Source organism: Hymenobacter seoulensis (assembly GCF_054780535.1).
This window is the reverse complement of record NZ_BAAGWD010000001.1, coordinates 230,003-460,688: the sequence shown is the minus strand read 5'-3', so window position 1 is coordinate 460,688 and position 230,686 is coordinate 230,003. Positions and strand designations below refer to the sequence as shown.

Below are 230,686 nucleotides of genomic sequence, written 5' to 3'. Positions count from 1 at the left end.
TGAGCATGAACCTGCTCGTCTCTATTCAACGCATTTTGCAACATCACTTTTCGGACATAGTATAAACTAAAGTCATGAAATCTAGTGTACTTGGTTTGACTAAAAATTTGATTCTGTATTATCTAAAACGACAGAGCCCCGCTCTCACCGAAAAACCGGTAGGAGCGAGGCTCGTTGTATTAAGAGTAGTAAGTCTAAAACTGCGGTGTAGGCACCGGAGTAGGAGGTACAGGGTGACCGGCCTGACCAGCGGGTTGCGCCGACATAGGGGTGAGGTTAATAGCCTCCACAGCGCGGATTTCCGGTACGGCTTTTTTTACCGATTCCTCCACGCCCGCTTTCAGTGTCATCGGCGACATGGGGCAGGTGCCACAAGCGCCTAGCAACTCTAGTTGCAGCACCATATCGGCGGTGATGTCGAGCACGCGCACGTTGCCTCCGTCGGCAGCTAGGTAGGGCCGAATGGTGTCCAGGGCCTGCTCAATGCGGGGGAGAAGCGGATGATTTTCTACGGCAGCCGAATGGGTCATGAATCACGGTTTTTGCTGTTTGCTTCAGGGCATTGGCCCTTGGCAGGCAGCGGAGTACTTCTTCAAAGGTAACGCTTTTGGAGCGTTTGGAAACAACACCAAGCCTAGTAACAAAAGTTGCGCTAGGGTAGTGTTGAGCTTACACCAACCCTCCCCCTAGCTCTACTTATGACTGCATCTGCACCGGTTTGGTGCGCGGCGCCACGGCATTCCGGATGGATACTTGGCGGGCCAGTTCTTCGGCCAGATGCTCGAAAACGGCCGCCGCAGGCGTACCATCCTGCAAAATAGCGGGCGTGCCTTGGTCGCCATTTTCGCGGATGCTTTGTACTAGCGGAATGTGACCTAGCAGTGGCACCTGGTGCTTATCAGCCAGCTGCTGTCCGCCGCCTTCCCCAAAGATGAAGTACTTGTTATTGGGTAGCTCCGCGGGCGTAAACCAGGCCATGTTCTCCACAATGCCTAGTACGGGTACATTGATTTGGGGCAGGCGGAACATTTGCAGGCCTTTCTCGGCATCGGCCAGCGCCACTTTCTGGGGCGTGGTTACGATGAGGGAGCCGGTTACGGGCACCGTCTGCACCATAGTCAGGTGGATGTCGGAGGTTCCGGGAGGCATGTCGAGGAGTAGGTAATCCAGCTCGCCCCAGTCTACCTCCGTGATGAACTGCTTTAGAGCCGAGGAAGCCATAGGGCCCCGCCACACAATGGCGCTTTCGGCCGGAGCCAGGAAGCCAATGCTCATCAGTTTCACGCCATGCGCCACCACGGGCTGAATCAGGTTGCGGCCATCCTGACCCTGGTACACGTGCGGGCGAGCATCTTCCACACCAAACATTAAGGGCATGCTAGGGCCCGAAATGTCGGCATCTACCAGGCCTACTTTCGCGCCGGTTTTGGCCAGCGCAATGGCCAGGTTAGCTGTTACAGTGCTTTTACCCACACCACCTTTGCCTGAGGCAATGGCAATAATGTTCTTCACGCCGGGCAGCAAGTCGCGGTTTTCGCGCATGCTGGTCACGCGCGAGGTCATGACGATAACCACTTCCGCATCCTTATCCACCATCGTATGGATGGCTCGCTCGCAGGCATCGTGAATGAGCTGCTTGAGGGGGCAGGCCGGGGTAGTGAGGACCACCGTAAAGGACACGCGGTTGCCGTCAATTGCTACGTCCTCAATCATATTCAGCGTCACGAGGTCTTTGCCCAAGTCGGGCTCTTCCACGTAGCTCAGCGCCTTCAGAACGTCTTCTTTAGTTATGGTTGCCATGATAGTCAGTCGGGAAATTGCGGATGCAAAGCGCAAAGATAACCCGGAAAAGCGGGCGGAAGTTGTGCGGCTACCTATCAGGCCGGCGCTGCAAGAAGGATTTTTATTCGGGCTATACAACCAGTCTGTGGGTATTCCCCTCTATCTGGCAGCTCGCCCTGTAATTCGGCGGAAAGCCAGTATTCTTGCCCGTTGTATTTCTACACTTCATTTTCCTTATGCTTGTTACTTCCCGTTTCCGTCGCTGCTTCACTCGCGGAGCCGCCTTAATAATGGCAGTTGCCATCAACTCTGCTGCCGCTCAAGCTCCCACCGATACCACTTTCCAGCGCCTGTTGCGCCAAAACCAGTTCAGCCTCACCCAAACGGGCGCTCAGTTCAGCGGGCAAGGGTGGGAAAAGTTGCAGCAGGATATTCGCAAAAGCGCCTTGGTATTGGTAGGCGAAGACCACGGCATGGCCCAGATTCCGGCCTTCACACAAGCAGTGGCGCAAGTGTTGAAACCCAAACTATATGTAGCCGAAATCGACAAATATCAGGCCCGCAACCTGAGCCAATTTGCCACTAAACCAGGGCTGCCCACTGCTTTCGAGCATAAGTACCCCATGGCGTTATCCTTCTATAGCTGGGCCGAGGAATTTGAACTGGCCCGGGCACTGCGAGCCCAAAACACGGCTTTCGTAGGCATTGAGCAAGTTGGGGCCGCCACCGCCGGTCTGACGCTGGATGTCATGGCCGATCAGGTGAAAAACAAAGCGGCGAAGAGCTACCTGCGCCGCCTGGCAGCCATTTCGCAGGCCCGCGACCGGGCTGATATGGTGATGGGTAAGTATGACCACAGCACCGTGAATGTCTTGCAGCCAGTCACCATCGACAGCTTGCGCACAATAGCGCGGCAGGAAAGCCCGGCGGTGCAGGATATGCTGGAAAACTTTCTGGCCAGCGTAGCCATTTACCAGACCAATGCGGCTGGCAAGCCCGGCGCCCACCAGGCCCGGCTGAACCTGATGAAACGTAATCTTCTGACGGAACTACAGCCCTATCAGAAAGCGGGGGAGCCATTGCCCACGATGCTCTTTAAGTTTGGGGCGGCACATATGGGTCGGGGCCGCAGTATCTCGGGAAACTTCTACGACGTAGGGAATCTGGCCGTGAACCTAGCCGACATGCACGACCAGAAAACCCTCCACATTTTTGTCATTGGCAAAATGGGCGAGCAAGTTGGTGGGTCCAATCCCGACGATTTTACGAAGAATGTCGCAACGTATTCGTACGACAACGAGAACATGGTCAAGCCCTTTACTACCAGTACCGCATCTGCTGGCCCGTGGCAGGTATTTGACGTGCGCCCCTTGCGCCGGGCCTTACTCCAGGACAAACTCAAGGTGAGCAGCCAAGAGCTACAGGCTACTATTCTGGGCTATGATTACGTAGTCATCATCCCCAAAACCACTGCCAGCCGGAATTACTAACGCAGGTGCCAAACTAATTCCCAGCACAAACTCAGCGAAAGGGTAAGGATGCTTACATGTTCGGCATATCGGGTTGCCTGCTGGGAGGTTGTCGGCCATGTAATAAAGGGGAGAAAGTTCGCGCCCATTCCTGCCTACCTTTGCCGGTAGTATGGCGCGCATCCCGAAAGAAACCGTAGATCAGATCATTCACCACGCCGATATCGTGGAGGTAGTAGGCGACTTTGTGTCGTTGAAGCGCAAGGGCCAGAATATGTGGGCCTGCTGCCCATTCCACCACGAAAAGTCGCCGAGCTTCTCGGTGGCGCCGGCCAAAGGACTGTACAAGTGCTTTGGCTGCGGCAAGGCCGGTGGGGTTGTGCAGTTCATCATGGATGTGGAGGGCACTAGCTACGTAGAGGCCCTGAAGTACTTGGCCAAAAAGTACGGCATCGATGTTCAGGAAGAGGAAAAAACGCCCGAGCAGCAGCTGGCCCAGAATGAAAAAGACTCCCAGTTTATTGTATCGGACTGGGCCAAAGACCACTACCATCACCTGCTGCTCAACACCGAGGAGGGCCAGGGCATCGGGCTGAGCTACCTGCGCCAGCGCGGCCTCAACCAAACCACCATCAAAACCTTCGAGCTCGGCTACTCGCTGGACCAATGGGATGACCTGTTGAAAGCGGCCGAGAAAAAGGGCTTTGAGCGGAAGTATCTGGAGAAAACAGGCCTAGTCATTACCCGCGAAGACGAGCAGGGCAAAGACACCGGCCGCCGCTACGACCGGTTCCGGGGCCGCGTGATGTTCCCGATTCATAACGTGTCGGGCCGCGTGATTGGCTTTGGGGCACGCACGCTCAAACCCAACGACAAAACGGCGAAGTACCTGAACTCGCCGGAGTCGGAGATTTACCATAAGTCGGATGTGCTGTATGGCCTGTACCAGGGCCGGCAGGCCATCCGAACGGAGGAGCTGTGCTACCTGGTAGAAGGCTACCTCGATGTACTGAGCTTGCACCAGGGTGGCATTAAAAACGTGGTGGCCACCTCGGGTACCTCGCTTACGGATGGGCAGATTCGGCTGGTGAAGCGCTATACCGACAACGTAACGGTGCTCTACGACGGCGACGCGGCCGGCATTCGGGCCTCGTTACGCGGGATTGATATGTTGCTGGAAGGTGGCCTGAACGTGCGCGTGGTGCTGTTTCCTGATGGCGACGACCCCGACAGCTACATCCGCAAAGTAGGCGACCAGCGCTTCAAAGACCACCTGGAGCAGGCCAGCCAGGATTTCATTCAGTTTAAAACTGACCTAGTAGCTCGCGAGGCCGCTCAGGATCCGGTAAAGAAAGCCGAAGCCATCCGCGACGTGCTGCAAAGCATTGGCAAAGTACCCGACCCAATTAAGCGGCAGGTGTTTTTGCAGCAAACGTCGCAGGCCTTCGGTATTGATGAGCAGGTGCTTATCACGGAGTATAACAAGCTGGTGCGCAACGCCAGCGGCAAGGCGGCGGGTGGCACAACCAGTGGCGGAAGCAGCGGAAGTACTAGCCCCGCTAGCACCTCAAACCCCGCTCAATCGCGCCCCGCCCCGCGGCCCATGAGCCCCGAGGAGGAAGCCGAAGCTCTGATGTACGGTGCCTCACCCGACGACCTGATGGGCGGGGGCGGTGACCTGCTGACTACGACTAAGGATGAGCTGGAGCCCGTACCCGATGTGCTGGAGCAGTGCGAGCGGGAGGTGGTGCGCCTGTTGCTGCTATACTCGCCCCAACCCCTGGCTCCCGAAGTTAGCGTGGCGCAGTACCTGCTGGAACAGCTCGAAGACACCAACTTCAAAACCGGCGTGTATGCCGATTTGCTGCACCTGTGCCGCGAGGAGCTGAACCAGGGCCGCTGGCCCGAGGTGCGCACCCTCATTCAGCACGGCCGCAGTGATATCCGGAGCCTGGTGGCAGAGCTGGCCACGGAGAAATACGAGTTGAGCCCTAACTGGACGACGCACCAGATTTACGTGCCCCGAGAGCTGGACTTGCTGCAAACCGCCTGCGACAACGCCATTCTGCGCCTCAACAAGATTAACGTGGAGCGCGCCCTTACTGAGCACATGGAGGCCCTGCGCCGCCCCATGGACGAGGCCACGCTAGATGAACACCTGACCACCATCCGGCTGCTCAAGCAAATGGACAATCAGCTAGCTGGCATGCTAGGTACCGTTATTCCCCGAACCGGCATGTAAGGCGCGGCGGCTGCCCGCAAAACGGTATCTTACTGGCGGGCCAGCCGCCCCGTACTAGGCCCCCGAAGCCGGTAAACCCAGCCGCGGAGGTGGGTTTAAGGCTGCATTATCGTCGCGTTATCTGAATATGCCTCACCAGTACCCCAATCAATCGTCACTGCGGCATTACCTGCACCACATGTGGTACCGTTTCAACCTGACGCGGTTTGTGGGTGCCGTGACCCTATCGGTACTGAGCGTGATGGTGGGCACAGTCGGCTTCATGTGGATTGAAAAATTCACGCTGGTGGAAGCCTTCTATATGACCATGATAACCGTTTCGACGGTGGGCTTCGGGGAGGTGCACCCGTTGTCATCAAGCGGGCAGCTGTTCGTGTCCGTGTATATCTTCCTCAACCTTATCATGTTCGCTTACCTGTTGTCGGTGCTAACCACCTACATCTTCGACGGGGGCCTACGGAAAATGTTTACTATGCTCCGCAACGACCAGGAAATTCACGCCCTTAGCAACCACATTATCGTGTGCGGCTTTGGTCGAAACGGACGCAAGGCCTACCACGATCTGCGCGCCAGCGGAGCCGATGTGGTGGTGGTAGAGCAAAACGAGGAACTTCTGAAAGAGGCCGTTGAAGCCACCGGGGAAAGGATTCCAGTGGTGTTCGGCGATGCCACACTAGATGAAACGCTACGCGCTGCCGGCGTAGAGCGTGCCAGTGCCCTGATTACGGCTTTGCCAAAGGATGCCGATAACGTGTTTGTGACCCTCACTGCCCGGGAACTGTGCCCCAAGATTACCATAATTGCCCGCGCCAGCCTGAAAAGTTCTGAGCCTAAGCTGTTGCGGGCCGGGGCCAACTCCGTAGTAATGCCCGATGAAATTGGGGGCTCGCACATGGCCAACCTTATCACCCGCCCCGAGGTCATCCGATTTCTGGATATGATTTCGGGCCTAGGACCCAATAAACTGCGGCTAGAGGAACTCAGCTCCAGAGAACTGCGCCCGGAATGGCGGAAACGAAGCCTGCGGGAGCTGGATATCCGCACTCGGACTGGCGCTACCGTTATTGGCATGAAGCACGCTACTGGCAACTTCACTGTAAACCCCACCGAAGATACGGTGCCTGCTCCGGGTGATATACTCCTGTTTCTGGGTACCGATGCTCAGATTACAAGTCTGCTGGCACAGTTTCAGCTGCCGGGGTAATACTGAAAGCCGCTCTTGGCATTGCCTCCAGGCTACTTTCGTAGCTTTACGCGCTTCTATCTGCTGAAATCCCCATTATACTAGCTTCTCGTGCATATCCTGCAGCTTTGCCCGCGTGTTCCGTACCCGCCTCATGATGGCGGCGCCATTGCCATGTACGACGTGACGGCGGGCCTAAGCCGGGCCGGACACCAGGTTACGGTGCTGGCCCTGAACACGCCCAAACACCGCCAGCCCGCCGATGTGCTCGACCACTTGGGAGCAAATGTGCGCCTAGTAACGGTAGATGTAGATACCAGCCTGTCGCCGGTGAAAGCGCTGCAAAACCTAGTGCTTGGGAATCTGCCCTATAATGTGGAGCGCTTTGTAAGCCCGACAGTGGAAGCCAAGCTAACGGAGCTGCTGCGCACCGAAACGTTTGATGTGGTGCAGATGGAGGGTAGTCTGGTGGCCTGGTACGTGCGCGTATGCAAGCAGTTGGCGCCCGGTTTGCCGGTAGTGCTGCGCGCACACAACGTAGAGTACACCATCTGGCAAATGCTGGCCGAGCGCGAGAAAACCGTGCTCAAGCGTATGTATCTGCATCATCTGGCCCGCCGCCTCAAGCGTTTCGAGAAAAACTACCTACCGCTGTTTGATGCCGTTGCTGCCATAACCGAGCCCGACCAGCGCCGCCTGCGGCTGCTGGGCTGCCAGGAGCCCGTGGTGTTTGTGCCCGCAGGCGTTGATTTGAGGCGGTTTCAGCCTGACCGCACCATAAAAGCCAAGCCGCGCACCCTGTTCATGATTGGCTCTCTAAACTGGCAGCCAAATCTGGAAGGCCTCGACTGGTTCCTCGCTGAAATCTGGCCGAAAGTGCATGCCCTCTACCCGGAATTAGAGCTGCATATTGCGGGTAAAGACACGCCAGCGCATATCCTGAACCTCAAGCTACCCGGCGTAACGGTGCACGGATTTGTGGAGTCGGCGGCGCGGTTTATGCAGGAATATGAGCTGATGCTGGTGCCCCTGCTAAGTGGGGGCGGCATGCGCATCAAAATCATTGAGGGCATGGCCCTAGGCAAGTGTGTCATCAGTACGGGCCTGGGCTCCGAGGGCATTCATGTGCGCGACAACTTCAATATTGTGCTCTGTGACGAGGCCTCGGAATGGGTAGAGCGCCTGGGACGCTACTACCGCGGCGAGCTGGGGCACCAGCTCATCGGGGAGGAAGCAGCGCGCACCATCACGCGCCTGTACGATAATCGCCGGGTAGTGGAAACCTTCCTCGATCTGTACACCATTCTGACGCCACCGCGCCGTGCCGCCACTAGCTGATGCGCTGCTGGCCGGCGTGCTGTGGGGTAGCCTGCTGCTGGTAGCGCACTCCTATGTGTTGTTTCCGCTGCTGCTGGCCCGTCTGGCCCGCAGCCGGCGCCAGAACCCGCACGTGTACGCACCCGATAGCCCTGAGCTGCCCGCCGTAGATATTTTGCTGGCCGTGTACAATGAAGAGCTAGTGCTGGAGCAGAAAATACGCTCCACTTTCGCGACCTCTTATCCGCTGGAAAAGCTCACTTTTTACATCGGTTCCGATAACTCTACCGACCGCACCAATGCCCTGATTGCAGACCTGGCGGCCGAGTTTCCGGGAATCAGGCTACGGGCGTTTTCTGAGCGTACGGGCAAGCCGGGTATCATCGAGGCGCTGTCCGGGGAGTCATCGGCGCCGGTACTGGTCCTGACCGATGCCAACGTTTTCTTCCAGCCCGATACGCTGTATCATTTGGTGAAGCATTTTCGCAATCCTGCTATAGGGCAGGTGGGCGGCAATATCCTCAACCTCGACCACCGCGCAGACGGTATTTCTGGCCAGGAAAAAGCGTATCTGGAGCGCGAAAACCTGATCAAGTACCAGGAAGGGGTAGTGTGGGGCGCCATGATTGGGGCCTTCGGCGGTTGCTTTGCCATTCGTCGGGCGTGCTACCAGCCGGCGCCGGCCTCCTTTATCGTCGATGACTTTTTTGTGTCGATGGCTGTGCTGCAGGATGGCTACCAAGCCATTAACGAGCTGGAAGCGGTGTGCCAAGAAGATGTGTCGGACAAGCTACCCGAGGAGTTTCGGCGCAAAGCCCGCATTTCAGCCGGCAATTTTCAGAATCTGGTGGCGTTTCGGAGGTTGCTGTGGCCGCCTTGGCGTGGGCTCAGCTTTGCCTATTGGTCGCACAAGGTGTTGCGCTGGCTCACGCCGTTGTTGCTGGTGCTCATGCTGCTCAGTAACCTAGTGCTAGTGGTGCGCGGCGCGGGTTGGCTGTATCAGGTGCTGCTGCTGGGCCAGGTAGGCGTGCCACTGCTGTTGCTGCTCGATGGTACCCTGCACCGCCTAGGGGTACACTCGCGCCTGCTGCGTTTTATAACTCACTTCTACAGCATGAATGCGGCTCTGCTACTAGGGTTCTGGCGCTTCCTAACTGGCGTAAAAACTACCGTGTGGGAACCTACCCAACGGTTTCAGCACAAACGGTAGCTAGTACTACATGCAAAAAGGGGAGCTCACCTGAGCTCCCCTTTTTCGTTTACATCTCAGCCAGCTTCTCTAGGTTTATTTGCTTGGCTACTGATTCTACCAGCGCTAAGTCGCTCTGTTTGTCGGCGGAGACTTTCACCAGAAAGCGACCCCCAACGGCCAGCAGTATTTCCGCCTCCCGATCCTTCTTGCGGTAGGTTTCCATGCCGGAGGCGCCTTTAATGCCGAGGGAAGAGGATTTGGTAATCTGGTCGTCGTCCTCGCTTTCCAGGCCCAAGCCTAACATGGCCGAGGCGCCCTGGTACATCTGATTGGCCCCGTTGTAGTCAATAAGCTCGGTTTTTACCGTTACGCTGTCTTTCGTGAAGTCGCGGCCCGCGGTGGAGAAGGCAATACCGCTCATTTTCATCGACTGGCCGGTGGGGTTGGCCGCGGTAAAGCCGCTCACTTCCGTTGGCAGGTACGCCTGCAAGTCTTTGTACGGCAACGAGAGGGTGTCGCCGCGCTTTTCGCGTTCTTCCCGCTGGGTTTTGGCCTCATCCATGGATGTTTCTAATCTTTCGCCGGCATCTTTTAGCTTCGAGATGGCCGTGTACGATTCTTTCGCTTGTTGAGCCTGTTCGCAGGCCGTAGTTAGGAGCGAGGTGCCCAGCAGCAGAGTTGCCAGTTTTTTCATAGCAGTTAGGTAAGAAAATATATGAGGACGGAAATATATAGGGAAAACATGATTAACTCATCGGTACAGCATTTATAGCCGGTTGAGCCAGGAGTCCTTTTGGCAGTAAAAGACTCTTCCAACTCCGGGTTTCTCATTATTCCTGCTTATGTTGAGCCAAAGGCCCTAGTAGAGCCCCTTTATCTTTCCTCTATGAAACCACTGCGCATTGCTATTCTGGGGTGCGGCAATATGGGCATGGCCTTCGCCAAGTCCTTTCTGCACTACAACCTAGTGGCCCGCCCCGATTTGCTGTTGCTGGGCCGCCACCTCGACCATTGCCAGCGCCTGGCGGCCGCGCATCCGGGTTTGCCAACCGCCGAGCTCACTCCGGCCGTGGGCACGTATGATGTAGTGATGGTGGCAGTAAAACCGCAGGATTTTAGTAAGATAGCCGAAGGCTTACGCCAGGTAGTGCAGCCTGAACAGGTAGTGGTATCCATCATGGCCGGCATCCCGATTGCTAGGCTCCAGCGCGAGCTACACCACCAGCAGGTGCTGCGCGCCATGCCCAACACCCCGGCGCTGCTGGGTATGGGCATTACCGGGTTTTCGGCTGCGCCGGAGGTAGAGCGCAGCCGCCTGCACCAGGTAGAAAACTTGCTGAATGCCACCGGGCGCTCTATTTTCTTGGAAGATGAAAGCTTGCTAGACGCCGTAACGGCCGTGAGCGGCAGCGGCCCGGCGTACTTCTACTACATCGTGCAGGCCATGATGCGGGCGGGGCAGGAGCTGGGTTTCTCAGAGTCAGTGGCTAGCTTGCTGGTGAAGCAAACCATGCTCGGTGCCTATCATCTGCTGAACACCTCTGATAAATCGCCGGATGAGCTGATTGCCGCTGTGGCCTCAAAGGGCGGCACCACGGAAGCGGCCCTGCGTGAATTTACTGCCGGCGGCCTGGCCGAAACGCTAACGGCGGGTATAAAAGCGGCCCAGCACCGGGCCACAGAGTTGGCGCGGGAATAGGGGGTAGCGGCAAAAAGGGGGTGAGCAGAACAGTGAATTTACGTTCTAGGGCTTTGCACCCGTTCACATTCGTAACTTCGCGGCACTGTTGCTGGTTGTAGCGGCAGCTTCGTGCGAGTTCCCGCCGGAACAAAATCCGCGAAAACCCTTTAATCCGTTTAAATCCGCGATTCATGCTGGATTCCATAGAAGACGCCATTGCCGATATCCGCGCCGGCAAGGTAGTGGTGGTAGTGGACGACGAAGACCGTGAAAACGAAGGCGACTTCATCTGCGCCGCCCGTTGTGCCACCCCCGAAGTCATCAACTTCATGGCCACGCACGGCCGGGGCCTGGTGTGTGCTCCGCTCATTGAGCAGCGCTGCGAAGAGCTGGGCCTGGAGCTGATGGTAGGCCGCAACACGGCCCTGCACGCTACTCCGTTTACCGTGAGCATTGACTTGCTGAAGAACGGCGTGACCACCGGCATTTCGGCCTCCGACCGCAGCAAGACCATTCTGGCCCTCATCGACCCCGATACCAAGCCTGAAGAACTAGGCAAGCCTGGCCATATTTTCCCGCTCAAAGCCCGCAAGGAAGGTGTATTGCGCCGTGCTGGCCACACCGAAGCGGCCATTGACCTAGCCCGCCTGGCGGGGTTTGAGCCCGCTGGAGTGCTAGTAGAAATTCTGCGCGAAGACGGTGAAATGGCTCGGTTGCCCGAGCTGCGCGAGGTAGCCACGAAGTGGGGCCTCAAGCTGATTTCGGTACAGGATCTGATCAAGTATCGCCTCGAAAAGGAAAGCCTGATCGTTCGTGAAATAACCGTGAAGCTGCCCACCGATTACGGCGACTTCGACCTGATTGCCTACACCCAGCGCAGCACCAATGCGCAGCACTTGGCTTTGGTGAAAGGCGATATTTCGGGCCCTGAGCCGGTGTTGGTACGCGTGCATAGCTCCTGCGTAACCGGCGACATCTTCGGTTCCTGCCGCTGCGATTGTGGCCCCCAGCTACACCGCGCCATGCAGCACATCGAGCGAGAAGGCCGTGGCGTGGTGGTGTACATGAACCAGGAGGGCCGCGGCATTGGCCTGCTCAACAAGCTGCGGGCCTACAAGCTGCAGGAGCAGGGCCGTGACACCGTGGAAGCCAACATCGAGCTGGGCTTCGGCATGGATGAGCGCGACTACGGCGTGGGTGCCCAGATCATCCGCGACCTGGGCATTTCCAAGATGCGTTTGCTCTCCAACAACCCCCGCAAGCGCACCGGCCTGATGGGCTATGGCCTTGAGATTGTAGAGTCAGTAGCTATTGAGGTGGAGCCCAACGCCCATAACGAGCGGTACCTGACCACCAAGCGCGACAAACTCGGCCACACCATTTTGCACAAAGACCGCTCTCCGCACCCGGATGTGGATGCCACCCTAACCGGGCTGTAACGAAAAATCCTTTGCCGAGCTACTCTTAGCCCCGACTTGCTTTATGCCAAGTCGGGGCTTTGTTATTCGGTGCAATTGTGCCTTATTACCTTTCTAAAGACAATTACTTACAGGATTGAGATATGAAAAGGGTATTGCTAGGCGTATTGCTAGGTAGTTCTTGCGTGCCAAGCATGGCACAAACGCTGAGCCGAAGCTTTGCTGGATCAGTCGTAATTCTGCACTCAGGCGATACCTTGCGCGGACCGCTTACGTTTTTCCCTGAGCGTGAAACCGCTATTGTTACCTTACCTGATTTATCTCGGCGCACATTTACCCCAGCCAACATCCGTGCCTTTGTTGTAAAGGGTGAAATAGGTAACTCCCTCACTGCTAATCCTGTTCCGGATAAATATTTTTTGAAAGGCGAGTTAAGCGGGCTGGCAGCGGTGTATAGCAATCCGGCAAGCCCCTTCTTACAGCAGTATCTCGAGAAAGGTACAAACCGCTTATTCTTAACGTATCGATGGCCAGCCAAGCAAATCAGAAGTCGTAAAGCCACGTTAGGTTTCTTCGAAGTGTTAACTACTGGTACTATAATGCTGCTGCAAAGAGAGCGAGAAGCGGTAAACATCAAAAGAGAAACCCAATATGGGTATCAGAGCGGATTGCTAAATTATTATGGAAGCAAGCTAACCCGAAAAGACCCTGTTCTTGTTAAAACTCACACCGTAGAAACCAGCCGATCTTTGGAGGCACAGTTCTACCTGTCAATACCCAACCTCAAGTTGGTTTATTTAGAGAATCCACGCAGAGATATTTTAACTCACTTTCCAAACCGGGCCCAGCAACTGGATGCCTACGCTCAACAACAAAGTTTGTCTTGGACGGTGCCTTCCCAGTTGGCTCAAATAATTACCCATCTTGATACGCTAGAGGCAGCGCTCTAATCTGCTGCTTTGCCTGATGTGCGCTGTTGGGAACAAGCTAGTGGTTTATGCCGTTGCAAAAGTGTATATCAACGGTATGAACTCCCGCTACCTCTCCCAGACCCACCAACGGATACGCTTATGGCGGCGTTGGCTACTTGTGTTGCTGTTACTCTCGTCGTCGTTTGCTGCCCTGGCACAGCGCGGCGGGCAGGGCTTCACGCAGCAGTTCAACCAGGCCACGGTGCTGCTCAGCACCGGCGACACCATTGCCGGTCCGCTGGCTTTGCACACCTCCGAGGATATCCTGACCATGACCATGGCCGACAACACGGTACGTACCTTGCCGGCCGTGAACGTGCAAAGCTTTGCAGTGCAGGGCGAGCGGTACAACCGCAGCCGGGAGCGGTTCTACTACGATGACTTTTACTCCATGCGGCAGGGCTACTACTATGGCAACCCGTTCTTTAACATGATGCCGCCGCCGCGCCGCCGTGAACTGCCCGATACGGCATTGGTGCGCGTGTTCCGGACCTACCGCTGGAACCGCGACAACGACTACAGTGACTTCCGGGCCCCCGGCTTTTTCGAGCAGCTCAGTGGTGGCCCCATTATCCTGTTGCGGCGTGAAGGGCTGATTGAGCGCCCCGTAACCTACAACGGCCCCTATGGCTACGGCGGATACGGCTATGGCGGCATGCCGGGCCGCACCGTAGGGTACTACACGGATATAAAAGACAACTTTTTCCTGGGTTTGCCCAATGGCAACGTGCTAGCACTGCGCAACCCCAAGAAAGACCTGCTGGCGTACTTTCGCACCCATTCGCGCCAGATTGAGCAGTACGCCAAGCAAAACAAACTCAGCTTTACGGAAGCCCGCGAGCTGGCGTACCTAGTGAATTATGCCAATTCACTAGGTCAGAACAAGCCGTAAACCGCTTAGGTGCTAACCAGAAAAAGGCCCTTCTTACTTGTAAGAAGGGCCTTTTTGCTATCAATGGGCCTAGTAATTGAGTAGTGCCTACAGCACGCGCAGCACCGGGTAGCGCAGGTGCGATGCTTCGTAGTGGTCTGACTGGCGGTACACCCAGTCGAGTTGGGCGGCGGCGCTGGCGGCAAAGGCAGGTTCGGCTTTCTTTTTGGCTTCCAGCTGCGCCCGCAGCTCGGGTTTTTGGCGCAGCAGCTCGGCAGCTACATCTTCAAATACATAGTCAGAGAAGTATTCCTTCTGCTGCAGAATGCTGTCAAAAAAGCCCCAAGCAAAAAACGAATCGGTGGCTTGGGGTTCAAGGGTTTCGATGAGGTAGCGAGCCGCCGGTTGGCTTAAGCTAACCACGTAGTCGCCGCGCAGGAAGGGGCGGGCCTGGCGCACGGTGCGCACTTGCACCTGCGTGTGCAGGTAGTGCCCTTCGTACGGGCGCGGGCCGGTTTTGTAATCCTGAATGTAGTACACCTCGCCCGTAATGGTGGTATCGCTAGGTAGCTGGCGTAGCTGAACCCCCGACAGGCGCAGGCGCTCTACTACCTCGCCCCACGCTTGCGGAATAACGTAGGCCTGCGGCCGTTGCACCGTAGTAGTCGGCCGGAACGTGTTGTAGTACGGTATGGATTTGGTGAAGGGCGCTTTGCGGTCGTAGTAGAGGCGGGGCAGGCCGCTTACTTCACTAGGCTTGGTTTTGCCTGCAAACCCTCGGAACTTAAACTGCTCCGCCGCGGTCGTGTCGAGCTTCCAGCCCAAGGCAAACTGCTGCTGGGTTTGGGTTTGCTGGGCAGCGGTGGCGCGGGCTTGTGCAATAGCGGCCCCATCTTGGTGCACTGTCCTGATCAGCAAATCCAGGAAGTCATACGTCACCTTCACGCGGGGCGTGTAGGCTTTCAGCATGTGGGTTTCCGTCACAAACCCGATGGTGTTGAACAGGGTGGTGTAGCCAGTAGAGTAGCGCGGCGTTTCCAGAAAACCTACTAGGCCCCGGGCATCTGGTGTGCGGCCTTCAAAGTCGACGTAGGGCGTGAGGTACCACTTTTTCTTGTCCATGCCGCCGTACAGAGCCGGCAACAGCTTTTGCTGCATGTACTGGCTCAGGGCCGGGTGCAGCTTGTCTTTCTGCGTGGCAATGAGCGTCATGGTGTACTGGTAGTCAGCGCCGTTGGAAGTGTGTGTGTCCACGTAGATATCGGGCTGCCAGCGCTGAAACAGCTGCGCAAACGCCCGGGCATTGCGCGAGTCCTGCTTGATGTAGTCGCGGTTCAGGTCGAGGTTGCGGGCGTTGCCGCGGAAGCCGTAGCTCTCGGGGCCGTTCTGGTTGGTGCGCGTGGTGGAGTTGCGGTTGAGCGAGCCATCCACGTTATATATCGGGATGATGACCAGCACTACATCTTCCAACTGGCGGCGCAGCTCCTTTTTCTGTACGTAGTCGCGGGCCAGGGCCATGCTGGCATCAATGCCCTCAGGCTCGCCGGGGTGAATGCCGTTCTGGATAAACACAATGCGCCTACCCTTGCTCCGGACCGAAGCCGGCTCGAAATCACCATCCAAGGATACCACCACCTCGTGCAAGGGCCGGCCGCTGTCGGTGCTGCCTACTTCGCGAAGCTGGATTTCCGGATAAGCCGCATCCAGCTGCTGGTAGTAGCTAATGCACTCGGCGTGGGTAGTGGTGGTGTTTCCGTTGCCTTTTTCAAACGGCGTACGCCAGTCGGGAGCCGCCAGGGCAGGTACCGCCAGCAGAAGGGAGGAGAGAAGAAATGAGAACATGCAGGAAAGGAATAATGACCCGCCAAGGACGCGGCGCGCGGGCAGAAGGTGGCTTGAAAAAAGCACATCCTGAGCATGTGCGCCGCAAAAAAGCGCCGACTGCTCAGGATGAAATAGCAAAGCCGGCGGTAACCGGGAGCGGTTAGTACAGGCGGCGCGGGGCCGGAAACAGCATTTGGTCGAGGCTGTAGCGGCCGGGGCCGGCAAAGGCTAGGCCCAGGAACAGGAAAGCGGCTTCCAACGCGTGCGAGTACGCATTGAAATTGTCGCCGCTGTGCAGGTGCATGATGGTGGCCATGATCATGGTGGCCAGCAGCAACCCGCAGGCAAACCGGAAAAACAGCCCTACGGCAATTAACTGCCCGCCCACGGCCTCCGCCGCCGCCGCCAAAAAGCCCCAAAAAGCCGGCGCGAAGTTGATGCCTACTATTTTCATGGCCCCGCCTACTTGGGTCCAGGCTTCCGGCCCACCAATGAGCTTGGGGTAGCCATGAATGGTAAACATAATGCCGATTCCCACGCGGAGAAGCAGTAGCCCTAAATCGTGGGTTCGGTAACGGTTTTCAAACAGGGCCATAGGCGGGAGCGGGCCGGGGCATGTAGGTTCAACAATATGGATGTATCTGAATACATCCGGCGTTGCCAAAGTACAATATTTGTGGCGCAATGCAACATCCCCTCACCTGCAGCTACCGGTAAAGTAATACCCCCGTGATACGAGCCGCGGGCGGAATGTCGGCGGAGCTCATCTCCTCAGGGTGCTTGGCCGGCAACGACTTGGGGTCGACTACCCAGGCCATTTGCACCTCGCCGGACACTGCGGCAAAGCCCGCCGGCGTGTTGCGTACCTTCGTCAGGCCCAGATTCTGGCGGGCGGCCCCGAACGGCGAGCCCACACCAATGCCTTCCGCCGTGCGGTATTGTGGGTCATAGATGCGGATACGGCGCAGGATAAAACCGTTTGCAGAGTCGCCGATAAGATGCAGGATAGTGGGCGGCGCGTCGGGCTTCTGGGCGTCGCGCATTTCGTAGGCGGGCAGGGTCTGGCCTTTGTCCTGATAGGTAATGGCGCGTAATAGCTGCGCCGGTACTACAGCTTTGATTTTGGCTTCGCGCATGCCTAGGCGCAACCGGCCAGCGCGCCCTGGGCTCAGCAGGTGCAAGGAGTCGGGGGTAGGCGCTCCGGTAGGGCTATCGGGAAGGCTGGCGCTTTGCGTTATAGGGGAGGCGGTGGGTGCTGTTTTGCCGGCCTGCGGCACGAAAGGAGGCGTTTCGGTGCCCGCGCCTGCCCCAGTGGTTTTGGTGTCGCAGCCAGTGAGCGAGCCCACCACGGTGCTAGCCATCAGGAACGTGTAAAAGGGTAGAAAACGCTGTAGCATGGCCCCTATACGAAGCACAACAGGGAGTAGTTGAAAACCCGGCCGGGGGCAGCGGCGTTACCTACCTGAGCTGCGCCCGTGCTCGCCCCAATGTGGTGCTTACTTTTGCGGCGTTGTTTACTTCACTCAACTTTACTGCCTGTGTCTGCTGAAGCTTCCAAACCGCTTATTCTTATTTCCAACGACGACGGCATTACCGCTCCCGGCATTGCTACCCTGGTGCGCGTCATGCGCCGTATTGGCGAAGTAGTGGTGGTAGCACCTAACTCGCCGCAGTCGGGAATGGGGCACGCCATCACCATTGGTACTTCCCTGCGCCTCGACTCAAGTACACTCTTTGAAGGCATTGAAGCCTATGAATGCAGCGGCACCCCCGCCGACTGCGTGAAACTGGCCAAGCACCACGTGCTGAAGGACCGCCGCCCCGATCTGGTGGTTTCTGGCATCAATCATGGTTCCAATTCCTCCGTGAACGTGCTGTATTCCGGTACCATGTCGGCGGCTATTGAGGCGGCTATTGAAGGCCTTCCTGCCATCGGCTTTTCCCTCTGCGACTACGGCCACGGCGCCGATTTTTCGCACGTAGAAGAGTGGGTGGAGCACCTTTGCCGGCAAGCATTGGCGCACGGAATTCCGGAAGGCGTGGCGCTCAACATTAACATTCCCAAGAAGTCGGCGCAGCCCATAGCGGGTGCCCGCCTGTGCCGCCAGGCCCGGGCCAAGTGGCAGGAAGAGTTTGACTTGCGCCATGACCCCTACAACCGGCCTTATTACTGGCTGATTGGCAACTTTGTGAACCAGGACCAGGGTCAGGATACCGATGAGTATGCGTTGTCGCAGAACTATATTTCCATTGTGCCCTGCCAGTATGATCTGACGGCGCTGTATGGCCTGCGCGAAATGAACGCCTCCTGGGACCTGAGCCCTACCAAGGCCGGCCACGCCCCAGATGCGCCACACCTGGGCAGCGCCCAACCAGGCCCCGGCGAGTCAGCAGAGGGACTAGGCTAACCAGAGCGCTAAACCGCCCCAAGGCCCGACTACACACACTGCGTAGTCGGGCTTTTTGGTGTGAAGTCCTGCCACATCTGGCCCCGTAAAAATGGTAAGGGTGCCAGTCGAAACCTACCTGACCACCAGCTACTTAAGCAAGAGGCTGGCTTGAAATTAGAAAATAATGGTTCTTGCAGCTTCATCCGTCGTTTCTGCAGTGGCTTCCGGTTCTCCATTTCTCAGCATCATCATTCCTACCTACCAGGAAGCGGCGGGCATCACCGGCTTGCTCCAACAACTGCGCAGGGAGGCAGACGATACGGTGGAACTGCTTGTGGCGGATGCTACTAGCCCCGACGGAACCGCCAACCTGGCTCGGGCTGCCGGCGCTAGGGTGGTAGAGTGTCCCAACCGGGGAAGGGCAGTTCAGCTCAACCAGGGGGCTAGGGCCGCACGGGGGCAGGTGTTATATTTTCTGCACGCCGATACGGTGCCGCCGGCTGGTTTTCTGGCTCATATTACAACGGCGCTGGAAACAGGGGCCGGCAGTGGCTGCTTTCGATTGCGCTTTGATCATGAACATTGGTTTTTGCGCCTGAATGCCTGGTTTACGCGCTTTGATGTAGATGTCATTCGGTTCGGCGACCAAAGCCTGTTCGTGAAGCGCGAGGTATTTGAACAAGCCGGCGGCTACCGCGAGGATCTGGTCGTGATGGAAGACCAAGAGATAGTGCGTCGCCTGCGCCGGGCCGGCGAGTTCCGGGTAGTGCCGCATGCCGTAACTACCTCGGCCCGCAAGTACCTGGAAAACGGCGTGTTTCGGCTGCAGGCAGTGTTTACACTTATCGCCCTGCTGCATTGGTTGGGCGTATCTCAACCCAAGCTGGTGAGCATCTACAGGCGCCTGATCCGTCAGGACAAAATCTGACAGCAGGAAAGCTGCGCGCTCACAGCGTGTGCCACTAAGCCAGCAGCCTTATTTCAGGAAGGCGCTGAGTTCCGATACGGTGGCAATGCCGAGCTGCTTGGCCTGCTGGCGGCGCATAAGCAAGGCATAGGTGTTGTTGAAGCCCAGCGGGGCCAGCCACTCTAGGTGGTAGCGGCGCCGGTACTCCTGCCGCACATACCGCAGCACCGCCTCCGGGGTAGGCCCCAGGGAATCGAGGGTGGCGGGGGAGGGCTGCAACACCACCAGCAGGCCGGTGCCGGTGTATTCCGGATACATGTCGATGGAGCCCGTACGCAATGCCTCCGCGCAAATTACGGTGCCGCCCAATCCGGTTTTAGCTTCTACGCCTAGCGCAGTATACCCCCGAATCAAGGCCGTGTACAGTTCAATAAGTATGTACTGCTCACCAAATATCTTGGAGCCGAGCCGAATAGTGGCGCCGGTAGCGGGCTGGGGCTCGTGCCACAACCCGCGCTGCCGCAGAAAATCCTGGGCCACGGCGCGGGGCGTTTCGTGGCGAAAGTCAACCCGGTAGTTTAGCTCCGTCATCACCGAGTCAGAAAGTTGCCCGGCGAGCCGGCTAAGTGCCGCTCCCAGCTCCGGGTGCTGACTCAGTACCTGCTCCCGAATAACAGGCGCCGCCTGGTAGGGCGGAAAAGCGTGGCGGTCGTCGCGCAGTACTTGCAGATCGTAGGCCTTGATCCGGCCATCGGTGGAGTAGCCGTCAATCAAATCTACATCGCCGTGGCGGGCCGCTTCGTACACCAGCGCGGGGGCCAGCACCACGGAGGCGGGCTGCAACCCATAGATGCGTCGCAGGCCCGGCAGCCCATCGGAGCGCCCCACAAACTCGGGACTGAAACCGGCCAGCAGCTTACTAGAGGCGCGGGGCAGCAGGTAGAGGCCCGTGAGCAGGGGTAGGGCCACAGCTAGGGCCCGGCCGGCCCGCATCAGCTTGCGGCCCGAAAGCCGTTGGATGGCGGCCAGGCCTGCATCAAACCCCAACGCCAGCAGCGCGGCCGGAATGGCGCCGGCCAGAATCATGGCGGAATTATTAAGGGCAATGCCGCCGAAAATAAATTCGCCTAGCCCCCCGGCGGCAATATACGCGGCCAGCGTGGCCACCCCCACATTGATAACCGCCGCCGTCCGAATTCCGGCCAGCAGCACGGGCAGCGCCAACGGCAGCTCTACCCGCCGCAACAGTTGCCCATCCGTCAGGCCCAGGCCCCGGGCTGCATCCACCACCGCCGCATCTACGCCTCTAATTCCGGTGAGGGTATTGCGGATAATAGGAAGCAAAGAGTAGAGAAACAACGCCAGAATAGCGGGTCCCGGTCCGATGCCCAGGGCCGGAATCAGGAAGCCCAGCAGCGCAATGCTTGGAATAGTTTGCAGAATACCTGCTCCGCCCAGCACCCACGGCGCCAGCCGCGGCTGCCGCGAAAGCAGCAGCCCCAGCGGCACGCCCACCAGCACCCCCAGCACCAAGGAGGCGGCCGTCAGACCGATGTGCTGGAGCGTTTGCTGCCCTAGTTTATCGGCTTGGGCGTACCAGAAAGCAAGAAGCTCCGACCACATTGTCATGCTACAGAAAGGCGTTGGACGGCTCGTCCGAAGGCAGCCATCAGGGAAGAATAAGTAAGCTCAATCGAGAGGATTTGGCCGTCAGAGGAGGCTAGTCGGATTCCCAGTTGCGGCTCCGGCGGTGTAGCATTTTCAGGAGGTGCTGCCGGAGCTAATGAGGAGGTTACTGAGTTAAGCAGCTCTAGTAGTGTATGAACTGATACAGTAGGTTCTACTAGTCTGTAATCTGATTTGTAGTTGTTTATGTAATAAATATCAGATGCGTTTACTAGGTCTGTCAATACGTCAGAGAGCCGGATGGTGTGCAACTGCAGGGTAAGTCGCTCGGCTTCAAAGAAGCGCTGCACGAAGTCATTGGCGGGCCGGAACAGTAGTTCCCTAGGGGTGCCCAACTGCTGAACCTGTCCCGCATCGAGCAGCAGAATCTGGTCGGCCAGCTCGAAGGCTTCCTGTACATCGTGGGTAACCAGCACCACGGTTTTTTGCTGCAGCTCCGGCAGCTCCCGGAACTCCCTTCGGATGCCCGTGCGGGTGATAGGATCAAGGGCCCCAAAAGGCTCATCGAGCAGCACAATGGGCGGGTCGGCGGCCAAGGCCCGGGCCAGCCCCACGCGTTGCTGCTGCCCGCCGGAAAGCTGATGCGGATACTGACCCGCGAAGCGCGCCGGCGGCAATTGCAGGCGGGTCAGTAGCTCCTCAGTGCGGGCTTCAATCTGAGCCGCATCCTGGCCTAACAGCCGCGGTACTACCCCTATGTTTTCGGCTACGGTGTAGTGCGGCAACAAACCCACTTGCTGGATGACGTAGCCCATGCCGCGCCGTAGCTCCTCTGGGCGCAGGCTGCGTACGTCGTGGCCGTTCACGTGCACTGTACCGCTATCGGGCTCCACCAAGCGGTTTAGCATGCGCAGCAGGGTAGTCTTGCCGCAGCCGCTGGGGCCCAGTAACACCAGCGTTTCGCCGGCCTGGAGCTCAAACGATACCTCGTGTACCACCTGATGGGAGCCGTATTGCTTGCTGAGGCGGTGGGCCAGAATTCGGGGAGGCGCATGGGTCATGGGGCAAGGTAACGCCGAAGCGCTAACTTCTGCCGGCCTACGGCTAGCTTGCCATGCAGCCTCAACCCCGACCCCGTGTAACTTGCCATTCCAACCACCCCTTTGCCTGATGAAACGAATCCTGCTCTTTCTGACCGTGGCCTTCTCGGGCCTGACCTATTCTGCCGCCGCTCAGGTGTACACCACCTCTGACCCACTGGCGCATACCTACAGCATTGTGGCCCGCGACCCACAAACTGGCGACCTGGCCGTGGCCGTGCAAAGCCATTGGTTTTCAGTAGGAACCAGTGTAAGCTGGGCCGAAGCCGGGGTAGGCGCCGTGGCTACTCAGTCTTTTACCAACAAATCCTTTGGCCCTAGAGGACTGGCATTACTCAAGAGCGGCAAGTCGGCGCAGCAAGCTCTCGATGAGCTGATCAGCACCGACGAGGGGCGCGACGTGCGGCAGGTGGCCATTATCGATAACCAGGGCCGCGTGGCTACGCACACCGGCAGCAAGTGCATTGATATGGCCGGGCATCAGCAGGGCAACCAGTTTTCGGTGCAGGCCAACATGATGCTTAAAAACACGGTGCCGGCTGCCATGGCCAAAGCCTATGAGCAAAACGCGAAGCTACCTTTCGCCGAGCGAGTAGTGTCGGCGCTGGATGCTGCGCAGGCACAGGGCGGTGATATCCGGGGGCGGCAGTCGGCGGCGCTGCTTATTGTGCGGGCCAAACCCGGCGCCGGCATCTGGGAAGACCGCCTCATTGACCTGCGGGTAGATGATGCCGCCGAGCCACTGAAAGAGCTGGCCCGCTTGCTGCGCCTGCACCGCGCCTACGAGCACATGAATGCCGGCGACCTGGCCGTAGAGAAAAACGACGTGCCCGGCGCCATCCGCGAGTATGAGGCGGCCGAAAAACTGTTTCCCCAGAACCTCGAAATGAAGTACTGGCACGCCATCAGCCTGGCCAACAAGCAGCAGGTGCCCCAGGCCATTAAGTTACTAGGTCCGGTTTTCCGGCAAGACCCCAACTGGCGCACGCTCACGGAGCGGCTTCCCAAAGTGGGCCTGCTCACCGTGTCAGCGGCTGAAATGAAGCAAATTCTGGCGGCCAAATAAGCCCCATTCGTCCGTTATCTTTCGTTTTTTCCTAGCTGCGCTGGTTGTATGAACTCTGATTTTTTGGTTTGTCGTCTGAAGGTTTTGCGTCAGGTGCGGTGGTTGCTGCCGGCGCTGCTGTTGTTGGTAGGAGGTGCGTGTGCCGCCTGGCAGCAGAAGGCTAAACCCAAGGCCTATACCACCGTCTATATTGTGCGTCACGGCGAAAAAGACCTCACGCCCGGCCTGGCTGATCCGCTCCTGACAGCGGCCGGCCAGCAGCGCGCCGTGGCCCTGCAGCAAGTGCTGCGCAAACGCCCGGTTAGCGCCGTCTTCTCTACCGAAACCTCCCGCACCCGCGGTACCGTTGAGCCTCTGGCCACCGCCCGCAAGCTCACTATTTTACCCTACAATGCGCGCCAGCTGCCAGAACTGGCGGCCCGCATCCGGCAGGAGTATCCTGGCCAAACGGTGGTGGTGGTAGGCCATTCCAACACCATTCTGGAAACAGCCGAAGCCCTGGGTGCTACTAGGCCCGTGCCCACGGTAAAGGACAATGAGTATGATTACCTGCTGGAAGTAAAAATTCCGCGCGACGCAACCAAACCTCCTACCGCCACGGCCCGCCGGTTCGGGGCGGCCTCGCGCTAGGCATACGGTGGGGGCAAACCTGCCGGTTACACGCTAGCAACCGATTAGCAGTGCCGATGACGGTTTGGCATCCGCGCCACCCTAGTAAGGGTAGCCTGTTTTGTCTGCAACCCCACGGCGCTTTTTGGTTCTATTCACCACGTTTATTAGCACTCCTCTTTCCCCTTTCTTTTATGCGTATTGCTCATTTCCGCCGGGCATTCTGGCTGGCGGCCACTTTGCTGCCCGTGGTTCCGCTGGCGGCCTCGGCCCAAACCGCTGCCTCCTCCAAAATCGACTCCGTAGTTATTCGCAAAATCTATGACGAGGCCCTGGCCCGCGGCGAGAGCTACGAGAATTTGCGCCACCTCACGGGCCGCATTGGCGCCCGCCTGAGCGGCTCGCCCCAAGCGGAGCAGGCTGTGCAGTGGGGTAAATCGGTGATGGAAAAAATGGGCCTCGATAGGGTATACCTGCAGGAAGTGATGGTGCCGCACTGGGAGCGAGGTGCCAAGGAAAAAGCACAGGCCAGAGGCTCAAAAGGCAAAGGCGTGACCCTGAACGTGTGCGCGCTGGGCGGCTCCATTGGTACTAATGGCAAGCTGAAAGCCCAGGTAGTGGAAGTACAGAGCATGCAGGAGCTGGCCGCGCTGCCCGCCGAAAAAGTGAAAGGCAAGCTCGTATTCTTCAACCGCCCCATGAACCCGCTGTACATAGAAACCGGCCGGGCCTACGGCGAAGCCGGCGACCAACGCCGCAGCGGTGCCGTGGAGGCTGCCAAGCGAGGCGCAGTAGGTGCCCTCGTGCGGAGCCTTACCCTGGCCCACGACGACTTTCCGCACACCGGCATGATGAGCTACAGCGACCAGGTAAGCAAAGTACCCGCCGCCGCCCTCAGCACCAACAGCGCCGATGAGCTAAGCCAGCTGCTCAAAGCCGATAACAACCTAACGGTGGAGCTTGAAATGAGCTGCCAGACGTTGCCGGAAGTAAAAAGCTACAATGTGGTGGGCGAAATTAAGGGCTCGAAATACCCTGATGAGATTATAGCCATTGGCGGCCACCTCGATTCCTGGGACTTGGGCCAAGGCGCCCACGACGACGGCACGGGCTGCACCCAAAGCATGGAAGTGCTCCGCTTGCTGAAAGCCTCGGGCCTGCGGCCGGAGCGCACCATTCGGGCCGTGCTGTTTATGAACGAAGAAAACGGCGTGCGCGGCGGCAACAAATACGCCGAGCTGGCCAAAGCCGCCGGCGAAAAGCACTTGGCCGCCATTGAGTCGGATGGGGGAGGCTTCACGCCCCGCGGCTTTAACATTGAGGCCGACCCCGCCACCGTGCGCAAAGTGCAGCAGTGGCAGCCGCTGCTCCAGCCTTACGGCAGCACCGAATTCGGTCCCGGCCACGCGGGCACCGATATCGGCCCATTAAAGGGGCAAGCCAAAGCCCTCATCGGCTTTGAGTGTGACTCGCAGCGCTACTTCGATATCCACCACACTGCCGCCGATACCTTTGACAAAGTAAACCGCCGCGAGCTTGAACTAGGCGGCGCGAGCATGGCCGCCCTGGTGTATCTGCTCAGCAAGTACGGTCTCTAAGCCTCCTTAACGCCCGCAGTGCCTGCTTGCAACTAACGCGCGAATCGGGCAGTATACAGAAAGAGCTCCGTTTTACTGAACGTCGTGGTGAAAGCCAACTGACTCAGTAAAACGGAGCTCTTTCTGTATACTATCACCAAATGGGCCCCCGATGCCCCGGCAGTATGGAGCTGTATCTGATAGCGTTGCTAGCCCCCGAACCCATCAAAAGCGAGGTTTGGGCACTGAAGCAGGAGGTGCAGCGGCGTACCGGCAGCCGCAATGCCACGCGGTTGCCGCCGCATATTACCCTAGTGCCACCGTTGCGCCAACCGCCCGAGTTTGAGGCGCAGTCCGCAGCCGCCTTACGCACCTTTGCTGCCACGCAGGCCGCCTGCCCGCTTCATCTGCATGATTTCGCTTGGTTTCAGAACCGTACCCTGTACGTGCGGGTGATAGAGCAGGAGCCACTGCAGCAGCTGCACGCGGCGCTTTACCGGTGGTGCGCGGTGCATCTGCCCACAGTGCCTAAAGAAACGCGCCCATTTGTGCCCCACATGACCCTAGCCACCCGTGACCTGCCGCCCAACATGGTTCCGGAGCTGCGTCAAGATTTTGCAAGCCGCACGTACCGAGCCAGCGCGGAGCTGCGTGAACTGGTGCTGTACCGGCACGATGGCCGGGTGTGGCAGGAGCGGGAACTTGTGCGTTTAGGCGAGCCAACGCCACCTGCCTAGGTGCTCCTGTTGCTTTACCCCATGCAGAGTACTAGGAGCCTTTCTACCGGAAACCGCGCACGAAAAAGCCTGGCGCTCCTTGCGGGGTGCCAGGCTTTTTTAATACAACTGAACGCGGAATTACTCAGCGCTTACGTTTTTCTTTGGGCGGCCTGGGCGCTTGCCGGTGGCGCTCACGGCGCGGGGCTTACGCTCTTTCTTTTCAATCCGATAGCCGGGCTCCAGCATCGCATTCAGCTCCGTAATCATCTCAGTAACTTTTACTACTTGCTTCCGAATTTGAGTTAGAACTGCATCATTCTCCTCGGCATTCGCCAGAATTTGTTGCAGCTTATTTAGGTCAGCAGTTGCCATGATTTAGTATTTTAATTTATTAGTAAATGAAATTCGGGTCAAAGATGCAGGAATATTTCAGTAGACCAAGCACTAATGCTTGTTGATAGAAAATTATTTGTTTTCTATCTAGTTTCATAAACTACTGAGGTAACCAATACTGATTTTATTTCCAACAAGTACGTGTTTTTTATTTCTGGTACGAGGTAATGTCGTATTTGTTGAAGAATAAATGAAAATAAGTGCAACAAAAAGAATTGAGGTAAACACCTGCTAGTAATATGCAGTGATAATACCTGTTAATAACGGCTTTAGTTCAGGGATTTATCAAGCGGTTTACTAATTGCCTATCAGTGCCTTATAGTGTTATATAAAACAGGAGCGACCTTCAAAAAATCAGAAAGCCGCTCCTGTTGTTACCTATAATAATCAGATTAGTTCTGTTCCAGAATTTGGAAAAGTTCATCCAATTTTGGGGTCAGAATAATTTCAGTGCGGCGGTTTAGCGCTTTATTGGTTTGGGAATCGTTTTGTGCAACCGGAACATATTCAGCCCGGCCGGAAGGCGTTACCTGGGAAGCTGGCAACCCACCCTGCGTCAGAATACGCGTGATTTCAGTGGCTCGCAATACGCTCAGGTCCCAGTTGTCGCGCATGCCGGCGGTGCCTTTCGCAATGGGTACATTATCGGTATGGCCCTCTACCAGCACATTTACATCTTGGTTGCCTTTTAGGGCGGTAGCTAATTTGCTAAGCGCTTCCTGGCCCTTGGGATCTACTTTCGTCGAGCCAGATTTAAATAGCAATTGCTCGGAAAGCGATACATACACTTTTCCGTTTTTTACATTTACCTGCAGGTCCTGAGCATTAAATCCTAGAAGTGCATCGCCCACTTTTTTACGCAACGCTTTTACTGCGGCATCTTTCTGGTCGAGGATGCGCTGCATATCGGCAATGCGCTGTTCTTTGCCGCGCAAATCAGCCGATAGTTGCGAGTTCTCCTGCTGCGCTCCGCTCAGGCTGGCATTTAATTGACTTACCTGCTGGTTTTTGGTAAGCAAACTAGTGCGCAGTGTTTCTTCGTTGCGCGCCTTTTCCTCTTGCAAAGCATTTTTTTCGGCCTGCAGTTGGTCCCGGGAGCGGGAAGTATCCGTCAGTTGAGTTTGCAAGGCTGTGTACTTTTTCTGCGATACGCACCCCGTGGTACTTAGCAAAAAACTTACACCGCACACCGAAGCAAGTACGGGCGAAAATTGAAAATATTTCATGTGAAAAATAGTAAGCAAAAGGTAAAGTACCCGTACAACGAAGCACATCCGTTGCGAGTTACGGTACTAGCTGGCAAACCCGCATAGGCAGAAACAAGCAGCCAGGTAATCGGCAGTTTCTTGTACCTTCGATACGCAAGATTTTTCTTTTTATAGCTCGGTTGGGTTTGCGTTTGATTTTTACATTACTGGTCGTGGCACTAGGCTGCGGCGGGCTCGGAAGCGGTGACGCGGTGGCAGGTACTAGCCCCGCAGAGCCGTCAAGCCGATACTGGGTTACCTTCCGGGATAAAGCGGGCCAGCAGTTGCAGCCGGCAACCTACTTCAGCGCCCCAGCTCAGGCCCGGCGCCGGCGTCAGCACCTGCCCGCCTCTGATAGCACCGACCTTCCGGTGCGCCCCGACTACGTCGCCCGCGTGCAGGCCCTGTCGGATACCATTACCTTGGTTAGCCGTTGGTTTAACGCCGTTTCCTGCCGGGCCACACCTGCTCAGGCAGCTGCCTTGCGGCAGGTACCGGGCATCCGGAGCGTGACGGCTTGGCCGCAAGCAGATTTGGTGGTGGCGGCGCGGCCCCGCTCTTCATCTGATAAAATTAGGCCGCTGACTGCGTCCGACCGTTCGTTGGCCCGGCGGCAAACGGCCAGCTTAGGCGCTAGCTCGTTTCAACAGGCTGGCCTGGATGGGCGCGGGCTGCGCATTGCCATTTTCGATGTGGGTTTTACCGGCACCGACCGCCACGCTGCTTTTGCGCACTTGCGGCGGCGCAATGCCATTGTCGCTACCTATGATTTTCTGCACAACCGGCCCGATGTGTACCGCGGGGGAAGTCACGGCACCGAAGTTCTGTCCTGCATAGCTGGTCGCCTGCCTGATAGTACCCATTTGGGCCTGGCCACCGGAGCCGAGTTTCTGCTGGCACGTACTGAGCAGATGTACCGGGAAAAGTACGCCGAGGAAGAAGCCTGGCTAGCCGCTGCCGAGTGGGCCGACCGCAACGGCGCCGACATCATCAACTCCTCCTTGGGCTACACCGCCCGGCGCTATTTTCCGGAGCAGATGAATGGGCACACCAGCTTGGTGGCGCGGGCCGCTGAGTTGGCCGTGCGCAAAGGTATGTTGGTGGTAAACGCGGCCGGCAACGATGGGGAAGACCCGCAGTGGCGCATTGTGGGCACGCCCGCCGATGGCGACTCTGTGCTGGCCGTAGGCGGGGTAGCCCCGGATACCTATCTGCACCTCGATTTCAGTAGCTACGGGCCTGCTTCCGGCAAGCGGCTAAAGCCCAACGTAGCCGCGTTTGGAGTTGTTATTGCGGCCACACCAGGCGGCGGCTACGAGCGCACCGAAGGAACCTCATTTGCCAGTCCGTTAGTGGCGGGTTTTGCGGCATGTGTCTGGCAGCAGCAGCGCGAGCTTACGGCCATGCAGCTATTCGAGAAGCTACAGAAGTCGGCGCGGCTTTATCCGTATTATGACTACGCCCACGGCTACGGTATACCGCGCGCTTCCTTTTTTACTACGCCGCCGGCTGCCGCGCCGGTTTCCTTTGATATGGTGAAGCAGGATACAATGCTGGCTGTTATCATTCGGCCAGAGGCGGCGCACATACCGGCCCGCACGCTGCCTTTAGTTGCTGATTCAACTCAGGCTACCAAAGCCCTCAAAGCGGTGGCTGCCGTAGGGCAGGAGCCGACCCGGCCCGTCATCGCCCTGCAACCCGAGGCTGAAACCAGCACTTCCCCCACACAGTATCTGTACTGGCAGTTACTTGACAAAAACGGAGTGTTGCGTCAGTATGAGGTGCTGGAGGTGCAGCAGCGTGCGGTGTTGCAGGTCCCGTTGCGCCGCTTGCTTCCGGGCTACGCCGTTCGGGTGCATTACCGCGGGTACACGCATACTTATTTAGCCCCATGAGGCAGTCTTTTATACCCTCGGCGCTGCTGCTAGCCCTGGTAGCGGCTGCAACCCCCTCGGCCCAAGCCCAGCGGGTGGTGCTCCGCGAAGTTCCGGCTACCGATTCCGCCCAAGTGAAGTACGGGCCTAACCGCGCCTTTTTCCGGCATGTGTATGTGGGCTATACCCCCGTGGTGGGTAGGGCCAGCGGCCCCGGCGCCGATTTGCACTACTTGCAGTCGGCGGAGTTTGTGCTTGGCGTGCGCCACAAGTACCGGCTAACCCGGGGGCTGGCCGCGGGCTTTGATCTGCGCCTGGCCCGGCTAGGGTATCATTTGCAGCAAACCGATACGAAACTGCTGCCAACATCCGCGCAGCATCATTCTGAGTCGTTGAACCTTACGCAGCTGCACCTGGAGCCGTACGTGCGCTTTGGCTACGGCCGGCGCGGCAACGTAATCGGGCACTACCTCGACCTGAGCGCGTGGGGCGGCTATGCTCTGGGCGCGTCGCATCACTATGAAGACCGGCCTGGCACCGGCGGGGGTAAGCGCACCATCGTAACGGAGAAAAGCCTCGACTACGTGCGCCGCTGGCCGTATGGGCTGGGTGCGCGCCTTGGTGCCGGCCGCTACGCCGCCACTGCCCGCTACCGGCTTTCTGATACTTTTACCTCTGGTGCCAATCCAACTTTCCCGGAGCTGCCTCGGTGGCTGGTGGGGTTTGAGCTAGGCCTGTTCTAACGCCAAAGCATTCTCCATTAACACTACGTAGTATTTTGCCTTTACCGTAGCAGCCGCAGGCAGGGCGCGGAGGCTTGGTATTCAGGTTTAATTTCCTTTATTACTGCACAACCTGCAGCGCGTTTTTGCGGTACACGACATCACTACCGCATTTTGGTAGGAAATCACCGGAATAGGATGCCTTATTCCGGGGCGTCGGTAGGTTTTGTATTTTGCCGAACTCAATTGAAGATGGCTGACTCCTCTTACATGAAAAAGTTTTTACTCCCCGCCTTCGGGGCTTGTTTCCTACTTCAGCTTTCGGGCTGTATTACCACCGAGCGCGAGGTAGGAACCTCCAAAAATTCGGACCGCGTATTTACGCCTACCCCTGAAGCCAACCGTGGCCGCGTGACCTCGCGCACAGTACTGCGGACGGTGAATGCCACTCGTAACTTCTCCAATACCAAGTCAAAAGACAACTTTGTGTTGCAGCTGCGCGGTACCAAAATAGCAACTTCGCAGGCCTATTTCATGATCATCAGTAGCGCTGGCGACACGCTGCGCAAAGAGATTATTCCGGCTACCGCACTTATTAATGAGCGCGATCTGCAGGACCCACAGACGGCTGCGGTGCGGGATAAGGAAATTGCCATTCTGCAGGGGATGAACAGCTTCTTCCGCGAAGACCGGTTTGTGCAGCCCGCCGTGCCCCGCTCGGCTACCCAGCCTGAGAATGTCGATGCGGAGTCTTGGAACTCAGTGCGCGAAGACAACCGCGCCGTAGGCTTCGACTACACTTCCACCGATGGGCGGGAGCGGCGGTTAGCTTATTCCAAGAAGCTAGGCCGGGCCGTAGTAATTGCGGAATAAGCCTTCCGTTTCAAGCCATCTTATAAAGAAAGAGCCGACTACTATGTAGCAGTCGGCTCTTTTTCTATTTCCAAAGAGTGCAAAAGAGGGGAGTGCGCTTTGAGGCGGTATGGGTAGGGTAAGTACAGTTGCGTGTAGCCAGCTATGGTGGACAGAAGAAAAGGAGCAGGGTCTCCGAGCCTGCTCCTTTTCCTGTACTCCAACTCACCGGGGCAAACCTACGAGGTGGTACATGAGCAAAGTATGAAGAACAGCATGCTTGCTGCAGTCCCTTTTGTTTACTAGGCACGCTCGGCTCAGGAAGCCACTACCGGCAGCCAACCAGTGCGGCCATTGGGCTGGCGTACCAGCCGGAAACCACCAAACTCACCCAACACGGCTACGTTGGTTTGCGCGGGTAGGGCTGCAATGGTTAGGGAATTAGCAAAGGGGCGGGCTCGCAAATCGGCAGGTGCCAGGAGGTTTTCGCTGCGCAAAGGGGTAGCAGTAAGCACCGCTTTGGCGGGCACGAAGCCTGTGCCACCGGCCGGCAGCTGTACCCGCAGCCACTCGGCAGTGGCGCCCAGCACTAGCAGCGGGGTTGGGCGGGTGGTGGTAGCGGCCGCTACGCCAGCCGCGGCTGGGGTGCGGCGCAGCGTCAGGCGCGATTCTTTAGCCCGTACCCACTGGCCCAGGCGCGTAGGCAATACCTTAGGGGCAGGCAACAACGCATCAGGGCGGCGCACAAATGGGAAGGGGTCCACGGCGCCGTTGCGGTACACGCCAAAATGCAGATGCGGCGCGGTGGTGCGGGCGTTCCCGGTATTGCCTACCAGGCCCAGCGTATCGCCGGGCTTCACGCGCTGACCGGGTTGCACTAGTTGCTTATCGAGGTGGGCATAGTACAGATGCTGACCGTGGTCGGTATCGGCCAGCCATACCACGCGGCCACCTAGCGGAGTTTCATTTACCCGCGTGATGTAGCCGTTGGCTGCTGCAATGGCGGGCGTTCCTCGCTGGGCAAAAATATCAATGCCTTCGTGCCGGCGGGCACCACCGTCGCGGGCCATTCCCCAGAAGGAGCCTACCGCCACGTCGTTTTTGCCTTTCACCGGAAAGCCCAGACTAGGCTCCCTCCGGATGCGAAGGGTGTAGCGGCCACCGCGCAAGAGCTCGGGCTGCACCCGTAGTATATGCTGGCGGTCAGCTTCGGCAACATAGCGGAAGGAGAGCGCCGCGGTATCGGCGGCAGCCAGGTGGCGAGGGGCTGCGCGGTCGGGACTTAGCTCGTAGGCATCAATAAAAACCTTGGGCGCTTGCGTACCCGGAGCCAGCACCAGACTGATATGAATGGTTTCGCCGGTTCGGACGGGGTAGCGCAGGCCCGTGGCTACGGCTCGGTCAGCGGGAAAAAAGCCGCTTTCCTGAAATGGAAGCTTTACCACCAACGAGTCGCGCAGGGCCTGGTCGGCGGCCCGGAGCCAGTCGCGGCCCAGCGCGGTTTCGGCTAGGCCGGCTTGTTTCAGCTTGCGGGCGTAGGCCTCATGTGGGGTGGATTTCTGAAAAACGGCCTGTAGCGTCTGGCTTTGACTACAAGCAGTAAGAAATAGGACGAAAAAAACGGCCGGCAGAGCGCGGAAGCGGAGCAGCATGGATGGGGGCTAGGGTATCAGGAAGTCGTAATAGGATAAACCCCAGTTAGAGGCTAGTAGTTCGATGTAAGTACAGGTACTAAACTGCAGCGCTGGCCTAGGCATCGGGTATAGCCAAAGTGGCGCGGTGATTCCAGCACGCCTTCTAGCTAACCGAATTGCCCTAGGCCAACGCATGGCCTCAACCTGCCTTCGGTTACCTTTACACGCTCCTACCCAACTTTACTACCCCCAATGCTGCACCTAACCGAATGCCCGCGTGATGCCATGCAAGGCTGGCCTACGTTTATTCCTACCGAGCAGAAAGTTGCCTACCTCACCCAATTGCTGCACGTCGGCTTCGATACGCTTGATTTTGGCTCCTTCGTTTCGCCCAAAGCTATTCCACAGCTGGCCGACACAGCCGAGGTGCTGGCAGGACTGGATGTATCTCAAACGAAAACCAAGCTGCTGGCTATTGTAGCCAATCTGCGCGGAGCTGAAACCGCCGCCCAGTATGCTCAGATTCAGTATATCGGCTTCCCGCTTTCGGTTTCCGAAACTTTTCAGCAGCGCAACACCAACAAAGGCATTGCCCAGGCTCTCGATGACGTGGCCCGCATGCAAGAGTTGTGTGCCCGCAGCGGGCAGCAGCAGGTGGTGTACCTGAGTATGGGCTTCGGCAACCCCTACGGCGACGCCTGGAGTCCGGCTGTGCTCGGCGAGTTCACCCAGAAGCTTGCTGACCTAGGCGTAGGTATTGTGGCTTTGTCCGACACCATTGGGGTTTCCACGCCGGCTACCATTGGCCCGGCCTTTCGGGAGCTGACGGCTGCTTTTTCCACTATTCGCTTCGGGGCTCACCTGCACACTACCCCGGCTACCTGGCGCGAGAAGGTGCAGGCGGCCTACGAGGCCGGCTGCCGACACTTTGATGGCGCTTTGGGCGGCTACGGCGGCTGTCCCATGGCGACCGATGAGCTGACCGGCAACATGCCCACTGAGCGCCTCCTGGAATTTGCCGCGGAGCAGGGGGTAGGGCCAGATCTGAATCAAGAGGCACTTGCTGAGGCCATGAGGCTAAACCAGCGCATTTTTATGGGCCATTAGGCTTACTTTGTAATGACGCGCTCGGGAAAGTATTTGTGAAGTGCTAGGCTTCACTACACGGCGCGCCCCGACTTTTACTTCTGCTTACTATGCCAGCCCCTCAAGTCGACTTGTTTATTCCTTGCTTTGTAGACCAACTCTTTCCGCACACAGCCATGAACATGGTGAAAGTGCTGGAGTCGGTGGGCTGCGAGGTGCATTACAATGCCAACCAAACCTGCTGCGGCCAGCCAGCCTACAATGCCGGTTATAAAGAGCAGAGCTGTGAGGTAGCCCGCAAATTTCTCGATGATTTCCCGACCGCGCAGGAGCGCTACATTGTAAGCCCTTCTGCTTCCTGCGTTGGCATGGTACGCAACACCTACGCCGATTTATTTGAAGGTACCCCCGATTCGGGTCGTTACCACGGCGTGCAGCGCCGCGCCTTTGAGCTTACCGAGTTTCTGGTGGATGTGCTAGGTATTACGTCCATCCCAAAGGCCAGCCTCACTGGCAAATACACCTACCACGATTCCTGTTCGGCCTTGCGCGAGTGCGGCATCCGGGAGGCTCCGCGCCAACTGCTTGATGCTATCAGCGGCTTAGAGCGCCTTGAAATGGCCGAAACCGAAACCTGCTGCGGCTTTGGTGGTACCTTCGCCGTGAAGTTCGAAGCCATTTCCGTGGCCATGGCCGAGCAAAAAGTGGAGCATGCCCTGGCCACCGGTGCCGACTACCTCATCAGCACCGATACGAGCTGCCTCATGCACCTAGACGCTTACATCCGCCGTGAGAAAAAGCCCATCAAAACCCTGCACGTAGCCGATGTGCTAGCTAGTGGGTGGTAACGTGTTACCAAGCTATAGTATGTGGATGCAAGCAGTATGCTGGCTTGGGTTTACCCTAGCCCTACTTTCCTGTCAAACCGAATCAAATCAAGACACTCAGGTTAATAAGAGGGCTGACGCGCTACCCAACCCCAAACAGGAAATATTTACCCGGAACAAACAGTTTATCTATCAGGTGAGCCATTTTGAAGGCCCTCGTGAAGTTGTAGATGACACGGTGATGCTGACTTCTACCGGCACCGTTTGGAAAATGGACTCCACGCAGAAGGAGATAGGGTGGAGCAGTGAAACCAAAGGTACCACAAGTAGCACCGGTGTAGAGGAAAGCGCAAGCGGCGTCTGGATACATCCGCCACGCTTTAATCAATATGCTATTTTGGAACTGAGTCCCTTCCCGGAAATACGGCAGCCGTTTAAAGTAGGGCAGGAGTGGGACTGGGAGCTGAGCGTGGGCTCGCACTGGTCGAACCCCGCCTGGGCAGTATGGGAAGGTGAAATGGTGGTGAAAACTCATTACACAGCCGTTGGCGAGCAAATAAGCACTACCCCTCTTGGACAGCTGAAGTGTGAGAAGGTAACGGCCATTTCCCGTTGCCGGGCGGGTACGGCTAGTCTGACTTTGCTGTTCCATCCGCAGTACGGTTTCGTTGAGCTTGATTACGTGAATATTGATGCCCGACGGATGAGGTTCCAGTTGCTGTCAGTGGGTATCCAAAATGAGTTTAATGGAGGCGCTTACTTTGGCCGACAATAAACCTGAATTAAATACAAAAGCACCGGCCGGCCCCATGTGGGGCCGGCCGGTGCTTTTAGATAATGCTTACTTAAGTTACAGCAGCTTTCCGATGCGCTCTTTTAAGCTCTCGGAGCCTTCTACCAGTGGTAAGCGCACGGCATCGGTGCACAGGCCTTGGGCGGCTAGGGCAGCTTTTACGCCAACGGGGTTGCTTTCCTCATACATCAGCGGGTTAAGGTCCGAGAACCCAAAAAGCAGTTCGCTGGCCGCTTTGAAGTCGCCGTTGAGGGCGTGGCGGGTCATGTCGGAGAAGCGGCGCGGGAAGGCATTGGCCAGCACCGAGATGATGCCTACGCTGCCGAAGCTGATAAGTGAAGTCGTCATCATATCATCTCCTGAAATCAGCAGGAAATCATCGGGTTTGGCGGCAGCAATGGCAATGCACTGCTCCAGGTTGCCGCTGGCTTCCTTGATACCAATGATGTTGGGGTGCGTGGCCAGCTCCAGCGTGGTAGCGGCCGTGAGGTTGGAGGCCGTGCGGCCGGGCACGTTGTACAAAATTACCGGCACCGGCGAGGCATCCGCAATCAGGCGGTAGTGGGCAATGATGCCGCGCTGGCTGGGCTTGTTGTAGTAAGGGCTGGCCGAAAGCAGCGCATCAACGCCGTTGAGGTCGGTTTGCTGAATGGTGCGCACTACGGCCGCCGTGTCGTTGCCCCCAATGCCGTATACCAGCGGCACGCGGCCGGCTGTATGCTCCTTGGCAACGCGCAGAATTTCTGCTTTCTCTTCGGTGGTGAGGGTAGGCGACTCGGCAGTAGTGCCGTTGATGACGAGGTATTCTACCCCACCTTCCAGGGTAAAGTCGATGAGGCGGCGCAGGGCCGGGTAGTCTACGGCGCGGTCGGGGGTAGGAGTAAAAGGAGTAACGAGAGCTACGCCAGTGCCACGGAGTTTGTCCATGCGGGAAATTAGCGGTTGATTTGTAGGAGGGAAGACCCGCAGCGAAGGTACAATGCCCGCGGCGAAGGTCAGCCCGTTTCTTTCAAAAGTACGGCATACCCTAGCCGGCCGCGTTATCTCCGTTCATGAAGCTTACCCATTACCCGTTGCTAGCGGCTGCCACCCTAGTAACTCTCGGCGCGCTGCCTGCTTGCAACGACGCCAAAAACGCTACCGCCGCCGAAACGGCCGCCAGCTCCACTGCCATTGCCGCTGACTCGGCCTCCACGGCTACTATCACCACGGCGGGCACGGCTACGGCTGCTAACACGGGCAACACCGGTAGCCCCGCCACCATTCCGGCCGATAAGCGCGCGGATGCCGCCGCCATTCTGGCCCGGCCGCAGGTGCCCATCCTGTGCTACCACCAGATTCGGGACTGGCGCGCCAAGGACTCGAAAGGCGCCAAAGATTACATTGTGCCCGTTGAGAAATTCAAGGAGCAGATCAAAATGCTGGCTGACTCTGGGTACCACACCATCCTGCCCGATCAGCTATATGCTTACCTGACTACCGGCGCGCCCCTGCCCAGTAAGCCCGTTATGCTGACCTTCGACGACACCGACCTCGACCAGTTCACCGTAGCCCGCCCCACCCTGGATAAGTATGGCTTCAAGGCCGTGTACTTTATCATGACGGTGAGCCTAGGCCGCCCGAACTACATGAGCAAGGCGCAGGTAAAGCAGCTTTCGGATGAAGGCAACGTTATCGGCTCGCATACCTGGGACCACCACAACGTGAAAAAGTACCAGGGCAATGATTGGGTAACGCAGATTGAGAAGCCCACTAAGCAGCTGGAAGAAATTACGGGTAAGAAAATCAATTACTTCGCTTACCCCTTCGGCCTCTGGAATCCCGAGGCAATTCCGGAGCTGAAGAAGCGCGGCATGGACGCTGCCTTCGTGCTGGCCGAAAAGCGCGACCAGCAGGATCCGCTCTTCACTATCCGGCGCATTATTGCCAGCGGCTACTGGACTCCCCGCACCTTGCACAACAACATGGTGCAGAGCTTCTAGCCTCGTTTTCTTCTTAAACCAAGCGGCCCCACCCGATATAGTATCGGGTGGGGCCGCTTGGTTTATACTGGACGTTGCGCACAAAAAAGCTGCTAGGCTAATGGACAGGGGTAACCGAAACTACTTCGTTGTTGGTGGAAGGCAGGCCGAAAATCAGGGCCTTAATCTCGGGGTAAGTGTGGGTCAGATACTGCGCTTGTATTTGGAGAGCCTGCTTCGGTTTAGAAGGGGCCATCAGGATAATAGGCTTGCTATTGAACTCAGCCCGCTCGGCCAGCTGCATGCGCAGTGTTTTGTATTTCTGGATGGCCTGATCAGCAGGGCCTGCTCCGGAGCTCAAATAGTCGGCGGCAATCCACTCGGTGTAGGCTGCGCCGGGGAAATAGGCGGCTACGGAATCGGGGCGGGGAGGCGTCCAGACCCATACGGCGCTGGTATCGCCGGAGGCCCGAAAGTTGCTTACCAGCTGTTGCCAGGCAGTGCGGTAAGCCGTGGGGGTAGTAGCCTGAAGAATCGGCCGAAGTAGTATGGGCCGGTTGCGCTCCCGAAGTTTAGCTACGCTCTGCTGCCAGACTGCCCGCGCATCTTTGCCGTTTTGTACCTCCCAGCTCAGCATCGGTAAGCTGCCCTGCGCATCAAGTTTCTCTAGCGTTGCCAGATCTACTTGCGGCGGACTACTTGGTGCGAGCCGAACTTCTACTACTTCAGGAGCGGTGCTGGCCGTTGACTGGGCTGGTGGGGCTAGGGAGGCAGGCCACATAGTAGAAGCCGGCGAGGCAGCCATACCCACACGCACCTTGCCAACTCCCGTCCGAACCCAGATAAGGGCATCGGAGGGGGAGGTTTGACGTAGCCAGAAGCCTAGTCCGAGGCTAATGAGGGAGTGGGTAGTGAACAGAAAAAAGGCAATGAAAACGGCTGCCGTCCGGAGGCGGGGTAGTAATTGGTTTGCCCGCTCCGTAACCAGTTGCTCGGCCTTCAGCAAAAGCCAGCGCCAACGGCGGCGGGAGGTAGCTAAATCAACGAGGCGTTGCAGCAGATCATGCTGCGCCATAAGCACCGAGGCCAGCAGAATACCCGCATTCGACATGGCAATGGCCATCATCAGCAGGGCGTATGGCGTTTGGGTAACGTAGTGCGCGTAGCGCGCAGCCGCCACGGATAAGCCCGCCAGCAACAGATTGGGCAAGCTCAGCTGCCACTCATTGCCAGTGCGGCCTTCCTTAGGCGTTGGAATGTAGGGCACGCACACCCGCAGCAGGGTGTACACCAGGCCCAGGCAATAAATCCACCACGTACCAATGCGCAGGAACCCGCCGGCCAGGTGTAGGCCGGCTTCCTGGGGCTCGCGCAGCCAGCGCTGGGCATTGTAGCGGATCAGCAACGAAATCATCAGCACCGGCGTGAGGTGCAGCGCAAACTGGGGCAATGATAAGTGCCAGGGAAACTCTATCAGCACCAACGAGGCAATGGGCACCCCAATATCAATCAGGGTAACCACTCCGGAAAAGAAGTACAGCGGCAGTGTGAGGTAGTGAAGCTTCTGGCGCCAGGTAAAGCGCGTAAACAGGCGCGGGTACACATGCAGCAGTAGCTCAAAGCTGCCGCGGGCCCATTTTAGCTGTTGGGCAAAGTAGGCAGCCAGGGAGGAAGGTACTAGGCCCCGGCTTACAATCACCGGCACGTACACTGATTTCCAGCCTTGGGCATGCAGGCGCATGGCCGTATGCATATCTTCCGTTAGGCCGGCGGCGTGGCCCCCAATGCTGTCGAGGGCAGTGCGGCGGAAGGTACAGTTTGCCCCAATGGCCTGGGCGGTGTTGTAGCTGTTCATGCCCATCATCAGAGGGCCGTAGAAATGGTAGGTCTGCTCAGCCGCACCCAACGCAACCAGGCTTTCGTGCTGATTACCGTAGGCCTGCACTACCTGAGCGTACCCCACTTCCGGATCAGCGAAGTACGGCACTACCTTGTCCAGGAAATCGGGGGTAGGAACATGGTCGGGGTCGAGGACTACGCACAGCTCACCAGTGGCTTGTCGCAGAGCATTATTGATGTTGCCGGCTTTGGCATCTACCTTCACCTGGCGCGTAACGTGCACCACGCCCAGCGTAGCACACACCTCACGCAGATACGGGTCGTTGCCTTCGTCGCAGAGGTAGCTGGTGTGCGGGTACGTGATGGCCTGCATGGCCGTGAGCGTGCGCACAATCATTTCGCGCGGCTCGCCGGGGCAGGCAGTCGTGAGTATATCAACGGTGTATACATGATCCGGCTGGGCCGGCGCCACGGGCTCACTTACCTGCACGTAGTGGTACCACTCGTGCAGCATACGCAGCAGCTTGAAGCCCAACGAAACCGTCAGGAGCCAGAACAGGGGCGGATACCCGATGTGGTCGGAATCGGCAAACCACCACACAAAATGAATAGTCAGCAGTAATCCAATAACTACCAATACCCGCATCTGCGGTACCCGTCCAGCCAGGGCGTGCCCAACGGGTTTTGTAAGCAGTGCGTCGGCTTTCTGTCGCTTGGCTGGTGCTTTTGCGTCTGCGGCAATAGGTAGTTCAGGCGGCATCATAGCGTGTGTGGACTATGAAAAAGGGAGGGGCGTGGGCAAAAACAGAGGCGTAATCAAAGGCAACTAAGTAGAACTTAGATTACGATGGTAATGCACGTTAAGGCAATCATATCATACCAATGGTACAACAAATTTATAGAAAATATTAACTTTTTTATTTTTATTATGCAATTCGATTCGAGGCCTTACTTACCCTTATCAATGCTTCTTCGCTACTCTTCTATCCTCTTCTGGCTTCTTAGTGGTGGCTTGCTTTCGTCCTGCCGAGAAACTGCCACCAACAGCTCTGCCAAGGCAGCGGCAACACCGCCGCCGGGCGTGGTGCCGGTTAAGATTGTGCAAACCAGTAAGGGCTACCAATTGCTACGGGGCGGCAAGCCCTACATAATAAAAGGCGCCGCTGGGCTGCAACAGATTGAGCGCATAAAGGAGCTAGGGGGCAACTCTTTGCGCCTGTACACCACTAATTACGCCGATGCCATTCTAGATAAAGCCCAGCAGCAGGGCCTGACGGTTATGTTGGGGGTGTGGATGAAGCCCGAGTATGAGGACTTCGATTACTTTGACCGAAAAGCCGTTCAGCAGCAGCAGCAGGAAATTCGGGAGCAGGTGCTGCGCTACCGCAACCATCCGGCCCTGCTGATGTGGAACGTAGGCAATGAGCTAGACAACCACACCAGCAACCCTCGGGCGTTTCAGGCGCTGAATGAGGTGGCGCGCATGATTCATGAGCTGGATCCCTACCATCCCGTCACAACTACCCTGACCAGCAACTTCAACATGGTGTCGGCGGTAGTAAACTTCTGCCCCGATCTGGATGTGCTGACCGTGAATATATTTGGGGGGCTGGATAAGTTAAAGGAGAAACTGCGCAAGGATAACTGGACGGGCCCTTATATAGTAGGTGAGTTTGGGGCGCGGGGCTGGTGGGAAGCGCCCAAAACCGCCTGGAAAGCGCCCCTCGACCAAAGCAGCCAGGTTAAAGCCGAGTACATGCGCACCCGCTTCGAGAAAAGCGTGAGGGGGGAGCCCGACTACTGCCTGGGGGCCTACGTTCTGTACTGGGGGCAGCGCTTCGAGCAGACGGATATGTGGTTCAGCCTGTTTAACACCAACGGCGAGAAAACGGCTATGGTGGACATGGTGCACTATTTATGGACCGGCAAATCTATGCCCAACCAAGCGCCCCGCCTGACAATGCTGCGGTTGGCTGGCCTAGCGCCCCGGCTTAGCACCTCTGTGCGGCCCGGCGCCAGCTACCTGGCCACCGTGCGGGCCCACGATCCGGAGGGCGACCCGCTGCGGCTGGAGTGGCAGGTGGTACCCGATGTAGACGAAAACTTCGTGCTGCCCCAGAACCGCACCGGCACTGAACCTCTGAAAGGCGCCATATTATCGGCCAAGGGCGAGCAGGCCCTCATTAAGGCACCCGCGAAAAAAGGTCCTTACCGCTTGCTGGTGACGGCCTATGATGGCCAGGGCAGTATTGCCACGCACAGTTACCCGTTCTATGTGGGCACGTTCACGAAGGAAGATTTAGAAATGCTGAAGGAAGGCAGCTTCAAGAAAAAAGCCGCCCTAGTACATACTAGCGCGGCTTTGTAAGCAAACGGTTGGGCCAGGCTTATTCGGTTTTTAGCCCGCCTTCTTTCAAAGCCTGAAAAGCACCGGCATTCACAACTTTCTGGAAGCCTTTCTCTTGCATGAGCACGGCGGCTTTACCGCTGCGGTTACCCGAGGCGCAATACAACACATAGGTTTGCTTGGGGTCAAGCAGGGCCACTTGCTGCGCAAAATCAGGCGCCCGGAAGTCGAGGTTGCGGGCGCCGGCTACGTGGCCGCTGGCAAACTCTTCGGGTGTGCGTACATCCAGCAGTACGGTGCCAGGCTGAGCTAGCTGCTGTTGCACTGCCGCCGGGGCCGTTACCGGAACTGCTTGCGCCGCCGGAGGGAGCAGCGCCCTGGACTGGTGTGCCGGCACCGGTTTGGCAGTACTAGGGGTAGTTTGGGCTGAAACCGTCAGCGAAGCAGTCAGCAGGCTTCCGAGAAAAAACAGACGTAGTAGCATAGCAGGGAGAAGTAGGTGACAGTCAATCGGTTTCAGGCGGAACAAGCGCCGCCCGAAAGTAGTTGCCCTGTTTGCTTAGAACAAGGAGCCTTGTTGGCCGGGCTTGGGCACTCTAGTGGGGGTAGCGGCCGAGGGGTTTGTGGCCACTGTGGGGCTAGTAGCAAGGGCCGGCTCCTGGGTGGCTGCTTCAGCCGAAGCATCAAAAGGCGTGGGGAGCATGGCCATCAGTTCATTTTCGCTGATGATGGGCACTTTCAGCTCCGTGGCTTTTTCGCGTTTGGCGGGCCCCATTTTGTCGCCGGCCACCAGGTAGCTGAGCTTCTTGCTGATGCTGCCGGTAATTTTGCCGCCGTTCTGCTGAATCAGGTATTGGAGCTCGTCGCGGCTGTGCTGCTCAAACACGCCCGAAAGCACAAACGTGAGGCCGGCCAGCCGGTCGCTTTGGGGCTGCGGGGCTTCGCCGGTGAGGGCGAGTTGCACGCCAGCCGCTCGCAGACCTTCAATCAACTGCTGATTCTGTGGCTCCTGAAACCACGCCGCCACCGACTCGGCAATGACGCCACCTACTTCGGGCACGGCTGCCAGCTCCGTGGCAGTAGCTGCCCCAATGGCCTCAATGGTACGGTAGTGCGCCGCCAGCTTCTCCGCCACCGTTTCGCCCACGTAGCGGATGCCCAGGCCAAACAGCACCCGATCAAAGGGAACCTGCCGGCTTTGCTCTAGACCCGCTACTAGGCGCTGCACCGATTTTTCGCCCATCCTATCCAGCTGGGCTAGCTCCGCGGCTTTGGCTGGCAAGCTGTACAGGCTGGCCGCGTCGGTTACGAGGCTCAGGTCGAAAAAGCGCCCCACTGTTTCGGCCCCTAAGCCGTCAATGTTCATGGCCTTGCGCGACACGAAGTGCTCTAGCTTGGCTTTGCGTTGCGGCGGGCAGCCCCGGTCGTTGGGACAGCGGAAGTGCGCCTCGCCCTCAGGCCGAATAAGTGGGGTGCCGCAGGCTGGGCAAGCTGTGGGGTACACAATGGGCCGGCTGTCGGCGGGGCGGCTGGCTACATCAACACCGGTAATCTTCGGAATGATTTCGCCGCCTTTTTCCACGAACACCAAGTCGCCGAGGCGTAGGTCGAGGGCCGCAATTTGGTTGGCGTTGTGCACGGAGGCGCGCTTTACCACGGTCCCGGCCAGCGGAACCGGGTCGAGGAGGGCGACGGGCGTCACGGCGCCGGTGCGGCCCACTTGGTACTGAATGGCGTTGAGACGGGTGCGGGCGGCCTCAGCGGGGTACTTATAGGCAATGGCCCAACGCGGACTTTTGGCCGTGAAGCCCAGCAGCTCCTGCTGCCGAAAATCATCTACCTTAATTACAATACCATCGGTAGCGACTGGGAGCGTAAAGCGCTTTTTGTCCCATTCGTGCACGAAATCCAGCACCTCTTCAATGGTGTTGCACAGCCGCCACGTGTCTGAAACGGGTAGGCCCCACGTGCTAAGTGCGGCCAGTGAGGCGCTGTGGGTCGGGAACATGCTGCGGCCCGGCATCAGGAAAGAGTAGGCGTAGAAGCGCAGCCGGCGCGCCGAAACCAAAGCCGAATCTTGGAGCTTGAGGGCGCCGCTAGCCGCGTTACGGGGGTTGGCCAGCAGGGCTTCGCCGTTGGCTTCGCGCTCTTGGTTTAGCTCCGCAAATACCGGCAGGGGCATAAATATCTCGCCGCGTACTTCAAATTCAGCGGGCTGCTGGGGGCCAGCTGGGCGCAGGTGCAGGGGCAGGTTCCGGATGGTGCGCACGTTGCTGGTTACCACGTCGCCGCGGGTGCCGTCGCCGCGCGTCACGCCTTGCGTCAGCTGGCCATCCTGGTAGGTTAGGCTCATGGCCACGCCATCAAACTTCAGCTCGCACACATAGGAAACGCCGGAGCCTTCGAGGCCGCGCCGCACGCGTTCATCAAACTCGCGCAGGTCAGCCTCGGAGTAGGTATTGCCCAGGCTCAGCATGGGGTAGCGGTGCTCTGCCGTGGGGAACTGCTTGGTGATGGTGCCGCCCACGCGCTGGGTGGGAGAGTTGGGGTGCGCAAATTCAGGATACTGCTTTTCCAGGGCACTGAGCTGGGCCAGCATATGGTCGAACTCCTGGTCCGACACCTCCGAAATATCGCGCTGGTAGTATTGGTAGTTCAGATGATGAAGCCGCTCGGTGAGGGCCGTAATCTGCTGCTGAATATCGGACATGAGAGAAACGCTAGGGCCCGCTGGGCCGGAAGGCACCGACGGGCAATGGTTCTGCAAGCTACGAATTGAAGCGGGGCCGAAGTTGCGCTTTGCCGCATTTTACTAGGTCCTATTCTGCTCCAAACCTCACCGTAAGCGGAAGGGATGCGCAAAAAAAAGCCCAGCCGCTCGGGCCAGGCTTTTACTAGGTATTATAAGAGGCTGAACCGACCTGAACCTTAGTTGTCGGCTACCAGCACGCCATCGGCCTCAAAATTAAGCTGCTGCTCGGGCTGGGTAATGGCGGCTATTTCCTGCTTGGTTTTGCCGGCATCCTGGGCGTAGTGGCGCAAGTCCTCTACGGGCACGGTTTCGCGGTGCGCCCATCCGTTAATGACTATCGTTTTGCCGGTTATATCCTTCGGAACGAAAAACGCATATTCCTTAAACCGCACGCGCATCTCCTTGCCTTCCGGAGTTTTCATGGTCAGCCAGCAGCCCTTAGCTTGGCACACGGCGTCGGCTTTCCCAATCAGCTTCACCTGCGCCGAGTCTTGCGTGCCGAGCACCGTATTGAGTGCCGAAAGCGGCTGGGCACCCTCGGCCGTGATGGCGGTACCGTAGGTTTTGCCGGTCAGCTGGACCGGGGCAGCGGTTTCAGAAGCGGTGGTGGCGGCAGTCGTGGTTTCAGTGGACGGCTGGCAGGCCGTGAACGAGAGCAGCAGGCTGGCTAGCGCAAGGGTTGGAAAGGATGACATAACAGGAAAGGCAAAAGGCAACGAAGGATTTACCTGCTCAACTTACGATTTTTTGCTTTTCTCTTTGGTGGGCATGGTTGGGCTGGCGGCCCCAGCGGCATTAATAGCCGTCAGCAGACGCACCTGCGCCAGTTTGCCCTTCTTGTCATAGATTTCCGTTTTCACTAGGCCCACCGCCGGCGAGTAGTAATCTACCACCTTCACCACGCTGCGCATCACCATATCGGCGCGGGCGGCCGTGGAGCTTTCGCGCTCAGCTTCTACTTTGTAGCACTGGAAGGTGCCGGCCGGGGTCGTAATGGTTTCGGTGCCCGTTACGCGGCGCTTGCGCACCATGGCGTGCACTTTGGCAATATCAACCGCCGTGCTGCTAACCTGTACGGAAACTCCTCCGCTGGGCAGCTCGCTCCCCACGGTCGGTTGGTTGGGCCAGGCCAGCGGCACTGGCTCAAAAACAAAGCGCCGGTCGCGGAAGGAGCGGAGGCTTTCCGGGTTCAGCTCCGAGAGGCCATCGGTAAAGCTAGTGTCCTGGCGGCACCGAAACGTGAGGTCCTGCAGGTGCAGCAGCTTTTGTTTAGTATCGTAGGTGCCGCTTTTCAGCAGCACGGTGGTAGTGGTAACGGTTTGCTTCTTGTTCTGCTCGGAGCCCAGACTGACCACGTGGTTGCGCAGGGTGCCTGCCGCTTTGCCATCGGCGTTCTGGAGTTGGTAAACCAGCTCCATTTTATCATAGAGGCCAAACGGGTGACCGCAGTCAATAACGGGGGCGGGAGTTTGGGCCAGGAGAGCCGGAGCGCTCAAGGCCAGCAGCAGGGTAGCCGGAATGGTAGGTGAAAACCGCATGCGGAAGGAAGTAAAAAACAGATCAGCCGTTGGTGGCTGCATACGCAAACTGTTGTGTTTAGATACTAGCCTGGCAGCTGAAACGAGCCCATATGGGCTGCTACGGTGTTCTTGCCAGCAGCTTGCTGTAACTTGCCCCGGGGTTGGCCGTTTGCAGCAGGGTAGTGGCCGGGCTTGGTAGCTAAGCATGAGCTAGCAACTACCGGGCCCATTCCCTGCTTTCGGGCCAGCCGCTACATAAGGTTATTATTCACTACTAGCATACTCTCCTGATGCCAGAACAACCTACTTCCTGGGCCGATACGGCCGCTTCCTTGCTATCCAAACTTTCCGGCGGCGTAGAGCTAGCCCTCAATTTCGAGCAGATGGAGCTGCAAGTGCCCAACCCGCAGCATCCGAACACGCCCACCACGTGGCGCCTGAATGGCTCACTGCGCATTCGTACCCGGGGCGAAAACCCGCCGTCAGGTACTTTGCCTCCCGCAACGCCTGGCAACCTTGGCTAAGGGCCTGGATATAGAGGCCCGGCTGGTTATTACGTTTGATGGCGACGACATTCAGGTAGCGGGGGCCGGAGGGTATCTCATCATCAACATGCCCAGCCAGCGCGTGCTCGATAAGCTAACCAGCGGCCCGCCCAAAGACCCCAATGCTCCGCCCAAACCGAAAAACCCCAACGCCCTCGATCCGCTGCAACAGCTCAACGACCTGGCCAACCAACTGGGCCTAGTCCTCGACTTGCGCGTAGCGGGCAAAACCCACGTCACCTTTGGAGCAGGCCGCACCCCCAAAATCACTATGAATGCGGTGCTGGGCAAAATAGGCTCCTTCTTCAGGGGCATTTGACCGCTATACAGAAAGCAGCCTGAAAAAAGGTGTTGAGCTCCTGCCGGATACGCACGTTTTGGCCCGAAAAACGCACGTATCTGGCAGGAGTTTTTGCGTACATTGCTGGAAGGCCCTAGTGCTTTGCCAACCTTGCGGGGCGGAACTTATGGGCTTCGGATTGGTTTGCTTTATCGCACGCAGCCTTTGCTAGCCCACCCATGAATTCCGACCCAGAACGCACGAATAAAATCGGGGCCAATCGGCCTGCTTCTCCCTTCCAGCGCATGGAGCGCATGCCGCTTTTGCTGATGATGCTGTACCTGGGCATGGCCGGGGTTACGGTGCTATTCATTATGCTGCTGGTGGCTTATGCCTACACCCGCTACCACAGCAATGCCGCGCCAGGTATTTACCCGCTGCCGCGCTTTTTTTCGCTGAGCACCATTGTACTCCTGATCAGCAGCTATACCATCAACCAGGCCAGCCGCCTCTATGCCCAAGACGATTTGCGCAGCCTGGGCCGTTGCCTCGGCGCCACGTTGCTGCTCAGTAGTGTATTTGCGGGCCTGCAGCTACTAGGGTGGCGGGAGCTGATGAACCAAGGCGTGTTTCTTGATGGTGTAGCCAGCGGCACGTTTATCTACCTTATTTCGGCGTTGCACGTGGCCCACTTGCTGGGCGGCATGCTGTTTTTGCTGGCACTGCTGCTCCGTACCCAACACGCCGCCCGCGACGCCGTCCGGACACTGGTGTTTATTCGCAACCCCTACCGCCGCCTGCAATTGCGCATGGTTACCATCTACTGGCACTTCATTGATGTGCTGTGGGTAGTACTGTTTGCGGCGTTTCTGTTCTTGTATTAAGCTCCTTCACTCGTAAAAAAAGCCCAGCTTAGGCCGGGCTTTTTTGTTTTATGGGGCTAGTAAATCAGGCTCCGGCTACTAGGTATGTAACCGATTATTCAGCAGCAGGAAATTTACTAGGTGCTGTTTAGTTGGCAATCGTGATGGTGCCTTTGTAGCGTTTTTTATCGGTGAAGGTGATGAGGTAATAGTACACGCCGGCTGGCATGCCGCTGCCGTCCCAGCGGAAGCTGCGGTTGGCGGTGCGGTAGATGCGGTTGCCCCAGCGGCTGTAAATTTCCAGATCGGCAAAGCGGGAATTGCAGAAGTCGGGCGGCAGGTTGTTCTGCACGTTGTCCAGCTCAAAGAAGTCGTTTTTGTTGTCGCGCTGATAGGGCGTGATAATGTTGGGCGGCAGGAAAGCCAGGGTATCGGGGCTGCTGATTTCAAACCGAACTACCCGCGTTTGGGGCTCCGGGCGGCAGGTGCTTTCCTGCAGGGTAAACGTAACCTCCAGGCCTTCGGGCCGAAACGCGTCGCAGGTGGCTTCCCACCGAAACAGACCTAGTGCTTGCCCCGTCCCGTTGCGCGGCGTAAACGTCATGCCCGCCGCCGAGAGCTCAAACCCAGTACCCGCCGCTGCCATGGAAAGTGCGTCGTTATCCAGGTCCAGGCCCGTAAGGGTAGACTCAAATACGCCACCGAGGGGCAGCTTTATGACAATAGGAGAGGTAGTACCAGCCGGCTGCTCAGGGAAGGTGCTAGTAAGCGCCGGCGGCCGGTTGTCGTAGTCAATCTGGATGGGCACTACCAAGGAAGTGGTTTGCGCGTCATCGCAAGGAGAAGCTGATGCTGTGAATACGAACTCATACAGGGGCTTATCAACGGCCCGGCAATCTACGCGCCAGGTAAAGCGGCCATTTAGCTGGGTATTGGTTTGCAGCTGGGTTAGCTCAGCCCCCAAGGCCGCCGGTGTAAAGCCGCGGCCCGTCATCACCATTTTTATGGGGTCCTTATCAGGGTCGGTGGCTATTACATCAAACGTAATTAGGTCGCCGGGGCGGGCCCGCAGGGGCTGCACGGCGGTAGTGCGCAGCAGCGGCAGCGCGTTAGGGTCAGGCAGGGAGGTAAAAGCCACCCGAATGGTGTCGCGCTTGGGCAGGCTGCAGCCGTTGTCAGCCACTATCACATCCAGCAGATAGACCTTGCCTCGGGTGTCTAGGCACGCCGGAAAGCACAGGTTGGAGGTTAGCGTGTCAGGAGCATTAGGGGCCTTTACGGTGCCTTGCAGCACACTTAGCGTAGGAATGGGGGTAGTGAAGTTAACCGGCCGCAACGAAAGCGTGAGTGCTGAGGAGAGGTCAACATCGGTAAACTTAAGCGTGAAGCAGCGGCTCTTATCGGGTGTCAGGCGCAGCGTATCAATGCCCACGCGGTACGGCTGGCTGCGGTTGGGTACCTGCATCAGGATTTTGGGCCGCGCGTTGGTGGGGCAGCTGATAACCTTAAGCTGAAAGTCACGGCGGGTTTCGCCTAGCCTCACGCCCTTACGGTACTCGGTGCAGCGCACGCCAAATACAAACAGGCCCAGCTGCGTCGGGAGTACCTCCAGGCGGCCCGTCTGCCGGTCAATGGAGAGGGTAGGGTTGCCCGGAATCTGACGGCTAGTAGACAGGCCGGCATTCCATTGCACCGGTTCATAGGGGGCGGGCTGGGCTACCAGGGGTTTGGGCAGGAAGGTGGTGGAGTGGCCGTTCAGGGGCGTTACCAAGTCATATATCAGCGAGTCGCCATCGGCATCCTCACCACCAAAGTTGTAGTAGAACAGCTCCCCGCGGCAGGCGTAATCACTCAGAGGAGGAAAGATTTGGGGTGTGGAGTTGCGGAATTCTTTCCCATTGCGCGTTACGGCCGGAAACTCCAGATAGAACGCCTGCCCCGCGTTGCCTGGCCCCACAATGTTGCTGATGCCATTGTTGCGGCAGCAACGCTCTACGGCCACGTAATAGCCGGCTGCAGAGGCATAATTCTGGCTGGTAAGTGTAATTACCCGGGTGTACACCAGGCGCCGCGTAACCAGAGAAGGAGTAGTACAGGCTGGGTTGGTATAGCTAACGAGCGTGTTGTTGGTGAGAGGCAGATTTACGTCCATCATCCGGCCGTTGCTGGCCTTATCAAATATGCTGGCCGTTAGCTCTGAGTCCAGGGCGCCGGGCTGGCCATTCACGGCATCGAAATACAGGTTGAGCGTGAGCTGGTAGCTGTTGCCACTCAGGTATTGCAAATCAAGCTCTCCGCCCACAATGTGCGTGGCCCGGGCCGCAGGGGCCAGCAGCCATAGCACAAGCACCAGTAGGCTGCAACGAAGAGAATAAGGCAGAGTAGCAGTAGGCATGCACCAAGGTGGAATAGGACGTTACGAATAGCTAAATATACAAAGCACGACTACGGATCGGGTAGCTGCCGGCTATTTTATGTTGAGCATGTGCGTACCTTTCATGGCCTACTATAGCAGGCTGATCTATCCCATCCTTTCCCTCTTTTCAAGCTATGCGCTTTATTGTTTACTCATTTCTGTTGGCGCTGCTGCTAGCGGGGCTTTCCACTGCCGCGCAGGTGCCTGGGCCTGCGGTTTCGGTGTCCGATTTAAACGCTTCTATGGCCGAAGCCCGGGCCCACATCAAACACGCCAAAGCGGCCCGCACGGCGTACGCCAGCCTCTCGCACCGCCAGAAAATGGCCCGCTACGATGTGAGCTTTTATAAGCTCGACCTGAACCTGTCGAACACTTCCCGAGGCATTAGCGGTATGGCCCGCATGAAGGCCCGCACCCTGGCGCAGGGCATAGACTCGTTTGCCTTCGAGCTGCACTCGGCCTTTACCATTGACTCAGTGGTAGTGAATGGGAAGCGTAGCCCGGGCTGGCGCCGCAAAGGCCTCGGCGACATCACGGCGGGTCTTAAGCAGAGTGTAGGCCCCAATACGTGGTTTGATGCGTTGGTGTACTACCGGGGCATAGCGCCCGGAAGCACGGTTACGGCCAACGGCGCCGCCTTCAACTCGATGCCCGACCCTACCTACGGGGTGCGCACTACCTGGAGCCTCTCTGAGCCCTACAACGCCTATGAGTGGTGGCCATGCAAGCAGGTGCTCACCGACAAAGCCGATTCCTCGGAAGTGTGGGTATCTACTTCGGCCACCAACAAAGTGGGCTCGAATGGAGTGCTGGAGCGCGTTACTACCCTCCCGGACGGCCGCAAGCGCCACGAGTGGAAGTCGCGCTACCCTATTGATTACTACCTTATTTCGGTGGCCATAGCGCCGTATGTGGAGTACGTGAATTATGCCCAGCCGGCAGGTGGGCCCCGTATCCCCATCGTGAACTACGTGTACAGCCAAGCGGCCCTGAATTTCTTTAAAGCCGAAATAGACCGCACGCCCCCACTTATTGAGTACTTCTCAGAGCTAGTAGGCCTGTACCCGTTTGCCAAGGAAAAGTATGGCCACAGCATGGCGCCAATTGGCGGCGGCATGGAGCACCAGACGATGACAACCCAAACGAGCTTCAGCCTGACGCTCACGGCGCACGAGCTGTTTCACCAATGGTTTGGCGACAACGTAACCTGCGGGGCCTGGGAGGATATCTGGTTGAATGAAGGTTTTGCTTCCTACGCCGAGTATCTGGCCCTGGATAAGCTTACGGCCCACGAAACCGCCCAAGGGTGGATGAAGACCGCGCATTACTACGCCATGAACCGGTACGAAAATTCCCAGTGGAAGCCCATGACCGGGGGCAGCGTATGGGTGCCGGATACCACCAATCCCGACCGTATTTTTGACTATTACCTCACATATAAAAAGGCGGCCTCCGTGGTGCACATGCTGCGGTATGAGCTGAACGATGATGCCAAGTTCTTCCGCGCCCTGCGTACTTACCAGGATACCTACCGCGGCAAAACGGCCCGCACCCGCGACATGCAGCGGATTCTGGAGGCCGAAGCCGGGCGCTCGTTGCAGTACTTTTTTGATCAGTGGATTCGGGGACAGGGCTACCCCATTTTTGCCACCCGCTGGAATCAGGTCGGCTCCACGCTGTACATCAGCACCACCGAAACGGCCTCTATGCCCACGATTACGCCCTTCTTCGAGACGGATATTGATTACCAGCTGCAGTTTATTGACGGCAGCACCCGCACCGTTCGGATGCGGCAGGGAAAGCCGGTTACCTCGTTCTCGCTTCCTGAAGCGCGCATCATTGCCCGGGTTACCCGCGACCCGGAAGAGTGGCTGTTGAGCGGAGCGGCTAGCTCCATCATGCACGATGTGGCCTTGGTTACTAGCTCCCAAGCCGGTGCCAAGTTGCCAGTGCTTACCGTGTACCCCAATCCTTGCCGCGAGCAACTCCGGGTAGTTGACTTCAGCGGAACACGCGCCGAGGCCGAGGTGACGGATGCTACCGGTAGGGTAGTGCTGCGGCAAACCGTGCTGGCTTCGTCTCCGGTGCTTTTCACCGGCGCCTTGGCTCCGGGCCTGTACCACTTGCGGCTCACAGAAAGTACCGGCAGAGTTGCAATGGCTCGTTTCGTGCGGGCTGAAGAGTAAACACTAGCCCTAGTATACAACGAAACCCCCTCTCCAAAGCGGAAAGGGGGTTTTGTTGTATACTAGGGCTAGTAAAAGCGGCTAGCCGCGTGCGTATTTTCCAATCAGCTGCTCTACTTCTGGGGGCGCTCCGGGCAAATGAAATACCGCTTCCATGAGCTCATCGAAAGTATGAGCCGGCGTGAAAATGGAATCATCAAACGGGTTACTGAACACGCGGATAAAGCCCGGCTGGTCATTTATTTTGACCAAATCAATGGTGATGTTGCCGTACGCCTGGTTGCAGCGTCCGGTGCTGGTGCAGTCCTTGGGCTGGGGCTTAAGGAAGTGCTTTAGCGTAGTTTCTGAGTATTCGTCGTGCTGTACGGTTCGCTGGTCGGAGGCTCCTAGGTGGTAGCCCAGGGCCAGCACCCGGTCGCGGATGAAATCAAATAAATGGCGGAAGTTACCTGGCCCAATGCTGGGGTCGTAGAGAAATACGGCCCCTTGCCGGCGCGGATCGCGCAGGAGCTGCACCCGGAAACGGGCGCCTGGCAGCCCAGCTTTCTGATAGTGATACGCCTTAAAGTAAGGACCCATCCAGTTCAGATACACCTGCTGCGCCAGCCACTGCTGGCGCACCTGCTCCTCGGCGGCGCTGCGCTGCAACGGATGCCAGTCGGACGAAGGGGAGGGGCGGCCGGTAAAAATATGTTTGAACCGATTAAGCAAAATAGTCTGAATGTTTCAGGGGTAACACAGGCCCCGGCAAATGGTTTGAACGGCCGCGCCGCCCCAGCCCAGTAACAAGGGGGCTAGCAGCGCATTTGCCGCTAACCAAAATGCAGGCCAGCTTTGTTCACTAGCCCCAAGGTAGCACCCAAGCAAAGCTTCATAAACGCATAGGCACCTGCGCACGGAGCAGCCCACCACGCATAAAAAAACGACGCCCTTTATACAAAGGCGTCGTTTCTAGTAAAGAGAAAGCTAGTACGGCTATTTCACGCGCGTCCAGATCTGCGACTTGCCAATCAGGGAGAAGCCGATGTAGCCTTTCACTTCCATAGAGTTGGCATTTTCCATCTTCATGTAGCAAGAATACGTTTTGCCGGTCTCAGGGTCGTAGATTTTGCCATCGTCCCACTTGTTGTCCTCGTCGTATTCGAAGCCTTGCATAAACACCAAGCCTAGGCGCGGGCGTGTGCGCAACTTGGGGTCGGGGTTCATGGAGTCGGTTTTGGGTTTGCCGGTTTTGGGGTCGTTGGGCACGGTCAGCGTCACGATTTTGCCGCAAAGCTTATTGCCACACTTGTAGATTTCAAACGTAGCCTTCTTCTCAGCATTCGTCCAAACGCCCAGGGGCGAAAGCGACTGCGCGGAAGTTACCCCAACCAGGCCTAGGAGCATGCCAAGACAGAGGAACAAAAGTTTTTTCATGGTGTGTGATGTAAAAGTGGGTTTTCTGGGAAAAAGATAGGGGAAACTGCGGAAGAAATACAATTCTGCCTTTATTTGAACTGCCCGATATATGGCAACTATGGGGCCAACCTCTACATTTATTGTCGAGCTGGAAAAATTTTCAATTTAAAGCGCTTGAAATTCAGGTAGATGAGAAATATGTGCGCCTGGGGCTATAAATAATAGGTTTTTTATTTTGAACCATTCCCAGGGCTTTTAACTTTACCTACCGTAGCGAGTGCTACAGCCCCCGCCAAGCAGCCCTAAGGTGCTGGGAAGCAAAGCCCGGGTTATGTCGGATCTAAAGAAAGGAGGTACAAAATGTCTAGTAGTCCCAAACAAATCCTGCCAAGCCTGTCGAATGTAGTCCGCTTCACCGCCGGACGCGCTTAACAACAGCTTTCGCGCGGAACTCGCTTTTAACATAGCTTTTCCCGCATTCTGGCAAGGTCTTACGTGTTAAGTAGATGATGGGGCTGTACCCCAGACTCATCGCTTGGTAAGATTTGAAGGATTAGATGCCCGGTTCGCCCAGCAGCCCGTAGTGGTTTGCATAGGCGTACCGGGCATCGTTCTTTTAAGGCCCTTCATAAAACAAGTAAGAAGCCGGTTTGAACCGGTAGCAGGCCTAGTACAGAAGAAAGCCTCTTTTACAGCACGCGCCGTACCTGCATAAACCGCCGCTCATAATCAGTGCCTTCTACCTGACTGATTTTTACGCCCGACTCGCGGCGCGCTGACGAGGAGTGCACAAAGCGCATGGGCTCACCGGGTTTGCTGATGATGATACCGGCGTGACCGGGGGTAGTAGCGGTTTGAGCTGTGCCCGTAAACACCACAATATCGCCGGGACGCGCCTGGGTGCGCTCCACGGGGCGGCCTACATCAATGAGCATAGCCGTGGAATGCGGCACTGGAATTTTATAGCGGGCAAACACATAGTTCACGAAGCCCGAGCAGTCGAAGCCGGTTTCGGGAGTGCTGCCGGCGTAGCAGTAATTGGTGCCTAGCTGGCGCAAGGCAAACGTCACGACACTATCGGCACGGGGCGTGGGCTTGTTGCTGATAACATACGCTATGGCTCGTGGCGTAGTAGGCTTGGAGGCCGGCTTTACCCTAGGCGAAGAAGTAGTGGCGGGCTTGTGTGCCTGGTCGGAAGCAGGAGTGTAGGTTGCGGGCAGTGCCGGCGCCGAGTTAAGCGAGTCGGCAAGCGCCGGGGCTGAGGCCGGATCAGGGCCGCGCCGGGACCAGAGGGCGCTACCTACCACTGCGGCCACAAGCAGCACAAATACAAGCCAGACGTAACGCATACTACAAACTGAAAATAGAGGGGAACAGGAGTAGTTCTGTAACGGGGTGCCCGGGGCCCGGGTTCCAAACGGTTGAGTTTGCGGCGGCAGTACTAGCTCCTTATTTCCGCCGAAGCTTGCAGCCTGATCCGGATTTCGCCGTTCTTTGGCCCGGGCTTCGGCTCGTATTTCACTTCATCACGTTTGTTCTAATGCTCCTGACTCGTTCCTGCCGGCTGGCTGCAGTGGCCCTGGGCCTTGTGCTAGGCTCTGCTGGCTCCGCTGCGGCTGCCCCTGCGCTGCGCTACACCCTTTCCATGCCTGCGCCCCAAACCCACTACTTTGAGGTGGAAATGAAGCTCGATGGCTTCAACAAGGCCTTTACCGATGTGAAAATGCCGGTGTGGGCGCCCGGCTCGTACTTGGTGCGCGAGTTTGCCAAAAACGTGGAAGGCTTCTCGGCCAACGCGGGTAATGAAAACCTGCGCGTAGAGAAGGTTACTAAGAATACCTGGCGCGTGTACCATCCGAAGGCCAAGGATTTTACGGTGCGCTACAAAGTGTATGCGTTTGAGCTAAGCGTGCGTACCAGCTTTATTGATGCGGCTCACGGCTACGTAAACGGCACCAGCGTTTTCATGTACCCGGCTGAGGGCAAGCAGCTGCCTAGCACCTTAGAAGTAAAGCCTGCGCAGGGCTGGAGCCAGGTGAGCACCAGCCTGAAGCCCGCCGGCGGCACCTTCACGTTCCGCTCTGCTAACTACGATGAGCTGGCCGACTCGCCCATCGAAATCGGCAACCAAAAGCTGTACACATTCACGGCCAACGGCACGCCTCACACCATTGCCATGTTTGGCGACGTGAAGGTAGATGAGGCCCGCCTGACCCGCGACATGCAGCGCGTGTGCGAAGAGGCCCACAAAGTGGTAGGCCAGAACCCGCTGGACCGCTACTTGTTCATTGTGCACAACATTGACCGCGGCACGGGCGGCCTGGAGCACTTTTTTTCTACTACTCTCTCAGTATCTCGCAACGCGTATTCCTCGGAGGCGGGCTGGAAAGGCTTCCTGGGGCTGGTGGCGCACGAATACTTCCACCTCTGGAATGTGAAGCGCATCCGGCCGGTGGCGCTCGGGCCGTTTAACTACGATGAAGAAAACTACACCCGCATGCTGTGGGTAAGCGAAGGTGGCACAGAGTACTTCTCGAACCTGATTGTGCAGCGCGCCGGCTTCCTGACTCCCGACCAGTATTTGGGCGACCTGAGCAACGGCATCAACCGCGTAGAGAACACGCCCGGCAACAAGCAGCAGTCGGCCGCTGAGTCGAGCTTTGATGCCTGGATCAAGTACTACCGTCCCAATGAAAACTCCTCGAACACGGGCATCAGTTACTACGATAAAGGCGAAGTAATTGGAGCCGTGTTGGATTTGATGATCATCAACGAAACCAAGGGCCAGAAAAACCTCGACGACGTGATGCGCCTGCTCTACGACCAGTATTACAAGAAACTGGGCCGCGGTTTCACGGATGCCGAGTACCAAGATGCCGTAGCGAAAGTAGCCGGTCGTCGCTTCGATGACTTCTTCCGCCGCCACGTGTACGGGGTAGAAACGCTTCCGTATGGGCAGGCGCTGGGCTACGCTGGTCTGAAGCTGAGCGTAACGCCGGCCGCCGCCACCGAGTTCAGCCTGGGTGCCAGCATTAGCTCGGCGGGTGGCAAGCTAACCGTAGCAAGCGTAGTGCGTGAAGGCAGCGCTTGGCAAGGTGGCCTGAGCGTAGGCGACGAGATTCTGAGCGTAGATGGCATCCGCGTGACCGACGATGTAAACAAGCTGCTGGCTGGCCGCGCCGTGGGCTCGGAAGTAAAGCTGCTGGTAAACCGCGACGGGCAAATCAAGGAGCTGACGTTCCCGTTGCTGGCTAGTTCGCTGAGCCGCTACCGCATTGAGCGCGAGGCCAACCCCACCGCCGCGCAGCAAGCCGTGCTGGCTAAGTGGCTGCCCGTCCGGTAAACACTTGTGAACTCCCTAAAAAAAGCCCCGCCTGAATTCAGGTGGGGCTTTTTTATGTCTTTCGATGCAGGAGGAAAACTGCTTGCCACAGGATCAGGTTTGCTGAGCCCGGGAAGCAGTTCTAAAGCCAAATCACTAGGTGGGTTAAGCGGCCAAAGCGTGGTTAAGCTTCGGATTAAAATGGCCGAGGGGTTTACCTACTAACGGCACCTAGTAAACGGGGCATCAGAGCGGTACGGCGCCCACGGCGGTAGCCAGGTTTACGCGGCCCCACCCTAGGGTGCTGCTGCGGCCAAACCGGTTGCTGCTGGCGGCCACCAATCGGCTCATAATTTGGGCCCGAGTTTCGAAAGGATACTTAGCCCAGAGCACCGCCGTCATGCCAGCCATACTGGCCGTGGCTACCGATGAGCCGCCAATGGTGCTGGGCGCGTCGCCGCTCATGGCCAGCGTGAGGGGCCGCCGGTTGGTATCGGTGCGTTGCATTACCACCGTAAACTCTACGTCGGCGCCCACGTGGCAGTCGTCGCAACGGGAGGTGAGGTTGTCTTTTACGCCTGTAATGGCCACGGCTTCGGCCAGCGAGGCTGGGTACACCACGCCTGTCCAGCCGGAGGTCCAGTCGAAGGAAGTGCCCGCCGCGCAGAAGATAAGCTTGCCTTTGCCATAGGCATAGCGAATGGCATCCGTCATCTGCGACGACGAGGTCAGGCGGCCCATGCTCATGCTGATGATGCGAACATCGGAGCGGTTGCCGGCCAGCAGGTAGGCATTGGTGACGCCCTGCACTTCGCGGCTGGCATCTAGGAATACATCCTCAGCGGCCCGTACGGTAATCAGGTTGGCGTTGTAGGCAATGCCCACGCTGGCCCCATCAGTGCCGCGCGGAGCCGCGCAGGCCCCAGCCATGCCCGTGCCGTGGCCGCAGCCATCATTCGGCGTTTCGGTGGCGCCGTACGGAATCCCGAAGATGGTACTGCGGGGCAGCGTGACAAGTCGCTCAATGGTACGCCCGGAGCTCAAGCCCTGGTTGAAAGCGGAACCTAAGTTTTCCTGCGCATCAGAAGCGCCCGTGTCAATAATCAGCACTTTCATGCCCTGCCCGGTGCTCTGGCTCCAGGCCGACCGAATGCCGTGGTACTGATCTTGTTGGTTCCAGGAAGACAGACTCCCATTGCTGAGTACCGCGTAATCGGAGCCGGCAACCAGGCCGGAAGCGGCCGTGTTGCTGCCGCAGCCGCTGCTGCTGAGTACGGCGGCGGTTTTGTTGGCTGTCTGGTTTTGGTGGATGGGCTCGTAGCCGATGGGCTCCGCATAGCGCACCAGCTCCGACTGGCGCAGCGCCTGAATGGTGCTCAGTTGCCGGACCGTTACGGTAAGCACCGGCAGGCTGTTTTCCTCGAACACGCTCAATTGCTCCGCGGTCAGCTCGGGATGCGTTTTGCGCTCTTCAGCCAGAATAAGGGCTAGTACCTGGCCCCGGGCTTGCTGCCAGCTCGGCTCCTGGTGGGCATCATCGGGGAGCGGGGTAGTAGCCGCCACACCGGCGGGCCGGTACCCTACGGATAGCACCTGATCAGACTGCTGCAAGGCGCTCCAGACGGTGTAAGCTGAGGCCTCGTTCCAATTGAAAGTGCCCTTCTGGCGCAGAGTATTTAAAATCTGCTCATCGAGCTGCTGCGTGGTAAGGGCCACGTGTAACTCAGCGGCGGGGGAAGGAGCTGGGTCGGCGGTTTCCTGCTGGCAGGAGCCTAGGGCCAACACCAGCAGCGCGGCCGGATATAGGTAGTGCAGATGCATAAAATGGTGGGGTTTGGTTGTGGATAGATTGGAGTATTGAATTAAGCATAATATGGGATAAGTGCAAGTAGTGGCTTGGTATTGAAGCACTTAAACTTAGTTGCTGAGTCTGAAACGCAACCAAAAAGCCCTCCTGCGTAGCAAGAGGGCTTTTGTAGCTAGTGAAGCTAACCAATGAAGAACACTCGTCAGAACTAACGGATGCGCTTCAGGGCCACGTCGCGGACGGGAGTGATTACTAGGGGCACCTTTTCCACTTTCACCGAGCTAGTGTCAAGGCCGAAGTATTTGTCTTCGGAGGCAATGAATTGCTTGATGTAGAAGTACGCCTGCATCACTAGCTTCTCAACCACCGGAAACTCGTTTTCTACCGACAGGAATTTCTCCAGCACCACAAAGCGGAAGTCGCCGGTAACGTGCTGGCGGCTCAGGGATTCGTAGCGCGAGGTAATATCCACTTCCTGATTGCGCACCAGGTCTTCCACCACTTTGCGGAAATACAGGTTGATGCGCTGCTCCACCCGGAAGCCCAACCGGAACGTGATGCGGTAGGCATCGTCGTTGGCTAGTTCCGTAACCTTGTACTCCATAGTATACGGCTCATCAGTGGTATCTACGTGCACAAACCAATAGATATCAGCTCGTTTGGGGCGCTTCTGGAAAATGGAGTAGATGATTTTCGACTCAATTTCCGTCTGGCGCTCGGCCGAGGTCATGAACACGAGGTGCGTGGAGTATTTCGGCACCGACTCGTCGGCGCTAAGCTCCTTGAGCGCATCCATGTACGGGTCAATCTTCACGAATTCCGTCAGGCGGCGCTTAATGTAATAGGCCCGCAGCCAGACGTACATCACCGAAACCAGAATGAAGCTAATGGCCACCGAAACCCAGCCGCCGTGCGGAAACTTGATGAGGTTGGCTATCAGGAAGGAACCCTCAATCAGGCCGTAAATCAGTACAAACAGCGCAATTAAAGGCAGCGGCACGCGCTTGGCCCGCAACCACATGGAAAGCAGCAAGGTGGTCATCATCATCGTGATGGTGATGGCCAGACCGTAGGCGGCTTCCATGTTCTCTGATTTCTGGAAGTACAGCACAATGCCAATGCAGCCCAGCAGCAACAGCCGGTTCATGCTCGGTACATACAGCTGGCCCTTCACATCGGTAGGGTAGTTGAGCTTTACTTTGGGCCACATGTTCAGGCGGATGGCCTCAGAAACCAGCGTAAACGAACCGGTAATAAGCGCTTGCGAGGCAATAATGGCCGCCATGGTAGCCACCCCAATGCCAATCAGCAAAAACCAGCTGGGCATCAGCTCAAAGAACGGGTTGCGGCCCGCCAGCGGCTGGCCTTCGTTGGCTACTAGCCAGCCGCCCTGCCCAAAGTAGTTGAGCAGTAAGCAGGTTTTTACAAAAATCCAGCTGATGCGGATGTTGCCTTTGCCGCAGTGGCCCAGGTCGGAGTATAAGGCCTCAGCCCCGGTGGTACACAGGAACACCGCCCCTAGCAGCCAAAAGCCGCCGGGCGTGTTCACCAGCAGGTTGTAGGCATAGTAGGGGTTGATGGCCTTCAGGATTTCGGGATGCTGAATAATGCCCTTCACGCCTAGCACGGCCAGCATGCTGAACCACAAAAACATAATCGGGCCGAAGGCTTTGCCTACAATCTGGGTGCCGAAGCTCTGCAGCAGAAACAAGCCCACAATGATGGCAATGACGATGGGCACCGTCTGGATGCCCGGGTTTACGCGCTCCAGCCCCTCAATGGCTGAGGAAACCGAAATGGGTGGCGTAATCACGCCATCGGCTAGCAACGCTGCACCCCCAATAATGGCCACAGCCGAAAGCCAGCCGCCGCGCCGCCGCACCAGGGCAAACAGCGAGAAAATGCCGCCTTCGCCGTTGTTATCGGCATTTAGTGTGAGCAGCACGTACTTGATGGTGGTCTGCAGGGTAAGCGTCCAGAGCACGCAGCTGATACCACCGTACACCAAATCTGCCGTGATAACGCCGGGTACAATGGCCTTCATTACGTAGAGGGGCGAAGTGCCGATGTCGCCGTAAATGATGCCTAGGGCAATGAGCAAGCCCGCCGTAGAAATGGCGGTATGCTGGTGTTTGGCGTCCATGTGAACAGGAATAGAATGAGGATAGCCGTTTTTGGCAAGCGGCGCCAAAGGTAGGTGTTGCGCGCGAACTGCCCACGCAGCTGCGCTTTCGGCAACTACCTCGGCAATGTTAGAAGTGAACGTGAGGGTTAGGGCGCGCTAGGCAGGCCAGAAGGAGTGGGCCCGGGAAAGGAAGTTGCGTGGAGCCAGTAGGCAGCGTCAGCGGCGGCCTCGTTGTGGCGTTGTTGAATGCGACGGTTCGCTTCCTGCGCCAATTGCTGCCATGTGCGGGCACCGCCGGAAAAGGCAAAGTGGCGCGGCTCGCGGCCGGGCCGGTGCAGGCGCCAGCGGTTGGTGCCGCGCGCTCCCCAGGCCAGCAGCGCAATACCCACGCCCATGCCCAACGCCGCCGGCAGGCTGCGCAGCCAATACTGCAGAAAACCCAGCAAAAACCCGCACAACACAAAAGCACCCAGCAGTACCCCCAGCAGCCAGCGCACCGGGCGCACATCCACGCCTTCCAGCTCCCGCCAGCCAAACAGCTCGCCGTTCAGCTCCAGGGCATCATTAGTAAGCGCCACGCGGCCGTCTTCGCTGCGGATAGTAAGAAAGTGCTCGGGCGGGGGCGGCGGAAGCGGCTGAAATCCGGTATCGGTTTCAGAGGGGTTGGGCTCCGGGAAAGGGGTAGCGGCCGGGGCCGGCGGGGTAGGCTCCGGGGTTTCGGGCGCCGAGCCAGGTAGTAAGGGAGTTTGGTCGTCTGTCATAGCCGAAAAAGCCCCGCTGCTCGTGGTAGTTCGCACCCACAGAGGCGGAACGACAGGCACGGGGCGCAGCGGGGCTTGCATTCGGAAGGATTGCCTAGTTGTTTACTTTCAGCAGCTCTACATCAAAGATGAGGGCGGAATCGGGGCCGATGTCGCGGCCGGCACCACGCTTGCCGTAGGCCAGATCTGAAGGGATGTACAGGCGCCACTTTGAGCCTTCGGGCATCAGCTGCAGGGCTTCTGTCCAGCCAGCAATTACCTGGTTTACGCCAAAGGTAGCAGGCTGGCCCCGCTGATACGAGCTGTCGAATACGGTGCCGTTGGTGAGCGTGCCGTGGTAGTGGGTGGTTACCGAAGCGCTGGGGCCGGGCTTGGGGCCGTTGCCTTCTTTTAGCACTTCGTACTGCAGGCCGCTGGGCAGGGTAGTGATGCCGGGCTTGGCGGAGTTTTCTTTCAGGAAGGCTTCGCCTTCGGCTTTGTTGTTGCTCATGGTACCAGAGTCTTGCGTGGAGGAGGATTCTTCGTGGGCTTCCATCTGCTGCTGCAGTTGCTGCATGGCGCTTTGCATTTGCTCGGGCGTCAGGCGGCTGGGCTCGCCGCCCAGGGCTTCCTTCATGCTCTGGGCAAATACGTCAATGTCCAGGTCGAGGCCTTGCTGGGCGAAGTTGCGGGCCATGTCGCGCCCAATGATGTAGCTGATTTGCTCTTTCAAGCCGGTCAGGTTCATAAACTGCTGAGTTGAGCTGGACAGTGAGTTCCGAACAACGTATTCGGGAGCCAACAGGCCAGCGCGTGAGAGAATGGAAGCGGCCCACCGCGGGCCGCCGTAGCTGTGAAGTACCGAAAACAGGCGGGAATGGATGTGGTTTTTTTTGCCTCCACCGCTTAACCCCCTGAAAATGACCTTCGGTTTGTTCCTGCCTAAACGCAACAAACCCCGCTGAGGGCGGGGTTTGGTAGAATTGAGGCCACTTTTTGCCTAGCAGAAGTGAAGCTCTTCTTCATCCTGAAGATCAAAAAAAAGGTTCAGGTTGCGTACCTGGGCCGCCAGGAAGCCCAATGAACCGATACCTCCCAGAACCAGCAGCGAAGAAATGGCAGCAGTGCTCTTTTTCATATGATTTGTTGTATGTAGATGCAGGTCAGCTTCTTGACTGCAAAGATACTACGCAAAGCTTGTAAAATTGTTATGCAAGCATCATTTATTTGCCAGCTGCCTCGCTTCTCGGTGGGGCATTCAGTGCGGCGGCACTTGCCCACTTTCTGCGTTTTTGTAGCCTAAGTTGCTGTTCTCTGCAAAGTGCCCCAACCCCAGTGCACCCCGAAGTTGGGTTGGCCGCAAAGTAAGGGCTAGGGCAGGAGAGCGTACCGAAATGCCTGGCGCTACCACTTGGCCACATGTACTCAGGAAGCTACAGCCGTTGTCAGACGGTGCCGCTGCTCCAGTTCCAGCAGCCACTGCTTACGCCAGAGCCCGCCCGCGTAACCCGTCAGGTGCCCATCGGCCCCAATGACGCGGTGGCAGGGAATGATGATGGCCACGCGGTTCATGCCGTTGGCTGTAGCCACTGCCCGCACGGCACCAGGCCGGCCCAGCGCCACCGCCTGCTGCCCATAGGAGCGGGTAGTGCCATACGGAATGCGGCCCAGTTCCTGCCACACGGCCTGCTGAAACTCGGTGCCAGGCGTAACCAGGGGCACGGTAAACTCGTGGCGGGTGCCGGCAAAGTACTCGGCCAGCTGCGCACGGAGTAAGGCAAAATGGGGGTTGTCGCTTTGCACGAGGGTAGCGTTGAGCCGCTTGGTCAGGTCTTTTAGTTCGGTTTCCAGCATGCGCCGGTCCGTGAACTCTAGCAGGCAAATTCCCTGTTCTGTGCCGCAGGCCAGCATGGTACCCAAGGGCGTTTCCAGGCGCGTGAGGTTCAGGACCTGCTGCTGCCTGCTCCGGGTGGGAGCTACGCCAAATACAGCTTTAAACGACTCCTGAAACCCGCTCAACGACTCAAAGCCACTATCGAAGGCCGCCGCCGTAACCGTGTCGCCGTTCTGAATTTTCTTGAAGGCCAGGTTGATGCGGTTCAGGCGCTGGTAGGCTTGGAAGGTGATGCCGTGCTGGCGCAAAAACCACCGCCGCACGGTGGCGGGCTCCAGCCCCTGCTGGCGCAGGCTATAATCAGTGATTTTGACGCTGGGCTGCGCACTGAGCTGCTGCAGCAGGTGGTGAATAAACAGTGGGGTAGTGTCGCGGGCGGTGAGGGGTGTGCACACTTTGCAGGGGCGGTAGCCATGCAGCAGCGCTTCTTTGGTAGTGGCAAAGAACTCCACGTTTTCGGGTTTGGGCTTGCGGGCCGTGCAGGTCGGGCGGCAGAAAATGCCCGTGGTTTTTACGGCCGCAATAAAGCGCCCTTCATACGAGGCATCTTTGGCTACCAGCGCCTGGTAGCACTCGGCAGCGGTGGTTTCTAGAGTCGGAAGCATACAGCAGGGCAGGAAGTAGATGGATGGCACTTAGGTGATGATTGCAAAACTCGCCCACCTGCCGCCGGCCCGCAACCGAAAAATAGACAAGCATTTTTCTAGTTGCTGTAGCTTCGGTTGTCCCTGTCTTCTGCCCACTTTAAACCACTCCGATGCCCAGTAAATTGGCGGGTACATACCAAACCTAGCTGGTGTCCAGTTCAGCTACCTACCGTAGGCGCTTTCCAGTTGACCCCAAAAGCATCTGCCGCTGAAATACCCATTCACGGTAGTTCAGTTCTGTATGTCAGTGTGTTATCACTAGACGTTGCCGCGCTACAACCGCATTGTTCATGATGAGGCAGTAGAGGTAAAAGCCGCCGGGCAAATCGGCTACGTCCATGGAAAGCTCCTGCTTGGGTAACGCCGCGCGCACGTCCATTCGGCGTACTAGGGTGCCGCGCACATCAAACACCTGAATCGATTTCGGCGAAGAGCCCAAGTCTTCTTTTAGCTGCACCGTTACCTGCTCGTGGGCCGGATTGGGGTAGCAGCGAAATGCTTCCGCGGCCAAATCAGCAGCGCGCACGGGGGTAACAGTGGCTACCGTGATTCGGCCGTACATGCCCACGCCTGGCCCCCCATGGAAGGTGCAGTGATAGGGGAATGAGCCAGCAGCAGAAAACGTGATGGATTTGGTTGGCGTGGCCGTGTTGATGGTGAACGTGGGCCAGGCAGCATTATCGGAGGCCGTTGGGTGAGTGGCACTTCCGCCCTCGTATTGCCACGTAACTACGTCACCGGGCTGAATAGTTACTTGAATGGGGTCGTAAAAATTGTCCCCAACCTTGATAATTACGGTGGCGGCTTGTGCCGAAACGCCCATAAAGAGCAGCGCCAGCCCAATCAGAATGTGCGTAAAAGTTTTCATCTTCTTGCGGTAGTAAAGTGAAACAGTACCTCGACATCGATTCCCGCTCATGCAGGTGAGTGTAACGCAGCAGGAGAGTCTGCCGCACCGAATACATAGTTCCGCTTGCAGGGGCTAGTCCTTAGCCGTATGAAAGGCCTAGCGACATGCGGATGCTCTGGTGTACTACTCGGAGCAAGCAGCTGATTGGTTGCCTAGTGAAAATGAATACTATGTTCTCGTCCGGAAAAGGAGGTGGCCAACTGTTATATATCAATGAAATGTGGCCAACCAGTTGACAGAACGCGTGCAAGGTGCTGGGTAGAGCGTTACCAGGCATCTGCCGACTAGCCCCGCCAAAAACCTAAAGTGTTCATTAAGGCCGAGACCAGACATAGCGAAAACGGCGGCCTGTAGTACAGACCGCCGCGGACTAGGCTAGTAAAAAAATCAAACTGCTACTCAACCTGCGCTACTTCCACGCGTCGGTTGCGGGCATCGGGCGAGGGGTGGAGCGGGCGCGAATCGCCGTAGCCGATGGTACTGAGGCGTTCGGCTGCAATACCGGCTTTTACGAGGTAGGCTTTTACGGCTTCCGCGCGTTGCTCCGAGAGCAGTTGGTTTTTCTCGGGCTCACCAATCTTATCGGTATGGCCGGCGATGCGCAGTTTCAGCGTAGGGCGCGCTTTCAGCTCCGCAGCCAGCTGGTCAAGAGCCGGAATGCCTTCGGGCAGCAACTCAGGGGTGCCAAGCTTAAACAAGACGGTGGGCAGTACGACCGGTGTAGGAGCCAGAATGGGCGCTGGTGCTTGCTGCCGTGCTGTATCGGGCCGGGAAGGTGCGGGGGCCGGACTGGCCGGTTTGGGTTTGGGAGGGGAGGCGCCAGTAACCTTTATGGTAATGGGCACCGCTGAGCTCTGACTGGTGGGGTAGAAGCTTTGCGTCAGATAGAAGGTAGTGGTTTTGCTGAGCTTGGTCCGGAACGTGTTGCCTGTGTTCACGGGCTGTTTCAACTCCGCGTCAGCAAACCACAGCACGTTGCGGCCCGATACCCGAATGGTGCTTTCGGTGCCCGCAGGTACCGTAGCCGCCGATTTCAGCTTGATGCGGTAAAACGTAAAGGTGCCTTTGTCGCAGTCGCCGATGGGTTGGTACGTAGCGCGGCCGGTCAGCTTCTCCAGGGCTGGATCATAGGTGAACGTGATGAAACCTTCGCACCAATAAGAGCCGGGAGTGCGCCCGGTTTCGCTGAGCTTCTGCTGATGCTCGAGCCGCAGACTGGTAGCCGATTGGGTGCCCTTCACCTGAAACGTGACCGTAACGGCCGGCTGTCCGCCCACTTCCTGATACAGCACCCCAAACAAGCCCGCGCCGCCACTTTTCTGCAACCGGAGCACGGCCGGCCAGGTCTCGCCTGGCTCCCCGGTGTCGGTTTCTACACCTTGCCAGATGCCTGCCAGAGATTGTGCCCGCACTGGCCCCGCCATTAGCAAGGCCACCATACTAATCCATAGGATGCGTTTCATTTGGCTACGTAAGGATAGGGTACTAGTTAAAATCCAGGTCGACATAGCAAAACAGGCCGGTAATTTAATGGACGCTTTCATCGGTTTCAAGCCAAAACGAAGCTGAAGGACAGTTGTTGCAGTGCAAAAAAGGCTAGGTCCGTAACCGTCGCAAACCGGCTGTAGCTACTATCGTACCCTCCAAAACAAGCCGGTGGATAAGCGGCAAATTGTTGCTAGAGCTAGGGTGTAGACTGTAAAGCTCTCCTGAAGTAAAAAGAACGTCCTGCTGAAAAGCACGTCATGTTGCGCTAGCTAAAGCGTCTTGCTTGCGAATAGCGGCCTAGCAACGATCATGCTGAGCGGAGTCGAAGCATCTTGCTCGAATTGTTGAAATGATACCTCACCATCAGCACGCGAGATGCTTCAGTTAGCGCAGCATGACGTGCTTTTCAGCACGAGCTTTTGCGTTTGCTGTCCGCACAGCCCAGGAAAGTGAAAGGGCTTTATCCCAAGTCCGCCATATCCTCGGTGCTCAGCCGGATATTGGCGGCCTGCAGGTTTTCCCGCAGGTGCGCCAACGAAGAAGTGCCCGGAATGGGCAATATCCAGGGGGAGCGGTGCAGCAACCAGGCAATGTTAAGTTGAGCTTCTGTAGCGTGGTGCTTCCGGGCTATTTCCGCCAGCTTATTGCCCGCCTTGGGCAGGCCGTGAATGAGGGAGAAAAAGGGAATAAGCGGTATGCCGCGCTGCTCGCAGAGGTCCAGCACTTCCTCGCCGCCGGGGTTGGCCCCGTGCGGCAGCTGCACTGTGGTGCGTTGGGCGTAGCTGTACATGTTTTCTACGGTAGCAATTTCGCCTAGTTGCAGTCCGGCCTCCAACTCCTGGCGGGTTATATTGCTCAGGCCTACGTGCTGAATCAGGCCCTGCTGCTGCATCTCGAACATGGCGCCCAATTGCTCGTTCAGCGGCACCGGGCCGTGGCCCATCAGGCGCAGGTGTACCAGCTGAATTTGTTCTAGCTTCAGGGTGCGCAGGTTATTTTCAATGCTGGCCCGCAGGTTTTCGGGCCGGTTATAGGGCACCCAGCTTTTATCGGGGCGGCGGGTGGCACCCACCTTGGTGCAAATCACCAGGTCCTGGGAGTACGGGTACAGGGCTTCTACAAGCAGTCGGTTCGTGACGTCCTCGCCGTAGTAGTCAGCGGTATCCAGGAAGTTCACGCCCAACTCAACCGCCGTTCGCAGAATTTGTAGCGCTTCGGAGCGGTTGGCCGGTTCGCCCCAAATATCCGGGCCCGTCAGGCGCATGGTGCCATAACCCAACCGATTGACGGTTAAAGGCTGGGCAGAGTTGGGAGCAATAGTGAGGGTAGTAACCATAAGGGAAGAAATAAGGATAGGGAGCGTGCCAGAAGCTGCTAGGTACTACTATTAACCAAACCGCCGCCAAGTCTACTTCAGCCAGCGCTAATAAAAAAGGAGCAATACCGTATGCACACGTCCACAATGCTCCTGAAAACACACGGGCTACTTCTTTCGGAAATGGCTGTAGGCTAGAAGTACGCCCCCGATGAAAAGGAGAACTAATACTGAAAGCGGCAGCGCACCAGCTCCTAACCATGCATATATAGGAAATACAACTCCGGCACAAACAGCTACAATTAACCCCAAGGCTGCTAGTACTGATGAGCTAGGCGAGGAGACACGTTGAGTAGCTGCTGTATTAGTAGTCTGGGGCCGAATAGGGCGTAGCGCTAGTTGTCGCAGTGGAGCTGCCAAACGAGCATAGGCCTTTACTTTGGGCAGAACTGGTTGGCGTAGCCGATGGCTAGCAGCAGGACGGGTGGCCGTCTTGGCCCTCTCAGGAGCAGCTGTTGGGCTAGTAGTAGCGGAGAGCCCTGAAATTGAAGTAAGAGCAACAGGAGCGGCAACGGTAGCTACGGGTTGGTGGACGGCCGAAGTAGCAGGCAACACAGCGTATGGTGCACGGCTACAAGCCGCTAGGCTGCCTAGCAGGACAAACCCAATAACAAAGTAAAAACGCATGCGAACAAGTAGTGGTAGGGTCAATAGAAAAGCTTTTTAGAGAAGCCTAGCAGGTAAGCCCAAACTCAAGTCAATGTCAAGACAGAGTGGGGTACCCCAGTGCTAGCTACGGGAGAGTGCAAAGGCCATCGAATGAATAGGGTATACATACCACGGCCCGCTCCTAGGTAAGAAGCGGGCCGTGGCCGCAAGGGCAGGAGGCGTATGTGCTAGTCTTCGTCGGGTGCCGCTTCCGACTGCTGCATACCGCCGCCGCCCAGCATAATGGCCAACGACTTCATCCCGATTTGCAGCTCGTCTTTGGCGTAGTCGAGGATGGGGGTTGTGGCTTTGATCTGTAGGTCCTGTGAGGTCACGGGTTTGAGCTGCACGCTGGCAAACTCATATAGCATCCGCTGCTTGCGCTCCTTATCGAAATACACAATCAGCTTTGTAATACCATGCTTTTCCTTGACATACACGGGATGGGCAAAATTCAGCATCTGCGGAATCTGGGCCGAGGTCCAGACGTCCAGGGCAACTGGCTTTTGGCCCGTAGCTCCCGGCTTATTTGTTGCCGAAGCGGCGGCTCCAGGTTTCAGGGTGTAGGTAGTTTTCAGGCTGGGGTACCCGGCTACTAGGCTGGTTTCAGTGGTGGTTTTCAGGGTGTAGTCTTCTTCCGTTACCACAATGGTTTGCCAGCTTTTTTTCAGAGTAGCAGCATTGTAGCTATACGCCACCTGCTCCGGGCTGGCCTGAGCTGTCAGAAGCAGTATCCCGCTGTTTTTGGCCCCGTCGAAGTAGTTTTCCAAATGGTACGACAGGCCATCGGTACTGACGCGTGCTTCCTGGCCCCGCAGGTAAATCGTGCCTTTGCGGGGTAACATCATGGCGCCCATTGCCATGGCCGGGTCAAGCTTTGCGGCCTCGGCCTGAAACTGCTGCTGCTCAGCCGGCGTCATGCGCATAGCTAGTTGCTGCATTTGCGCCTGCACATTGCCCTTAGCTGGGTCAATCTGACTGAGTAGCTTATCAAAGGGGTTGCCCGGCAATGATACCCTAGTGGTAATGATGCCTTGGGTAAAAGTGGCAGGCGGCGCGCCCACAGGGGCCGGAAAGGAGGCAGCCGCCAGTAGCAAGGCAGCCGCTGGCATCACAAGGAAGACAAGACGATGTCTGATTTGCATAGTGTGGTAATAAGTGTAGAAAGAATAGGAGGAAACTCGTGGCAAGCTATATAGATAATTTGTAATAGAGGTGGTAAGCACAAATTGATAGATGTGATTCCCCCTTAGGCTTAGCGCAGTGCCTTCTTGTGAGTAGCTTGCCGCTTCAGCACCATACTTTTTTATATGAAATACATTTTTAACCCTTTTTCTCCTTGTTGCAAGTGTTCAGGCCCAGGCCCAGATGGGCTTTATTTATGGGGCCCGGGCTGCTAGTGCCGCCGTTACCTTAGCCTCCAGGCACAAGAAAAAGCCTGCTAAAGCTGCTGCCCTTGACAAGAAAGCGCCCACCGAGGCTACCGCAACTCCCGCGCTAGGTCGCGGAGTAACTGCCTTGTCTTACCGTGGCCAGACAATTCCTTGCAAGCGCACGGACGCAACCACATTTAAAGGTGCTGGTGGGGCCGAGATACAGGCCTTAGAAACCTTGCTGGAGGAGCGCCGCACGGCATTGTTGGCAGATTCAACCACCTCATTTCTCACGGTGGAGCAGACTGCAGCTATTATAGCAGCTGAGCATACTGCCGTAGCTGCGCGGCGAGAGTGGAATTATGCCCCTTACCGCAAGGAACTAGCCCTTTATCAGCAGGAGGAAGCCCGCCGGCAGAAAGCCACCACCGCTCCGGTAAAGTAGACAGCTCTTTTTATCTGACAACGCCCGCTTCTCTGTTCGCAGAAAGCGGGCGTTGTTTTATGCCATAAGCCTACAAACTATGGGTGGGCACTTCACTGCTCACGTCGGGCGCGGTTCTGGATGCGCTTTTCCCACCGTTTGCGCTTGGGCGCGATGCTGCCGCGCAGGTACTTTTCCATCACCATTACGGCGCAGGGTGCAGCGGCAGTGGCCCCAAAGCCTGCATTTTCGATGTACACTGCTACGGCTATTTTAGGGTTATTGGCTGGGGCAAAGCCCACGAAGGCAGCGTGGTCATCACCCTCGTCGTTTTCGACGGTGCCGGTTTTGCCCGCCACTGTAATACCCACATCGGCGAGGCTGGAGGCATCAGCGGTGCCGCCCTTCTGCATTACAGCTACCATACCGGGTACCAGGGCCGCGAAATGAATGCTATCAATAAGGGTGTACCGTTTTTCGCGAAAACGCAGCAGCGGTCCACTGTCCCCAACACTGCGCACTAGGTGGGGGGTATAGTACCAACCTCGGTTGGCAATGATGGCCACCATATTAGCCATTTGCAGGCCCGTCAGGTTGATTTCGCCCTGGCCGATGCTGAGCGAGTAAATAGAGCGGTACGTCCAGCGAGTGGTGCGGCGGGCCTTGTCGTAATACGCCGGGGTAGGCAAGAAGCCGGGCGCCTCGCGCGGCACATCTACGCCTAGCACTGAGTCCAGCCCAAACGAGCGGGCGTAGCGCCGCCACTGGGCTAGGTTGGCGTGGCTGGCGGCTACCGTATCTACCACCGCCACGCTGTCGGGCATGCGGTTTATGAAACTTTGCATCACCTGGTAGAAGTACGGGTTGCAACTGTATTTGAGGCCTGCCGTCAGGTTTTTGCCCGGACGGTGGTCATGCACACAACTCACCAAGGACTGGTCGCAGCGAAAGGCGGTTTCGGGCGTAATGGCACCTAGTTGCAAGGCCACGGCGGCATTCACCAGCTTAAACACGGAGCCCGGCGGATTGGCCAGCATGGCCGGGCGGTTCAGCAGCGGCATATCCTCGTGTTCCAGCAGCTTAGCCCGCACACCAGCCTGGTCGGGCGCCGTAATGGTAGCCGGATCGTACACCGGTGCCGATACGTAGGCCAGGATTTCGCCGGTGCGCGGATCCAGGGCCACGAGGTAGCCCTTGCGGCCTCCCAGCAGCTTTTCGGCGTAAGCCTGTAGCTTGACATCCAGAGTCAGATGCAGGTCCTGGCCTTGCTGAAAGGTAGTATCCTTGGCCCACGTGCCGTGCTGTATGCCTTTGGCATCTACCAGCGGGTGCAGAAAGCCGTGCCGACCGTTGAGCAGACCGTTGTAGTAGGTTTCCACTCCGCCGTTGCGCAGCCTATAGAAGCGGCCGCGTCGGTAGCGTTTGGCCTGGCGGTAGAAGGCCTGTGCCTCGCTGTTTCTATAGCCCAACACCGGCGCCCCCGCGGCGGCATTATACACGCGCTGGCGGCGCTCTGTTACTATAAGCATAGGCCAATCGGCGCTGTCGCGGCGCACGCGCTTGGCTTCGGCCGCAGTTACACGGAGCTGAACGGGGTATCCGGCCGGTGCTTCCTCATAGGGTAACGCATCTGCAATACGCTGCCGGACCGTTGTGGAATCCCAGCCCAGCAACAGGCCTAGGGCCAGAGTATCGAGCGGTGGGCGGCGTGGCAGCGTTAGCAGAAATACAGAGCGGGTATCTACCAACACGGAGTCGTAGCGGTCGAGGATGCGGCCCCGGATAAGAGAATCATCCACAACAACGCGTTGCCGCGAATATACCTCACCCGTTTTAGGGTCTTTGGTGGGTACGTCAGGTTGTTGGGTAGGAGAGGAGCAGGCGGCTAAGCCTACGAGCAGGGCTAGTGAACATTTTCCCCACAAATTGAAAGCCAAGCGCATGGGGTAAAGCTAAACAATTGCCAGAAGTTGGCGGCGCTCATAACAGTGCACGAATGCAAGGCAGCTACGTTTATACCCTTGCAACAGGAACTGACACAAGCTGCTGCGAGGCGCCTGTTTGGTTTCGCCTTTGGTAAAATGCCATGCCCCAGCCAGGCAATTGAGTTTCTTTTAGCTTCCTAATACCCGTGCCGGGCCTGGCTCAGAATGCGCGCTTCCCACCGTTTGCGCTTGGGCGCGATGCTGCCGCGTAGATGTTTCTCTATTACCAAGGCAGCACAAGGTGCAGCGGCGTCAGCTCCAAATCCGCCATTCTCGATATATACCGCCACGGCAATTTGAGGATTATCGGCCGGCGCAAAGCCCACAAAGGCGGCATGGTCATCACCTTCATCGTTTTCGACGGTGCCGGTTTTGCCCGCCACCGTAATGCCCACGTCTTCCAGACTAGAAGCATCAGCGGTTCCGCCTTTCTGCATCACAGCTACCATGCCGGGTACCAGGGCTGCGAAATGAGTGCTATCAACAAGGGTATACCGTTTTTCGGTAAAGCGAGGCAGTGGCCCGCCGTCCCCGACGCTGCGCACTAGGTGAGGCGTGTAGTACCAACCTCGGTTAGCAATGATGGCCACCATATTGGCCATTTGCAGGCCCGTGAGGTTGATTTCACCCTGTCCGATGCTGAGCGAATAGATGGAGCGGTACCTCCAGCGGGTGGTGCCTCGGGCTTTATCATAGTATTCAGGAGTGGGGAGGAAGCCCGGAGCCTCGCGCGGCACATCTACGCCTAGCACTGAGTCCAGCCCAAACGAGCGAACATAGCGCCGCCAGAGGGCCAGGTTGGCATGGCGGGCGGCTACGGTATCCTGCACCAGGCTATCGGGCACGTGGTTGATGAGTCTCCCCATTACCTGATAAAAGTAGGGGTTGCAGCTGTACTTCAGCCCGGCGGTTAGGTTACTAGGTGCGGGGTGGCGATGCACACAGCTGACAAGCTTCTGGTCGCAGCGGAAACCGGTAGTGGGGCTGATAGAGCCTAGTTGCAAGGCCACGGCGGCATTTACTAGCTTAAACACCGAGCCGGGTGGGTTGGCGCGCATGGCCGGACGGTTAATCAACGGCATGCCTTCCTGTTGCAGAAGCTTGGCGCGCACCCCGGCTAAATCGGGCGCCGTGATGGTGGCGGGCTTGTATAGGGGCGCCGATACGTAGGCCAGAATTTCGCCGGTGCGCGGGTCCAGGGCTATCAGGTAGCCTTTGCGTCGGCCTAGTAGTTGTTCGGCATAGGCCTGTAGCTTCACGTCAAGGGTTAGGTATATATCCTGACCTTGTTGAAAAGCCGTGTCAGGGGCCCAATTGCCCTGCTTTTGGCCCTGTTCATCTACTAAAGGGTGTAGTACCCCTCGGTGCCCATTGAGTATGCCATTATAGTACCCCTCAATACCTCCATTGCGCAGCTGGTAGAAACGACCCCGACGGTAGCGCTTTGCCTGGGAATAGAAAGCCTCGGCCTCGGCACTTGAGTAGCCCAGCACGTGGGCGCCCACGCTGGTGGTATAGGCACGCTGGCGGCTTTCCGTGAGGGTGAGCGTAGGCCATTCGCGGCTCTTGCGGCGTACACGCGTCGCTTCAGCGGCTGTAAGCCGTAGCTGTACCGGATAGCCAGCCGGTGCTTCCTCATACGGCAGGGCATCGGCAATGCGCTTGCGCATGGTAGTGAGGCCCCAACCCAGCAACTGGCCTAGCGCGAGGGTATCGAGCGGCGGACGGCGTGGCAGTTTGAGGAGGTACTGTGGGCGAGTAGCTACTAATACTGAGTCGCGGCGGTCGAGGATACGGCCGCGCTGGGGCACCTCAGGTAGTACTATGCGTCGCTTGGTATAGAGGGCTGTCGAATCGGGAGCCTGAGCCGGTATTTCAGTTTGCTCTTGAGGTGATGAAAAGGTGACCAGCACCAAAAGCATTGTTAGTAGACTCATTCTCCAAAGTGCAAACAGGTAAAGCCACACGTATTCGGGGGCCTTTACGCAATTGCCTACTTGCTAGATGTGTCACCCAGAAAGTCATTCCACACATTATGACCTCAACAAAAAGACAAAAAGGGTGCTACCCCAGCGAGGTAGCACCCTTTTGCGCTAGCATAAGTTAGCCAATTACATATTCCGGCGGTACTGGCCGCCTACCTCGAACAAGGCATTGGTTACTTGGCCTAGGGAGCAGAACTTCACGGTTTCCATAAGCTCCTCGAAGAGGTTGCCGTTGGCAATGGCTACTTGCTGCAGCTGCTTCAGGCGCTGCTCGGCGGTGCCTTGGTTGCGGGCGTGCAAATTCTGGAGCATCGTGATTTGGAACTGCTTTTCCTCCTCTGTGGCCCGGATAACCTCGGCTGGAATGACCGTGGGCGAGCCTTTTGAGGAAAGGAAGGTGTTTACACCAATGATGGGATACTCGCCCGTGTGCTTGAGCATCTCGTAGTGCATGCTTTCCTCCTGAATCTTGCCGCGCTGGTACATGGTTTCCATGGCTCCGAGCACGCCGCCGCGCTCCGTGATGCGGTCAAACTCCAGCAGTACGGCTTCCTCTACTAGGTCCGTCAGCTCTTCGATGATGAAGGAGCCTTGCAGCGGATTCTCGTTCTTGGCCAGGCCTAGCTCGCGGTTGATGATAAGCTGGATGGCCATGGCCCGGCGCACCGATTCCTCAGTGGGCGTGGTAATGGCTTCATCGTAAGCGTTGGTATGCAGGGAGTTGCAGTTGTCGTAGATGGCGTAGAGGGCTTGCAGTGTGGTGCGGATATCGTTGAAGTCGATTTCCTGGGCGTGCAGGCTCCGGCCGCTGGTCTGGATGTGGTATTTCAACATCTGCGAGCGGGCGTTGGCGCCGTATTTCAGCTTCATGGCCTTGGCCCATATGCGGCGCGCCACGCGGCCAATTACGGCGTACTCCGGGTCGATGCCGTTGGAGAAGAAGAACGATAGGTTAGGAGCGAAGTCGTTCACATCCATGCCTCGGCTCACGTAGTACTCCACAAAGGTGAAGCCATTGCTGAGCGTGAGGGCCAGCTGGGTAATGGGGTTAGCGCCGGCTTCAGCAATGTGGTAGCCGGAAATAGACACCGAGTAGAAGTTGCGAACCTTCTCCTTGATGAAGTATTCCTGCACGTCGCCCATGAGGCGCAGGGCAAACTCCGTAGAGAAGATGCAAGTGTTCTGGGCCTGATCTTCCTTCAGAATATCGGCCTGCACGGTGCCGCGCACCTGGCTGAGCGTACGCACCTTGATGGTTTGATACACATCGAGGGGTAGTACCTGGTCGCCGGTCACGCCGAGCAGCATCAGGCCCAGGCCATCGTTGCCGGCGGGCAGCTCGCCCTGGTAGCTGGGGCGCGTTACGCCTTTGTCCTTATAGATAGCCTCGATTTTCTGGTTTACTTCTTCCTCCAGGCCATTCTCCTTGATGTAGAGCTCGCACTGCTGATCGATGGCCGCGTTCATGAAAAAGGCAGCCAGTGTAGCGGCCGGACCGTTAATGGTCATCGACACCGACGTGGTGGGGTTGGCCAGGTTGAAGCCGGAGTACAGCTTCTTGGCATCATCGAGGCAGGCAATGCTCACGCCGGCGTTACCAATTTTGCCGTAGATGTCGGGCCGGTGGTCGGGGTCTTCGCCGTAGAGCGTTACGGAGTCGAAGGCCGTGCTCAGGCGTTTGGCCGGTAGGCCTGCCGATACGTAGTGGAAGCGGCGGTTCGTGCGCTCGGGTCCGCCTTCGCCCGCGAACATACGAGTAGGGTCTTCGCCTTCGCGCTTGAACGGGAATACGCCCGCAGTGTAAGGGAACTCACCGGGCACGTTTTCCTGCAACTGCCAACGCAATAAGTCGCCCCACGCAGTGTAGCGGGGGAGGCTTACTTTGGGAATCTGCTGGTTAGAGAGGCTAGTGGTGTGCGTCTGGATGCGGATTTCCTTGTCGCGCACCTTAAAGATGAACTCGGGGGCTTTGTAGGCGGCTACCTTTTGCGGCCAGGTTTCCAGGAGTTTCCAGTTTTGGCCGTCCAGCCGGAGCTTGATCTCCTCGAAGGTGCTCTCCAGGCCGGCCACGAGCCCTCCTGATTCGGATCCGTGGCTGCCGTTCCCGGTGCCATGTCCTCCAGCGGCGTTGTTCCCGAGACTATGGACGGCTCCGATGGCTTGCTGGATGCCGTAGAGTTGCTGCGCTGTGTCAGACTGTTTTTGGACCCACTGATCATATTGGCGGTTGGTTTCGGCTATTTCAGAAAGGTAACGCGTGCGGTGGGGCGGAATGATATAAATCTTCTCCGAGTCCTCGGTGGTCGTTTCCAGGTGCGAGGCAAACGGTACTCCGGTTTTCGCTTCTACGGTAGCTAGTACGGCACGGTAGAGGCGGTTCATGCCCGGGTCGTTGAACTGCGAGGCGATGGTGCCGAATACGGGCATCTCGTCCAATGGCTTTTCCCAAAGCTGGTGATTCCGCTGGTACTGCTTGCGCACGTCGCGCAGGGCATCAAGAGCGCCGCGCTTATCAAACTTGTTGAGGGCAATGACGTCGGCGAAATCGAGCATGTCGATTTTCTCCAGCTGGGTGGCGGCGCCGTACTCGGGCGTCATCACATACAGGCTGGCATCGGAGTGCTCGATGATTTCGGTGTCAGACTGGCCAATGCCCGAGGTTTCGAGGATGATCAGGTCGAAGTCGGCGGCGCGTACCACATCCACGGCATCCTGCACGTAGCGGCTCAGGGCGAGGTTGCTCTGGCGCGTGGCAAGGCTGCGCATGTACACGCGCGGCGAGTTGATGGAGTTCATCCGGATACGGTCGCCGAGCAGGGCGCCGCCGGTTTTGCGCTTGCTGGGGTCAACGGATATGATGGCAATGGTCTTCTCCGGGAAGTCGAGCAGGAAGCGGCGCACTAGCTCATCTACCAGGCTCGACTTACCCGCACCACCCGTACCCGTGATACCCAGAATAGGCGCTTTCCGCGGCTCCGAAGAAGCGGCATTGATGCGCTGGTCAGAGCCAAACTCCGATTTCTGAAAGTCGGCAATCAGCTGGCCTTTCACGCGCTCAAACTCCTGGGGGAAGTTCTCAGCGGCAGAAATCAGGCGGCCAATGCTGCGGGCATCTTTCTCCTTCACGTGGCCGGCCTCACCGTTCAGGTTCTGGCCCGTGGGGAAGTCCGACTTTTGGAGCAGATCGTTGATCATGCCCTGCAGGCCCATGGCGCGGCCGTGGTCGGGGGAGTAGATGCGGGTAATGCCGTAGGCCTCTAGGTCTTCAATTTCGGTGGGCAGAATTACGCCGCCGCCGCCACCAAAGATTTTCACGTGCCCCGCGCCGCGCTCCTTCAGCAGGTCGTGCATGTACTTGAAGTACTCGTTGTGGCCGCCTTGGTAGGAGGTAATAGCAATGGCCTGCGCATCTTCTTGAATGGCGCAGTCCACGATTTCCTGCACCGAGCGGTTGTGGCCCAGGTGAATAACCTCAGCGCCGCTGCTCTGGATGATGCGGCGCATAATGTTGATGGCGGCATCGTGCCCATCAAACAGGGCAGCCGCCGTCACGATGCGGATATGGTTCTGCGGCTTATAAGGAGCTACGGGAGCTGGGTGCATAGCGCGGAGGGTTGGGGGTGGAATTTGGGGTAGCGAAGGTACGAAAAAAGCCCCGGCGCAGTAGTCCGGGGCTTTTAGCTGATGACCTGTCGTAGAAAAGGCAAAGGTTGCCTATATATTCGGCCAACCTTAGATCTGCTATTAGTTATGAATCTACGAACGGGATTATTTGGTTTCGCACTTCTAGGCGCCGCTATATGGTTATACGCAAGCCAGATGCCGGTTTATAAAAACGGTAAAACCATACAGGAGGTGTTCTCGCACTATCACCAGCTTGGTTCATATCAGGAAATGAAGGCCGCTTTTTATAAGAATGAGAATGCGCTACGCACCAATCGAAATGAGCTATTAGATGTCGGATCGGGCATTGCTGTAGCTAGCCTCACTCTACTAGCATTTGTTATTGGTAAACGTTTACGAACCGTTACGCAACTGCGGCAGCTGGGCGCCCCAAGCAAGCGGCAATTCTTTATATGGCTCAACGCTGGATGGGTTGTTCTTTTTGCGGACCTGCTTTGGTACTACCACTACCGAGCTGTCCGGGGAGACTTTCCACCCTTTGCCGATTCCATTGCCATTCCGGTCATGTATGGCACGGTAGGCTTGCTTGCATGCTGGCCGGTGCTCAACCTCGTATTGCTGCTGGTTTTACGACCGGCTAAGCTGAGTGGGCAGTTGTTTGAAGTACCATCCGTTTACACTGGGCGAGCTATTTTGACCGAAGTCCTTTGTGGTATTGGGTTGGTATTGGTGGGTTGGTACGCCATAATAGTTGTCCTTGACGGCAACCATCTGACCATCCCCGTAGTTTTGCTGTTTCTGTATCTAGTGCTGGTAGTGCGGGCAGGTTATATGTGGGCCTTAAACCAGAAGTATAATAGTCATAGCAGCTTTAGCGAGATAACTGAAGCGAGTTGAATAGTAGCCTAGCGCCAAGGCTATTCAGTCATCACCGTAAAATACAGGCTGGGCTGCATGGCGTGGATGGTCCAGGCGGCTTCGCTGTTTTCGCGCTCTACTACCACTTGCTTGGGTTGGCGCGTGACGGGGATGGAGAAGTACTTGTCTTCGGGGTTAGTTTTTTCGCTTTGCAGCCACTGAATGGTAGCAATTACCGGCTGCGCCTCTAGCTGCAGCTCATAGGGGCGTAAGTCGAGGGTAAGCCAGCCGCGCTGCTTGTTGGTGCACAGGAGCTGGATATCCTGCGAAACCAGCAGGCGGCCCGGGCGGCCTTGCTCTACGGCATAGAGGTTCAGGCGGAAGCGGAGCTGTTCGTAGGTATTTGCCGACAGAAACACGTGGAACTCCTCCAAGTACGTGCGCTTAGTGGGTTTGAGCAGGGTGCCGAACTCCCAGCCCCATTCGTCATCTACGGTTTCTTTGCCGCTGGAACCGCCCATCCAAAAAATGTCGCCTTTGGCCTTATTACGGCCTAGTAACCCTGGGTGCACGCGGCGGTGCTGCACGGTTACTTCGCGCAACGCTTGCTCTAGTGGGGCCAGGCGGAACTCGCGCTTGCCGGAAGCTAATGCAGCTGGCGGCACTACCTCCCGCGTAAAGCCAACGCTGGACACAATCAGGGTATCGGTGAGGCCCGGAAGCCGGAGCAGGTAGCGGCCCTGCTCATCGGCAACGGTGCCGATGCTGCGGCCGGGGACACCTAGGGTGGCAAAGGGTACCGGCTCGCCGGTGCTGAAGTTCAGGACGCGGCCCTCGATGATGAGCGTTTGGGCGCGCAGGCTGCTGCTTACTAGGCAGAAGACAAGCAGGAAAAGGAGGAGGGTAAGACGCATTCAGGAAGGAAAGCACAGCGCGACGCCAGCGGGGTAGGTTGCTACTAGCTAAACTAGCGCGGTACTAGGCATGGAATAGAACGGAAGCTACAAACACAAGAAAAACACCCGGGCTGCTTGCCAGCGGCCCAGGTGTCAGGGTATTTTACGTCAGAAGTAATTACTTGGCCGCCTTTTTCTCCAGCGCTTGCAGCAGCTCATCAGCGGCTTTTTCGATATCGGAGTAGCCCTGCTGAGCGGCACGTTCTTTGGCCGCAATTAGGCCGTCGCGGTGCACGGTTTTGAAGTCGCCGTAGGGAAAATGGTAGCGGCCTTTGGTGTCTTCGCCTTTGCTTTTATCGAGGCCCAGGTGCCACTGGCCATACTCGGCTATTTCATGTTTTTCCAGAAACTTATTTTCTTGGCTGGTATCGGGGTTGTGCTGGCCCCAGTGGCCTTGGTCGTTTTTGAGCTTGCCATCCTGGATTAGTTGTTTGGCAAACTTCACGGCTTCGGGATTCAGTTGCAGGCTCATGAGGGGAGGGTTTGGGTAGATGGAGGGGCTAGTGCAAATCAGTCACCCAGGAGTTTACGCTCCTGCTCGCGTTCCGTTAAGGTTCAGCTTTTTTACTAGGTCTCTCCCAAGCGTACACCGTGGCCACACCTTTCTAGTCTGTGTAGGCCTGCACGCGCAGCTGCATGCTGGGGTTTACAGGAAATGATTGCCACGTTGCCTCGCTTTTGTCGCGGGTGTAGGTGCGGTGCAAGGGCGCTGGAAATGCAGCGGGTATACTCAAGTACTTGCCTGGCCCCATGGGTTCATCATTGTCGAGCCATTGGAGGGCAAGGGCAATCTTCTGATGTTTCTTCAGGTGCAAATTAAAAGGACGCAGGTCTACTTTCACCCAACCCGTCACTTGGTCGCCTACCACAAACTGCATGTCTTGGTTGGAGAGCAGGGTAGTAGGACGTCCATCTTTTACATCGTACAGCATCAGCCGAAAGCGTACGAAGCGGAAGGTATTATGTGCCACATACAGGGCAAACTCATCAACAAAGCAGTTATCCGACGGGGTTAAAAAGGTACCAATTTCCCGGCCTCGTTTATTACGGGATACACTATCCTTCACTGCTCCCGTGCTGAGGTAGGCCATACCTCCGGTAGCCTCGCGGCCTAGTACTTTGGGATGCAGCTTACCGTGCCGGATGGCTACTTCGGTAAGTTGGGTTGCCAGCGGTGTGAGCTGGATGTCGGGGAACTGGCTCAGTTGCCCCGCCAGCAGCTTCCGGGGCTGGTACCCAACACAGCTTACCACCAGTGTATCGGTGGGAGCCGCGGCGGCTAGCACTTCAGCTGAAAAATGACCTAGGGCATCGGCCACGGTACCAATGGACTTGTGCTGAATACCAACGGAGGCATAGGGCACGGGGCCCTTAGTAGTGGCATCGAGCACGGTAATAGGAGCTTGCTGGGGCGTGGCGGAAAGCAGCGGCAGCAACAGGACGGGCACTAACCCCCAGGATAGAAAACGCATAAGTGAAGTAGGGAAGAGGAATTCGGCTAACTGCCCACAAGAGCACACGCCCTTTCCCTACGGTTGCACTACCTCTGTTTTAGACGCAAACTGCCCCCGCCTCACAACCAAGTTGGCGTGGAGCGGGGGCAGGTTTAAGCAGTAGGGTTGCCTAGGCAGTTTCCTTTTGGCGGGCCTTCGGCTTTACGTCCGGAATCATGTTGTGCGGGTTGATGACAAACTTCTTGGCCACACCGCTGTCAAACTCCTCATAGCCGCGCGGAGCATCGTCCATGCTGATGACCTCCACGTTCACGGCTTTGGCAATCTGCACTTTGTCGTATAGAATAGCTTGCATCAGTTGGCGGTTGTAGCTGAGCACAGGCGTCTGGCCCGTATAGAAGGAGTGGCTTTTGGCCCAGCCCAAGCCAAACCGAATAGAAAGGCTGCCTTTTTGGGCGGCTGTGTCTTTAGAGCCGGGGTCTTCGGTCACGTATAGGCCCGGAATACCAATGGAGCCGCCGGCCCGGGCTATTTCCATGAGCGAGTTGAGTACGGCGGCCGGCACTTCTTCCTTAGAAGTTTTGCCTTCACCGTGCGCTTCAAAGCCTACGCAGTCAACGGCACAATCTACCTCCGGCACACCCAAAATCTGCGCTATCTGTTCGGCTAGGGTGGCGTTTTCGGTTAAGTCCACAGTTTCGCAGCCAAAGGAGCGGGCATGCGCCAAACGCGCTTTGTTTAGGTCGCCAACAATCACCACCGCCGCGCCCAGCAATTGCGCCGATGCCGCCGCCGCCAGGCCTACCGGACCTGCCCCGGCAATATACACCGTAGCGCCCGGGCCCACGCCGGCCTTTACGGCGCCGTGGAAACCCGTCGGGAAAATGTCGCTGAGCATCGTCAGGTCCCGTATTTTTTCCATTGCCTGGTCCTTGTCGGGAAAGCGCAGTAGGTTGAAATCGGCGTAGGGCACCATCACGTATTCGGCCTGGCCGCCTACCCAGCCGCCCATGTCCACGTAACCGTAGGCTCCGCCAGCGCGGCCCTCGTTTACCGTTAGGCAAATGCCAGTTTGTTGCTCCTTGCAGTTGCGGCAGCGTCCGCAGGCCACATTAAATGGCACCGACACTAGGTCGCCTTTCTTCAAAAACTCTACATCAGTGCCGGCCTCCACTACCTCGCCGGTAATTTCATGGCCCAGCACCAGCCCTGCGGGTGCGGTAGTGCGGCCGCGCACCATGTGCTGGTCAGAGCCGCAGATGTTCGTGGATACTACCTTTAGAATAACGCCATGGGTGATTTTTCGGCCCTTCGGGTTTTTTAGTTCAGGAAAGTCAATGTTCTGGACTTCTACCTTGCCCGGCCCCAGATATACTACGCCTCGGTTGCTTGCCATAGAATTACAAGTTGAGATGATGGAACACAGCTGAGTGCTGCCGCTTATTCTCCCTGCAGGGCTCGTACGCCGGCTTCCGCTACGGCATGGTCGTCTTCCACGGTGCTGCCCGACACGCCAATGGCGCCGAATATGTTGCCTTCGTGGTTCTTGAGGGGGATGCCGCCAGGGAAAGTGATAAGGCCGCCGTTGGAATGCTCAATGTTATACAAGGAGCCGCCAGGCTGCGAAAGGCCCCCGATGGCCCCCGTGGGCATATCAAAGAAACGGGCCGTCTTGGCCTTTTTAATCGAAATGTCGAGGGAGCCCAGCCACGCATCGTCCATGCGGATGAAGGCCACGAGGTTCGCACCGGAGTCGACCACGGCAATATTCATTTTGACTCCCATTTCGAGGGCTTTCTCGTGGGCTGCCTGCACGGCCTGCTGGGCTTGTTTAAGAGTAATTCCCATGGTGTTTTGGAATGGAGATGAAGTGAAAACGGTTGCACTCTACAACGGCGCTATACTGCTTTCGTCTAACCCCAACCAAGTAGTTGCGACAATACATACCCTCTTTGCGACGATTGTATAGTTGAGCCGCCTGCTTTGCCACTTTGGTTAGCCAGTGGGGCTAGTAAACTCGTCTGTAACACACGGCCTTGGGGTGGTAGCGGGGTAGTGCTTTTGCGGTTCAGGCTGCCCGCAAGGCTAGAACTGAAGCATGCGGCCGTAGCAGGCCCAAGGTGCCAGTTAGCTTTTCCATGCCATTCTTCGTACCTTCGCCTTCGGAAAAAACCGCCTCTAGTGAAGAACATCCGCAATTTCTGCATCATCGCCCACATTGACCACGGTAAAAGCACGCTGGCCGACCGCCTGTTGGAATTTACCAGCACCGTCTCGAAGCGCGATATGCAAGCTCAGCTTCTCGACAACATGGACCTGGAGCGGGAGCGGGGCATTACCATCAAGAGCCACGCCATTCAGATGCAGTATCCCTATAAAGGGGAGATGTACACGCTGAACCTGATTGACACGCCCGGCCACGTTGACTTCAGCTACGAAGTATCCCGCTCCATTGCGGCCTGCGAAGGCGCTTTGCTGATCGTGGACTCCTCGCAGGGTATTGAGGCTCAAACTATTTCGAACCTATACCTGGCCATCGGCTCCGACCTGACCATTATCCCGGTTCTCAATAAAATCGACCTGCCGCACGCGATGCCGGAGGAAGTGTCGGATGAAATTGTGGACCTGATTGGCTGCGACCGGGATGAGATTATTCCGGCGTCGGGTAAGTCGGGTATTGGTATTGAAGCCATCCTGAACGCCATCTGTGAGCGGATTCCGGCCCCGGCCGGCGACCCGGATGCACCCCTGCAGGCTCTGATTTTTGACTCGGTATTCAATTCGTACCGTGGCATCGAAGTACTGTTTCGCATCAAGAACGGCACCATGCGCAAGGGCGACAAGCTCCGGTTCATGGCTACCGGCAAGGAATACGGCGCCGATGAAATTGGTATCCTGGGCCTGAACCAGGAGCCACGCCTCGAAATTGGCGCCGGCAACGTAGGCTACCTCATTTCGGGCATCAAAGAAGCCCGCGAAGTAAAAGTAGGTGATACCATCACGCACGTGGCCCGGCCGACTGCTGAAGCTATTCAAGGCTTTGCTGATGTGAAGCCCATGGTATTTGCCGGTATCTATCCCGTTGATACGACGGAGTACGAGGAGCTGCGTTCCTGCATGGAAAAGCTCCAGCTCAACGATGCCTCGCTGGTGTGGGAGCCGGAAACGTCGGTGGCCCTGGGCTTCGGCTTCCGGTGCGGTTTCCTAGGCATGCTGCACATGGAAATCGTGCAGGAGCGTCTGGAGCGTGAGTTCAATATGACGGTGATTACCACCGTGCCCTCGGTGCAGTTCCACGCCACTGGCACTAAGGATCAGCTCCTGACCATCAACGCTCCGTCGGAAATGCCGGAGCCAAACATGATCAAGCGCATTGAGGAGCCTTACATCAAGGCTCAGATCATCACAGCAGCCGACTACGTAGGGCCCATCATCACGCTCTGTATGGAGAAGCGCGGCATCATCAAGGGCCAAAGCTACCTGACTTCTGAGCGGGTGGAGCTTTCATTTGAGTTGCCGCTGTCGGAAATCGTATTTGACTTCTTCGACAAGCTGAAGACCATTTCACGCGGCTATGCCTCGCTTGATTATGAGCTGATTGGCTTCCGCGAGTCGGATATGGTGAAGCTGGACATTATGCTGAACGGGGAGAAGGTCGATGCCTTGTCGGCCATTGTGCACCGCTCCAAGAGCTACGAATGGGGCCGCCGCCTCTGCGAAAAGCTCCGGGAGTTGCTACCTCGTCAGCAGTTCGAAATTGCCATTCAGGCCAGCATCGGGCAAAAAATTATTTCGCGGGAAACCGTGAAGGCCCTGCGCAAAAACGTAATCGCCAAGTGCTACGGCGGTGACATCAGCCGGAAGCGCAAGCTGCTCGAAAAGCAGAAAGAAGGCAAAAAGCGGATGCGCCAAGTAGGCTCCGTTGAAATACCCCAAGAGGCCTTCTTGGCCGTCCTTAAAATCGATTAAATAGTGGAACGCGCCCCATTGGGGCGCGTTTTTTTTGTATCTGTTTCCAAATTTTTCACTTCATACACTTCTTGACACGGCGTGGTATGATTAATACATCCAACACATGTCTAACAACCTCACCAAGAACTGTACGAGCCAGGAACAACTGGAAAAGATAATCAAAGGACAGGAGCGTAAATTCCGGTGGAGAGACGACTGGCCCGTAATGGAAAAAGCGCTTCAAACCTCGGGTGCTGCTGCCATTGCCGCCCACCAAGAAAAAAGTCAGCAGGATAAAGCCTAACCATAGAAACCCAATATGACCACAGCCCCCGACGCCACTACCTACCGCCTCATCGACGGCAAGCAAACCGCCGAGGCCATTAAAGAGGAAATTGCTGCCGAGGTTGCCCAGCTAAAGGCGAACGGCGAGAAGGTGCCCCATCTGGCTGCCATACTGGTGGGCCATGATGGGGGCTCTGAAACCTACGTGCGCAACAAAGTACTGGCCTGCGAGCGGGTCGGCTTTGAGAGCACGCTCCTACGCTACGAAGACGACATCACCGAAGCCGAACTACTGGCCAAGGTGGAGGAGTTGAACCAGGATGCCCGCATCGACGGCTTCATTGTGCAGCTGCCTTTACCTCGCCACATTTCCTCTGAGAAGGTGATTGAGGCAATTCGGCCGGAAAAGGATGTGGATGGATTTCACCCGATGAACATCGGGCGGATGGTGGCAGGCCTACCGGCTCTGCTGCCGGCTACCCCCTCTGGCATAGTGGAGTTGCTGCGCCGTTACGAGCTAGTGACGGACGGCAAGCATTGCGTGGTCATTGGGCGTTCTAATATTGTAGGTACGCCAGTTAGTATATTGCTAGCTAAGAACTTAGAGCCTGGTAACTGCACGGTTACTTTATGTCACTCGCGCACTCAGAACCTACCAGAAATCACCCGCACGGCTGATATTCTGGTGGCGGCCCTAGGTCGTCCGGAGTTCGTAACCGCCGACATGGTGAAGCCGGGCGCAGTGGTAATTGACGTAGGAACGACCCGCGTAGAAGACGCCTCTAAAAAGTCGGGGTGGGCGCTGAAGGGCGATGTGAAGTTTGATGAGGTAGCTCCTCTGACCTCCTACATTACCCCGGTACCCGGTGGGGTTGGCCCCATGACCATTGCCATGCTGTTGCTCAACACGTTGCGTGCGGCCAAAGGCGAGGTTTACCCGAAGTAACAACCTAGTGTGGCTGGTAGCTGCTTCATGCCGCTGCGGGCTTCAACCAGCACTTCGTCCTTTTAAATCCAATTAATACCGCCTCAGGCTTTTAGAATTAGGGGCGGTGTACTACTTTTAATGTCGGACCGTTGGTTTGGGGCCAGATGCACATGCGTCTGACCTGTTCCGGCGGCCCGGCTTATTTTTTACCGACTACCCTGTTTTGCTGCACGAACTTCCCGTTACGTCGGCTGCCCCGGCACAAGGGGGAGCACCTTCACTGCCCGTCATGGAGCAGTTTTATACTATTCAGGGCGAAGGCTACAACACAGGCCGGGCTGCTTACTTTATCCGCTTAGGCGGCTGCGACGTAGGCTGCGTGTGGTGCGATGTGAAGGAGTCCTGGCCCCTGGATGCCCATCCGCGTCATGCCATTACTGAGTTGGTAGCAGCCGTAACGGTTCACCCGGGCCGCAACGTAGTAATTACGGGTGGTGAGCCGCTGATGCATGAATTGGGGCCGCTTACTTCTGCGTTGCAGAATGCCGGTTGCCGCACCTGGATTGAAACTAGTGGCGCCTACCCGCTCAGTGGCCAGTGGGACTGGATTTGCGTATCGCCCAAGAAATTCAAGGCCCCGCTGCCGTCGGTGCTGGCGGCGGCACATGAGTTGAAAATCATTGTGTTTAATAAGAGCGATTTCGCTTGGGCAGAGCAACACGCTGCCCAAGTGGGACCCGATTGCCGGCTTTATTTGCAGCCCGAGTGGAGCAAATCAACCGACATGATGCCCCTTATTGTAGATTACGTAAAAGCTCATCCGCAGTGGCAAGTCTCCCTGCAAACTCATAAGTTCCTCGACATCCCGTAGCGTTTTACCGCTTATGCGCCGTTTGCTTTCTGTCTCGTTTGTGGTGTTGCTATCAGTTGGTGGGATGATGCCCACTAGGTCAGTAGCGCAAACCAAGCTCGCCACTACCAATACCAAGGCCCGCAACTTGTGGGAGAAGGCCCAGGGGCAGGCCAAAGACCGGGACTTCGCCAAAGCCATTGAAACGCTCAATCAGCTCAATGAGAAATTTCCCTCATTGGGCGAGCCGTATCTGTTGAAAGGCTCCCTATACAAGTCCATGGGCGAAAACAGGTCGGCTTTTGAGGCCTACCGGGATGGTATTTCCAAGATTCCGCTGAGCCCTACCAGGGCCACTGATTATTACACGCTGGGCGAGTTGGCCATGACGTTTGGGGAATACCCCATTGCGGCGGATAGCTACAAAAAATACCTGAAGACAGCTGCGAAAGGGCAGCGTAATATTCCCCGCGCCCAACGGCAGCTGCTGAACTGCGAGTTTGCGCAGAAGTCTATGGCGGCTCCTAATGGCATTCAGCCGGAGCGCATGGCTGAGCCCCTCAACACGTTTCGCTTTCAGTACTTTCCGGCCCTGACAGCCGATAGCCGGTTCCTTCTCTTCACCGGACGGCCAACGCTGGAAAGCGGCGAGGACTTGTTTGTGAGCCGCCAAAACCCCGATGGTACCATGGGCGCCCCGGCTTCCATTTCGCCAGCTATTAACACGAGCTTTAATGAAGGTGCCGGTACCATTTCCGGCGACGGCAAAACCCTGGTATTTGCTTCCTGCGACCGACCCAACTCAGTAGGCAACTGCGACCTGTATATTTCCCGGCGGACGGGCAATGCCTGGAGCAAACCTCAAAACTTAGGTCGTAACGTTAACTCGCCGGAGTGGGATTCGCAGCCCACACTTTCTGCTGACGGCCGGACGCTGTACTTTACCAGCATGCGCCGCGGCGGAAAGGGTCAGGAAGATATTTACGTTACTACCCTCGGCGCCGACGGTAACTGGACGCCGGCCCGAAACCTGGGTGAGCCTGTGAACACGCCGGGCAAGGATATGGCTCCTTTTATCCATGCCAGCGGCACTACCCTCTATTATGTCACGGATGGGCTGGTAGGCATGGGCGGGCTTGATATTTACCGCTGTGAGCAGCTTGGGGGAACCAAATGGAGTGTGCCGCAAAATCTGGGCTACCCTCTCAACACCTTCGAGAACGAAGCCTCGCTTTTCATTAGCTCCGATAACCGCAGAGGCTTTTGTTCCCGCTCCCGTGCTACGGAACCTGGCGTGAAGCAGGAGCGTGACCGTCCGGTAGAGCTGTTTGGCTTTGCCGTACCCAAGGAGATGCGCGCCCGCGAAACCAGCACCTACACGCAGGGTCGGGTATTCGACGCTTTCACGAAAAAGCCCATTCAGGCCGATGTGCAGTTGTATGATCTGAACACAGATGAACTGGTGCAATATGTGTCGTCTGACAGTGAAAACGGGGAATACACCGTGGTGTTGAACGAAGGCCGGCAATACGCCATGTACGCCGCCGCCGACAAATACTTGATGAAAAGCCTGAGCTTTGACTTCAGCGATAAGCGGAATTTCGATCCGCTGACGCTGGATATTTACCTAGAGCCGGTGCGTTCAGGCCGCAGCATTGTGCTCAACAACCTGTTCTTCGATACCAATAAGTTTGAGCTCAAATCTAAGTCGCGCACAGAGCTGAACCGGTTGGTGGGCTTTATGAAGCAATACCCGGAAATACAGGTGGAAATATCGGGCCACACCGATGACGTAGGCTCAGATGAAGACAACTTCCTTTTGTCTCAAAGCCGAGCAAAATCAGTATACACGTATCTCATTAGCCAAGGTGTGAAAGCTGAGCGGTTACGCTTTAAAGGCTACGGCGAGACCAAGCCCTTGATGACAAACGATACAGAAGAGCATCGGCAGCAAAACCGCCGCATAGAGCTTCGGATTCTGTAAAATCCCTGAGAGTTGTACTATTTGAAACCCAACTGCGTAAGCGGTTGGGTTTTTTTCATTTGTAGTATCCCTTTTTGATTATACTATTACAAGGCTGATTATGAGATGAATAGTACTTTTTGGTGTAAGTTGTAGAGTAGAATAGTTATAAAACTTCTTTTTTTTATTTAATATCAAGCTGTATATTTGGACATGCCCTAATCTGGTTGTAGCCACTCTGAAGCTGCATTGCCTCAAGTAAGCTTACTCTAGTATTAGGCATTTGATTTTGTTAATTCTTTCTTCCTAACCCTCTTACAAACGCTTACCATGAAAAAGACTACTCTTTTTGCATGTTTACTGTTCGGGTTGCAGAGTGCTGCTATGGCTGGCACCGAGCCTGATGGTTCCGGCAGCATTACCTCCCGCGCCACTGCTCTGACCCGCTCCATCTCTGAAAAGGCCCGCCTCGACGAAGGGCAGTACTTGCGGGTGAAGCAACTGAACATCCGGATGCTGACGGAATTGGAAGATCTGAAGACGCGTTTCGCTGCCGACCAGTCGGTGCTGGACCAGCGCCTAGCGGATGCCCAGTCGCGTTACGAAACCGACCTGACTGCTTTGCTTCGTCCGGCTCAGCTTTCCATCTTCCAGCAGAGCCGCACCAGTATGACGGCACTAAGTGCCACGCCTAAGTAAACCGCTTAAGCAGCCCGCCCACAAAGCGGGCTGCTGCATTAATAAGTTAGGGTAGCTCTATTGTTCCCAAGTGATAAACTAGAAATATTACATATCATATTGATAATATGATAGATATATAGTATATTCAATTATTAATTACTGAATGCCTTCCTTTTTCCTGTCCACCAACCTGACACCTTTATGAAGAACGTATTCGCTTGCCTGACCTTCCTTTTATTGGTTTCCTTGGGAAACATGGCGCAAGCCACCACCGCTGATGAGGGCACTAAGCTAGCAGCGCGTGCTACTGAGCTGACTAAACGCATGGCTGAGCGCACCAAGCTTAGCGAAGGCCAATACGTAAAAGTACGCCAGCTCAACTACCGCCTGCTGAGCGAAATAGCTGATGCCAAAAAGCAGTTTTCCGGCGACAGCGAAAACCTCGACAAAGCAATGGCCGACGTGCAGATGCGCTATGAGTGGGACCTGGCCGCCATTCTGTGGCCCAAGCAGCTTGCAGCCTACGAAGACGTAAAGCTGAACTTCACGGCTACCAACGTGCGCTAAGTGAACAGTTGCTCTCGGCACTGCCGGAAGCAAAAAATACCCAACAAAAAAGCCCGCTACAGCAGCGGGCTTTTTTGTTGGGTAGGAGTGTAGGTTGCTACTACGAACGCTGCTCAATGCCTACGTAGTCACGCTCGGTCTCGCCAGTATAGATCTGACGCGGACGACCGATAGGCTCTTTGTTTTCGCGCATCTCTTTCCACTGGGCAATCCAGCCGGGTAGGCGGCCTAGGGCAAACATAACCGTAAACATCTCGGTAGGAATGCCCAGGGCTTTATAGATGATGCCCGAGTAGAAGTCTACATTCGGATACAGCTTGCGCTGGATGAAGTACTCATCGGTGAGGGCAGCCTGTTCCAACTCCTTCGCAATTTTCAGCAAGGGGCTATCCTGCAGGCCTAGTGCCGTCAGTACCTCGTCGGCAGCTTTCTTGATGATCGTAGCGCGCGGGTCGAAGTTCTTGTACACGCGGTGCCCAAAGCCCATGAGGCGGAACGAGTCGTCCTTGTCTTTGGCTTTCGCAATGAACTTGCTGGTGTCGCCACCATCACGCTCAATAGCCTCCAGCATTTCCACCACTTCCTGGTTGGCACCGCCGTGCAGGGGGCCCCACAAAGCGTTGATACCAGCCGATACCGAGCCATACAGCGAGGCATTGGCCGAGCCTACTAGGCGTACCGTGGAGGTGGAGCAGTTCTGCTCGTGGTCGGCATGCAGAATGAGGAGCTTGTTGAGGGCGCTAACCACTACTGGGTTCAGCTCATACTTCTCCGTAGGGAAGCTGAACATCATGTGCAGGAAGTTGGAGCAGTAGTCCATGTCGTTCCGCGGGTAGTTCAGCGGATGACCCATCTGATTTTTGTAGGTCCAGGCGGCTATAGTGGGCAGCTTGGCCATCAGGCGGATTACGTTCAGGTCGATTTCCTCCTTGCTCAGGTCTGGGGCTACGCTTTCGGGGTAGAAGGCGGTCAGGGCACAGATCAGCGACGAGAGAATCGCCATGGGATGCGCAGCGGAGGGGAAGCCGTCGAAAATCTTCCGAACGTCTTCGTGTACTAGCGTGTGCTTGGTAATCTGGTTGCTGAAGTCCTGCAGCTCGGCCTGGGTGGGCAGCTTGCCATAAATCAGCAGGTAGGCAACTTCAATAAAGCTCGATTTCTCGGCCAGTTGCTCAATCGGGTAGCCCCGGTAGCGCAGTATGCCTTCCTCACCATCGAGGAAAGTGATGGCGCTTTTGGTAGCACCGGTGTTTTTGTAGCCGGAATCAAGGGTAACGTACCCCGTCTGGTCGCGCAGCTTTCCAATATCGAAAGCCTTTTCGTGCTCAGTACCTTCGATAACAGGGAGAGAGAAGGATTTCCCGTCGAGGATCAGTTCAGCAGATTCTGCCATAAGCGTGGGTTGAAGGGTGGGTTGCGAGGCGAAACTAAAGAATTACCGGCAAGCAGTAAAACCCAGTGAGAGTTTGGCACCTATACTACAACTCGGCCCAGGTTGTTGTTTGAGTTGGGGTAAAACGCAAAGAAAGGCTCCAGCTATGATAAGTGTGGCATGCCGAGCAATTTTTTACCCGTAATCCGCATAATATTTCAACCCCTGCAGCCAGATTGGGTAGCCATGCCCAAAACCGCACCTAGTAACTGAGTTGAACATGTATGGAACGGTAAGCCGGCCTAGTTAGTGTCGAGCTCAGAAGGCGCTATGCTACTTGCCGATGCAGAACTGGGTGAAGATGCTAGTGAGCAGGTCGTCGTTGCTTATCTCGCCCGTTATTTCGCCCAGTGCTGCCAGCGCATGGCGCAGGTCGGCAGCCAGCAGCTCGGTGCCAGCGCCGGCAGCCAGCCCGTGCACTACGGCATCCAGATGCAAGGTTGCCTGCTCCAGGCTGCGGGCGTGGCGCACGTTGGTGACTATCGTGCTGGCACCAGTGTAATCGAGGCCTTCGCCCCGGACCCGGCCTAGTAGCAGCTCGCGCAACTCATCTAGCCCGTCGCCTCGGGAAGCGGCAATCAGTACTGTATCGGGGCGCCCGCGGAAGGCTTCCTGCTCGGGGTCAGTGGCTACATCTAGCTTATTGCCGACGGCTAGTACCGAGGTACCCATGGGTGCCTTCAACGCTTTAATTTCTGCTTCAAGTTGCATAGGGGTAGTGCTCGTAATATCAAACAGATATACCACGATAGAAGCCTGCTGAACCCGCTTCATGGTTCGCTCTACACCCATGGCTTCTACCACATCAGAGGTGTCGCGTAGGCCAGCCGTATCTACAAACCGGAACCGGATGCCATCTACGTTTACCTCGTCTTCAATCAGGTCGCGGGTGGTGCCGGCAATGTCTGAAACGATGGCGCGCTCCTCGTTCAGCAGAGCATTGAGCAAAGTGCTTTTGCCGGCGTTGGGTCGGCCGGCTATGACGGTAGTTACGCCATGCTTGATGACATTGCCCAGCTCAAAGGAGCGAAGCAGTCGGCGGACTAGCGTTTGAACTTCCTGTAGCAGGGTTACTAGCCCCGTGCGGTCGGCAAACTCCACGTCTTCTTCGCCAAAGTCGAGCTCTAGTTCCAGCAAGGCGGCAAACTGTACCAAGCGCCCGCGCAGGTCTTTCAGCTCCTGCGAAAAACCGCCGCGCATCTGGCGCATGGCTACCTGGTGCGATAAGGCGGAGTCGGAGGCAATCAGGTCGGCCACGGCTTCGGCCTGAGCCAAGTCGAAGGCACCATTGAGAAAGGCCCGCTTCGTAAACTCGCCGGCTTCTGCTAGGCGGGCACCTCGGCGGGTAAAGAGGGCTAGTAGCTCCCGCACAATGTAGTCGGAGCCGTGAGCGCTGATTTCCACTACGTCCTCGCGGGTGTAGGAGTGCGGCGTGCGGAACAGCGAAACCACCACCTCATCAATGATTCGCTCACCATCCCGGATAGTACCAAAATGAAGCGTGTGGCTGGCCTGGTCGCGGAGGCGTTTACCGGCAAAGGCTTCATCGGTGAGCCGGATAGCATCGGGGCCGGAAAGACGAACCAGCGCAATGGCACCCGAGCCGGGTGGTGTGGACAGGGCCACAATGGTATCTGAAAGCGAAAGAGGAAGGGCAGCGGCCACGGCGAACGAAATGGTTTCGTTTGCAAAGGTAGGCGTTCAGCCGCGGTATGTATTGCTAGAAACCAGCAAAGGCGCGCCAGGAGGCAAGGCTAAATTTCAGGCAGTTCGAGCAGGCCAAGTACCTAGTAAACTACCTATCCCGTCACGAATAAATTACGACTTACTTCCGATGAAATAAGGTATTTGTTGGCCTGGTTTATTCTGATTTCAAGTGAATTATCGAATACTATCTTATCCAGTACTTCAATATGCGTGCCTAGGTTCAGCCCTACCTTGTCCAGGTACTGCAGAAAGGGAACTGACGTGTTTTTGACGGCTACTACTACGCCCTGGTCACCGGGGCGAAGGTCGGCGAGGAGGCGGTGCTGGGGGCGATGCAGGATGCCTTCGGCCGTGGGGATAGGGTCGCCGTGGGGATCAAACTGTGGGCAGCCCAAGAACTCATCGAGGCGTTGCACGAGCAAGTCAGAATCAATGTGCTCCATCTGCTCGGCTACGTCATGCACTTCATCCCAAGTAAAGCCCAACTGCTGCACCAGGAATACTTCCCAGAGGCGATGCTTGCGGATGGTGAGCAGGGCCAGGCGCTTGCCTTCGGCCGTGAGCGTAACGCCCCGGTAGCGGGTGTAATGTAGCAGGCCTTTTTCGCCGAGGCGGCGCAACATATCCGTTACGGAAGCGGCCCGCGTTTGCAGGGCTTCCGCCACGCTGTTGGTGCTAACCTCGGTGCCGGGTTGGGCCTCCGCTAGCTTATAAATGGCTTTCAGGTAGTTTTCCTCGGTGTAGCTGGGCACGCGGGTAGGGCTTCGGGGCAGAGGTGTTGAAGGAGCGAAGATGCACGATTTTGCAAAAAGCGCGGCCGGTACATATTACCGGCCGCGCTTCTTACAGGTTGGAGCGTAGGAGCACCCTAGTAAAGGGGCGCCGCTGCTACCACTTAATCAGGGCCGAAGCCCAGGTAAAGCCGGAGCCGAACGCGGCCAGGCACACCAGGTCGCCGCGCTTGATGCGGCCTTCCTGTACGGCTTCGCTTAAGGCAATCGGAACCGAAGCGGCCGTGGTGTTGCCGTAGCGCTGAATGTTGCTGAAGATCTTGTCGTCGGAGAGGCCCATCTTCTGCTGCACGTACTGCGTGATGCGTAGGTTAGCTTGGTGCGGAATCAGCATATCCAGGTCCTGGGGCTGGTAGCCGTTCTTATCGAGCGCCTCTTTGATAACCTGCGGGAACCGCACCACAGCGTGCTTGAACACGTTCTGGCCGTTCATGTACGGGTACATTTCCAGTTCATTGGCCACCACATAGTCCACGCGGTTGTTGCGGTTAGAGCCGGGCTCTTTCACAATGAGTTCCTCGGCGTGCTCGCCCTGGGAGTGTAGGTGCGTGCTCAGGATGCCGTGGTCCGGGCGTGTGCTGGGCCGCAGAACTACGGCGCCGGCACCATCGCCAAAAATCACCGAAACGCCGCGGCCGCGGGTGCTGATGTCGAGGCCGGATGAGTGGATTTCGGAGCCCACTACCAGCACGGTATCATACATGCCCGTCTTGATGAACTGATCGGCCATGGACAGGGCGTACACGAAGCCCGAGCACTGGTTGCGCACATCAAACGCCGGAATCGGGTCTTTGATGCCTAGTTCGCGCTGCAACAGTACGCCGGAGCCGGGAAAGAAGTAGTCGGGCGACAACGTAGCAAACACAATCATTTGCACATCGTCGGGCGTGAGGCCGGCCATTTCTAGGGCCTTGCGCGAGGCGTTGGCGCCCATATTGGCCGTGGTGTCTTTGCCTTCCTCAAACCAGCGACGCTCCCGGATGCCGGTGCGTTCCTGAATCCACTCGTCGGTGGTTTCCATGAGGGTAGTGAGGTCGGCGTTGGTGACCACGCGGGCAGGCACATAGTGGCCTACACCCGCAATTTCAGACATTCGGAGAGTAGAGTTCATCAATGGGGGAATTTGCGGAGCAAGTAGGTCAGAGAATCTGAGCCCAAGGTAGAAAAAAACAGACCCAGCCCCGTAAACGGCCTGCAAAGGTCGGCAGTTACTTAATAGAATCTAGTAGCTGGTGCAATTTTTCGGCTTCAGTAGCCCAAAGCGCTTCCGGCGGAGTGCCTCGCGGGTAATACGGGCGCTCCGCCAGCATGGCTGCCAGCGTGCCAGCGGGCGGGTACTCGGGCTGCTGAAAGTCAAGGACAATGCCGGCCTGGTGGAGTTGCACGAGCGGTTGCCACAAGGGGTTTGGCGGTAGCACCAGGGGTAGGCCGTTGGCTAGGTACTCAAACAGCTTGGTTGGAATACAGCGGGCGGTGCTCGGGTGCGGCTGATACGGCAGCAACCCCAAATGGCTACGGTGCATTTCCGCCACTACCCGTGCATGCGGCACCAACTGTTGGCCCCCCATCAGGGTTACAAGGCTTGGCATATCGGCTACGGCAGCCTCCAGGCGCGGGAGCAACCCCGGCTGCTGGCAGGCTCCAATGATGGTCAGGTGTACCAAGGGCCAGGCTTCTTGCAGGTGCCGGGCAAATCGAATAGCTTCCCACACGCCGTTCAGCTCCGAGATAGTGCCGGAATACAACAGCCGAAGGGGCTCTGAGGTACTAGGGAGCTGCCGCGGCCAAACCGGTGTCGCCTCCTCCGGAGTAGTTGGCTGGTATTTGTTCTCAAGTATCAACGTGCGGTGGGGCTCAGCAAAGGGCAATTCCTCGGCGTAGCTGCGCTCGGCCAGTATAATGGCGATAGCGCGCCGGGCCGCCAGGGTTTCTAGTCCGCGCACCAGCCTTGCCAGCACGTTGCGTGCCCAGCCCGGGTACACCTGCTGCGTCTGGATGTTAAGGGCATAATTCTCCCGCACATCATACACAAAGCGCCGGCTAGGTCCCAGTACACTCCAAAGCGCCGTAAGGGGTAGCAGCTCGGGCGCATGTACAAACACTAGGTTAGGCCTTAGCTTACGCAGCAATTGCCAGTACGTCCATTGTGCCTTCACGCGGGCAAAGCTTAGGCGGGAGCCAGCCAGCAGGGCATGCGTCCGCAAATTGTCTGGCAAGCCTGACGGCGTAGGAGCAAGGCGGCCCGCCACGTGTACCTGGGTGCCCGCCCGGCTGGCCAGCGTGCGCCCAAACTTGCCCAGCATGCGGGTGTCATCGAGCGGTTTGAGCACGGAGGCCAGTAAAATGGTCAGGGAAGGCGGCATATTGCCTGCGAAGATGGTAAGTTTGCTTGTTAGTTGTCGGCGGAGAAGCCCTGAATGATGCCTTACGTATCCGGTTCACGGACTTCCGGTGCGGGCAACCAACCTTACATCACCTGACACCCAGATTGAAATGTCTGAACTCCAAACCCTGATTGAGGCTGCCTGGAACGACCGGAGCCTATTGCAGCAAGTCGCCACTACGGAGGCTATCCAGCACGTAATTGAAGAACTAGATAAAGGCCGTCTGCGTGTGGCTCAGCCCGGCGCAGAGGGTGCCGAATGGCAGGTGAATGACTGGGTAAAGAAAGCTGTTATCCTGTATTTCCCCATCCGCCAGATGGAAACTATTGAGGTAGGCCCCTTTGAGTTCCGCGACAAAATGCGCCTCAAAACCAACTACGAGCAGCAGGGCGTGCGCGTAGTTCCGCCCGCCGTAGCGCGCTATGGCGCATATCTGGCTCCTGGCGTTATCATGATGCCCAGCTACGTGAACATTGGCGCCTGGGTAGGCGAGGGAACCATGGTAGATACCTGGGCTACCGTAGGCTCGTGCGCGCAAATTGGGGCCGGTGTGCACCTGAGCGGCGGCGTGGGCATTGGTGGCGTGCTGGAGCCCGTACAGGCAGCACCCGTAATTGTGGAAGATGGCGCCTTTGTAGGTTCCCGCAGCATTTTGGTAGAAGGCTGCTTTGTGGGCAAGGAAGCCGTTATCGGGGCAGGCGTGACCATCACGGGCAGCACGCGCATTATCGACGTAACGGGCCCAGAGCCGAAGGAGTACCGGGGCTACGTACCGGCGCGCTCCGTCGTGATTCCGGGCAGTCTGCCCAAGCAGTTTCCGGCCGGTGAGTACCACGTGCCCTGCGCCCTGATTATCGGTCAGCGCAAGCCCAGCACCGACCTGAAAACGTCGCTCAATGACGCGCTGCGCGAGCACAACGTGGCTGTGTAATAAAACGGTGGCATAACGCGCTGAAAAGCCTGTAGTTACTGCTGGCTCTGGAAGAACCCTGCGCCCTTTACGCCAGGGTTCTTTTTTTCCACGACCAGATGCAGGATATTGCACTGCGGTGCGTAATTCACTCACCCAAGTTCCCCCGATTCTTTTCTTGATGAGTACCTTCAGAACAGTAGTGTCCGCGGCCCAGGCCCGCGACGAAGTGCGCGACTTTGTAGCCCAGGAATTAGGCATTGAACCCGAGGTGGTGCAAACGCGCGTTGCCTTTAATCGCGAGCTGCCTTGGGTAGATGGCCAAAAGCGCCCCTGCTTTCTGGTGGAGTGGGCCGAGCCCAACGGCCGCGACGGGGTAGCCATTGCCGGCCCGTATACCCATAATTTCTTTGAGTTTACCCGGGAGCAGGCCTACCAGCTAGGCGCCCAGAATGCCTGGCGCCAGCAGCTGTTGAACCTATATGCCGGTTGCGAGCTGGTTGTACATGCCAGCCTTACGCAGTCCTTCACGGATGTTCCGGACCCTACGCGCCTGGCCATCATCAAGCAAACGCTGGAGGAGCGCTCCAACTGGCGCGTAGGCGTAAACGTTTCGTTGCGTGATTTCCTGCGCCTGGGCACCGATGAGTACTATGTATTTAACGGCAGCTGGGTCTGGAACCCTAACTTCCGCTACTCACACCTGAAAGGCTTCGTTCCATACGGCGAGAAAACCCTGATGGAGCTGCCCAAAGGTGAATTTATCCCGGTGAAGTCGCACTCCCCGTTTGAGGCAATTCCGCCGGTAGGCGAAGACGGCGCTTATCCGGGCGAGCTGGTCAGCTTCATCATTGTGAAGAACAACCAGATTCTGGAAACCCGCGGCCTCGACCTGTACGCCCGTACCCTGATGAACCAGGTGGCCATGTTCTATGCCCTCGGCCGCGACCATGGTCCGTTCCAGATTGATTTGGTAGAGCAGCAATAAGCGTTCAGCAATAAAATAAAAAAGCCCGCCTCAACATTGTTGGGGCGGGCTTTTGCGAGCTCAGGGGCCTAGTGAACTTTGGCCTCAGCTTTCAGCTTGTCGGCAAAAACCTGCCGCACCTTATCTACTTTGGGCTTCACCACAAATTGGCAGTAAGGCTGCTGGCTGTTCAGTTTGTAATAGTTCTGGTGATAGTTTTCGGCGGCATAGAACGTGCCTAGGGGCGAGATTTCCGTCACGATGGGGTTCGGAAAAGCCTGCGCTTCATTAAGCTTCTTCTTGTACTCCTCCGAAAGGCGCTTCTGCTCGTCGTTGTGGTAGTAGATGGCCGAGCGGTATTGCGTGCCGGTATCAGCGCCCTGGCGGTTAAGAGTAGTGGGGTCGTGGGTTTTCCAGAACACCTCCAGCAATTCCTCAAAGCTGATTTTGCTAGGGTCGTACGTTATCTGAGCCACCTCAGCGTGGCCCGTCAGGCCGCTGCATACTTCCTTATAGGTAGGGTTGGCGATGCGTCCGCCGGTATAGCCGGATACAACTTTCTCGACGCCGTTCAGGTCCTGAAAAACAGCCTCGACGCACCAGAAGCAGCCGGCTCCAAATGTTGCCTGTTCCATTCGTTGGGTTTTCGTAGTAGATGGTGTGGTAATAGCACGTTGTGCGGTTGCGGCATTCAGCAGGCCTAGCAACAACAGAGCGGTAAATACTGCTCGTATCATACGTCTAAAAGGAATTTCAGGCCTGAAAAGTTTAGCAAATACGGCCGAGCTGCTATTAAAACAACCGACCTTCCCGCCCGAGGGCAGAAAGGTCGGGTAAGTGTTTGCTAGGGTGATGTTTACGTGAACCCCCCCTGCGGAAAGGCTACTTCCGGAAACGCTCAGCCAGCACCAGCTCTTTGGTGCCGTGGGTCCAGGAGTAGAAGCCTTCGCCTGATTTTACCCCTAGGCGGCCGGCTGTTACCATGTTTACCAGTAGGGGGCAAGGCGCATATTTCGGGTTGCCCAAGCCGTCGTGCAGTACCCGCAGAATGGCCAGGCACACATCCAGCCCAATAAAGTCGGCCAGCTGCAGCGGGCCCATTGGGTGCGCCATGCCCAGCTTCATCACAGTATCAATTTCCTCTACGCCCGCTACCCCTTCAAACAGGCTGTAAATGGCCTCATTGATCATGGGCATCAGAATGCGGTTGGCCACGAAACCGGGGTAGTCGTTTACCTCCGTAGGCGTTTTGCCAAGCTCCCGCGACAACTCCATCACGCGCTGGGTCACCTCATCAGAAGTAGCATAGCCCCGGATAACCTCTACCAGTTTCATTACGGGCACCGGATTCATAAAGTGCATGCCTATCACCTGCGCTGGGCGCTTCGTAACGGCCGCAATCTTCGTGATGGAGATAGAGGAGGTGTTGGAAGCCAGAATGGCTTGTGCGGGCGCGTGCTGATCCAGCTCCCGGAAGATGTTCAGCTTCAGGTCGACGTTCTCTGTAGCGGCTTCCACCACCAAGTCGGCGTTCTGTACACCCTCGGCAATGCTGGTATAGGTAGTCAGCCGACCTAGCGTGGCAGTTTTATCATCCTCCGTGAGCGAACCTTTTGCTACCTGGCGGTCTAGGTTTTTGCCAATGGTGGCTAAGCCTTTGTCAAGGGCAGGTTGATTAATATCGATGAGAGCAACGGAGAAACCGTGCTGGGCAAATACGTGAGCAATGCCATTGCCCATCGTGCCCGAGCCAATAACGGCGACGTTCAGCATGAAAAAAACAGAGAAGTGGGTGGGAAGAAATAGGAGCAGGCCAGGCTGCCGTGCAAAGCTAAGCTGAAACAACGGGCCACCCAATGGAAGATTTTAAGGATTAGAGTATTGCTATACAAGATTTTTTTTAGAAAGTAAAAATGGATTTGCAGTGCGCTAGGGCATTTTTTAGGCTAAAGCTTCTTGCAGAATTAAAAAAATGTGAACAGGCTATAAACCTTTTGGGGGAAGCCCCGCGTACAAAACCGCAGATTGGCTGCTCAACTACTCTTCACCCACTAGCTGCAGCAGCCACAAAAAACTCTCCCTAACCATTCACCAACTCTCTCCTCCTTACTTCTTACAACCATGGGAAATCTGCTGTATATCATCGCTGTCATTCTGATCATCATTTGGGCACTGGGCTTCTTTGGTGTTTTGGGCACCGGCCTCGCTAACAATGGTCTGATTCACATCTTGCTGGTTATTGCTATCATCGCCATTCTGCTGCGTGTTATTCGCGGCGGTCGGGTAGTCTAGCTAGCCCCGCATTCCACACGGATAGTGGAATAATTGAGTCCAAAAAACACAAAAAAACCGGCTCCGAAAGGGCCGGTTTTTTTGTGTTTTGTCCGTAAGGTTATTTCAAATCAAACAGGAAGCTAAACCGAATTACTGGTTGCCCATAAATGTCTTTAAAGCCGTCGTTGAAGTTATAGAGCACTACAATGTCAGCGGCGGCCCGATCCCCGATTGGTTGCCGGTAGCCAACTCCAGCCAGCGGGGTGCGCACCGTAATTTTGCCGGGAAACAAGGTGCCTGTGCTCGGGTCCTGATACAGCACTTCGGCCTTGGTTACTTCGTACTCGCCGTGCAGGAAGAACTGGTTAAACACGATAAACTGCGCAAAAGCTTTCAGCCCAATGCTATTGGTGTTTACGCTACCGGAGCCGCGCAACGAGTAGTTGTTGTAGGCGTACGAAATGCCCGGACCAATGGCAAACCGCTTGCTTACCCGATAGCCGATGGCCGGCGCAATACTGGCGCTGAACTGGCTGTACCCATACAAGCTACTGAAGCCTAAACCAAAATTGCTGTATAGGAAGTACCGCCGCAACGGAGGTTCCGGGGCCGCCACGCCGGGGCGCTGGGGTAGCTCCAGGCCCGATGGGCGGTTTGGGTCGTAAGGCTCCCTAGAGGCCGGCGTTTGCTCGGGGGTAGTTGGTGCCGGCTGATAGACTGGCGGCGGAGCCGGAGCCGTTGGGGCTGGTGCAGAGCCCGGAGGCGCCGTGTTCAGCTGCGGTTTTACGGTGCGCGTGGTGTCCGTTACCTGGCCCAAAACGGTAGGGGCCAACCCAAGGCTGGCCCCACTTAAAAGCGTTAAGAACAGAAGTCGTTTCATATCTCCGCTTGAACGTGATTATGAGACCAACTGATACATGCGTTGGCGCTGAGCCTTAATGTTTTCGTCAGCCAGATACTCTTCGTAGCTCATGCGGCGGTCAATAATACCGTCGGGCGTAAGCTCGATAATGCGGTTGGCTACGGTTTCCACTACCTGTAAGTCGTGGGAGGCAAACAGCAGCGTGCCATTGAATTCCTGCAGGGAGTTGTTCAGGGCCGTGATGCTTTCCAAATCCAGGTGGTTAGTGGGGTCATTCAGCACGAGCACGTTGCCGCCTTCCATCATCATCTTCGAGAGCATGCAGCGCACTTTCTCACCTCCGCTCAGTACGTTCGACTTCTTCTGCGACTCTTCGCCTGAGAACAGCATACGGCCCAGGAAACCCCGAATAAACGACTCGTCTTTTTCGGTGCTATACTGCCGGAGCCAATCCACTAGGTTCAGGTCCGTGTCGAAGAACTCGGTGTTTTCCTTCGGGAAGTAGCTGGGCGTGATGGTCGTGCCCCACTTGAAATCCCCGGTATCTGCCTTGGTCTCGTTGAACAGAATATCAAATAGGAGGGAGGCAGCCCGGTCGTCGCGGCTGATGATGGCTACCTTATCCTTCTTATCGAGGGCAAAGGAAACGTTGCGGAATACCGTGTGCCCATCTACTGATTTGCTCAGGTTCTCGACGGTCAGGAGCTGGTTGCCTGCCTCGCGCTCTGGCTTGAAGGCGATGTAGGGGTACTTGCGCGAGCTTGGCTTGATTTCTTCTAGCGTGAGCTTTTGGAGCAGCTTCTGGCGCGACGTAGCCTGCTTGGATTTGGAGGCGTTGGCCGAGAAGCGACGAACAAATTCTTCCAGTTCTTTGCGCTTATCCTCGGTCTTTTTGTTCACCTCCTGGCGCTGGCGCAAAGCCAGCTGCGACGACTCGTACCAGAAGGAGTAGTTGCCTGGGTACATCGTGATTTTCGAGAAGTCCAAGTCAGCCATGTAGTTACACACCGCATCCAGGAAGTGACGGTCGTGGCTTACCACAATAACCGTATTCTGGAATGAGTCGAGAAAGTTCTCAAGCCACAGTACCGTTTCGGCGTCGAGGCCGTTGGTTGGTTCGTCCAGCAGCAGTACATCGGGGTTACCGAATAGTGCCTGAGCGAGCAGCACACGTACTTTGTCGGAGGTACCCAGGTCGCCCATCAGGGTGTTGTGCTTGTCCTCGGCAATGCCCAGGCCAGAGAGCAGTTCAGCAGCTTCGTACTCGGCGTTCCAGCCTTCCAGATCAGCAAACTCACCCTCCAGCGCCGCGGCCCGCTCGCCATCTTCATCCGAGAAATCGGCTTTAGCGTAAAGCGCGTCTTTTTCCTCCATTACCTTCCACAGGCGCGTATGGCCCATAATTACGGTCTGAAGTACCGGGAAGGCATCAGCCGCAAATTGGTCCTGCTTCAGCACCGAAAGGCGGGCGCCTTTGGGCATATCCACCGAGCCGGTATTGGGCTCAATCTCACCCGAAAGAATCTTCAAGAAGGTGGACTTACCTGCCCCGTTGGCCCCAATGAGGCCATACACGTTGCCGGGCATGAATTTGATGGTAACGTCTTCAAACAAAATGCGCTTGCCGTAGCGCAGGCTTACGTTGGAGGTGCTGATCATATCAAAAAAGTGCGGAGAAACTCAGAAATGGCCCTAACAGAAGGCTGTGGCGCACAAAAATAGGCAAAATGCCTCGGCCTGCCGGAATATCCGGAGCCGGATGTGCCCGTTGTTAAAAAAAAGCTTCGCAAAACCACAACAACCTGCCCGACAATACGGTATAAAAAACACAGGTTACGGTTGGGCATAAGGCAGTAGCGCACCTGAAACAGATGCCACTCCCTACGTAGTTCCCGGCTAACGATGGCCTTTTGGTTTTCTCCCTCACATTTAAGCAGAGTCTCTATTTATGGCTGCATCACGGATTACGCCTGAAACAAATGGTATTCGATATGGTCTGTTCACGGCCGTAGGAATGATAGTGTACTTCATAGTAGCTTCTCTTTTCGGGTTAGCTGAGCGCATTGAGTTCAGCTTCCTGAATGCAGTTATCCTGGCCGTGGGTGTCTGCATGGCCATCGTAAATTATAAGCGCTACCGCAACGACCGTATGCCGTATTTACATGGGTTTGGTACGGGTATTATCACGGCTATTGTGGCATCTGTTGTATTTGCCTTCTTCTTTATTTTATATGCTGGCGTCATAAACCGACACATTATGGATGGCATCCGGGCCGCTGACCTGTTTGGGTTTGATCTGTCCGTTACTATTGCCTTTTTGGCCATCATCCTGCAAGGCGCTATGTCCGGCGTTATCATTTCGCTGATAGCTATGCAGTACTACAAGAGTCCCGACCACAAACCCATGACGGGAGTGGAATAACAATAGCATCCTTCCTTCTGAAAAAGCCGGCCTTTCCAGCCGGCTTTTTTTGTAGCCTATCTACTGGAATAGTTATAAGAAATATACATAACTATTTCTATATAAAATTTAACAAATAAAATTAAACCCTATTGCATCTATGATTCTTGCCATATATATTTGTACAAATAGTAGTGGAGTTTAAAGGAATTATTTGCCTTCCATAAAGGTTTAATCCCTACTAGCTCCTAACACTTAGGACAAGTACGCCTTTGGTTCTTTTTGTATGAAAACGTTGATTTTTACCCTCTTACTGTTGGCCGGTTTCAGCTCTTCTGCGCTTGCCCAAATGAAGGATCGGTACTCAGAACGTCCTGGTTACGGAGACCCTACCCATGCGCGGGTAGAGGAAGTGACTCGGATGATGAACAAGCAGCTACGGCTGAACGAGGCGCAATACATTCAGCTGCGGGCCGTCAATAAAATTAAAATTGCCCGCGCTGATGAAATTCAGTGGGAATTTTATGACAACCCAAGCCTGCGTAGCGCTAAACTGGCCGAACTGGAAGCACAATATGAGCAGGAGTGCAGCCGCATCCTGACCCCTTCGCAGCTAAGTTTGCTGCGAGACGAGCAAAAGCGCGAGGTAGTACCCGTGCCCACTGATGGCAATGAGGGAGGGCTAGGGTAGTACCCAAGACCCAACCTAGTAAAAAGGCCGACCCAGCTACTGGGTCGGCCTTTTTTATTGTCAAGCAGGTACATCTGCCAGCAAAATGTGGCCTAAGCCCGAAGCGCCGACAAGTAATTACTGTATTAAACACTAGATAAATTCTATTTATCTATCACAGGCAAAATTACCTCCGTGACTGTACCCGTTGCGCCACTGCGCAGGGTTACCCGGTAGCGGGCTGAACGCGGATGCCCTGCTACGCACTGCATACCGGACGCCACATAGTAGATATACACCTTATCGCTCTGCTCACCCAGTTCTTCCTCATCCGGGTGGCCCATTAGTTTCGTAATATCATTGATACGGGCTCCGTACAGCTCCTGGCGGTGTTTTTCCAGAACGGGTAACAAGGTTAGGCGCCGGTTCTGGCAGCCATACGGATCAGAGCGCCATACCTCAGAGTCAAAGCCGGGTAGGGAAGTAAGCGAGTGGCCGCAGCCTCCCAAAGCCAAGGCCAGGCTAGCACAAAGCGAGAATTTCAGGAGGGAGAGAGGAACGGTTTGCAAGGATGAAAAGTTAAGTACCCCAAGAGTAGTTGAAGCAAAAGTACTATTTTTGACTGGCCTTGGCAGAGTTATTGCCACCAGTACTACCCTAAATCGCCCCGACTTGTTTAGCTGATGACGAACGTAACGACTCTCGCAGCCGCGTTGCTTTTTAGCGTGTTTACAGGATTTCTTCCTGCTGAGGCTGCCGCCGGCTCCCCTCCTGCCCCTGTGTTGCTAAGCCTTACGGAACGCGCTCTGTACACAGCCGCTTTCGAGCAGCACGTGGCCCTGACCTATGCGCAGGCTGGTCTCACAGCCTCGGGTTTGCCGCTGCAGGTGTACCGTAAGGCGTTGCTGGGCTTCTACAGCCTGCAGCAGCGTGGCAGAGTGAGCAGCCAAACCCAGACGCTTACTATCGTCGATTTCAGCCGATCCAGCACCCAGAAGCGGCTTTGGGTACTGAATGTAGCTAGTGGCCGCCTGCTGCACCACACATTAGTAGCCCACGGCAAAAACACTGGAAACGAATTTGCTACCTCGTTTTCCAACCGGGAGGGGTCGGAGATGAGCAGCTTGGGATTTTACGTGACCGGGGCTACCTACCAGGGGAAGCATGGCCTTTCACTGAAACTGCACGGGGTAGATGCCGGCTATAACACCAATGCCCTAAGCCGGGCCGTGGTGGTACACGGCGCCGACTACGTAAGCCAGAACTTTATTCAGCAGCATGGCCGGCTGGGTCGCAGCCAGGGTTGCCCTGCACTACCCCTCGCGCAAAGCTCAACCATCATCCGGGCTATAAAAGGCGGAACCGTGCTGTTTGCCAATGGGCCAGCTACTGTTGCCTATCAATCAGACTTACTCAGCCGCGACCCAGCTTTGCTGGCCTTTGCCCAAAGTAAAGGGCTAGTACGGAGCAGCTAAGCCAGTAGCACTACCAAAAAAGCCACGCCCACCCCGAGCAGCTCGGTTGGTGGGCGTGACTTTTACTAGGGAGCTGAAGGGCGTTAAGCCCGGTCGCTGGTGGTTTTTACCAGGTTGATGCCAGCAAAGAAGAAGATCAGGCCAACGAAGAAGGGCACTAGTGAATTCATCTTGCTGAGGCCAAGTCCGCCAATCTGCAGGAAGCCCAGAGCACCAGCTATGATGCCAATGATACCCAGAATGGTTAGGATGCTTCCGAATGTGCGTTTCTGATTCATGACAATGGAAAATTACGGTTGAGGAGAGAGTCCGGGTCTGGGGCTCGGTTGGGATTGGGCTTGATACGTGCACCAAGGGAATTTGGGTTCCGCGGAGGCAGGCAACCCTGGTTGAGTCTTCGCGTTACAAGCGCTAGAGCCACTGAGGCCACATTTTGCCCTTTTCATCTCCCTTTCCCTACCCCAGTCATGCGAGGAAACCTCCGATACATCATTGCCTTGGTGATGGCGGCCTTTGCCTTCATTCCATACTACTGCAACACCCAGAAAAACGAAGTAACCGGCGAAGTTCAGCACGTTGATATGTCGGCTGACCAAGAAATAGCGCTGGGCTTGCAGGCCGCCCCCGAAATGGCCCAGCAATACGGCGGCATCCATCCGGATAAGCAGGCCGGAGCAGCCGTGGAGCGCATTGGCCAGCAGATTGTGCGCAGCACCAAAGTAAGCCAGTCACCTTATAAATTTCAGTTTCACTTGCTGGCCGATGAAAACACCATCAACGCCTTTGCTCTGCCCGGCGGCCAGGTATTTATTACGGCTGGCTTGCTGAAAAACCTGAAAACCGAAGGCCAAGTGGCCGGCGTACTTGCCCACGAAATCGGCCACGTAGTAGGCCGCCACTCAGCTGAGCAAATTGCCAAGTCGCGCCTGACGCAGGGCCTGACGGGCGCTGCTGCAATTGGCCTTTATGACCCGGATCGGCCGGCTACGATGGCTAGCGCTGCCGCCGCCGCCATGGTAGGCAAGCTCCTCACGCTGCGCTATGGCCGCGAAGATGAGCTGGAAGCCGACCGCCTGGCAGTAGACTTCACGCCTGCAGCCGGCTACGACCCTCGCTCCATGATTCAGGTTATGGAGATTCTGGACCGGGAAAATACCGGCAGCAAACCTCCGGAATTCCTGAGCACGCACCCTAACCCTGGCAACCGGATTGAGGAGTTGCAGCGCGACATTGCCGAAGACTTTCCGCAAGGGCTGCCCGCCAACCTCAAGCCCTAGGTGGCCTGTTCTGATACATCTTCGTATAGCCGACTTTAAGTCGGCTATATTTTTTTGTCTGGGTTGCCGTTGCAGCACGCCGGCAACCTAGTACTTCGCACATTCAACAGCAACCTGCCCATGACGTCTGTACTGCTCCGGCAGCTTTTGTTTGTACTGAACCCCATTTCCGGTGACATCGACAAGAGCGAGCTGGAAACTTCCATTACCCGCTACTGCCAGGAGAGGGGCCGGACGGCTGCCTTCTTCCATACCGATGGCACCGACGACCTGGCTAAGCTGCGCGCCCACCTCACCGATACTCCCTACGACGCGGTATTTGCGGCCGGTGGCGACGGAACCGTGAGCTTGGTAGCGGAGGCCTTGGTCGGCAGCGAAGTGCCCCTAGGAATTCTGCCGCTGGGCTCGGGCAATGGCCTCTCCAAGGACCTGGGCATTCCGCAGGATGTTCCGGAAGCGCTACGCCTAACCTGGGAACACACCCTGCGGACCGTGGACACCCTGCAGATTGGAGGAAAATTCTCGGCGCACTTAGCTGATCTGGGTTTCAATGCGCTGATAGTGGAGCGCTTTAACGAAGGCGACATCCGCGGGCCGGGAGCGTACATCCGAATTGCCACCCAGGAGTATGCCAACTATAAGCCAGCCAGCTACCGCATTGAAACCGACCAAGAAGCGTGGGAAGGACCAGCGTTTATGCTCACTATAGCCAATGCCAGCACTTTCGGCAGCAACGTCATCATCAACCCCGACAGCCAGCTGGACGATGGTCAGTTTGAAATCTGCTTAATTGAGCCTTTCCCCAATGCCGCAGCCCCGGGGTTGCTTTACCGGCTCTACACCAGCGGCTTTGATGCTTCTGACTACACCCGACGCCTAAGCTGCCGCAGGGCCCGCATCAGCGTGCAAGGGCAAGAACTGGTACTAGTGCAGATTGACGGTGAACCGCACTATCTACCTTCTCCAGTAGAAGTATCCATCATGCCGGCCAGCTTACGCTTACTAGCCCCCAAAAGTGTCCAAACCTCCTAAACAGGTTTTACGCTTTGGGCTATTTGCTCGAGCGGCAATGGCACAAGTGGCGGCGATACCACTGGGGCAGGCGTCAGGCGAAGTCGAAAAACCTCACTCGTTTGGTCGGGCTCCAGGGTGCGCAGCCAAGTTTCATGGGGGACATAAAAGTCGAGGCTAAAGAAGCCCTTATGCTCGTGCACGAAAGTGGCTTGGCCGCCTTTCTGCACAAAAGCCGTTTTACTGCCCGAGCCGCTCACTAGGTAATGCCCGCCGTGCTGCTGAAAATACTGCAGGTTGTGGTCGTGGCCGGCGGCGTAAATAACGTTGGGAAACTGATGCAGCACCCGCAGTAGCCGCCGGCGCATTTTGCGGTAGCGCGGATGCGCCATATCCTCGGCCGCGCCCACTAGCTTGCGGTACAGCGGCAGCAACGAGCCAATGAGCGGCAGCGGCACGTATGCTTGCTTGTACACCGTAGTCAAGGGAAACACATGCTGCTTGGCCGTGAATTTGCCACCGTGCAAGGCATTAGAATACAACGGGTGGTGCCCGGCCACAATAACCTGCTGGTGCTGGTTTGCCGCTAGAATCTGCTGGAGCTGGCGGAATGGCTCCTTGGTATCGGAGGCGGGCCGTGGGCCCTGCTGTACCCACCATTGCGTATTGAGCACCACCAGCACTAGGCCTTCGGTGAGCTGCAACACAACGGGGCCGGGTTGGCCGTCGGGGGGAAGGTAGTGCGTAGCTGGCAGGTGCTGGTGCACATACGCTTCCTGGCGGCGCAGGTATTCCCAGCCATCGGGGCGTCCTTTATTCCAGTCGTGGTTGCCGCTAAGCATTACTACCCGGCCCCGGAAAGGCCGCAGGCTATCCAGCAGCGCCGACAGCCGTGCTTCGGCTGCGGCCCGGCCTAGGTGGTCAGGGGCAGGCAACCCAGTGGGGTACACGTTGTCGCCGAGAATGACGATGGTGCCATCGGGTCCGGTTTCCTGCTGCCAGTCTTCCAGTAAGCGCAAGATGGGGTCCGTGCCGTCAGTGGCCACCGAGCCGGGGTCGCCGAGGAGCGCCACCCGGTGTGTCGGACGGCCGGATGGTGGTAGGTGCCTTTCCCAATCGTTGTGCGCTGGGGCCACGTACGGCAGCCGCCGGTATTGCCGCTCGAGGTAGTACCTACGCAGCAGCCAGGCCGTCATCAACCCAACAAGGATCCAGAACGCATAGTACAGAGTAGTTAAATCGGGCACAGCAATACGGAAAGTGTAGGCAGGTATACGTGGAAATGGCTTCCGTTGCCGAAAACAGCGAGAGCGTGCAACGGCAAATGCTTGCCTACCGTGGTAGGGTGCTTAAAAGGCGGGCGGCGTAAGGTTTTTGAAATGGCCGTTCAGGCGCACTCGTTCTTTCAGCTTCTCAGTTTCCTGCAACACCGGCAACACGTGCAGCAGGTGGTCCAGAATCAGCTGCTGCCGTTCCTGCTCCGTGGCAGCTTCCAGTAACTGAAACTCCTGCTCCGTGCTCATGCCCACGTGATGGGCAATGTCATACACCCGAAAATCGGGCGCTAGCTCTAGCAGCAACCGTCGCAGCCCCAGCAACTCGTATAGCTCCTGAACCAGCGCGTGAATACGCGTGCGTAGTGCTGGGTCGGGGGTGTTGTCATCAGCCACGCTTTCCACTTCGGCGCCCGCATACAGCTTGCCCGGGGCCTCCCGGTAAAACTCTTCAATGCGGAACAACCCCACGGCTCGCGTCTTGATGTCCATTTCCCCGTTGGGATAATTATTGACCACACTTATCAGCCGCATTTCGGTGCCCAACGTGCTTACGCCGTTATTGATGTAGGGCGGAATACCGAAGGAAATATTTTCCTGCAGACAGTCGTGAACGAGTTGGCGGTAGCGCGGCTCAAAGATGTGCAGATTCAGCTTTTCGCCAGGAAAAACCACGAGATTGAGCGGAAACAGGGCCAGCATTCGAGTCATACCTACTTAACCACGTTTACCGGAAAATGTATTCTTATTGCAACGCAAAATCGGGCCTGTGCCTTAAAATGCGCTACTTTCGCCCGGAAGCTGTGGGCTTTCGCATCTGATTCAAGCTTTGTTTTTTGGTTTCGTGAAGGATTACAGGCAAACAGCCCGGCAAGTAGGCCGGGTGGCCCTGCAAGTGGTGGCCGCATTATTCCTGACGTCAGTAGCCTGGGTGCTAGTGTACCGTTGGGTAAGTCCACCTGCTACCTGGCTAATGCTGGACCGGCGCGCACATGCGCCTGTGGGCAAAGGCTATCATGGCATTCGGGAAGAAGACCGCCAGATTAACTACAGCTTTAAAACGCTAGAAGAGGTATCGCCGCACTTGCCCCTGGCCCTGGTGGCTGCCGAAGACCAGCGCTTCCTGACGCACCACGGATTTGATGGCGATGCGCTGCTACAAGCGGCCAAATCTAACATGAGTGGGGGCAAGCAACTGCGTGGTGGCAGCACTATTACGCAGCAGGTAGCCAAAAACGTGTTTCTGTGGCACGGCCGCAGCTACGTGCGCAAAGCCGCCGAAGCTTACTTTACGCTGCTCATTGAGCTGCTCTGGGATAAGCGCCGCATTATGGAAATGTACTTGAACGTGGCCGAAATGGGCGATTGTATTTTCGGGGCCGAGGCAGCGTCTCAGCAGTACTTTCATAAGTCAGCCCGCAAGCTGACGCCTCCGGAGGCGGCTCTTCTGGCAGGCGTACTTCCAAATCCATTGAGGTTTCGGGCGGCAAACCCGGGTCCGCAGGCCCGGGCCAAGCAGCAGCGCGTGTTGCGCAACATGCGGCGGCTGGGCGGTACAGCCTATGTGAAAGCACTGATGGACCACTAACGCCAACGGCATTCCACTGATGTTCTATCTTCCTACCATGAAACGTTCTGTTCTGCTGCTCGCGGCTCCACTGTTGCTGCCTGCTTGCGCACCTACTAGCTCGGTTAGTACCACCAACGGTGCCACAGCTCGGCGCGATATTGCCCAAGTGCTCCAAATCCAGACCGCTGCCTGGAACCGGGGCGATGTAGCTGGCTTCATGCAAGGCTACTGGCAAAACGATTCCTTGGTATTTATTGGGAAAAGCGGCCTTACCTATGGCTGGCAGCGCACCCTTGATAATTACCGGAAAAGTTACCCGAGCCCCGAGGCTATGGGCCAGCTCGATTTCTCGGGCCTCCGCATTCAGCCGCTCAGCCCCGATGCCGCGCAGGTGGTAGGGCGCTGGCACCTAGCCCGCCCCGCGCAAGGCGACTTGCAAGGACATTTTCTGTTGGTGTTCCGCCGCATCAATGGACAGTGGGTGGTAGTAGCCGACCATTCGAGCTAAACCCAACTGCTACAACCACACCGTGCGGCGCCGGCGGCGGGTTTGGCTGCTCTCAAGGCCTAGTACCGACTAGGTATTAAAAGCCCGTAAACCTGCCGCCAGCGCCGCATGGTGTAATCAGGGGTTACTTCATAACGGGCTCGCCGCTGCCTTCGCCATCCAGCTCAGAGTCATCGGCGGCAGCTTCGTCTTTTTGCTTTTCTTGCTCCACTGCCTGCAAGGCTTCCTGGAAAATGAGGCCCGTACCTATGGCATGCTCGGCGGCCTGTACCGTGTCCTGTACCAATACCATTTCCACCTTGTGCTCGCGCAGTTCCTCCGAAACCTTTTCTACCAGCGCCGCGCGGTCAGGAAGGTTCACGTCGCGGATGTAGATGGCGAGCACGCGGCCAGGGTGTTTGCGCACCACCTCACGGTATATATTGGCGTCTTCTTGGCCTGAGTCGCCAATGAGCACGAACGGGAGCGTAGGGTAAGTCAGCAGCAGGTTATCGATTTCCTTCAGCTTATGGCCGTGGTGCTCCGATATGTCGGTACTTTGCTTGCGCTTGAGGGCCATATCGCGCAGCAGCAGCGGGCCGGGCGGAATATCATTCAGCTGCAGAAAGTCCTCGAGCAGATCATATAGGTTCCAGGGTGAGCTACTGACGTAAAAGAAAGGGTTGTTGCGCTTGCCATTGCGGCCTAACTGCAGTTGGCGGTAAAACTCGGCCACGCCCTTAAAGGGCAAACGGGAGCGGGCATTGCGCAGCAATACCGTGCGCGCCATGCGCAGCAAGTCAGTAGCCGAGGTCTGGATGACCGTGTCGTCGAGGTCAGAGATAATGCCATATTCTGCATCGGCGGGCGGAATGAGCACCATTGACCGGGTGTTCAGGCCATTAGTGGGGGTAGGGAAAGGCTCGGGAGCTTTGCGCAGAAGCACTTCCACGGGGTACCACAGATAATCAACCGGCTCGGGCAGGGCCTTGGGTTCCAGGTTCAGCGTGAAGTAGCCTTCCTCATCGGTTACAACCGTGTGGTCGGTGCCATCGGCTGGAAGCACACTCAGCTGCGCGCCACTGATTTCGTTGCTATCAAAGCGGCGGTACATATTCAGCAGATTGTTCCAGCGGGAGTCGGCCGGATCTGGCTCACTGATGCCCTTGTCCGTGAGCAGGCGCCCTTTCACGTACAGGCGGCTCGGGGTGCCGTAGCTGCGGTACGAAATAATCTGGATAGGATGGAGCATGCCCAGCCGAGCGCGGGTTTTGGTGAACGCCTCATCGGCGCGTTCGGCCCAGCCGCTTAGGGTATCGAGTAAGGAAGCCATGAAGGAAATGGGGAGAAAAGCAGATTGGCAGAATATACGCCTACGCACACCACTAGGGCTAGTGTTGCGTTTCGCCATCCGGAGAAGCGGTGGTAGGCACAAAAAAAGCTCCCGACCAACGTCAGGAGCTTTCACTAAAAACAAGTGCTAGCAGAATTACAAAGCGCTTTTCAGCTCATTGAAATCAGTAGAGGAAGCCGAGCGGTTGCGGCACTTCAGCTCATCGGCTTTGGTTTGGATGTTCTGGATGCGTGAACCAGGGTCGGGGTGCGTGCTCAGGAATTCCGGCGTGCCGCTCTGGCCTTCGGCTTGGGCTTTAATGAAGAAGCCTGCTGCGCCATCACAGGCGTAGAGGTTGGTGCCGTTGAGGTACTCTACTGAATACGCATCGGCCTCCGTTTCGTAGTCGCGGCTGAATTTCAGCTGGCCCAGGCTAGAGGCTACATCTACCAGCGTGTTCTGGTTTTCGCCCAGCAGCAAGCTCAGGAGCACACTAATACCATACTGGTTCTGGAGCTGGCGAGACGTGTGGCGGCGGTCGGCATGGGCAATTTCGTGGCCTAGCACACCGGCCAGCTGGGTTTCATTATCGAGGTACTTAATCAGGCCCGAATACACGTAAATGTGGCCGCCGGGGGTGGCAAACGCGTTTTGGGTCTGGTCGTCTTTGATAATTTTTACATCCCACGGAAACTCATTGCGGTATTGCAGCTTGCCGTTGTTAAGCACGCGGGTAACAATGCGGCCCAGGGCGGCATAGGCACGCGGATTGCTGCCGGGCTCTACTAGTTGGCCTTTGGCGCGGAACGTGGAGTCGGTTTGGTCGGCTACTTTTTCGCCGAGGGCCTTATCATCTTCAACGGAGAAAAGCAGCACCCCGTCGCCATCTTTCGAGCAGGAAGAAGCCGTGCCCAAGGAAACTACAAGGCCGAACAACAGCCAGGGTTTGAGAAACAAACGACGCATAAAACGCGGAAATAAAGTGGTAAGGAAGGAAGAGCAATGCCAGCCTGCTAGAAAAAACGGTGCCAGAACCAGCAGCCTCCTAACGAAAGCCTTCCGGTTCGTGTTGCTGCCCAGCCTGGGGTTTGGAGGTGAAGCAGGGGTAGGTATCAGAGCGTCAATCGGAAAAAAGCCAGCGCCTGTATGCCGCCGCACATAATATTGGCTGATGGCTGCCCGAGCAACTGCGGCGGTTTTGCGCCAAACCAGATCCTAGGGTATTGCGGGAACTGAACTGCGCTAAGGGTAGCGGTAGCGCAAGGCTAAGGCGGGCTGGTGGTTGAGGCGGCATCGGTCAGTGGTGGCGGGTTACTATCTAATTGTTGGGTTTTGCGTAGAGAGTAGCCCGCGTGTCACTTCCGACGGGCGGGCTTTTTTGCTTTTCACCTGATGTCGACTTCCGAAACCGCCGCCCGCCCAAAAACCCGCAAAAAGAAGCTGGAGCCCCTGGAAGAGGCGCATCTGCTCTACAAAGACCCTGCCCGCCAGGCCGAACTGGCCGGCTTGCGCTACCTCTCCGATACCAAGCCCGGCATAACCCGCGAGGCAACCGCTACCGGCGATTTTCACTACCTCACGCCGAAGGGCGAACCGGTGGATGAAAAAACGCTGGCCCGCATTCAGGGCTTCGTGATTCCGCCGGCCTGGACGGAAGTTTGGATTTCCCCGTCGCCAAACTCGCACCTGCAGGTTACGGGCCGCGACGCTAAGGGCCGCAAGCAGTACCTCTACCACGCCACCTGGGACGAAGCGCGCGCGCTTACCAAATTCAGTCGACTGCTGGCGTTCGGGGAGCAGTTGGCCACTCTGCGGCAGCAGATGTACACCGACCTGGCTCGCCCCAAGCTAGACAAGCGTAAGGTTATTGCTCTGGTGCTGGTGCTCATGGACCAGTCGTTTATGCGGGTTGGTAACAAGGAGTACGCCCGCAAAAACAAAACCTATGGGCTTACCACCCTCCGCGACAAGCACGTGCAAGTAAGCGGTGCTGAGGTACGGTTTAGCTTTGTGGGCAAAAAGGGGGTAGCGCATGACCTGACCATTCAGGACCGCAAACTGGCCCGCCTGGTGCAGAAGTGCAAAGAAATTCCGGGGCAACACCTGTTCCAGTACTATGCCCCCAATGGCCACCGCGAAGAGCTGGAATCTGGCGACGTGAACGAGTACCTGCAGGAGGTTACGGGCATGAAGCTTTCGGCCAAGGATTTCAGAACTTGGGGCGGGACCGTGAAAATGGTGGAAGCTCTGGAGCGGGTGCTGGATGAGGACACCGAGTTCCCCAAGCCCAAAAGCCTGAAACGGGCGCTGAAAGATGTAGCCGAAAACCTGGGCAATACGCCTTCGGTCTGCTCGAAATACTACGTCCATCCGCAGGTGGTGGAGCTGTTTAATTCCGATCAGCTAATCAACTACCTGCGGCGCCACGATGCCGACCCAAACGAAAACGACCTGCTCACACCCACTGAGCACATGGTGCTGGAGATGTTGCAGGAACTAGAAGCCAAGAAGTAGCTCGTTGGCTAGAAGCAAAAAGTAAAAAGCGAGGGTGCTGCCTTTTTCCTACTAACTAGTTAGGGAAAAGGCAGCACCCTCGCTTCTGTTTAGCGGCCGGATCCGTCGCGGTCGAAGGCGTGGGACTTTACGCTGTGGTCGGTGCGGTTTTTAGTTTCGGGGCCAGGTTCTAGCACGTTGTTGCGGCGCGAGTCAAAGAAGCGGGTTCGTTTGCTGAGCCCGGCTACACGAGAAGAGTCGCGCACCACATCCTCACCAGGACCGCCATAGATATCAATAAATGGTGAGCGACTCACGTTTCCGGATACGGAAAACGTATCCTTGCCCCGGAGGCCATGTAGCACCACCGTGCGGGTATCCTTGGGGTGGAACGTGCGCTGATAAAGCAGGCGTCGCGGTTTGTTTTCTGATGGTGAATAGACGGAGACAACGGTAGCCGTGTCGTTGAGGCGCTGCACTTCAAATTCTTCGTCCTGGTCAGTGCCGGCTACTACCACCTGGTGGGAGCGGAGGGCATAAAATTTGGCGGCGGCTTTGGGCAGTGCTGCCCGTCTGGCTTTCAGGCTGGCAATCATGCGTGAGCCTTCCAGCCGAAACACTTCCGGCGGCAGCCCTTTTCGCACTGCTTGTTCAATTACGGCATCAGTAAGGCGCGTTTGCAGCTCCTGAGCGGTGCGCAAATACAATGTGCGAGGCACTGCAGCCAAGGCCCGCTCATCGATAAACGCGGCGTTGCGCGTGTAACCCTCTATGCTTTCAAACTCGGGGCCAAAGGTGCGGAACTTGCTTACTAGCTTGCTCACCAGCCACGACAGCGCCCCATCGCCGAACCGGAAAAATACCTGGTCGCGGTCTTGCGGAACGGGTTTCCAGAGCACCCGGCCATCGGGTTGCGGGTAGGAGGCCCAGCTCCACTGGCCTTCGTGCCGGTCCCAGTCGCCCAGCCAGATATCAAGTAAGCGGGCACGCAAAAAGGCCTCCCCATCGAGTTGGTGCGTGGGCCTAGTGTACAGCTGCTCCAACACGTCATCCGATTCTTCTAGGTCTTGGGCGCCAGCCACCGGACCGGCAATGTTTTCCTTGCCCTCAAACTTTTCTTCCAACATCACCACTTTGCCCTGAAACGAGGACGAAGCAGGGCCTAGTCCGTTCTCATCGGACCGGACGTAGAAGGGGCGAGGCGTGGTGTGCGGTATGCCGGCTGCTTCCGCTAACCCAGGCACTACAAACGCCCCAAAGGGCATGCCTGCTGAGGTAGCATCTCGCACCGTTGTCAGCACAAAGCCTTGGCGCAGCACCTTGGGCAGGGTTTTGTACGGATCCTTATCAATGCTGCGCAACGCATAGCTGCGCCCATTGGGGGCATCCATGGTAATACTGGTGGTTTGAAACCCGCCGCCTACTTTCCCAAATTTCAACCCGCCTGCTATAGCTTTCCGGGCATTAAAAACCGGCAAAGTCACGGGCTCGGCCCAGGTTCGGCGGTAATGTGGACCTAGTATGGCCCGGCCAAGCGGCCCCCGACGGTAATGGCGGCCCGCCGTTACGCGCGCACTGTCGGCGGAAGGTGCCAAAGGTGTGGCATAATCAACCCGGGCATCGGGCTGAAAATAGGTTTCGCGGCCACAGGCACTAGCCGTCAGTAGGCAAAAAACGAAGGGGTAGCGTGGGTTCATACCAGAGCAAATAAGCGCAGCTTGGCTCCTTCAACGCAATTGAGAAGGAAAAGTCGATACTCAACTGTACAACCGCCGGGCCCTGGTTTGCGCTATAAGGTCGGCTGCCCGATGTCGGTTGGCATTCTGGCTTGTAACCTATCTATATCTGTGCTGCTGTTTCCCCGCGTAATATCGCCTGCTGGTGTGGCAGTTAGTGTGGCGGCTGGCCTGCTGTGCGTTTCCTGCTCGGCCCCGGCCCAACCGGCTACTTCGGCCCGACAGACCACCATGCGTCCCGATTCAACGGTGCTGGTTGCTGCCGGCCCCCAATACGATAAGGGCCCCGTGTACCGTTTTTTTTGGGGAACTCATTACCGCAGTCTGTGGAAGGTACCCGTTACGGCGCCGGTGTTCAACCTCCGGACAGCTGTGCCCGGGGGGCTGACGCCCATCCGGGAGGGAGGCTCCTTTCAAACCAAGAATTTGCGGCTCATTGACCGCCAAGGCGTGCAGTACGTGCTGCGCTCCGTGGATAAGGACCCCACCAAGGCCCTGCCCGAAGGGTTGCAGCAAGGCCCTATTGGCAAGCTGATGAAAGACCAAACGAGCGTTATCCATCCGTATGGCGCCTACATTGTGCCCCCGTTGGCTAAGGCGGCGGGCGTGTACCACACCAATCCGCGCCTGGTTTTTTTGCCCGATGATCCGGCGCTGGGCGAGTTCCGGGAAAGCTTCGGTAATGCCCTGTATCTGTTTGAAGAGCGGCCCGAAGGCGACCAAAGTCAGGTCAGCAGCTTCGGCCGCTCAGCTCATGTAGAAAGCTCCCGCCGCGTATTTACCAACCTGGTTACTAGCTCTTTGTTTCAAGTAAACGCCCGCCAGTACCTGCGCAGCCGCCTGTTTGATATGTGGCTGGGCGACTGGAGCCGGCGCGAAGACCAGTGGCGCTGGGCCGGCTTTCCAACTGCGAGCGGTACCGTCTATCAGGCCATTCCGCGCGACCGGGACCACGCTTTTTTCAAGTTCGATGACGGTGTACTGACACGCATAATCAGCTGGGTTAAAACCAACTACCAGAGCTTTCACGAAAAAATTCGGCTGCAGGATGTGGAGGGGCTAAACCGCGCTGCTCGGCCCATGGACAAGATACTGCTGGCTTACCTTACCCGCGCCGACTTCCAGCAGATTGCAGACTCCATGCGTACGTCGCTATCCAACGAAACCATTGACCGCGCCCTAAAGGTGTGGCCCAAGGAAGTGCAGGAGTTGGGGGCCGCTGATTTTAGCCGCAAGCTGCGCGCTCGGCGGGAACAGCTGCCGGCCGTTGCGGCCAAGTTCTATGAGTTGCTGGCCCGTGACATAGAGCTGCCGGGCACCGATGAGGCAGAACGGTTTGTGGTAGAGGCCACGGGCCCGGAACAAGTGCGTGTGCAGGTGTATCACCTTACGCCGCAAGGCAGCCAGCTACTGCACGAGCGCACGTTTTTCGCCCGCGAAACCCGGTCAGTGAAGCTGTTTGGGCTAGGAGGAAACGATGCTTTTGAGTTACGTGGAAATCACAATCCACGCTTTCAGATTTCCGTATTCGATGGAGCGGGGCAGGACCTGATTGAAGTACAGCCATTGCCACCTAACTCCCGCAGCCGCATCACCATCTACGACAGCGGCGACGGAAATACGCTGCGGGTAGGCAAAACCCAGGTGGAGAAATACAAGCCCCGCGCTGAGGAGTTTGATGGTGCCGGATGGTTGCTGCGGCATCGGTTGTACTAGGTACGTGCAGCGCTTGAACTCACAATAAGCCAGCTTTACTAGCTACTGATGCGCCTTCAACCACTTAATAGCAGCTCCTTCATCTCCGAATAGCTGAACTACAAAGCCTCGGCCGGCTGAGGGGCTAGTGCGCCGCGCCAGCTCTGCCAACGGGGTAGCGGGAGTGCCGGCTGGCTGCCATGAGCTGGCCGTCAGGCACGCTAGGTGAGCGGTTTGCTTGAGCTGCTGGGAGGAAGCAGGCAGAAACTCCTGGTCTAGCCATTCCACCATACTGGCATTGGATTGATTGCGCCGGCGGGAATCAACCAGCCAATGAGAAACGTGATGCTCTTGGGCGGCAGCTAATACAGCTTGATAGCCTTGCTGGAGTTCAGGGGTAGTAACCTCCCGCAGCCACCGAACAATCAGAACGTGAAGGTCGGCGCGAAAGGCAATGGTAAGCGGAGCTGTTGACGCAATCATAGGTGGAGCCTGCTACGGCCCTGCAGTCAGTTTGTTGCATCTCGGTGGCGCTTTCTTCGCCGATTGCAAATAAATGGCTGGTGTTCAGTTGGGTTAATTCCAGCTGCGTACGCTGCCGTTTGCATGCTACGAACCGGTTCCGAACTGCGGGGAAGGAAGTACTTTCAGAGCCTATGCAATCCACTAGCCCTCGTTATATTCTGAACCGGTTTACCGTCTAAGAAGGGGTAGTAAACTGCCGATGGTGACAAGCGCTACTTAAAGATTTTTACCTTGTCTTTGTGCTCGGTGCGTAGGTATTGCCTGATAATTTGCTGCACATCTTTGTTATCGTTGTAACGGGTAATTACGTCCTGAAAATCGGTCAGGCGGCGGGCCGTGAAGGTGCCATCAACGTAGCCGAAGCCTAAGTAGCGGCCATTTTCTACCACCACAATACTCTTCTCGTCGGAGCGTCGGCCCTGGCCCATCACCACAAAGGAGCCGTGCTCGTAGGTGAACGACTCAATGGCTTCCTCTACGCGCTGGTTGTATTCCTCGGCAGGTTCTAGCCCAATGCAGGCTCCTTTGCACCGATGCACCTGATAGTCGAAGCAGGGCCCCTGGGTTTTATACAGGTCGCAGAGCTTCTGGCACAGGTTGAACTTGGCTACTTTATGAAACAGGAAGCCTTTGGCCTTGTATTGGTTACCTAGCGCAATAAGCGGGTGCGATTCGGCATGGTCATCGGCGCGGCCGTAGTATAGGTGCTTGTAGCCGTTCTCATCGGTGCGCAGGAAGATACCGGCCGGAAATACCGAACGGCGCTGCTGCCGGTTGTAGAGCGGTTTCAGGCGTTTTATCTCGTGCGACTCATATAGCAAGGCCACCAGCTCGGAGCCCGTCAGCTCCCAGGTAATATCTGAAATCGAGTTCTTGAACTCTATGCTTTTGCGCGACTTGTAATCAACGGCGAAGTGCTGCTGAATACGCTTGTAGATGTTGATGCTCTTACCAACGTAGATTACCTCGCCCTGCTCATTGTGGAAATAGTATACACCAGCTTCCTGGGGCAAACTAGCTACTTTTTCGGGCGTGATGTTGGGCGGCAGCAGCGCAGTTTTGATGGCGTCCTGCACTGCCTTTATTTTCCGGGGCGAGGGTTGCTTGCCAGCCGCCACCGGCCGCTGCCCGGCGGGCGCGTTAGCGTCTACAGCTGCTAGGGTCTCGGCGGGGCTCAACCCCGGCGAGGTCAGCGCCTCCTGCTGCTGGCTGATTTTTAGCAAGCGCCCAAACAAAATGGCTGTGGCGGCGGCGTCGCCGGTAGCGCGGTGGCGGTCATGCAGCGGAATACCAATGTTCTGGCACAGCTTGCCTAAGCTGTAGCTCGGCTGCCCTGGCATCAGGGAGCGACTCAGGCGCACTGTGCACAGCGTTTTGCGCGAGTAGTTATAGCCCAGGTCGCCAAACTCCTTCTTAAGAAAGGAGTAATCGAAACGCACGTTGTGCGCCACAAATACGCAGCCTTCGGTTATTTCAACAATCTGGCGGGCTACCTCATGAAACTTGGGCGCGTCGCGCACCATATCATCGGTAATGCCCGTGAGTTGCGTGATAAAGAAGGGGATAGGCCGGCCCGGGTTCAGCAAGGTGCTGAACTCGTCTACTACCTTTTCGCCATCGTGAATGTAAATGGCAATTTCGGTGATGCGGTCCTGCGCGGGCTGGCCCCCGGTGGTTTCAAGGTCGATGATGGCGTACAAAAGCGGCAGTAACTTCGTGACAGCAGTCTTGCTAAGATGATTGGTAACAAAGATACCCCACCGGAAGGTTGCAATTGCTTTGGTCTCCTATAATACCTAGTAGGGTAGCACGGATATACAACAAAAAAGCCCACCACAAAGGGCGGGCTTTTTTCAAGTTTCGGATTTAAGAAAGCCTAGCGGTTTCCTTTTTGCTGAGTTACCCAGTTTTTAGCCGACAGTACTTCGCCGTGCTGCTTCTGGATTACGTTGCGGGCTTCAGCGGGCAGCTCATTTGACTTCAGCGCCGTTTCGTAGGCTGTCAAAGCTACTGCATCGCCGGTTTCGCACTCGCCCAGAATGGCCGAGTCGCTCTGGCCCGTGATGGCCGATTTGATGTTAATCCAGCCACGGTGTACGGCGGCGGCAGCATCTGCTACCACGCCTTCTACTGTATTGCCTTGCTCGGGGTTAATGCCGAACTGCTTGGCGTGCTGCGTGAGCTCCGAAGCAAACTGGGCCCGCTGCTGGCTGAGCTCACTGAACTTAGATTTCAGGTCGCCGCTGCTGGCGCCTTCGGCGGCTTCTTGGTAGCCTTTTGCAGCGGTTTTATTAATTTCTACTAGGTCGTTGTAAACGCGGGCGGCATCGCCTGAGATAGTTGCCATGTCGGAAGGAATTAGGTGGTTAGGATCAGTAAAGGCTGCCTGTAAGAAGCGGCAACCTGTGCTGTATACCTGAGCTAGCGGGTTGGGGTTGCTCAGGAATAGTGTAAAATTTAGCTTCCCGGCTCGATTTGGGTTGTGCGTGCCTGCCTAGTAGGCCTGTTCATTTGCGCGTTTCTGCACCCTTATGCCGCCTTCCCGATGGCGCGTTGCCAGAGACCCTTAAGGCCTCCCGGTGGCTTATTATCAGGCTTGGTAGAGTCTTCGCCCTCGGCCGTGTCACCGAGCAGGAACCCCCAGGGCTCGGTAATTTTGTTCGCGTCCAGAATTACTTTGGCCACGGCCATAATCGGAATGCTCAGAATCATGCCGGGCGTGCCCCATAATTCATTGCCCAGGATAAGCGCCAGAATGGCGGCCAGCGGATTGATGCTCACCTGTGAGCCGGTAATCATGGGCGTAATGAAGTTGCCTTCCAGAAACTGCACTACCACAAACACGCCAATTACGAGGGCTGCCTGCACCACTGAGCCGGTTTCTACCAGCGTAATGATGGCCGGCACGGTAGCGCCAATCATGATGCCGATATAGGGTATAACAGCCAGCACCGAGGCGAAAATGGCGAAGAAGACGGCAAATTTTACTCCCAATGCCAGCAGGCCAATGGCATTCAATACAGCCACAATGATGATAACTTTGAACAGGCCGGAGATGTAAGCCTGTACTACCGTCTGGATATTGTCAACGGTATGCAGCACAGCCGTGCGCCGGTCAGGCGCCACGAAGCGGAACATAAACTGCCGTAGATGGTCGCGGTACAGCAGCAAGCAGAAAATATAAATCAGAACCTGTACTAGGTTGCTTAGTACTGCTGTGGTGGTGTTGAGGGTAGTACCCAGGTACGTTCCGCCCGATTTCTTAATGGCCTTCACGGTGGAATCCTTCAGGTCGTCGATGCTCATGGGCTTGTAGCCGAACTTCTGGTGGGCCCATTCCTGCACCTCCACAAACGACTGCATCATTTTGTCCTGCAGCTTCGGAATTTCATTTTTAAACTGAGACAGTTGCGAGCCGAACCCTAGAATGATACCGGCAAAAAACAGCAGCAGCAGCAACAAGCACAGAATAATGGCCAGAATGCGCGGTACGCCGCGCAGCTCTAGCCATCGGCATATGGGCAGCAGCAGCAGGGTAAACACGGCTGAAAAAATCAGCGGAAGCAGAATATCATCGAGTTCCTTCAGTGAGTACACCAAAAGCACGGCACCCACCATGAAGAAAGCAAACTGAATTATAGGAGTTTGCTTTACAATTTGGTTGGGTTTGTGCCCGGAAGGAGGTAAGTGATGTTGAGAAGCAGGAGGAAACATTTGCTAATAGTATTGGGAATTTGAGAGGGAGAGGAAAGACACTAGGTAAGGTTTTTAGCCTTTTTTACGGGAACAAAGCGCGAGTTCTACGAGTTAGGTGAAGAAAAATTGCTAACTTAGCTAGCGAAAGTAAAACGCGGAAAAGGCCAATTTTCTGTGTTATTTTACCTCAACATTTGATTACCGGATTTCATGGCTGACGAATTAATACCTGCTGCAACCCCTGACCACGGCTACAACGAAGACAGTATCCGCTCCCTGGACTGGCGCGAGCACATTCGCCTGCGGCCCGGCATGTACATTGGTAAGCTTGGCGATGGCTCCAGCTACGACGATGGCATTTATGTGTTGGTCAAGGAAGTTATTGATAACTCCATTGACGAGCACGTCATGGGCCACGGCCGCACCATTGATATCAAGATATCCGACCACCGGGTACAAGTGCGCGACTATGGCCGGGGTATTCCGTTGGGGAAAGTAGTGGAGGTAGTAAGCAAGATTAACACAGGCGGCAAATACGACTCCAAGGTATTTCAGAAGTCTGTGGGGTTAAACGGGGTAGGTACCAAAGCGGTTAACGCGCTCAGCAATTACTTTTTAGTGCAGAGCGTGCGCGAAGGCCTGATGAAGGCCGCCGAGTTTTCGCAGGGCATCCTGACCAGTGATGCTAAGCCCGTGAAAACCAGCCAGCGCAACGGCACGCTCATGACGTTCCAGCCCGATGATACGATTTTCCGCAACTACCGCTTTATCCCGGAGTATCTGGAAAATCAGATCTGGAACTATGTGTACCTGAATGCCGGCCTGACCATCAACTTCAACGGCCAGAAGTACTACTCAGAGAACGGCCTGCTGGATTTGCTGGCGCGCAAAGCAGATCCGGAGAGCATTCGCTATCCCATTATTCACCTCAAAGGCCCCGATATTGAGCTGGCCCTCACCCACGGCAATGACTACGGCGAGGAGTACTACAGCTTCGTAAACGGACAGTACACTACCCAGGGCGGTACGCACCTGGCAGCTTTCCGCGAGGCAGTGGTGAAGACGGTGCAGGAGTTCTTTGCTAAGACCAACAAAAACAAGAAATACGAAGCCTCCGATATTCGGGCCTCCATCATCGCCGCTATTTCGGTGCGGGTGCAGGAGCCGGTGTTCGAGTCGCAGACAAAAACCAAGTTGGGCTCCATCAACATGGGTCCCGATGGGCCCACGGTGCGCGGTTTCGTGCTGGACTTTATTAAAGAGCAGCTCGACAACTACCTGCACAAAAACCCGCAGGTAGCCGAGGCCCTGAAAAAGCGCATCGACCAGAGCGAGCGGGAGCGTACGGACATGGCGGGCGTGAAAAAGCTGGCCAACCAGCGCGCCAAAAAAGCTAACCTGCACAACCGCAAGCTCCGCGACTGCCGCTTCCATTTCGGCGAGGGCAAGCAGGAAGCCGAAGCCCTGACCACGCTCTTCATCACGGAGGGGGATTCTGCCTCGGGCTCCATCACGAAAAGCCGCAACGTGGAAACCGAAGCCGTTTTCTCGCTGCGTGGCAAGCCCCTGAACTGCTTCGGTCTCAAGAAGAAGATTGTGTATGAAAACGAGGAGTTCAACCTGCTTCAGCACGCGCTTAATATTGAGGAAGGCATTGAGGGCCTGCGCTATAACCGCGTAGTAATTGCCACCGACGCCGACGTGGATGGCATGCACATCCGGCTGCTGTTGCTCACCTTCTTCCTGCAGTTCTTCCCGGATCTGATCCGCAACGGTCACGTCTTTATCCTAGAAACGCCGCTGTTTCGCGTCCGCAACAAGAAGACCACTATTTACTGCTACAACGAGCAGGAAAAGCAGGATGCCATGCGCCAGTTGGGCCGCAACCCAGAGATTACGCGCTTTAAAGGCCTAGGCGAAATTTCACCCGATGAATTCGGTAAATTCATCGGCGACAATATCAAACTCGAGCCCGTAATTCTGCAGTCCGACCGCTCCATTCAGCAGGTGCTTACCTACTACATGGGCAAGAATACACCTGCCCGTCAGGAGTTTATTATCGACAATCTGCGTTTAGAAAAGGATCTGATTACTTCCGATGTGTTGCCCGTGGAGGAAGTAGCCGAAGCCGACCTGGCGTAATTTTTTAACCTTCTGCTCGTCGGCTTTGCGCATCCTGAAGGCCTAGTACATCAGTGTTTCTGAAACTTGGAAATAACTTGAAGTACTAGGTGCCAACAGCCGACAAAGGCAGGAGAGAGGTACAAGAACAATAACCGTGGCAAGCGCCACACCCTACTGTGTCAGAAGAAACGAACCCCCACGACCTGAACCCGGAAGAGGAGCCCAACCTGTTTGGCGCCGGCGACTCCTTTGAGTTCGGGGCCGAGCCGGCAACCCCGGCCGATACGGATACTCCGGCCGAGGATGCCGTGCAGTCTGTTGTAAGTGAAGCCGGCGAGTTGCTGCTGGCCGAGTCGTCGGCTGATGTAGAAACGAAGACAGAACCGGAGCCCGTTACGGAAGAAACGGAAGAGGAGCCCAAATTTGCGCCCGGCGAAACCATTCATGATGTAGCCACCGTGAATGGCATGTACCAGAACTGGTTTCTGGACTACGCCTCGTACGTAATTCTGGAGCGCGCTGTGCCGGCTATTGAGGATGGTCTGAAGCCGGTACAACGCCGGATTCTGCATGCCATGAAGGAAATGGACGATGGCCGCTTTAACAAAGTGGCCAACGTCATCGGGCAAACCATGCAGTACCACCCCCACGGCGACGCGTCCATTGGCGACGCCATGGTGAACCTGGGCCAGAAAGATCTGCTGATTGAAACGCAAGGTAACTGGGGCGATATCCGGACCGGCGACGGGGCGGCTGCGCCGCGCTACATTGAAGCTCGCCTGAGCAAGTTTGCGCTTGATGTGGTGTTCAACCCCGACATTACGGAGTGGCAAATGAGCTACGACGGCCGTAAGCGCGAGCCGACCACCTTACCCGTAAAGTTTCCGCTGCTGCTGGCACAAGGCGTAGAGGGTATTGCCGTGGGCCTGAGCACTAAGATTATGCCGCACAACTTCCGTGAGTTGTGCAAGGCTAGCATCGACGTGCTTCGCGGCCGCGAGATTCAGCTTTTTCCCGACTTTCCAACGGGTGGCCTCTGCGACGTTACGCACTATAATGGCGGCCTGCGCGGCTCCAAAATCCGGCTGCGCGCTACCATCGAGAAGGCCGATAAGACCATGCTCGTGATTCGCGACATTCCGTACGGCACCACCACCACGGCGCTGATGGAAAGCATCGTGAAGGCCTCAGAAGCGAATAAAATCAAGATCAAGAAGGTAGTTGATAACACGGCTGCGGAAGTGGAAATTCAGGTACACTTGCCCACTGGGGTAAGCCCCGACCTGACCATGGATGCGCTGTACGCCTTTACGGATTGCGAAATCAGCATCTCGCCTAACACCTGCGTCATTATTGAGGACAAGCCGCGCTTTGTGGGCGTAGAGGATATGTTGCGCCTCAGCACCCAGAAAACGCTGCGCCTGCTGGAGCGGGAGCTGGAAATCCGGCAGGATGAGCTCCAGGAAAAGTGGCACTCGGCTTCGCTGGAGAAGATCTTTATCGAGAACCGCATTTACCGCAAAATTGAGGAGTGCGAAACCTGGGAAGATATTCTGCACACGATTGATGCGGGCCTGCGGAAATTTGTGCGCATTGAAGGCGAAAAGCCGAAAGCCAACGACACGCGCATTGTATTGCGCCGCGCCATCACGGAAGAGGACCTGACGCGCCTGACCGAAATCCGGATTAAGCGCATCAGCAAGTTTGATGGCTTCAAGGCCGAAGAGTTTATTCAGCGCCTGGAAACCGAGCTGGCAGAAGTAGCCGACCACCTGTTGCACCTCACGCGCTACGCCATCAATTACTTTGAAGGTCTGCTGAAAAAGTATGGGGCCAGCCGGGACCGGAAAACGCAGCTACGCACCTTTGATGTAGTAACGGCCCAGAAAGTAGCGGTAGCCAACCAGAAGCTGTACGTAAACTACGCCGATGGTTTTGTGGGCTACGGCCTGAAAAAGGACGAAAAAGCCGTAACAGTTTGCGACTGCTCCGACCTAGACGACATCATTGCCATCCGGCGCGACGGCACATTCATTGTGAGCCGGATTGCCGAGAAAACGTTTGTGGGCAAGGACATCCTGCACGTGGGCGTGTACAACAAGAACGACGACCGCCTGGTGTATAACATGGTGTATCAGGATGGCGCCTCGGGCATCAGCTTCGCCAAGCGCTTCCTGGTAACGGGCATCACCCGCGACAAGGTGTACGACCTAACGAAAGGCACGAAAGGCACCAAAACGCTGTATCTGACGGCCAACCCCAACTCGGAATCCGAGATTGTGAGCGTGCAGCTGTCGGATAAGGCGCCGGCGCGGGTAAAGCAGTTTGACTTTGACTTTGCTGAGCTGGCCATCAAGGGCAAAGGCTCGATGGGTAACATTGTCACGAAGCAGCCCATCAAGAAAATTACCCAGAAAAGCCTGGGCGACTCCACGCTGGGTGGCCGGGAAATGTTCTTCGACAGCGTGGTGGGCCGCCTCAATACGGCCGGCCACGGCCGCTACCTTGGCACCTTCGATACAGAGGATACCTTACTGCGAGTGTACAAAGACGGCAGCTACGAGGTGGTTCCGCCGGAAATGTCGTTGCAATTCGACATGGCCAATATGCTGCTGCTGCGCAAGCAGGAGCCCGGCACGGTACTCACGGCGGTGTACTATGAAGGCGAGTCGAAACTGTACTACGTGAAGCGGTTTACCATCGAGACAGCAACGCTCAAAAAGCGCTTCACCTTTATCAGTGAAACGCCTGGCTCCAAGCTTATTGCGGTAACGGCTAACCCCGAGCCGCAAGTAGAAGTAAAGCTGCAGCGCGACAAAAAGGCCGATAAGGAAACCGAGAAGATTTTGCTCCACGAGTTCATTGACGTGAAGGGGTGGAAGGCCATGGGCAACAAGCTGAATTACTTCAAGGTGCACGGAGTGACCCTGCTCACGGATGAAGGTCCCGAGCCCGAACGCCGGGTAGTAGCCAAGAAGCGCGGGCCTGCTACCCTCCCACGGACCGATGCCCCCGAAACGGCCGCCGAGCCGGAGCCGCTGGCCGAGCTGGCTGGCCACGTTGATATTTCGGAAGCAGATATTGCCCAGGCTCAGGCCGTATTGAAAACGCCTAAGTCGCAACTGAAGCTTTTCTAACCGCTTGTAGCCCTTACTTAAAACCGAAAAAGACTGGCCTGCCTAAGGTCAGTCTTTTTATTTTGAGCTCCAGCCAGGTACTATGGCTGTCATACCCGGCGCATCAAGCCAAAATGTACCTTTGTCGTTCATGCAGCGCTTGTTTCGTTTGATTAGAGTTGTGCTTTTACTAGGTCTCCTGCTGATGGGAACCGCCCGGACTGTAGCCCAGCCCACTACCCCGGCGTCGGCGGTTAAAGCCACTCAGGAACCTAGTGTGACGCAGCTTTTGGCCGAAGCCCACGTGCTTCAGACGAAATACCAGGAGTCGGAGGCGCTGGCGAAGTACGAGCAGGCGCTGGGCAAAGCCCCGGCCACTTACGAGGCGCTGTGGCAGGCTGCCGTACTCAGCGTCCGGATTGGGGCCCGCTACACCGATGAAACCCGAAAGTCGGCGTACTTTGGCGCGGCCCGGTTGTATGCCAGTAGGGCCCTAGTAGTGCAGCCTGATGGCGCCGAAGGACACTTTGCCGAAGCCCTGACCCTAGCAAACCAAGCCACCTTACTAACGGCCCGCGGGCGTTTGCTCGCCTACCGCGAAATGCGGCCTCATGTATTCCGGACAACAGAGCTTCGGCCCAACTGGGCCGAAGCTTGGCAACTGCTCGGGCGCTGGCACTACCGAGTCGATCATTACAACCTGCTGGAGCGGATTTATAGCCGCTTGGTTTTGGGTGGGATGCCGGCCGGGGCTAGTACGATTCAGGCAATCAATGCCCTGCGCCGAGCCCACGAGCTAGAGCCCAAGCGCATTCAGTTTGCCTATGACCTGGCCCGAGTGTACATCAACCGGGGGCAGAATACCCGCGCTAGCTCGGTACTGCAGGAGGCCGTGGCACTTACGCCAGTGACTGCCGATGAGCTGGAAATCAGCCGCCGCTGCCGCCGTCTGTTGCAGCAGCTCAACCGCAAGCTGCAACGCACAGTGCATCGGCATGTAAAGAAGATGTAGTGCCGCGCAAGCATTCTGTTCCTGCTGTATCTTTGCCTTTCTCTTCCGCTTTCTTTGGTCGCCATGTTTCGCTCTCTTCGCTTCCTTTTGCTTCCGACCAGTGTACTGCTGGTAGGGGCCTGCGCCGATGCGCCGGAGGAGCTACCAGAAACCATGGTGAACTTGCGCACAGTGCAGAGCGGCCCAAAAGTGCAGGCCGAGGAGCTAGATGGTGCCATTGCCCGCAAACCCAAGAATGCTTCTCTTTATGCCCGGCGAGCTGCTTTCCGGTTGGATGCCGGCCAAGTAGGCCCCGCACTGCTCGATATTAACCGGGCTCTGGAGCTGGATGATGCTCCCGGTGAGTTCTACTTCACGAAAGCGCGGGCGCTGCGGGCCGAAGGCCGTATTAAGGCGGCCCTGGATGCAACCACCGAAGCTGCCCGGCGTGGGTTTGCTTCACCTGATCTGAACCTGCTGGTAGGGGAGATGCACCTAGCTTCCCGCCGCTACCAGGATGCTCTCGACCAACTCGACCGCGCCTTGCAGCAGGAGCCCGACCACGCGGCGGCGCTGTTCTACAAAGGCGTAGCCTACATTGGGCTACAGGATACGCTGCAGGCCCTGGACTACCTGCGGGCCAGTCTCGCCCGCGACCCGCGCCAACCCGAAACCCTGCACCAGCTGGCTTTCCTTTCCAATGCCTTCCGGCAGCCCGAACAGGCCGCCGTATATGCCGCCCGCGGCCTGAAGCTGGCGCCAAGCTATGGGCCCCTGCTCTACGACTACGGTCGGCAGTTTGAGTTGCGCAACCAGCCCGATAGCGCCCTGCGAATTTATGCTCGCACCGTGCAGCTGGATACTACCTTCTACCGGGCCGATTACCGGTTGGCGCTGGCCGACTTCAAGGCGCGAAAGTATGCCGATGCTGTGCCGAAGCTGCAGCGGGCCTTGCGCCGGGCTCCACGTTTGGCCGGCGCACGCCAGATGCTGGCCGAGAGCTTCGAGAGCCTGGGTCGTTATGCGGAAGCCGCCGATCAGTACCGCCTTTTGGTAGCTGAAAACCCCGGCAACCGCCACTGGACCTACAAAGCGTGGAAGGTTAGCAACCGCGCCAAAGGGATCCTAGTAGACGAAAGACCACGGCAGGCCGTCGAGCCAATCGAGGCCATTGAGCCTATCCGGACGACCCGCCCCGGCCTGTAAGGTGGAGCTTTGATACTAAGCCCAGGCACGCTTGCTACGGTTGAAGGTCGTAGTTGGCCTAGGCCGCTGGCGCAGCAAAGGGGGGATTTAGCCGCCAGAAACTTCTAACTTGCGGCTTCACGGCTGTTTGTATAGCCATTATCCCTTTTTTCATGATTGACATCACCCTCCCCGACGGCTCGGTGCGCCAGTTTGTAGATGGCGCTACCGGCTACGACATCGCCTCCAGCATCAGTGAAGGCCTGGCCCGCAATGCGCTTGGTGTACGGGTAAATGGCGAGGTGCGCGACCTGCACCGCCCGGTTACCCAAAACGCCAACGTTGAGATTCTGACTTGGAACGACCAGGATGGCAAATCAACTTTCTGGCATTCCTCGGCTCACCTGATGGCGGAAGCGCTGGAGGCGTTGTACCCCGGCGTGAAGCTGGGCATCGGCCCTAGCATCGAAAACGGGTTTTACTACGATATCGACCTAGGCGAAGGCCGCACCATCTCGACCGACGATTTTCCGGAAATCGAGAAAAAGATGCTGGAGCTGGCTAAAAAGAAAAGTCAGTACGAGCGCCGCGACGTGAGCAAGGCTGATGCCATTGCTTACTTCACGGAAAAGAACGACCCGTATAAGCTGGACTTGCTGGAGCGCCTCGAAGACGGCTCCATCACGTTCTACACCCAAGGCGACTTCACGGATTTGTGCCGTGGTCCGCACATTCCCGATACTAGCCCCATCAAGGCCATCAAGCTGCTCAACGTAGCTGGTGCGTATTGGCGTGGTGATGAGAAAAACAAGCAGCTCACGCGCATCTACGGCATCACGTTCCCGAAGGCCAAGGAGCTGACGGAGTACCTGGAAAAGCTGGAAGAAGCCAAACGCCGCGACCACCGCAAGCTGGGCAAAGAGTTGGAGCTGTTTGCCTTTTCGGAGAAGGTAGGAGCAGGGCTACCCTTGTGGCTGCCCAAAGGCACTGCGCTGCGTGAGCGGCTAGAGCAATTCCTGCGCCGTGCCCAGATGAAAGCCGGCTACCAGCCCGTTGTGACCCCGCACATTGGTTCGAAGGAACTGTATGTGACGTCGGGCCACTACGAAAAGTATGGCGCCGACTCGTTCCAGCCCATCAAGACGCCAAACCCGGGCGAGGAGTTTTTCCTTAAGCCCATGAACTGCCCGCATCACTGCGAGATATACAAAACCAAGCCCCGCTCGTACCGCGACCTACCGGTGCGCCTGGCCGAGTTTGGTACGGTGTATCGCTATGAGCAGAGCGGCGAGCTGCACGGCCTAACGCGCGTACGCGGCTTTACCCAGGACGACGCCCACATCTTCTGCCGCCCCGATCAGGTGAAAGAAGAGTTCCTGAAGGTAATCGACATTGTGCTCTACGTGTTGAAAGCGCTGGACTTCCCGGACTTCACAGCTCAGATTTCCCTACGCGACCCCGAAAATAAAACCAAGTACATCGGCTCCGATGAAAACTGGGCCCGTGCCGAAGCTGCCATTCAGGAAGCGGCGGCCGAGAAAGGGTTGAACACAGTAACTGAGCTAGGCGAAGCAGCCTTCTACGGTCCTAAGCTGGACTTTATGGTGCGCGATGCCCTAGGCCGCAAGTGGCAGCTCGGCACCATTCAGGTAGACTATAACCTGCCCGAGCGGTTCGACTTGGAATACGTGGCCTCGGATAACTCCCGACAGCGCCCCGTGATGATTCACCGGGCTCCGTTCGGCTCATTGGAGCGTTTTGTGGCGGTTCTGATTGAACATTGCGGCGGTAATTTCCCGTTGTGGCTCTCGCCGGAGCAGTTTGCTGTGCTTCCCATCTCGGAGAAGTATCACGACTACGCGCAGCAGGTATACGACCGTTTGCAGGCCGCGGAGCTGCGCGGCACCGTAGATCATCGGGACGAGAAGATTGGCCGCAAAATCCGCGACGCGGAAGTTTCGAAAGTGCCCTATATGCTGATTGTAGGCGAGAAGGAGCAGGCCGAAGGCATCGTTTCTATCCGCAAGCACGGAGAAGGCGACCTAGGCTCACTCCCCATCGATACCTTCATCCAGAACTTCCAGACGCAGATAGATGCCATGATGGATGGCACAGCCCTATAAGGCTAACGCTGCTCAGAAGAAGTAAGCAGGCCCTTTCTTGACCAGTAAGCTCCTTTTCCACAAGAGCTTGCCGGTCGGGGAAGGGCCTGCTGTTGTGGATCGCCTCATACTTTTACGAAGTGATAGGGTAATTTTATATAGCCTTTCTTGAGCGTTTGGAAAAAATGGCGGATATTTGCCCGCTGATTGAACCCATTGGGCGCCCTGCGTGTCCTTCAATCTTAAGCAGAAAACCGATTTTCACCTTAAGGAGAAACCGCCATAGCTACCCCCAACCGCCGTTATATCCCTCGCGCCCAGGTCGAGGAGCCGTTTAAAATCAATCAAAAGATTACGGCCCGTGAAGTTCGCCTAGTTGGCGAAAATATCGAACAAGGTATCTATCCTATTGAGCAAGCCCGGCGCTTTGCTCAGGAGCAGAACCTCGACCTCGTGGAAATTTCGCCCACTGCCGTTCCGCCGGTGTGTCGCGTTATTGACTACTCGAAATTTAAGTACGAGCAGAAAAAGAAAACCCGAGAGCTGAAGGCTAAGCAAACCAAAGTTGTCATCAAGGAAATCCGCTTCGGACCCAACACTGATGACCACGACTTTGCCTTTAAACTAAAGCATGCTCAGGAATTCCTGCGCGAAGGTGCTAAGATCAAGGCCTACGTGCACTTCGTGGGTCGAAGCATCGTGTTTAAAGAGCGTGGTGAGATTCTGCTGCTCAAGTTTGCTCAGGCCCTCGAGGACCTAGGTAAAGTAGAGCAACTGCCCAAACTTGAAGGCAAACGGATGTTCCTGTATCTGGCTCCAAAAGCAGCTTTGCCGGCCAAACCCGCCGCTAAGCCTGCTGCTCCCGCTGGTAAAGAAGCCCCGAAAGAGTCCAAGCCTGCTGCTGAAAAGGCTCCTGTAGCTGCTCCAGCTGATAAGGCCGCTGAATAAGTTATTCCCAGGGCTTCGGCCTTGTTTTTACGCTGGCGCACCGGCCCTAGGCAGCCGACCGCCGCAGTTTTTCACCTTTTTTCACCACCACAATGCCGAAAATGAAAACCAAGTCCGGCGCCAAAAAGCGTTTTACGCTGACCGGCACGGGCAAAGTGAAGCGTAAGCACGCCTTCAAAAGCCACATTCTGACCAAGAAAACCACGAAGCAGAAGCGTAACCTGACGCATTCTGGTCTGGTTAGCTCGGCTGATATGAACCGCGTGAAGGACATGCTTGCCATCTAATTAAGAATTGCGAATGGAAGACGGAGGAGACGTAGCTTTTGGGCCGCTGCTCCTCGGGTTTTCAATTCATAGTTTTTAATTTTTAATTATCCCAAACCAGGCGTCCGGCTGAAACGAAAGCTGCGGCAATTGTCCGCCGCCGGCCGCCAAAAAAAACTGGTTATGCCAAGAAGTGTAAACCACGCGGCCTCGCGCCACCGTCGGAAAAAAATCATGCGTTTGGCGAAAGGCTATTATGGCCGTCGCAAAAACGTATGGACTGTTGCTAAAAACGCGGTTGAGAAAGGTCTGCTGTATGCTTACCGCGACCGTAAAGTTAAGAAGCGTGAGTTCCGCGCCCTCTGGATTCAGCGTATCAACGCTGGTGCCCGTGAGCATGGCCTCTCGTATTCGCAGTTCATGGGTGGCCTGAAAAAGGCTGGGATCGAGCTGAACCGCAAGGTTCTGGCTGACCTCGCTCTGAACCACCCCGAAGCCTTCAAAGGCATCGTTGAGAAAATCAAGTAAGCTACCTCTCAGGTAGTCCTTACGCAAAGCGCCTGACCACATGTGGTCAGGCGCTTTTGTGTTGTAGCAAGTTACGCAACGGTTCTGGCAAAGCTATAACCGGAAATGAGGTTTGGCTTGATCAGAGGCCTAGTTACACCAGCACGCTTTCTTCAATGGCCTCCGCAATGCTGATTTCCTCATAAGGGGGCACTGGCGCAAAGCGTGACTCGTGAAAGTTGGCCTCTGGATAGCCGGGGGCTACTTCCGCGTTGTTGATTTCTGCCAAAGTAATTCCGTAGCCCCGGTGGGTGGCGTACATCCCCCGCACTGTGTAGATGGGGCCGCGCTTAGGCGTTTGGATATTGGGGTTTTGCACCAGAAGCAGCATAAAGTCGTCGTTGGTGCAAATCACTTCTTGCCCGATGTGAAAGAGGGGAGGCTTCATACAGTTGACAGGAAAAGCGAGGCTAGTAAGCGGCCGGGGAAGTAAAGGGAAACTATAAGCAAACCGGAACGCTACATGGGCTAGTTCTCAAAATACCAGCTATAGAGTAGCCACAGCAACGTTAGCAGGCCAATAATATACCAGATCCAACTGCCCGACTCAGGCGACATATGGCCTCCGGAACGGGGGCGTTGTTTCAGAAAGGGAGGACGCATAACCTACTGTTGCAAAGGTAGAAGATACTTCTCTGCCATACGCAAGTGGTGCCCCGACGTTTTCCCGAAGCCGTAAGTGCCAACGCATCGGTTAGGCCTATGAGAGTACCTAGTATCTTAAGCCCCGTGCCGGTGGCTGAGTTTGGCTATGGAAGCCAACCAGTGCGCTGAATATCTATTACCACTTAGAACGGGAAGCCAAGTAAAGTTGCCTCTCCGCTTTACCTAGTAAATTGACCTAGTGATTCTTGCTCATGCTAAAAAGCAAAAAGGCCTCCCTATTTCAGGAAGGCCTTTTTCGTGAAGCGGGGACGAGAGTTGAATTAGTAATCATGGTAGGTGAGGGGCGCTTACAGCCTGTACAGGCGGTTTTGTAAATCGAAAGGTGCGGAAATTTTGCCCCATTTGTGATAAAATCGTGACAAAATCGTGACAAAATTTACCTTGAAAATAGGGCATTTTCAGCCAGGCGCAGCACACGACTTCGTTTGGTTGTATGCCCTGCAAAGCTAGGAAATTGTGGCCAGAACCAGATAAACAGCCATGCCGGGAGGATCGAAGTAGAAATTCAAGTAACTAATTGTTTTAGTAGGATTTTAGCTAATATGATTAGGTGGGCGTATGCTTGTGGCAAACCTACTTGTATATTGCTATTTGTAAAGTGTTGTTTATCCCCGTAGAACGCCAGCTGTTATGGCTTACTATCTTTGATTCGCTCGTACCTGCCGGCTTTCCGTCACCTGCGGAGGACCACCTCGGCGTAAAGCTGAACCTAAACCAAATGCTGCCACCTCATCCGGCTTCCACCTACCTGGTGCGCGTGATGGGCAACTCCATGACGGGCGTAGAGTCCTGCATTCAGGACGGCTCGCTGCTAGCCGTGGACTGCCAGCTGGAGGCCCACCCGGATGATGTGGTCATTGTCGTAATCGAAGGGCAGTTCACCGTGAAACGCCTCATCAAGCGCGGGCCGGAAGCCTGGTTTTTGGTGCCTGACAACCCCAACTTGCCGGAAATGCAGATTACCGAGCCCGACCTGTTTACGGTTTTGGGCGTCGTGACGCACGTGCTCACCGAGACTCGGCGCACGCTGCTGGTCTTGCTGGCCACGACGTTTAAAGAACTCGCAGCGCCCGTGCGCGAGTTCTGGGGCGAGCTGCTGAAGCTGGGCGAAGAAATGGGCCTGGTGAGTAAGGAGGGGAGCCTGGCCAAAGACAGGCGGAAGGGTTGGGCGCCGTGATTCGCTTGCTGTTCACGCCCACGCGCCTGGCCTACCAGGCCTTTTCCGAACTTGGTAAGGCCCTGGTGGCGTGGGTAAAGCAGTCAGAGGTGCTAAGGCTGCCATTTATATCATGATTGCCCCCTTGCGGTTGCTCTTCGACATGCTGCGCGACTCGCCGGCGTTCTTCGATGGGTTCTCGGCCGCGGCGAACACCTCCTTTACACAAGTGGGAAAAGCCTGGAAAGGGATTCTGGCGGGCGATTTCGCCGGCGCCGCGGATCTATTCGCTGGCATCGGTCGGGCCGCCAGCCGGGCGTACTTGGATGCCTTCAACGCCACGCGGGCCAGCCGTGCTCCAGAGACGGCGCCCGGTGCTCCAGCAGCTGGCCCGGACGCGCCCACCGGCCCCGCGGGCGGCAATGGTACCACTCAGGCCGAGCGCGATAAAACGGCTGCGGATGCACAGAAAGCGCGGGAGAAAGCCTGCAAAGAGCAGGAGGCTGCCTAGAGAAAAGAAGATCAGGAGCGCCTCGATAAACTCAAAGCGCCCCTGCAGGTTGAATTAGTCATCCTGCAGGGGCGCGACACGCTCCGGGCGCAACTCGACATGAAAGGCTACAACGATGAGTTGCAGCGCCGCGACCAGCAGCGGGAGAAGATTCTGCAGTCGGCCTCCGACCAGGTGGATAAACTTACGGGCCAGGAGATCGACTATACCGAGCGGGTAGCCGCCATCATGGCTGAGCGCGACCTGCAGCTGCGCGAGTTACAGGCTGGCTTCGATGCCGAGCCGGAAAAGCGGCGCCAGGAGTAAATTGAACAGAAGATTGCCATCGCCCAGGCCGAAGAGGAGCAGGCCCTGGCGGAGCTGGAGCTGGAGCTGGAGCTGGAGCTGGCCAATGGGCAACTCACCGAGCAGGCCTATCAGGATGCCGTGTATGCCGTTAAGGCCGCGGCCGCGGATCGGGAGCTGGCTATGGTAAGAGAAAAGCTGGGCGCCGAGTCGGCGGAGTATAAGAAGCTGGCAGCCGAGAAAATCAGTGCCGAGGCGGCGTACGTGACCAAGAAGAAGGCGAGCCACGAGGACCTGACCGGCTTTAAAAAGAAGCTGGGCGAGATCGAGAAGTTTCTCACTAGCGATAGTGCGCGGGTGCTGGAGGAAAGCTTAGGCAAGCAAACTCTGCTCTACAAGGCCTTCAAAGTCGCTCGCAAAGCGGAAGCTATTGCCAGCATCGGCATCGCGCTACAGGAAGAAATTCAGGCGCACTGGGTGAAGGCGGCGACCATGGGGCCAGTGATCGGGCCGATCTACGGCATTGGCATGAGTGGCCTTTCCTTTGTTCGGCGTGGCATTGCCGCCGCGAAGGTTGCCGGCTTCTGCGAAGGCGGTGCCACCGGCGTAGCAGCGCCGGCGCAGGGCGGCGTGATGGCAGGCTTCAGTGTGGGCAGCAACGGTAAGCTGCTCGATGCGCAAGGATTCCCCATCGCCGGCGTCGTGCACGAGAATGAGTATGTGATTCCGGAGTGGATGCGGGCCGATCCGCAAGTCGTGCAGGTGGAGCAGTTCCTAGAGCAGAAGCGCTTGCAGGGTTACCGTGCCGGCGGTGATACCAATGACCCGCCGGTGAGGCCGGCGGCGCTGGCCTCCGGAGGCGAAGCAGTGGAGCAGCTCACCAATGTGCTCGACCGGCTGGACTCGCGCCTGCAGAATATGGGCACCAACCTGAAAGTGATTCAGCACACCGGCGAGTTGATCGACGATATCGACTATATAAAGAAGGTGCTGCAGGCGGCTGAGATTAAGTAGGCCACCCCTCCCCAAAGGAAACAGTTTAGGGGCCCTTTAAGCACCCGATTAAACAGCACTGTAATCTCGATTTCTCTGGGGCATGTTTTCCAGTTACTTTCGGGCAGGTGCGCCCTTATTAGGTTTAGGATCGGACGAGGCAGTATGAGGCTGGTACTGATTATAGCAACACAATATTTCTTACTTCGTAGTAGCTGCGTTCAAAGTGCTATGCTCAATTTCTGGTACAGTAATTGAAAATGGTTGTACATCTCACATTTCAACACCCCTCATGAAAAACCTAATTCAAAAAATATCGGCTGCTGCCCTTTTTGCTGGCCTATCGTTTAGCGCTTCTTCTTTGCAAGCACAAAACACAATCGCTGGTGCCGTACAGCAGGGCAATGGTGCTTATGTCCAGAAGACAGAACGAGGCGATTGTATCACCAACAGCTTGTTAGGTCTGCCTGGTGGCATTCCCTGCTTGAACATGACCCAGGAGAAATTCATGGTAACACCTTCGGGAAATGCCATGTCTGTATGGACTGGTACTGTACCTGCTACTTCACGGCCAGCTAAGCGCACGGTTTATAATTCTACCTGGACTGAGAAGAACAATGATGGCGTTACCCGCACCTACAACACAGTGGCGGTTACCGAACCTTCCGGTTCTATTAAGCTTACGTTGACTGATAAGCAAAATGGTAATGGCAAATCGGCCAAGGCCAAGGGTAAGCCTGCCAAATCCTAAGGACTTTTAATTGCCTTATCACGAAGCCCCGGCCTATAAGGACCGGGGCTTTTTGTTTTGAAGTCTGTGGAAGGCTGTGGATGCGCGCTGATCAGCACATTGGTGAGTTTATTGACGACATTGATTATACTATATAGATTCGGCAGGCGGCTGAGATTCGATATTCATCATGTATTAATAAGCTAGTTTTAGAGCTGCTCACTTAGCAAAAACCTCTTTGTCAAGTCTAACTATTAGACGCCCATGAAGCACCACGGAACGGCATTTATAGAAACATCTTTCCCCCTTTCTTTTCCTATGCCTATTCACCCAGAACAGGTATTACTAGAGAGGGTTGAGGAGCAGTACTCTATCCGTAGCTGGTTTGATTCATTTGGTCGACTTAAAGTAATATATAAGGAAGATGAATTAACTCGGGAATTCGTGTTTCAACCTCTCCGGCCCACATTCATCGTTAGGCTAACTCCTCAAGGACCAGTATACACCAGAAGCCAGTTTCTTATCGCATTACGATGGGGGTATAATGAGGAGGATGGGAAAGAGATATTATTTAAGGTAAACAAGAATGATATTCTTTTAGAAAGCTAAGCTAATGGAGCTTTTGCTACTGTCTTTGCGCTACGTGCTGAGCCTACAGTGGATCAAGAGTACTTCAGGCGTTTTGACCCTAAACTAATTAAAGTGCCTGATGAGCTCTTTTTTGTCCGAACTGTGCAAGGCATTGAACAGAAGCTTTATAGTGAGGATGATTACGCTTTTGTAAAAATTTCTGGCCTGATCAGAGCACTACTTATTGATAATAATTTAGCTGGGCAGTTGGCAAACAGATACAGCCTAAAGCTCCAATTTTGGGTTAAGCCTGAATTTGAGCTATTTCCTGGTGGCAGCAAGACAGACTTTCGCCAGCGAGATGTAAACCCCCTTGGTATAGCAGAAGAAACTGCTCAAATTCTCACCAAAGACGCTTTTATGAGAGAGCCGAGCTTGTACCTAGATGGGAAAGCTATTTCGGTTTATGACGTGATTACTACATGCGCTAATGTGAAAGGAGGGGTGCATTTTGGCTCTCCTAGAAAGGGCAAACTTGAGCAAGAGTTGCTATTTAATCTTGACCAAAAGCTTAATACTGCAGGTTCGGAGGTCAGCGTTAACGCGATTAATTCTATTGCTTGGGCAACCTTATTTACTTTCAAGCCCATATTCGAAACCATTTATGAGCGAACCATGGAGCCTAGAGATAATAAATAAGTGTAACTAGGGTGAGCCCCATCCTTAAAGGGAACGGTTTCTGGACACTTCAAGCACCTGCCTAAACGGTCTCGAAAACACGGTTTTTCGGGGCCGTTTTTCATGATCCTTTTTGGACACCCTTTTGTAGCTTTATGGACTACTTTAAAATAGGTGTATGAATCCAGTATTAGGTGAAGAATATATCCCGAAAGGAAGGGTTTATAAATACACGTCTTTCTCAGGGGCTAAAGCGACCTTAGAAAAATCGACATTTCGATTTACGTACCCTCTGGAGTTTAATGATCCCTTCGATTGTAACCTCATGATTCTCGATTATGAGAAGACGGCAGAGGCAGTACAAGACTTTACTAAAGCTTCGAAACAGGCAGGGCTATCAAGAGCCAGCAGGAGAAGATTCTTAAGGTCTCTGGACAAGCGAGGCACATTTAAACACATTTGGAGGAATGTGGTACTTGAGAAAATTTATCAATCCAAGGTCACCTGTTTTAGTAAGACCTATAAAAACACGCTGATGTGGTCGCATTATGCTGATCAACACAAAGACATATGCTTAGAATTTAATGCTGATATACCTAAAAGCACAATTTTACATGGGAAGCCCATGATGATGTTTAATGTTAATTATGATCGGACAGAACGTATTAACTACAATCTGAATAAGACTGCAGCGATAATAGGCTTATTCACCAGGAAGTCATCTGATTGGCACTATGAAGAAGAGGTTCGGATAATAATGCTTGATCCAGAGGCATTTCATGTATTTGACAACCAATTCTTAACAGGAATAATATTCGGGTGCCGAACACCTAAGAGTGAAAAAGAAGAAATTCTGCAACTGCTAAAAAAGCATGGATATCAGATTGAAGTTCGTCAAGCTGAACGAGGGGAATTTGAATTGAAATTTAGGACGGTAAGTAAATGAAGGCAGCCATCTATGCCCGAGTAAGCACCAAGGACCGTGGCCAAGACAACGAGAACTAGCTGCGTGAACTGAGGGCCTTCGCCGAGCGGCTCGGCTACTCTGTCTATAAAGAGTACACCGATCAGGAGAGTGGAGGCAAGGCCGACCGCACTGAGTTCAAGCAGCTTTTCCATGATGCCCACCAGCGCCGCTTCGACGTGGTGATCTTTTGGGCCCTGGATCGCTTCAGCCGCGAAGGAGTTGTCGAGACCCTGAACTACTTACAAAAGCTATCCTTTACCGGCGTGCAGTTCAAGTCCTTCACCGAGCAGTACCTGGATAGCACCGGTATTTTCAAGGATGCCATCATCGGAATCCTGGCCGCTATTGCCAAACAGGAGAAGGTGCGCCTAAGTGAACGGACGAAGGCCGGCATGTCGAAGGTTGCTGCGGCCGGTAAGCACGTGGGGCGTCCGAGCTTAGATACGGAAATAATGACGCAGGTGAAACGTCTAAAGGCCACCGGCATTTCCAATAGAGCTATTGCCACGAGCCTTTCGCTTTCCCGAGCACGGTAGCGAAGTACCTGCTTACCTAAAGGGTACGCTCCTTTTGCAGTCGATAGGAGCAGTTGCCCCAATTAAAATGCCCGCCGATTCGCTGTATAGCGTGCGACTTGACAATCAGTCTGGGGGCGCTAATGCGCAATGAAGCATTACGCTTAGTTCTTTCTAAGGACGGCAGCTGCATATGCCGGTGCGTTATCCGGCGCAGATACCAAGTAATTAGAACCCATACGAGTAGCACGACTACCCAGCCACCATAGGTCACGGCTTTCATCAGCAGCTGGAACGCGTGCGCCCGAGGCGCGGGGGCGGCATTTACCTTTCCCAGCTTATAGGTGGGAAATAGTTCGGCAATTTGGAGCGAATCCAACCGGCCTCGGTACGCTTGGTGGAGCAGTGCTTTGTTCGCCACTAGGGCGGCAATGCTGGGTCGATTATGCTGACTTAACAGCGCAGAGTCAGGCTCTAAATTCGTGTCAAAATAATGCCAAGCGCCATTATAATACGTTTCCAGTGCAAAATGTCCTCCGACTATCTGGGGCCCGGAAAAGCCAACTTTGCGGACTGGGTAGCCTTTTCGCCGCAAGGCAGCCATAAACACAATCGACTGCTGACTACAGGCCGCCTGAGAATGACGCATAATATCATCTGGCAAGACAATAGCATTCCAGTCAGTGTGGGCGATTCTAGCTACCAATTCCGCCACCTTAATATTATGGTTGCCGAAGTACGAATAGTTATGATAGAACTTGCGGCGCAGCACACTGCTTAGCAGTTTTGGAAAGAGTGAGGAATCTTGCGCTGCAACCTTGCTGGTCTGCACCAGCTCAGTGGTATAGTCAACAAGCTGGTCAACGGATGTAAGGGTGCGCAGTTGAGGATCGAAAGCCTCAGCCTTTCGTATGTGAGCGAATTCTTGCGTCAGCTCTTGGACACTCGGGGGCGGTGGTGCCGCTAGCTGGTCATAGAAAAAGTAAAAACTTCCTAGGAACACATAGGCAAAAGCAACGTGTAGGTAACGTACCTGTTGCTTACTTGCAATAGTGATTAACACTTTGGAAATTAGATGCATACGGTACAGATTAGGTAAGGCCCTGCGATTACCTTCTACTACCAATTCCCCCTATATAGGTGGTAGCCAATTCGTTCATACATTTTTTCAAATATACGACATCTGGTAAAACCAAAGCCTGCTCCGTTTCGTAGCCCTTGCCTAATTATGATTTTATAGGATTATGTAAAGCATTAATAGGACAAAAAATTATATAATTTTTTATTTTATATATATGACCTATTATTTATTAAATCAGGCTATTAAACGTCTAGAACTCAACTGTAAGGAAGTCACAAGCCCTGGAATTCGCCCCCAAACGAGCCCCCGTTTTTGGAAAATGTGCAATTGCAGATTTTTAAAAAAAAGATTTTAGTAAATACGGATGAGAACGGCTTGTATTTTAAAAGTCAGGCATCTTAGCCAGTTGGTCATCGTCATCGAACATGCCCAGCTTGCGCAGGTAGGTGGCCGTTATACCCGCATGGGCGTGGCAGCAGTGGCGGCGTACCAGCTCAATATCTTTCGTAGCTAGGTACAGGTTAATAGCACCCGTATGCTTGTAGCCATACACCGTATGCTCCCCGTCCTTCAGACCCACCGCCTCCAATACCTTTCGATGGCGCTTGGCAAACCAGTTTTTGCCCACGGGCTCTGGGCCGGGCTGACGCTCCTTCGTGAAGATGTAATAGTCGGCTGGATACTGGCGCAGCCCGGCTTTTTCAATCATCTCAGCCAGCTGCCGGACGATGGCCACGTGCTCGGCCTTACTGTTCTTGGCCCGCGCTGCCGGCATGAGCACCGTGCGCTGCTTGATATCCTTTACCCGCAAGAGGCGGAGTTCACTGCCGCTCCGAATAAAGCCGTAGTAGATGAAGCCTATATAAAGGAGTAACTGCTCATCGCCCCGGGCCTTGATTTCAGCCGTGATGGCCTGTCGCTCGGCCTCGGTGTAGGGTACATGAATAGGAGAGGCCTCTACCTTGCGCAGTTCCGTAGGCGCGCAGGGGTTGCGGGTTAGTAGTTCCTGCTTGACCAGGTAATTAAAGGAGGCGTTAAGACTGTTGCGGTAGTTATTGTAGGTTTTGACCTCAATGCCGCGCTTGCTCTGTTGATCCAGGAAGCCAGTAATGTGGGCCAGCGTCAGAAAGCGCAGGGGTAGGTTGGCAAAGGGAGGGTACTCCCGAATTTTGCGTAGGGCCACGTTATAGAACTGGGTGCCTACGCCGTCCGCCGCTTATCGCTCCACGACCCATTCCACTGCCTGCTGCACGGTAGCTTTCTTTGGATCCAGGCCCATGGTAACGGCCGGCGTTACGCCCGCCGTGTAGCCTTCCTGAAGCAACTGCCGGATTTCGGCCATCTTTTCCTTACACACCCGCCGCCTGTCGCGCAGGGTAGTGTACTTATTCATGCCCGTGTATTGCTTACGGACAAATATCTGTTTGTCTGTATTCCAGATTCGATAGTCTATATATCAGCGTTTGGACAGGTCGCCATCCGCATCAAACAGCCTTGGCTCGTACTCGGTGGCGTACATGGAGCTGTAATAAAACTGTGATAAAAAAATAACTTGTAACGAAAAACGGCCTTCCTGTAGCAGGAAGGCCGTTTTACAATGTAGCGGGGACGAGAGTTGAACTCGTGACCTCAGGGTTATGAATCCTGTGCTCTAACCAACTGAGCTACCCCGCCCTGTTTTGGTGGTGCAAAGGTAGGAACAAGTTTTAACGCTATGCAAGTATTGCGCAAAAAAAAACCCGCGTATATTGCCTCCTGTGGTACTTCGTTCGATGCGTTAGGGCCGCTAAATTCTTTACACTGTTCTGCTTATGCCGCTTTCTGCTACTCGTCTCAAACACCGTTTTACGGTTGAATACCCCATTAACGCGTCGCCTAAAATTCTGTACCCCTATCTGGCCACGGCTTCGGGCCTTTCGCACTGGTTTTGCCAAGATGTGCGCATTGAAGGAGGGCACAGCTACAATTTCATCTGGGACAATCAGCCTCATTACGCCGAAATGGCGTCGCACCGGACCAACCGCTCCGTACGGTTCGTGTTTCTAGACGAAAACCGTCGGCACACCCCTGATGCCAACTACCTTGATTTTCTGCTGGAAGAGTCGCAGCTAACGCAGGAAGTGTATTTGCGGGTTGTCGATTATTCGGAGGAGAATGATACAATTGAGCTGCAAGAAATGTGGGACAGCCTCATCCTGAAGCTTCGGGAACAGGTAGGGGGCTAGGGCTGTTTTACCTCGCAACGGGGAGCAGACGCGAAACGAGCCGTATCTTCGTTTCACGTTTGCTCCCTTTTGTTTTGATACAGGCTAGCTTCCGGAGCCACCCTAGCCGTGCTGTTATGAAGAAACTCGATAAGCTTATTCTGCGGGCATTTGCCGGTCCCTTTCTGCTCACCTTCGCGGTGGTGCAGTTTATCTTCCTCATGCAGTTCATGATGAAATACATGGATGACATTGTGGGGAAGGATTTGGGGGTGGGAGTATTGGCGCAGCTGCTCTTTTACTTCAGTGTGCTTATAGTGCCCATCTCGCTGCCGCTGGCCGTGCTGCTTTCCTCTTTGATGACGTTTGGCACCCTAGGCGAGCACCACGAGCTAACGGCCATCAAAACGGCGGGCATTTCCCTGACGCGGATTTTGCGCCCCGTCATGATTGTAAGCCTGATGCTGGCGGGTGGCGCCTTCTGGTTTAACAACACCATCGTGCCCCTGGCTAACCTGGAGGCTTATAGCCTGCTCTGGGATGTACGCCAACTGAAGCTCGCCCTCGATATCCGGGAAGGAGTGTTCTACACGGGTATTCCGGGTTACACCATCAAGGTAAATGAGAAAATGGGGGAGAATGGCGACTTGCTCAAAGGCGTCATGATTTACGACCACACCCAGAGTTCCGGCAATATGCGCGTGATTCTGGCCGACTCAGGCCGCATGTTTACGCGCTTTAATGGCCAGTACTTGGGGCTGGAGCTGTTTCGGGGCCGCACCTATGTAGAGCAACCCAGCGCCGACAACCGGGCCGGCGCCAACTTTATCCGCCAGAACTTCGACCGCAACCTCATTACGTTTTCTCTAGCCTCATTCGGGTTAGACCGCACCAAAAAGGAGCTGTTCAACCAAAATAAAATGATGCTGAACCTGAAGCAGCTCGACTACTTCACCGATTCCTTACATCAGAAAGTGGTGCTGGAGCGCAAGCAGCTGGTTCGGCAGCTCAACCCGTATTACAGCTACCTGCGGCTTGATACCACCGGGCAAGCAGCAGTGAAGAAAGTGGAAACGTGGCAGGTGCCAGCCCGGGAGCTTCACGCTGTCAGCTACCCCATTGCCCAGCAGGCGGCAAACCGGGCCCGCAACGTGCATTCGTACCTGGGTACCTCAGCCGAGCGCTTAGCTAACCTCACGCGGGAAACTGCCAACTACCGGATAGAGATATTCCGCAAGTTCACCCAGTCGACGGCCATTTTGCTGATGTTTCTGATCGGAGCGCCCCTAGGAGCCATTATCAAGAAAGGCGGTTTGGGAGTGCCCATTCTGGTCTCCATTGTGTTCTTTATCGTGTACTACGTCATCTCCATTATGGGGGAGAAGTACGGGCGAGAAGTGGTAATGCCCGTGGGAGTAGGCATGTGGATGGCTACGGCAACGCTGCTGCCTGTGGGGCTGTTCTTTCTCTACCAGGCCCGCCACGACTCCGGACTGCTGGATTTGGACTGGTCGCGTTTGGTACCAGCTTGGCTGCGGTGGCCCTTCCGAGGGTACAAAAAGTCGGCGTAAACTGAATCCCACGCGAGTAGTAGGCATTCGCCCGAAGAAAAAGACTAGGTGCTTTTTGAGCCTAAAGCCGAATAAAACGCGGGTTTTAGCGTGAGAATGTATACCTTTGCGGCCACCTCGAAATGCGGGGTGGCTTTTCTTTTCATTTTTAATCTAAGACGGGGAAACCTATCTGCCGATGCAACTTACCACTGAAGCAAAACAGGCTATTTTCGAGAAAAACAGCCTGCAAAAATCCGCAAACGACACCGGTTCGGCCGAGTCGCAGATTGCGCTGTTCACGCACCGCATCACGCACCTGACGGAGCACCTGAAGGTAAACAAGAAAGACTACTCTACCCGTCTGGGTCTGTTGAAGCTTGTTGGTAAGCGTCGTCGCCTGTTGGATTACCTCCAGCACCGCGAAATCAACCGCTACCGCGCCATCATCAAGGAGCTGGGTATCCGCAAGTAACCCACCTCGCTGGAGCAGGGAGCCTTTCTATCCGGAAGGTTCCCTGCTCTTTTTTTATCCGGACTGTACGCAGCAGATACCATCCGAAACAGTATCTTCTCCGCAGAAAGAACTTTTAGAGTAAAATAGACCTTTCCTAGGTCTGTTTTTTTGGCTGCTCGCCCGCTGTCGCTTTTTCAAGCAAACCATAAGATGCCCAACTACACCGCGGTTACCAAACACATTACGCTGCCCGACGGGCGGCAGATTTCCATTGAAACCGGCAAACTGGCCAAATTCGCCGACGGCGCCGTCGTGGTTCGCCTCGGCGACGCGATGCTGCTCGCTACCGTTGTGTCGCAGCCCAGCGCGCGCGGCGACGTGGATTTCCTGCCCCTGTCGGTTGATTACCAGGAGAAATTTGGTGGTGCCGGTAACATTCCCGGCTCGTTTCAGCGCCGCGAAGGCCGCCTCTCGGATTACGAAATCCTGGTGTGCCGTATCGTAGACCGCATCCTGCGCCCGATGTTCCCCAAGGACTATCACTATGAGGTGCAGGTCATGATTACCCTGATTTCGGCTGACAAAACCGTGCAGCCCGACGCCCTGGCGGCCCTGGCTGCTTCAGCCGCTCTATCTATTTCCGATATTCCCTTCGCTGGTCCTATCTCGGAAGTACGCGTTGCCCGTATCGACGGCAAACTGCAAATCAACCCTCTGACCGCCGACATCGCCCGCGCCGACATCGACCTGATTGTAGGTGCCACCGCTGACTCAGTAGCCATGGTGGAAGGTGAGATGAACGAAGTAAGCGAAGAGGAAATGGTAGAAGCCATTGCCTATGCGCACGAAGCTATTAAGGAGCAAGTACGCGTGCAGCTGGAGCTGGCGGCTGAAGTGGAGAAATCTCACGTGAAGCGCGAGTACCCCAAGTACGAGGAGAACGACGACCTGAAAAAGCGCATCCACGAAGGTGTGTATGAGCATGCCTACAAGATTGCGCAGTCAGGCAACACCAGCAAAGCCGGCCGTAAGGAAGGCTTCGGCGCCATCAAAAAGTCTTTGACGGAGAAACTGCTGGAAGAGCAGCCTGAGCTGGACATGAAAATGTTCGGTCGTTACTACTCTTCAGCTGAGAAGAAAGCCATCCGCGACATGATGATCAAGGAGCGCACCCGCCTCGACGGTCGCGCCCTGACCCAGATCCGTCCGATCTGGAGCGAGGTAAACTACCTGCCCGGTGCCCACGGCTCGGCCCTGTTTACCCGCGGCGAAACTCAGTCGCTTACTACTGTTGCCCTGGGTACCAAGCTTGATGAGCAAATCATCGACACGGCCATGACCTCGGGATACAGTAAGTTCATGCTGCACTACAACTTCCCGGCCTTCTCGACTGGTGAGGTGAAGCCAAACCGCGGCCCGGGCCGTCGGGAAATTGGCCACGGCAACTTGGCGCAGCGCTCATTGAAGAAGGTGATGCCTTCCGATGATGAGAACCCTTATACCGTTCGTATTGTGTCCGACATCTTGGAGTCGAACGGCTCTAGCTCGATGGCAACGGTATGTGCTGGTTCGATGGCCCTGATGGACGCCGGTATTCCAATCCGCGCTGCTGTTTCAGGTATTGCCATGGGTCTCGTGCAGGACAAAGAAACCGGCGAGTACGCTGTGCTTTCTGATATCCTGGGCGACGAGGACCACCTCGGCGACATGGACTTCAAAGTAACTGGCACCGAGAAAGGTATCGTGGCTTGCCAGATGGACATCAAAATCCAGGGCCTAAGCAGCGAAATCATGACGGCGGCCCTGCACCAGGCCCGCGAAGGCCGCTTGCACATCCTGCGCGAAATGGCGAAGACCATTAGCCAGCCGGCTGCCGAGCTGAAGCCTCATACGCCCCGCTCGCACAAGATGCTCATCGATAAAGAGTTTATCGGTGCGGTAATCGGGCCAGGCGGCAAGGTGATCCAGCAGATCCAGAAGGATACCAACGCAACGGTTATCATCGAGGAGAAAGACGAGAAAGGCCACGTAAGCATCTACGCTTCCAACCAGGAGGACATGCAGGCAGCCATCAGCCGGATTCAGGCCATTGCGGCCGTGCCGGAAGTGGGCGCTACCTACAAAGGCAAGGTGCGCAGCATTCAGCCTTACGGCGCTTTCGTAGAGATTATGCCGGGCAAAGATGGCCTGTTGCACATTTCGGAAGTATCGCACGAGCGTCTGGCCGCCTTGGAAGGCGTGTTGGAGGTAGGTCAGGAAATTGATGTGAAACTGCTGGATATCGATAAGAAAACCGGCAAGTATCGCCTATCCCGGAAAGTGCTACTGCCAAAACCGGAGCGCGCTGCCGACTCAAACGGCGCCGCTCAGTAAGGAGCAACCGAACTTTCGCGGGTATCGGGGTGTTGCTCAGAACTGACCCCGGTACCCGCGTTTGGGTATCTTTCGTATACCGGATCAACACGACGTTTCCTAGCATCAACATTTCAACTCTCTCGCGCCCGCAATGAGACAGCTAAAAATCAGCAAGCAGATTACCAACCGCGAAAGCCAGTCGCTGGATAAATACCTCCAGGAAATTGGCAAGGTCGATCTGCTAACCCCCGACGAGGAGGTAACGCTGGCGCAACGCATCAAAGAAGGTGACCAGCAAGCGCTGGAAAAACTCACCAAGGCTAACCTGCGCTTCGTGGTGTCGGTGGCCAAGCAATACCAAAACCAGGGCCTTTCGCTAGGTGACCTGATCAACGAGGGCAACCTCGGTCTGATCAAGGCTGCCAAGCGTTTCGACGAAACTCGAGGCTTTAAGTTTATCTCCTACGCCGTTTGGTGGATTCGCCAGTCGATTCTGCAGGCCTTGGCCGAGCAGTCGCGCATTGTGCGTCTGCCCCTGAACCGGGTAGGCTCGCTGAACAAGATTTCGAAATCCTTCTCTGAACTGGAGCAGAAATTCGAGCGGGAGCCCTCGCCCGAAGAAATTGCCGAAGTACTGGAGCTCACTACTTCGGAAGTGGTGGACACCCTAAAGATTTCGGGTCGTCACGTATCGGTGGATGCTCCTTTTGTACAAGGAGAAGAAAACCGCCTTCTGGACGTGCTCGAAAACGAAGACGAAGAGTCGCCGGACACGGGTCTGATGAACGACTCGCTCCGCAAGGAGGTGCAGCGCGCACTGAGTACGCTCACCAAGCGCGAAGCCGATGTTATTACTCTTTACTTCGGCCTGAACGGGGAACACTCGCTCACGCTTGAAGAAATCGGGGAGAAGTTCAACTTAACCCGCGAGCGGGTTCGCCAGATCAAGGAAAAGGCAATTCGCCGTTTGCGCCATACCTCGCGCTCAAAAGCCCTCAAGCCATACCTGGGGTAGTTATTTCTACCCTTTTGCAGAAAACCCTGACCTTTGGTTGGGGTTTTTTGTTGTATTTCCACGCCGGATGCGAAAGGCAAAAAATCCGAAAATGGGTTGAAGCGGCGTGCTCCTATTACCTTTGCAGCCCAACTATAACTTCTCATGATGTCGGCTACCAGTTGGCATCTCGCAACGCACATGGAAAATACTTCCACGGAACACCACAAGTGTCTGATTATTGGTTCCGGTCCGGCCGGCTACACGGCGGCAATTTATGCGGCCCGCGCTAACCTTAAGCCTGTAATGTACCAGGGGCTACAGCCCGGCGGACAGCTGACCATTACCAACGACGTAGAGAACTTTCCGGGCTACCCCGATGGGATTATGGGTCCGGAAATGATGGAAGACCTGAAAAAGCAGGCGGCGCGCTTCGGCACGGATATTCGCTATGGTATTGCTACCTCTGTGGACTTTTCGGGGCATCCGCACCGCATTATCGTGGATGAGAAGCTGGAGATGACGGCCGACACGGTTATCATTGCCACAGGTGCTTCGGCAAAGTGGCTTGGTATTCCGTCGGAGCAGCGCCTGAACGGTTCGGGAGTTTCGGCTTGCGCCGTGTGCGACGGGTTCTTCTACCGGGGCAAGGATGTGGCTATTGTAGGCGCCGGCGACACGGCCGCTGAAGAGGCTACTTATCTGGCTAATCTGTGCAATAAGGTGTATATGATTGTCCGGAAAGGGGAGATGCGCGCTTCCAAGATTATGCAGAAGCGCGTGCTGGATAACCCTAAAATTGAGGTGCTCTGGAACACCGTTACAGATGAAATTCTGGGCGAGCACGCGGTGGAAGGTGCACGCTTTAAAAATGTGCTAACTCACGAGACGCGTGATATTGCCATTGAAGGTTTTTTTGTAGCCATCGGCCACGAGCCTAACTCCAAAATTTTCCAGCCCTATCTGCACCACGATGAGCAGGGCTATCTGAAAACTATTCCGGGTACGTCTAAAACGAACGTGGACGGTGTGTTTGCCTGCGGCGACGTGCAGGACTTTACGTACCGCCAGGCCGTTACGGCGGCGGGCTCGGGCTGCATGGCTGCCCTTGACGCGGAACGCTACCTAGCAGCCCTCGGCGACCATTAAGGGAAGTAAGCGAATTTGCGACATCGGGTGTTCAGCGTGCCACACTACAACGGTAGTTGGTGCGTTGAACGCCCGACGTAACACATTCGCTTCTTCACCATTTCACTATCTCATTTTTTTGCTCTTGCTGCATTTTGTGAAACACTGGCTGCTGCCGCTGCTACTGATCGGGCTGTTTCTTGGCTTGCCCGGCCAGCTGATGGCCCAGCGCCGTAAAACACCTACCCCCAAAGCCAAGGCGGGCTCAGCGGGAAAGCAGAAGGATTTCTTCCGTATCAAATCTCCTTCCATCCGCTACGTGCGGCCCGATACGACTATCCTGATTGAAACGGAGGAGCTGCCCGACGAAAGCTCTGACGCCGCTAAATCCATCTTCTTTAATCCGGCCAAAAAGCTTTCTATCGTGAGTGAGGACACGTCCAAACTTAATGAAGGCGACCAGCATATTGTGGAGGTCAAGGAAGAGGTGCAGATTGACTCTTCCTGGATTCAGGTGGCGGGCTACTATGCCATCTGGGACACGCACAATATTAACCCGTACCGCGTAGATGGCCGGCGGATAAAGGACACGCTGAACCTGAAGCTGACAGAACCAGAACGGCAGCGTTACGCCAAGATGCCGCTGAATAAGACGCCGCTTACCTCGGACTTCGGCTTTCGGGGCTACCGTTGGCACTACGGCGTGGACTTGGATTTGGAAACCGGCGACTCTGTGAAAGCAGCGTTTGATGGCGTGGTTCGCATTACTAAGTGGGATGGCTCCGGCTATGGCAACTATATTCTGGTGCGTCACTACAATGGTATTGAAACGCTGTACGGGCACCTGCAAAAGTCGCTAGTAACGCCCGGCACATTTGTAAAAGCGGGGCAGCTAATCGGATATGGCGGCAGCACGGGCCGTAGCACCGGCTCGCACCTGCACTATGAAGTGCGCTACGAAGGCAACCCCATCGACCCGGAGAAAATGTACGACTTCCCCGATTACCGCTTGGTGAAGGACAACTTCCAGATTACCTCCGGCCTGTTTGCCTACTACAGCAAATCGTTGCGGTACCGGGGCGGCAGCGTGCCCGGCGCTGGCAGCGGCGCAAGTAGCAGCCGTAGCACCAGCAGCCGTCCAACGCAGGCGCGTCGGATTGTTTCGCACAAAATCAGGAGTGGCGATACGCTCTCGGAAATTGCCGACAAATACGGCGTTTCGCAGGCCCAGATCCGGCGCCTGAACGGCGGCACGGCGGTACTTCGGGTGGGCCGCACGCTTCGGATCAAGTAACGAGGCTGCCTTTTTACTAGGTTGCCTGCGCCTTGCAACCTACACCTATCATGCTACAGCGGCCCGGTTCCTTTCGTTATACTCGAAGGAGCCGGGCCGCTGTAGCATGTATAGGTGTAGGGAATCAGCTCATTGATCAAGCCGGTGTTGGCTGCACTGTATTGACGCAGGTTTGAGCGGCGGCAGGGGCCTAGGGGTTCAGGTTAGCCAACGTGGCGTTCGTGGCGGCAGGTACCGCTACTGGCCGCCGTAGTAGTTGGTACAGACTGGCTACGTGGCTAAACAAAACCGCCGGCACAATAAACGCGGGCAGCCACACAAACGGAAAGCGCATCACGGCCACATTGGGCTGCTCCAAGGCCAGCTGTTGGGCCGGAGTGGGCGCCGACAGCAAGGCGAGCAGGATAATGTTACCTAGCAATACCAGCGCGCCTACATGCCACGCTACTAACCAGCCTCGGCTTAGCTTCTGTTTCTGGATCAGGAGAGCTACTACGGGTGCCGTGAGGCCGGCCACTATATCGAAGTTGCGTCCGGCAAAGGTCATCAGCTCCGGCACTAGGTGAGGAGCTACCAGCCCATACAATCCTATTTCTACGCCCACGCGCACCACACTCAGGCGTACCAGTTCTGGCAGGCCTATTCGTGCCATCCATCTTCGGCCCGGCCCCGATACTAGCAACCCCACTAGTAGCACAAAGGTAGGCAAGATAGCACCAAGCACCAGCCGGGGCGGCAGCACATCCAAGTTAGTTTGGTAGAAGCCAGTCAGTGCCAGACCTGCCTGTACCACCAACCACCCGCTGGTCAGGAGCCAGTAGGTGCGGGGAGAGCTGCCGGTTCGCTGAATGGCAAGGCCTAGTAGCCAAGCGGCCAGAAATGTACACACTACAAACAGTGCACTTACCCACAGCAGGGCAGGCGCATGCAGGAACTGCAGATTGGCAGTTATCATCATACGAATAACAGGAAATTGCTGGGCTCTCGGCAGGCGCAAACCGCGCAGATATAGGCAGATATGCGCCAAGATATCTGATTTGCCAGATCCTTAGCAAGCCAATAGTCCTCAATTCTGGAAGGCTGTGCTTTTGTGCTGGCTGTTGCCTGACTGCTACCTTGAAACCTTGGCGGTTGGCGTAGTCTGGCAACCTAGTACTTTTGCCGGCGTTGTAGCTGCAGCGTAGGTGCTGTTCCAGCCATCCATTCTAGTTGACTTTCTCTGCTCTGTATGAAGCTTGATATCCTGGCCCTCGGTGCCCACCCCGATGATGTAGAAATGTGCTGTGCCGGCACGCTGCTGGCTGCCGCTGCGGCTGGTAAGAAAATTGGCATCGTTGATTTTACCCGGGGCGAGCTGGGTACCCGCGGCACGCCCGCTACCCGAGCCCAAGAGGCAGAAGCAGCCAGCCGCATTCTGGGCCTGAGCGCCCGCGAAAACCTGGGCCTGCCCGATGGTTTTTTCCGCAACGACCGGGAACACCAGCTGCCCGTTATTGCTGCTATCCGCCGCTACCAGCCCGATGTGGTGCTCTGCAACGCCATCCACGACCGGCACCCCGACCACGGCCGCGGCGCCCAACTGGCCTCGGAAGCGTGCTTTCTGAGCGGGTTACGCATGATTGAGACCCTAGGCGACGACGGCCAGCCGCAGGAAGCCTGGCGCCCACGCTTAGTGTACCATTACATCCAGGACCGCCAGATTGCGCCAGATTTCGTCGTGGATATTTCCGCACACTGGACCCGCAAGTGGGAATCCATCCAGGCTTACCGCACCCAGTTCTACGACCCCGAAAGCACCGAGCCCACTACCTACCTTTCCACACCCGTATTTAGCCAATTTCTGGAGGCCCGCGCCCGCGAGTTTGGGCACATCATCGGGGTAGAGTTTGGGGAAGGCTTCACCCGCGAGCGGCCCCTAGGCGTGCGTGAAATCACGGAGCTGATTTGATGTACACAGATGATTGCAGGAGAAGTGTAATGCTAACCTGATACAGAAAATCTATCTGAAACCAGAGCTGTAAACCTTACTACCTGTTGTTGTTTTTATTCTCGTACTTATAATCACTGTAGCAATGCGAAAAATATTGTTTGCATTTATATCAATAGCATTACTGAATATTTGCTCTAGCACAGTATTTGGCCAGGATACACTGCCTGTTACACCTGCTCGCACAATTGCAGATCCATTATTTTTACTCAATTCAGTTGTTATTATAAACGGGTATATATCACATATAAATACGGATGATGTTAAAGGAGTTACCGCCTATAAATATGATACGGCACCAGCTATGCTGAAAAACCTTGCTGCAGATGGGATTATTGTTTTAACCTACGATAAACATGTGAAGAGCAAGTCTTTTACTGAAATAGGCAAACAATACAAGCTGCGGCGTCCCATCAGCTTCGTGCTCAATGGTAAGAAGCTTGATGATGTGCAAGCAGCTAAGTTGCGAATTGTACCTGAAGCTATTGGGCGGTTGTGCATTGAGCCGGCAACGTCCAAGGATTCGGAATCGGTAGTTTCAATTCAATTAAAAGCGAACAAGCCAGCCAGTGGTAATAAGGCGCCTGGTACCATTATGATCAGATAAGGGGGCCTAGCATTATATGATATTTAACTCATCACAATAGAGTTGTTAGGTACACGCAAGCAAATGTCTTTAACATTACAGTTTGTGCTAGCCGTAGTTGTGCCCGCTGGCCTATATCTGTGCGGTGGTATTTTATGGTTAAGACGGTATCACCGCCGAGTCCCAACCGGTACAACTAATCTTTTTTTTCATGGTTGTAGGGATAGTGGGAAGCTTTATTCTGGTGCTCTGTTTCTTGATTCTTCTTTTTTTGATTGGTCACCCTATGGAACCAGTAGTATCAGAGCGATAGGAAATAAAAAAGCCCGGCTAAGCAGCCGGGCTTTTTTGTGTTCAGGAACCAGTACTTCTATCGGCCTCCCAGGCGGTTGCGTTTCCAGGCTGAGCCGGTTGCTATCGGAGCCTCAGCAGTGGTAGCGGTAACGCCGGGTTTTTTCTCGGTCAGGAGCATAGCCGTGAGCACGGCGGCAAGCTGGGCGGTGGCTTCATCCGGGGCGACGGGCTTGAGGGCATCGGCCGGGAAATGGTCGCGGATGAAGTTAGTGTCGAAGTTGCCGCTCACGAAGGCGGGGTGTTGCAGCACGTAGCGCCCGAAGCCAAGGGTGGTTTCAATGCCGGTAATCTGATACTCATCAATGGCGCGCAGCATCCGGGCAATGGCTTCCTCGCGCGTGGCCCCGAATGTCACGAGCTTGGCAATCATAGGGTCGTAGTAAATCGGGATGTCCATGCCTTGCTCAAAGCCATCATCCACGCGTACGCCGGGGCCTTGCGGGCGCACGTAGGTTGTTAGGGTTCCGATATCGGGCAGGAAGTTGTTCTGCGGGTCTTCGGCGTACACGCGCAGCTCCAGGGCGTGGCCTTGTATCTTGAGGTCGGTTTGCTGGAAGGCGAGGGGTAGTCCTTGCGCCACCTTAATCTGCTCCTTCACCAGGTCGAGGCCCGTGATTTGCTCCGTTACGGGGTGCTCTACCTGCAGGCGCGTGTTCATCTCCAGGAAGTAGAAGTTGTGGTTCTCATCGAGCAGAAACTCCACCGTGCCGGCGCCGGTGTAGTTGCAGGCGCGGGCGACATCCACGGCGCAGCGGCCCATTTCGGCGCGCAGCTCGGGCGTGAGCACGGCAGAAGGCGCCTCCTCAATTACTTTCTGGTGGCGGCGTTGGATGGAGCACTCCCGCTCAAACAAATGCACGATGTTGCCATGCTCGTCGCCGAGCACTTGAATTTCGATGTGGCGGGGCCCGGTTACAAACTTCTCAATGAACACAGCCCCGTCGCCGAAGGCTGATACGGCCTCGTTAATGGCCAGCTGCATCTGCTCCTCAAAGTCGGCCGCGGAATTAACGATGCGCATGCCCTTGCCACCACCGCCGGCAGAGGCCTTAATCAGGATGGGGAAGCCCACCGTAGCCGCAATACGTTTGGCCTCTTCCACATCGCTAATTGCCTCGGCAGTACCGGGCACCAAGGGAATATTGTAGGCTTGCACGGCCTGCTTGGCCGAGAGCTTGTCGCCCATGATGTTCATGGCTTCCGGCGAAGGGCCTACGAAAATCAGCCCGGCTTCTTTCACCATTCTGGCAAATTCAGCGTTTTCTGAGAGGAAGCCGTAGCCGGGGTGAATGGCATCAACACCCAGCTGCCGGCACACTTCCAGAATCTTGTCGCCGCGCAGGTAGCTGTCTTTGCTGGCGGGCGGACCCACGCATACGGCCTCGTCGGCGTAGCGTACGTGCAAGGCGTTGCGGTCGGCTTCACTATAGATAGCCACAGTTTGCAGGCCCATTTCTTTGGCCGAGCGCAGCACGCGCAACGCAATTTCGCCCCGGTTGGCAACGAGCAGCTTGGTGATTTTTTTCATGCGAAGAACAGTAGCGGGTGGGAGTGAGGCAGGGAAAAGTAGTGTTGGGGCAGAAACACTAGGCCCTTACTGGGCTGAAACCGCCAACAGGGTGCTGGTAGGGTTCAGCTTGTGTACGGGGCGTTTTTGCCGGTAACCAGATGCGGTATGGGGTGTTTGTGTCATCAAAGAAACGCCATTCCGGCGGCTCCATAAAACGCGGCGGCGTATTTTTGCCGGGCAATCTCGGGGTTGGATGCCGGCTGAAACGCCGTTACCTTCGTGTATTGCCATAACTTTGTACATTACTCGAGAGTTAAGCCCTTTAGCATAACCCCTCGTTTTCGTTTCACATTCAACCTGTTCCCTCGTGGATCTATTTGAGAAGATTGCCGCCAACCGCGGCCCGCTAGGTGTCCACTCGCACTATGCGCATGGCTATTTTGCATTTCCCAAGCTGGAAGGTGAGATTAAGCCTCGAATGATTTTCCGCGGCAAGGAAGTTCTCACCTGGAGTCTGAATAACTACCTAGGCCTAGCAAACCACCCCGAGGTGCGCAAAGCCGACGCGGAGGCGGCCGCTGAATACGGCATGGCCCTGCCCATGGGCGCCCGCATGATGTCAGGCAACTCCAACCTGCACGAGCAGCTGGAAAATGAGCTGGCGGAGTTTGTTCAGAAGCCTGACTGCATGCTCCTGAACTTCGGTTACCAGGGCGTAGTATCGATTATCGACGCGATGGTAGGCCGCCACGATGTGATTGTGTACGACGCTGAGTCGCATGCGTGCATCATTGATGGCGTGCGCCTGCACGCAGGCAAGCGCTTCGTGTACACGCACAACAACATGGCCAGCCTGGAAAAGCAGCTGGAGCGCGCCAAGCGCATCACCGACGAAACCGGCGGCGGCATTCTGGTAATCACGGAGGGTGTATTCGGCATGTCGGGCAACCAAGGCGACCTGCGCGGGGTGGTAGCTCTGAAAGAGAAATACCAGTTCCGCTTGTTCGTTGACGACGCACACGGCTTCGGTACCATGGGTACAACCGGCGCCGGAACCGGCGAAGAACAGGGCATACAAGACGGTATTGACCTTTATTTTTCGACGTTTGCGAAGTCTATGGCAAGCATCGGTGCCTTCGTGGCTGGCCCCGAGAACGTAATTGAATATTTGCGCTACAACATGCGCAGCCAGATTTTCGCCAAATCCTTGCCCATGCCGCTTGTAGTGGGTGCTTTGAAGCGTTTGGAGCTGCTGCGTACCCAGCCTGAACTGAAGGATAACCTCTGGACTATTGTGCGGGCGCTGCAAAGCGGCTTGCGCGAGAAAGGCTTCAATATTGGCACTACCTCTTCACCCGTAACGCCGGTGCTGTTGGAAGGCCAAATCTCCGATGCAACCCAGGTAACCTTCGATCTACGTGAGAATCACGGTATTTTCTGCTCTATCGTGGTGTATCCGGTGGTTCCGAAGGGCGTGATTATGCTCCGTATCATTCCTACGGCCGTGCATACCCTCGATGACGTGACCATGACCATCAAGGCCTTTGAAGCAGTAAATGAGAAGTTGAGCAAAGGGCTTTATTCCAAAGCCGAAGTACCTGCTGGCTTGCAGGGGTAATCTTAGCTTAGCTAAATACAAAAGCCGGCTGCCCCTGGGTAGCCGGCTTTTGTATTTAGTACTATTCCGAGTACGCCCTGATGAGCTACTAGCTGGAAACGCAGCTTTCAAATGGTAAAAAGTGCCTTACTAGCCTGTAAATGGGGATTAATAAAAAAACTTGAAAAATTGCTTGTATTTGAAATCCCTGTATATTAGGGCCGGTTAAACATATTTTTCCACACCAAACAACCCCCTCCCCAATGAGCAATTTTAGCCAACTGAAGGACCTCGTGATGTCGCTGGAAGCTGACTTCGAGAAGTTCTACGACAAGAACAACTCTGCTGCTGGTACCCGCGTGCGCAAAGGCATGCAGGAGCTGAAAAACATGGCCCAGACTATCCGTACGGAAGTTCAGAACAAGAAGAACGACGGTGGCGAAGCTGCTACCAAGGCTGCTCCAGCTGCTAAGAAAGCTGCTCCAGCTGCCAAGAAAGCTGCTCCAGCTAAAAAGAAGTAATTGGCCGCCGCAGTTGCTGCGGCGTTCAATACTTTCCCTAAGGCCCTGCCGACTTATCGGTGGGGCCTTTTTGTGTGTACGACCTGCTCCGTATGACGCGTGCTATTTACTAGGGTGTGTGGACAGTAACGTAAGGCTATAGTTTTGCGCTCTTCTAAAACGTCATGCTGAGCTTGTCGAAGCATCTCTACCGCTTCGTTGCAGAGGCCTAATCAGTAATTGGCCAGAGGTAGAGATGCCTCGACAAGCTCAGCAGGACGTGCTTTTGGTTTACTGTCCACACCCTAGGTCGACTTACTGCCCCAACCGCAGTATGTCCGCTGTAGTAGAACGCTGCGGGGTGTTGGCATGACGGGCTCGGCGTACTTATTCTACCCAGTAGCACTTGGTTCCTAGCCCTCCAAACACACCAAACCCCTGATGCTGCCAGTAGCATCAGGGGTTTGGTGGTAAAGCGCGACGCTTAGATGAAGCAGTTACACCACTTTAATTAGGTAGTAATTCTTCTTGCCTTTCTGGGCCACAATGTACTGATCCAGCAGCAGCGGAACGTCGGTGGCTTGCTGCTCCAAGGTAGCTTTGGCGCGGTTCAGGCTCACGCCCCCGGCCTGAATCATCTTCTTGGCTTCGCCCTTGGAAGGGAAAATGACGCTACCGGTGGCCTCACTGAGCAGGCCAATTACATTTTGCTCGGCAAGTGCAGCGCGCGATACTTCTACGTGCGGTACTCCAGCAAACACGTCCAGCAAGGTTGCCTCGTTCAGGCTGCCTAGGTCGCCACCTCCGAAGAGCACCTGAGAAGCCGCCAGGGCTGCTTCAAAGGCTTCCTCAGAATGCACCCGAATGGTGACATCTTTGGCCAGGGCTTTCTGCAAAGTGCGCAGGTGCGGAGCTTGGGCGTGCTCGGCCTCTAGAGCTTCAATTTCGGTTTGATCTAGCAGGGTAAACACCCGAATCAGGCGCGGCACGTCGGCGTCGGCGGCGTTGAGGAAGAACTGGTAGAACTGGTAGGGCGAGGTCATGGTGGGATCGAGCCACACAGTGCCGGTTTCGCTCTTGCCGTACTTAGTGCCATCGGCCTTCGTGATAAGCTGGCCGGTGAGAGCATAGGCTTTGCCCTCACCGCCGCTCATGCGCCGAATCAGCTCTGTACCCGTCGTGATGTTGCCCCATTGGTCAGAGGCTCCCATTTGCAGGGTAGTACCAAGTTCCTTATAGAGATGAAAGAAGTCGTAGCCCTGCAGCAGTTGGTAGCTAAACTCTGTGTAGCTCAGTCCTTCAGCGCCTGACTCCTCATTGCCACTGATACGGCGCTTTACCGAGTCCTTGGCCATCATGTAGTTCACGGTAAGGTGCTTGCCTACCTCACGCAGGAATTGCAGGAACCCGAAGTTCTTAAACCAGTCATAGTTATTTACCACTTTAGCACCGGTGGGGCCTTCGCTAAAGTCCAGGAACTTCTCGAGCTGAGCCTGTATACCGGCCTGGTTGCGCCGCAGTGCTTCTTCATCGAGCAGGTTACGCTCCGCTGATTTGCCCGAGGGGTCACCAATCATGCCGGTTGCGCCACCCACCAGGGCTAGGGGGCGGTGGCCAGCACGCTGCAGGTGCACTAGCAGCATAATGGTGGCCAGGTTGCCGATGTGCAGGGAAGGCGCCGTGGGGTCGAAGCCAATGTAGCCGGTGATGGGCGCGTTCTGGCGGAGGTGCTCGTCGGTACCGGGCATCATGTCGTGAAACATGCCCCGCCAGCGCAATTCTTCTATTAGGTCCAAAGGTGAAGTGGTGAAATGGTGAAGTGGTGAGCATACCGGAAACCAGCTTACTCACAGAAGAGAGGTGCAAAGGTAAACGGGCGGTGGTACATTTGCAGGTAGAGTTGTGAGCCGCGCTGAAACGGTGTCTCACCACTTCCTCTTCACCCTCTCATTACTTCCCTCTCTTGACACTTACCGCCGACGAGATTCTTAAGCAGCTCCAGCAGCGGCAGTTTGCGCCCGTGTATTTTTTGCAAGGGGAGGAGCCTTATTACATTGATCTGGTAGCCGACTTACTGGAGAAACATGTGCTCCAAGAGCATGAAAAGGGCTTTAACCAGGTGGTGCTCTATGGCAAGGATACGGACGTAGCCGGCATTCTGGGGCAGGCCAAGCGCTTTCCAATGATGGCCGAGCGCTCCGTCGTTATCGTGAAAGAAGCCCAGGCCATTGCCGATCTGGAAGCGGAGAAGTCGTGGCCGTTTCTGGAAGCCTACCTCAAAAATCCATTGCACAGCACCGTGCTGGTGTTCTGCTACAAGCACAAGACGCTGGACGCCCGCAAGAAGCTGGGCAAGCTGCTCACCGGCGACAAAGCGCATCCGGCCCCGGCCGGCACCGTGCTGCTTACCAGCAAAAAGCTCTATGACAACCAAGTAGCGCCTTGGCTAACCAGCTACGTGCGCAGCAAAGGCCAGCAGATTACGCCCCAGGCCACCAATATGCTGGCCGAGTACATAGGAGCGGAGCTGGGCCGGCTGACCAATGAAGTGGATAAAATGCTTATCAACCTGCTGCCCGGCCACGCTATTGATGAGGACCTGGTGCAGCGTATGGTGGGCATCAGCAAGGAGTACAACATCTTCGAGCTACAAAGCGCCCTGATTCGTCGCGACGTGCTGAAGGCCAACCGCATTCTGATGTACTTCGAGGCTAACCCCAAGAATAACCCCCTTATCCCGAACCTCACGCTGCTGTTCAACTACTTCTCGCGGTTGCTAGCCCTGCACCAGCTGCCCAACCCCTCGGAAGCCGACTGGACCAAGCTCGGCCTGAAAAGCTCCTTTGCCCGCCGCGACTACCAAACCGGCCTGAAAGTATTTGACTTCCAGCGCACCCGCGATATTGTGCACCTCATCCGTCGGGCCGACGCCCAAAGCAAAGGCATTGACAGCGGCTCTATGACCGATGGCGAGATTCTGCGCGAATTGGTGTGGCTGATTCTGCACCCCGTGCCCCTGCATGCGGTGGTGGGTATGTAGCAGCCTGTTAGTAGGAATGATTGAATTAGAACCAAAGGAAAAATTTCCTCGTTAATCAGAAAAATTTCCCTAAGTTCGACTTGTTAAACCTGAACTGCTATGGCCGCTACTGCACATCACCCCAAACCCACCGCTACCACGCCGGCTGCGCTCCGGAAGAAATGGGCGGCTTGGGGCCAAGCCGGGCAGGATGCGTTTGCCTTGGTGATGGAAGCGCGCAAAGGTGTGCCCGCCGCCACGGCGTTTGAGGTAGCCGAGGCGTTTCATTTGCAGGCGAATGAGCTGGAGGCCATTTATGAGCTCTCGACGAAAACTTTGCGCACGTATTCGCAGGAAAAGAAGCCCTTGAGCGCAGCCAGCAGCGAAAAAACCCTCAAAATCATCAGCCTCTACAACCTGGGGTTGGAAGTATTTGGGGAGGCCGCCGCATTCCTGCGGTGGCTGGATAAGCCTGCCCACGGCCTCGACCAGGAAGTGCCGCTACGACTGCTGGAAACCAGCGGAGGTATTGATCTGGTGGCCGAGGAACTCACCCGCATTGCTTACGGCGACTTGTCGTAGCGTGTATGCTGGTGTATCGGATATGTTTGGCGAAGTACGCCGAGGATTTGTTTGCTTCCGGTTATCGAGCCCGTTGGAACTACAAGGATCAGTTTGTTATTTACACGGCTTCCTCGCGGGCACTGGCGTGCCTGGAAAGCGTGGTGCACCGGAGCGGCGAAGGCCTTAATGACCAGTTTCGGGTGTTGGTGATTGAGGTGCCCGATGAACTGGTAATTGAAGAAATCAACCTGAGGCAACTGCCCCCGAATTGGGAAAAAGCCAGCCGCTACGCCGTGTGCCAGCCGCTGGGGGCAGCGTGGTACACCCGGCGTAACTCGGCGGTGCTGCGGGTGCCCTCTTCCATTATCCCGCAGGAAAGCAACTTTGTGCTGCATAGCCGCCACCCCGATTTCAAGCGCATTCAGATTGTAGGTCGCGAAGCATTCAGCTTCGATTCCCGCATAAAAGCCGCCGATACCGCACAGTAGCGGCCCGAACTCAGCTCTGTACCCCGGCCGCATGCCCCAGCCCGACAACACGACTCACCCAACCCCGGCCAGCGGCTTCGGGCACCAGTATACCCTAGTGGCCCTGACGGGTGCCGATCTGACCAGCACAATAGTAGAGCAGCACTGCGCGGCGGGCGTAGCACCGGAACTGCGCTCAGCTGGGGCCATCGTACCCGAAACCCTGACCATCGGGCAAGGGCGGTTTACTGGTTCCAATGACCTAGGCGGCGGGCAGCCCAGACCTTCTGTGCTAGTAGCGCAGCAAGGAGGCGACTTGGTGGTTTCGTGCAGTTGCGGGGCAACACCAGGCGGGCTCTGCGAGTACCAGGCGCAGGTGCTACTAGCCCTAGTGCAGCGCCCCGACCTCCGGATTTTCTTTGATGCACCCTTACGCCGGCAGCGCCTGCGAGCCGTGGCCAAGGAGTATGGCATGGAGCAGGCTCCCAATCTGGAGGATTATTTTCAGCTGACCTACGCAGAGCGAGAGCTGACTATTACGCCCATCCAGCCCGAAATGCTGCCCGTTACGGACGCAACCAAAGAAGAGCTTGTTCGCTACCTGCTGCCCACCAAACGGCCGCCAGTTCCCGAGGAAACGACCAGCCAGCGTCTGCTCGTGCTGGGCCGCCAACGCTATTATGGGCACCTGACTGTTCAGTTGGTAGAAGCCGAAACCACGGTGTCGGGAAAACTAAAAAACCCGCTCACGGTCCTGAACCCGTTGGATGGCATCTGGCAACTCACTGACCCCGATCGGTTGAAGTTCTATACCGGCCTAGCGCGGTTTCAGCACAATTATGACGAAGCTCGCACAGGCGCTGCACTAGAGGCTCTGCAGGCCGTGGTCCGAAACCCTGAACAGCTGCCGGTGTATGCCCATCAGGCAAGTCTCGGGGAGAAGGTAACGGCACAGTCGGTGGTGCCGGTGCGGGTTCATGGGTTGCCCCTAGAGCTGCGCTTGTCGGTGGCGGAACAGGACGAGTTTTACCGGGTGGAGGGCAAGCTCTGGGTAGCGGATCAGGTGCTGGATCTGAAAGACCTGATTATTCGCTATGAGTACTTTTTGGCCGTGCACGATGAGCTGTATCTGCTCGATGACTTGGACGTGTGGCGCGTGGTAGAGTTTTTCAAAAAGCGGAACAACGCCCTGTTGATTCACCAACGCAAGTTCGACGAGTTTCGGGAAGAGGTGCTGACCAACCTCGAAGATAAGGTGCACATCACGTACACCTACCTGCGGCCGGCCACGCCCGAACAGCTGGAGTCCGGAGGGTTTGCCGAGGAACCTAAAATGCTGCTGTACCTCTCGGAGGCGGGGCCGCACGTGGAAGTGCTGCCCGTGATGCGCTACGGCGAGCGGGAGGTGTCGGTGTTGTCGCGCAAGCAACTGTATGCGCTGGATACGCTCGGGCGGCCGTTTGTGGTGGCGCGTGATGTTGCCGCCGAAGAACGGTTCCTGAAAGCGCTGCTACGCCACTACCCTCACTTTCAGGAGCAAGTGCAGCAAGACTCGTTGTACGTGCCGAAAAGCCAGTTTCTGGACGAAGAGTGGTTTTTGGAGGCGTTTGAGGACTGGCGCACCCAGCACATTGCCATTCTTGGCTTCAACAAGCTCAAGGATAATACCCTCAACCCACACAAAGCCCAGATTTCGATACAAGTAAGCCGCGAAACCAACTGGTTTGATACGGAGCTGCGGGTGCGCTTCGGCAAGCAGCAAGCTAGTATGCGGCAACTGCACCAGGCCATTCGGAACCGCCGCCACTATGTGACCCTCGATGATGGTACGCGCGGCATTTTGCCCCGGCAGTGGATGGAGAAGTTTGCCCGCTACTTTGCCGCCGGTGAGGTGATAGAGGAGCGGTTGCGCACTCCGAGCATCAATTTTTCAGCGGTAGAAGAGCTCTACACGCCTGAGGAACTGACTTCGGACGCGCGCACGCAGCTAGCTGACTATCGCACTGCGCTTAGCCGGTTTACGGGCATTGAAGACCTAGTGCCGCCCAGCGGCTTGCAGGCCACCTTGCGCAACTACCAGCAGCAGGGGCTGAACTGGCTAAACTTTCTGGATACCTTCACTTTTGGGGGGTGCCTAGCCGATGACATGGGCCTAGGCAAAACGCTACAGGTACTGGCGTTCATCCTGTTGCAGCGCGAGAAAGGACACGCGGGGGCTAATTTGGTGGTGGTGCCTACCTCTTTGGTATTTAACTGGCAGGCCGAGGTAGCCAAGTTTGCGCCCTCGCTGCGGGTGCTGGTGGTGCACGGCGCCAACCGACCGAAGGAGGCGCAGGGCTTCGGGGAGTACGATATTGTGCTGACCACCTACGGAACGCTGGTAGCTGATATTCGGGTGTTACGCGCGTATCAGTTTAACTATGTGTTTCTGGACGAAGCCCAGGCCATCAAAAACCCCGATTCGCAACGTTACAAAGCAGCATGCCGGTTGCAAGCCCGCAATAGGGTAGTACTCACGGGCACGCCGCTGGAAAACAATACCTACGATATTTACGGGCTACTGTCGTTTGCCTGCCCAGGGTTGCTGGGAAGCCGGGCCCATTTCAAGGCGCATTTCGCTACCCGCATCGACAAGTTTAAGGATGAAGGACAGGCCCAGGCGTTGCAGCAGAAAATCAGGCCCTTTGTGCTGCGCCGCACCAAGGCCCAGGTTGCGCCTGAGCTACCCGAAAAAACCGAGATGGTGCTTTACTGCGAAATGGGCACCGAGCAACGCCGCGTGTATGAGGCCTGCAAGCAGGATTACCGCAACCTGTTGCTAGGCAAGCGCGAAGATGTAACCAGCAAAGACCGCCTGCACATGCTGCAAGGCCTCACCAAGCTGCGCCAAATATGTAACTCGCCCGCGCTACTACCCGATGGGGAATATTTCGGCGCAGCCTCGGCGAAACTGCACGTGCTGCTCGAGGAAATCCAGAACCACGCCCCGCAGCACAAAATCCTGATTTTCTCGCAGTTTGTGAGCATGCTCGACCTTATCCGGCCCATGCTGGAGGTGCACGATATTCCGTATCAGTACCTCACGGGCCAAACCCGCCAGCGCGAGGCCGTCGTGACGGCGTTTCAGCAGCAGGAGCAGGTACGTGTGTTTCTGATCAGCCTGAAAGCTGGCGGCACGGGCCTCAACCTCACCGAAGCCGACTATGTGTACATCGTGGACCCGTGGTGGAACCCGGCCGTTGAAAACCAGGCCATTGACCGCAGCTACCGCATCGGGCAAACCAAGCACGTGGTGGCCGTGCGCCTAATTTGCCCCAACACGGTGGAAGAGAAAATTATGCAACTCCAGGAAACGAAACGCGAGCTGGCCCAGGATCTTATTCGGACGGATACAGCCCTGCTGAAAACCCTTTCCAAACAGGATCTGCTGGAGCTGTTCAGCTAGCCGACATGCTTCTTTGCGGGTACTTGGTTGTTACAACAGGCCTAGTGGTCCGGCATTAGGTGGCAAACAAATTCTGTTACATTCGGGCCGCAGGATACACTGGTTTCCGGTTTGGGCGCACCCTCATCCTCGTATTTATATTGTAGTTACTACCCTTTCTCATGGCCGAAACCCCCACCATGCACGTGCTCGATATCGTGCAGATGTCGCCGAAAGAAGTGTTTATCGTCGGGCATCTGCAGGGCACTATTGCGCCCGGCCCGTGGGAGTTGCGGCTAAACGGAGAGGTAGTAACCACGCTGGAAGTAAGTGGCGAGGCCCAGATTGAAGCCAGCCGCAAAGGCAAATTGCAGCCGCCGCGCGTAGCTGTGTGCAAAGGCCAGGCAGAGAAAAGCCGCTTCGATTTCACCCGCGACGAGGTGACGCTGGTGCGGGTGTAACCCCACTCGGTACTGCCCCGGAGGAAGGAAGGCGTTTTCGCTGGGTAAAGAATCGAAGTACTTCCTTGTTGAATGCGGCGGGTATTTCCTGGGGTGCGTAATGCGTGGCGCCTTTAAAAATAACCAGGTGGCTTTGTGGCAATGCCTGAGCAATGGCCCGCGTATGCGCCTCCACTATAAGATCCTGCTCACCGGCTAGCACCAGAGTTGGCGCCACAACTGCCCCTAGCTCCTGAAACGTCATTTGGGGCTCTTGCAGCAAGAGTTTCAGCAGGCGCACCCGGTTTAGGTTTTGCGCGCTGAGCGCGGTTTGTTCCTGCTGCAGCTGCTGGCGCAGTAGCTTCAGAAAGTCTGGTTCAATGGCCGCCGAAGTGGGGAAGAGGTTGGCGCCCATAATGGCTATCCGGTTCACGTACGTGGGGTGCTGAAGTGCCAGTTTCAGGGCTGTGTTGCCGCCGTCGCTCCAGCCCAGAACATGCACACGGCGCAGCTGCAAGGTGTCTAGGAGCTGGCGAATGTCCTCGGCAAACAGGTCGTAGGTAAAATCAGTGGTAGTGAAATCAAGGCTCTTGCCCTGGGCCCGTGTGTCAACTGCAATAACCTCGAAATGGCGGGCCAGATCCGCAATCTGCAGTTGGAAGGCCGCTATTGACTGACCGTTGCCATGCAGCAATAACAGCGGCTCGCCGTGGCCGTAGCGCTCATAATACAGCTTGGCCCCGCGCACCGGCACGTAGCCGCCCGCCTGCGGGTTGTCGCCGAAGTGCTGGGGGTTGGTGAGCTCGGGCAGGCTAGTGGCAGCCATATAGCGGAGGTACCGGAGGCTGTCGGGCAGAACGTAGTCGGGGGCGGCAACTGATACCGATGAGGTGCTTTTCTGACCCCGATAGGTGTCGGCGGTAAGGTAAAAGCTTAGGTAGCCGGGCGCGGTTTCCTGCCACTCGGCTTGGCTTTTGGTACGGCTCAGGATGCTATGCCCCGGCAGAGGCACGGCCGAAACGGCAAATGCTTTGTGTTGCCCTTCCACGGCCTCACTCTGCAGCCATTGCAGTGTAACGGCTACCTGTTTATGGCCTTGCAGCTGCACCTGGTACGGCATCAAATCCACTTTCACCCATCCGCGTGGCACCGTCACATCAAACCGAATATCCTGCTGCAGTAGCTGCTGATCGGGCCGGCCATCTTTTACGCTGTACAGGTTCAGCCGAAATTTAACTCGCTTGAACCGATTAAAAGCGACGTGAAAGTTGAAGTCGCGCAGTCGGCAGTCGTCAGCGAGAGGAAGTATAGTGCCTTGCTCTTTGGCCAGGTCGTCGCTGATTAAATTAGCCTCTGTGTACAGGTTGGCACCCATGAGGGTGGAACTGGCCGTACGCCCGAACGTTTGGGTTTTAATAGTGCCCGGACGCACCGTTACGGCGCCCAAGGAAACACCACTGGGTACCAGCCTGGCAATATACCCGGGCTGTTGCAGCGTGGCTACAGGCACTGCCAGGATGTGGTAGCCCACGCATGAAATCATCACGTTGCCCTGCTCGCCATCGGGTATGGAAAAGCGAAAGAGCCCGGATTCATCGGCCACGGTACCTAGTGGCTTACCCGCAATACCCACCGAGGCAAACGGTACCGGCGCGCTGGTGTGTTGATCGAGCACCATGCCTTGCAATGGCAAGAGTTGCGCAAACGAAGACAGGGGCAATAACAGAAACAAAACCAACTTGAGGTACCGAACAATGCACATTAACCAGCAAAACTAAAGGGAACAGGTTGTGCAAGGAGCCGGCCATGGCTGGAAAGGTTGCGTGTTAAAACGTGCCTAGTATCTGAAAAATCAGGAATCAGAATTATTCTGATCCATAGAGCCGGCCGCTGGTGTCACAGTTGTACGGGCATTTCATGGGGGCTCCTAACATCAGGTACGTAGAGCCAATTGCGCCGGGAGTTTTACCCTGAATAGGACCTAGTAAATCTTGTCCTTTCTCATTGACGCCAACTAGAATGACTTCGTCCTTAACGCCATCTTTGTTATTTCTGGCCAGATACACCCTGAATCCTACCGCATCCTGTTGATCTAGTACTTGTTTTACTAAGTCCTCATTGAAGTAAAAAGCGCGGGCCTTGCTGCACTTCTGGGTTTGTCCGTTGTTTTCCCGGTAGGTTTTTGTTAATTCTTCGGCTCGCTCCACTTCCGAAAAAAGAGTTCCAGCTTTAGGATTAAATGTGGGGTTTGTGTCGCAGGCAGGGGGCGGGGGGCTTGAAGCGGCTGATTTGGCAGCTGCTTTCTCATTGTCGGTTGAGGTGCTGCAGCTACCTAATAAACCGAGAACTCCACCCACAAGGCAGGCGCGGTAAAAGTACGTTTTCATAGAACCAGTAGGGTAAAAGGTTAAAAACGAGGCCTGATTTAAGGTGCAACGGCAGGCGGCAGTAGGAAACTCCTATAAGAGAGGGAGTGGCTAAAAAGATAATAAAATATTATTAATATTATATATTAATCCAGCATGAACGGGTAGTAATAGCCGAGGAAGAAGACAGCGGCTTTAGTGCGCTCTAAACCCACGAACCCACGGGCCAACACTAGTGTATTTAGCGCTCTAAGGGCTAGCACTACTGAAAAAACTGTACGAAACGTGCGTCGTGAAGCGTTTAAGCGCGTAATAAGGCCGATTTTGGGGCAACCACGGCCGAACTTTTCGCTACTTTTGGCTGACACCCGGAGCCCTTGCGGCCCCGGCCTCTCTCTGCGTAACGCTTTCTGATGAAACTATTCCCCCGCCTGGCGCTGGCCGCCACCCTCACGGCTGCCGCACCCGCGGCCGCGTTGGCCCAGCAAACACAGGTGTTCACCAACGATGAACGCCATTTCCAGGAAGGCCTCGAACTCTTCGACCGCGGCAAGTACGGCGCGGCCCAGCAAGCCTTCCAGCACTACCTCGACCTTACCCAACGCCGCAACGGCGAGCTGGCTCCCGGCCGCACCGTTGATGCCGAATACTACTACGCCGTTTCGGGCCTGTACCTGTTTCACCCCGATGCCGAGGACCGCATTTTGGCCTTTGCCACCAACAACCCGGCCCACCCGAAAGCCTCGCAGGCGTATTTTGAGCTTGGTAAATTCTACTTTGATAAGAAGGTTTATACCAAGTCTATCGATTACCTGCAAAAGGTAGGGCCGGATAACCTCTCCGATGACCAGCGGGCCGAATCGGAGTTTAAGCTCGGCTACAGCTACTTCGCTCAGAAGGAGTTTGACAAGGCCAAGCTGCAGTTCGACCGTAACAAAGTTGGCAGCAGCCAGTACCGCTACGCCAGCTCGTATTACGCCGGCTACCTGGCCTACCGTGCCGGCGACTACGCCGGAGCCCGCAAAGACCTGGCGGTAGCCGAGCAGAACGACGCCTACAAGCCCGTGGTGCCGGCCGTCATGTCGCAGATTTACTACAAGGAAGGCGATTACGATGGGCTGATTGCCTACGGCTCGCAGGCCTTGCAGCAAACCCCGCCGCCCCAGAGTGCTGATGAAATTCAGTTGCTAGTAGGGGATGCCTACTACCAGAAGCAGGATTTCAAGCAGGCGGCCGAGTACTTTGATAAGTATGCCGCCGGCCGCAAGAAAATTGAGCCCGAAGTACAGTACAAGGTGGGCTATGCCAACTTCAAGCAAGGCGACTTCAAGGGCGCAATTGGCAGCCTAAAGGGGGTAGCAGCTCGCCGCGACTCGCTGGGGCAGAATGCTGCGTATCACCTGGGCTTGAGCTACCTGCAAACCAACCAGAAGCAGCTAGCCTTAAACTCGTTCGATGCAGCCCGCAAGCTCACCTTCGACAAGGTTATCACCGAAAACGCGACGCTCAAGTATGCGCAGGTAAACTACGAGCTTGGCAACACGCAAGAAGTAATTGCCGCCCTGCGCGACTTCCCGAAGCGCTTCCCACGGTCAAAAAACCAGGCAGCTGCCGACGATATTCTGAGCGAGAGTTTTCTGAACTCCAACGACTACGCTCAGGCGCTGAACTACCTCGATAACCTAGATGACCGGAGCACCAAGCTAAACGCTACCTATCAGCGCGTGGCGTATCTGCAGGCCGCAACCCTCTACAACAACAACCGCTACCAGGATGCGCTGCCAGTACTGGAAAAAAGTCTGAAATACCCCCAGGACGACGCCCTGCGCGCCGCTGCTCAGGTTCTGAAAGGCGAAATCTACAGCTACGGACAGCAGTATCAGCCCGCTATTACGGCTTATACGGCTGCAGCCCGCACCGCCCGCACCGGCTCTGCCGCAGAAACTGACTTCGACCAGAAAGCGCGTTACGGGCTAGGCTATGCCTACTACAACACCAAGCAATACGACCGCGCCCGACAGCAGTTTCAGGCCTGGCTGCAAGACCCGATAGCCAAGCCCGCTGACCCAAACTACTACGACGTGACCCTTCGCCTCGGCGACACTTATTACATTGCCAAGCAGTACCAACAGGCCCTCGATCAGTACAACAAAGTGATTCAGGCCAACGCGGCTGATAAGGATTACGCCTACTACCAGAAAAGCGTAGTGCTGGGCCTGATGGGCAAGCGCGAAGAGGCCTCCAGCACCTTAAGCACACTGCTGAAAACGTCGCCCAGCTCGCGCTACGCCGATGATGCCGTGTATCAGCAGGCCCAGCTTGATTTTGAAGCCGGCGCGTTTCAGCCTGCCGTTGATGGGTTCTCGCGCCTGATTTCGGCCCGGCCCAACTCGCCCCTGATACCGCAGGCGTTGCAGAAGCGGGGAGTAGCCTACCAGAACTTGGAAGAGCATGCCAAGGCCGCCGAGGACTTCAAGCGCGTGCTAAGCCAGTATCCGCGTACGAAGTCGGCGGCCAGCGCCATCTACAGCTTGCAGGAAAGCTTATCGGCCCAGGGCAAAACCGAAGAGTTCGACCAGTATCTGGCGCAGTTCAAGCAGCAAAATCCCGATAGCAAAGCCTCGGAAAGCGTAGAGTTTGAAGCGGCCAAATCACTGTACCTAAGCGAAAAGTACGCCCAGGCCATTCCGCGTCTGGAAGGCTACCTCAAGCAATACCCCAATACAGTGCTGGCTGCCGATGGCCGCTATTTCCTGGCCGACTCCTACCTGCGCACCGACCGCAAAGCCGACGCTCTGCCCCGCCTGAAAGCAGTGGTGGAAGAAGGCAAAAGCGAGTTTGTAAACCGTGCCGTTGGCCGCGTGGCGGATTTGGAGTTTGAAAACAAGAATTACGCTGAGGCAGCCAAATATTACGCGCGGCTACGAGAAGTATCGCCTAATAAGCGGGAGGTGGCTAACGCTGGCATCGGGCTGATGAAAAGCTACTATGAGGCTGGCGACCTGGAAGGTACCCGCCGGGTTGCCCAAGAACTTCAGGCCCAAGGTGGCGCGGCGCTGAACGCAACCAATCTGGCGCTGCTCTACTTGGGCAAAGCCAGCTACAAAGCCGGCAACCTCGATCAGGCGATTACCGAATTAACCACGGCGGCCAATACAGCCAAGGATGAAAGCGGCGCCGAGGCCCAGTACCTGCTGGCCCAAACCCTGTACCAGCAAAAGAAATACCCCGAAGCCCTGGATGCTGCCTACAAGAGCAACTCCGACTTCTCAGCCTATGATGTGTGGCTGGGCCGGGCCTTCCTGCTGATTGCCGATGTGTATAAGGAGCAGAATGAAATCTTCCAGGCACGAGCCACGCTCAACTCCATCATCGACAATAAATTCCCAGTAGCGGAAATTGTGGAAGGAGCTAAGCAGCGCCTTGCCGCCTTGCCCGCCGATGCGACTACGCCCGCACCAGCTTCTGGTACGCCCAAAACGCAGCCCGGAAAAGCAGCTCCCGCTACCCCCAAAACAACGCCCAAGACCTCGACAACCACTAAGCCAACTGGCAAGGCCTCGACTAGCGGTAAGACGCCGGTTCGAAGCTCCTTGATGCCTAGTGATGTGCAGCCATCTGACTCCACAGCCAACCCGTCGGCCGCTCCGCAGGCGGACGAGGAGTAGAAATCAGTTGGTAGAAGCCCAGTCGAATTTAGTTTAAGCTGTGGTATAGTTGCCCAGGTTAAGCAGCCTAGTAATCATGATTTAATGGGATAAAAGTAGTTGAGAATACATGCCAGCAACGCCAGCATGTGTACTCTGCTTACTGCCCTCCCAAGACCCCATACCCGAATGCTACACCCGTCGAAACTGTTGGCCGCCGCGGCCCTGCTGACTACCACCGTTCCGGCCACCAGCGCCTGGGCGCAGAAGACGCGCGGCAAGATTGAAGACGCCGAAATTGAGATTGTAAAGGAGCGGGTAAATGAGCTGCCCGAGGCCACCCGGAATTTTGAGAAAGTGAAGGTGGAAGCCCCCACCAAAACGGCGGGCGGCGTCGCTTACACATACCCCGACTTCCGCTTACCCGCCGATAAGCTTAACCCTTCGGTGCGGGTGCTTACCATCCGGCAGGAAGAGCTGGCGCCACTCACGGGCAACTATCTGAAAGGGGCTATTGGCAACTACGGCACGGTGTATGGCCGGGCTTACTTGCACAATACCCGCTCAGAAACGGCCAGCTACGGCCTCGATTTTCGGCACCTTTCGTCTTCACGGGGCGCCGTGGATAAAGAAAACTCCAGCCAGGCTCAAACCAGCCTGGGCCTGAACGGCGAAACATATAGCGGCCCCTTGGTGCTAGGTGCCAAAATAGACCTAGGCCGGGAACGGTACAATTTCTATGGCTACAACCGCAACGTGCCGCTGTTGCCCGAGCAGGATAGCCTCAAGCAGGTGTTCAAACGGGCCGGGGTGAAAGTATATGCCCGCAACCGCGCCCAAGACGCCGCCTTCCAGTACGATTTAGGCCTAGGCTTCAATTACTGGAGTGACTTCTTCCAGGCCCGCGAAAGCAACCTCTATGCCTCGTTGCGCTCTGGCTACCGCTTGGGCGAAAGCAGCCGCGTGAGTGTAAATGGCTACGTGTCCTTTATTTCGCACAAGGACTCCTTAACGGTTAGCCGGCCATTTGTGCAGGTAACGCCAGCCTATGAGCTTACTCTCAACCGCCTAGCTCTGTCTGTGGGCGCAACCCTAGGTTACACCGGCGATACTATTCTGAATGCGCCCAAATTCAACGTGTTTCCGGCAGTGCGTGCCGCTTACACCGTTACCGAAGACAAGTTTGTGCTCTTCGCGGGCCTAGGCGGTGCCATCCAGCGGGTCACGATGTATGATCTGACCACCGAAAATCCTTGGCTGGCGCCCAACGTGCGGGTAGCTGATACGCGCCGCGGCCCCACGGTGTATTTTGGCTTTAATGCTACCCCCGCTCGCGCCCTGCAAGTGAACACCCGCATCACGCTGGCCAGCGACCGGAATCTGTACTTCTATAACAACTCCCGCCGCGACTCCAGCAAGTTTGATTTGGTGTACGACCCCAAGGCTACCCAGCTGATTAACGTACATGGCGAAATCATTTACAACGCCTCGGAGCAGTTCCGGCTGGGCCTGAAGGCCGATTACAACGGTTACAATGTCAAAACCCTGGCTAAAGCTTTTCACCGTCCAGCGTTTCAATCGGTGGTATTCGGCACGTATAATCTCTACGACAAGCTGCTGCTGGGGGCGGAGTTTTATACGTACAGCTCAAGCTTTGGAGTTGGCTACACGCCCGGCTCGTTTGATCCCGCGTACATTCCCGGGGCCCAAATCATCCGGCCAACCGATACAATTATCGACCTGAATCTGCGCGGAGATTACCGCATTATGGAAAATCTGTCCATATTTGTTCTGGGCAACAACCTGCTTGGCCGCAAGTACGAGCGATTCCTGAACTATCCAGTGAAAGGAATTAACGTACTGGCTGGCGTTACTTACGACTTTTAACTTGACCGGAATTTACCTCTAGACCCGACGGCTAACCGCTTGTCATCCTGAGCATAAGAAAGGACCTTATCACGCTGATGCACCCCTGGCACAGTAGGAGTAAGGTCCTTTGCCGTGCTGAGAATAACAGGAGTCTTTACCCTGGTAGCTTTCCTCGTATTTCCACCCTAGTACCCGCAACTGAATGCTTTCTGACCACATCCGCACCTTGCTCCGGGACCATGACTGCGTCATTATTCCTGATTTTGGCGGCCTGATTGCCGACTACGCGCCCGCCCAGATTCATCCGGTGCGGCACACACTGGCCCCGCCAGCCAAACGCGTAGCTTTCAACCAGTCCTTGACCCGCAACGACGGTCTGTTGGTAGATGCACTAAGCCATAAGCTGAACATCAGCACCGTGCAGGCGCGCCAACTGGTGCGCGAGGCTGTGCTCCGGATGGAAAGCGAACTGGAAGCCGGTCTGCGGACGGAGCTTCCTGGAGTGGGCATATTCCGGCAGGCGCCGGGCCGCGGCCTTGAGTTTGAATACACAGGCGGTCAGAACCTGCTCAATGCCAGCTTTGGGCTGCCTGAACTGATATCGCGGCCCGTGCGCGCCACCGATGCCTTGCTGGCCCGGGAGCGGCCCACGCCTGCGCCGCTGCTGGCTTCGGCCCGTTCGAGCCGGGCGGTTCGGGCGTTCCGTACCATTGGTACCGTCGCTATTGCGGGGCTGGTGCTATCGGCCAACTATTTCTTTGCTGACATGTTTGGGTATCTGCCCAGCAGTCTGCGCATGTCTTCCCTAGGCCTCTCTACGGCTGAAGCCCCGGCACCCAACCGCAGCGTGGCCCAGTCGGCCATGACGCATCAGCAAGCGGCACTGGCCAGCACTTCCTCTTCGGAACTGGATGCGGCTCCCGCCCCGGAAATAACCACTGCCGCCGCGGAGGCTGAGTGGAATGAAGCGGCTACCCCCGTTGCAAGCGCCAAGCCGGCAGTAGCAAAACCAGTTGCTAAGCCAGCCGTGAAAGCAGTTGTACCAGCGTCGGCTATCAAGCCAGCCGTTACCATTGTTGCCAAGCCAGTACAAGCTACCAAGGGCAAGCCGGTTGCGAAAGTAACGAAGCCAAATGCTCCCGGTTGGGAAAAAGCGGCAGCCACCAATGCAACCCCCGGCGCCGAAACCTCGACCATTAAAAGTCGTACGGGCCGTTACTATGTAGTTGCTGGTTCGTACAAGACGCTGGCAAACGCGGAAAAGGGTCGTCAGGCGCTGGTACGCCTAGGGCACCCGGCGCGCGTAATTCTGCCAGCACCCGGCAGCCGCCAGTACATGCTCTCCGTGGCAGATTATCCTGATCGGGCTTCGGCCGACCGTCAGGCCAGCATCCTGCGCAAGCGTATGGGCGACCTGTGGATCAAAAATTACTAATCACTGACCTTGACTTGTTAGTACGAAATTAAGGCTAGCTAAAGCACTCAGGCAAAGTAATTTACGGCCTGCGTGTTTTAGCTATTCTTTTGCTTCTTACCCTTACTCCCCGCATGACGCACCTGCTCTCTTTGCTGCTTCAACTCCAGGTGGGGGATGCTGCTCCCGCCGCTTCTCCTGCCGCCGCTGACTCTGCTGCTACTGCCGCCAATGCGGCCGCAAATGCAGCTCCTGGTCTTTCCATGATTGATCTGGTGCTGGCCGGGGGCTGGATTATGGTACCGCTGTTTTTGCTGCTGTTCCTGTCGGTCTACATTATTCTGGAGCGCTACCTGACCATTCGCAAGGCTGGTGCCGTTTCCGAAACCTTCATGCCCGGCATCCGGGGCCTGATGGTGAAGGGCGATTTGCAGGGCGCTAAAATGCTGTGCGCGCAGAACCCGACGCCACTAGCCCGCATGATTGAGAAAGGTATCCGGCGGATTGGACTACCCCTCAGCGAGATTGAAACCAGCGTGGAGAACGTAGGCAAAATCGAAATTGCGCGTCTCGAGAAGAACATCAACGTGCTGGGTATTGTGGCCGGTATTGCCCCTATGCTTGGTTTCGTGGGTACCATTATCGGGGTAATCAAGATTTTCTACGCCATCAGCTCAACCGGCGACTTCGGCATTGCCCAAATTTCGGGTGGTTTGTACACTAAAATGGTGACCTCCGCGGCAGGCCTAATTGTGGGTATTGTGGCCCACATCGGCTACCACTGGCTTAGCATTATGGTGGAGCGCATGGTGTTTCGCATGGAAAACTCGGCCATCGAGTTCATGGATATTCTGCAGGATAACTAGAAGTGAAATGGTGAACGGTGAAGTTGTGAAATAGACTTAATACTTCACCTTTCACCATTTTACTTTTTACAAATACACCGCATGGACCTAAGCCGGCGTCGTAAGCTTTCTTCCCACGTCGAGACCAGCTCGATGAACGACATCATGTTCTTCCTGATGCTGTTCTTCCTGATTGTTTCGACGATGGTGAACCCGAACGTTATCAAGCTCATGCTGCCCAATGCCCGCTCGGGCAAGCAAGCCATGAAGCAGCCCATCACGGTATCCGTAGATGCGGCCGGAAAATACTTTATCGACCGTCAGAACATCACGCCTGAACAGCTGGAGCCGGAACTGGCCCGCCGCATACAGGGCCTCGAAAGCCCAACAGCCGTGCTCCGGGTTGATGCTTCCCTGAACGTGCAGAAGCTGGTTGATATCCTGGAAATTGGCAACCGGCTTAAAATTAAGATGGTGATGGCCACCCAGGCCCAGCAAGGAAAATAACGTTCCAAAACACAAGGTGCCTGTGGGCACCAAGCCGCCCGGACTAGCGTTTTCTCTCTGCCAGAGGCTAGGCCATTCGGTTGGTTTGGCCTGACAAGACTCGACTTCACAACAGACAACTCACATGGAGTACCGCGAAGAACATCGGCGCGAAGCCCTGATTGGAACCGTGGTTCTGCACGCGGCCCTGGTGGCCCTGTTCGTCTTCACGGTATTCAAAGGTCCTGATCCACCCTTGGAAACCTTGGGCGGCGACGGCGTAGAGCTGAACTACGGCGTAGATGAAGTAGGCTCGGGCGACATTCAAAGTCAGGCCCCGGCCAATGAGTCAAAAAACCGGGAAGACAGCCGCCCGCCCGCCTCGCAGCCTGATCCCACGCCGCCCCGCGCGGTAGCCCAGCCCGACCCCACGCCGCCCACTGAGCAGCGGGTGGTAACTAGTGAGGCGGAGGAAAGTCCCGTGACGGTGCCGCCAGCTCCTAAACCAGCCCCCGTTCGGGAGGAAGCGCCCCCAGAGCCGCCGCGCCCCAAAGTAGACCAGCGGGCCGTGTTTACGCCCAAGGCCAACCGCGCTGATGGCGGAGGAAATGGCGTGAATGGTACCAGCAACGCACCCACCGGCAACAACAACGGCGACAACCCCGGCACCGTGGGCGACAAAGGCGACCCGCGCGGCACCTACGGCGGTACGGCCTATTCCGGCGAGCCCGGCAGCGGCGGCCGCGGCACCAGCCCCGGCAGTGGTGGCCTCGAAATGGCAGGGTGGGCCATTGTAAGCAAACCCAGCCCGCCGGCACTCGACAATAACTCGGGTACGGTACGCTTCAAAATCCGGATTAATGCCGAGGGAGAGGTGGAATCAGTCACTAAAGTGTCCGGAACCGTTTCGGCTGCCCAGGAGAAAGTGTGTCGGGATGAGCTGCTGAAACTGGAATTCCGCCGCACCAGCTCGGCTGAGGGAGGCGCTACCGGCTTCTATACCTTCCGCTTTACGGTGAGGTAGTTTCGGTAGGTTCCGGCGCATGCTCTGCAGGAGTACGAGGTATCAAGAAAGGCAAAACCGCCGCTCCGCTAGTTTGGGGCGGCGGTTTTGTCTGTACAGAGGGCCTAAGGTTGAGGCCAGGTACGCTACCTTTGCCCTCCCGCATTGCCTTTACTTCCCATGACCTACCAGCAAACCCTCGACTACTTGTACCAGCAGTTGCCCATGTTTCAGCGGGTAGGAGAAGCGGGGTACAAGCCAGGGTTGGGCAACACCGAGACCCTAGCCGTTGCTATGGGCAACCCGGAGCGCAAGTTCCGGAGCGTGCACGTGGCGGGTACCAATGGCAAAGGCAGCTCCAGCAATTTGCTGGCGGCGATTTTGCAGGCGGCGGGCTATAAAGTCGGGCTCTACACCTCGCCGCATTTAAAGGAGTTTACGGAGCGCATCAAGGTAAACGGCCACGACCTCGAACCCGATTATTTGGTAGCGTGGGTAGCACGCTGGCGCGGCTTATTTGAGCAGGTGCAGCCCTCGTTTTTTGAAATGTGCGTGGCGCTGGCCTTCGATTACTTTGCCGAGCAGCAAGTAGATATTGCCATTGTAGAAGTGGGGCTGGGCGGGCGGCTCGACTCTACCAACATTATTCGGCCGCTGGTTTCGCTGATAACCAATATCAGCTATGACCATCAGAATTTGCTAGGCACCACCTTGCCCCAAATTGCCCGCGAGAAGGCCGGCATCATCAAGCGCGGTATTCCGGCTATCATCAGCCAGACCCAGCCTGAAGTGGCTAATGTTTTTCAAGACAAAGCCCGAGAGGAAGGCGCACCCCTGCTTTTTGCCGATGCCCACTATCACGCCGAGCTGCTAGCTCCGCCGGCCCCGGAAACCGGCCTGCAGCAGCTACGCATTATGCAGGAGGGCAAGCCGTATCTGGAGGATGTAACCTTGAGTTTGGCCGGTGACTACCAGCGCCTGAATCTGCCCGGTGTACTGGCCGTGCTGGCCGAGTTGCGTACGCAGGGCTTCTTGATTCCGGAAGCAGCCGTGCGCGAAGGGCTGCGGGATGTGCGCCGCCTAACTGGCTTTGTGGGCCGATGGACCATTCTAAGCCAAAAGCCGCTGGTGGTGTGTGATACGGGCCATAACGAGGCCGGCATCCGGTTTATCACGCAGCAGCTGGCGCGGCTGCCGTACCATCAGTTGCACATCGTGCTGGGGGTAGTAAACGACAAAGACGTGAGCAAAATGCTGGCCCTGCTGCCGCAAGAGGCTACCTATTATTTCTGCCAAGCCAACATTCCAAGGGCTATGCCAGCTGCTGATTTGGCGAAGCAAGCTGCCTTGCTGGGCTTGCAGGGCCAAGTGCTTGGCCCCGTACCGGCCGCCGTTGCTGCTGCTCGCGCCGCCGCCGCCCCAGATGATGTGGTCTTCATTGGGGGTAGTACTTTTGTGGTAGCTGAAATTGAAGAGCTGTAAGAAATAGAGCAGAGCTTTGCGGAAAGAAAGACTAGGGTCAGTTCTCTCTTAAACCGCTGCCTGCCGGAAATACCAATCAAAAAACTACTACTGTGAGTCGCGTAAAACTGAAACGCTTCGCCGATAACGCCGAACGGCCCGATGTGGTCGAACCTGGCAAAGCCAATTATCAGCAACTAGGCGGACGCTGGAATGAGGAGTTCTTTAAGACCCCAAACCCGATTACCCTGGAAGTAGGGTGCGGCAAGGGCGAATACACGGTAGGCTTGGCTGAGCGCTATCCTGAGCGGAATTTCCTGGGCCTCGATATCAAGGGAGAGCGAATTTGGCGAGGCAGCACCCGCGCCGAGGCGCTAGGCCTCACGAATGTAGGATTCATCCGGATGCGGGCCCACGACCTGCTCGCGCACTTTGCGCCTGGTGAGCTGCACGAAATCTGGATTACGTTCCCCGATCCGCGCCCCCGCGACCGGGACATCAAGCGCCGCCTTACCGCCCCGCGCTTCCTCGACCTGTATCAGCAGATTTTGCGGCCCGGCGGCCTCGTGCACCTCAAAACCGATAACGAGGCGCTCTTCGATTTCACGCTGGAAACCCTGCAGCAGCGCCCCGGCACTACTATCCTGGCGCACACCAAAGACCTGTACGCGACGCCCGAACTGCTCCCGCACGCCGAAGACATCCAAACCACCTTCGAGCGCAAATACCGCACCTTGGGCGTACCCATCAAGTACCTGCAGTTTCAAGTAAGTTAGGCATAAGCGGCTGCCTACAACAGTGGGGTGGCAAATTCACTAGGTACTTTACTCGATGAAACCGGCACAACTGCCCACTACGCTGCCCTTGTTTGCTGAACTCGACCGGCAGCTGCTGGAAGTGCTACGTAGCCTAAGCCCTGCTGCATGGCAGACGCCAACACTAGCTCCTGGTTGGTGCGTGCACGATGTGGCCCTACACTTACTAGATGGCAGCCTGCGTAGCCTGTCAGCGCTCCGGGATGGGCACTTTAGTGGCCCTGGGCCAGCTAGTGGAGCGTATGCTGATGTGGTGAGGTACCTCAATGAGCTGAACAACTCCTGGGTGAGTGTTGGGCGGCGGCTAAGCCCTAGTGTTGTGCTATGGCTGCTGGAAATGGTTGGGCCAGCGTATAATTCGTTCCTGGCAACGTTGGACCCAGCAGCTCCCGCCACGTTTGCGGTGGCCTGGGCCGGAGAAGCCGAATCCACCAACACGTTTCATATTGCCCGGGAGTACACAGAAAAGTGGCATCATCAGCAGCAAATAAGGCAGGCGGTAGGGCAGGAGCCCGCGCTGCTCACGCCGGAGCTGTACGGCCCCTTCCTAAGCACCTGCGTACGGGCATTGCCTCACCATTACCAGCAGGTGGAAGCGGCTCCGGGCACAGTGGTTCGGCTGCACATTACGGGTAGCGCGGGCGGAACCTGGTTTCTGCAGCGTAGTGCCACGGGCTGGGAGTTAGGTGTAGCGCATGAAGGGCCGGTGGCTGCTGACATTGAACTAAGTGGCACCGCAGCCTGGCGACTCTTCACCAAAAGCTTACCCCGCCCGGAAGCGGAACCTCACATCATACGGCAAGGCCCCGAACACTTCACCACACCCATCTACAGTTTACTGACGGTGATGGCCTAGGCACTTAACAAAACACTGCAGGCCCGCTCCAGGAAAACTTCCGGGAAAGGCCTGCGGTGTTTTAAGAGGACTAGGGTGCTCGTGCGCTTGAACCCCTCTTTGGCTTTAGCAGCAGTTAATCCTCGAGCTGCTCAAACACAGCTTCCATTTCATCGAAGTCGCGCAGGCCGGGCTTGATTTCGTCGCCACCCTGGAGCACGATGCCGGCCGGACGCATGGCTTCCACGTAGCTGCGCAAGTTGGCAGGAGCGAAACCGGCGCCCAGCCACAGGGGATACGTGCGGGCTTGTTCCGTGAGGCGGGTGGTTTCGGCCGGGTTCGGCAGCGGGTTGGGCGGGGTTGCCAGCACGAAGCCCAGATAATGCGGCGCCTGCTCGCGGAAACGCAGCTCCACATCCTCGGGCAGCATATCATAAATCCAGCGCGTGAGGCGCAGTGCGGGCACCGCCAGCTGGGCCAGTTCATCGGCGGGGCGGCGGCGGTGCAGCAGCACGGCGTGCAGGCCGCATTGAGCGGCCAGCTGGTTAATCTGCTCCACGGGCAACGTATCAAACTCCCCAATGAGCTGCACCCCTGACACCCAGCCACTCAGCTCTTGCATGGCTTCGGGCGTGATATGGTCGGGGAAAGCAGGGTCGAGGCGGAAGGTAAGTGAGTCGGCACCCATTCCGGCACAATAGCGTGCGTCGGAGAGGTTATTGATGCCGCGCACCATTACAGGAACAATCAAAGGCATTTCAACAGAGTTAGGCGTGGCAAAAAGTACGCCGTGCGAAAAAGCGGCGGACAGCAGATGGTTTGCGGCTGCAATATTCGGTGAATTTACTGGGCCCAACATGAATTCGCCGGACTTAATGCCACCACGTGTGTGATAAGCCTCCTAGAGGAATGCCACACGAGCAATGCTACGGCTGGTTTTACCAGGGTAATGGCGAGCATAAACCGCATTAGGCGGGCAAACTTAGCCGGGGCTTACTTCCAAAACTTGCAATCCGTGTACCTTTGTGCATTCGGCCGGAACCTTTCACGCTTCGGGCGCAATTTGATTCACGTATGAATACAACGAAAGGACGGGTGCTCGTCGCCATGAGCGGCGGCATCGACAGCTCCGTGGCAGCCGTGATGCTCCACGAGCAAGGCTATGAAGTGGTCGGGATGACCATGAAAACTTGGGATTACGCCTCGGCAGGGGGTAGTAAAAAAGAAACCGGCTGCTGCTCTCTCGACAGCATCAACGATGCCCGGCAAATTGCCGTGGAGCTGGGCTTTCCGCATTACATCATCGATATCCGCGACGAGTTCGGGGACTTCGTGATCAGCAACTTCACTGAGGAGTACCTGGCGGGCCGCACGCCCAATCCGTGCGTGCTGTGCAACACCCACATTAAGTGGGATGCCTTGCTGCGCCGCGCCGATCAGCTAGGGTGCGAGTTTATCGCAACCGGCCACTACGCGCAAGTACGGCAGGAAAACGGCCGCTACGTCATCAGCAAAGGCATTGACGACAACAAAGACCAAAGCTATGCGCTCTGGGGCGTTACGCAGGAAAGCCTGAGCCGCACGCTGTTCCCGTTGGGCCAGCTGCGCAAAACGGCCATCTATGACTTTGCCCGCGAGCGGGGCTTCACGGATCTGGTGAACAAGCCCGAGAGTTACGAAATCTGCTTTATTCCTGATAACGACTACCGCAGCTTCCTGCGCCGGCGCGTGCCGGGCCTGGAGGAGCGCGTGGCCGGTGGCGAGTTTGTACTACGCGACGGCACGGTGGTAGGTAAGCACGAAGGCTACCCGTTCTACACCATCGGGCAGCGCAAAGGCCTGGGCGTGGCCCTAGGCTTCCCCGCCTACGTAACCGCCATCGACCCCGAAACCAACCGCGTGGTACTCGGTAACTTCGATGATCTGGCCAGCACCCGTACCGTGGTCAGCAAGCTGAACATGGGCAAATACGCTTCCCTAGAAGGCCGCGGACTGGTGCCTAGCATCACGAAAATTCGGTACAACCACGATGGCTCACCGGCATTTCTGGAGCAGAAAGGCGAGAAAATCTACATCTACTTCGAGGAAGCCGTGCACGCGGTAACGCCGGGGCAGGCGGCCGTTTTCTACGAGGGACAGGACGTGCTGGGTGGCGGCTGGATTGAGCGACACACGATTGGCGAAATTCCGGAGCCTTCGATGGCCGTTGCGGGCGGCGCTGAATAAACGCTACCGAGCCAACTGGTTTTCAGAAGGTACAGGCCGAGGCGCGGACGAAAGTTCGCGCCTCGTGCGTGTGAAATACATAGGGCTTCCGAATCAAAGCCAAAGTAAAATCCGGAACCAGATGGGTTGCCTAGGAGTTTCGGCAGCTACTGGCTGGCGTTGTCAAAAACTGTGTTACTTTTCGGTGTAAACGAAGCTGTATGAGAAAGAGATATTCATCTGTTATGGGGGCTACTATCCAAAGAGTTGCAGCCTGGGCTCTGGCAGGGTTTGCAGCAGTGGGCGGCCTAGTCGCCTGCGAAAACGAAACGGAACTGGTGCCCAACCAAAGCGCGGAGTACTATCCGCTGGAGGTGGGCTCGTACCGGGTGTATGATGTGGTGGACACCGCCTACCGTTCCAATGTGGCCACGGTTACGCGCTTTCAGTTTAAAGAACAGGTTGATTCAGCCCTGGAGCCCGACGCGACCGGGCAGCCCGCCTACCGGGTGGTGCGCTCCCGCCGGGCCAATGCTTCCGAAGCCTGGAGCATTGATTCCGTTATTACCGTTACGTCCAGCACGCGCTCTGTGCAGGAGCAGCGCAACAACCGCCGCACGGTGGAGTTGATTTTTCCGCTCCGGGATGGAAAGGCCTGGAATGCCAACGCCTTTAATACCCTGGATACCATTGAGGCGGTAAACCGCTCCTATGAGTGGGTAGATAAACCCTTCACCATCAGCAGCAACGGCAAAAGCTATTCGTACCCGTCTACCACCGCTACCATCAACGACCTTACCAACGCCGATACCGGTATTAACCTGTTCTACTATACGGTGTTGCGCTCGGTGTATGCCAAAGGGGTAGGGCCCGTATACCGGGCTAGGCGCCGCTTTATTTACTGCCCGGCCGGCAATTGCACGCCCAATCCGGCGTACATCTACCTCGGGCAGTCGCGCAGTGAAGTACTGGTAGAATCAGGGAAATAGCTTCTACTTGTTTCACTATTAGGGTACTACAATGGCCGGCACTTACCATGCCGGCCATTTGTGTGTATTATGAACATAATTAGGCGGGGAAAGTGGGGTAGGAGGCCCTCATAGCCCATTCCTTCGTATCTTGAGGCAGGTCTGTTCCTGATCCGAATGATTTTATCTAGACTACTACTTTTAATTGGGTTAAGTGTGCCAGCCGGGGTAGTACTGGCGGCCACGGGTGTTCCTGAAGGTACTCCGCAGGGGGGAGCCAAGCCCAATGCCACGGTCCGTAAGCACCTCATCTATTTCAAGGATAAAGCCGGTACGCCCTATACCGTAAATCAGCCCCTGGCCTTTCTGTCGGCGAGGGCTGTGGAGCGGCGGCAGCGCCAAAACATCAGCATATTGCCCCGCGACCTGCCGGTGAGCCCTGCCTACGTGCAGCAGCTCAAGGCCGTGCCCGGCGCCAAACTCTGGTATACTTCGCGCTGGTTTAATGCCGCCGTGGTGGCCTGCGACTCCGCTACGCTGGCCTTAGTACAGGCGCTACCTTGCGTGAAGTCGGCCCGAACCCTCAACCGCGACCTGCCCGGCACGCGCAAACCCGCCGAGGATGACCCCCAGTCCAACACGCTGGAACGAGGCACGCGCAGCCAATATGGCAAGGCCTTTACTCAGGCCCAAATGATTGGCGCCGTGCAAATGCATGATGCCAACTACCGCGGCGAAGGCATGCAGATTGCGGTGTTCGACGGGGGCTTTCCGGGCGTAAACACGGCATCGGCTTTTGCCCCACTTTTTCAGGAGAAGCGCATTGCCAGCACCTTCAATTTCGTGGATAAAACCACCGCGGTGTACCTGCGCAACGACCATGGCACGCATTGTCTGTCTACCATGGCCGCCAATGAAGCTGGGGTATACATCGGGACGGCCCCCAAAGCTACGTACCGGCTCTTCATTACCGAGGACGTGGCCTCTGAGCACCCCGTAGAAGAAGCTAACTGGCTAATTGCCGCCGAGCACGCCGATTCTGCCGGCGTTGATATTATCAGCTCCTCGCTGGGGTACAGCACCTTCGACTTTCCCTCCATTGATTACACCTACGCCAACATGAATGGCCGAACGGCTATTTCCAGCCGGGCAGCGGCGGTGGCGGCGCGGGTTGGCATGGTGGTGGTAGCTAGTGCCGGCAACGAAGGCAACAACTCTTGGCGCTACATCACGGCCCCCGCCGATGCCGACTCCATCATGACTGTAGGCGCTGTGGATTCGCTTTTAGCCCGGGCATCCTTTAGCTCCCGCGGCCCCACGGCCGATGGACGTATTAAGCCGAATCTGGCGGCTATGGGCGTGCAAACGGCCATTGTTTCCTCGTCGGGCAGCGTCATTCGGGGCAATGGTACCTCGTATTCGTGTCCGGTGCTGGCGGGCATGGTGGCAGGCTTCTGGCAGGCCAACCCCCGGCTCACGGCCCAGCAGGTTATTAGCTTGTTGCAACGTTCGGGCAGTCGGGCCACTACCCCCAATGACGAGATAGGCTACGGCATTCCGAATTTTGTGCAGGCCTATAACTTGGCCAATCCGGGCACGCCCTTATCAGCAACTGAGGCCGCACCCCGGCAGGAACTGTTCATCTATCCTAACCCCACCAAAGACAATGAGCTGTATATGCAGCTGACGGTAGGCTTCCAGCAAACTCCGTTGCAGGTGCGTATTTACGATGCCCGAGGCGCTTTAGTAGCGGAACAACAGATTGCACCCACCAGCGCAACATCGGTGCGGTTGCAGCCCGGCACCCTAGGCAAAGGCGTATATACCTGCACCATTAGCTCGGCGCGGGAACAGCGCACGGTGCGGTTTGTCAAGCTGTAAGGCGCTACTTGGTTAAGCAGCACTAGGGTTTACTTATATGGGCAACCTAGTGTGATAAAGTACAGCGGTTTTGCTTGCTATTATAAATAGTATTGTGCAATTTTAATTAGCTAAACGGGCACTCATTAGGTGCCTGTTTTGTTGTAAAACAAGGCCGTAATGCCTGAAAAACCTATTTAACTCTCTCCAAGTATGTTACAAATGATGGTCTCAAAGCGCCTGGGGCGCCGGCAATTTCACTTCACGGTGCAAGGCGCTAATTTTCATGAGGTAGTAGCTGAGTATGACCGCCTCAGCTTCCCGGATGTTGCCAAATGTGGCCTATGCGGCTCCGATAACCTGGACCTTACCTCGCGGGTAGCCCAGGATAAGTTTAAGTACACCAGCCTGAAGTGCATGGACTGTCGCGGCGATGTTACGTTTGGCAAGCGCCAGGATGATGACCAAACCGTGTTCCTGCGCAAAACTGAAGACGGCAAGCTCGATTGGCGTGCCTGGGAAAAAGGCAGCTAAACTATACTTCTCTTCTTTCAAAAGCCTTCCTGCCGGAGGGCAGTTGCCACGTCAAAACGGGCTAGTACTTCCCGATACAGGCGTGGCAACTGCCCTCCGGCAGGAAGGCTGTTTTGTGGGACTAAAGCTTACTATTGCCTTTGAGAAGAATTACTACCTAGTAAAATGTGGTCGCGTAGCAACTCCTGGTAAATACTGTGCTGGTTTGAGATACGCAACTTCGCAGTTCCGCTTACCTTCGTGATATGAACCCAACCCGTCGTATTGCGCCGCTGCTGGCGCCCTCGCTTCTTGCCGCCGATTTTGGTAATCTGCAATCTGAAACCGAGCGCCTGGCCGGCTCCGCCGCCGATTGGCTGCATTTTGATGTGATGGACGGGCGGTTCGTGCCCAATATCTCCTTTGGCATTCCGGTGCTGCAGGCCGTACACCGGCACGCCCAGCAGCCCATTGATGTGCACCTGATGATTGAGGAGCCTCAGCACTTTCTGAGCGCGTTCCGCGACGCGGGAGCGGCTAACATCACGGTGCATTATGAGGCGTGCACGCACCTGCACCGCGTTATTCAACAAATAAAACAGTTGGGCTGCCGGGCAGGGGTAGCGCTGAATCCGCATACGCCGGTGTGGGTGCTAGAAGACATTGCCGCTGACCTCGACCTGGTGTGCGTCATGTCAGTAAACCCCGGTTTCGGTGGCCAATCGTTTATCCCAAATACGCTCAAGAAAGTAACGGCACTAAAGGAATTGCTGATTGACAGCGGCTCCTCAGCTCTCATTGAAATCGATGGCGGCGTTACCCTCGACAATGCGGCGGCACTGGTAGAAGCCGGTGCCGACGTATTGGTGGCGGGCTCCTTCGTGTTTAACTCGCCCGATCCGGTAGCTACCCTCGCCGAGATGCGGCAGCAGCTTTCGGCCTCGGCCGCCGCTGAAGACTACAACTAAGCGCTGCGGATGCCGAACCTTTTCCGCTCTTTTCCGGTCCTATTGCTCCTGGTGCGTCCGTTGCCGGCTGCTGTGGGGGTAGTGGCCGGCTGCACCATATCAGCTGCGTACGGCCAGCAGGCGGGGCGCGTGCTAGTAACCGGCACCGTGCGCGACGCGGCCGGGCAGCCGCTGGAGCAGGTGGCTATTGGAGTAGAAGGCATGCCCGGCGGCACCAATACCGACGACCGGGGCCGCTTTGCCCTGAATGTAGTGCGGCCCCTAAGTGGCAAAGCGCCTGTGCTGGTGTTGCGCCGCCTGGGCTACCAAACGCTGCGGGTGCCACTCATTTTGGATGAGCAGCGTGAACTGGAGCTAACCTTGGCCGAAGACAGCCGGGCCCTGGGCAACGTAACCGTGCGGGGCCGCGCCGAAACCGCCGATACACGCGAGCAGGTGAGCATCATCCAGCTGGAGCCGCGCATCGCTAAGGAAATGCCGTCGCCTTTTGGCGACTTTAATGCCGTACTGAAAACGCTGCCCGGTGTAGCCAGCACCAACGAGCTATCCAGCACGTACTCCGTGCGGGGCGGCAACTACGAGGAAAACCTCGTGTATGTGAACGGCTTTGAGGTGTATCGGCCGTTTCTGGTGACGGCGGCCGCCCAGGAAGGACTCAGCTTTATCAATCCGGACTTGGTAAACCGGGTGGAGTTTTCAACCGGCGGCTGGCAGCCCAAGTACGGCGACAAGCTTTCCTCGGTGCTCAATATTGAGTACAAGCAACCCGTGAAGTTTGGGGCCTCGGCCACGGCCAGCCTGGTTGGTGGCACGGCCCACGTAGAAGCCACTTCGCCTAACAAGCGCGTGAGTTACCTGGCCGGAGTGCGCTACAAGAATGCCACGTACGTGCTCAACTCCTTGCAGCAGCAGCAAGGCGGCTACAACCCGACCTTTTACGATGGCCAAAGCCTGATTACCGTGGCGCTGGGCCCTCAAGGCAACACCGACCGCACGTCGTTGGGCATCTTTAACACTTTTGCCCACAACGATTTTCAGTTCAACCCCGTCAGTGGCGAAAGCACATTCAGCACCTCTACTAACCAGCTTTCGCGCTTGTACATTGGGTATGTGGGGAGGGAGCGGATGCAGTACGATACCTACCAGGGCGGGCTGAGTTTGCGCCATGATGTGCTGCAAAACCTGCGGCTGGAAGTGCTCGGTGGCCTGTTGTACTCGCGGGAGTTTGAGTACCGCGATGTGGAAGCGGCCTACAACATTGCCGAAATCAACCGCGACCCCAACTCGCCCGATTTCGGCACCGACCTGAACCGCCGCGGCATCGGCTCGCGCTTCGACCACTCGCGCAATACGCTTTCCGCCCGAATTGCTACCCTTGAAACGCGCGGCACCTGGACTCCGGGCGAACGGAGCTCGGTGCGGTGGGGTTTGAAGGTGGGCCAAGAGCAAATTGCCGATGAACTCAATGAGTACAGCTTCACGGACTCGGCCGACTACGTACCCGAAGCCCGCCGTACCCGGTTGCGCTCCGATCTGGACCTAGGCAGCACCCGCACCCAGGGCTATGTGCAGCACACCATCCGGTTTGACTCTTTGCGGACGCTGACCTACGGCGGCCGACTGAATTACTGGACGGTAAACCGCCAGACTACTTTCAGCCCCCGGGTGCAGTATGCCTTCACCAGTGCACGCAATCCGCGGCTGGCCTGGAAAGCGGCGGTAGGGGTGTATTATCAGCCGCCGTTTTACCGGGAGCTGCGCTCCCAAACTGGCGCTCCGCAGGCCCAGCAAGGCTTCCTGAACCTGGATTTGCGCGCCCAGCGCTCTGTGCATGCCATTGTGGGCAATGAGTTGCGCTTCACGAGCTGGGGACGCCCGTTCCGCTTCACCGGCGAGGCCTATTTTAAGTACCTAACCGATGTAGTGCCCTACGATATTGATAATGTGCGGCTGCGCTACTTCGCCCAGAATAACGCCAAAGCCTACGCCGCCGGCATCGACGCCCGCGTAAGCGGTGAGTTTATCCCAGGCACTGAGTCGTGGTTTAGCCTGGGTGTGCTCACTACCCGCGAAAACCTGGACGGTGATTCTATCAATGTCTTCGAAGAAGGTCAGGTAATCGGGCGTGAAGCCAAAGGCTACATCCGGCGTCCTTCGGATCAGCGCCTGAACCTGGGCGTATTTCTGCAGGATAACTTGCCGGGCAACCCCTCCGTGAAAGGCTACGTGAACTTGGTGTTTGGTACCGGTCTTCCCTTTAGCCCACCCGATGCGCCCGATTTGCGCGGCACCAGTGAGCTAACCCGTGCCTACCGGCGCGCCGACCTGGGCTTCACCAAAGTGCTGAGTTTGCGCACCGCCGCCGAGCAAGCCAGCGGTAACGCCGTTCAACTGCAAATGCTTTGGGTAAGCCTGGAAATCCTGAATGTGCTGGGGGCCGATAACCTGGCGGGCTACAACTACATTCAGGACTTGAATGGCCGCATTTACGGCGTTCCCAATTTCTTGTCGCGCCGCTTGGTCAATCTGCGCGTGATTGCGCGGTTTTAATGCTTTAACAAGCTAGGGTGGCGGAAAGCAGGAGCTACTAGGCTCTGCTTTCCGCCACCCTTGTTTACTTTTTGTGTACGTCGCGGAAGCGCAGCATCTGGCCCAGCTGTTCTTCTTTCTCGGCATCGAAACCACAGGTGTCTTCGAATTTAGCCGGGTTGCGGTAGGTGCCGAACAGCCAGTCCCAGATGACCAGGTCGCCGTAATTGTGGCTGTGCTGCTGGTATTGGTGATGAACACGGTGCATTTCGGGGCGCTGAAAGAAGTAGCCCACCCACTGCGGCGTGCGGACGTTGGTATGATAGAAAAACTCACCTAGGGCCGTGCATAGCGTGTAAACGGCGCCGGCACCCGGACTCAAGCCCAACAAGGTATACACCAGCAAGCCACCTAGCAGAGAGTTTACAGTCATTTCCAAGGGGTGTTTGTAAAAGGAAGTGATAACCTCAATGCGCCGGGGGCTGTGATGAATCTGGTGAAAGTGCAGCCACAAAAAATCCTGGGTATGGCGCCAGCGGTGCCACCAGTAAAAGATAAAGGTTGCCAGCACGTAGGCCAGCAAGCCACCCGCTACCGGCCCTAGGTGCTTTGAAACGTGCAACACGGAGTACGCCGAAAACCACTTTTCCCAGGTGAGTCCGGCAACTACTACCACCAGCAACTGAGCTAGGTTTATGGCCAGCACCCGCAGCGGCCAGGTAGGAATGCGGGGCAGGGCCCAACCCGGAATCAGGCGCTCCAGAACAAAGCACCCGGCAAAGGCCGCGAAAATGATGAGGAGCAGAGGCGGTACATTCCAATGGGGCAGCGCCAGGCGCCAGGAAGTACTTTCGCTCAGGAGCAGAGCAAATAAGGAGGCTGTCATAAGAAGCAGGAAAGGGGGTTAAACCATGCTTCAAAAGTCCGCCTTCGTTTAGCTAAAGCACTTGATATATATCAAGAACGGCGGGCGCGCAGCCGGCTCAGGGTTTCGGGGGTTAGGCCCAGATGGGAGGCTAGTAATTTCAGGGGCACGCGCCGGAATATATCCGGGAACTGCGCCAGCAGCAGGTCATAGCGTTCCGCAGCTGTATACATGCGCAGGTGTAGGGCGCGCTGCTCACTGAGCACGTAATACTTTTCCGTGAGCACCCGGCCCACTAGGTTGAACTCCGGAAACCGCTGGTACAGGTCCTGTAGCTGCGTATAGCTCACCGACCAGAGCGTGCAATCAGTAAGCGTTTGTAGGTACTCGTGTGAGGGCTGCCGGGAAAAGAAGCTCAAAATAGAAATAACCATATCGCCTTCCTGCATAAACCAGGCGGTTACTTCTTTGCCTTCTTTCAGGTGATAGCCGCGCACGAGGCCCTGCTCCAGAAAGTAGAGCCGCTGGGCAACTTGTCCGGGCTGCAGTAGCAGGTGGCGCGCGGGCACGTGCTGCTGCTGCACCAGCTGGCGCAGCGCCGTTTCCAGCGGCTCAGAAAGCGGCTGTATGCTATGGCACAGGGCCAGAAAGGAATCCACGTAAGGAAGGTACGCAGCAAAAAGGAGCCACCCCAATGCAGGGGTGGCTCCTTGTTAAGTAAACCCGGGGCGGTTTGCCGGTAGCTGGGGCCTAGTAGGCCTTTGCTTGCCATTCGGTGAGGGCAATGCGCATGGAAGGAAGCTGGTTTTTAAATGCAGAATCTTCCTTGTCGCCGAGCTTGATGGCCTTGCGAGCGTACACAATGGCAGTGCCGAAATCCTGCTGCTGCGCCAGCAGGCGCGCTTTTATCCAGTTGTTGGTGGCCACATCCTGGAGCTTTATCGACTCATTGATGTAGGTAAGGGCGCGCTCCGGCTGGATGTTGTTTTGCACCAGGTAGTCGGCGGCCTGGGCCAGCAGTTGCCAGTCGTTGGGCTTCTGCTGCAGTACCTGTTCAATTCCGCTGATCACCTGCTTGTGCACCTCGGCCTCAATAGGCAACGAAAGCGTGCGCTTTTCCCAGGTCAGGTTCAGGTGGGCGCCGGTGGGCTTGATATCCGAAAACCAGTAAAACAGGCCTTCCTGAAACGGGGAAGTATCCGGAATGGCAGGCACGCGCACCACATCGTCCTTGGGGTCGTAGCCTTCGGCGCCCCAGTGGGTGGTTACGCGGTTGAGCACAATTTCCCAGTCTCGGTCTTGGTGCGGTATCACATATAAGGAGTACTGCCCAGCCGGAACCAGTTGGTTGCGCAGCAGCACCGGGGTAGAAAACGTGATAACCGTGTTTTCATTGGCCCCGGCCCGCCAAACCTGGTCGTAGGGTACCAGGCCGCCCCATACCGCCCGCCCACGCACCGCCGGCGAATGATAGTCGACGGTAACGGTGGTGAGGCCAAAGGTTTGGGAAACCAGCGCATGCGGGCTGGCCTGTGGTAAAGGCAGTTGCACCGGCCGCTCGCCGTTGGCGGGGGTAGCCGGGCTAGTACTTGGATCAGGGGTAGTAACAGCAGGAGCAGCAGCAGGAGTGGAAGCTGCCTCAGCCGACGGGGTCGACTGGGCACGTACCAGCGTAGAGCAACAAAACAGGCTAAGGCCGAGCCCCAGACGAAGAGTGGCTAACCGGATACGAGACATAAGTAAGAGCAAAAGGTGAGAGGAAAGCCAGCGCGGCACCGTATTTCAACGGAAAGGCTATCGAAACAATAGTGCCAAAACGGTGGTTGCACAGGAACAGAAAACGTAAAAGTCAGCTTTTGCTGTAAAATATTCGTGGAAATGTTTTCATCCTCCACGGCAGCCCGTACATTTGTCCAGCTTCAACAAGCCCCGTATGCCCTTCTCCGCGTTATTTCTGAGCCCCCTAAGCCTTCTGGCCGCCCCTGCAGCGGGCCGCCTGGCCGGGCCGCGCGCGAGCCAGCATCACCATCATCACGGGCACCATTCCTCTTTCTAGAGGAATGAACGCATCATATTGACCCCGTTGGGCGAACCGCACTAGGTTCCCCGGCCCCCGCAACCCGGTGGCCTTGCCAGTACATGGCCTTATCCAACGCCTGGGTCCTGCTCCCGCTATCCTTTGAACTCATCCCGGATTACGAGCAAGTACGCTGGCCATCAGCCACCACTCGCCTCCTGATTCTTACTTTTTTACCTCACGAATATGCTCCGTCTGGCCATCCAGAAGTCGGGCCGCTTAAGCGAAGATTCCCTGAACCTGATTCGGGAATGCGGCATTAGCTTCCTTACCTCCTCCTACAAGCTCAAAACCGAAGCCACCAACTTCCCGCTCGAAATCCTGTACCTGCGCGACGACGATATTCCGGGCTATGTGCAGGATGGTGTGGCGGACCTGGGCATTGTAGGGCAGAATGTGCTGGTGGAAGCTGGCCTGCCCCAACTGGAAATCGAAGGCCTTGGTTTCAGCAAATGCCGCTTGAGCCTGGCCGTACCGCGCGCCGCCGCTTATAGCTCCGTAGCGGATCTGCAGGGCAAAAGCATTGCCACTTCCTACCCCCAGATTTTGGGCGGCTACCTCTCGGAGCGCGGCGTACAGGCCCACCTGCACACCATCAGCGGTTCTGTGGAAATTGCCCCTAGCATTGGCCTTGCCGAAGCCATTTGTGATATTGTGAGCAGCGGCTCTACGCTGCTGGGCAACGGGCTGCGCGAGGTGGAAACGGTGTTTCGCTCAGAGGCCGTGCTGATTGCCAACCAAAATTTGTCGGCGGAGAAGAAGGAGTTGCTCGAGCAGCTCCAGTTCCGGATGCAGGCTGTGCGCCGGGCCCGCCGCAATAAGTACATTATTCTGAACGCGCCGGTGGCGGCCCTCGATGCCGTGAAAGCCCTGCTGCCCGGTATTAAGTCGCCCACCATTACGCCGCTTGCCGAAGAAGGCTGGGTGTCGGTGCAGTCTGTGGTGAACGAAGACGACTTCTGGCACATCACGGGCCAGCTGAAGGCCGTTGGGGCGGAAGGCATCCTGGTGCTGCCCATCGAGAAAATGATTTCATAGCATCGGAAGTCGTGGCCTAGCCGGCACCTTATATATAAGGAGTCGCCAGGCATACCTCGGATACTTTGTTTCCCTTTGATGTGCAAGGTTTACTAGCCCCACATCACCCATCAACCTAACGACTATGCAACTCTTTCAATATCCTGTTCAGTCAGAGTGGCCGGCCCTGCAGCAGCGCGCCGCCGCCCAGCAGGCCCACGATGTAGAGCAACGAGTTGAGCAGATTTTCGCGGATGTGCGGGCGCGCGGCGATGAAGCGCTGGTGGAATACGCCCAGCGCTTCGACGGGGCCGACCTGACATCTGGCTTGCGCGTAAGCCCCGAAGAGCTGGCGGCCGCTGCGGCGCAGGTTCCGGCCGCGTTGCAAACGGCCATCCGGCAGGCCCACGCCAATATTTTGCGTTTCCACAAAGCGCAGGTGCCCCAGGAAGAACGCGTAGAAACCATGCCGGGCGTACTGTGTTGGCGCCGGGCCGTGCCAGTGCAGCGCGTTGGATTGTACATTCCGGGCGGCAGCGCACCGTTGTTTAGCACCTTGCTGATGTTGGGAGTGCCGGCGCGCTTAGCGGGTTGCCCGGAAATTGTGCTGTGCACGCCGCCGCAGAAAGACGGCTCCGTTAATCCTATCATCCTGTTTACGGCCCAGCTACTAGGTATCTTTACCATCATAAAGGCCGGTGGGGCACAAGCCGTAGCCGCGCTTACCGGTGGAACTGCCTCTGTGCCCGGCGTTGATAAGATTTTTGGCCCCGGTAACCGCTACGTAACAGCTGCCAAGCAACTGGCCACGCGCTATGGGGTAGCCATTGACATGCCGGCTGGCCCCTCGGAAGTCTTGGTTATTGCTGATGACTCGGCAAACCCGGCGTTTGTAGCGGCCGATCTCCTGAGCCAGGCCGAGCACGGACCCGATTCGCAAGTGATTCTACTGTCTGACTCTCCTGCAATGCTTGAGGCCACGCAGGCCGAGGTGGCGCGTCAGCTCCGGGAATTGCCCCGGGCCGAGGTGGCGGCTCAAGCCTTGCTGGAAAGCCGCGCTATTCTGCTGCGCACGCCCGAGGAAATGCTATACTTCTCTAACCTGTACGCGCCAGAACACCTCATTCTGGCCGTGCGCAACCCGGAGCAGTTGGCCGAAGGCGTAACTAGCGCGGGCTCCGTGTTCCTAGGGCATCTGACCCCGGAAGCCGCCGGCGATTATGCTTCCGGCACCAACCACACGCTGCCTACCAATGGCTACGCCCGCAACTACAGCGGCGTCTCGCTCGATTCGTTTCTCAAGAAAATAACGTTCCAGCGTCTGACCGCCGAGGGACTGCTACAGGTAGGCCCCGTGGTGGAAACCATGGCCGAAGCGGAAGGCCTCCAAGCCCACGCTCGCGCCGTAACGCTGCGGCTGGAGTCGTTGGCCGGCCCAGAGTAGGTAGTACCAAATGCTAACAGCCGTCATCCAATGCTCTGGCCGTGGTTGACCTAAGACATACCATCATGTTCAATTTAGAAAGCTTGGTTCGGCCCAATATCCGGACCATGAAGCCCTACTCATCGGCCCGCGACGAATTTCAGGGCGAGGCGCACATCATGATCGACGCCAACGAAAACAGCTTGGGCAGCGCCGGCCCCGAGCGTTTCAACCGCTACCCCGACCCCTTGCAGCGGGCCGTGAAAGCGGAGTTGGCACCGTTGAAGGGGGTAGCCCCGGCCCAGATTTTCCTAGGCAACGGATCTGACGAAGCCATTGACCTGCTCGTGCGCCTAACCTGCACGCCCGGCCAAGACAGCATCCTGATTTTGCCGCCCACGTATGGCATGTATGAAGTGGCCGCCAACCTGAATGATGTGCGTATTGAGCGGTTACCACTAACTCCAGACTTTCAGCTCTCGGCAGAAACCGTAGCCGGCGTGGTGGCATCTGATGCTAAGCTCGTGTTTCTGTGCTCGCCCAACAACCCGACCGGCAACCTGCTGCGCCAGTCGGCCATCGAGGAAATTCTGCGTGGCTTCCGCGGTTTGGTGGTGGTAGATGAAGCCTATGCTGACTTTGCAGCGGCTCCTAGCTGGACGACCAGGTTGGCGGAGTTTCCGAACCTAGTGGTTCTCCAAACGTTTTCCAAAGCCTGGGGCCTGGCCGCGCTGCGCTTAGGCATGGCCTTCGCCTCGCCCGAGCTGATTGGCTACCTAAACAAGATCAAGCCTCCCTACAATATTTCAGATGCTACGCAGCGCCATGCGCTGGATGCCCTGCGCGATGCGCCCCGGTTTGAGCAGATGCGACAAGAGCTGCTGGCTAGCCGCGACGAGATGGCCCGGCAACTGCCCACCCTGGCTATCGTAGCGGAGGTGTTTCCTTCCGATGCCAACTTTCTGCTAGTTCGGTTCCACCCCGATGCTACGGCCGTGTATGAGTATCTGCTGGGCAAAGGAATTGTGGTTCGGAACCGGACTACTCAACCTGGTTGCGCTGGTACGCTCCGCCTGACGGTGGGCACTGCTTCCGAAAACGAGCAGCTGCTCCAGGCGCTGCGGGAGTTTAAGTAGCCAGCCGGCCTAGCGTGCCGGACTACGCACGCTGAATTAGCTGACCATATTAATTCATTCGACTTTCAGGCGCCTCGTAACGGGGGCGCTCTTACCTTATGAAAAAAGTTCTCTTCATTGACCGCGACGGGACTATCCTGATTGAGCCGCCCACGGATTTTCAGGTGGACGCACTCACGCGCGAAAAATTTCAGTTTGTCCCCGGCGCCATTACGGGCCTGGCCCGCATTGCCCGCGAGCTAGACTATGAGCTGGTCTTGGTCAGTAACCAGGATGGCCTGGGCACCGACAGTTTTCCGGAAGACACCTTCTGGCCCGCCCACACCATGATGCTGGACATCTTGCGCTCAGAAGGAGTGGAGTTTGTGCGCGAGCATATTGACCGGAGCTTCCCGCACGAGAACCTACCCAGCCGTAAGCCCGGCATCGGGATGCTGCAGCAGTACCTGGGCGACGGCAGCGGCTATGACTTGGCCAACTCCTTTGTTATCGGCGACCGATTGACCGATGTGGAGCTGGCGCAAAATTTGGGCTGCCAGTCAATCTTGATCCGGCCGGAAGGGGAGGATGAAGAACGGGCAGCGCTTATTACTACTAGCTGGGAAAAGATATACCAGTTTCTGCGGTTGCCCGCACGCACGGCCCTAGTACAACGCGACACCAACGAAACCAAGATCAGCATTGAGTTGAACCTTGATGGCAACGGCCGCCCCCAGATGCACACCGGTTTGGGCTTTTTCGACCACATGCTCGATCAGCTCAGCAAGCATTCCGGCGTCGATATGAAAATCACGGTGCAAGGTGATCTGCATATTGACGAGCATCACACCATCGAGGACACAGCCATTGCCCTGGGCGAAGCCTTCACGCAGGCTCTCGGCGACAAGCGTGGCCTGGCTCGCTACGGTTTCTTGTTGCCCATGGACGACGTGCTGGCCCAAGCCGCCATCGACTTTTCCGGCCGCCCCTGGATGGTGTGGGAGGCTGAGTTTAAGCGCGAGAAAATAGGGGATATGCCTACTGAAATGTTTTACCATTTCTTTAAAAGCTTCTCTGATGCGGCCCGCTGCAACCTCAACATTAAGGCGGAAGGGCAGAACGAACATCATAAGATTGAGGCCATCTTTAAAGCAGTAGCCAAGTCAATCAAGATGGCCTTGGTGCGTGATGCCGGCCGGATGGAGATACCAAGCACTAAGGGTATTTTGTAGATTATCCATATGTTTAAACAAATGGATAATCTACTGATCTAGCTCACATTGCCTTTTAAACAGTGAGTAGTTGCGCCCACACGTTTACTAGGCCTAGCACTGCCTCCAGCAGGCGATATGGAATAGCAAAGTGGTTATCCATTTGTTTACAACAATTGGATATATCAAATCTTAACCTCTGAATTCTCAAATGGAAATAGCCATTATTGATTACAAGGGCGGCAATGTACAGTCGGTGCTGTTTGCGCTGGAGCGCCTGGGGGTGCAAGCCACGCTGACCTCTGACCCCGAGGTAATCAAGCGCTCTGATAAGGTACTGTTCCCCGGTGAAGGGGAGGCTGCCTCGGCTATGCGGGAGCTACGGGCCCAGAACCTGGACCAGCTCCTGCCAACCCTCACGCAACCCTTCCTGGGTATTTGCCTGGGCATGCAGTTACTTGGTCGGCATACCGAAGAAGGTGGCGGCACCGACCTGCTCGGGATACTGCCCTTTGATGTAGTACGTTTCCCAAAGGCACCCGAGTACAAAGTGCCGCACATGGGCTGGAACAATTTGCAAGCGCTACGCTCGCCGCTGTTCGAAGGCCTGCAACCCGCCCAGGGCTATGTGTACTTCGTGCACAGCTACTATGCACCGGTTGGGGAATATACCATTGCCCAGGCTGAATACCCCGCGCCCTTTAGCGCCGCCGTTCAGCACCAAAACTTTTATGCGGTACAATTCCACACCGAGAAAAGCGGTCCGGTGGGTACCCGTATTCTGGAAAACTTTCTGAAGCTCTAGGCTTCCGAAGCAGCTACGGCCTAGTGGGGCCTAGCACATCCCTCGTCTGGTTTTACCAATTTTTTTTCAGCCTCCCTTACCCATGGAAATTATTCCCGCCATTGACCTGATTAATGGCCAGTGCGTGCGCCTCACCGAAGGCGACTTTGCCCAGCAAACCACTTATGACGCCGACCCGCTGGCCGTGGCGCAGCGCTTCGAGCAACATGGCGTAAAGCGGCTGCACCTCGTGGACCTGGATGGGGCTAGGGCCAAGCAACCCGTGAACCTGCCGGTGCTGGAGCGCATTGCCCGCCATACCAACTTGGTCATTGACTTTGGGGGCGGCCTGCAAAGTGAAGAAGCCGTGCGGCAGGCCTTTGATGCGGGAGCGCGCCAGATTACGGCCGGCAGCATTGCCGTGCGTGAGCCGGAATTGGTGGCGGGGTGGCTGCAGGCCTTCGGGGCCGAGCGCATTATTGTGGGTGCCGATTCCCACACTCAACGGGGAGCTACGGCTGGCTAAACCGCCGTTGCCTACCTGGTCGGTGGCGGCACTACAGCACCTAACCGGCCTTACTGAAAATCTGGGGTTACTACGGGTTCCGGCGGCGTTGGCTGCAAGTCTGCTGGTGTTCTTCTTTTGGGGCCTGGCCCGGGAGCTTACCCGTAATCGGCCTGAGGAGGCGCAAAGCCCTGGCCGAACCGCCTGGTTTGGGGCCCTAGTGCTAGCTAGTAGTCTTTTGGTTATTACGGTGGGCCGGGAAGGGCAGTGGGATATTTTTGCCACCAGTTTTATGGTGGGGGCTCTATGGCTCTTGGTTAAAGGCTGGCAGCAACCTGTAAATGGCCTGTTGCCACTGCTAGGGGCCGGCGTGCTGGCTGGGCTTTCTATTCTGAGCAAAGGCCCGGTGGCCGTGTATGCGGTGTTGTTTCCTTTTCTGCTAGGCTATCTGATTGGGCAGCCTGATCACCGTCGATTAGTTGCCCACCAACGCAGAAACACTGCTCTGGCGGTGGCTGTAGCTTTGGTGGTGGGGTTTGCCTGGCCGTTCTACATTTGGCTGCACGTGGCTCCGGCCGCTTTGCACGTGGCCCAAACCGAAATAAATTCCTGGAGCGAACGGCACGTCAAGCCACTCTGGTATTACTGGTCTTTCTTTGCCTTTACCGGGTTGTGGACCCTGGTGTGCCTAGCGTCGCTGGTGGTGCCTTATGCTCGCCGCCGAGCCAGCCGTTTTATTCCGTATGGGGTGGCGCTGGGGTGGCTGGTAGCTGGGTTAGTACTGCTGAGTCTGGTTCCTGAAAAGAAAGAGCGGTACATGCTTCCCCTGATGCCGGCCTTGGCTTTTCTCATTAGTGGCCTGCTTCGGTACTGGGAAAATCGCCCGCTGTCTCCCAACGACCGGCGGATTGTTCTAGCCTGGGGTAGCTTACTGGTGGTATTATTGGCGGGGCTGCCGGTGGCGTTGGCTATGGTCCATCTGCCGGGGCTTGAAGCCGGTTCTGTTCGTTTTGCGCTGGCCGTCGGTCTGTTCGGTCTCTTGGCCATCTGGGTAGTAGGGCGGGGGCTTCGCCGTCAGCAGCCGGTTGTGCTTGTGGCGGCTACATTGAGCGCTACGGCAGCTATACTGCTGCTATTAATGCCCATATATCCCATCTGGGAGGCGCGTAAAGATTATCCTGGCCTCCGCCACATGCGGGACGTTCGGAACCAACCAGCCCTTGCGCGCTTAGAATGGCGTAGTCTCGATGACTTACACGTCAAGCAGATATGGCTGGCTGGTCGTCCTATTCCTAGGTGGAAGCCTGATTTGGCATCTCTTGCTTCCCTGAGTGCTCCGGTGGTAGTATTTTCTCCGGGGCCCATTCAAGAACGGTTTCCACTAGGGTGGCAGCAGGTTGCAACCTTCACCCCGCTTGATACTTTCTATTTAGGTCGAGAAAAGGATTCGGGTTCTTGGTTCGTGTCACGGATAGATCCAATTAGAGGCAAATCAATAAAGCAATTAATCGCCAGGTAGTTAGAGGGCCTTTAGCTATTATCATATTTAACATAATAAGTAAACAACGGTGCATGTGGTGTTATCATACGATAGCCCCTGCCAATGAGACTCCGATTGCTCGAGGCTCGCTGGCAGGGGCTAACTGTATTTTATCTGAACGGTAAATAGGTGCTTACCTACTGAGTTGACGTTTTATCTTCTCCAATAAGATGTTCACAATAGCCAAGTCATCTAGGTCCTGAACTAACAGCTGTGTATCTATGCCGGGCCCATTAATCTGGATACTGTAGCTGGCTGTAGTAGCGGTAGCTGCAGGCGCACTATTGTAGACAGGGGAAGCAGCTACCGGCGGTGCCACGGCCGCGACGGCTGGAGTTTCCTTAGTGGGAAGGGGTGGTACAAGTGGAGCCGGTTCGCTAGGACTGGAGTGTGACGGTACAAAGACAGCCTCAGGGCCCGCCTTAGACGGCAGCCCAGTAGAAGCATGTGTAGGCTCTGCCTCTTCCAGATCGTCCGTATCGAGGCCGAATAAGCTTGATACAGCATCTGCTGCCCGCCCACCGGGTACAAGAGGTGTTGTAGAACTTATACTCTCATTAGGGCGCGTAGGTAGGGGCATAGGAGCAACGCCAGCAGATGCTATAGGGGCACTACTGGCACCTGCAGAAGCTGCCGCACCTGGCTGAAACATATTCAGGGGCATATCTGTGCTGGCTAGCTCACGCCGGGGTATCTGGGCCGCTAGTTGGTCAATATCAGCTATCACGTTGCGTTCATCAATGATGTCCGCCATACGGGCCCCATCCACGAAAGCCTTGGCAACACTCTGTGCATTGATTTCCTCCACACCAAACTCCCGAATCAGCATCACATCGAACATGTGAACTGGCAGCTCACGGTTGCGAAACTTTCTGCATATCTGGGTAAACAAGGGGGGATGAAGAAATGCCTCGCGATGGTAGATCTTTTCTTCCTGTTTATCATAGGCATGTTTAATGCGTCTGAACAGGTTTGTGGTGGTCAGGAACTCCCGCTTACTGGTAAGCAGCCCGAACTTGACGGCAGAGCCAATAATAGCTTTGAATGAACCACTAACCTTACGATTAAGCTTGCGAGCTGCGGTTTCAATGGCACACTTGCCTCCAGTATCATCTACTACTTCAGCTACTTCCCAAGCGCTTAGGTAAGAAGTACGGGGGTAGTCAATTGTCTTTGGCATAAAAGGAATTGAAGTATATGGTATACAAAGATAGTAAGGGTATTACAAAAATAAGTAGTATAAAGTATATATAAGTAGTATAAAGTATAAATTGGTATTACCTTTTATTACTTTTTATGCTATTTAATACTTATATAACCTTATTATCCTTAGCATTATCAATTTTTCAATCACCTATTTATTAATAATACCTTCTATCATAGGGGCGTCGGGGGGTGGTAGGTGACTATAATGCAGTCTAAATCCCCCAATTGGCTCGTGCTAGCACACTTCTTAGCCTTTCTTGCTAAGAAAGGCCTCGTGTTCATTGATTGTCTTATACAGGCTTATATCTAACATATAGCCCTGTCTAACATATAGCCCTGGCTTATCAGCAGATTATATTTTGATTCATCTGAGATTCATCTGATCAGTTACCTGCAATTGCTTAACGGGCCAAAAGGAGGGAAGCAACCCTTGCTATAACATCACACTATGTAACATAAGCTGCCAGAGACACTTCAGCTTTAAAAATAACCTGATGGTGCATACTAGTTGCATCAAATCCTTAGTTTATGGGACAGTTCTGTTTACACATACCTAATATCTTTTCACATCAGCTCTTACAAGCTTCAAGGAAAAATCAATCAGATAAGTCAACTGACGCAACACCCTGACGTTTCTGGAACTGGAGAAACAGAAAGCGCTTACCTGATATTGATTGATTACGTGGTGCGATTAAGCGAGCCGCCTGATTTTAGCCCAAGCGTTGTGGTGGGTAGCCGAAGAAGCTTTGGTAGCCTGAACGTTTGACAAAGTCTATTGAATGCTCTTTGCCCGTTCAAGACGAAAGGATTCTCTAACCTCCTAGATACCCCACAACACGACACGTTACTTTACTTAGACTCGACAGACACCGAACTATACTATAGGTGCGTGTGCGGCCTTCCATTTCTATTATCCGTTTGTCTTATAATTTATATTATGTTAAGTAGAGTTTTGTAAACATAGCCCAGACCTTTATTGTGCCTGGGCTATGCTATTATCTTACTCCCCTTCTTTAAATAAAGAAGCTAGTTCTACTACTTTTTCAGCGACTCAAGCTTTGCTGACATCTTTTCTGAATCCGCGGTGCGGCCAACTCGCAAGTACACCTTCTGCAAAGACGAGATAGTTGCCCGATCATCTGGCTGGGCTTGTAGTGCTTTCTCGAAGTAAGGCAACGCCTCCTGGAAATACTTCTTGCCATCAGCCTCGAACTTCTTGCCCGACTTCTGGTATTCGGCCAGGCTCATCTTGCTAGCCCGTGTGTACAAGTCAGCTGCCTTGTTGTAGTTGTATACGCCTAGGTTGAAGTTGGCATCAAAGTTCGCCGGATCTACTTCTACTGCTTTCTTGTACGCCTCAAGTGCCTTGGCCGGCTGCTTGTCCTGATCCAGAATCGAACCTTTAACAGCGTACAGGTTTGAGTTGGTGGGGTCAGCTGCAATAGCACGGTCAATCTTTTCCAGCGCTTCTTTGCCACGGCCTGAGCTAATATACATGTTCAGCTCTTCCAGCATAAAGCCTTTGTTGTTCGGATATGCGGCCAGCGCATCCTGCAACACTTTCATAGCCGCAGCATCGTCTTTTTCCTGACGAGCCATTTGCAGCAGACGACCATAAATCTGGGGCGACTTATAGCCTATGCCCTGAAGCTTGCTATACATCTCCTTGGCACCGGCGAAATCCTGCTTAGCCTCTGCAGCATACGCTGCATACAGATACGCCGTGGTGTCCTGTGGACGAATTTGCTGAGCCATTTTGTATGACTCAATGGCTTTGTCAAAGTCCTTACCGTTGTAGTTTTCCACACCGGCGTTCAGGGCTAGGCCATACAAGCCGTCCAACTTCTGGGTAGCCAACTTGCCATACTCGCCGTCTTTGCCGTCCAGTGACAACGCTTTAGAGTACGACTCGAAGGCTGTTTTGGTGCCTTCGCCAGCCGACAGGCTCTTGCCATAAATGGGGCTAGCAACCATGCCCTCATAGATTTCGCCGCGGGTATACCAGGTCTTGGCTTTGCCCTGCGTTTTCTCGTGCACAATGGCCTTGTCAATTTCTGTACGGGCCTTATCCAGCGTTCCTTGCTTTTGAAACAGAATGGCGTTGGTTACGGCTGAGTTCTGAGCCGACGCAGTGTGGAGCGCGGCGGCAGCTACTAGTGTCAAAATGGTCTTCTTCATGGGAGTTTTGCTGAAGATCATGCGTAAAGTGAAAGGAATTCCAACACAAACGGCAGAACTCTCAGTTGAGTTCTGCCGTCGCAAGTTAATTAGCGCTGATGGAATCCGGTGCCGTTAGGTCGCTTACGTCTGCATCTACTGCAGCGGCGCCTTCCACATCCGGGCTTCCGGTGGTCTCTAGGCCGTCTACCGGCTCAAGCTCCGAATCGATTACTTTTTCTTCCGCAGCCACCTTCGCTACCGATGAAATTTCGTCGCCATTGCTGATTTTCAGCAGTCGAACACCCTGAGTAGCCCGGCCAATGCTGCGCAGATCACTCATGCGCAGGCGAATCGTGATACCCGACTTATTGATAATCATCAGGTCGTCGGAATCGTTTACGGCCTTGATGCTTACCAGTTGGCCGGTTTTTTCGGTCAGCTTCATAGCCCGAACCCCTTTACCACCACGGTTGGTGATGCGGTATTCTTCCAAGGGGCTGCGCTTGCCGTAGCCATTCTCCGACACTACCAGCAGTTCGTCCTGGCTATCCTTATCAATGCAGACCATGCCAACAACCCGGTCGTTGCCTTCCTCGGCTAGCGTGATACCACGTACCCCGGCGGCCGTGCGGCCCATGGAACGCACTTTCTCTTCGGGAAAACGAACGGCTCGGCCCGAACGCAGGGCTAGTACCACCTCCGAGTTGCCATTCAGCAACTGCACGTCCAGCAGACGGTCGCCCTCGTTGATGGTAATAGCGTTGATACCGGCGGTACGAGGACGCGAATACGCTTCCAGCGGCGTTTTCTTCACCGTGCCCTGCTCGGTGCAGAACATCAGGAACGTATTGTCGAGGTAGTCTGGGTCGCGCAGGCCGCGCACGTTGAGTACGGAACGCACTTTGTCTTCGCGCGGAATCTCAATCAGGTTCTGGATGGGGCGGCCTTTGGTTGCCTTCCCTCCTTCTGGCACTTCGTACACTTTCAGCCAGAACACGCGGCCTAGTTCCGTGAAGAACAGCAAGTACTCGTGGGTAGTGGCCACAAACAGGTGCTCCGTGAAGTCATCCTGTTTAGAGGTAGCACCGCGGGCACCAACTCCTCCCCGACCTTGCGCCCGGTATTCGTCGAGGGCCGTACGCTTGATATAGCCTTCGCGGGAGATGGTAATCACCATGCTCTCATCGGCAATCATGTCCTCCATCGAGAAGTCGCCACCGGCGTACTCAATGGCGGTGCGGCGGGCATCGCCGTAGCGCTCCTTGATTTCGAGCAACTCATTGCGAATAATGTCGCGCTGCATCTCATCCGAAGCCAGAACAGCCTTCAGGTGGTCGATGAGGGCCATCAGCTCGTTGTATTCGGCCACAATCTTGTCGCGCTCCAGGCCGGTGAGGCGCTGCAGACGCATATCCAGAATAGCACGGGCCTGTACCTCACTCAGCGAGAAACGCTCGATAAGCTGTTGACGGGCTACCTCACCATCGCGCGAGCCGCGAATCAGAGCAATTACCTCATCCAGGTGGTCCAGTGCAATCAGCAGACCCTCCAGGATGTGGGCCCGCTTCTGGGCTTCCGCCAGCTCGTAGCGGGTCCGACGGATTACTACGTCGGCGCGGTGGTCTACGAAGTGATGAATGAGGTCCTTCAGGTTCAGGGTCATCGGACGACCTTTCACCAAGGCCACATTGTTCACCCCGAAGGAAGACTGCAGCTGGGTATACTTATACAGGTTGTTGAGCACAACCGTCGGCATGGCATCCCGCTTCAGGTCATATACCACGCGCATACCGTCACGGTCCGACTCGTCGCGCAAGTCGGCAATGCCTTCAATCTTCTTTTCGTTGATGAGGGCCGCCGTCTTTTCAATCATGTTCGCCTTATTCACCATGTAGGGAATTTCGGTTATCACGATTTGCTCCTTGCCGGTGGGCGTGGTTTCGAAGTGGGCTTTGGCGCGCATTACTACGCGGCCACGGCCGGTTTCGAAAGCTTGTTTTACTCCTTCGTAGCCATAGATGATACCTCCCGTGGGGAAGTCAGGAGCGGTAACGTGCTCCATCAGCTCGGCAATGGTAATATCGGGGTTGGCTAGGTAGGCAATGATGCCGTCAACTACCTCCGTGAGGTTGTGCGGCGCCATGTTGGTAGCCATACCCACGGCAATACCGGTGGTTCCGTTTACCAGCAGGTTCGGGAACTTGGCCGGCATGACTGATGGCTCCTCCAGGGAGTCATCGAAGTTAGGCTGGAAGTCAACGGTGTCCTTGTCCAGGTCGCCGAGCATTTCATCGGCCAGGCGCTTGAGGCGAGCCTCGGTGTAACGCATAGCTGCCGGCGAGTCGCCGTCGATGCTACCGAAGTTACCTTGGCCATCTACGAGGGGGTAGCGCAGGCTCCAGTCCTGGGCCATGCGCACCATGGTATCGTATACCGAGGAGTCGCCGTGGGGGTGATACTTACCGAGCACCTCCCCCACAATACGGGCGCTCTTTTTATAGGATTTGTTGTAGGATACGCCCAGCTCCGACATGCCGTAGAGCACGCGCCGGTGCACGGGTTTCAAACCGTCGCGCACATCGGGCAGAGCCCGGGAGATGATAACCGACATCGAATAGTCGATGTAGGCCCCACGCATCTCATCTTCAATGTTTATCGGAATGATCTTTTCGCCTTCCGCCATAGGGAGAATGTAGTCGGTCCGAAAGGTTCTATTAGAGGAGCTTTCGGACCCGTGAGAGTGAACTTGTTTAAGCTTGCAAGATACGCAAAAAATGCCGTTTTACCTAGCCAGAAACCCGATTCAAGGGTTACTTCAGGGTCTTGCTCCTGTCGTTCTGATGCTTGCCTGAACCCTGCTTGTGCACCTTGATTTTTTCGCCGATAGCGGGGTTCTGTTTCTTAAACCAGGGCTGCCCCCGGTACTTGGTACCATTGTGCAGATGCACCTTACGCGTGTGGCAGGAAGCCATCGGGCAGGTACGACAGGAAGCGGCTAGCACGAGCACCAGCAATGGCACCAGAAAGCGGAAAAACGGGAGGAGAAAACGCATGGGGTAAAGATAGGAATAGGAATTACTCCTGGGGCACATCCTGCCCATCCCACTCGCGCAAAAACTGCGTCAGGAACAGCTCCATAAAGGCATGGCGCTCCTCCGCCACCCGCAGCGCGGCGGGAGTATTCAGCCGCTCCAGCAGGTGCAGCAACTTCTCGTAGAAGTGGTTAATGGTGGGCGCCGTGTTTTGCTTGTAACTCTCAAAGGAAGCGTGCTGCAGGGGCGGCACAGTAGGGTCGTGCAGGGGGCGGCCCTTGTGTCCGCCATAGGCAAAGGCCCTGGCTACCCCAATGGCCCCAATGGCATCGAGCCGGTCGGCGTCCTGCACAAGCTCGCCCTCCAGGGTACTCATGGGAGTAGCTACGCCCAGGCCCTTAAAGCTGATTTCGCGGATAATGGCCTCCACGCGCTGAATAACTTCCTCCGGTGCTTGCTGGCTCTCCAGCCACTGCCGGGCGGCGAGCGGCCCGGCTTCTTCATCGCCACCGTGAAATTTCCAGTCGGCTACGTCATGCAGCAAGGCGCCCAGTTCCGTCACGAGCAGATCGGCTTGCGGGGTTTGCAGGGCTAGGGAACGAGCCACCTGCCACACCCGGCGGATATGCTCCCAATCGTGGCCGGAGCCTTCATGCAGGAATTTTTCGCGGATAAACTCCGCCGTGGCGGTAATAAGCAGGTCGGCAGCAACAGCAGTGGACATAGAAAAGCAGCTAAATACAGCCCCAAAAGTAAGTTGAAAATACAGGCCTACTAGGCCTTCGACGGGCTTAACCCTCCAGCGGCCGCAGAAACTCGGGTGGCACTTGGTCCGTCAGCCACACGCCGTTGCCTGACTTATAGAACACGGCCCCGGTGGCGTGTAGCCCCGCCGCATCTAGTACCAGCACCACGGGTGCTCCTCGCCTACTGCCTACCCGCTGGGCCGTGGCTACATCCGGAGATAAATGCACATGGTGGCGCTTCATTTTCAGCAGGCCTTGGGCCCATATGGCAGGTAGCGCCGAGGCCACAGTGCCGTGGTAGAGCACCGCCGGCGGCTCCTGCGGCTGCAACTCCAGATCAATCTCCTGGCTGTGGCCTTGTTGGGCCCGAATGCGAGTACCGGTTTCGTCAAAAGCAAACCGTTGCTTGTCGTTGGTGCGTACCACTTCCTCTAGTAGTTCCTGCGTTAGGAGCGGTCCAGTTCTTCTGTTGCTATTGGCGCCGGCCAGCAAATCAGCTACAGCCACCCATCCGCCGGAGTCTAATGTGAGGCCCAGCGCCTCGGGCGTATGCCGCAGATGCAGGCTCAGGAATTTGCTTAGCTGTACTCGTTCTTTATCGGTCATGTGAAACCTACTTATGGCCTGCTAAGGCAGGGTTTGGGGGAAATAAGAGGCTAGTAAGATAGGGCTCTGCTCCTACCTCACTGAATCATTTCATCGGGTTGTGTAGTTACTACGTATATTGCCTTCAAATGACGAGTAAAAAACACGCAAATGACAGTCGTTCGTAAAACTTCGGTGGCCAACATGGTGGACCTGATGGGCGGGCCGGCCGTAATTCCGCAGCTGGTGCGCAATGAAATGGATTTGCTGGCCGTCGCCATCAAGGGCATTTCGGTGCAGGCGGTGCGGGCGTTGCAACGGCATCTGGGCTTCTCTAATAAGGAAATGAGCGCCGTGCTGGGTATTTCAGAAAGCACCCTGGCTCGGCGCGAGCAAACCCAAAAGCCCCTGACTCTGGATGAGGGCGAAAAAGCCATTCAGCTCTCGGCGGTGCTGGTGAAGGGCATGGAGGTGTTTGAAGACGAAGAAGACCTGCATTTCTGGCTGAATTCGCCTATTCCGGCCCTTGGAGGGCAAAAACCCAAAAACCTGCTGCACTCCGTTATTGGCCGCGACCAGGTGCAGGATGTGCTGGGCCGCATTCAGCACGGTCATTTTTCGTAAGCTTTCCTGAGTACCGCCCGCGCCCAATCCGCTACGCCAGATTGGGCGCGGGCAGTGTATTTATCTTGATCTGATGCTCGTATATCGGCTCGGCAAAGCGCCCTACATTTCCGATACCTCCGGCCAGGGCGGACTCTACTACGGCGGGCGCTGGCACAACATTGGCTCCCAGATTCTCTACACCGCCGAACATCTGTCGTTAGCCAAGCTGGAGGTGCTGGCCAACTCGCCGGTGCTGCCCCGCAACTACTTTGCCCTCACGCTGGAGCTGCCCGACGCTACCCCATATCTACAGATAAACCCCTCTGATCTGCCCGTTAACTGGCAGCAGGTTCCTTACCCTTCGGAGCTGGCCGAAATCGGGCGGGCCTGGCTGGAAGAAGGCCGGTACTGGCTGATGCGCGTGCCCTCGGCCCATGCTCCCTCCGAGTGGAACTACCTGTTCAATCCGCTCCACCCCGACCACGCCCAGCTCCGGATCATAAGCCTGGAGCCCCATCCATTTGATGCCCGTTTGAAACAGGCAGGACCCTAGACCGCACACTTTACAGCAGTTAATTGCCTAGTAATCATAATTTTTGCGTAAATTATTCTACGCTTATTCATTGTCTGTCTTCGCGTTTTTCTATGCCGTAACCCATACTATCCGCTTTCCCGTCACTTCTTACCCCCACTCCCCCGATGGCCAGGTTAAGAAGCACCGTGCGGTCTGCCATTTTTGCTTTGCTGCTCCTCGCTGGCTGCGCCTTGTCGTTGGATGGGTATTCCAACAACAAGGGCGAGGACTCGTCGACGTCTCCAAGTAAGCCAACAGGCCCTCCTGCCCTGGCCCAAGCATCTTTGCGTGCCTTGCTGGCCCCGGCCCGGTATCAGCCCGAAGCTACTTACCAGCAACTAGGTCTTCGGTATGGGCAAGCCGTGAACGTGTTTTATGCCGAGCACGATTTCACTGCCCGCTGGATTCAGGAAGCAGGCTGGAACCAGGAGGCTATGCGGGCACTGGCCCTGCTGGGGCGAGCCGCCGAAGTGGGCCTTCCGCGCAGCCGCTACGCCTGGGACCAGCTCCTCACCTTGCCCGACTCCTTGCGGCTGGCGCCCTCGGCTAAGCTGCGCAACCAGCAACTGGCCCGTTTTGAGCTGCGGCTAACCGATGCGCTGCTGCGCTATAGCAGCCACCTGCGGCAAGGCTACCTCCAGCCCCATTCGCTTACCCCCGCGGTTCAGCCCGATTCCCTGGTGGCTCGGCAGGCCGCCAACGCGCTGCACGAGGCGCTGCTCACTCCCGATTTTGAAGCTATGCTGTTGCGTGCTCAGCCCGCGTCTCGCCGCTACCGGCTGCTGCAAACAAGCTGGACCAAAGCTTTACGTACTTCCCCCACCGACTCGGCTCGCCTGATGCAGGATACCGTGGCGGGATTCCGGCAAGTGGCGCTTAACCTGGAACGCCTGCGCTGGGAAGCACCCATCGACTCGGAATACATTATGGTAAATATTCCGGCCTACCGCCTCCAGGTGATGCGCCACGAGCAGGTAGTGCAAACGCATAAGGTAATTGTGGGGGAGCCTGAGTGGCCCACACCGCTGGTTAGCAGCCGCTTGCTGGTGTTTGTGACGGCACCAGAATGGCGCGTGCCCTACAGCATTGCGGTGCGGGAGTTTCTGCCGGAGCTCCAGCGTGACCCCAGCTACCTCTACGACAACCACTACCGCCTCTACGATGGCCGCAACCGCCTTATCAATCCGTGGCGGGTAAACTGGCAGAAAATGACGCCGGAGAAGTTCTCCTACGCCATTCGCCAACGAGCAGGCTCGTTCAATGCCTTGGGCAACGTGGTGTTCTATTTTCCCAACGAACATTCCGTATTTCTGCACGATACGCCGGCGCGCACGGCATTTACTAGGGCCGATAGGGCGCTAAGCCACGGCTGTGTGCGAGTAGAAAACCCCGTAAAGCTGGCAGAGTACCTGTTGCGCCGCGAAGGCCGCCTTCCCGACCTGGCCACCATGCACGCCAGCATCCGAAACCGCGAGAAGCACCGGTTTGACCTGCAACGCCCGCTGCGCATTTACCTGCGCTACTACACCTGCGAAACCGACAACGGCCGCCTAAACTTCCTGCCCGATATATATAACCTTGATGCCCCCCTGGCCGCGGCCCTGTTCGAGCAATAAACGCAGCTGGATAACCTCTGCTAAACCAATACTTAATTTAATTTTCAGGTGGTTATTTATAAAATAAGCATACGACCAGTTAACCCATTTTTGATTATCAGCCAGCGAATTAATTGATTATAGTTCCTGAGTAAGTAAAAATATTTTAACTGCCCTAAATCCGATGAGGAGTTAGGGGGCGTAAGTGCCGGCAAATAGTTTCATTGCTCACCTAGCCTCCCTTACTTCATCCATGAAAAAGTCCCTGCTTTCCCTCGCCTTCGTTGCCGTATTCGGCGCGGCTTCTGCTACTTCTGCTTCGGCCCAGGCCATGCTCACGGCTGGTACGGTATCCGTTGGCGGCGAGGCAATGTACCCCAACAAAAACATTGTTGAAAACGCGGTGAAGTCGAAAGACCACACTACCCTGGTAGCCGCCGTAAAGGCCGCTGGTCTGGTAGAAACGCTGCAAGGCAAAGGCCCTTTCACCGTGTTTGCCCCTACCAATGCCGCCTTTAACGCACTACCTGCCGGTACTGTGGAAACCCTGGTGAAGCCCGAGAACAAAGCCACGCTCACCAAAATCCTGACCTACCACGTGGTAGCCGGCAACATGACTGCCGAGAAGATTATGGCCGCCATTAAGGCCGGCAAAGGCACCGCTACCCTGAAGACGGTGAGCGGCGGCACGCTGAAGGCAATGATGAACGGCCCGAAAAACGTAGTGCTGCAAGATGAGAAAGGTGGTATTTCTACTATCTCAACGTATGATGTAACGCAAAGCAATGGTGTAATTCACGTAATTGACAGCGTATTGATGCCTTAATCGGCTGAGATAATTAGTATTATACTTAAAAAAGCACCGTTGGCTTATTTAGCTGACGGTGTTTTTTATGTTAATGGGTGAATTATTTTTTTAGTTTACATAATTAGTTGACAGACATTTTGCCGGGTTACTGGTTGTAGCATTTCACTACCCCCAACAAGCCAGCAATGCCCCACTTTACTGCCGCCGATGTAGCCAACCTGGAAAAGGTGTACCGCCTGAATTTGATCAACGCCGTCACGGGCTTTAAGTCGGCAAATCTGCTAGGCACCTACAATGCGGAAGGGCAAACCAATCTGGCTATTATTAGCTCGGTGGTGCACCTGGGGTCGAATCCGGCGCTACTCGGGCTGGTGATGCGGCCGCCATCGGTACCGCGTCACTCCTACGACAACATTCGAGCGACTGGCTACTATACCCTCAACCATGTGCACGCGGGCATCATGAAGCAGGCCCACCTGACCTCGGCCAATTTTGCGCGCGAGGTATCAGAATTTGAGGCCTGCGGCCTTACCCCGGCCTACCACGATGGATTTCTGGCTCCGTACGTGCAGGAAAGCAAGCTACGGCTGGGCCTGAAGCTGGTACAGGAAGTACCCATTGAAGTGAACGGGACGGTGTTGTTTATCGGCAGCGTAGAGCACTTGTACCTGCCCGAAGGGGTAGTGCGCACCGATGGCTCCCTGGATCTGGCTGGGGCCGAAACCGTTTGTCTTAGCGGCCTTGATACGTATTATACGGCCACGCCAGTAGGGCGCTACGGTTATGCCCGGCCCAATCAGCCCTTGCCGGAGCTGCCCCTAACCGAGTAGTTTTCAGCTTTGCAGATACAGGTGAAAGGTGGTACCGGTGTTGGTTTCGCTTTCCACCTCAATGCGGCCGCCTTGCGCCTGCACCAGCCGATTCACCAGAAACAAGCCCACGCCCGTACCTTCGCCGGCCTGCGGATGAAACCGCCGAAACAGCTGGAATAGCTCCTTACCGTATCGCTCTAGGTCAAGCCCCAAACCATTATCCTGAATACTTAGCACGGGCTGCCCATGTACTAGGCCCGAGCATACCTGAAGCCGCAATGCCCGCTCCGGATGCCGGTATTTCAGGGCGTTGCTGATCAGATTGAGCAGAATGGTGCGCAGGTTGCTCCGGATATACGATACCTCGGGCAATGCCTCAAAATGGGTGGTTACGTTGGCTTGGGCAGCTAGCAACTCAGGACGTAACGACTGCAGCACCTCGGTAGTGAGGCTAGCCAGGTCTACCCGCTCGGTGTGCTGGTCGCTGGGCAGGCGGCCTTCCTGCACAACGGCGGCCAAATCGGTAATAGTGGTGGTGATGCTGCGCAAGGAGTCATCTACTAGCCGCAGCAGCAGCTCTTCTTCGGGGTCATCAAACTTAGCCGAGCGGCGCAGCTCCTCAAACAACCCACGCAGGTTATGAATGGGCTGGCGCAAATCATGCGAGGCCGCGTACACAAAGTTATCCAGGTCGGCGTTGGTGCGAGCTAATTGCTGGTTGGTGGTATCCAGCTTCTGGTTATGCGCTTGTATTTCCTCATTAGCCGCCTGTAGCTGCCCATTGGCGTGCTGAATCTGCTGGCGGGTTTCGGTTAGGGCCGCCAACGATTCGCGCAGCTGCTGATTTACCTGCTGCAGCTGCTGGTGGTGCTGGGCTACGTGCTGGCGCCACTCATTTTTTTCAATGGCATGCACTACCGTTTTGTACAGTAGCTCCCGATCAAATTGCTGCTTTACTAGGTAATCAAGCGCCCCCCCGTTAAGTACGCGCACAGCCAGGGTTTCGCTACCCCCGCCGGTAATCATAACCACACACAGCGTATCAGGCGGGGTAAGCTGTTGCAGCTCCGCTAGTACGGCCAGGCCATCGGTGTCCAGCAGGTTGTAATCCAGCAACACACAATCAGGCCGCACTGACTGAAACAAGGCTAGCCCTTCTTCGCCGGAAGTGGCTTCCTGAATGATAAACTGCTCGGAGCTGCCTGGTTGACGCTTCAGAAAGCGTTTGTACAGTTCTCGGTCCTGCTCATTATCATCGATGAGTAAGATCTTTTTCACGCCTGAAACCTTCTATCGAGTAATGGGCAATTCAACTGTTTCCAGCCAGTACCGAATAACCAACCGCACTTTTTCCTCCAGCATGGCATATTCTACCGGTTTGGTTAAGTAACTGTTAGCCCCTAACCGGTAGCACTCGTCAATATCGTTCGCATTGGAGGAAGTGCTGAAGATAATGACGGGAATGGAATGCAACCGCGGGTCGTGCTTGAGGATTCCGAGCACGGTGCGTCCATCGGTGCCCGGCATGTTCAGATCCAGCAGAATAATGGCGGGCAACACCTGGGGCCACGATGGGTGCTTGCCATACCCCTGCAGGTATTCCAGAGCCTGGTCGCCGTCTTCGCAGCGCAGCACCGGATTCTGCAGCGCATTTTTCCGGAAGGCCCGGCCTAGGGCCGTAAAGTCCTCCAGGCTATCTTCCACCACAAGAATGGGCGTTAAGGGGGCAGCAATCATAGGTGTTTGGAAATCGAAAAGTAGAAGGTAGCGCCTTGGCCTGGTACGGACTCTACCCAGATTTCACCAAAGTGCTTTTCAATCATTTTTTTGGCAATTGCCAGGCCAGCTCCGGTCCCGCCCCCGAATTTTTCTTGGCTGTGCAGGCGTTTGAATATTTTAAAGATGGTTTCGTGGTGCTTGGCGTCGATGCCAATACCTTGGTCGCGCACGAAAAACACAACATACTCTTCCGGAGCGCCTGTTCCCTGAGGCCCCCGAGCCGTAGGTGGGGCCACGCCCACCGTTACTTGTTTGCTAGCCTGCGTGCTGTAGCGCATGGCATTGGTGAGCAGGTTGTTGAGCACCTCCCGCAGGCGCGTTCCATCGCCCCGAATAATGGGGAGTGGCTGCAGCACTTCCACTTTCGTTTCGGTCTGCTCTAGCCGGGGTGAGAGTAGGTCCAGCACTTCGCTGACCAACAGGTTCATATCAACTTCCTCTACCTGCAAATCTTGCCGGCCTAGGCGCGAGAGCTGGAGCAACGACTCAATCAGGGCTTCCATGCGCTGGCTGAGCCGCACCAGAGTCTGGAGCTTCTGGACCCCATCGGCATCCAACTGGTCGGCATAATCTTCCAGCAGAAAGATGGAATAATTGTGAATGCCGCGCAGGGGCTCTTTCAGATCGTGCGAGGCCACGTAGGCAAAGGAATCGAGCTCATCGTTGCTGCGCTCCAGCTCCGCATTCAGGCGGCTCAGGCTTAGGGCGCGTGCTTGTAGCTCATTAAATACCTTTAGGCGGATATCGGAAATGTGCAGGCGGATTTCCTTGGCCGCTTCAATTTCCATGGGTTTCCAGGCTGCCGCCGTGCTTTCTACTAGCTCCTTCCACGACTCAAACGACTGGCGGGGCGAAAGAAACAATTGCCCGTCGGCCAACTTCTGCAGCTTGTCGTTTTTGCCCGCCCAGGTCACGGTCTGAATCATCTCGGGCCGAAACCAGAAAATGTAGTCGCCGGGGGCTTCCTGGGAAAGCGTAATGGCCAGAATGCCGCTGGCCGACGCCCGAATTTCAAGGCCGGCCGGGTTATGACGCACGTAGGAATTGGTGTAAAACACCTCTTGCTGCACGTGTTGCTGCAGCCACTGCGTCAGCTCCTGAATCTGGGCCTTGGTGGGAGTAGTACCCAGCGTGATGATGTCCTGCTCAAAGCAAATAGCCGCTCCGCCACAATCAAACACATCCAGCAGCGTAGGACTGTGCTGGTACAGGCCTTCGATGAAATTGGCGTGAGTAGTTACTTGCTCCAGCAACCGCACCTGAGTTTCGCGGATGTGGAGTTGGTAGGCCTGCTCATCGTGCTGCTCTTTGGAGCCAAGCAGCGCCGAGAAAGTTTTGCCCACAAACTGGCACAAGTCGCGCAGTTCGTAGCTCACCAGCATCGGCGACTGGTGGTGGCAGGTAATCATGCCCCACAGCTTGCCGCCCTGAATCAGGGAAATCGTCATGGTGGCCGCTGAGCCCATGTTGTGCAGGTACTCCAAGTGAATGGGCGACACGCTGCGCAGCACGGCATAGGTCATGTCGGGCGGGCGATTTTTGGTCGGGTTTAGCGTTGGCACCAGCTTAGCTGGCACGTAGGAAGCATCCGGAATAAAGCGCAGCCAGTTTTTCAGGTACATGGCCCGGGCTTGCTGCGGAATATCGGTGGCGGGGTAATGCAGGCCTAGCCAAGGCTCTAAGTCCTCGCGCTTGGCTTCGGCAACAATTTCTCCGCTTTCGTCGGCTGCAAACCGGTAGATAGCTACCCGGTCGAAGCCGGTAATACCGCGCACTTCCTCCACGGCGTGCTGGCAGAATTCGAGCACAGTGGTTGCGGCCAGCATCTGCCCTAGGGCGGCATTCAGAAACGGTAGATCCAGAGCGGGCGGGCTGTTTTCTGCTACGGGCTCAAACTCGGCCCACAGCAGCCCGTCGTAGCGGTGCAAAATCAGCTTGTAGAAAGGCTGGCCCGGCACTGCTTCCAGGCGGGTACCGAGCAACTTGGCGGCTTCGGTAAGGGTAGGAAGTACCTGCTCTACCTCAGCTAGCCGGGTTGGCCCTAGCAACCGGTCGAGGCCGGTGCCAATCAGCTCTTCTGCCGGAATGCCGATGAGCGCCTGCGTGTTTTCGCTGGCCTGCACCACGCGCTGGGTTTGCTCATCCAGGCACAGCAAAAAGCCATAGGGCTGAATGGAACCCGGAATGTGTATGGGCTCCCGGTCGCAGTTAGTCAGCGTGATGGGCGCACCCAACAGGCTTTCATCGGTAATAGCTAAGCCTGGTTTATCCACGCGTGTAGTTTTTGAAAAGTAAGTCGGGCGGAGGCGACGATTTCGTCTTCATTCTCCGGACCGGCAGCTTGCTCCAATAAGAGACAGAATGATTTCCAGAGCAAACCGGTTCGCTCTGCCCGGCCGGTAAAATACGTACGATACGGAATGTGGGCCTTGGCCAGCTGCCGCGCAATCACCTGCCCACCCAGCGAGGAGCCTTCCATTACGTACATGGCGCCTAACAGTTGAGCTTGCGTGTGCAAAGGCGGCATATCTGGGCAAAGAGGCAATAAGGCCACTGCACCATCCGGCGCCAAATCCTGGAGTAGCCACTGCACCCGGTAGCGGTCGGCTAGCTGCCATTCGGCTGGTAATCCATGCTGGCGCAATACCGCCTCGTAGGGCGCCAGAAACCCGTAGAGCTTGGTGAGGAAATGGAGGGTAGCCGCCTCCGTAACTGTGTTAGCGGCCAGAGCCTGGTTGAATTCATTTTGTTCCAGCGCCTCGTGGTAAGGCCGGGTTTCATGGCGCAACCGCTGCAATACGGTTGGTACTTCGGGGGCAATGGACATGTTCCTTAATTCCGTTTTGGGCATCAGAACTACGAAATACGTTAATATCAGTGGTAGCAGCACGGAAACCACCCGTTTATTGCTGTTCAGCTGCTGGGGAAAAGGGCACTTGGCCCTTGCACCAACCAGTAACTCTGGTAAGGCACCTATCTTTGGGGCTACTCCTGATGTGACAAGATATGGCAACGAATAGCTTGCAGAATTTAGACCTCGACGACGCAGCCGATTTTCTCGCTGAGTTTGAGGATGACCCGAGTGAAGTGCTTCTGCTGGAAGCGCTGGTATCAGCAGCCGAAGAAGATGGCTATCTGGAACTCGACACGGCGGCACCGGCCCTGGCTGCTGCAGAAGTAGTGGCGGCCTACCTGGGCGCGCCCGCTCCCGGCTTTCCACCGGCGCTGCTCGCCCTCACCGATGAGCTGGATGTAAGCGACGAAGACGAGCTGATTGACCTGGCACAACGCGCGGTTCAGGCAGTAGCCAAAAAATCGGAACTGCTGGAGCTGTACCAAGAAGCCGGACAAGAAGCCGAGTGGCAGGCCGTGCAGCAGGATTTGCTGAAGCGACTAGCATAACAACGGTTCAGCGAACTAAACACCCTAGTACAAGCGCGCCGGGCGCCCAACCCTTCTTCATGGGCGGCGCCCGGCGCGCTTGTACTAGGGTGCCTGTGGGTTTAAACCCCTACGGCACCAAGCTTTTCCAACTCTTCCCATACGCGGTGCACAGGCAGGCCCATTACATTGAAGTACGAGCCTTCCAGCCGCGTGACGGCTACCATGCCAATCCAATCCTGAGCGCCATATGCCCCGGCTTTGTCAAGGGGGCTATAGTTGGCTACGTAGTGCTCAATTTCCGCAGAGCTTAATGCACGAAAATGCACCCGCGTTTGGTCGGAGAACACCACGCGGCGGCCGTCGCCGTGCAGCAGGCACACGCCCGTGAACACGTCGTGGGCGCGGCCCTGCAAGCGGGTCAGCATCTGTACTGCTTCGGCCGCATCGGCGGGTTTGTTGAGCACATCATCTTCCAGGCACACAATGGTATCGGCTGTAATAACCAACTCATCGGGGGCTAGGTCAGGAGCGTAAGCAGCGGCTTTATGGGCGGCTAGGTATTCGGCCACTTCGGCGCGGACCAAATGCGGTGGGAAGCTTTCATCTACCTCGCGCAGCCGCACCTCGTAGCGCAACCCCAAATCCAGCAGCAGTTGGCGACGGCGCGGCGAATTGGAGGCCAGCACCAGCCTAGGGGCGCCGGTAGCAGGTTTAGGAGCGGAATGCAGCATAAAAAGGCGAAAGGTTTTCTTCGTCGCGGATACTGCTGAACAGAAAGCCGCCGATGGTTTTGGGGTAGAAAAAGGTGGATTTCGGCGGCATCACGGCGCCGGAGTGGCACACGCGCTCTACTTCCTCCATGGTTACTTCATTGGTTATCAGAGCGGCCCGGGCTTCTCCGCGGTCAACCCTAGACAGGCACTCCGGAAAGTTGCGCACATAGGCCACTCCGGGCCACTGCCTCTGCTCTTCAGGCCCCACAATACCCAGGGCTTTTTCGAGCACAAAGTAGTGTAGCACCGTTAGGTCCAGGTTTTTAACCTCCGGGGTGGTGGGCCAGTCTAGCAGGGTGTGGGCTTCAGGCCGCAGCCGGATTTTATACACCTGCCCTTCGCCCAAATACAGACCAAACGCCCACGGCTTGCCGGCAATACGCTCCGGCAGGTCATACGGGTCATCAAGGGGTAGCAAGGTGAAGTAGGGTTCCAGACGCGCTAGCAGCTCCTCGGAGGTAAGCCCATTGGGCAGCTCCAGCACCAGCCGATGCGTGGGCAAAATCCGCAAATCATCGGCGGCGGCATTCGTGAGGTACATCAGATGGAAGTTCCAGATTTCCTGGCCCGTGTACGCCGCTCCGGCGGCCATACGCCGCGCCTGCCGGTACGCCAGAGAGCCCTCGTAGCGGTGGTGCCCATCGGCCAGAATCACCTGCCTAGCCCCCACCAGTTCCTGAAACCGCCGGATGATGTGCACATCCTGAATTACGGCCAACACGTCGCGGGCGCCCTGATAATCCTCTTCCGTCTGGTAAAGCGGGTCCTGCATGGCCTCATCCATATAGCGCTCCAGCTCAAACTCCTCGTCGCGGTACAGGCCGTGGGTGGCGCTGGTTTGAAACTCAGTGCGGGCTAGTAGCTCGGCGCGGTCGTTTACGGAGGAGGGTAGCGTGTTTTCGTGGCGCAGCACCTGATTTTCGGTCCAGTCGGTGGCCCGGATGTGGCACATGAACCCTTTGCGGCAGTATTCGCGGGTGCTGCCCGGCAGCCGGAAATACTGGTAGTACACGTAGATTCCGGGTAGCTCATCCTGCACCAGCACGCCCTGCTGCTGCCACTCCTGCAACCGCACTAACGCCTCGCCGGCTGGGTCCTCGCCCCGCGGCACCGACAAATGAATGCTGTTGAGGGGGTTACGGTATAGCGCTTCCCGCTGCTTCTGCGACACGACATCAAACAAAGGCGACACGTACGCATCAATCTGCCGGCTTAGTTCGGCGTTATAGCGCCAGCCGCGCACGGGTTGAATTTCAGCCAACTTTTTCTTGGGTGAGGGGATGATACATGCAATATAGGGCTGGCATCGAGCAAGCACCTAGTAGCCGCTTGCCTCGCTTGGGTTTGCGGCCGGGTTAGGAAGCCTCAGGGGGCTAGGCGGCTCAGGCGCCACTGCTGGCCTACGCGCTCATACACAATCCGGTCGTGGAGGCGCGAGGGGCGGCCCTGCCAAAACTCCACCCGCTGGGGCAGCAGCACATAGCCGCCCCAGTGTGCCGGGCGCGGCAGCACCTCTTGGCCTTCAAAGCGCTGCTCCAGTTCCTGCTCGCGCTGTTCCAGCTCCTCCCGGCTCCGGATGGGCTGGCTCTGCGGCGAGGCCCAAGCCCCAATCTGGCTGGCCCGGGGCCGGCTCTGGAAGTACTCCGTCGATACTGATTCCGGCGCCTTTTCTACCCGGCCTTCCACGCGCACCTGCCGCTCCAGCCCAGGCCAAAAAAAGGTTAGCGCTGCCAATGGGCTAGTAGCCAGCTCCTGCCCTTTGCGAGAATCATAGTTGGTGTAAAATAGAAAGCCTTCGTCATTCGGCAGCCCTTTCAGCAGCACTATGCGGGCGGCGGGCTGGCCGGCCTCGTTTACGGTAGCCAGCGTCATGGCCGTAGGCTCGTCCAGCTGCGCGCCAATGGCCTCATCGAGCCAAGCCCGAAACTGGCGTACGGCATCCGGAAGCACGGCGTCTTCCGTGAGAGTGCGCTGGGAATACGTCTGGCGCAGGGCCGCCAGTTGCGGATCAGTCATAAGTCAAGTAATAAAGAGCTGGGAAAGCAGCAACCTGAATGCAACAACTACCAAAGCCAGGCGGTTTTTCAGGCCGGCCCACGGGCTTGTGCATCATAATTCCGATGCAAGGTAGCACAATGCAGGCGGCTCGCGGAACCTCTGGCCCCCTTACCAGCGTACTCTTAGCACCAAGCCCAGGCTGCAACAGTCGGAATCTTTTCCGTACTTACTAATAGTGCGCCCGACCTCCTCCCATTTGTCTTCACCCATCAACCCCCGCTCCCGATGCCCCGTCTTCGTCCCGGTAGCCTATTGATTTCTCAGCCATTTCTGGGTGATCCTAATTTTGAGCGCACAGTCGTGTTGTTATGCAGCCATTCCGATGAGGAAGGCTCGTTCGGCCTGGTTCTCAACCGCCCAGCTTCCCTGCAACTCGGCGATGTGCTAGAGCTGCCCGGGGGCCAAACCCTGCCCGCCGCGCACGTTCCGCTCGGCATTGGCGGCCCCGTGCAGGCCGATACCCTGCACTACCTTCATATGCAGCCTGATCTGCCCCAAGCTGTAGACCTCGGCCACGATGTGTACTGGGGCGGCGACTTCCGGCAGTTGCTGGAGCAGCTCATTTCCGGCCGCACCGAGCCTGATACCATCCGTTTGTACGTGGGCTATTCCGGCTGGACTGCTGGGCAACTGGCGGAGGAGGTGCGGGAAAATGTCTGGATTGTGCACCCCAATGCTGCCGATAAAGTATTTACTTTGGATACTGATGCCTTTTGGCAGTCTATCCTGCGGGAAAAAGGCGGCCGCTACCGTGTGCTGTCCAATTATCCCACCGACCCCCGCCTAAATTAAGCGCATATCACCCACCCCACCGTTTGTGGGGGTTTCCTGCTGACTCGTATGCTACCCGAACAAAATACCAACGCCCCCGCTCCTTCCGATGCCAATTCGGAGTCGCCACAGAGTATTCTGGAACGTCGGCTGGCTGAAATAGAATCACGACAAAATCCTGATGCCGAGGATATAACGGAGCGCCCCGCACAGGGTCCACCGCCCACGGCACCCGAGCCAGCTGGCGCCGGCACTGCGGAGCCAGAAGCCGACGCAACGGCTACACCAGCTGCTATTCAGCCAGAAGCGGCTGCCACAGCGGAATCTATCACCCATTTGCCCGATGACAGCCCGGAAGTGAGCTCAGCCGGTGCTGCCCGCGCCGTAGCGCATTACGGCACCACCACGCCCGCCGACTCCGCAGCTACTAGCCCTACCCCCGCCCCAAACTCTGCGGAAACGCCCGAAGCTGCAACTGCGCCTAGTGCTGCTACTGAGGCACAGTCAACGGCTTCAGACATATCCTCAGTTTCACAATTGCCCGCCGCCTCCGATGCAACAACCCCGTCGGAAGAAACTGAAGATTACGTGCCCGAAGTAGCCGGCCCTGACTTTAGCACTCTTGATCTGGCTGGCCAAGCGACCCATTTGCTGGCACTGTTGCGCCGCCCCGATGCCGCCCAGAACCGCAAGCAGATTGCGGACCTGTATCGGCAGTATGATGCCATCGTTCAGACCGACCGTACCTCGGCACGGCAGCGCTTCACGGAGGCGGGCGGCCACGCCGATGAGTTTTCCTACGCCGGTCCGGCCGGCCATGAGGAGCTAGTAAAAGCCATGCAGGAGTTTCGCGACAACCGTGCGCGTGACGCCAAAGCCGAAGACGAACAGCGCGCCAAAAACCTCTCGCACAAACAATACCTGTTGTCGCAGTTGCGGCAGCTAGTGGAGTCAGCCGAAACCAAGGATAGCTCGGCGCGCATCAAGGCGCTCCAGAATGATTGGAAAGCAACCGGACCGGTTCCTCAGAAAGAGGCGCAGGAGCTCTGGAACAGCTACCACGCCCTGCTGGATATCTACTACAACAACCGCGGCCTGTTCTTTGAAATGAAAGAGCTGGACCGCCGCCGCAACCTAGAAGCCAAGGAAGTGCTGATTACGCGCGCCGAGGCTCTGCAGCAGCAACCCAGCATTAACAAAGCCTTGCAGGAGCTGCGCCAGCTGCATGAGGAATGGAAGCACATTGGCCCCGTCCCGAATGAGCAGCGCGAAACCCTGTGGCAACGCTTCTTGCAGGCCTCGGAGCAGATTCATGACCGCAAGAAAGAGTTTCTCACGGCCCGCCAGACGCAGGAAAACGCCAATCTGGAGCGCAAATCTGCTTTGCTGGCGCAGCTACTACCCTACGGCGACTTCCAAACCGAACGGGTAAACGAGTGGCGTTCCAAAACCGATGAGCTGCAAAAGCTAAAGGAAGAATGGGATGCCGCTGGGCTAGTACCCCGGGAGAAAGCCGAATCTTTGAACAAGCAGTTCTGGGGAGCCTACAAAGGGTTTTTCCAGCGTAAGAATCAGTTTTTCAAAGCGCTGGATGAGGAGAAAAACGCCAACCTGAAGCGCAAGCTCGAGCTCTGTGAGCAGGCCGAAGCCGCCCTTCAAAATCCTAACTGGGAAGAAGCCCGCGAAACAGTTATTCGTCTGCAGAAGGATTGGAAGCTGATTGGCCGGGTACCTGAGAAGCAGTCGGATAAAGTCTGGAACCGCTTCCGCACTGCCTGCGACTCCTTCTTTGACCGGAAGAAAGAAGAAACTCGCCAGCGCGAACATCATGCCCATCAGCTAAGCCAGGAGCAAACTCAGCACCTGCAACAAATAGCCGAAACAGTTGCTGCTTTGTCGGCCGATCAGCCGGGCACTCTGGAAGGCTTCCAGGAGCAGGTGCAGGCCTGGCGCTCGTTTGATGGTGCAGCTCGCAACGCCGAACGCGCGGAGGAGAAGTTCCAGGCCCTGATGGGCAAATACCTCGACACTGTTCCGGGCCTTTCGTACGCCGAGCGCGCCGACCTGCTGTTCAACCTGCAGATAGAGCGCCTCAAGGCCGCCCCCGACGCGCAGCAGCTTCTCTACAAAAAAGAGCAGGCCCTGCGCCGTGAAATCAACGAGCTGGAAAACGACATTTCCACACTGCGCACCAACCTCGAGTTCTTTGCCCGCTCGAAGAACGCCGGCCAGCTGCGGGAAGAATACCAAGGCCGAATCGACGAGGCACAGGCCCGAATTGATGGGCTCAAACGCCAGCTTAAACTGGTCAGAAGCTAACCAAAGGCTTCCACTAGCTACCAAAACGCTCCTATTCTTTGAATGGGAGCGTTTTTTATTATTCGGAAGTTCAGGCACTTACTGTAATTGCGCTAAAAAAACACAGTTTTTTTTTGCGTCGGACCGTGTAAGCACTACTTTTGTGCTACTTCAACGCCTCCTTAGCTCAGCTGGTAGAGCAACTGACTTGTAATCAGTAGGTCGCTGGTTCGATCCCGGCAGGAGGCTCATAGAGTGTGAAAACGCCTTGTAAATCAATGATTTGCAAGGCGTTTTTTGTTAATGGGCCGCTTAGCAGTGCGCTCTTTGGGCAATAGGTACCACGGGCGCAGACTAAGGGATTCTTGGCTGCCTTCAACTTACTGTTTGTTAGCCCCACCCTAGCTAGGGCTGTGAAGTGGGCGCGTCGCGCAGGGCGCATACATCCAGCCAGCTTAACTCCCCTAGTACATAGCGCCGATATAGCTGGGCGGCATAGCCCGTTGCTTTCTTAAACATAGTAGGGTGCGCGGCCTGCATTTGCGCCAGCACATACGCCCGCTGCTGCGGCGTTTGGGCAGCCGGGCCATATTTGGGGTCGTACGTCATCTGGTGATTTCTAATTTCCGGATTCCTGTTTTCAACTTCAGAGCCTGATCGTGACACTAGCATGGAAAGCTCTTCTTGCACGTTGTTGCGCGTGCATGCCGTGCGGTTGGCAGCCTTCCAGCGCGGGCAACAACGGCTGTTCAGAAGGCTTCACTTACAACACACCACAGGTTTCGGTACACCTTGCAGGCAGCCCAGATGGTTTCTTGAGCGAGTCAGACAATGTAAAATGGCCGGCACATGACCAGGTAGGAACTAGAGGAAGAATCGGTAGTAGTAATTTCATAGAGGCGTCCTAATAGCAGTTTGAATACTCTAAGATGCCTGCTAAACAGAGCTATAAAAAGGCCACGTTTGGGTCTTTTGTGACATTGACAGCGCGGCTGGGCCTTCACGGCAAGCAGAGCCCCAGGAAACTAGTTGCAGCCCCCCTACCAGATGTGGGTTGCTGAAAACCGAGCGCTGCTTCAGAAAAAAAGGCATCTGAGGGAGAGTGGAATACAGAAAACTGCCGCCCGCACCAGGCCTATTTTGCCGGATGCACGCAACGCTCTGGTTCAGCTAAGCCTCTTTCTGCCATGAAAAAGCTTCTTACCCTCCTTTTCCTGCTGCTGCAAACCTGCTTACTAGCCTCCGCACAAACGGCAACCCCGGACATAGCAACCCTCGATGAACGCTATGGCTTTCGGGGTGCACGCTTCGAATCGACAGTCAACAAATACAAGGACTTGGTTCTGGCAGAAAATGGCGGCGACACGAAGTTCTACCGGCGGACAAGTGACGTGAAAACGCTAGGAGAAGGCGAGCTTTCCTCAATCCGCTATGGCTTCTATAGGGGTCGGCTGGCCGTCGTGATTCTGGAAACCAAAGGCAGCCGCAACAGCCACCACGTGCTCGAGGCCATTCGCGGGGCCTATGGCCCCGGCGTGCAGCGCAACCCCTATCAGTCGCGCTATGGTTGGAACGGTAAGACAGTGACGTTGAGCTACGACGAAAATGCGGCCAGTAACGACGCTACCATTTTCATCTACAGCAAAAAGCTACGGGCGCTGCAGCTAGAAGAGCAAAACAAAGCCGGCAAAAACCTCGGAATTCCGCAGTAAGCTCTTGCCGCTTCGCGATGATTTTCAACCTAGTCTTTTGGGCTTCAAACCTCCGGTGGCAGGGCTAACATGGCCTCGGTGTGACAACAATGACCCAAAACTATGGCGGCAAAGCCTACTGCTGGAAATACGACAAAGCGGACACCAACGACCAGTGGCGCACCCGCGTCCGGCGAGCGGGGCGGGGTTGGCGTAACACTGGTTTACTAGGTAGCTGAGCCCACCGAAGCCGCCCTGTTACCTCGGCCTTCACGGGCTGCAGCCGTGGCCGCGGCAATCCGCCGAAGGCAGTTTCTGTAAAGAGAGCGGGTTGTCCGTCCCGGTCATAAATCCAGCCCAGCTCAGCCCACCCCAAATACCGGCCAGTGGTGGCATACAACAACTCCTGATCAAACCAAGCCAGCACCGTACCCTGCGCATCAAAAATAGCCTGGCAGTTGTCGTCGGCGAAGGCAATAGCAACGCCAGCCTTGTTGAAAAGGGGTATCATAACAGTAGCAATAAGCCTAGCTACTGTATAAACGAACACCGGTATCGGGCTGGATTGGGTGGCCTCTTGCGTGTACCTATTGCTTCCTGGAAAGCTGCTACGAACTTACTAGGTATGCTACGGCTGTAAACGGGCGTTGCTGCTATAAGGCGCCCGCATCTACCTGCTGTTCTACCTCTGCCTGCACCGAGGGTGCCACGGTTGAAAGCAGGTCGTACCCGGTGGCCGCTTCGATGGCATCGACGCTGGTGCGGTAGCTGCCCCAGTCGGCGCTGAGAGTTTGGTTATTGGGCATATCAACGGCAATAACGCGGGTAGCAGTCGTCACGCGGGTGGCGTCGCGGGTGCCGGTGGGCAATATCACAATCACCTTCCAGGTGCGGGCAGGCACCGTAATGCGGCCCTGGTCCAGGGTGGTTTTGTAGCCGTTGGAGCCAGTGCCGCCGCGGCCGTAGCTACCACAGATAATGTAGAGCTCGGTGGTTCCGGCATTTACCTGCCGGCGGCAAAAATCCTCGAGCGTGGCCCACGTCTGTTGGTTGTTGCGCGGCGCCTGCGGCATCATATTCGTCATCAGAAAGGTGGCCGAATTGCTGGATGCTGTAGCCGTACGGTCGGCGGAGGGGCAATTGTGGCCCCGGTCAAAGCCGGACCCGGTGTAGCTGCTGGCTTGCACTTGGTACCAGCCGGCGGGCAGGCTGGCATCGGCCCGGAAGTCATCCTGCCGGGTGCTGTTTCCTAGCCAACTGGCCGCAAGGTGCCAGCTTACCCAATTGGGCTTGCCTTGGTCGCGGTGATAGGAAAGGGCGTATTCGGGCTTGAGAAGCAGATAATTCTGGGGCGAATTGGTGTCGGGGGTTGCGCCGCTGGGGTTGCCTAGGGCCAAATGATCGGCCGGTGCTTCGGGAGTCGGATCATCGGAAGCAGAGGAACAGGCGGAGGCCCACAGGCCGGCCAGCAGCAGCGCCAGGCAGGTTCCTGGCCGCAACCGGGGTAGTGCGTACAACATGGCCTAAAGGTAGGCAGCTGAACTATAAGAATGGTTTAGCTTGTTACCCGCCCTAACAGGAAACCCACGCCCCCGTTTAGAGGTAGTATTCCTACGTATTTATCAGGCTTGCCCGTATGCATCATCTCATTTATAGCAGTACTGCCACGCATCCCTTCACCGATAACGAGCTCCAGGAACTGCTGACGTATGCCCGCCTGCACAATGCGCAACAGAATATCACTGGCTTGCTCCTGTATCATAACCGGGAGTTTATGCAGCTGCTGGAAGGCAATGAGGCGGATATAAAGGCCCTGTACGATAGAATCAGCGAGGATTCGCGCCATACCAGTGTTGTAAAAATTGCCGATAAGCACGTTGAACATCGCAGTTTTCCTGATTGGTCGATGGCCTTTGTACCCTTAGAAGCTGAGCAATTTGCCCAATTGGCTGGGTACCTATCCCCTGCCAATCTGCAACTTACCCGCGACGGCCTAAGCGCGGCCGACTCCCTGCTGCTAAACCTGATGCAAACCTACATGCTAAGTTCAAGCAAGTAAGCAACCGGATACATGTGCTGGTTACCCTTGGTCGGCACGTTTGTAAACCCCATATACGCCAGACAAGTATTGCTCCGTGGAGCGGCCAGATTTTTCACGGCCGATTCACTTGCGTACCTTCCCTCATGATTCAACGCTATTTGGGAGGAGTACTGCTGGCTATACTCCTATCTGTGCAGGTTGCACGGGCCCAAAGCCCCCAGTCTCGCCCCCTGCAACGAGCCCTGGCCCGTGCTACTTCCGATACGGCACGGGTACTGCTGCTGGCTGATCTGGCCGCCACGTACCGCTACTCTCACTTCGACTCGGTGCAGTGGTACGCCCGCCAGGGTCTGGCCTTGGCGCGCCGCATTGGCTACGCGAAGGGTGAAGGCCGGTGCCTTTCCCGGATTGCTATTTTGATGGGCGAGCGGGGTAATCTGCCGCAGGCGCTGCGCATAGACTTGCAGGCCCTGCGGCTAAATGAGCTCAGCCACGATCTGGAAGGAACCGCCCGGACGCTCAATCAAACCGGCCTGCTTTATTTCGCGCTCGATGATTTTCGGCCTGCGCTCAGCTACTTTTTCCGGGCCCAGAACTTATATGACCAGATTCAGACCCAGGACACGTCGCAGATCATCAGCGTGCTGACCAATATTGGGGCTAGCTACGGCGGGCTCGGAAAGTTTGACTCGGCTGCCTTTTACCTCAACCAGGCCTGGCACCATACTGCCCACTCCCAGAGCGTGCACCACAGCTGCTGGGGCAATCCGGCCCCTTATGTATTGCGGGAACTCGGGCGGCTGCAGGCGGAGCAAAAGCACGGAGAAGCCGCCAAAGCCTATTACCGGCGTAGCGTAGGTGCCTCCATTCCTGAAAACGACCGCCGCAGCGCCAGCCGGGCCTATCAGTACATGGCGGAGCTGTATCAGGATGAACATCAGACCGACTCCTGCATTTATTACGCCCGAAAAGCGCTGGCACTGGGCCAGGAACTGCCCTTTGTGGTGGGCATCGCGCGGACCAGCGCCATGCTCACGCAGTCTTTTGAGGAGCGTCGCCAGCCCGATAGCACCCTGAAATATATGCGGGTAATGCAGATGGCTCAAGACAGCCTCTACAATCCGCGCCGCATTAAACAACTCGATGCCATTGGGTTTGCCGAGCAGCAGCGCCTGCGGAAATTAGAAGCGGAACAGGCGGAATTTAGCCAGCAGGTGCGCATGGCCACCCTACTGGCTGGGGTTGGGGTCCTGCTCCTGATATCGGTGCTGCTTTGGCGCAACAACCGCCAGCAGCAGTATGCCAACCGGCGCCTATCAGACCTGAATGAGAAGGTAACGCAGCAAACCTGGGAGCTGACCACCCAGCGCGACAGCCTGGCGCGCACGCTGCAGGAACTGAAAATCACGCAAGGCCAGCTGGTGTTGCGCGAAAAAATGGCCTCGTTGGGGGCCTTGATGGCGGGCGTGGCGCACGAAATACAAAACCCCGTGAGCTGCGTGCGCAAGTTTGCCGCTATCAGCGCGGAACTTTGTGAAGAAGTGCGGCAGGAATTACTCCGCTCCGGCGTCAGGACCTACGACCGGGAAATTCTGGACGAGATGCTCCAGAACCTAAGACAAAATCAAACCAAAATCATGCACCATGGGCAGCGGGCTGAGTCCATTGTGCGCGGCATGTTGGAGTACTCTCAGGAAGGCGGCGGTCCTCGCCAGCCGACTGACCTCAACGTTCTGGCCGAAGAATACCTGCGACTGGCATACCATGACCTGCGCGCAAAAAACCGCTACTTCAATGCCGCTCTGCTTCCCCGCCTAGATCCGGCAGTGGCTACCGTAGAGGTAGTGCGCCAGGATGTGGGGAGGGCGCTGGTAGGCATATTCAGCGCGGCATTGCTCGCGGTGCAGCAGCGCTTGGGCGCCGCCGAGGAAGACTACATCCCGCAGGTGGAGCTCATCACCAAACGCCACGAAAACACTGTGGAAGTGCGGGTGCGGGACAATGGGCCAGGCCTCCCGCCCCATGCGTTGGCTACTGCCTTCAACCGGTTTCCAGGCACCGAGGCAGCGGCAGAAACCGGGTTGGGCTTGCCGCTGAGCTATGACATCATCACGAAAGGACATGGCGGCTCGCTTAGTATCAACAGCCAGCTGGGCGAAGGCACCGAGTACGTTATTACTTTGCCCGCCCCGGTTGCCGTGCTCAGCTAGCCTAGCAGCTAGCTAACTGATTACCACCGGAGTTGGTGCTTCCCCTGGGCGAAGCGCAGTTTCTCC

The 230,686-nt window shown here is 56.3% G+C and carries 201 protein-coding genes, 2 tRNA genes and 2 pseudogenes; 115 read left to right on the top strand and 90 right to left on the bottom strand.

The window, feature by feature from the left end:
* Positions 1-194: 194 nt before the first annotated feature.
* Together ACYVHC_RS02055 and ACYVHC_RS02050 are read right to left on the bottom strand one after the other, a co-directional pair.
* The gene (locus tag ACYVHC_RS02055; RefSeq protein WP_460611994.1) at positions 195-530 is read right to left on the bottom strand and encodes a NifU family protein; all 336 of its coding nucleotides are present in this window, start codon (positions 528-530) and stop codon (positions 195-197) included.
* 166 nt (positions 531-696) lie between these two features.
* On the bottom strand, positions 697-1,800 hold the full coding sequence (locus tag ACYVHC_RS02050; protein WP_460611993.1) for an Mrp/NBP35 family ATP-binding protein: 1,104 nt from the start codon (positions 1,798-1,800) through the stop codon (positions 697-699).
* 272 nt (positions 1,801-2,072) lie between these two features.
* Here ACYVHC_RS02050 and ACYVHC_RS02045 point away from each other — a divergent pair, with 272 nt between their 5' ends.
* The 5 genes from ACYVHC_RS02045 to ACYVHC_RS02025 all read left to right on the top strand — a co-directional run bounded on the left by ACYVHC_RS02045 (position 2,073) and on the right by ACYVHC_RS02025 (position 9,203).
* On the top strand, positions 2,073-3,272 hold the full coding sequence (locus ACYVHC_RS02045) for a hotdog family protein (protein WP_460611992.1): 1,200 nt from the start codon (positions 2,073-2,075) through the stop codon (positions 3,270-3,272).
* A 151-nt stretch (positions 3,273-3,423) separates the two neighbouring features.
* Positions 3,424-5,493: a DNA primase gene (gene dnaG / locus ACYVHC_RS02040; RefSeq protein ID WP_460611991.1), complete on the top strand. Its 2,070-nt coding sequence runs from the start codon at positions 3,424-3,426 to the stop codon at positions 5,491-5,493.
* A 178-nt stretch (positions 5,494-5,671) separates the two neighbouring features.
* Complete coding sequence (locus ACYVHC_RS02035; RefSeq protein WP_460611990.1) at positions 5,672-6,697, top strand: potassium channel family protein; 1,026 nt, start codon at positions 5,672-5,674, stop codon at positions 6,695-6,697.
* Between the two features lie 90 nt (positions 6,698-6,787).
* The gene (locus ACYVHC_RS02030; RefSeq protein WP_460611989.1) at positions 6,788-8,014 is read left to right on the top strand and encodes a glycosyltransferase family 4 protein; all 1,227 of its coding nucleotides are present in this window, start codon (positions 6,788-6,790) and stop codon (positions 8,012-8,014) included.
* Positions 7,998-9,203, top strand: a complete 1,206-nt coding sequence (locus tag ACYVHC_RS02025; RefSeq protein ID WP_460611988.1) for a glycosyltransferase family protein — start codon at positions 7,998-8,000, stop codon at positions 9,201-9,203. The genes ACYVHC_RS02030 and ACYVHC_RS02025 overlap by 17 nt, the downstream gene beginning before the upstream one ends.
* 49 nt (positions 9,204-9,252) lie before the next feature.
* On the opposite strand, the gene ACYVHC_RS02020 is transcribed toward ACYVHC_RS02025, so the two are convergent.
* On the bottom strand, positions 9,253-9,879 hold the full coding sequence (locus tag ACYVHC_RS02020; RefSeq protein ID WP_460611987.1) for a hypothetical protein: 627 nt from the start codon (positions 9,877-9,879) through the stop codon (positions 9,253-9,255).
* 201 nt (positions 9,880-10,080) lie between these two features.
* Between ACYVHC_RS02020 and proC the strand changes: the two genes are divergently transcribed.
* The 4 genes from proC to ACYVHC_RS02000 all read left to right on the top strand — a co-directional run bounded on the left by proC (position 10,081) and on the right by ACYVHC_RS02000 (position 14,147).
* Complete coding sequence (proC, locus tag ACYVHC_RS02015) at positions 10,081-10,884, top strand: pyrroline-5-carboxylate reductase (RefSeq protein WP_460613122.1); 804 nt, start codon at positions 10,081-10,083, stop codon at positions 10,882-10,884.
* A gap of 173 nt (positions 10,885-11,057) precedes the next feature.
* Entirely contained in the window at positions 11,058-12,305 is a 1,248-nt protein-coding gene (locus tag ACYVHC_RS02010; RefSeq protein ID WP_460611986.1) for a bifunctional 3,4-dihydroxy-2-butanone-4-phosphate synthase/GTP cyclohydrolase II, read from the top strand.
* Positions 12,306-12,478: 173 nt separating this feature from the next.
* On the top strand, positions 12,479-13,234 hold the full coding sequence (locus tag ACYVHC_RS02005) for a hypothetical protein (RefSeq protein WP_460611985.1): 756 nt from the start codon (positions 12,479-12,481) through the stop codon (positions 13,232-13,234).
* 76 nt (positions 13,235-13,310) lie between these two features.
* On the top strand, positions 13,311-14,147 hold the full coding sequence (locus ACYVHC_RS02000) for a hypothetical protein (RefSeq protein ID WP_460611984.1): 837 nt from the start codon (positions 13,311-13,313) through the stop codon (positions 14,145-14,147).
* 87 nt (positions 14,148-14,234) lie between these two features.
* Here the strand turns inward: ACYVHC_RS02000 and ACYVHC_RS01995 are convergent, their stop codons facing one another.
* The 3 genes from ACYVHC_RS01995 to ACYVHC_RS01985 all read right to left on the bottom strand — a co-directional run bounded on the left by ACYVHC_RS01995 (position 14,235) and on the right by ACYVHC_RS01985 (position 17,347).
* The gene (locus ACYVHC_RS01995; protein ID WP_460611983.1) at positions 14,235-15,968 is read right to left on the bottom strand and encodes a M14 family metallopeptidase; all 1,734 of its coding nucleotides are present in this window, start codon (positions 15,966-15,968) and stop codon (positions 14,235-14,237) included.
* 142 nt (positions 15,969-16,110) lie between these two features.
* Positions 16,111-16,545, bottom strand: coding sequence for a DoxX family protein (locus ACYVHC_RS01990; RefSeq protein WP_460611982.1), 435 nt, complete (start codon positions 16,543-16,545; stop codon positions 16,111-16,113).
* 112 nt (positions 16,546-16,657) lie between these two features.
* Complete coding sequence (locus ACYVHC_RS01985; RefSeq protein WP_460611981.1) at positions 16,658-17,347, bottom strand: hypothetical protein; 690 nt, start codon at positions 17,345-17,347, stop codon at positions 16,658-16,660.
* 135 nt (positions 17,348-17,482) lie between these two features.
* Between ACYVHC_RS01985 and surE the strand changes: the two genes are divergently transcribed.
* Both surE and ACYVHC_RS01975 read left to right on the top strand, forming a co-directional pair.
* Positions 17,483-18,358, top strand: a complete 876-nt coding sequence (gene surE, locus ACYVHC_RS01980; RefSeq protein WP_460613121.1) for a 5'/3'-nucleotidase SurE — start codon at positions 17,483-17,485, stop codon at positions 18,356-18,358.
* 166 nt (positions 18,359-18,524) lie between these two features.
* Positions 18,525-19,268 (top strand): TIGR04283 family arsenosugar biosynthesis glycosyltransferase, encoded by a 744-nt coding sequence (locus ACYVHC_RS01975; RefSeq protein ID WP_460611980.1) that lies wholly within the window; start codon positions 18,525-18,527, stop codon positions 19,266-19,268.
* A 48-nt stretch (positions 19,269-19,316) separates the two neighbouring features.
* Here the strand turns inward: ACYVHC_RS01975 and ACYVHC_RS01970 are convergent, their stop codons facing one another.
* Complete coding sequence (locus ACYVHC_RS01970) at positions 19,317-20,876, bottom strand: glycine betaine ABC transporter substrate-binding protein (RefSeq protein ID WP_460611979.1); 1,560 nt, start codon at positions 20,874-20,876, stop codon at positions 19,317-19,319.
* Entirely contained in the window at positions 20,873-21,934 is a 1,062-nt protein-coding gene (locus tag ACYVHC_RS01965; RefSeq protein WP_460611978.1) for an ABC transporter ATP-binding protein, read from the bottom strand. Before ACYVHC_RS01965 ends, ACYVHC_RS01970 begins: the two co-directional genes overlap by 4 nt.
* Positions 21,935-22,043: 109 nt before the next feature.
* Here ACYVHC_RS01965 and ACYVHC_RS01960 point away from each other — a divergent pair, with 109 nt between their 5' ends.
* From ACYVHC_RS01960 to ACYVHC_RS01945, 4 genes are all read left to right on the top strand, one after another.
* Complete coding sequence (locus ACYVHC_RS01960; protein WP_460611977.1) at positions 22,044-23,039, top strand: DUF1028 domain-containing protein; 996 nt, start codon at positions 22,044-22,046, stop codon at positions 23,037-23,039.
* A gap of 48 nt (positions 23,040-23,087) precedes the next feature.
* Positions 23,088-23,669 (top strand): histidine phosphatase family protein, encoded by a 582-nt coding sequence (locus tag ACYVHC_RS01955; RefSeq protein ID WP_460611976.1) that lies wholly within the window; start codon positions 23,088-23,090, stop codon positions 23,667-23,669.
* Between the two features lie 173 nt (positions 23,670-23,842).
* Positions 23,843-25,246, top strand: a complete 1,404-nt coding sequence (locus ACYVHC_RS01950) for a zinc-binding metallopeptidase family protein (protein ID WP_460611975.1) — start codon at positions 23,843-23,845, stop codon at positions 25,244-25,246.
* Positions 25,247-25,410: 164 nt separating this feature from the next.
* A complete protein-coding gene (locus ACYVHC_RS01945; protein ID WP_460611974.1) occupies positions 25,411-25,962 on the top strand; it encodes a 2'-5' RNA ligase family protein in 552 nt (183 codons plus the stop codon).
* A gap of 120 nt (positions 25,963-26,082) precedes the next feature.
* Here the strand turns inward: ACYVHC_RS01945 and ACYVHC_RS01940 are convergent, their stop codons facing one another.
* Both ACYVHC_RS01940 and ACYVHC_RS01935 read right to left on the bottom strand, forming a co-directional pair.
* Entirely contained in the window at positions 26,083-26,316 is a 234-nt protein-coding gene (locus ACYVHC_RS01940) for a hypothetical protein (RefSeq protein ID WP_460611973.1), read from the bottom strand.
* Positions 26,317-26,729: 413 nt separating this feature from the next.
* The gene (locus ACYVHC_RS01935) at positions 26,730-27,563 is read right to left on the bottom strand and encodes an OmpA family protein (protein ID WP_460611972.1); all 834 of its coding nucleotides are present in this window, start codon (positions 27,561-27,563) and stop codon (positions 26,730-26,732) included.
* Between the two features lie 167 nt (positions 27,564-27,730).
* On the opposite strand from ACYVHC_RS01935, the gene ACYVHC_RS01930 reads away from it, so the two are divergent.
* From ACYVHC_RS01930 to ACYVHC_RS01920, 3 genes are all read left to right on the top strand, one after another.
* Positions 27,731-29,479, top strand: coding sequence for a S8 family serine peptidase (locus tag ACYVHC_RS01930; protein WP_460611971.1), 1,749 nt, complete (start codon positions 27,731-27,733; stop codon positions 29,477-29,479).
* Positions 29,476-30,201: a hypothetical protein gene (locus ACYVHC_RS01925; RefSeq protein ID WP_460611970.1), complete on the top strand. Its 726-nt coding sequence runs from the start codon at positions 29,476-29,478 to the stop codon at positions 30,199-30,201. The genes ACYVHC_RS01930 and ACYVHC_RS01925 overlap by 4 nt, the downstream gene beginning before the upstream one ends.
* Before the next feature lie 249 nt (positions 30,202-30,450).
* Positions 30,451-31,053, top strand: coding sequence for a hypothetical protein (locus ACYVHC_RS01920; protein WP_460611969.1), 603 nt, complete (start codon positions 30,451-30,453; stop codon positions 31,051-31,053).
* A gap of 296 nt (positions 31,054-31,349) precedes the next feature.
* Here the strand turns inward: ACYVHC_RS01920 and ACYVHC_RS01915 are convergent, their stop codons facing one another.
* Entirely contained in the window at positions 31,350-32,684 is a 1,335-nt protein-coding gene (locus ACYVHC_RS01915) for a peptidoglycan DD-metalloendopeptidase family protein (protein WP_460611968.1), read from the bottom strand.
* A 234-nt stretch (positions 32,685-32,918) separates the two neighbouring features.
* Between ACYVHC_RS01915 and ACYVHC_RS01910 the strand changes: the two genes are divergently transcribed.
* From ACYVHC_RS01910 to ACYVHC_RS01900, 3 genes are all read left to right on the top strand, one after another.
* Positions 32,919-33,773 (top strand): hydroxymethylglutaryl-CoA lyase, encoded by an 855-nt coding sequence (locus ACYVHC_RS01910; protein ID WP_460611967.1) that lies wholly within the window; start codon positions 32,919-32,921, stop codon positions 33,771-33,773.
* An 89-nt stretch (positions 33,774-33,862) separates the two neighbouring features.
* A complete protein-coding gene (locus ACYVHC_RS01905; protein ID WP_460611966.1) occupies positions 33,863-34,600 on the top strand; it encodes a (Fe-S)-binding protein in 738 nt (245 codons plus the stop codon).
* Between the two features lie 175 nt (positions 34,601-34,775).
* The gene (locus ACYVHC_RS01900) at positions 34,776-35,354 is read left to right on the top strand and encodes a hypothetical protein (RefSeq protein ID WP_460611965.1); all 579 of its coding nucleotides are present in this window, start codon (positions 34,776-34,778) and stop codon (positions 35,352-35,354) included.
* Between the two features lie 75 nt (positions 35,355-35,429).
* On the opposite strand, the gene dapA is transcribed toward ACYVHC_RS01900, so the two are convergent.
* Positions 35,430-36,299, bottom strand: coding sequence for a 4-hydroxy-tetrahydrodipicolinate synthase family protein (dapA, locus tag ACYVHC_RS01895; protein WP_460611964.1), 870 nt, complete (start codon positions 36,297-36,299; stop codon positions 35,430-35,432).
* A 125-nt stretch (positions 36,300-36,424) separates the two neighbouring features.
* On the opposite strand from dapA, the gene ACYVHC_RS01890 reads away from it, so the two are divergent.
* Positions 36,425-37,354 (top strand): polysaccharide deacetylase family protein, encoded by a 930-nt coding sequence (locus ACYVHC_RS01890; RefSeq protein WP_460611963.1) that lies wholly within the window; start codon positions 36,425-36,427, stop codon positions 37,352-37,354.
* Positions 37,355-37,451: 97 nt separating this feature from the next.
* Here ACYVHC_RS01890 and ACYVHC_RS01885 read toward each other — a convergent pair whose 3' ends face one another.
* Complete coding sequence (locus tag ACYVHC_RS01885) at positions 37,452-39,935, bottom strand: glycosyltransferase family 2 protein (RefSeq protein ID WP_460611962.1); 2,484 nt, start codon at positions 39,933-39,935, stop codon at positions 37,452-37,454.
* Between the two features lie 201 nt (positions 39,936-40,136).
* Between ACYVHC_RS01885 and ACYVHC_RS01880 the strand changes: the two genes are divergently transcribed.
* Positions 40,137-41,540: a glycoside hydrolase family 2 TIM barrel-domain containing protein gene (locus tag ACYVHC_RS01880; protein WP_460611961.1), complete on the top strand. Its 1,404-nt coding sequence runs from the start codon at positions 40,137-40,139 to the stop codon at positions 41,538-41,540.
* A 19-nt stretch (positions 41,541-41,559) separates the two neighbouring features.
* Here the strand turns inward: ACYVHC_RS01880 and ACYVHC_RS01875 are convergent, their stop codons facing one another.
* The 4 genes from ACYVHC_RS01875 to ACYVHC_RS01860 all read right to left on the bottom strand — a co-directional run bounded on the left by ACYVHC_RS01875 (position 41,560) and on the right by ACYVHC_RS01860 (position 45,809).
* Positions 41,560-42,003, bottom strand: coding sequence for a rhodanese-like domain-containing protein (locus ACYVHC_RS01875; RefSeq protein WP_460611960.1), 444 nt, complete (start codon positions 42,001-42,003; stop codon positions 41,560-41,562).
* Between the two features lie 75 nt (positions 42,004-42,078).
* A complete protein-coding gene (gene ligA / locus ACYVHC_RS01870; protein WP_460611959.1) occupies positions 42,079-44,229 on the bottom strand; it encodes an NAD-dependent DNA ligase LigA in 2,151 nt (716 codons plus the stop codon).
* Between the two features lie 218 nt (positions 44,230-44,447).
* Positions 44,448-44,966, bottom strand: coding sequence for a DUF4920 domain-containing protein (locus ACYVHC_RS01865; protein WP_460611958.1), 519 nt, complete (start codon positions 44,964-44,966; stop codon positions 44,448-44,450).
* 42 nt (positions 44,967-45,008) lie between these two features.
* Positions 45,009-45,809, bottom strand: a complete 801-nt coding sequence (locus ACYVHC_RS01860) for a TapB family protein (protein WP_460611957.1) — start codon at positions 45,807-45,809, stop codon at positions 45,009-45,011.
* Between the two features lie 272 nt (positions 45,810-46,081).
* On the opposite strand from ACYVHC_RS01860, the gene ACYVHC_RS01855 reads away from it, so the two are divergent.
* The 3 genes from ACYVHC_RS01855 to ACYVHC_RS01845 all read left to right on the top strand — a co-directional run bounded on the left by ACYVHC_RS01855 (position 46,082) and on the right by ACYVHC_RS01845 (position 47,500).
* Positions 46,082-46,315, top strand: a complete 234-nt coding sequence (locus ACYVHC_RS01855; RefSeq protein WP_460611956.1) for a hypothetical protein — start codon at positions 46,082-46,084, stop codon at positions 46,313-46,315.
* Positions 46,308-46,655, top strand: a complete 348-nt coding sequence (locus tag ACYVHC_RS01850) for a hypothetical protein (RefSeq protein ID WP_460611955.1) — start codon at positions 46,308-46,310, stop codon at positions 46,653-46,655. Before ACYVHC_RS01855 ends, ACYVHC_RS01850 begins: the two co-directional genes overlap by 8 nt.
* 200 nt (positions 46,656-46,855) lie before the next feature.
* Positions 46,856-47,500, top strand: a complete 645-nt coding sequence (locus ACYVHC_RS01845; protein WP_460611954.1) for a cytochrome c oxidase subunit 3 — start codon at positions 46,856-46,858, stop codon at positions 47,498-47,500.
* Positions 47,501-47,627: 127 nt separating this feature from the next.
* Here the strand turns inward: ACYVHC_RS01845 and ACYVHC_RS01840 are convergent, their stop codons facing one another.
* The gene (locus ACYVHC_RS01840; protein ID WP_460611953.1) at positions 47,628-49,874 is read right to left on the bottom strand and encodes a gliding motility-associated C-terminal domain-containing protein; all 2,247 of its coding nucleotides are present in this window, start codon (positions 49,872-49,874) and stop codon (positions 47,628-47,630) included.
* 155 nt (positions 49,875-50,029) lie between these two features.
* Here ACYVHC_RS01840 and ACYVHC_RS01835 point away from each other — a divergent pair, with 155 nt between their 5' ends.
* Positions 50,030-52,081: a M1 family aminopeptidase gene (locus ACYVHC_RS01835; RefSeq protein WP_460611952.1), complete on the top strand. Its 2,052-nt coding sequence runs from the start codon at positions 50,030-50,032 to the stop codon at positions 52,079-52,081.
* An 81-nt stretch (positions 52,082-52,162) separates the two neighbouring features.
* Here the strand turns inward: ACYVHC_RS01835 and ACYVHC_RS01830 are convergent, their stop codons facing one another.
* The 3 genes from ACYVHC_RS01830 to ACYVHC_RS01820 all read right to left on the bottom strand — a co-directional run bounded on the left by ACYVHC_RS01830 (position 52,163) and on the right by ACYVHC_RS01820 (position 54,828).
* On the bottom strand, positions 52,163-52,792 hold the full coding sequence (locus tag ACYVHC_RS01830) for a hypothetical protein (RefSeq protein ID WP_460611951.1): 630 nt from the start codon (positions 52,790-52,792) through the stop codon (positions 52,163-52,165).
* Between the two features lie 264 nt (positions 52,793-53,056).
* Positions 53,057-53,497, bottom strand: a complete 441-nt coding sequence (locus ACYVHC_RS01825; protein ID WP_460611950.1) for a DUF2147 domain-containing protein — start codon at positions 53,495-53,497, stop codon at positions 53,057-53,059.
* 671 nt (positions 53,498-54,168) lie between these two features.
* Complete coding sequence (locus ACYVHC_RS01820; RefSeq protein ID WP_460611949.1) at positions 54,169-54,828, bottom strand: C40 family peptidase; 660 nt, start codon at positions 54,826-54,828, stop codon at positions 54,169-54,171.
* A 191-nt stretch (positions 54,829-55,019) separates the two neighbouring features.
* Here ACYVHC_RS01820 and ACYVHC_RS01815 point away from each other — a divergent pair, with 191 nt between their 5' ends.
* Positions 55,020-56,822 (top strand): M61 family metallopeptidase, encoded by a 1,803-nt coding sequence (locus tag ACYVHC_RS01815; protein ID WP_460611948.1) that lies wholly within the window; start codon positions 55,020-55,022, stop codon positions 56,820-56,822.
* 225 nt (positions 56,823-57,047) lie between these two features.
* On the opposite strand, the gene ACYVHC_RS01810 is transcribed toward ACYVHC_RS01815, so the two are convergent.
* The 10 genes from ACYVHC_RS01810 to ACYVHC_RS01765 all read right to left on the bottom strand — a co-directional run bounded on the left by ACYVHC_RS01810 (position 57,048) and on the right by ACYVHC_RS01765 (position 69,580).
* Positions 57,048-58,622 (bottom strand): S8/S53 family peptidase, encoded by a 1,575-nt coding sequence (locus tag ACYVHC_RS01810; protein WP_460611947.1) that lies wholly within the window; start codon positions 58,620-58,622, stop codon positions 57,048-57,050.
* Positions 58,623-58,816: 194 nt separating this feature from the next.
* Positions 58,817-60,751 carry a KUP/HAK/KT family potassium transporter gene (locus ACYVHC_RS01805; RefSeq protein WP_460611946.1) on the bottom strand — a complete coding sequence of 645 codons (1,935 nt, stop codon included), beginning with the start codon at positions 60,749-60,751 and terminating at the stop codon, positions 58,817-58,819.
* A gap of 128 nt (positions 60,752-60,879) precedes the next feature.
* Positions 60,880-61,494 (bottom strand): hypothetical protein, encoded by a 615-nt coding sequence (locus ACYVHC_RS01800; RefSeq protein WP_460611945.1) that lies wholly within the window; start codon positions 61,492-61,494, stop codon positions 60,880-60,882.
* Positions 61,495-61,588: 94 nt separating this feature from the next.
* Positions 61,589-62,221, bottom strand: a complete 633-nt coding sequence (locus ACYVHC_RS01795) for an FKBP-type peptidyl-prolyl cis-trans isomerase (protein ID WP_460611944.1) — start codon at positions 62,219-62,221, stop codon at positions 61,589-61,591.
* 252 nt (positions 62,222-62,473) lie between these two features.
* Entirely contained in the window at positions 62,474-62,611 is a 138-nt protein-coding gene (locus ACYVHC_RS01790) for a hypothetical protein (protein WP_460611943.1), read from the bottom strand.
* Between the two features lie 287 nt (positions 62,612-62,898).
* Positions 62,899-63,972, bottom strand: a complete 1,074-nt coding sequence (locus ACYVHC_RS01785) for a bifunctional transcriptional activator/DNA repair enzyme AdaA (protein ID WP_460611942.1) — start codon at positions 63,970-63,972, stop codon at positions 62,899-62,901.
* Positions 63,973-64,258: 286 nt separating this feature from the next.
* Positions 64,259-64,882 (bottom strand): T9SS type A sorting domain-containing protein, encoded by a 624-nt coding sequence (locus ACYVHC_RS01780; RefSeq protein ID WP_460611941.1) that lies wholly within the window; start codon positions 64,880-64,882, stop codon positions 64,259-64,261.
* 437 nt (positions 64,883-65,319) lie between these two features.
* On the bottom strand, positions 65,320-66,387 hold the full coding sequence (locus tag ACYVHC_RS01775; protein WP_460611940.1) for an OmpA family protein: 1,068 nt from the start codon (positions 66,385-66,387) through the stop codon (positions 65,320-65,322).
* Between the two features lie 485 nt (positions 66,388-66,872).
* On the bottom strand, positions 66,873-67,748 hold the full coding sequence (locus tag ACYVHC_RS01770; RefSeq protein WP_460611939.1) for an aldo/keto reductase: 876 nt from the start codon (positions 67,746-67,748) through the stop codon (positions 66,873-66,875).
* A gap of 875 nt (positions 67,749-68,623) precedes the next feature.
* Positions 68,624-69,580, bottom strand: a complete 957-nt coding sequence (locus ACYVHC_RS01765) for a hypothetical protein (RefSeq protein WP_460611938.1) — start codon at positions 69,578-69,580, stop codon at positions 68,624-68,626.
* 223 nt (positions 69,581-69,803) lie between these two features.
* Here ACYVHC_RS01765 and ACYVHC_RS01760 point away from each other — a divergent pair, with 223 nt between their 5' ends.
* Positions 69,804-70,253, top strand: a complete 450-nt coding sequence (locus ACYVHC_RS01760; RefSeq protein WP_460611937.1) for a hypothetical protein — start codon at positions 69,804-69,806, stop codon at positions 70,251-70,253.
* A 92-nt stretch (positions 70,254-70,345) separates the two neighbouring features.
* Here the strand turns inward: ACYVHC_RS01760 and ACYVHC_RS01755 are convergent, their stop codons facing one another.
* The 3 genes from ACYVHC_RS01755 to ACYVHC_RS01745 all read right to left on the bottom strand — a co-directional run bounded on the left by ACYVHC_RS01755 (position 70,346) and on the right by ACYVHC_RS01745 (position 77,805).
* Complete coding sequence (locus tag ACYVHC_RS01755) at positions 70,346-72,031, bottom strand: peptidoglycan D,D-transpeptidase FtsI family protein (RefSeq protein WP_460611936.1); 1,686 nt, start codon at positions 72,029-72,031, stop codon at positions 70,346-70,348.
* 323 nt (positions 72,032-72,354) lie between these two features.
* Positions 72,355-74,154, bottom strand: a complete 1,800-nt coding sequence (locus ACYVHC_RS01750; protein WP_460611935.1) for a peptidoglycan D,D-transpeptidase FtsI family protein — start codon at positions 74,152-74,154, stop codon at positions 72,355-72,357.
* Between the two features lie 174 nt (positions 74,155-74,328).
* Positions 74,329-77,805, bottom strand: a complete 3,477-nt coding sequence (locus ACYVHC_RS01745; RefSeq protein ID WP_460611934.1) for a methylmalonyl-CoA mutase family protein — start codon at positions 77,803-77,805, stop codon at positions 74,329-74,331.
* Positions 77,806-77,952: 147 nt separating this feature from the next.
* Here ACYVHC_RS01745 and ACYVHC_RS01740 point away from each other — a divergent pair, with 147 nt between their 5' ends.
* Positions 77,953-78,723: a hypothetical protein gene (locus ACYVHC_RS01740; protein WP_460611933.1), complete on the top strand. Its 771-nt coding sequence runs from the start codon at positions 77,953-77,955 to the stop codon at positions 78,721-78,723.
* Positions 78,724-78,743: 20 nt separating this feature from the next.
* Here the strand turns inward: ACYVHC_RS01740 and ACYVHC_RS01735 are convergent, their stop codons facing one another.
* The 5 genes from ACYVHC_RS01735 to ACYVHC_RS01715 all read right to left on the bottom strand — a co-directional run bounded on the left by ACYVHC_RS01735 (position 78,744) and on the right by ACYVHC_RS01715 (position 82,942).
* Positions 78,744-79,598, bottom strand: coding sequence for a carboxypeptidase-like regulatory domain-containing protein (locus ACYVHC_RS01735; RefSeq protein ID WP_460611932.1), 855 nt, complete (start codon positions 79,596-79,598; stop codon positions 78,744-78,746).
* A 160-nt stretch (positions 79,599-79,758) separates the two neighbouring features.
* A complete protein-coding gene (locus ACYVHC_RS01730) occupies positions 79,759-80,112 on the bottom strand; it encodes a hypothetical protein (RefSeq protein WP_460611931.1) in 354 nt (117 codons plus the stop codon).
* A 133-nt stretch (positions 80,113-80,245) separates the two neighbouring features.
* Complete coding sequence (locus tag ACYVHC_RS01725) at positions 80,246-81,112, bottom strand: carboxypeptidase-like regulatory domain-containing protein (RefSeq protein WP_460611930.1); 867 nt, start codon at positions 81,110-81,112, stop codon at positions 80,246-80,248.
* Positions 81,113-81,263: 151 nt separating this feature from the next.
* Entirely contained in the window at positions 81,264-82,490 is a 1,227-nt protein-coding gene (gene fdhA / locus ACYVHC_RS01720; RefSeq protein WP_460611929.1) for a formaldehyde dehydrogenase, glutathione-independent, read from the bottom strand.
* Positions 82,491-82,534: 44 nt separating this feature from the next.
* The gene (locus tag ACYVHC_RS01715) at positions 82,535-82,942 is read right to left on the bottom strand and encodes a GlcG/HbpS family heme-binding protein (RefSeq protein WP_460611928.1); all 408 of its coding nucleotides are present in this window, start codon (positions 82,940-82,942) and stop codon (positions 82,535-82,537) included.
* Positions 82,943-83,275: 333 nt separating this feature from the next.
* Between ACYVHC_RS01715 and lepA the strand changes: the two genes are divergently transcribed.
* From lepA to ACYVHC_RS01680, 7 genes are all read left to right on the top strand, one after another.
* Positions 83,276-85,063: an elongation factor 4 gene (lepA, locus tag ACYVHC_RS01710; RefSeq protein ID WP_460611927.1), complete on the top strand. Its 1,788-nt coding sequence runs from the start codon at positions 83,276-83,278 to the stop codon at positions 85,061-85,063.
* Positions 85,064-85,169: 106 nt separating this feature from the next.
* Positions 85,170-85,349 (top strand): hypothetical protein, encoded by a 180-nt coding sequence (locus tag ACYVHC_RS01705; RefSeq protein ID WP_460611926.1) that lies wholly within the window; start codon positions 85,170-85,172, stop codon positions 85,347-85,349.
* 15 nt (positions 85,350-85,364) lie between these two features.
* On the top strand, positions 85,365-86,276 hold the full coding sequence (locus tag ACYVHC_RS01700; protein ID WP_460611925.1) for a bifunctional 5,10-methylenetetrahydrofolate dehydrogenase/5,10-methenyltetrahydrofolate cyclohydrolase: 912 nt from the start codon (positions 85,365-85,367) through the stop codon (positions 86,274-86,276).
* Between the two features lie 205 nt (positions 86,277-86,481).
* Complete coding sequence (locus tag ACYVHC_RS01695) at positions 86,482-87,129, top strand: 7-carboxy-7-deazaguanine synthase QueE (protein ID WP_460611924.1); 648 nt, start codon at positions 86,482-86,484, stop codon at positions 87,127-87,129.
* A gap of 13 nt (positions 87,130-87,142) precedes the next feature.
* Positions 87,143-89,092 carry an OmpA family protein gene (locus ACYVHC_RS01690; protein ID WP_460611923.1) on the top strand — a complete coding sequence of 650 codons (1,950 nt, stop codon included), beginning with the start codon at positions 87,143-87,145 and terminating at the stop codon, positions 89,090-89,092.
* 309 nt (positions 89,093-89,401) lie between these two features.
* On the top strand, positions 89,402-89,770 hold the full coding sequence (locus ACYVHC_RS01685) for a hypothetical protein (protein WP_460611922.1): 369 nt from the start codon (positions 89,402-89,404) through the stop codon (positions 89,768-89,770).
* A gap of 183 nt (positions 89,771-89,953) precedes the next feature.
* Positions 89,954-90,319, top strand: a complete 366-nt coding sequence (locus tag ACYVHC_RS01680; RefSeq protein ID WP_460611921.1) for a hypothetical protein — start codon at positions 89,954-89,956, stop codon at positions 90,317-90,319.
* 100 nt (positions 90,320-90,419) lie between these two features.
* Here ACYVHC_RS01680 and ACYVHC_RS01675 read toward each other — a convergent pair whose 3' ends face one another.
* The 5 genes from ACYVHC_RS01675 to ACYVHC_RS01655 all read right to left on the bottom strand — a co-directional run bounded on the left by ACYVHC_RS01675 (position 90,420) and on the right by ACYVHC_RS01655 (position 96,612).
* Positions 90,420-91,712, bottom strand: coding sequence for a type II citrate synthase (locus ACYVHC_RS01675; RefSeq protein ID WP_460611920.1), 1,293 nt, complete (start codon positions 91,710-91,712; stop codon positions 90,420-90,422).
* A gap of 312 nt (positions 91,713-92,024) precedes the next feature.
* Positions 92,025-93,416 (bottom strand): tRNA modification GTPase, encoded by a 1,392-nt coding sequence (gene mnmE / locus ACYVHC_RS01670; protein WP_460611919.1) that lies wholly within the window; start codon positions 93,414-93,416, stop codon positions 92,025-92,027.
* Between the two features lie 134 nt (positions 93,417-93,550).
* A complete protein-coding gene (locus ACYVHC_RS01665; protein WP_460611918.1) occupies positions 93,551-94,210 on the bottom strand; it encodes a metal-dependent transcriptional regulator in 660 nt (219 codons plus the stop codon).
* Between the two features lie 136 nt (positions 94,211-94,346).
* Positions 94,347-95,342: a 3-oxoacyl-ACP synthase III family protein gene (locus tag ACYVHC_RS01660; protein WP_460611917.1), complete on the bottom strand. Its 996-nt coding sequence runs from the start codon at positions 95,340-95,342 to the stop codon at positions 94,347-94,349.
* Between the two features lie 115 nt (positions 95,343-95,457).
* A complete protein-coding gene (locus ACYVHC_RS01655; RefSeq protein WP_460611916.1) occupies positions 95,458-96,612 on the bottom strand; it encodes a glycosyltransferase family protein in 1,155 nt (384 codons plus the stop codon).
* Between the two features lie 130 nt (positions 96,613-96,742).
* Between ACYVHC_RS01655 and ACYVHC_RS01650 the strand changes: the two genes are divergently transcribed.
* Positions 96,743-97,564, top strand: a complete 822-nt coding sequence (locus ACYVHC_RS01650) for a 2,3,4,5-tetrahydropyridine-2,6-dicarboxylate N-succinyltransferase (RefSeq protein ID WP_460611915.1) — start codon at positions 96,743-96,745, stop codon at positions 97,562-97,564.
* 160 nt (positions 97,565-97,724) lie between these two features.
* Complete coding sequence (locus ACYVHC_RS01645; RefSeq protein WP_460611914.1) at positions 97,725-98,531, top strand: hypothetical protein; 807 nt, start codon at positions 97,725-97,727, stop codon at positions 98,529-98,531.
* Between the two features lie 68 nt (positions 98,532-98,599).
* Here the strand turns inward: ACYVHC_RS01645 and msrA are convergent, their stop codons facing one another.
* Both msrA and ACYVHC_RS01635 read right to left on the bottom strand, forming a co-directional pair.
* Positions 98,600-99,145 carry a peptide-methionine (S)-S-oxide reductase gene (gene msrA / locus ACYVHC_RS01640; RefSeq protein ID WP_460613120.1) on the bottom strand — a complete coding sequence of 182 codons (546 nt, stop codon included), beginning with the start codon at positions 99,143-99,145 and terminating at the stop codon, positions 98,600-98,602.
* A gap of 247 nt (positions 99,146-99,392) precedes the next feature.
* Positions 99,393-100,283, bottom strand: a complete 891-nt coding sequence (locus tag ACYVHC_RS01635; protein ID WP_460611913.1) for a 3-hydroxyacyl-CoA dehydrogenase family protein — start codon at positions 100,281-100,283, stop codon at positions 99,393-99,395.
* 348 nt (positions 100,284-100,631) lie between these two features.
* Here ACYVHC_RS01635 and ACYVHC_RS01630 point away from each other — a divergent pair, with 348 nt between their 5' ends.
* Positions 100,632-100,802, top strand: coding sequence for a lmo0937 family membrane protein (locus tag ACYVHC_RS01630; protein WP_460611912.1), 171 nt, complete (start codon positions 100,632-100,634; stop codon positions 100,800-100,802).
* 100 nt (positions 100,803-100,902) lie between these two features.
* Here ACYVHC_RS01630 and ACYVHC_RS01625 read toward each other — a convergent pair whose 3' ends face one another.
* Both ACYVHC_RS01625 and ACYVHC_RS01620 read right to left on the bottom strand, forming a co-directional pair.
* Positions 100,903-101,664 (bottom strand): hypothetical protein, encoded by a 762-nt coding sequence (locus tag ACYVHC_RS01625; protein WP_460611911.1) that lies wholly within the window; start codon positions 101,662-101,664, stop codon positions 100,903-100,905.
* An 18-nt stretch (positions 101,665-101,682) separates the two neighbouring features.
* Positions 101,683-103,305 (bottom strand): ABC-F family ATP-binding cassette domain-containing protein, encoded by a 1,623-nt coding sequence (locus ACYVHC_RS01620; RefSeq protein ID WP_460611910.1) that lies wholly within the window; start codon positions 103,303-103,305, stop codon positions 101,683-101,685.
* A 289-nt stretch (positions 103,306-103,594) separates the two neighbouring features.
* On the opposite strand from ACYVHC_RS01620, the gene ACYVHC_RS01615 reads away from it, so the two are divergent.
* A complete protein-coding gene (locus tag ACYVHC_RS01615; RefSeq protein WP_460611909.1) occupies positions 103,595-104,068 on the top strand; it encodes a DUF4199 domain-containing protein in 474 nt (157 codons plus the stop codon).
* Between the two features lie 265 nt (positions 104,069-104,333).
* On the top strand, positions 104,334-104,738 hold the full coding sequence (locus ACYVHC_RS01610) for a hypothetical protein (protein ID WP_460611908.1): 405 nt from the start codon (positions 104,334-104,336) through the stop codon (positions 104,736-104,738).
* A 143-nt stretch (positions 104,739-104,881) separates the two neighbouring features.
* On the opposite strand, the gene ACYVHC_RS01605 is transcribed toward ACYVHC_RS01610, so the two are convergent.
* The gene (locus ACYVHC_RS01605; protein WP_460611907.1) at positions 104,882-105,286 is read right to left on the bottom strand and encodes a hypothetical protein; all 405 of its coding nucleotides are present in this window, start codon (positions 105,284-105,286) and stop codon (positions 104,882-104,884) included.
* Between the two features lie 114 nt (positions 105,287-105,400).
* Here ACYVHC_RS01605 and ACYVHC_RS01600 point away from each other — a divergent pair, with 114 nt between their 5' ends.
* Complete coding sequence (locus ACYVHC_RS01600) at positions 105,401-106,192, top strand: murein L,D-transpeptidase catalytic domain family protein (RefSeq protein WP_460611906.1); 792 nt, start codon at positions 105,401-105,403, stop codon at positions 106,190-106,192.
* 83 nt (positions 106,193-106,275) lie between these two features.
* On the opposite strand, the gene ACYVHC_RS01595 is transcribed toward ACYVHC_RS01600, so the two are convergent.
* Positions 106,276-106,470 carry a hypothetical protein gene (locus ACYVHC_RS01595; RefSeq protein WP_188558592.1) on the bottom strand — a complete coding sequence of 65 codons (195 nt, stop codon included), beginning with the start codon at positions 106,468-106,470 and terminating at the stop codon, positions 106,276-106,278.
* A gap of 189 nt (positions 106,471-106,659) precedes the next feature.
* On the opposite strand from ACYVHC_RS01595, the gene ACYVHC_RS01590 reads away from it, so the two are divergent.
* Positions 106,660-107,469 (top strand): M48 family metalloprotease, encoded by an 810-nt coding sequence (locus tag ACYVHC_RS01590; protein ID WP_460611905.1) that lies wholly within the window; start codon positions 106,660-106,662, stop codon positions 107,467-107,469.
* A 120-nt stretch (positions 107,470-107,589) separates the two neighbouring features.
* The gene (locus ACYVHC_RS01585) at positions 107,590-108,501 is read left to right on the top strand and encodes a diacylglycerol/lipid kinase family protein (RefSeq protein ID WP_460611904.1); all 912 of its coding nucleotides are present in this window, start codon (positions 107,590-107,592) and stop codon (positions 108,499-108,501) included.
* Here the strand turns inward: ACYVHC_RS01585 and ACYVHC_RS01580 are convergent.
* Positions 108,498-109,727, bottom strand: a complete 1,230-nt coding sequence (locus tag ACYVHC_RS01580; RefSeq protein WP_460611903.1) for a metallophosphoesterase — start codon at positions 109,725-109,727, stop codon at positions 108,498-108,500. The genes ACYVHC_RS01585 and ACYVHC_RS01580 overlap by 4 nt on opposite strands.
* 102 nt (positions 109,728-109,829) lie before the next feature.
* Positions 109,830-110,465: an LON peptidase substrate-binding domain-containing protein gene (locus ACYVHC_RS01575; RefSeq protein WP_460611902.1), complete on the bottom strand. Its 636-nt coding sequence runs from the start codon at positions 110,463-110,465 to the stop codon at positions 109,830-109,832.
* A gap of 133 nt (positions 110,466-110,598) precedes the next feature.
* On the opposite strand from ACYVHC_RS01575, the gene mtgA reads away from it, so the two are divergent.
* Positions 110,599-111,342, top strand: coding sequence for a monofunctional biosynthetic peptidoglycan transglycosylase (gene mtgA / locus ACYVHC_RS01570; RefSeq protein WP_460611901.1), 744 nt, complete (start codon positions 110,599-110,601; stop codon positions 111,340-111,342).
* 37 nt (positions 111,343-111,379) lie between these two features.
* Positions 111,380-111,832: a YybH family protein gene (locus ACYVHC_RS01565; protein WP_460611900.1), complete on the top strand. Its 453-nt coding sequence runs from the start codon at positions 111,380-111,382 to the stop codon at positions 111,830-111,832.
* 124 nt (positions 111,833-111,956) lie between these two features.
* Here ACYVHC_RS01565 and ACYVHC_RS01560 read toward each other — a convergent pair whose 3' ends face one another.
* A complete protein-coding gene (locus ACYVHC_RS01560) occupies positions 111,957-113,144 on the bottom strand; it encodes an App1 family protein (protein ID WP_460611899.1) in 1,188 nt (395 codons plus the stop codon).
* Positions 113,145-113,300: 156 nt separating this feature from the next.
* Positions 113,301-114,110 carry a M48 family metalloprotease gene (locus ACYVHC_RS01555; RefSeq protein WP_460611898.1) on the bottom strand — a complete coding sequence of 270 codons (810 nt, stop codon included), beginning with the start codon at positions 114,108-114,110 and terminating at the stop codon, positions 113,301-113,303.
* Positions 114,111-114,536: 426 nt separating this feature from the next.
* On the opposite strand from ACYVHC_RS01555, the gene ACYVHC_RS01550 reads away from it, so the two are divergent.
* Complete coding sequence (locus ACYVHC_RS01550; protein ID WP_460611897.1) at positions 114,537-115,658, top strand: DNA topoisomerase IB; 1,122 nt, start codon at positions 114,537-114,539, stop codon at positions 115,656-115,658.
* Positions 115,659-115,747: 89 nt separating this feature from the next.
* On the opposite strand, the gene ACYVHC_RS01545 is transcribed toward ACYVHC_RS01550, so the two are convergent.
* Positions 115,748-117,334: a hypothetical protein gene (locus ACYVHC_RS01545; protein ID WP_460611896.1), complete on the bottom strand. Its 1,587-nt coding sequence runs from the start codon at positions 117,332-117,334 to the stop codon at positions 115,748-115,750.
* A 150-nt stretch (positions 117,335-117,484) separates the two neighbouring features.
* Here ACYVHC_RS01545 and ACYVHC_RS01540 point away from each other — a divergent pair, with 150 nt between their 5' ends.
* Positions 117,485-119,089 carry a hypothetical protein gene (locus ACYVHC_RS01540; protein WP_460611895.1) on the top strand — a complete coding sequence of 535 codons (1,605 nt, stop codon included), beginning with the start codon at positions 117,485-117,487 and terminating at the stop codon, positions 119,087-119,089.
* 42 nt (positions 119,090-119,131) lie between these two features.
* Here ACYVHC_RS01540 and ACYVHC_RS01535 read toward each other — a convergent pair whose 3' ends face one another.
* The 4 genes from ACYVHC_RS01535 to ACYVHC_RS01520 form a co-directional block, all read right to left on the bottom strand.
* On the bottom strand, positions 119,132-119,551 hold the full coding sequence (locus tag ACYVHC_RS01535; protein ID WP_460611894.1) for an STAS/SEC14 domain-containing protein: 420 nt from the start codon (positions 119,549-119,551) through the stop codon (positions 119,132-119,134).
* A gap of 254 nt (positions 119,552-119,805) precedes the next feature.
* Complete coding sequence (locus tag ACYVHC_RS01530) at positions 119,806-121,293, bottom strand: exonuclease domain-containing protein (protein WP_460611893.1); 1,488 nt, start codon at positions 121,291-121,293, stop codon at positions 119,806-119,808.
* Positions 121,294-121,469: 176 nt separating this feature from the next.
* Positions 121,470-121,940 (bottom strand): ferritin family protein, encoded by a 471-nt coding sequence (locus tag ACYVHC_RS01525; protein ID WP_460611892.1) that lies wholly within the window; start codon positions 121,938-121,940, stop codon positions 121,470-121,472.
* A 182-nt stretch (positions 121,941-122,122) separates the two neighbouring features.
* On the bottom strand, positions 122,123-123,307 hold the full coding sequence (locus ACYVHC_RS01520) for an AI-2E family transporter (protein WP_460611891.1): 1,185 nt from the start codon (positions 123,305-123,307) through the stop codon (positions 122,123-122,125).
* Positions 123,308-123,499: 192 nt separating this feature from the next.
* Between ACYVHC_RS01520 and ACYVHC_RS01515 the strand changes: the two genes are divergently transcribed.
* The 8 genes and pseudogenes from ACYVHC_RS01515 to rplT all read left to right on the top strand — a co-directional run bounded on the left by ACYVHC_RS01515 (position 123,500) and on the right by rplT (position 134,549).
* Positions 123,500-125,431: a DNA topoisomerase IV subunit B gene (locus ACYVHC_RS01515; protein WP_460611890.1), complete on the top strand. Its 1,932-nt coding sequence runs from the start codon at positions 123,500-123,502 to the stop codon at positions 125,429-125,431.
* Positions 125,432-125,853: 422 nt separating this feature from the next.
* Positions 125,854-128,550, top strand: a complete 2,697-nt coding sequence (locus ACYVHC_RS01510; RefSeq protein ID WP_460613119.1) for a DNA gyrase/topoisomerase IV subunit A — start codon at positions 125,854-125,856, stop codon at positions 128,548-128,550.
* 130 nt (positions 128,551-128,680) lie between these two features.
* Positions 128,681-129,541 carry a tetratricopeptide repeat protein gene (locus tag ACYVHC_RS01505; RefSeq protein WP_460611889.1) on the top strand — a complete coding sequence of 287 codons (861 nt, stop codon included), beginning with the start codon at positions 128,681-128,683 and terminating at the stop codon, positions 129,539-129,541.
* A gap of 63 nt (positions 129,542-129,604) precedes the next feature.
* Complete coding sequence (locus tag ACYVHC_RS01500; protein WP_460611888.1) at positions 129,605-130,726, top strand: tetratricopeptide repeat protein; 1,122 nt, start codon at positions 129,605-129,607, stop codon at positions 130,724-130,726.
* A 152-nt stretch (positions 130,727-130,878) separates the two neighbouring features.
* Positions 130,879-132,828 carry a threonine--tRNA ligase gene (gene thrS, locus ACYVHC_RS01495; protein ID WP_460611887.1) on the top strand — a complete coding sequence of 650 codons (1,950 nt, stop codon included), beginning with the start codon at positions 130,879-130,881 and terminating at the stop codon, positions 132,826-132,828.
* A gap of 261 nt (positions 132,829-133,089) precedes the next feature.
* Positions 133,090-133,647: pseudogene (infC, locus tag ACYVHC_RS01490) on the top strand (translation initiation factor IF-3); the annotation flags it as partial.
* A gap of 200 nt (positions 133,648-133,847) precedes the next feature.
* Positions 133,848-134,042: a large ribosomal subunit protein bL35 gene (gene rpmI, locus ACYVHC_RS01485; RefSeq protein WP_460611886.1), complete on the top strand. Its 195-nt coding sequence runs from the start codon at positions 133,848-133,850 to the stop codon at positions 134,040-134,042.
* Between the two features lie 162 nt (positions 134,043-134,204).
* Positions 134,205-134,549 carry a 50S ribosomal protein L20 gene (rplT, locus tag ACYVHC_RS01480; RefSeq protein ID WP_119654080.1) on the top strand — a complete coding sequence of 115 codons (345 nt, stop codon included), beginning with the start codon at positions 134,205-134,207 and terminating at the stop codon, positions 134,547-134,549.
* Positions 134,550-134,682: 133 nt separating this feature from the next.
* On the opposite strand, the gene ACYVHC_RS01475 is transcribed toward rplT, so the two are convergent.
* Positions 134,683-134,976, bottom strand: a complete 294-nt coding sequence (locus tag ACYVHC_RS01475; RefSeq protein WP_460611885.1) for a hypothetical protein — start codon at positions 134,974-134,976, stop codon at positions 134,683-134,685.
* An 80-nt stretch (positions 134,977-135,056) separates the two neighbouring features.
* Complete coding sequence (locus ACYVHC_RS01470; RefSeq protein ID WP_460611884.1) at positions 135,057-135,191, bottom strand: hypothetical protein; 135 nt, start codon at positions 135,189-135,191, stop codon at positions 135,057-135,059.
* Between the two features lie 613 nt (positions 135,192-135,804).
* On the opposite strand from ACYVHC_RS01470, the gene ACYVHC_RS01465 reads away from it, so the two are divergent.
* The 8 genes from ACYVHC_RS01465 to ACYVHC_RS01430 all read left to right on the top strand — a co-directional run bounded on the left by ACYVHC_RS01465 (position 135,805) and on the right by ACYVHC_RS01430 (position 141,680).
* Positions 135,805-136,431 carry a S24 family peptidase gene (locus ACYVHC_RS01465; RefSeq protein WP_460611883.1) on the top strand — a complete coding sequence of 209 codons (627 nt, stop codon included), beginning with the start codon at positions 135,805-135,807 and terminating at the stop codon, positions 136,429-136,431.
* A gap of 112 nt (positions 136,432-136,543) precedes the next feature.
* Positions 136,544-136,921, top strand: coding sequence for a hypothetical protein (locus ACYVHC_RS01460; protein ID WP_460611882.1), 378 nt, complete (start codon positions 136,544-136,546; stop codon positions 136,919-136,921).
* Between the two features lie 99 nt (positions 136,922-137,020).
* A complete protein-coding gene (locus ACYVHC_RS01455; protein ID WP_460611881.1) occupies positions 137,021-137,227 on the top strand; it encodes a hypothetical protein in 207 nt (68 codons plus the stop codon).
* Positions 137,228-137,347: 120 nt separating this feature from the next.
* Positions 137,348-138,220: a hypothetical protein gene (locus ACYVHC_RS01450; RefSeq protein ID WP_460611880.1), complete on the top strand. Its 873-nt coding sequence runs from the start codon at positions 137,348-137,350 to the stop codon at positions 138,218-138,220.
* Between the two features lie 271 nt (positions 138,221-138,491).
* Positions 138,492-138,950 (top strand): hypothetical protein, encoded by a 459-nt coding sequence (locus tag ACYVHC_RS01445; RefSeq protein ID WP_460611879.1) that lies wholly within the window; start codon positions 138,492-138,494, stop codon positions 138,948-138,950.
* 681 nt (positions 138,951-139,631) lie between these two features.
* On the top strand, positions 139,632-140,198 hold the full coding sequence (locus ACYVHC_RS01440) for a hypothetical protein (protein WP_460611878.1): 567 nt from the start codon (positions 139,632-139,634) through the stop codon (positions 140,196-140,198).
* A gap of 157 nt (positions 140,199-140,355) precedes the next feature.
* Positions 140,356-141,123 carry a DUF2971 domain-containing protein gene (locus ACYVHC_RS01435; protein ID WP_460611877.1) on the top strand — a complete coding sequence of 256 codons (768 nt, stop codon included), beginning with the start codon at positions 140,356-140,358 and terminating at the stop codon, positions 141,121-141,123.
* 59 nt (positions 141,124-141,182) lie between these two features.
* Positions 141,183-141,680 carry a recombinase family protein gene (locus ACYVHC_RS01430; RefSeq protein ID WP_460613118.1) on the top strand — a complete coding sequence of 166 codons (498 nt, stop codon included), beginning with the start codon at positions 141,183-141,185 and terminating at the stop codon, positions 141,678-141,680.
* A gap of 16 nt (positions 141,681-141,696) precedes the next feature.
* Here ACYVHC_RS01430 and ACYVHC_RS01425 read toward each other — a convergent pair whose 3' ends face one another.
* From ACYVHC_RS01425 to ACYVHC_RS01410, 4 genes are all read right to left on the bottom strand, one after another.
* Entirely contained in the window at positions 141,697-142,740 is a 1,044-nt protein-coding gene (locus ACYVHC_RS01425; RefSeq protein ID WP_460611876.1) for a hypothetical protein, read from the bottom strand.
* Between the two features lie 382 nt (positions 142,741-143,122).
* Entirely contained in the window at positions 143,123-143,923 is an 801-nt protein-coding gene (locus ACYVHC_RS01420; RefSeq protein ID WP_460611875.1) for a tyrosine-type recombinase/integrase, read from the bottom strand.
* Between the two features lie 33 nt (positions 143,924-143,956).
* Positions 143,957-144,133: a hypothetical protein gene (locus tag ACYVHC_RS01415; RefSeq protein ID WP_460611874.1), complete on the bottom strand. Its 177-nt coding sequence runs from the start codon at positions 144,131-144,133 to the stop codon at positions 143,957-143,959.
* Between the two features lie 207 nt (positions 144,134-144,340).
* Positions 144,341-144,414 (bottom strand) — tRNA-Met (locus tag ACYVHC_RS01410).
* 137 nt (positions 144,415-144,551) lie between these two features.
* Here ACYVHC_RS01410 and ACYVHC_RS01405 point away from each other — a divergent pair.
* The 7 genes from ACYVHC_RS01405 (at position 144,552) to ACYVHC_RS01375 (ending at position 152,722) form a co-directional block, all read left to right on the top strand.
* A complete protein-coding gene (locus ACYVHC_RS01405) occupies positions 144,552-144,965 on the top strand; it encodes an START-like domain-containing protein (RefSeq protein WP_460611873.1) in 414 nt (137 codons plus the stop codon).
* A 116-nt stretch (positions 144,966-145,081) separates the two neighbouring features.
* On the top strand, positions 145,082-146,515 hold the full coding sequence (locus tag ACYVHC_RS01400) for an LptF/LptG family permease (protein WP_460611872.1): 1,434 nt from the start codon (positions 145,082-145,084) through the stop codon (positions 146,513-146,515).
* A 178-nt stretch (positions 146,516-146,693) separates the two neighbouring features.
* Positions 146,694-146,969 (top strand): 30S ribosomal protein S15, encoded by a 276-nt coding sequence (gene rpsO, locus ACYVHC_RS01395; RefSeq protein WP_460611871.1) that lies wholly within the window; start codon positions 146,694-146,696, stop codon positions 146,967-146,969.
* 192 nt (positions 146,970-147,161) lie between these two features.
* The gene (gene pnp / locus ACYVHC_RS01390; protein WP_460611870.1) at positions 147,162-149,324 is read left to right on the top strand and encodes a polyribonucleotide nucleotidyltransferase; all 2,163 of its coding nucleotides are present in this window, start codon (positions 147,162-147,164) and stop codon (positions 149,322-149,324) included.
* Between the two features lie 133 nt (positions 149,325-149,457).
* The gene (locus tag ACYVHC_RS01385; protein ID WP_022823752.1) at positions 149,458-150,321 is read left to right on the top strand and encodes a sigma-70 family RNA polymerase sigma factor; all 864 of its coding nucleotides are present in this window, start codon (positions 149,458-149,460) and stop codon (positions 150,319-150,321) included.
* Positions 150,322-150,501: 180 nt separating this feature from the next.
* The gene (trxB, locus tag ACYVHC_RS01380; RefSeq protein ID WP_460611869.1) at positions 150,502-151,449 is read left to right on the top strand and encodes an NAD(P)/FAD-dependent oxidoreductase; all 948 of its coding nucleotides are present in this window, start codon (positions 150,502-150,504) and stop codon (positions 151,447-151,449) included.
* A 136-nt stretch (positions 151,450-151,585) separates the two neighbouring features.
* Entirely contained in the window at positions 151,586-152,722 is a 1,137-nt protein-coding gene (locus ACYVHC_RS01375; RefSeq protein ID WP_460611868.1) for a peptidoglycan DD-metalloendopeptidase family protein, read from the top strand.
* A 190-nt stretch (positions 152,723-152,912) separates the two neighbouring features.
* Here the strand turns inward: ACYVHC_RS01375 and ACYVHC_RS01370 are convergent, their stop codons facing one another.
* On the bottom strand, positions 152,913-153,680 hold the full coding sequence (locus tag ACYVHC_RS01370) for a hypothetical protein (RefSeq protein ID WP_460611867.1): 768 nt from the start codon (positions 153,678-153,680) through the stop codon (positions 152,913-152,915).
* Between the two features lie 270 nt (positions 153,681-153,950).
* Between ACYVHC_RS01370 and bshB1 the strand changes: the two genes are divergently transcribed.
* Complete coding sequence (gene bshB1 / locus ACYVHC_RS01365) at positions 153,951-154,670, top strand: bacillithiol biosynthesis deacetylase BshB1 (RefSeq protein ID WP_460611866.1); 720 nt, start codon at positions 153,951-153,953, stop codon at positions 154,668-154,670.
* A gap of 124 nt (positions 154,671-154,794) precedes the next feature.
* On the top strand, positions 154,795-155,316 hold the full coding sequence (locus ACYVHC_RS01360; protein ID WP_460611865.1) for a hypothetical protein: 522 nt from the start codon (positions 154,795-154,797) through the stop codon (positions 155,314-155,316).
* 349 nt (positions 155,317-155,665) lie between these two features.
* Here the strand turns inward: ACYVHC_RS01360 and accC are convergent, their stop codons facing one another.
* Complete coding sequence (accC, locus tag ACYVHC_RS01355; RefSeq protein ID WP_460611864.1) at positions 155,666-157,177, bottom strand: acetyl-CoA carboxylase biotin carboxylase subunit; 1,512 nt, start codon at positions 157,175-157,177, stop codon at positions 155,666-155,668.
* A 349-nt stretch (positions 157,178-157,526) separates the two neighbouring features.
* On the opposite strand from accC, the gene ACYVHC_RS01350 reads away from it, so the two are divergent.
* Both ACYVHC_RS01350 and ACYVHC_RS01345 read left to right on the top strand, forming a co-directional pair.
* Complete coding sequence (locus ACYVHC_RS01350; protein WP_460611863.1) at positions 157,527-158,777, top strand: aminotransferase class I/II-fold pyridoxal phosphate-dependent enzyme; 1,251 nt, start codon at positions 157,527-157,529, stop codon at positions 158,775-158,777.
* A gap of 242 nt (positions 158,778-159,019) precedes the next feature.
* Positions 159,020-159,193 (top strand): annotated as a pseudogene (locus ACYVHC_RS01345) (histone H1); the annotation flags it as partial.
* Between the two features lie 560 nt (positions 159,194-159,753).
* Here the strand turns inward: ACYVHC_RS01345 and tyrS are convergent.
* A complete protein-coding gene (tyrS, locus tag ACYVHC_RS01340; RefSeq protein WP_460611862.1) occupies positions 159,754-161,052 on the bottom strand; it encodes a tyrosine--tRNA ligase in 1,299 nt (432 codons plus the stop codon).
* Between the two features lie 167 nt (positions 161,053-161,219).
* Between tyrS and holA the strand changes: the two genes are divergently transcribed.
* The 5 genes from holA to ACYVHC_RS01315 all read left to right on the top strand — a co-directional run bounded on the left by holA (position 161,220) and on the right by ACYVHC_RS01315 (position 167,191).
* Positions 161,220-162,296, top strand: a complete 1,077-nt coding sequence (holA, locus tag ACYVHC_RS01335) for a DNA polymerase III subunit delta (RefSeq protein WP_460611861.1) — start codon at positions 161,220-161,222, stop codon at positions 162,294-162,296.
* Between the two features lie 99 nt (positions 162,297-162,395).
* Positions 162,396-162,857, top strand: coding sequence for a type II RES/Xre toxin-antitoxin system antitoxin (gene parS / locus ACYVHC_RS01330; RefSeq protein ID WP_460611860.1), 462 nt, complete (start codon positions 162,396-162,398; stop codon positions 162,855-162,857).
* Positions 162,858-162,862: 5 nt separating this feature from the next.
* Positions 162,863-163,327 carry an RES family NAD+ phosphorylase gene (locus ACYVHC_RS01325; protein WP_460611859.1) on the top strand — a complete coding sequence of 155 codons (465 nt, stop codon included), beginning with the start codon at positions 162,863-162,865 and terminating at the stop codon, positions 163,325-163,327.
* A gap of 31 nt (positions 163,328-163,358) precedes the next feature.
* A complete protein-coding gene (locus ACYVHC_RS01320; protein ID WP_460611858.1) occupies positions 163,359-166,751 on the top strand; it encodes a DEAD/DEAH box helicase in 3,393 nt (1,130 codons plus the stop codon).
* Between the two features lie 161 nt (positions 166,752-166,912).
* The gene (locus ACYVHC_RS01315) at positions 166,913-167,191 is read left to right on the top strand and encodes a hypothetical protein (protein ID WP_460611857.1); all 279 of its coding nucleotides are present in this window, start codon (positions 166,913-166,915) and stop codon (positions 167,189-167,191) included.
* Here the strand turns inward: ACYVHC_RS01315 and ACYVHC_RS01310 are convergent.
* A complete protein-coding gene (locus ACYVHC_RS01310; RefSeq protein ID WP_460611856.1) occupies positions 167,157-168,902 on the bottom strand; it encodes an alpha/beta fold hydrolase in 1,746 nt (581 codons plus the stop codon). The two genes, ACYVHC_RS01315 and ACYVHC_RS01310, sit on opposite strands and share 35 nt — an antisense overlap.
* A 133-nt stretch (positions 168,903-169,035) precedes the next feature.
* Complete coding sequence (locus tag ACYVHC_RS01305; protein ID WP_460611855.1) at positions 169,036-169,557, bottom strand: hypothetical protein; 522 nt, start codon at positions 169,555-169,557, stop codon at positions 169,036-169,038.
* 392 nt (positions 169,558-169,949) lie between these two features.
* On the opposite strand from ACYVHC_RS01305, the gene ACYVHC_RS01300 reads away from it, so the two are divergent.
* The 9 genes from ACYVHC_RS01300 to ACYVHC_RS01260 all read left to right on the top strand — a co-directional run bounded on the left by ACYVHC_RS01300 (position 169,950) and on the right by ACYVHC_RS01260 (position 181,932).
* Entirely contained in the window at positions 169,950-173,204 is a 3,255-nt protein-coding gene (locus ACYVHC_RS01300; RefSeq protein WP_460611854.1) for a tetratricopeptide repeat protein, read from the top strand.
* Between the two features lie 168 nt (positions 173,205-173,372).
* Positions 173,373-175,070, top strand: coding sequence for a TonB-dependent receptor (locus ACYVHC_RS01295; protein WP_460611853.1), 1,698 nt, complete (start codon positions 173,373-173,375; stop codon positions 175,068-175,070).
* A 184-nt stretch (positions 175,071-175,254) separates the two neighbouring features.
* Complete coding sequence (locus ACYVHC_RS01290; RefSeq protein WP_460611852.1) at positions 175,255-176,487, top strand: HU domain-containing protein; 1,233 nt, start codon at positions 175,255-175,257, stop codon at positions 176,485-176,487.
* A 113-nt stretch (positions 176,488-176,600) separates the two neighbouring features.
* Positions 176,601-177,332: a MotA/TolQ/ExbB proton channel family protein gene (locus ACYVHC_RS01285; protein ID WP_460611851.1), complete on the top strand. Its 732-nt coding sequence runs from the start codon at positions 176,601-176,603 to the stop codon at positions 177,330-177,332.
* An 81-nt stretch (positions 177,333-177,413) separates the two neighbouring features.
* Positions 177,414-177,818: an ExbD/TolR family protein gene (locus ACYVHC_RS01280; RefSeq protein ID WP_460611850.1), complete on the top strand. Its 405-nt coding sequence runs from the start codon at positions 177,414-177,416 to the stop codon at positions 177,816-177,818.
* A gap of 124 nt (positions 177,819-177,942) precedes the next feature.
* Complete coding sequence (locus tag ACYVHC_RS01275) at positions 177,943-178,821, top strand: hypothetical protein (RefSeq protein ID WP_460611849.1); 879 nt, start codon at positions 177,943-177,945, stop codon at positions 178,819-178,821.
* 159 nt (positions 178,822-178,980) lie between these two features.
* Positions 178,981-180,282, top strand: coding sequence for a bifunctional folylpolyglutamate synthase/dihydrofolate synthase (locus tag ACYVHC_RS01270; RefSeq protein ID WP_460611848.1), 1,302 nt, complete (start codon positions 178,981-178,983; stop codon positions 180,280-180,282).
* Positions 180,283-180,374: 92 nt separating this feature from the next.
* Positions 180,375-181,037, top strand: coding sequence for a tRNA (guanine(46)-N(7))-methyltransferase TrmB (trmB, locus tag ACYVHC_RS01265; RefSeq protein WP_460611847.1), 663 nt, complete (start codon positions 180,375-180,377; stop codon positions 181,035-181,037).
* 55 nt (positions 181,038-181,092) lie between these two features.
* The gene (locus ACYVHC_RS01260) at positions 181,093-181,932 is read left to right on the top strand and encodes a maleylpyruvate isomerase N-terminal domain-containing protein (protein ID WP_460611846.1); all 840 of its coding nucleotides are present in this window, start codon (positions 181,093-181,095) and stop codon (positions 181,930-181,932) included.
* Between the two features lie 115 nt (positions 181,933-182,047).
* On the opposite strand, the gene trpF is transcribed toward ACYVHC_RS01260, so the two are convergent.
* Positions 182,048-182,668 carry a phosphoribosylanthranilate isomerase gene (gene trpF / locus ACYVHC_RS01255; RefSeq protein WP_460611845.1) on the bottom strand — a complete coding sequence of 207 codons (621 nt, stop codon included), beginning with the start codon at positions 182,666-182,668 and terminating at the stop codon, positions 182,048-182,050.
* A 317-nt stretch (positions 182,669-182,985) separates the two neighbouring features.
* On the opposite strand from trpF, the gene mnmA reads away from it, so the two are divergent.
* From mnmA to ACYVHC_RS01225, 6 genes are all read left to right on the top strand, one after another.
* Positions 182,986-184,137, top strand: a complete 1,152-nt coding sequence (mnmA, locus tag ACYVHC_RS01250) for a tRNA 2-thiouridine(34) synthase MnmA (protein ID WP_460611844.1) — start codon at positions 182,986-182,988, stop codon at positions 184,135-184,137.
* 224 nt (positions 184,138-184,361) lie between these two features.
* Complete coding sequence (locus tag ACYVHC_RS01245; RefSeq protein WP_460611843.1) at positions 184,362-185,105, top strand: hypothetical protein; 744 nt, start codon at positions 184,362-184,364, stop codon at positions 185,103-185,105.
* 156 nt (positions 185,106-185,261) lie between these two features.
* Positions 185,262-186,965 carry a S8 family serine peptidase gene (locus ACYVHC_RS01240; RefSeq protein WP_460611842.1) on the top strand — a complete coding sequence of 568 codons (1,704 nt, stop codon included), beginning with the start codon at positions 185,262-185,264 and terminating at the stop codon, positions 186,963-186,965.
* A 201-nt stretch (positions 186,966-187,166) separates the two neighbouring features.
* Entirely contained in the window at positions 187,167-187,478 is a 312-nt protein-coding gene (locus ACYVHC_RS01235) for a hypothetical protein (protein WP_460611841.1), read from the top strand.
* Positions 187,479-187,723: 245 nt separating this feature from the next.
* The gene (gene rpe, locus ACYVHC_RS01230; RefSeq protein ID WP_460611840.1) at positions 187,724-188,425 is read left to right on the top strand and encodes a ribulose-phosphate 3-epimerase; all 702 of its coding nucleotides are present in this window, start codon (positions 187,724-187,726) and stop codon (positions 188,423-188,425) included.
* A gap of 9 nt (positions 188,426-188,434) precedes the next feature.
* On the top strand, positions 188,435-190,975 hold the full coding sequence (locus ACYVHC_RS01225; protein ID WP_460611839.1) for a TonB-dependent receptor: 2,541 nt from the start codon (positions 188,435-188,437) through the stop codon (positions 190,973-190,975).
* A gap of 64 nt (positions 190,976-191,039) precedes the next feature.
* On the opposite strand, the gene ACYVHC_RS01220 is transcribed toward ACYVHC_RS01225, so the two are convergent.
* The 3 genes from ACYVHC_RS01220 to ACYVHC_RS01210 all read right to left on the bottom strand — a co-directional run bounded on the left by ACYVHC_RS01220 (position 191,040) and on the right by ACYVHC_RS01210 (position 193,556).
* Positions 191,040-191,840 (bottom strand): sterol desaturase family protein, encoded by an 801-nt coding sequence (locus tag ACYVHC_RS01220; RefSeq protein ID WP_460611838.1) that lies wholly within the window; start codon positions 191,838-191,840, stop codon positions 191,040-191,042.
* Between the two features lie 71 nt (positions 191,841-191,911).
* The gene (locus ACYVHC_RS01215; RefSeq protein ID WP_460611837.1) at positions 191,912-192,478 is read right to left on the bottom strand and encodes a Crp/Fnr family transcriptional regulator; all 567 of its coding nucleotides are present in this window, start codon (positions 192,476-192,478) and stop codon (positions 191,912-191,914) included.
* 91 nt (positions 192,479-192,569) lie between these two features.
* Positions 192,570-193,556: a DUF2911 domain-containing protein gene (locus ACYVHC_RS01210; RefSeq protein WP_460611836.1), complete on the bottom strand. Its 987-nt coding sequence runs from the start codon at positions 193,554-193,556 to the stop codon at positions 192,570-192,572.
* 526 nt (positions 193,557-194,082) lie between these two features.
* On the opposite strand from ACYVHC_RS01210, the gene hisG reads away from it, so the two are divergent.
* The 7 genes from hisG to ACYVHC_RS01175 all read left to right on the top strand — a co-directional run bounded on the left by hisG (position 194,083) and on the right by ACYVHC_RS01175 (position 201,470).
* Positions 194,083-194,934, top strand: a complete 852-nt coding sequence (hisG, locus tag ACYVHC_RS01205; protein WP_460611835.1) for an ATP phosphoribosyltransferase — start codon at positions 194,083-194,085, stop codon at positions 194,932-194,934.
* Positions 194,935-195,058: 124 nt separating this feature from the next.
* Positions 195,059-196,357, top strand: a complete 1,299-nt coding sequence (gene hisD / locus ACYVHC_RS01200) for a histidinol dehydrogenase (protein WP_460611834.1) — start codon at positions 195,059-195,061, stop codon at positions 196,355-196,357.
* Between the two features lie 65 nt (positions 196,358-196,422).
* A complete protein-coding gene (gene hisC, locus ACYVHC_RS01195; protein ID WP_460611833.1) occupies positions 196,423-197,472 on the top strand; it encodes a histidinol-phosphate transaminase in 1,050 nt (349 codons plus the stop codon).
* Between the two features lie 98 nt (positions 197,473-197,570).
* Positions 197,571-198,683, top strand: a complete 1,113-nt coding sequence (gene hisB, locus ACYVHC_RS01190; RefSeq protein ID WP_460611832.1) for a bifunctional histidinol-phosphatase/imidazoleglycerol-phosphate dehydratase HisB — start codon at positions 197,571-197,573, stop codon at positions 198,681-198,683.
* A 190-nt stretch (positions 198,684-198,873) separates the two neighbouring features.
* Complete coding sequence (gene hisH, locus ACYVHC_RS01185; protein ID WP_460611831.1) at positions 198,874-199,467, top strand: imidazole glycerol phosphate synthase subunit HisH; 594 nt, start codon at positions 198,874-198,876, stop codon at positions 199,465-199,467.
* An 82-nt stretch (positions 199,468-199,549) separates the two neighbouring features.
* Positions 199,550-199,972 carry a 1-(5-phosphoribosyl)-5-[(5-phosphoribosylamino)methylideneamino]imidazole-4-carboxamide isomerase gene (locus ACYVHC_RS01180; protein ID WP_460611830.1) on the top strand — a complete coding sequence of 141 codons (423 nt, stop codon included), beginning with the start codon at positions 199,550-199,552 and terminating at the stop codon, positions 199,970-199,972.
* On the top strand, positions 199,932-201,470 hold the full coding sequence (locus ACYVHC_RS01175; RefSeq protein WP_460611829.1) for an ArnT family glycosyltransferase: 1,539 nt from the start codon (positions 199,932-199,934) through the stop codon (positions 201,468-201,470). Before ACYVHC_RS01180 ends, ACYVHC_RS01175 begins: the two co-directional genes overlap by 41 nt.
* Before the next feature lie 154 nt (positions 201,471-201,624).
* Here the strand turns inward: ACYVHC_RS01175 and ACYVHC_RS01170 are convergent, their stop codons facing one another.
* The 6 genes from ACYVHC_RS01170 to ACYVHC_RS01145 form a co-directional block, all read right to left on the bottom strand.
* Positions 201,625-202,671 (bottom strand): hypothetical protein, encoded by a 1,047-nt coding sequence (locus tag ACYVHC_RS01170; protein ID WP_460611828.1) that lies wholly within the window; start codon positions 202,669-202,671, stop codon positions 201,625-201,627.
* 1,061 nt (positions 202,672-203,732) lie between these two features.
* Positions 203,733-204,875: a tetratricopeptide repeat protein gene (locus ACYVHC_RS01165; protein WP_460611827.1), complete on the bottom strand. Its 1,143-nt coding sequence runs from the start codon at positions 204,873-204,875 to the stop codon at positions 203,733-203,735.
* 85 nt (positions 204,876-204,960) lie between these two features.
* A complete protein-coding gene (gene gyrA / locus ACYVHC_RS01160) occupies positions 204,961-207,540 on the bottom strand; it encodes a DNA gyrase subunit A (protein ID WP_460611826.1) in 2,580 nt (859 codons plus the stop codon).
* Between the two features lie 127 nt (positions 207,541-207,667).
* Positions 207,668-207,910: a hypothetical protein gene (locus ACYVHC_RS01155; RefSeq protein WP_460611825.1), complete on the bottom strand. Its 243-nt coding sequence runs from the start codon at positions 207,908-207,910 to the stop codon at positions 207,668-207,670.
* A gap of 22 nt (positions 207,911-207,932) precedes the next feature.
* Complete coding sequence (locus tag ACYVHC_RS01150) at positions 207,933-208,613, bottom strand: HD domain-containing protein (RefSeq protein ID WP_460611824.1); 681 nt, start codon at positions 208,611-208,613, stop codon at positions 207,933-207,935.
* A gap of 67 nt (positions 208,614-208,680) precedes the next feature.
* Positions 208,681-209,241 (bottom strand): RNA 2'-phosphotransferase, encoded by a 561-nt coding sequence (locus ACYVHC_RS01145; RefSeq protein ID WP_460611823.1) that lies wholly within the window; start codon positions 209,239-209,241, stop codon positions 208,681-208,683.
* 150 nt (positions 209,242-209,391) lie between these two features.
* Between ACYVHC_RS01145 and parS (ACYVHC_RS01140) the strand changes: the two genes are divergently transcribed.
* The 5 genes from parS (ACYVHC_RS01140) to ACYVHC_RS01120 all read left to right on the top strand — a co-directional run bounded on the left by parS (ACYVHC_RS01140) (position 209,392) and on the right by ACYVHC_RS01120 (position 213,633).
* The gene (gene parS / locus ACYVHC_RS01140) at positions 209,392-209,844 is read left to right on the top strand and encodes a type II RES/Xre toxin-antitoxin system antitoxin (RefSeq protein WP_460611822.1); all 453 of its coding nucleotides are present in this window, start codon (positions 209,392-209,394) and stop codon (positions 209,842-209,844) included.
* Positions 209,845-209,917: 73 nt separating this feature from the next.
* Entirely contained in the window at positions 209,918-210,379 is a 462-nt protein-coding gene (locus ACYVHC_RS01135; protein WP_460611821.1) for an RES family NAD+ phosphorylase, read from the top strand.
* A gap of 188 nt (positions 210,380-210,567) precedes the next feature.
* Complete coding sequence (locus ACYVHC_RS01130) at positions 210,568-212,016, top strand: L,D-transpeptidase family protein (RefSeq protein ID WP_460611820.1); 1,449 nt, start codon at positions 210,568-210,570, stop codon at positions 212,014-212,016.
* A gap of 232 nt (positions 212,017-212,248) precedes the next feature.
* Entirely contained in the window at positions 212,249-212,821 is a 573-nt protein-coding gene (locus ACYVHC_RS01125; protein WP_460611819.1) for a fasciclin domain-containing protein, read from the top strand.
* A 167-nt stretch (positions 212,822-212,988) separates the two neighbouring features.
* Positions 212,989-213,633 (top strand): flavin reductase family protein, encoded by a 645-nt coding sequence (locus tag ACYVHC_RS01120; RefSeq protein WP_460611818.1) that lies wholly within the window; start codon positions 212,989-212,991, stop codon positions 213,631-213,633.
* Between the two features lie 3 nt (positions 213,634-213,636).
* On the opposite strand, the gene ACYVHC_RS01115 is transcribed toward ACYVHC_RS01120, so the two are convergent.
* From ACYVHC_RS01115 to ACYVHC_RS01100, 4 genes are read right to left on the bottom strand one after another with little or no spacing between them, the layout of a single operon-like run.
* Positions 213,637-214,893, bottom strand: a complete 1,257-nt coding sequence (locus ACYVHC_RS01115; RefSeq protein ID WP_460611817.1) for a sensor histidine kinase — start codon at positions 214,891-214,893, stop codon at positions 213,637-213,639.
* A gap of 12 nt (positions 214,894-214,905) precedes the next feature.
* The gene (locus ACYVHC_RS01110; protein WP_460611816.1) at positions 214,906-215,352 is read right to left on the bottom strand and encodes a response regulator; all 447 of its coding nucleotides are present in this window, start codon (positions 215,350-215,352) and stop codon (positions 214,906-214,908) included.
* Positions 215,349-217,667: an ATP-binding protein gene (locus ACYVHC_RS01105; RefSeq protein ID WP_460611815.1), complete on the bottom strand. Its 2,319-nt coding sequence runs from the start codon at positions 217,665-217,667 to the stop codon at positions 215,349-215,351. The genes ACYVHC_RS01110 and ACYVHC_RS01105 overlap by 4 nt, the downstream gene beginning before the upstream one ends.
* On the bottom strand, positions 217,649-218,221 hold the full coding sequence (locus tag ACYVHC_RS01100) for a biliverdin-producing heme oxygenase (protein ID WP_460611814.1): 573 nt from the start codon (positions 218,219-218,221) through the stop codon (positions 217,649-217,651). Before ACYVHC_RS01100 ends, ACYVHC_RS01105 begins: the two co-directional genes overlap by 19 nt.
* A 179-nt stretch (positions 218,222-218,400) precedes the next feature.
* Here ACYVHC_RS01100 and ACYVHC_RS01095 point away from each other — a divergent pair, with 179 nt between their 5' ends.
* Positions 218,401-218,796: a DUF4259 domain-containing protein gene (locus tag ACYVHC_RS01095; RefSeq protein WP_460611813.1), complete on the top strand. Its 396-nt coding sequence runs from the start codon at positions 218,401-218,403 to the stop codon at positions 218,794-218,796.
* A 101-nt stretch (positions 218,797-218,897) separates the two neighbouring features.
* Here ACYVHC_RS01095 and ACYVHC_RS01090 read toward each other — a convergent pair whose 3' ends face one another.
* The 3 genes from ACYVHC_RS01090 to pdxH all read right to left on the bottom strand — a co-directional run bounded on the left by ACYVHC_RS01090 (position 218,898) and on the right by pdxH (position 221,567).
* Entirely contained in the window at positions 218,898-219,509 is a 612-nt protein-coding gene (locus ACYVHC_RS01090; protein WP_460611812.1) for a Maf family protein, read from the bottom strand.
* Positions 219,490-220,812, bottom strand: a complete 1,323-nt coding sequence (locus ACYVHC_RS01085) for a DUF1015 domain-containing protein (RefSeq protein WP_460611811.1) — start codon at positions 220,810-220,812, stop codon at positions 219,490-219,492. The genes ACYVHC_RS01090 and ACYVHC_RS01085 overlap by 20 nt, the downstream gene beginning before the upstream one ends.
* Positions 220,813-220,916: 104 nt before the next feature.
* Positions 220,917-221,567, bottom strand: a complete 651-nt coding sequence (gene pdxH, locus ACYVHC_RS01080) for a pyridoxine/pyridoxamine 5'-phosphate oxidase (protein WP_460611810.1) — start codon at positions 221,565-221,567, stop codon at positions 220,917-220,919.
* 267 nt (positions 221,568-221,834) lie between these two features.
* Between pdxH and ACYVHC_RS01075 the strand changes: the two genes are divergently transcribed.
* The 3 genes from ACYVHC_RS01075 to ACYVHC_RS01065 all read left to right on the top strand — a co-directional run bounded on the left by ACYVHC_RS01075 (position 221,835) and on the right by ACYVHC_RS01065 (position 224,927).
* Positions 221,835-222,401: a YqgE/AlgH family protein gene (locus ACYVHC_RS01075; protein ID WP_460611809.1), complete on the top strand. Its 567-nt coding sequence runs from the start codon at positions 221,835-221,837 to the stop codon at positions 222,399-222,401.
* Between the two features lie 48 nt (positions 222,402-222,449).
* Positions 222,450-224,699 carry a DUF349 domain-containing protein gene (locus tag ACYVHC_RS01070; RefSeq protein WP_460611808.1) on the top strand — a complete coding sequence of 750 codons (2,250 nt, stop codon included), beginning with the start codon at positions 222,450-222,452 and terminating at the stop codon, positions 224,697-224,699.
* Positions 224,700-224,854: 155 nt separating this feature from the next.
* Positions 224,855-224,927 (top strand) — tRNA-Thr (locus ACYVHC_RS01065).
* 156 nt (positions 224,928-225,083) lie between these two features.
* Here ACYVHC_RS01065 and ACYVHC_RS01060 read toward each other — a convergent pair.
* The gene (locus ACYVHC_RS01060) at positions 225,084-225,287 is read right to left on the bottom strand and encodes a hypothetical protein (RefSeq protein ID WP_460611807.1); all 204 of its coding nucleotides are present in this window, start codon (positions 225,285-225,287) and stop codon (positions 225,084-225,086) included.
* A gap of 578 nt (positions 225,288-225,865) precedes the next feature.
* On the opposite strand from ACYVHC_RS01060, the gene ACYVHC_RS01055 reads away from it, so the two are divergent.
* Positions 225,866-226,390 (top strand): hypothetical protein, encoded by a 525-nt coding sequence (locus ACYVHC_RS01055; RefSeq protein WP_460611806.1) that lies wholly within the window; start codon positions 225,866-225,868, stop codon positions 226,388-226,390.
* Positions 226,391-226,505: 115 nt separating this feature from the next.
* Here ACYVHC_RS01055 and ACYVHC_RS01050 read toward each other — a convergent pair whose 3' ends face one another.
* The gene (locus ACYVHC_RS01050; protein WP_460611805.1) at positions 226,506-226,880 is read right to left on the bottom strand and encodes a 4-fold beta flower protein; all 375 of its coding nucleotides are present in this window, start codon (positions 226,878-226,880) and stop codon (positions 226,506-226,508) included.
* A 142-nt stretch (positions 226,881-227,022) separates the two neighbouring features.
* Positions 227,023-227,889, bottom strand: coding sequence for a DNA/RNA non-specific endonuclease (locus ACYVHC_RS01045; protein ID WP_460611804.1), 867 nt, complete (start codon positions 227,887-227,889; stop codon positions 227,023-227,025).
* A 116-nt stretch (positions 227,890-228,005) separates the two neighbouring features.
* On the opposite strand from ACYVHC_RS01045, the gene ACYVHC_RS01040 reads away from it, so the two are divergent.
* Entirely contained in the window at positions 228,006-228,428 is a 423-nt protein-coding gene (locus ACYVHC_RS01040; protein WP_460611803.1) for a BLUF domain-containing protein, read from the top strand.
* A 125-nt stretch (positions 228,429-228,553) separates the two neighbouring features.
* Positions 228,554-230,620 (top strand): ATP-binding protein, encoded by a 2,067-nt coding sequence (locus ACYVHC_RS01035; protein ID WP_460611802.1) that lies wholly within the window; start codon positions 228,554-228,556, stop codon positions 230,618-230,620.
* Positions 230,621-230,686: the final 66 nt, after the last annotated feature.

Bases quoted from the DNA above. Each gene is read 5' to 3' on its own strand.
- ACYVHC_RS01295 (WP_460611853.1), top strand. From the start codon at position 173,373: ATGCTACACCCGTCGAAACTGTTGGCCGCCGCGGCCCTGCTGACTACC.
- ACYVHC_RS01075 (WP_460611809.1), top strand. From the start codon at position 221,835: ATGCCCCGTCTTCGTCCCGGTAGCCTATTGATTTCTCAGCCATTTCTG.
- ACYVHC_RS01845 (WP_460611954.1), top strand. From the start codon at position 46,856: ATGAATTCCGACCCAGAACGCACGAATAAAATCGGGGCCAATCGGCCT.
- rplT (WP_119654080.1), top strand. From the start codon at position 134,205: ATGCCAAGAAGTGTAAACCACGCGGCCTCGCGCCACCGTCGGAAAAAA.
- ACYVHC_RS02045 (WP_460611992.1), top strand. From the start codon at position 2,073: ATGGCAGTTGCCATCAACTCTGCTGCCGCTCAAGCTCCCACCGATACC.
- ACYVHC_RS01055 (WP_460611806.1), top strand. From the start codon at position 225,866: ATGAAAAAGCTTCTTACCCTCCTTTTCCTGCTGCTGCAAACCTGCTTA.
- ACYVHC_RS01620 (WP_460611910.1), bottom strand. From the start codon at position 103,305: ATGATCAGCACCTCCAACGTAAGCCTGCGCTACGGCAAGCGCATTTTG.
- ACYVHC_RS01885 (WP_460611962.1), bottom strand. From the start codon at position 39,935: ATGATGCCGCCTGAACTACCTATTGCCGCAGACGCAAAAGCACCAGCC.
- ACYVHC_RS01855 (WP_460611956.1), top strand. From the start codon at position 46,082: ATGCCAGAACAACCTACTTCCTGGGCCGATACGGCCGCTTCCTTGCTA.
- ACYVHC_RS01515 (WP_460611890.1), top strand. From the start codon at position 123,500: ATGGCTGACGAATTAATACCTGCTGCAACCCCTGACCACGGCTACAAC.
- ACYVHC_RS01610 (WP_460611908.1), top strand. From the start codon at position 104,334: ATGAAAACGTTGATTTTTACCCTCTTACTGTTGGCCGGTTTCAGCTCT.
- ACYVHC_RS01045 (WP_460611804.1), bottom strand. From the start codon at position 227,889: ATGTTGTACGCACTACCCCGGTTGCGGCCAGGAACCTGCCTGGCGCTG.
- ACYVHC_RS01520 (WP_460611891.1), bottom strand. From the start codon at position 123,307: ATGTTTCCTCCTGCTTCTCAACATCACTTACCTCCTTCCGGGCACAAA.
- ACYVHC_RS01805 (WP_460611946.1), bottom strand. From the start codon at position 60,751: ATGGACGCCAAACACCAGCATACCGCCATTTCTACGGCGGGCTTGCTC.
- ACYVHC_RS01865 (WP_460611958.1), bottom strand. From the start codon at position 44,966: ATGTCATCCTTTCCAACCCTTGCGCTAGCCAGCCTGCTGCTCTCGTTC.
- ACYVHC_RS01940 (WP_460611973.1), bottom strand. From the start codon at position 26,316: ATGGCAACTGCTGACCTAAATAAGCTGCAACAAATTCTGGCGAATGCC.
- ACYVHC_RS01660 (WP_460611917.1), bottom strand. From the start codon at position 95,342: ATGTCTGAAATTGCGGGTGTAGGCCACTATGTGCCTGCCCGCGTGGTC.
- ACYVHC_RS01060 (WP_460611807.1), bottom strand. From the start codon at position 225,287: ATGACGTACGACCCCAAATATGGCCCGGCTGCCCAAACGCCGCAGCAG.
- ACYVHC_RS01925 (WP_460611970.1), top strand. From the start codon at position 29,476: ATGAGGCAGTCTTTTATACCCTCGGCGCTGCTGCTAGCCCTGGTAGCG.
- ACYVHC_RS01370 (WP_460611867.1), bottom strand. From the start codon at position 153,680: ATGATGATAACTGCCAATCTGCAGTTCCTGCATGCGCCTGCCCTGCTG.
- ACYVHC_RS01715 (WP_460611928.1), bottom strand. From the start codon at position 82,942: ATGGGAATTACTCTTAAACAAGCCCAGCAGGCCGTGCAGGCAGCCCAC.
- ACYVHC_RS01985 (WP_460611981.1), bottom strand. From the start codon at position 17,347: ATGCTACAGCGTTTTCTACCCTTTTACACGTTCCTGATGGCTAGCACC.
- ACYVHC_RS01625 (WP_460611911.1), bottom strand. From the start codon at position 101,664: ATGAAACGACTTCTGTTCTTAACGCTTTTAAGTGGGGCCAGCCTTGGG.
- pnp (WP_460611870.1), top strand. From the start codon at position 147,162: ATGCCCAACTACACCGCGGTTACCAAACACATTACGCTGCCCGACGGG.
- ACYVHC_RS01685 (WP_460611922.1), top strand. From the start codon at position 89,402: ATGAAAAAGACTACTCTTTTTGCATGTTTACTGTTCGGGTTGCAGAGT.
- ACYVHC_RS01220 (WP_460611838.1), bottom strand. From the start codon at position 191,840: ATGACAGCCTCCTTATTTGCTCTGCTCCTGAGCGAAAGTACTTCCTGG.
- ACYVHC_RS02035 (WP_460611990.1), top strand. From the start codon at position 5,672: ATGTGGTACCGTTTCAACCTGACGCGGTTTGTGGGTGCCGTGACCCTA.
- bshB1 (WP_460611866.1), top strand. From the start codon at position 153,951: ATGAAGCTTGATATCCTGGCCCTCGGTGCCCACCCCGATGATGTAGAA.
- ACYVHC_RS01120 (WP_460611818.1), top strand. From the start codon at position 212,989: ATGCCCCACTTTACTGCCGCCGATGTAGCCAACCTGGAAAAGGTGTAC.
- ACYVHC_RS02055 (WP_460611994.1), bottom strand. From the start codon at position 530: ATGACCCATTCGGCTGCCGTAGAAAATCATCCGCTTCTCCCCCGCATT.
- ACYVHC_RS01245 (WP_460611843.1), top strand. From the start codon at position 184,362: ATGGGGGCTACTATCCAAAGAGTTGCAGCCTGGGCTCTGGCAGGGTTT.
- ACYVHC_RS01945 (WP_460611974.1), top strand. From the start codon at position 25,411: ATGGAGCTGTATCTGATAGCGTTGCTAGCCCCCGAACCCATCAAAAGC.
- ACYVHC_RS02050 (WP_460611993.1), bottom strand. From the start codon at position 1,800: ATGGCAACCATAACTAAAGAAGACGTTCTGAAGGCGCTGAGCTACGTG.
- ACYVHC_RS01975 (WP_460611980.1), top strand. From the start codon at position 18,525: ATGGTTCTTGCAGCTTCATCCGTCGTTTCTGCAGTGGCTTCCGGTTCT.
- ACYVHC_RS01970 (WP_460611979.1), bottom strand. From the start codon at position 20,876: ATGACAATGTGGTCGGAGCTTCTTGCTTTCTGGTACGCCCAAGCCGAT.
- ACYVHC_RS01210 (WP_460611836.1), bottom strand. From the start codon at position 193,556: ATGTCTCGTATCCGGTTAGCCACTCTTCGTCTGGGGCTCGGCCTTAGC.
- ACYVHC_RS01655 (WP_460611916.1), bottom strand. From the start codon at position 96,612: ATGCCGCCTTCCCTGACCATTTTACTGGCCTCCGTGCTCAAACCGCTC.
- ACYVHC_RS01415 (WP_460611874.1), bottom strand. From the start codon at position 144,133: ATGAATAAGTACACTACCCTGCGCGACAGGCGGCGGGTGTGTAAGGAA.
- hisG (WP_460611835.1), top strand. From the start codon at position 194,083: ATGCTCCGTCTGGCCATCCAGAAGTCGGGCCGCTTAAGCGAAGATTCC.
- rpmI (WP_460611886.1), top strand. From the start codon at position 133,848: ATGCCGAAAATGAAAACCAAGTCCGGCGCCAAAAAGCGTTTTACGCTG.
- ACYVHC_RS01150 (WP_460611824.1), bottom strand. From the start codon at position 208,613: ATGTCCACTGCTGTTGCTGCCGACCTGCTTATTACCGCCACGGCGGAG.
- ACYVHC_RS01050 (WP_460611805.1), bottom strand. From the start codon at position 226,880: ATGATACCCCTTTTCAACAAGGCTGGCGTTGCTATTGCCTTCGCCGAC.
- ACYVHC_RS01790 (WP_460611943.1), bottom strand. From the start codon at position 62,611: ATGAAAAAGAGCACTGCTGCCATTTCTTCGCTGCTGGTTCTGGGAGGT.
- ACYVHC_RS01950 (WP_460611975.1), top strand. From the start codon at position 23,843: ATGCGTATTGCTCATTTCCGCCGGGCATTCTGGCTGGCGGCCACTTTG.
- ACYVHC_RS01225 (WP_460611839.1), top strand. From the start codon at position 188,435: ATGCCGAACCTTTTCCGCTCTTTTCCGGTCCTATTGCTCCTGGTGCGT.
- ACYVHC_RS01535 (WP_460611894.1), bottom strand. From the start codon at position 119,551: ATGATTGCGTCAACAGCTCCGCTTACCATTGCCTTTCGCGCCGACCTT.
- trpF (WP_460611845.1), bottom strand. From the start codon at position 182,668: ATGCCTTTGATTGTTCCTGTAATGGTGCGCGGCATCAATAACCTCTCC.
- ACYVHC_RS01585 (WP_460611904.1), top strand. From the start codon at position 107,590: ATGACGTCTGTACTGCTCCGGCAGCTTTTGTTTGTACTGAACCCCATT.
- ACYVHC_RS01560 (WP_460611899.1), bottom strand. From the start codon at position 113,144: ATGGCTTCCTTACTCGATACCCTAAGCGGCTGGGCCGAACGCGCCGAT.
- ACYVHC_RS01840 (WP_460611953.1), bottom strand. From the start codon at position 49,874: ATGCCTACTGCTACTCTGCCTTATTCTCTTCGTTGCAGCCTACTGGTG.
- ACYVHC_RS01680 (WP_460611921.1), top strand. From the start codon at position 89,954: ATGAAGAACGTATTCGCTTGCCTGACCTTCCTTTTATTGGTTTCCTTG.
- ligA (WP_460611959.1), bottom strand. From the start codon at position 44,229: ATGTCCGATATTCAGCAGCAGATTACGGCCCTCACCGAGCGGCTTCAT.
- ACYVHC_RS01145 (WP_460611823.1), bottom strand. From the start codon at position 209,241: ATGACCGATAAAGAACGAGTACAGCTAAGCAAATTCCTGAGCCTGCAT.
- ACYVHC_RS01750 (WP_460611935.1), bottom strand. From the start codon at position 74,154: ATGAGTCTACTAACAATGCTTTTGGTGCTGGTCACCTTTTCATCACCT.
- ACYVHC_RS01270 (WP_460611848.1), top strand. From the start codon at position 178,981: ATGACCTACCAGCAAACCCTCGACTACTTGTACCAGCAGTTGCCCATG.
- ACYVHC_RS01785 (WP_460611942.1), bottom strand. From the start codon at position 63,972: ATGCTTCCGACTCTAGAAACCACCGCTGCCGAGTGCTACCAGGCGCTG.
- ACYVHC_RS01820 (WP_460611949.1), bottom strand. From the start codon at position 54,828: ATGCGTTACGTCTGGCTTGTATTTGTGCTGCTTGTGGCCGCAGTGGTA.
- ACYVHC_RS01810 (WP_460611947.1), bottom strand. From the start codon at position 58,622: ATGCATCTGCACTACCTATATCCGGCCGCGCTGCTGGTGTTGGCCCTA.
- hisC (WP_460611833.1), top strand. From the start codon at position 196,423: ATGTTCAATTTAGAAAGCTTGGTTCGGCCCAATATCCGGACCATGAAG.
- ACYVHC_RS01725 (WP_460611930.1), bottom strand. From the start codon at position 81,112: ATGCGTTTTCTATCCTGGGGGTTAGTGCCCGTCCTGTTGCTGCCGCTG.
- ACYVHC_RS01815 (WP_460611948.1), top strand. From the start codon at position 55,020: ATGCTCCTGACTCGTTCCTGCCGGCTGGCTGCAGTGGCCCTGGGCCTT.
- parS (WP_460611860.1), top strand. From the start codon at position 162,396: ATGGCCGCTACTGCACATCACCCCAAACCCACCGCTACCACGCCGGCT.
- ACYVHC_RS01505 (WP_460611889.1), top strand. From the start codon at position 128,681: ATGCAGCGCTTGTTTCGTTTGATTAGAGTTGTGCTTTTACTAGGTCTC.
- trxB (WP_460611869.1), top strand. From the start codon at position 150,502: ATGGAAAATACTTCCACGGAACACCACAAGTGTCTGATTATTGGTTCC.
- dnaG (WP_460611991.1), top strand. From the start codon at position 3,424: ATGGCGCGCATCCCGAAAGAAACCGTAGATCAGATCATTCACCACGCC.
- ACYVHC_RS01735 (WP_460611932.1), bottom strand. From the start codon at position 79,598: ATGCGTCTTACCCTCCTCCTTTTCCTGCTTGTCTTCTGCCTAGTAAGC.
- ACYVHC_RS01775 (WP_460611940.1), bottom strand. From the start codon at position 66,387: ATGAAACGCATCCTATGGATTAGTATGGTGGCCTTGCTAATGGCGGGG.
- msrA (WP_460613120.1), bottom strand. From the start codon at position 99,145: ATGGAACAGGCAACATTTGGAGCCGGCTGCTTCTGGTGCGTCGAGGCT.
- ACYVHC_RS01385 (WP_022823752.1), top strand. From the start codon at position 149,458: ATGAGACAGCTAAAAATCAGCAAGCAGATTACCAACCGCGAAAGCCAG.
- ACYVHC_RS01760 (WP_460611937.1), top strand. From the start codon at position 69,804: ATGGGCTTTATTTATGGGGCCCGGGCTGCTAGTGCCGCCGTTACCTTA.
- ACYVHC_RS01260 (WP_460611846.1), top strand. From the start codon at position 181,093: ATGAAACCGGCACAACTGCCCACTACGCTGCCCTTGTTTGCTGAACTC.
- ACYVHC_RS01960 (WP_460611977.1), top strand. From the start codon at position 22,044: ATGAAACGAATCCTGCTCTTTCTGACCGTGGCCTTCTCGGGCCTGACC.
- ACYVHC_RS01965 (WP_460611978.1), bottom strand. From the start codon at position 21,934: ATGACCCATGCGCCTCCCCGAATTCTGGCCCACCGCCTCAGCAAGCAA.
- ACYVHC_RS01170 (WP_460611828.1), bottom strand. From the start codon at position 202,671: ATGCCAAAGACAATTGACTACCCCCGTACTTCTTACCTAAGCGCTTGG.
- ACYVHC_RS01300 (WP_460611854.1), top strand. From the start codon at position 169,950: ATGAAACTATTCCCCCGCCTGGCGCTGGCCGCCACCCTCACGGCTGCC.
- ACYVHC_RS01275 (WP_460611849.1), top strand. From the start codon at position 177,943: ATGGAGTACCGCGAAGAACATCGGCGCGAAGCCCTGATTGGAACCGTG.
- ACYVHC_RS01920 (WP_460611969.1), top strand. From the start codon at position 30,451: ATGAAAAAGTTTTTACTCCCCGCCTTCGGGGCTTGTTTCCTACTTCAG.
- ACYVHC_RS01405 (WP_460611873.1), top strand. From the start codon at position 144,552: ATGCCGCTTTCTGCTACTCGTCTCAAACACCGTTTTACGGTTGAATAC.
- ACYVHC_RS01600 (WP_460611906.1), top strand. From the start codon at position 105,401: ATGACGAACGTAACGACTCTCGCAGCCGCGTTGCTTTTTAGCGTGTTT.
- ACYVHC_RS01690 (WP_460611923.1), top strand. From the start codon at position 87,143: ATGCGCCGTTTGCTTTCTGTCTCGTTTGTGGTGTTGCTATCAGTTGGT.
- ACYVHC_RS01795 (WP_460611944.1), bottom strand. From the start codon at position 62,221: ATGAACCTGACCGGCTTGAAAGAGCAAATCAGCTACATCATTGGGCGC.
- ACYVHC_RS01135 (WP_460611821.1), top strand. From the start codon at position 209,918: ATGCTCGTATATCGGCTCGGCAAAGCGCCCTACATTTCCGATACCTCC.
- ACYVHC_RS01645 (WP_460611914.1), top strand. From the start codon at position 97,725: ATGAGTACCTTCAGAACAGTAGTGTCCGCGGCCCAGGCCCGCGACGAA.
- ACYVHC_RS01285 (WP_460611851.1), top strand. From the start codon at position 176,601: ATGACGCACCTGCTCTCTTTGCTGCTTCAACTCCAGGTGGGGGATGCT.
- ACYVHC_RS01875 (WP_460611960.1), bottom strand. From the start codon at position 42,003: ATGCTACTACGTCTGTTTTTTCTCGGAAGCCTGCTGACTGCTTCGCTG.
- ACYVHC_RS01590 (WP_460611905.1), top strand. From the start codon at position 106,660: ATGCGAGGAAACCTCCGATACATCATTGCCTTGGTGATGGCGGCCTTT.
- ACYVHC_RS02005 (WP_460611985.1), top strand. From the start codon at position 12,479: ATGGCACAAACGCTGAGCCGAAGCTTTGCTGGATCAGTCGTAATTCTG.
- ACYVHC_RS01500 (WP_460611888.1), top strand. From the start codon at position 129,605: ATGTTTCGCTCTCTTCGCTTCCTTTTGCTTCCGACCAGTGTACTGCTG.
- ACYVHC_RS01615 (WP_460611909.1), top strand. From the start codon at position 103,595: ATGGCTGCATCACGGATTACGCCTGAAACAAATGGTATTCGATATGGT.
- thrS (WP_460611887.1), top strand. From the start codon at position 130,879: ATGATTGACATCACCCTCCCCGACGGCTCGGTGCGCCAGTTTGTAGAT.
- parS (WP_460611822.1), top strand. From the start codon at position 209,392: ATGACAGTCGTTCGTAAAACTTCGGTGGCCAACATGGTGGACCTGATG.
- ACYVHC_RS01555 (WP_460611898.1), bottom strand. From the start codon at position 114,110: ATGCGTCGTTTGTTTCTCAAACCCTGGCTGTTGTTCGGCCTTGTAGTT.
- ACYVHC_RS01740 (WP_460611933.1), top strand. From the start codon at position 77,953: ATGAATCTACGAACGGGATTATTTGGTTTCGCACTTCTAGGCGCCGCT.
- rpsO (WP_460611871.1), top strand. From the start codon at position 146,694: ATGCAACTTACCACTGAAGCAAAACAGGCTATTTTCGAGAAAAACAGC.
- ACYVHC_RS01545 (WP_460611896.1), bottom strand. From the start codon at position 117,334: ATGAACCCACGCTACCCCTTCGTTTTTTGCCTACTGACGGCTAGTGCC.
- ACYVHC_RS01035 (WP_460611802.1), top strand. From the start codon at position 228,554: ATGATTCAACGCTATTTGGGAGGAGTACTGCTGGCTATACTCCTATCT.
- ACYVHC_RS01780 (WP_460611941.1), bottom strand. From the start codon at position 64,882: ATGAAAACTTTTACGCACATTCTGATTGGGCTGGCGCTGCTCTTTATG.
- ACYVHC_RS01475 (WP_460611885.1), bottom strand. From the start codon at position 134,976: ATGAAGCCTCCCCTCTTTCACATCGGGCAAGAAGTGATTTGCACCAAC.
- ACYVHC_RS01880 (WP_460611961.1), top strand. From the start codon at position 40,137: ATGCTTCTTCGCTACTCTTCTATCCTCTTCTGGCTTCTTAGTGGTGGC.
- ACYVHC_RS01910 (WP_460611967.1), top strand. From the start codon at position 32,919: ATGCTGCACCTAACCGAATGCCCGCGTGATGCCATGCAAGGCTGGCCT.
- pdxH (WP_460611810.1), bottom strand. From the start codon at position 221,567: ATGACTGATCCGCAACTGGCGGCCCTGCGCCAGACGTATTCCCAGCGC.
- ACYVHC_RS01745 (WP_460611934.1), bottom strand. From the start codon at position 77,805: ATGCACCCAGCTCCCGTAGCTCCTTATAAGCCGCAGAACCATATCCGC.
- ACYVHC_RS01400 (WP_460611872.1), top strand. From the start codon at position 145,082: ATGAAGAAACTCGATAAGCTTATTCTGCGGGCATTTGCCGGTCCCTTT.
- ACYVHC_RS01040 (WP_460611803.1), top strand. From the start codon at position 228,006: ATGCATCATCTCATTTATAGCAGTACTGCCACGCATCCCTTCACCGAT.
- ACYVHC_RS01070 (WP_460611808.1), top strand. From the start codon at position 222,450: ATGCTACCCGAACAAAATACCAACGCCCCCGCTCCTTCCGATGCCAAT.
- ACYVHC_RS02010 (WP_460611986.1), top strand. From the start codon at position 11,058: ATGCTGGATTCCATAGAAGACGCCATTGCCGATATCCGCGCCGGCAAG.
- gyrA (WP_460611826.1), bottom strand. From the start codon at position 207,540: ATGGCGGAAGGCGAAAAGATCATTCCGATAAACATTGAAGATGAGATG.
- ACYVHC_RS01090 (WP_460611812.1), bottom strand. From the start codon at position 219,509: ATGCTGCATTCCGCTCCTAAACCTGCTACCGGCGCCCCTAGGCTGGTG.
- ACYVHC_RS01280 (WP_460611850.1), top strand. From the start codon at position 177,414: ATGGACCTAAGCCGGCGTCGTAAGCTTTCTTCCCACGTCGAGACCAGC.
- ACYVHC_RS01550 (WP_460611897.1), top strand. From the start codon at position 114,537: ATGTCGACTTCCGAAACCGCCGCCCGCCCAAAAACCCGCAAAAAGAAG.
- ACYVHC_RS01565 (WP_460611900.1), top strand. From the start codon at position 111,380: ATGAAACGTTCTGTTCTGCTGCTCGCGGCTCCACTGTTGCTGCCTGCT.
- ACYVHC_RS01165 (WP_460611827.1), bottom strand. From the start codon at position 204,875: ATGAAGAAGACCATTTTGACACTAGTAGCTGCCGCCGCGCTCCACACT.
- ACYVHC_RS01595 (WP_188558592.1), bottom strand. From the start codon at position 106,470: ATGAATCAGAAACGCACATTCGGAAGCATCCTAACCATTCTGGGTATC.
- ACYVHC_RS01455 (WP_460611881.1), top strand. From the start codon at position 137,021: ATGAAAGGCTACAACGATGAGTTGCAGCGCCGCGACCAGCAGCGGGAG.
- ACYVHC_RS01155 (WP_460611825.1), bottom strand. From the start codon at position 207,910: ATGCGTTTTCTCCTCCCGTTTTTCCGCTTTCTGGTGCCATTGCTGGTG.
- ACYVHC_RS01435 (WP_460611877.1), top strand. From the start codon at position 140,356: ATGAATCCAGTATTAGGTGAAGAATATATCCCGAAAGGAAGGGTTTAT.
- ACYVHC_RS01700 (WP_460611925.1), top strand. From the start codon at position 85,365: ATGACCACAGCCCCCGACGCCACTACCTACCGCCTCATCGACGGCAAG.
- hisB (WP_460611832.1), top strand. From the start codon at position 197,571: ATGAAAAAAGTTCTCTTCATTGACCGCGACGGGACTATCCTGATTGAG.
- ACYVHC_RS01825 (WP_460611950.1), bottom strand. From the start codon at position 53,497: ATGAAAAAACTTTTGTTCCTCTGTCTTGGCATGCTCCTAGGCCTGGTT.
- accC (WP_460611864.1), bottom strand. From the start codon at position 157,177: ATGAAAAAAATCACCAAGCTGCTCGTTGCCAACCGGGGCGAAATTGCG.
- ACYVHC_RS01100 (WP_460611814.1), bottom strand. From the start codon at position 218,221: ATGTCCATTGCCCCCGAAGTACCAACCGTATTGCAGCGGTTGCGCCAT.
- ACYVHC_RS01305 (WP_460611855.1), bottom strand. From the start codon at position 169,557: ATGAAAACGTACTTTTACCGCGCCTGCCTTGTGGGTGGAGTTCTCGGT.
- ACYVHC_RS01425 (WP_460611876.1), bottom strand. From the start codon at position 142,740: ATGCATCTAATTTCCAAAGTGTTAATCACTATTGCAAGTAAGCAACAG.
- rpe (WP_460611840.1), top strand. From the start codon at position 187,724: ATGAACCCAACCCGTCGTATTGCGCCGCTGCTGGCGCCCTCGCTTCTT.
- fdhA (WP_460611929.1), bottom strand. From the start codon at position 82,490: ATGGCAAGCAACCGAGGCGTAGTATATCTGGGGCCGGGCAAGGTAGAA.
- ACYVHC_RS01110 (WP_460611816.1), bottom strand. From the start codon at position 215,352: ATGATTGCTGCCCCCTTAACGCCCATTCTTGTGGTGGAAGATAGCCTG.
- ACYVHC_RS01325 (WP_460611859.1), top strand. From the start codon at position 162,863: ATGCTGGTGTATCGGATATGTTTGGCGAAGTACGCCGAGGATTTGTTT.
- ACYVHC_RS01360 (WP_460611865.1), top strand. From the start codon at position 154,795: ATGCGAAAAATATTGTTTGCATTTATATCAATAGCATTACTGAATATT.
- ACYVHC_RS01765 (WP_460611938.1), bottom strand. From the start codon at position 69,580: ATGCAAATCAGACATCGTCTTGTCTTCCTTGTGATGCCAGCGGCTGCC.
- ACYVHC_RS01445 (WP_460611879.1), top strand. From the start codon at position 138,492: ATGAAAAACCTAATTCAAAAAATATCGGCTGCTGCCCTTTTTGCTGGC.
- ACYVHC_RS01315 (WP_460611857.1), top strand. From the start codon at position 166,913: ATGGCCGAAACCCCCACCATGCACGTGCTCGATATCGTGCAGATGTCG.
- ACYVHC_RS01635 (WP_460611913.1), bottom strand. From the start codon at position 100,283: ATGCTGAACGTCGCCGTTATTGGCTCGGGCACGATGGGCAATGGCATT.
- ACYVHC_RS01905 (WP_460611966.1), top strand. From the start codon at position 33,863: ATGCCAGCCCCTCAAGTCGACTTGTTTATTCCTTGCTTTGTAGACCAA.
- ACYVHC_RS01730 (WP_460611931.1), bottom strand. From the start codon at position 80,112: ATGAGCCTGCAACTGAATCCCGAAGCCGTGAAGTTTGCCAAACAACTA.
- ACYVHC_RS01800 (WP_460611945.1), bottom strand. From the start codon at position 61,494: ATGACAGACGACCAAACTCCCTTACTACCTGGCTCGGCGCCCGAAACC.
- ACYVHC_RS01525 (WP_460611892.1), bottom strand. From the start codon at position 121,940: ATGGCAACTATCTCAGGCGATGCCGCCCGCGTTTACAACGACCTAGTA.
- ACYVHC_RS01675 (WP_460611920.1), bottom strand. From the start codon at position 91,712: ATGGCAGAATCTGCTGAACTGATCCTCGACGGGAAATCCTTCTCTCTC.
- ACYVHC_RS01915 (WP_460611968.1), bottom strand. From the start codon at position 32,684: ATGCTGCTCCGCTTCCGCGCTCTGCCGGCCGTTTTTTTCGTCCTATTT.
- ACYVHC_RS02020 (WP_460611987.1), bottom strand. From the start codon at position 9,879: ATGAAAAAACTGGCAACTCTGCTGCTGGGCACCTCGCTCCTAACTACG.
- ACYVHC_RS01705 (WP_460611926.1), top strand. From the start codon at position 85,170: ATGTCTAACAACCTCACCAAGAACTGTACGAGCCAGGAACAACTGGAA.
- ACYVHC_RS01240 (WP_460611842.1), top strand. From the start codon at position 185,262: ATGATTTTATCTAGACTACTACTTTTAATTGGGTTAAGTGTGCCAGCC.
- ACYVHC_RS01630 (WP_460611912.1), top strand. From the start codon at position 100,632: ATGGGAAATCTGCTGTATATCATCGCTGTCATTCTGATCATCATTTGG.
- ACYVHC_RS01835 (WP_460611952.1), top strand. From the start codon at position 50,030: ATGCGCTTTATTGTTTACTCATTTCTGTTGGCGCTGCTGCTAGCGGGG.
- hisH (WP_460611831.1), top strand. From the start codon at position 198,874: ATGGAAATAGCCATTATTGATTACAAGGGCGGCAATGTACAGTCGGTG.
- dapA (WP_460611964.1), bottom strand. From the start codon at position 36,299: ATGGACAAACTCCGTGGCACTGGCGTAGCTCTCGTTACTCCTTTTACT.
- hisD (WP_460611834.1), top strand. From the start codon at position 195,059: ATGCAACTCTTTCAATATCCTGTTCAGTCAGAGTGGCCGGCCCTGCAG.
- ACYVHC_RS01180 (WP_460611830.1), top strand. From the start codon at position 199,550: ATGGAAATTATTCCCGCCATTGACCTGATTAATGGCCAGTGCGTGCGC.
- ACYVHC_RS01860 (WP_460611957.1), bottom strand. From the start codon at position 45,809: ATGCGGTTTTCACCTACCATTCCGGCTACCCTGCTGCTGGCCTTGAGC.
- ACYVHC_RS01235 (WP_460611841.1), top strand. From the start codon at position 187,167: ATGATGGTCTCAAAGCGCCTGGGGCGCCGGCAATTTCACTTCACGGTG.
- ACYVHC_RS01095 (WP_460611813.1), top strand. From the start codon at position 218,401: ATGGCAACGAATAGCTTGCAGAATTTAGACCTCGACGACGCAGCCGAT.
- ACYVHC_RS02000 (WP_460611984.1), top strand. From the start codon at position 13,311: ATGAACTCCCGCTACCTCTCCCAGACCCACCAACGGATACGCTTATGG.
- ACYVHC_RS01320 (WP_460611858.1), top strand. From the start codon at position 163,359: ATGCCCCAGCCCGACAACACGACTCACCCAACCCCGGCCAGCGGCTTC.
- ACYVHC_RS01125 (WP_460611819.1), top strand. From the start codon at position 212,249: ATGAAAAAGTCCCTGCTTTCCCTCGCCTTCGTTGCCGTATTCGGCGCG.
- ACYVHC_RS01935 (WP_460611972.1), bottom strand. From the start codon at position 27,563: ATGAAATATTTTCAATTTTCGCCCGTACTTGCTTCGGTGTGCGGTGTA.
- ACYVHC_RS01575 (WP_460611902.1), bottom strand. From the start codon at position 110,465: ATGACTCGAATGCTGGCCCTGTTTCCGCTCAATCTCGTGGTTTTTCCT.
- mnmA (WP_460611844.1), top strand. From the start codon at position 182,986: ATGAATACAACGAAAGGACGGGTGCTCGTCGCCATGAGCGGCGGCATC.
- ACYVHC_RS01890 (WP_460611963.1), top strand. From the start codon at position 36,425: ATGAAGCTTACCCATTACCCGTTGCTAGCGGCTGCCACCCTAGTAACT.
- ACYVHC_RS01995 (WP_460611983.1), bottom strand. From the start codon at position 15,968: ATGTTCTCATTTCTTCTCTCCTCCCTTCTGCTGGCGGTACCTGCCCTG.
- ACYVHC_RS01770 (WP_460611939.1), bottom strand. From the start codon at position 67,748: ATGGTTACTACCCTCACTATTGCTCCCAACTCTGCCCAGCCTTTAACC.
- ACYVHC_RS01955 (WP_460611976.1), top strand. From the start codon at position 23,088: ATGAACTCTGATTTTTTGGTTTGTCGTCTGAAGGTTTTGCGTCAGGTG.
- ACYVHC_RS01470 (WP_460611884.1), bottom strand. From the start codon at position 135,191: ATGCGTCCTCCCTTTCTGAAACAACGCCCCCGTTCCGGAGGCCATATG.
- ACYVHC_RS01990 (WP_460611982.1), bottom strand. From the start codon at position 16,545: ATGGCCCTGTTTGAAAACCGTTACCGAACCCACGATTTAGGGCTACTG.
- ACYVHC_RS01460 (WP_460611882.1), top strand. From the start codon at position 136,544: ATGATTGCCCCCTTGCGGTTGCTCTTCGACATGCTGCGCGACTCGCCG.
- ACYVHC_RS01650 (WP_460611915.1), top strand. From the start codon at position 96,743: ATGTCTGAACTCCAAACCCTGATTGAGGCTGCCTGGAACGACCGGAGC.
- ACYVHC_RS01290 (WP_460611852.1), top strand. From the start codon at position 175,255: ATGCTTTCTGACCACATCCGCACCTTGCTCCGGGACCATGACTGCGTC.